Origin of the sequence: Shewanella sp. Isolate13, from assembly GCF_022398325.1 — a bacterium.
GTDB lineage: Bacteria > Pseudomonadota > Gammaproteobacteria > Enterobacterales > Shewanellaceae > Shewanella.
In genome coordinates, this window is record NZ_JAKEVD010000005.1 from 1 (window position 1) to 218,648 (window position 218,648).

At 44.4% G+C, this 218,648-nt stretch carries 193 protein-coding genes, 1 tRNA gene, 1 other RNA gene and 1 pseudogene; 141 read left to right on the forward strand and 55 right to left on the reverse strand.

All coding sequences use genetic code 11. The features are described from left to right. Positions 1-38 precede the first annotated feature (38 nt). On the forward strand, positions 39-395 hold the full coding sequence (raiA, locus tag L1D44_RS04570; RefSeq protein ID WP_202722397.1) for a ribosome-associated translation inhibitor RaiA: 357 nt from the start codon (positions 39-41) through the stop codon (positions 393-395). 83 nt (positions 396-478) lie between these two features. Here raiA and L1D44_RS04575 read toward each other — a convergent pair whose 3' ends face one another. Both L1D44_RS04575 and L1D44_RS04580 read right to left on the reverse strand, forming a co-directional pair. Further along, positions 479-2,407, reverse strand: a complete 1,929-nt coding sequence (locus L1D44_RS04575) for a monovalent cation:proton antiporter-2 (CPA2) family protein (RefSeq protein ID WP_239889009.1) — start codon at positions 2,405-2,407, stop codon at positions 479-481. Between the two features lie 2 nt (positions 2,408-2,409). Beyond that, on the reverse strand, positions 2,410-3,030 hold the full coding sequence (locus L1D44_RS04580; protein ID WP_239889010.1) for an NAD(P)H-dependent oxidoreductase: 621 nt from the start codon (positions 3,028-3,030) through the stop codon (positions 2,410-2,412). Positions 3,031-3,425: 395 nt separating this feature from the next. Here L1D44_RS04580 and L1D44_RS04585 point away from each other — a divergent pair, with 395 nt between their 5' ends. From L1D44_RS04585 to L1D44_RS04605, 5 genes are all read left to right on the forward strand, one after another. Further along, positions 3,426-4,637 (forward strand): NnrS family protein, encoded by a 1,212-nt coding sequence (locus L1D44_RS04585; RefSeq protein ID WP_239889011.1) that lies wholly within the window; start codon positions 3,426-3,428, stop codon positions 4,635-4,637. A 74-nt stretch (positions 4,638-4,711) separates the two neighbouring features. Beyond that, positions 4,712-6,121: an ammonia-forming cytochrome c nitrite reductase subunit c552 gene (locus tag L1D44_RS04590; protein WP_239889012.1), complete on the forward strand. Its 1,410-nt coding sequence runs from the start codon at positions 4,712-4,714 to the stop codon at positions 6,119-6,121. Between the two features lie 193 nt (positions 6,122-6,314). After that, on the forward strand, positions 6,315-6,803 hold the full coding sequence (locus L1D44_RS04595; protein ID WP_239889013.1) for a hypothetical protein: 489 nt from the start codon (positions 6,315-6,317) through the stop codon (positions 6,801-6,803). Between the two features lie 45 nt (positions 6,804-6,848). Beyond that, positions 6,849-7,874: an AraC family transcriptional regulator gene (locus tag L1D44_RS04600; protein ID WP_239889014.1), complete on the forward strand. Its 1,026-nt coding sequence runs from the start codon at positions 6,849-6,851 to the stop codon at positions 7,872-7,874. A 122-nt stretch (positions 7,875-7,996) separates the two neighbouring features. Next, the gene (locus tag L1D44_RS04605; RefSeq protein ID WP_239889015.1) at positions 7,997-10,006 is read left to right on the forward strand and encodes an alkyl sulfatase dimerization domain-containing protein; all 2,010 of its coding nucleotides are present in this window, start codon (positions 7,997-7,999) and stop codon (positions 10,004-10,006) included. 267 nt (positions 10,007-10,273) lie between these two features. Here L1D44_RS04605 and L1D44_RS04610 read toward each other — a convergent pair whose 3' ends face one another. The 6 genes from L1D44_RS04610 to L1D44_RS04635 all read right to left on the reverse strand — a co-directional run bounded on the left by L1D44_RS04610 (position 10,274) and on the right by L1D44_RS04635 (position 17,549). Continuing rightward, a complete protein-coding gene (locus L1D44_RS04610) occupies positions 10,274-10,852 on the reverse strand; it encodes a hypothetical protein (protein WP_239889016.1) in 579 nt (192 codons plus the stop codon). 406 nt (positions 10,853-11,258) lie between these two features. Beyond that, positions 11,259-13,496 carry an acyl-CoA dehydrogenase gene (locus L1D44_RS04615; RefSeq protein WP_239889017.1) on the reverse strand — a complete coding sequence of 746 codons (2,238 nt, stop codon included), beginning with the start codon at positions 13,494-13,496 and terminating at the stop codon, positions 11,259-11,261. A gap of 363 nt (positions 13,497-13,859) precedes the next feature. Continuing rightward, a complete protein-coding gene (gene rsgA / locus L1D44_RS04620; protein WP_239889018.1) occupies positions 13,860-14,990 on the reverse strand; it encodes a ribosome small subunit-dependent GTPase A in 1,131 nt (376 codons plus the stop codon). 501 nt (positions 14,991-15,491) lie between these two features. Continuing rightward, positions 15,492-16,127, reverse strand: coding sequence for an HAD family hydrolase (locus tag L1D44_RS04625; RefSeq protein WP_239889019.1), 636 nt, complete (start codon positions 16,125-16,127; stop codon positions 15,492-15,494). Positions 16,128-16,139: 12 nt separating this feature from the next. Continuing rightward, a complete protein-coding gene (locus tag L1D44_RS04630; protein WP_239889020.1) occupies positions 16,140-16,778 on the reverse strand; it encodes a CIA30 family protein in 639 nt (212 codons plus the stop codon). Positions 16,779-16,907: 129 nt separating this feature from the next. Beyond that, on the reverse strand, positions 16,908-17,549 hold the full coding sequence (locus L1D44_RS04635; protein WP_239889021.1) for a hypothetical protein: 642 nt from the start codon (positions 17,547-17,549) through the stop codon (positions 16,908-16,910). A 149-nt stretch (positions 17,550-17,698) separates the two neighbouring features. Here L1D44_RS04635 and L1D44_RS04640 point away from each other — a divergent pair, with 149 nt between their 5' ends. The 4 genes from L1D44_RS04640 to L1D44_RS04655 all read left to right on the forward strand — a co-directional run bounded on the left by L1D44_RS04640 (position 17,699) and on the right by L1D44_RS04655 (position 20,882). Continuing rightward, positions 17,699-18,058, forward strand: a complete 360-nt coding sequence (locus L1D44_RS04640) for a hypothetical protein (RefSeq protein WP_239889022.1) — start codon at positions 17,699-17,701, stop codon at positions 18,056-18,058. A gap of 31 nt (positions 18,059-18,089) precedes the next feature. Beyond that, positions 18,090-19,388: a serine hydrolase gene (locus tag L1D44_RS04645; RefSeq protein WP_239889023.1), complete on the forward strand. Its 1,299-nt coding sequence runs from the start codon at positions 18,090-18,092 to the stop codon at positions 19,386-19,388. Between the two features lie 476 nt (positions 19,389-19,864). Then, positions 19,865-20,569: a hypothetical protein gene (locus L1D44_RS04650; protein ID WP_239889024.1), complete on the forward strand. Its 705-nt coding sequence runs from the start codon at positions 19,865-19,867 to the stop codon at positions 20,567-20,569. Between the two features lie 67 nt (positions 20,570-20,636). Next, positions 20,637-20,882 (forward strand): DUF333 domain-containing protein, encoded by a 246-nt coding sequence (locus L1D44_RS04655; RefSeq protein ID WP_239889025.1) that lies wholly within the window; start codon positions 20,637-20,639, stop codon positions 20,880-20,882. Positions 20,883-21,022: 140 nt separating this feature from the next. On the opposite strand, the gene L1D44_RS04660 is transcribed toward L1D44_RS04655, so the two are convergent. Further along, a complete protein-coding gene (locus L1D44_RS04660) occupies positions 21,023-21,550 on the reverse strand; it encodes a hypothetical protein (RefSeq protein WP_239889026.1) in 528 nt (175 codons plus the stop codon). 11 nt (positions 21,551-21,561) lie between these two features. Next, on the reverse strand, positions 21,562-23,721 hold the full coding sequence (locus L1D44_RS04665; RefSeq protein ID WP_239889027.1) for an LruC domain-containing protein: 2,160 nt from the start codon (positions 23,719-23,721) through the stop codon (positions 21,562-21,564). Positions 23,722-24,159: 438 nt separating this feature from the next. Here L1D44_RS04665 and bshA point away from each other — a divergent pair, with 438 nt between their 5' ends. From bshA to L1D44_RS04680, 3 genes are read left to right on the forward strand one after another with little or no spacing between them, the layout of a single operon-like run. Continuing rightward, a complete protein-coding gene (gene bshA, locus L1D44_RS04670; RefSeq protein ID WP_220767241.1) occupies positions 24,160-25,338 on the forward strand; it encodes an N-acetyl-alpha-D-glucosaminyl L-malate synthase BshA in 1,179 nt (392 codons plus the stop codon). Then, positions 25,283-27,529, forward strand: coding sequence for a cation:dicarboxylase symporter family transporter (locus L1D44_RS04675; RefSeq protein ID WP_239889028.1), 2,247 nt, complete (start codon positions 25,283-25,285; stop codon positions 27,527-27,529). Before bshA ends, L1D44_RS04675 begins: the two co-directional genes overlap by 56 nt. Before the next feature lie 48 nt (positions 27,530-27,577). After that, positions 27,578-28,399, forward strand: a complete 822-nt coding sequence (locus L1D44_RS04680) for a hypothetical protein (RefSeq protein ID WP_239889029.1) — start codon at positions 27,578-27,580, stop codon at positions 28,397-28,399. 39 nt (positions 28,400-28,438) lie between these two features. On the opposite strand, the gene L1D44_RS04685 is transcribed toward L1D44_RS04680, so the two are convergent. Continuing rightward, entirely contained in the window at positions 28,439-29,437 is a 999-nt protein-coding gene (locus tag L1D44_RS04685; protein WP_239889030.1) for a lipid A deacylase LpxR family protein, read from the reverse strand. 515 nt (positions 29,438-29,952) lie between these two features. Between L1D44_RS04685 and L1D44_RS04690 the strand changes: the two genes are divergently transcribed. Continuing rightward, a complete protein-coding gene (locus L1D44_RS04690) occupies positions 29,953-30,618 on the forward strand; it encodes a hypothetical protein (RefSeq protein WP_239889031.1) in 666 nt (221 codons plus the stop codon). A gap of 4 nt (positions 30,619-30,622) precedes the next feature. Beyond that, positions 30,623-32,137 carry an EAL domain-containing protein gene (locus L1D44_RS04695; RefSeq protein WP_239889032.1) on the forward strand — a complete coding sequence of 505 codons (1,515 nt, stop codon included), beginning with the start codon at positions 30,623-30,625 and terminating at the stop codon, positions 32,135-32,137. Positions 32,138-32,255: 118 nt separating this feature from the next. On the opposite strand, the gene L1D44_RS04700 is transcribed toward L1D44_RS04695, so the two are convergent. Continuing rightward, on the reverse strand, positions 32,256-32,816 hold the full coding sequence (locus L1D44_RS04700; RefSeq protein ID WP_220767236.1) for a CBS domain-containing protein: 561 nt from the start codon (positions 32,814-32,816) through the stop codon (positions 32,256-32,258). Positions 32,817-33,119: 303 nt separating this feature from the next. Between L1D44_RS04700 and nfsA the strand changes: the two genes are divergently transcribed. The 4 genes from nfsA to L1D44_RS04720 all read left to right on the forward strand — a co-directional run bounded on the left by nfsA (position 33,120) and on the right by L1D44_RS04720 (position 36,617). Next, complete coding sequence (gene nfsA, locus L1D44_RS04705; RefSeq protein ID WP_239889033.1) at positions 33,120-33,842, forward strand: oxygen-insensitive NADPH nitroreductase; 723 nt, start codon at positions 33,120-33,122, stop codon at positions 33,840-33,842. A 201-nt stretch (positions 33,843-34,043) separates the two neighbouring features. After that, positions 34,044-34,571: a YbhB/YbcL family Raf kinase inhibitor-like protein gene (locus tag L1D44_RS04710; protein WP_220767234.1), complete on the forward strand. Its 528-nt coding sequence runs from the start codon at positions 34,044-34,046 to the stop codon at positions 34,569-34,571. A gap of 46 nt (positions 34,572-34,617) precedes the next feature. After that, positions 34,618-35,427, forward strand: coding sequence for an AraC family transcriptional regulator (locus L1D44_RS04715; protein ID WP_239889034.1), 810 nt, complete (start codon positions 34,618-34,620; stop codon positions 35,425-35,427). Positions 35,428-36,275: 848 nt separating this feature from the next. Continuing rightward, entirely contained in the window at positions 36,276-36,617 is a 342-nt protein-coding gene (locus L1D44_RS04720; RefSeq protein ID WP_220767232.1) for a zinc ribbon domain-containing protein YjdM, read from the forward strand. Positions 36,618-37,188: 571 nt separating this feature from the next. Here the strand turns inward: L1D44_RS04720 and L1D44_RS04725 are convergent. Together L1D44_RS04725 and L1D44_RS04730 are read right to left on the reverse strand one after the other, a co-directional pair. After that, positions 37,189-38,685, reverse strand: coding sequence for a hypothetical protein (locus tag L1D44_RS04725; protein WP_239889035.1), 1,497 nt, complete (start codon positions 38,683-38,685; stop codon positions 37,189-37,191). Then, positions 38,685-40,397, reverse strand: coding sequence for a hypothetical protein (locus L1D44_RS04730; RefSeq protein ID WP_239889036.1), 1,713 nt, complete (start codon positions 40,395-40,397; stop codon positions 38,685-38,687). Before L1D44_RS04730 ends, L1D44_RS04725 begins: the two co-directional genes overlap by 1 nt. A gap of 370 nt (positions 40,398-40,767) precedes the next feature. On the opposite strand from L1D44_RS04730, the gene L1D44_RS04735 reads away from it, so the two are divergent. The 9 genes from L1D44_RS04735 (at position 40,768) to L1D44_RS04775 (ending at position 46,835) form a co-directional block, all read left to right on the forward strand. Then, on the forward strand, positions 40,768-41,325 hold the full coding sequence (locus L1D44_RS04735) for a hypothetical protein (RefSeq protein WP_239889037.1): 558 nt from the start codon (positions 40,768-40,770) through the stop codon (positions 41,323-41,325). After that, complete coding sequence (locus tag L1D44_RS04740) at positions 41,322-41,714, forward strand: hypothetical protein (protein ID WP_239889038.1); 393 nt, start codon at positions 41,322-41,324, stop codon at positions 41,712-41,714. The genes L1D44_RS04735 and L1D44_RS04740 overlap by 4 nt, the downstream gene beginning before the upstream one ends. Beyond that, positions 41,704-42,372, forward strand: coding sequence for a hypothetical protein (locus L1D44_RS04745; protein WP_239889039.1), 669 nt, complete (start codon positions 41,704-41,706; stop codon positions 42,370-42,372). The genes L1D44_RS04740 and L1D44_RS04745 overlap by 11 nt, the downstream gene beginning before the upstream one ends. 75 nt (positions 42,373-42,447) lie before the next feature. Beyond that, on the forward strand, positions 42,448-43,365 hold the full coding sequence (locus tag L1D44_RS04750; protein WP_239889040.1) for a viperin family antiviral radical SAM protein: 918 nt from the start codon (positions 42,448-42,450) through the stop codon (positions 43,363-43,365). 316 nt (positions 43,366-43,681) lie between these two features. Beyond that, positions 43,682-43,822, forward strand: coding sequence for a hypothetical protein (locus tag L1D44_RS04755; protein ID WP_239889041.1), 141 nt, complete (start codon positions 43,682-43,684; stop codon positions 43,820-43,822). A 10-nt stretch (positions 43,823-43,832) separates the two neighbouring features. Next, positions 43,833-43,970 (forward strand): hypothetical protein, encoded by a 138-nt coding sequence (locus L1D44_RS04760; protein WP_239889042.1) that lies wholly within the window; start codon positions 43,833-43,835, stop codon positions 43,968-43,970. A 558-nt stretch (positions 43,971-44,528) separates the two neighbouring features. Beyond that, positions 44,529-44,792, forward strand: coding sequence for a DUF1524 domain-containing protein (locus L1D44_RS04765; RefSeq protein WP_239889043.1), 264 nt, complete (start codon positions 44,529-44,531; stop codon positions 44,790-44,792). A gap of 164 nt (positions 44,793-44,956) precedes the next feature. Further along, positions 44,957-45,952 (forward strand): hypothetical protein, encoded by a 996-nt coding sequence (locus L1D44_RS04770; protein WP_239889044.1) that lies wholly within the window; start codon positions 44,957-44,959, stop codon positions 45,950-45,952. Positions 45,953-45,986: 34 nt separating this feature from the next. Continuing rightward, positions 45,987-46,835 carry a hypothetical protein gene (locus tag L1D44_RS04775; RefSeq protein WP_239889045.1) on the forward strand — a complete coding sequence of 283 codons (849 nt, stop codon included), beginning with the start codon at positions 45,987-45,989 and terminating at the stop codon, positions 46,833-46,835. Positions 46,836-46,969: 134 nt separating this feature from the next. Here L1D44_RS04775 and L1D44_RS04780 read toward each other — a convergent pair whose 3' ends face one another. From L1D44_RS04780 to L1D44_RS04800, 5 genes are all read right to left on the reverse strand, one after another. Then, positions 46,970-47,533 carry an inovirus-type Gp2 protein gene (locus L1D44_RS04780; RefSeq protein WP_239889046.1) on the reverse strand — a complete coding sequence of 188 codons (564 nt, stop codon included), beginning with the start codon at positions 47,531-47,533 and terminating at the stop codon, positions 46,970-46,972. Between the two features lie 238 nt (positions 47,534-47,771). After that, entirely contained in the window at positions 47,772-47,996 is a 225-nt protein-coding gene (locus L1D44_RS04785; RefSeq protein WP_239889047.1) for an AlpA family phage regulatory protein, read from the reverse strand. 144 nt (positions 47,997-48,140) lie between these two features. Further along, the gene (locus L1D44_RS04790) at positions 48,141-48,332 is read right to left on the reverse strand and encodes an AlpA family transcriptional regulator (RefSeq protein WP_239889048.1); all 192 of its coding nucleotides are present in this window, start codon (positions 48,330-48,332) and stop codon (positions 48,141-48,143) included. 106 nt (positions 48,333-48,438) lie between these two features. Next, on the reverse strand, positions 48,439-48,996 hold the full coding sequence (locus tag L1D44_RS04795) for a hypothetical protein (protein WP_239889049.1): 558 nt from the start codon (positions 48,994-48,996) through the stop codon (positions 48,439-48,441). 381 nt (positions 48,997-49,377) lie between these two features. Continuing rightward, the gene (locus tag L1D44_RS04800) at positions 49,378-49,524 is read right to left on the reverse strand and encodes a hypothetical protein (RefSeq protein WP_239889050.1); all 147 of its coding nucleotides are present in this window, start codon (positions 49,522-49,524) and stop codon (positions 49,378-49,380) included. A 291-nt stretch (positions 49,525-49,815) separates the two neighbouring features. On the opposite strand from L1D44_RS04800, the gene L1D44_RS04805 reads away from it, so the two are divergent. Then, on the forward strand, positions 49,816-50,382 hold the full coding sequence (locus L1D44_RS04805) for a recombinase family protein (protein WP_239889051.1): 567 nt from the start codon (positions 49,816-49,818) through the stop codon (positions 50,380-50,382). Between the two features lie 169 nt (positions 50,383-50,551). Then, positions 50,552-50,797, forward strand: a pseudogene (locus tag L1D44_RS04810) (transposase); the annotation flags it as partial. A gap of 167 nt (positions 50,798-50,964) precedes the next feature. Here the strand turns inward: L1D44_RS04810 and L1D44_RS04815 are convergent. Beyond that, positions 50,965-52,335, reverse strand: a complete 1,371-nt coding sequence (locus tag L1D44_RS04815; protein ID WP_239889052.1) for a hypothetical protein — start codon at positions 52,333-52,335, stop codon at positions 50,965-50,967. Positions 52,336-52,362: 27 nt separating this feature from the next. Continuing rightward, positions 52,363-53,208, reverse strand: a complete 846-nt coding sequence (locus L1D44_RS04820; protein ID WP_239889053.1) for a DNA-processing protein DprA — start codon at positions 53,206-53,208, stop codon at positions 52,363-52,365. A 185-nt stretch (positions 53,209-53,393) separates the two neighbouring features. On the opposite strand from L1D44_RS04820, the gene L1D44_RS04825 reads away from it, so the two are divergent. Beyond that, the gene (locus L1D44_RS04825; RefSeq protein WP_239889054.1) at positions 53,394-54,242 is read left to right on the forward strand and encodes a hypothetical protein; all 849 of its coding nucleotides are present in this window, start codon (positions 53,394-53,396) and stop codon (positions 54,240-54,242) included. A 383-nt stretch (positions 54,243-54,625) separates the two neighbouring features. Here L1D44_RS04825 and L1D44_RS04830 read toward each other — a convergent pair whose 3' ends face one another. Both L1D44_RS04830 and L1D44_RS04835 read right to left on the reverse strand, forming a co-directional pair. Continuing rightward, positions 54,626-55,435, reverse strand: a complete 810-nt coding sequence (locus L1D44_RS04830) for a hypothetical protein (protein ID WP_239889055.1) — start codon at positions 55,433-55,435, stop codon at positions 54,626-54,628. A gap of 1,045 nt (positions 55,436-56,480) precedes the next feature. After that, positions 56,481-58,250, reverse strand: a complete 1,770-nt coding sequence (locus tag L1D44_RS04835) for a P-loop NTPase fold protein (RefSeq protein ID WP_239889056.1) — start codon at positions 58,248-58,250, stop codon at positions 56,481-56,483. Between the two features lie 582 nt (positions 58,251-58,832). On the opposite strand from L1D44_RS04835, the gene L1D44_RS04840 reads away from it, so the two are divergent. The 3 genes from L1D44_RS04840 (at position 58,833) to L1D44_RS04850 (ending at position 60,968) form a co-directional block, all read left to right on the forward strand. After that, positions 58,833-59,171 (forward strand): hypothetical protein, encoded by a 339-nt coding sequence (locus tag L1D44_RS04840; RefSeq protein ID WP_239889057.1) that lies wholly within the window; start codon positions 58,833-58,835, stop codon positions 59,169-59,171. Positions 59,172-59,391: 220 nt separating this feature from the next. Continuing rightward, positions 59,392-60,225, forward strand: coding sequence for a hypothetical protein (locus tag L1D44_RS04845; RefSeq protein ID WP_239889058.1), 834 nt, complete (start codon positions 59,392-59,394; stop codon positions 60,223-60,225). A 185-nt stretch (positions 60,226-60,410) separates the two neighbouring features. Further along, on the forward strand, positions 60,411-60,968 hold the full coding sequence (locus L1D44_RS04850) for a hypothetical protein (protein ID WP_239889059.1): 558 nt from the start codon (positions 60,411-60,413) through the stop codon (positions 60,966-60,968). 401 nt (positions 60,969-61,369) lie between these two features. Here L1D44_RS04850 and L1D44_RS04855 read toward each other — a convergent pair whose 3' ends face one another. The 3 genes from L1D44_RS04855 to smpB form a co-directional block, all read right to left on the reverse strand. Then, positions 61,370-62,563 carry an integrase domain-containing protein gene (locus L1D44_RS04855; RefSeq protein ID WP_239889060.1) on the reverse strand — a complete coding sequence of 398 codons (1,194 nt, stop codon included), beginning with the start codon at positions 62,561-62,563 and terminating at the stop codon, positions 61,370-61,372. Positions 62,564-62,727: 164 nt separating this feature from the next. Further along, positions 62,728-63,083, reverse strand: a transfer-messenger RNA (tmRNA) gene (ssrA, locus tag L1D44_RS04860). A 101-nt stretch (positions 63,084-63,184) separates the two neighbouring features. Beyond that, positions 63,185-63,679 carry an SsrA-binding protein SmpB gene (smpB, locus tag L1D44_RS04865; RefSeq protein ID WP_202722360.1) on the reverse strand — a complete coding sequence of 165 codons (495 nt, stop codon included), beginning with the start codon at positions 63,677-63,679 and terminating at the stop codon, positions 63,185-63,187. Between the two features lie 193 nt (positions 63,680-63,872). Here smpB and L1D44_RS04870 point away from each other — a divergent pair, with 193 nt between their 5' ends. Continuing rightward, positions 63,873-64,304: an SRPBCC family protein gene (locus L1D44_RS04870; protein WP_220767182.1), complete on the forward strand. Its 432-nt coding sequence runs from the start codon at positions 63,873-63,875 to the stop codon at positions 64,302-64,304. Continuing rightward, the gene (locus L1D44_RS04875) at positions 64,301-64,633 is read left to right on the forward strand and encodes an RnfH family protein (protein ID WP_239889061.1); all 333 of its coding nucleotides are present in this window, start codon (positions 64,301-64,303) and stop codon (positions 64,631-64,633) included. The genes L1D44_RS04870 and L1D44_RS04875 overlap by 4 nt, the downstream gene beginning before the upstream one ends. 87 nt (positions 64,634-64,720) lie before the next feature. Here L1D44_RS04875 and L1D44_RS04880 read toward each other — a convergent pair whose 3' ends face one another. Beyond that, positions 64,721-65,215 (reverse strand): outer membrane protein assembly factor BamE, encoded by a 495-nt coding sequence (locus L1D44_RS04880; protein ID WP_239889062.1) that lies wholly within the window; start codon positions 65,213-65,215, stop codon positions 64,721-64,723. Positions 65,216-65,734: 519 nt separating this feature from the next. Between L1D44_RS04880 and L1D44_RS04885 the strand changes: the two genes are divergently transcribed. The 5 genes from L1D44_RS04885 to L1D44_RS04905 all read left to right on the forward strand — a co-directional run bounded on the left by L1D44_RS04885 (position 65,735) and on the right by L1D44_RS04905 (position 73,328). Further along, a complete protein-coding gene (locus tag L1D44_RS04885; RefSeq protein ID WP_239889063.1) occupies positions 65,735-66,538 on the forward strand; it encodes an SAM-dependent methyltransferase in 804 nt (267 codons plus the stop codon). Positions 66,539-66,733: 195 nt separating this feature from the next. Beyond that, a complete protein-coding gene (locus L1D44_RS04890; protein WP_239889064.1) occupies positions 66,734-66,949 on the forward strand; it encodes a hypothetical protein in 216 nt (71 codons plus the stop codon). A gap of 90 nt (positions 66,950-67,039) precedes the next feature. Beyond that, entirely contained in the window at positions 67,040-68,740 is a 1,701-nt protein-coding gene (locus L1D44_RS04895; protein ID WP_239889065.1) for a GGDEF domain-containing protein, read from the forward strand. A gap of 1,080 nt (positions 68,741-69,820) precedes the next feature. Further along, positions 69,821-71,455, forward strand: coding sequence for a malate synthase A (gene aceB / locus L1D44_RS04900; protein WP_239889066.1), 1,635 nt, complete (start codon positions 69,821-69,823; stop codon positions 71,453-71,455). Between the two features lie 397 nt (positions 71,456-71,852). Continuing rightward, positions 71,853-73,328, forward strand: coding sequence for an HDOD domain-containing protein (locus L1D44_RS04905; protein WP_239889067.1), 1,476 nt, complete (start codon positions 71,853-71,855; stop codon positions 73,326-73,328). 87 nt (positions 73,329-73,415) lie between these two features. Here L1D44_RS04905 and L1D44_RS04910 read toward each other — a convergent pair whose 3' ends face one another. The 4 genes from L1D44_RS04910 to L1D44_RS04925 all read right to left on the reverse strand — a co-directional run bounded on the left by L1D44_RS04910 (position 73,416) and on the right by L1D44_RS04925 (position 76,178). Then, the gene (locus L1D44_RS04910; protein ID WP_239889068.1) at positions 73,416-73,904 is read right to left on the reverse strand and encodes a nuclear transport factor 2 family protein; all 489 of its coding nucleotides are present in this window, start codon (positions 73,902-73,904) and stop codon (positions 73,416-73,418) included. Positions 73,905-73,967: 63 nt separating this feature from the next. After that, positions 73,968-74,792, reverse strand: a complete 825-nt coding sequence (locus L1D44_RS04915) for a M90 family metallopeptidase (protein WP_239889069.1) — start codon at positions 74,790-74,792, stop codon at positions 73,968-73,970. Positions 74,793-75,022: 230 nt separating this feature from the next. Beyond that, positions 75,023-75,475 (reverse strand): CopG family transcriptional regulator, encoded by a 453-nt coding sequence (locus L1D44_RS04920; RefSeq protein WP_239889070.1) that lies wholly within the window; start codon positions 75,473-75,475, stop codon positions 75,023-75,025. Beyond that, entirely contained in the window at positions 75,435-76,178 is a 744-nt protein-coding gene (locus L1D44_RS04925; protein ID WP_239889071.1) for an AAA family ATPase, read from the reverse strand. The genes L1D44_RS04920 and L1D44_RS04925 overlap by 41 nt, the downstream gene beginning before the upstream one ends. Positions 76,179-76,743: 565 nt before the next feature. Here L1D44_RS04925 and L1D44_RS04930 point away from each other — a divergent pair. The 4 genes from L1D44_RS04930 (at position 76,744) to L1D44_RS04945 (ending at position 78,666) form a co-directional block, all read left to right on the forward strand. Beyond that, a complete protein-coding gene (locus L1D44_RS04930; protein WP_108944029.1) occupies positions 76,744-76,968 on the forward strand; it encodes a DUF3820 family protein in 225 nt (74 codons plus the stop codon). A 195-nt stretch (positions 76,969-77,163) separates the two neighbouring features. Next, on the forward strand, positions 77,164-77,466 hold the full coding sequence (locus L1D44_RS04935; protein ID WP_220767170.1) for an NrfJ: 303 nt from the start codon (positions 77,164-77,166) through the stop codon (positions 77,464-77,466). A 132-nt stretch (positions 77,467-77,598) separates the two neighbouring features. Then, on the forward strand, positions 77,599-78,114 hold the full coding sequence (locus tag L1D44_RS04940) for a GNAT family N-acetyltransferase (protein WP_239889072.1): 516 nt from the start codon (positions 77,599-77,601) through the stop codon (positions 78,112-78,114). A gap of 30 nt (positions 78,115-78,144) precedes the next feature. After that, the gene (locus tag L1D44_RS04945) at positions 78,145-78,666 is read left to right on the forward strand and encodes a GNAT family N-acetyltransferase (protein ID WP_220767168.1); all 522 of its coding nucleotides are present in this window, start codon (positions 78,145-78,147) and stop codon (positions 78,664-78,666) included. Positions 78,667-78,719: 53 nt separating this feature from the next. Here L1D44_RS04945 and L1D44_RS04950 read toward each other — a convergent pair whose 3' ends face one another. Both L1D44_RS04950 and L1D44_RS04955 read right to left on the reverse strand, forming a co-directional pair. Continuing rightward, on the reverse strand, positions 78,720-80,480 hold the full coding sequence (locus L1D44_RS04950; protein ID WP_239889073.1) for a bifunctional metallophosphatase/5'-nucleotidase: 1,761 nt from the start codon (positions 80,478-80,480) through the stop codon (positions 78,720-78,722). A gap of 250 nt (positions 80,481-80,730) precedes the next feature. After that, on the reverse strand, positions 80,731-81,801 hold the full coding sequence (locus L1D44_RS04955) for a hemolysin family protein (RefSeq protein WP_239889074.1): 1,071 nt from the start codon (positions 81,799-81,801) through the stop codon (positions 80,731-80,733). Between the two features lie 160 nt (positions 81,802-81,961). Here L1D44_RS04955 and L1D44_RS04960 point away from each other — a divergent pair, with 160 nt between their 5' ends. The 8 genes from L1D44_RS04960 to der all read left to right on the forward strand — a co-directional run bounded on the left by L1D44_RS04960 (position 81,962) and on the right by der (position 90,792). Next, a complete protein-coding gene (locus L1D44_RS04960) occupies positions 81,962-83,083 on the forward strand; it encodes a bifunctional tRNA (adenosine(37)-C2)-methyltransferase TrmG/ribosomal RNA large subunit methyltransferase RlmN (RefSeq protein ID WP_220767165.1) in 1,122 nt (373 codons plus the stop codon). A 32-nt stretch (positions 83,084-83,115) separates the two neighbouring features. Next, a complete protein-coding gene (gene pilW / locus L1D44_RS04965) occupies positions 83,116-83,904 on the forward strand; it encodes a type IV pilus biogenesis/stability protein PilW (RefSeq protein ID WP_239889075.1) in 789 nt (262 codons plus the stop codon). Then, a complete protein-coding gene (locus tag L1D44_RS04970; protein ID WP_239889076.1) occupies positions 83,904-84,851 on the forward strand; it encodes a RodZ domain-containing protein in 948 nt (315 codons plus the stop codon). Before pilW ends, L1D44_RS04970 begins: the two co-directional genes overlap by 1 nt. 22 nt (positions 84,852-84,873) lie before the next feature. Next, positions 84,874-85,989, forward strand: coding sequence for a flavodoxin-dependent (E)-4-hydroxy-3-methylbut-2-enyl-diphosphate synthase (ispG, locus tag L1D44_RS04975; protein WP_220767162.1), 1,116 nt, complete (start codon positions 84,874-84,876; stop codon positions 85,987-85,989). A 138-nt stretch (positions 85,990-86,127) separates the two neighbouring features. Next, the gene (hisS, locus tag L1D44_RS04980; protein WP_220767161.1) at positions 86,128-87,402 is read left to right on the forward strand and encodes a histidine--tRNA ligase; all 1,275 of its coding nucleotides are present in this window, start codon (positions 86,128-86,130) and stop codon (positions 87,400-87,402) included. Between the two features lie 14 nt (positions 87,403-87,416). After that, positions 87,417-88,037 carry a tetratricopeptide repeat protein gene (locus tag L1D44_RS04985; RefSeq protein WP_220767160.1) on the forward strand — a complete coding sequence of 207 codons (621 nt, stop codon included), beginning with the start codon at positions 87,417-87,419 and terminating at the stop codon, positions 88,035-88,037. Positions 88,038-88,048: 11 nt separating this feature from the next. Further along, positions 88,049-89,236: an outer membrane protein assembly factor BamB gene (gene bamB, locus L1D44_RS04990; protein WP_220767159.1), complete on the forward strand. Its 1,188-nt coding sequence runs from the start codon at positions 88,049-88,051 to the stop codon at positions 89,234-89,236. A gap of 86 nt (positions 89,237-89,322) precedes the next feature. Continuing rightward, on the forward strand, positions 89,323-90,792 hold the full coding sequence (gene der / locus L1D44_RS04995; protein WP_220767158.1) for a ribosome biogenesis GTPase Der: 1,470 nt from the start codon (positions 89,323-89,325) through the stop codon (positions 90,790-90,792). 191 nt (positions 90,793-90,983) lie between these two features. Here the strand turns inward: der and L1D44_RS05000 are convergent, their stop codons facing one another. The 3 genes from L1D44_RS05000 to xseA all read right to left on the reverse strand — a co-directional run bounded on the left by L1D44_RS05000 (position 90,984) and on the right by xseA (position 94,603). Next, positions 90,984-91,691: a hypothetical protein gene (locus L1D44_RS05000; protein ID WP_239889077.1), complete on the reverse strand. Its 708-nt coding sequence runs from the start codon at positions 91,689-91,691 to the stop codon at positions 90,984-90,986. A 254-nt stretch (positions 91,692-91,945) separates the two neighbouring features. After that, positions 91,946-92,839: a hypothetical protein gene (locus tag L1D44_RS05005; protein WP_239889078.1), complete on the reverse strand. Its 894-nt coding sequence runs from the start codon at positions 92,837-92,839 to the stop codon at positions 91,946-91,948. Between the two features lie 426 nt (positions 92,840-93,265). Beyond that, the gene (gene xseA / locus L1D44_RS05010; RefSeq protein ID WP_239889079.1) at positions 93,266-94,603 is read right to left on the reverse strand and encodes an exodeoxyribonuclease VII large subunit; all 1,338 of its coding nucleotides are present in this window, start codon (positions 94,601-94,603) and stop codon (positions 93,266-93,268) included. Between the two features lie 120 nt (positions 94,604-94,723). Here xseA and guaB point away from each other — a divergent pair, with 120 nt between their 5' ends. The 4 genes from guaB (at position 94,724) to tadA (ending at position 100,666) form a co-directional block, all read left to right on the forward strand. Then, entirely contained in the window at positions 94,724-96,196 is a 1,473-nt protein-coding gene (gene guaB / locus L1D44_RS05015; RefSeq protein WP_220767155.1) for an IMP dehydrogenase, read from the forward strand. A gap of 124 nt (positions 96,197-96,320) precedes the next feature. Next, entirely contained in the window at positions 96,321-97,898 is a 1,578-nt protein-coding gene (guaA, locus tag L1D44_RS05020; protein WP_220767154.1) for a glutamine-hydrolyzing GMP synthase, read from the forward strand. Positions 97,899-98,068: 170 nt separating this feature from the next. After that, a complete protein-coding gene (locus tag L1D44_RS05025) occupies positions 98,069-100,000 on the forward strand; it encodes an acyltransferase family protein (protein WP_239889080.1) in 1,932 nt (643 codons plus the stop codon). Between the two features lie 144 nt (positions 100,001-100,144). After that, a complete protein-coding gene (gene tadA, locus L1D44_RS05030; RefSeq protein WP_275660396.1) occupies positions 100,145-100,666 on the forward strand; it encodes a tRNA adenosine(34) deaminase TadA in 522 nt (173 codons plus the stop codon). A gap of 262 nt (positions 100,667-100,928) precedes the next feature. Here the strand turns inward: tadA and mltF are convergent, their stop codons facing one another. After that, positions 100,929-102,356 carry a membrane-bound lytic murein transglycosylase MltF gene (gene mltF / locus L1D44_RS05035; RefSeq protein WP_239889081.1) on the reverse strand — a complete coding sequence of 476 codons (1,428 nt, stop codon included), beginning with the start codon at positions 102,354-102,356 and terminating at the stop codon, positions 100,929-100,931. 307 nt (positions 102,357-102,663) lie between these two features. On the opposite strand from mltF, the gene purL reads away from it, so the two are divergent. From purL to cydX, 4 genes are all read left to right on the forward strand, one after another. Then, a complete protein-coding gene (purL, locus tag L1D44_RS05040; protein ID WP_239889159.1) occupies positions 102,664-106,545 on the forward strand; it encodes a phosphoribosylformylglycinamidine synthase in 3,882 nt (1,293 codons plus the stop codon). A gap of 1,202 nt (positions 106,546-107,747) precedes the next feature. Then, the gene (locus L1D44_RS05045) at positions 107,748-109,304 is read left to right on the forward strand and encodes a cytochrome ubiquinol oxidase subunit I (protein ID WP_239889082.1); all 1,557 of its coding nucleotides are present in this window, start codon (positions 107,748-107,750) and stop codon (positions 109,302-109,304) included. Positions 109,305-109,319: 15 nt separating this feature from the next. Further along, positions 109,320-110,459, forward strand: a complete 1,140-nt coding sequence (gene cydB, locus L1D44_RS05050; RefSeq protein WP_239889083.1) for a cytochrome d ubiquinol oxidase subunit II — start codon at positions 109,320-109,322, stop codon at positions 110,457-110,459. A gap of 15 nt (positions 110,460-110,474) precedes the next feature. Continuing rightward, positions 110,475-110,591: a cytochrome bd-I oxidase subunit CydX gene (gene cydX, locus L1D44_RS05055; protein WP_239889084.1), complete on the forward strand. Its 117-nt coding sequence runs from the start codon at positions 110,475-110,477 to the stop codon at positions 110,589-110,591. A 525-nt stretch (positions 110,592-111,116) separates the two neighbouring features. Here the strand turns inward: cydX and L1D44_RS05060 are convergent. Both L1D44_RS05060 and L1D44_RS05065 read right to left on the reverse strand, forming a co-directional pair. Continuing rightward, the gene (locus L1D44_RS05060; protein ID WP_239889085.1) at positions 111,117-111,689 is read right to left on the reverse strand and encodes a hypothetical protein; all 573 of its coding nucleotides are present in this window, start codon (positions 111,687-111,689) and stop codon (positions 111,117-111,119) included. A gap of 211 nt (positions 111,690-111,900) precedes the next feature. After that, positions 111,901-113,904: a methyl-accepting chemotaxis protein gene (locus tag L1D44_RS05065; RefSeq protein ID WP_239889086.1), complete on the reverse strand. Its 2,004-nt coding sequence runs from the start codon at positions 113,902-113,904 to the stop codon at positions 111,901-111,903. 291 nt (positions 113,905-114,195) lie between these two features. On the opposite strand from L1D44_RS05065, the gene L1D44_RS05070 reads away from it, so the two are divergent. After that, positions 114,196-114,450 carry a DUF465 domain-containing protein gene (locus L1D44_RS05070; RefSeq protein ID WP_239889087.1) on the forward strand — a complete coding sequence of 85 codons (255 nt, stop codon included), beginning with the start codon at positions 114,196-114,198 and terminating at the stop codon, positions 114,448-114,450. Here the strand turns inward: L1D44_RS05070 and L1D44_RS05075 are convergent. Together L1D44_RS05075 and L1D44_RS05080 are read right to left on the reverse strand one after the other, a co-directional pair. Next, positions 114,398-117,490, reverse strand: coding sequence for an efflux RND transporter permease subunit (locus L1D44_RS05075; protein ID WP_239889088.1), 3,093 nt, complete (start codon positions 117,488-117,490; stop codon positions 114,398-114,400). The genes L1D44_RS05070 and L1D44_RS05075 overlap by 53 nt on opposite strands. Before the next feature lie 5 nt (positions 117,491-117,495). Next, positions 117,496-118,608, reverse strand: a complete 1,113-nt coding sequence (locus tag L1D44_RS05080) for an efflux RND transporter periplasmic adaptor subunit (protein ID WP_239889089.1) — start codon at positions 118,606-118,608, stop codon at positions 117,496-117,498. 200 nt (positions 118,609-118,808) lie between these two features. On the opposite strand from L1D44_RS05080, the gene L1D44_RS05085 reads away from it, so the two are divergent. Then, a complete protein-coding gene (locus L1D44_RS05085; RefSeq protein ID WP_239889090.1) occupies positions 118,809-119,420 on the forward strand; it encodes a TetR/AcrR family transcriptional regulator in 612 nt (203 codons plus the stop codon). Between the two features lie 174 nt (positions 119,421-119,594). After that, on the forward strand, positions 119,595-120,491 hold the full coding sequence (locus tag L1D44_RS05090; protein ID WP_239889091.1) for a DUF6268 family outer membrane beta-barrel protein: 897 nt from the start codon (positions 119,595-119,597) through the stop codon (positions 120,489-120,491). A gap of 15 nt (positions 120,492-120,506) precedes the next feature. Here L1D44_RS05090 and L1D44_RS05095 read toward each other — a convergent pair whose 3' ends face one another. From L1D44_RS05095 to L1D44_RS05105, 3 genes are all read right to left on the reverse strand, one after another. Then, the gene (locus L1D44_RS05095; protein WP_239889092.1) at positions 120,507-121,067 is read right to left on the reverse strand and encodes a chalcone isomerase family protein; all 561 of its coding nucleotides are present in this window, start codon (positions 121,065-121,067) and stop codon (positions 120,507-120,509) included. Between the two features lie 56 nt (positions 121,068-121,123). Continuing rightward, a complete protein-coding gene (locus L1D44_RS05100; protein WP_239889093.1) occupies positions 121,124-121,603 on the reverse strand; it encodes a DUF2947 domain-containing protein in 480 nt (159 codons plus the stop codon). 108 nt (positions 121,604-121,711) lie between these two features. Continuing rightward, positions 121,712-124,141: a 6-hydroxymethylpterin diphosphokinase MptE-like protein gene (locus L1D44_RS05105; protein ID WP_239889094.1), complete on the reverse strand. Its 2,430-nt coding sequence runs from the start codon at positions 124,139-124,141 to the stop codon at positions 121,712-121,714. 344 nt (positions 124,142-124,485) lie between these two features. On the opposite strand from L1D44_RS05105, the gene pseB reads away from it, so the two are divergent. Both pseB and pseC read left to right on the forward strand, forming a co-directional pair. Beyond that, positions 124,486-125,487 carry a UDP-N-acetylglucosamine 4,6-dehydratase (inverting) gene (gene pseB, locus L1D44_RS05110; protein ID WP_239889095.1) on the forward strand — a complete coding sequence of 334 codons (1,002 nt, stop codon included), beginning with the start codon at positions 124,486-124,488 and terminating at the stop codon, positions 125,485-125,487. Beyond that, positions 125,484-126,632, forward strand: a complete 1,149-nt coding sequence (pseC, locus tag L1D44_RS05115) for a UDP-4-amino-4,6-dideoxy-N-acetyl-beta-L-altrosamine transaminase (protein ID WP_239889096.1) — start codon at positions 125,484-125,486, stop codon at positions 126,630-126,632. Before pseB ends, pseC begins: the two co-directional genes overlap by 4 nt. Positions 126,633-126,690: 58 nt before the next feature. Here pseC and L1D44_RS05120 read toward each other — a convergent pair whose 3' ends face one another. Continuing rightward, the gene (locus L1D44_RS05120; protein WP_239889097.1) at positions 126,691-127,896 is read right to left on the reverse strand and encodes an NTP transferase domain-containing protein; all 1,206 of its coding nucleotides are present in this window, start codon (positions 127,894-127,896) and stop codon (positions 126,691-126,693) included. 3 nt (positions 127,897-127,899) lie between these two features. Then, the gene (locus L1D44_RS05125; RefSeq protein WP_239889098.1) at positions 127,900-129,849 is read right to left on the reverse strand and encodes a glycoside hydrolase; all 1,950 of its coding nucleotides are present in this window, start codon (positions 129,847-129,849) and stop codon (positions 127,900-127,902) included. Positions 129,850-130,198: 349 nt separating this feature from the next. On the opposite strand from L1D44_RS05125, the gene L1D44_RS05130 reads away from it, so the two are divergent. The 6 genes from L1D44_RS05130 to L1D44_RS05155 all read left to right on the forward strand — a co-directional run bounded on the left by L1D44_RS05130 (position 130,199) and on the right by L1D44_RS05155 (position 137,233). Then, on the forward strand, positions 130,199-131,185 hold the full coding sequence (locus L1D44_RS05130; RefSeq protein ID WP_239889099.1) for a hypothetical protein: 987 nt from the start codon (positions 130,199-130,201) through the stop codon (positions 131,183-131,185). 111 nt (positions 131,186-131,296) lie between these two features. Next, positions 131,297-132,217 carry a class I SAM-dependent methyltransferase gene (locus L1D44_RS05135; protein ID WP_239889100.1) on the forward strand — a complete coding sequence of 307 codons (921 nt, stop codon included), beginning with the start codon at positions 131,297-131,299 and terminating at the stop codon, positions 132,215-132,217. 35 nt (positions 132,218-132,252) lie between these two features. Beyond that, entirely contained in the window at positions 132,253-133,464 is a 1,212-nt protein-coding gene (locus tag L1D44_RS05140) for a methyltransferase domain-containing protein (RefSeq protein WP_239889101.1), read from the forward strand. A 2-nt stretch (positions 133,465-133,466) separates the two neighbouring features. Further along, on the forward strand, positions 133,467-135,245 hold the full coding sequence (locus tag L1D44_RS05145) for a 1-deoxy-D-xylulose-5-phosphate synthase (RefSeq protein ID WP_239889102.1): 1,779 nt from the start codon (positions 133,467-133,469) through the stop codon (positions 135,243-135,245). Next, positions 135,245-135,997, forward strand: coding sequence for a 3-oxoacyl-ACP reductase family protein (locus L1D44_RS05150; RefSeq protein ID WP_239889160.1), 753 nt, complete (start codon positions 135,245-135,247; stop codon positions 135,995-135,997). Before L1D44_RS05145 ends, L1D44_RS05150 begins: the two co-directional genes overlap by 1 nt. Before the next feature lie 3 nt (positions 135,998-136,000). Further along, entirely contained in the window at positions 136,001-137,233 is a 1,233-nt protein-coding gene (locus L1D44_RS05155) for an ATP-grasp domain-containing protein (protein WP_239889103.1), read from the forward strand. A gap of 90 nt (positions 137,234-137,323) precedes the next feature. On the opposite strand, the gene L1D44_RS05160 is transcribed toward L1D44_RS05155, so the two are convergent. Further along, the gene (locus L1D44_RS05160) at positions 137,324-138,193 is read right to left on the reverse strand and encodes an N-acetylneuraminate synthase family protein (protein WP_239889104.1); all 870 of its coding nucleotides are present in this window, start codon (positions 138,191-138,193) and stop codon (positions 137,324-137,326) included. A gap of 489 nt (positions 138,194-138,682) precedes the next feature. Here L1D44_RS05160 and L1D44_RS05165 point away from each other — a divergent pair, with 489 nt between their 5' ends. Continuing rightward, complete coding sequence (locus L1D44_RS05165) at positions 138,683-139,378, forward strand: class I SAM-dependent methyltransferase (protein WP_239889161.1); 696 nt, start codon at positions 138,683-138,685, stop codon at positions 139,376-139,378. 332 nt (positions 139,379-139,710) lie between these two features. Further along, the gene (locus L1D44_RS05170) at positions 139,711-140,964 is read left to right on the forward strand and encodes a dicarboxylate/amino acid:cation symporter (protein ID WP_239889105.1); all 1,254 of its coding nucleotides are present in this window, start codon (positions 139,711-139,713) and stop codon (positions 140,962-140,964) included. A 130-nt stretch (positions 140,965-141,094) separates the two neighbouring features. Here L1D44_RS05170 and L1D44_RS05175 read toward each other — a convergent pair. Together L1D44_RS05175 and L1D44_RS05180 are read right to left on the reverse strand one after the other, a co-directional pair. Continuing rightward, a tRNA-Arg gene (locus L1D44_RS05175) sits at positions 141,095-141,170 on the reverse strand. 189 nt (positions 141,171-141,359) lie between these two features. Further along, on the reverse strand, positions 141,360-142,529 hold the full coding sequence (locus L1D44_RS05180; protein WP_239889106.1) for a flagellar assembly protein FlgT: 1,170 nt from the start codon (positions 142,527-142,529) through the stop codon (positions 141,360-141,362). A 253-nt stretch (positions 142,530-142,782) separates the two neighbouring features. Between L1D44_RS05180 and L1D44_RS05185 the strand changes: the two genes are divergently transcribed. Beyond that, the gene (locus L1D44_RS05185; protein ID WP_239889107.1) at positions 142,783-143,406 is read left to right on the forward strand and encodes a FlgO family outer membrane protein; all 624 of its coding nucleotides are present in this window, start codon (positions 142,783-142,785) and stop codon (positions 143,404-143,406) included. Beyond that, the gene (locus tag L1D44_RS05190) at positions 143,407-143,853 is read left to right on the forward strand and encodes an LPP20 family lipoprotein (protein ID WP_239889108.1); all 447 of its coding nucleotides are present in this window, start codon (positions 143,407-143,409) and stop codon (positions 143,851-143,853) included. Positions 143,854-144,242: 389 nt separating this feature from the next. Here the strand turns inward: L1D44_RS05190 and L1D44_RS05195 are convergent, their stop codons facing one another. The 3 genes from L1D44_RS05195 to flgA all read right to left on the reverse strand — a co-directional run bounded on the left by L1D44_RS05195 (position 144,243) and on the right by flgA (position 145,887). Continuing rightward, positions 144,243-144,668: a flagellar protein FlgN gene (locus tag L1D44_RS05195; protein WP_239889109.1), complete on the reverse strand. Its 426-nt coding sequence runs from the start codon at positions 144,666-144,668 to the stop codon at positions 144,243-144,245. Between the two features lie 94 nt (positions 144,669-144,762). After that, positions 144,763-145,080 (reverse strand): flagellar biosynthesis anti-sigma factor FlgM, encoded by a 318-nt coding sequence (gene flgM / locus L1D44_RS05200; RefSeq protein WP_239889110.1) that lies wholly within the window; start codon positions 145,078-145,080, stop codon positions 144,763-144,765. Positions 145,081-145,179: 99 nt separating this feature from the next. Continuing rightward, entirely contained in the window at positions 145,180-145,887 is a 708-nt protein-coding gene (gene flgA / locus L1D44_RS05205; RefSeq protein ID WP_239889111.1) for a flagellar basal body P-ring formation chaperone FlgA, read from the reverse strand. A gap of 276 nt (positions 145,888-146,163) precedes the next feature. On the opposite strand from flgA, the gene L1D44_RS05210 reads away from it, so the two are divergent. The 50 genes from L1D44_RS05210 to L1D44_RS05455 all read left to right on the forward strand — a co-directional run bounded on the left by L1D44_RS05210 (position 146,164) and on the right by L1D44_RS05455 (position 197,000). Continuing rightward, a complete protein-coding gene (locus L1D44_RS05210) occupies positions 146,164-147,084 on the forward strand; it encodes a chemotaxis protein CheV (protein WP_239889112.1) in 921 nt (306 codons plus the stop codon). Between the two features lie 140 nt (positions 147,085-147,224). Further along, positions 147,225-148,058 carry a protein-glutamate O-methyltransferase CheR gene (locus L1D44_RS05215; RefSeq protein WP_220768775.1) on the forward strand — a complete coding sequence of 278 codons (834 nt, stop codon included), beginning with the start codon at positions 147,225-147,227 and terminating at the stop codon, positions 148,056-148,058. Positions 148,059-148,223: 165 nt separating this feature from the next. Continuing rightward, complete coding sequence (flgB, locus tag L1D44_RS05220; RefSeq protein WP_220768776.1) at positions 148,224-148,622, forward strand: flagellar basal body rod protein FlgB; 399 nt, start codon at positions 148,224-148,226, stop codon at positions 148,620-148,622. Between the two features lie 2 nt (positions 148,623-148,624). Then, the gene (gene flgC / locus L1D44_RS05225; RefSeq protein WP_220768777.1) at positions 148,625-149,041 is read left to right on the forward strand and encodes a flagellar basal body rod protein FlgC; all 417 of its coding nucleotides are present in this window, start codon (positions 148,625-148,627) and stop codon (positions 149,039-149,041) included. A gap of 34 nt (positions 149,042-149,075) precedes the next feature. Beyond that, positions 149,076-149,879 (forward strand): flagellar hook assembly protein FlgD, encoded by an 804-nt coding sequence (gene flgD / locus L1D44_RS05230; RefSeq protein WP_239889162.1) that lies wholly within the window; start codon positions 149,076-149,078, stop codon positions 149,877-149,879. A gap of 88 nt (positions 149,880-149,967) precedes the next feature. Next, complete coding sequence (flgE, locus tag L1D44_RS05235) at positions 149,968-151,329, forward strand: flagellar hook protein FlgE (protein ID WP_220768779.1); 1,362 nt, start codon at positions 149,968-149,970, stop codon at positions 151,327-151,329. 336 nt (positions 151,330-151,665) lie between these two features. Next, a complete protein-coding gene (gene flgF / locus L1D44_RS05240; RefSeq protein ID WP_220768780.1) occupies positions 151,666-152,409 on the forward strand; it encodes a flagellar basal-body rod protein FlgF in 744 nt (247 codons plus the stop codon). A gap of 10 nt (positions 152,410-152,419) precedes the next feature. Beyond that, the gene (gene flgG / locus L1D44_RS05245; protein WP_239889113.1) at positions 152,420-153,208 is read left to right on the forward strand and encodes a flagellar basal-body rod protein FlgG; all 789 of its coding nucleotides are present in this window, start codon (positions 152,420-152,422) and stop codon (positions 153,206-153,208) included. 22 nt (positions 153,209-153,230) lie between these two features. Further along, positions 153,231-153,905, forward strand: coding sequence for a flagellar basal body L-ring protein FlgH (gene flgH, locus L1D44_RS05250; RefSeq protein ID WP_220768782.1), 675 nt, complete (start codon positions 153,231-153,233; stop codon positions 153,903-153,905). Positions 153,906-153,945: 40 nt separating this feature from the next. After that, on the forward strand, positions 153,946-155,037 hold the full coding sequence (locus L1D44_RS05255) for a flagellar basal body P-ring protein FlgI (RefSeq protein WP_239889163.1): 1,092 nt from the start codon (positions 153,946-153,948) through the stop codon (positions 155,035-155,037). Between the two features lie 28 nt (positions 155,038-155,065). Then, positions 155,066-156,166: a flagellar assembly peptidoglycan hydrolase FlgJ gene (flgJ, locus tag L1D44_RS05260; RefSeq protein ID WP_239889114.1), complete on the forward strand. Its 1,101-nt coding sequence runs from the start codon at positions 155,066-155,068 to the stop codon at positions 156,164-156,166. Between the two features lie 43 nt (positions 156,167-156,209). Then, positions 156,210-158,132, forward strand: a complete 1,923-nt coding sequence (gene flgK, locus L1D44_RS05265) for a flagellar hook-associated protein FlgK (RefSeq protein WP_239889115.1) — start codon at positions 156,210-156,212, stop codon at positions 158,130-158,132. Positions 158,133-158,190: 58 nt separating this feature from the next. After that, a complete protein-coding gene (gene flgL / locus L1D44_RS05270; RefSeq protein WP_239889116.1) occupies positions 158,191-159,381 on the forward strand; it encodes a flagellar hook-associated protein FlgL in 1,191 nt (396 codons plus the stop codon). Between the two features lie 94 nt (positions 159,382-159,475). Beyond that, on the forward strand, positions 159,476-160,297 hold the full coding sequence (locus L1D44_RS05275; RefSeq protein WP_239889117.1) for a flagellin: 822 nt from the start codon (positions 159,476-159,478) through the stop codon (positions 160,295-160,297). Positions 160,298-160,583: 286 nt separating this feature from the next. After that, a complete protein-coding gene (locus L1D44_RS05280; RefSeq protein WP_202719832.1) occupies positions 160,584-161,402 on the forward strand; it encodes a flagellin in 819 nt (272 codons plus the stop codon). A 144-nt stretch (positions 161,403-161,546) separates the two neighbouring features. Further along, positions 161,547-161,933: a flagellar protein FlaG gene (locus L1D44_RS05285; protein WP_239889118.1), complete on the forward strand. Its 387-nt coding sequence runs from the start codon at positions 161,547-161,549 to the stop codon at positions 161,931-161,933. Positions 161,934-161,974: 41 nt separating this feature from the next. After that, complete coding sequence (fliD, locus tag L1D44_RS05290) at positions 161,975-163,339, forward strand: flagellar filament capping protein FliD (protein ID WP_239889119.1); 1,365 nt, start codon at positions 161,975-161,977, stop codon at positions 163,337-163,339. Between the two features lie 32 nt (positions 163,340-163,371). After that, the gene (locus tag L1D44_RS05295) at positions 163,372-163,692 is read left to right on the forward strand and encodes a hypothetical protein (RefSeq protein ID WP_239889120.1); all 321 of its coding nucleotides are present in this window, start codon (positions 163,372-163,374) and stop codon (positions 163,690-163,692) included. Positions 163,693-163,698: 6 nt separating this feature from the next. Continuing rightward, positions 163,699-164,109, forward strand: a complete 411-nt coding sequence (gene fliS, locus L1D44_RS05300; RefSeq protein WP_202719835.1) for a flagellar export chaperone FliS — start codon at positions 163,699-163,701, stop codon at positions 164,107-164,109. 281 nt (positions 164,110-164,390) lie between these two features. Further along, positions 164,391-165,824 carry a sigma-54 dependent transcriptional regulator gene (locus L1D44_RS05305; RefSeq protein ID WP_275660399.1) on the forward strand — a complete coding sequence of 478 codons (1,434 nt, stop codon included), beginning with the start codon at positions 164,391-164,393 and terminating at the stop codon, positions 165,822-165,824. A 1,145-nt stretch (positions 165,825-166,969) separates the two neighbouring features. After that, positions 166,970-168,076: an ATP-binding protein gene (locus tag L1D44_RS05310; RefSeq protein ID WP_239889121.1), complete on the forward strand. Its 1,107-nt coding sequence runs from the start codon at positions 166,970-166,972 to the stop codon at positions 168,074-168,076. Further along, positions 168,069-169,424 carry a sigma-54 dependent transcriptional regulator gene (locus tag L1D44_RS05315; RefSeq protein ID WP_239889122.1) on the forward strand — a complete coding sequence of 452 codons (1,356 nt, stop codon included), beginning with the start codon at positions 168,069-168,071 and terminating at the stop codon, positions 169,422-169,424. The genes L1D44_RS05310 and L1D44_RS05315 overlap by 8 nt, the downstream gene beginning before the upstream one ends. Before the next feature lie 529 nt (positions 169,425-169,953). Continuing rightward, positions 169,954-170,286: a flagellar hook-basal body complex protein FliE gene (fliE, locus tag L1D44_RS05320; RefSeq protein WP_220768795.1), complete on the forward strand. Its 333-nt coding sequence runs from the start codon at positions 169,954-169,956 to the stop codon at positions 170,284-170,286. 42 nt (positions 170,287-170,328) lie between these two features. Next, positions 170,329-172,029 (forward strand): flagellar basal-body MS-ring/collar protein FliF, encoded by a 1,701-nt coding sequence (gene fliF, locus L1D44_RS05325; protein WP_239889165.1) that lies wholly within the window; start codon positions 170,329-170,331, stop codon positions 172,027-172,029. Next, complete coding sequence (fliG, locus tag L1D44_RS05330) at positions 172,019-173,068, forward strand: flagellar motor switch protein FliG (RefSeq protein WP_220768796.1); 1,050 nt, start codon at positions 172,019-172,021, stop codon at positions 173,066-173,068. Before fliF ends, fliG begins: the two co-directional genes overlap by 11 nt. Beyond that, entirely contained in the window at positions 173,068-174,039 is a 972-nt protein-coding gene (gene fliH / locus L1D44_RS05335; RefSeq protein WP_239889123.1) for a flagellar assembly protein FliH, read from the forward strand. The genes fliG and fliH overlap by 1 nt, the downstream gene beginning before the upstream one ends. Further along, positions 174,011-175,351 (forward strand): flagellar protein export ATPase FliI, encoded by a 1,341-nt coding sequence (gene fliI, locus L1D44_RS05340; protein WP_239889124.1) that lies wholly within the window; start codon positions 174,011-174,013, stop codon positions 175,349-175,351. Before fliH ends, fliI begins: the two co-directional genes overlap by 29 nt. A 39-nt stretch (positions 175,352-175,390) precedes the next feature. Beyond that, a complete protein-coding gene (gene fliJ / locus L1D44_RS05345) occupies positions 175,391-175,837 on the forward strand; it encodes a flagellar export protein FliJ (RefSeq protein WP_239889125.1) in 447 nt (148 codons plus the stop codon). 164 nt (positions 175,838-176,001) lie between these two features. Continuing rightward, entirely contained in the window at positions 176,002-177,639 is a 1,638-nt protein-coding gene (locus L1D44_RS05350; RefSeq protein ID WP_239889126.1) for a flagellar hook-length control protein FliK, read from the forward strand. Between the two features lie 75 nt (positions 177,640-177,714). After that, positions 177,715-178,233: a flagellar basal body-associated protein FliL gene (gene fliL, locus L1D44_RS05355; protein WP_239889127.1), complete on the forward strand. Its 519-nt coding sequence runs from the start codon at positions 177,715-177,717 to the stop codon at positions 178,231-178,233. 71 nt (positions 178,234-178,304) lie between these two features. Continuing rightward, the gene (gene fliM, locus L1D44_RS05360) at positions 178,305-179,333 is read left to right on the forward strand and encodes a flagellar motor switch protein FliM (RefSeq protein WP_220768801.1); all 1,029 of its coding nucleotides are present in this window, start codon (positions 178,305-178,307) and stop codon (positions 179,331-179,333) included. A gap of 12 nt (positions 179,334-179,345) precedes the next feature. Further along, positions 179,346-179,726, forward strand: coding sequence for a flagellar motor switch protein FliN (gene fliN / locus L1D44_RS05365; RefSeq protein WP_202719846.1), 381 nt, complete (start codon positions 179,346-179,348; stop codon positions 179,724-179,726). Between the two features lie 12 nt (positions 179,727-179,738). After that, the gene (gene fliO, locus L1D44_RS05370; protein WP_239889128.1) at positions 179,739-180,113 is read left to right on the forward strand and encodes a flagellar biosynthetic protein FliO; all 375 of its coding nucleotides are present in this window, start codon (positions 179,739-179,741) and stop codon (positions 180,111-180,113) included. 10 nt (positions 180,114-180,123) lie between these two features. Continuing rightward, entirely contained in the window at positions 180,124-180,873 is a 750-nt protein-coding gene (gene fliP / locus L1D44_RS05375) for a flagellar type III secretion system pore protein FliP (RefSeq protein ID WP_239889129.1), read from the forward strand. Positions 180,874-180,880: 7 nt separating this feature from the next. Beyond that, on the forward strand, positions 180,881-181,150 hold the full coding sequence (gene fliQ / locus L1D44_RS05380) for a flagellar biosynthesis protein FliQ (protein WP_239889130.1): 270 nt from the start codon (positions 180,881-180,883) through the stop codon (positions 181,148-181,150). Between the two features lie 38 nt (positions 181,151-181,188). Next, positions 181,189-181,989 carry a flagellar biosynthetic protein FliR gene (gene fliR, locus L1D44_RS05385; protein WP_239889131.1) on the forward strand — a complete coding sequence of 267 codons (801 nt, stop codon included), beginning with the start codon at positions 181,189-181,191 and terminating at the stop codon, positions 181,987-181,989. Between the two features lie 68 nt (positions 181,990-182,057). After that, positions 182,058-183,191, forward strand: coding sequence for a flagellar biosynthesis protein FlhB (flhB, locus tag L1D44_RS05390; RefSeq protein ID WP_239889132.1), 1,134 nt, complete (start codon positions 182,058-182,060; stop codon positions 183,189-183,191). A 140-nt stretch (positions 183,192-183,331) separates the two neighbouring features. Next, positions 183,332-185,431: a flagellar biosynthesis protein FlhA gene (gene flhA / locus L1D44_RS05395; protein WP_239889133.1), complete on the forward strand. Its 2,100-nt coding sequence runs from the start codon at positions 183,332-183,334 to the stop codon at positions 185,429-185,431. Positions 185,432-185,442: 11 nt separating this feature from the next. Further along, a complete protein-coding gene (flhF, locus tag L1D44_RS05400; RefSeq protein ID WP_239889134.1) occupies positions 185,443-186,840 on the forward strand; it encodes a flagellar biosynthesis protein FlhF in 1,398 nt (465 codons plus the stop codon). A gap of 4 nt (positions 186,841-186,844) precedes the next feature. Beyond that, positions 186,845-187,726, forward strand: a complete 882-nt coding sequence (locus tag L1D44_RS05405) for a MinD/ParA family protein (protein WP_220768838.1) — start codon at positions 186,845-186,847, stop codon at positions 187,724-187,726. Beyond that, positions 187,719-188,438 (forward strand): RNA polymerase sigma factor FliA, encoded by a 720-nt coding sequence (locus tag L1D44_RS05410; protein ID WP_239889135.1) that lies wholly within the window; start codon positions 187,719-187,721, stop codon positions 188,436-188,438. The genes L1D44_RS05405 and L1D44_RS05410 overlap by 8 nt, the downstream gene beginning before the upstream one ends. A gap of 61 nt (positions 188,439-188,499) precedes the next feature. Next, a complete protein-coding gene (gene cheY, locus L1D44_RS05415) occupies positions 188,500-188,883 on the forward strand; it encodes a chemotaxis response regulator CheY (protein ID WP_012276572.1) in 384 nt (127 codons plus the stop codon). Positions 188,884-188,896: 13 nt separating this feature from the next. Continuing rightward, complete coding sequence (locus L1D44_RS05420; RefSeq protein WP_220768810.1) at positions 188,897-189,634, forward strand: protein phosphatase CheZ; 738 nt, start codon at positions 188,897-188,899, stop codon at positions 189,632-189,634. A 12-nt stretch (positions 189,635-189,646) separates the two neighbouring features. Next, positions 189,647-191,878: a chemotaxis protein CheA gene (locus L1D44_RS05425; RefSeq protein ID WP_239889136.1), complete on the forward strand. Its 2,232-nt coding sequence runs from the start codon at positions 189,647-189,649 to the stop codon at positions 191,876-191,878. A gap of 92 nt (positions 191,879-191,970) precedes the next feature. Beyond that, entirely contained in the window at positions 191,971-193,131 is a 1,161-nt protein-coding gene (locus L1D44_RS05430) for a chemotaxis response regulator protein-glutamate methylesterase (protein WP_239889137.1), read from the forward strand. Continuing rightward, a complete protein-coding gene (locus tag L1D44_RS05435; protein ID WP_239889138.1) occupies positions 193,124-193,816 on the forward strand; it encodes a hypothetical protein in 693 nt (230 codons plus the stop codon). Before L1D44_RS05430 ends, L1D44_RS05435 begins: the two co-directional genes overlap by 8 nt. A gap of 91 nt (positions 193,817-193,907) precedes the next feature. After that, entirely contained in the window at positions 193,908-194,699 is a 792-nt protein-coding gene (locus L1D44_RS05440; RefSeq protein WP_239889139.1) for a ParA family protein, read from the forward strand. Continuing rightward, a complete protein-coding gene (locus L1D44_RS05445; RefSeq protein WP_239889140.1) occupies positions 194,683-195,627 on the forward strand; it encodes a CheW domain-containing protein in 945 nt (314 codons plus the stop codon). Before L1D44_RS05440 ends, L1D44_RS05445 begins: the two co-directional genes overlap by 17 nt. A gap of 191 nt (positions 195,628-195,818) precedes the next feature. After that, positions 195,819-196,310, forward strand: a complete 492-nt coding sequence (locus L1D44_RS05450) for a chemotaxis protein CheW (protein ID WP_220768816.1) — start codon at positions 195,819-195,821, stop codon at positions 196,308-196,310. Positions 196,311-196,595: 285 nt separating this feature from the next. Beyond that, positions 196,596-197,000, forward strand: a complete 405-nt coding sequence (locus tag L1D44_RS05455) for a DUF2802 domain-containing protein (RefSeq protein WP_239889141.1) — start codon at positions 196,596-196,598, stop codon at positions 196,998-197,000. Positions 197,001-197,442: 442 nt separating this feature from the next. Here L1D44_RS05455 and L1D44_RS05460 read toward each other — a convergent pair whose 3' ends face one another. Both L1D44_RS05460 and L1D44_RS05465 read right to left on the reverse strand, forming a co-directional pair. Then, entirely contained in the window at positions 197,443-197,751 is a 309-nt protein-coding gene (locus tag L1D44_RS05460) for an EscU/YscU/HrcU family type III secretion system export apparatus switch protein (protein WP_239889142.1), read from the reverse strand. 48 nt (positions 197,752-197,799) lie between these two features. After that, positions 197,800-199,419 (reverse strand): hypothetical protein, encoded by a 1,620-nt coding sequence (locus L1D44_RS05465; RefSeq protein WP_239889143.1) that lies wholly within the window; start codon positions 199,417-199,419, stop codon positions 197,800-197,802. 434 nt (positions 199,420-199,853) lie between these two features. Here L1D44_RS05465 and L1D44_RS05470 point away from each other — a divergent pair, with 434 nt between their 5' ends. The 3 genes from L1D44_RS05470 (at position 199,854) to L1D44_RS05480 (ending at position 202,285) form a co-directional block, all read left to right on the forward strand. Continuing rightward, the gene (locus L1D44_RS05470; RefSeq protein ID WP_239889144.1) at positions 199,854-200,624 is read left to right on the forward strand and encodes a VacJ family lipoprotein; all 771 of its coding nucleotides are present in this window, start codon (positions 199,854-199,856) and stop codon (positions 200,622-200,624) included. 96 nt (positions 200,625-200,720) lie between these two features. Next, entirely contained in the window at positions 200,721-201,827 is a 1,107-nt protein-coding gene (locus L1D44_RS05475) for a response regulator (protein WP_239889145.1), read from the forward strand. A gap of 110 nt (positions 201,828-201,937) precedes the next feature. Further along, entirely contained in the window at positions 201,938-202,285 is a 348-nt protein-coding gene (locus L1D44_RS05480) for a four helix bundle protein (protein ID WP_239889166.1), read from the forward strand. A gap of 80 nt (positions 202,286-202,365) precedes the next feature. Here the strand turns inward: L1D44_RS05480 and L1D44_RS05485 are convergent, their stop codons facing one another. After that, the gene (locus L1D44_RS05485) at positions 202,366-203,838 is read right to left on the reverse strand and encodes a peptide MFS transporter (protein WP_239889146.1); all 1,473 of its coding nucleotides are present in this window, start codon (positions 203,836-203,838) and stop codon (positions 202,366-202,368) included. A gap of 429 nt (positions 203,839-204,267) precedes the next feature. Here L1D44_RS05485 and rfaH point away from each other — a divergent pair, with 429 nt between their 5' ends. From rfaH to L1D44_RS05545, 12 genes are all read left to right on the forward strand, one after another. Beyond that, positions 204,268-204,792, forward strand: a complete 525-nt coding sequence (rfaH, locus tag L1D44_RS05490) for a transcription/translation regulatory transformer protein RfaH (protein WP_239889147.1) — start codon at positions 204,268-204,270, stop codon at positions 204,790-204,792. 1,209 nt (positions 204,793-206,001) lie between these two features. Next, positions 206,002-208,776 carry an SLBB domain-containing protein gene (locus L1D44_RS05495; RefSeq protein ID WP_239889148.1) on the forward strand — a complete coding sequence of 925 codons (2,775 nt, stop codon included), beginning with the start codon at positions 206,002-206,004 and terminating at the stop codon, positions 208,774-208,776. Between the two features lie 232 nt (positions 208,777-209,008). After that, positions 209,009-209,386 carry a four helix bundle protein gene (locus L1D44_RS05500; RefSeq protein ID WP_239889149.1) on the forward strand — a complete coding sequence of 126 codons (378 nt, stop codon included), beginning with the start codon at positions 209,009-209,011 and terminating at the stop codon, positions 209,384-209,386. Positions 209,387-209,452: 66 nt separating this feature from the next. Further along, entirely contained in the window at positions 209,453-210,448 is a 996-nt protein-coding gene (locus tag L1D44_RS05505) for a Wzz/FepE/Etk N-terminal domain-containing protein (protein ID WP_239889150.1), read from the forward strand. A 328-nt stretch (positions 210,449-210,776) separates the two neighbouring features. Then, on the forward strand, positions 210,777-211,817 hold the full coding sequence (locus L1D44_RS05510) for a Gfo/Idh/MocA family oxidoreductase (RefSeq protein ID WP_239889151.1): 1,041 nt from the start codon (positions 210,777-210,779) through the stop codon (positions 211,815-211,817). An 18-nt stretch (positions 211,818-211,835) separates the two neighbouring features. Then, positions 211,836-213,110, forward strand: coding sequence for a Vi polysaccharide biosynthesis UDP-N-acetylglucosamine C-6 dehydrogenase TviB (gene tviB, locus L1D44_RS05515; RefSeq protein ID WP_239889152.1), 1,275 nt, complete (start codon positions 211,836-211,838; stop codon positions 213,108-213,110). Positions 213,111-213,121: 11 nt separating this feature from the next. Further along, on the forward strand, positions 213,122-214,066 hold the full coding sequence (locus L1D44_RS21845; protein WP_239889153.1) for a Gfo/Idh/MocA family oxidoreductase: 945 nt from the start codon (positions 213,122-213,124) through the stop codon (positions 214,064-214,066). 56 nt (positions 214,067-214,122) lie between these two features. Further along, positions 214,123-214,707: an acyltransferase gene (locus L1D44_RS05525; protein WP_239889154.1), complete on the forward strand. Its 585-nt coding sequence runs from the start codon at positions 214,123-214,125 to the stop codon at positions 214,705-214,707. Positions 214,708-214,722: 15 nt separating this feature from the next. Continuing rightward, positions 214,723-215,790: a DegT/DnrJ/EryC1/StrS family aminotransferase gene (locus L1D44_RS05530; protein WP_239889167.1), complete on the forward strand. Its 1,068-nt coding sequence runs from the start codon at positions 214,723-214,725 to the stop codon at positions 215,788-215,790. Positions 215,791-215,795: 5 nt separating this feature from the next. Next, a complete protein-coding gene (locus L1D44_RS05535; protein ID WP_239889155.1) occupies positions 215,796-216,335 on the forward strand; it encodes an acyltransferase in 540 nt (179 codons plus the stop codon). 1 nt (position 216,336) lies between these two features. Then, the gene (wecB, locus tag L1D44_RS05540; RefSeq protein ID WP_239889156.1) at positions 216,337-217,392 is read left to right on the forward strand and encodes a UDP-N-acetylglucosamine 2-epimerase (non-hydrolyzing); all 1,056 of its coding nucleotides are present in this window, start codon (positions 216,337-216,339) and stop codon (positions 217,390-217,392) included. An 8-nt stretch (positions 217,393-217,400) separates the two neighbouring features. Continuing rightward, on the forward strand, positions 217,401-218,648 hold a 1,248-nt coding region (locus tag L1D44_RS05545; RefSeq protein WP_239889157.1), incomplete at its 3' end, for a glycosyltransferase.

Genomic DNA, 218,648 nt, shown 5'->3' on the forward strand with positions numbered 1-218,648 from the left:
ATGTAATAGGTAAGAAGTCATTGTAAAAAGGAAAACCTATGAAAATAAATCTTTCTGGTCACCACGTTGATGTTACAGACGTAGTAAGACAGCATGTCCAAGAGAAGTTTTCGAAGATAGAGAGTCATTTTCCAACCCTGATCGCCCTAGATATTATTATTTCTAAAGAGCATGGCGAATTCCAGGTTGAAATCAGAACCAATTATGAAGGAAGTCGAATTTCCGCGTCAGGTAACGATCCCGTTATGTATCCAGCGATTACCAACGCAGCTAAAAAACTCGATGCGGCACTAAAGCATCGTAAAGGTCAACTTAAGGCTGACTTACACGCCAAGCCTGTTGTGACGACACCAGAGATTGCACATGAGAAAGTTCAAGAGATGAACTTAGTCTAATCTCTAAAGATAAGATTTTTGTTACTCGACAATAGATAAAAGCCCTCGTTACTAAGCGGTAACGAGGGCTTTTTTATCTATGGCTAATCGCTTTCTGCCTTGGAAAACTCGGTATGATTTTCCTTAGGAGGAGGGGTCCAACTCCGCTCCGCCTTCGAGTAGCTACGATATCGCTCATCCTTCATCGCTGCACTCAGGGTTTCTTCAAGCTGAATAAACATATCACGGTAATGTACTAGGTACTTATCGTCTTCGGTAAACTGCTTCCATGCTTCATATAGGGTATCTTTATGGGTCGTTTCCGTTTCATAAAAGGTTGCCCGCTGCTGCTCGGCCTTGAACGGATGCACACCTAACCTTATCAGCGCATGCTTTCCTAGATTGAGCGCCGAATGGAAGGTCTCACTCACCATAAAATCAGCCCCTGCATTACGTAGGCGATAAAGGTGTCTTCGGTCAAATGCCCGTGCCATCACAATCACATGGGGGTAGGTATGCTTGATATATTCGACTAAGGCTACGGCGCGCTCTGGGTTATCGATCGCCACGACTAACATCTTAGCCTGCTCAATACCTGCAGTATGGAGCAGGTCGGGCTGGGTGGCATCGCCGTAATAGCTCTTGGTGTTAATTTTCCTAAGGTTTTCGACCTGCTGAACTTCGTGGTCGAGTACTACAGTTTTCACACCATTGGTTACTAACAGACGATTGACTATCTGGCCAAAACGGCCGACACCGGCAATAATTACCGTACCTTTTTCATCGATATCATCGGGTTCGCGAGTATTTTCTGTTTTTTCATATCGAGGCAGAATGACCTTATCAAACAGGATAAATAATCCAGGAGTGAGGAACATAGAGATGGCGACAACCAGTGACAGCAATTGCGCGAGTTCATTGGTGATAACATGGTTTTGCACTGTATAGCTAAGTAGCACGAAGCCGAATTCACCGGCTTGCGCTAGGCTCAAGGCAAATAGCCAGCGGTCGCTCCCCCTGATCTTAAATATAAAGGCCAGTGCCAGTAAAACTAAGGCTTTGATCAGAATAACCCCAAAGGTCATTGCCATTACAGGACCGATGTTGCTGATGAGCACATCAAAGTTTATGCCAGCGCCTACAGTGATAAAAAATAGCCCGAGTAATAACCCCTTGAATGGTTCGATATTGGACTCAAGTTCATGCCTAAACTCACTGTTAGCCAGTACAACACCGGCTAGGAAGGTGCCTAGTGCGGGAGACAGACCGACAAGACTCATAAGTGCTGCAATGCCGATAACCAGCATGAGTGCCGTTGCGGTAAAGATCTCTCTCAGCCCCGAGCTGGCAACATAGCGAAATAGTGGACGACTCAAGTAGTGGCCGCCAACCACAACGCTGGCAATCGCCATCAAGACCACAATACCGTAAGCCCAGCCCGGTAGCCCCGCCACTAACGACAGCTCTTCATGGTGCTCGGCTGCACTGCTCGCAACAGATTGTGCTTTTTCAACTAATTCAGGCAGAGCCAGCAAAGGGATAAATGCCAGCATAGGGATGACGGCGATATCTTGAAACAGCAGCACAGAGAAGGCGTTTTTTCCTCCCTCTGTCTTGGTTAAGTTTTTCTCATTAAAGGTCTGCAGTACGATAGCGGTCGATGATAGCGAAAAAATCATCCCTACAGTTAAGGCAATGGTCCAGCCGTAGTCGAAACTTAGGGCGATGCCCATCACGACTAAGGTAGATAGCCCCACCTGCAGGCCGCCTAAACCGATAAGCTTATTACGCATATCCCACAGCATTCTAGGTTCTAACTCGAGGCCTACTAGGAATAGCATCATAACCACACCAAACTCGGCAAAGTGCTGCAAGGTGTTGGTTTCAGCGCCCACCAGCCCAATAATAGGCCCTATCACAACCCCTGCCATTAAGTAGCCCAGTACTGAGCCCAGACCGAGTCTTTTGGCGATGGGCACAGCGATAACGGCAGCGCATAAATAGATAAAAGCTTGAATAAAGTAAGCTGTCATGATTAGTGCTCCCGGATCAACAGGTCGAGGTGACCATTGAGTTTTTCGAGCGATTGCGCCTGTTCGATATCAAACCTGTCCTCACTGAGTGCTCGGAGTGTTCTCACCCACTTTTGAACATGAGTATCCACACGGTTTTCCTCGGAGGCGCTTCGGGCGCAGAACAGAGCGAACGGTGCTAAGAAGGTCATGCCTGTTAAGTTGGCCATCTGCTCAAGGGGGCGAAGTAACTCCCTCAAGGTGAAATGGTTATAGCCTTCCTCGCAGTATGCTGACTCACTGCCTCCGGCACTAAGAGCGCACAGAAAGGTCTTGCCGCACAGGGTTTTACCCTTAGCTCCATAGGCGAAGTTGTACTCTAATACCAGATCTTGCCACTCTTTTAAAATAGCTGGAGTGGAGTACCAATACAGTGGAAACATAAAGACCACGATGTCGTGGTCTCTGAGTCTTTGTTGCTCTTTGTCTATGTTGATCCTAAATGTGGGATATTCCCCATAGAGATCAACTGCGGTCACATTTGGCTGTAATTGGGTCGCTTTAAAGAGTGGAGTATTAATTTCGGATCGTTCTTGGGAGGGATGTGCATAGAGCACGAGGATTTTCTTTGCAGCGAGTGTCATTTTTTATCCAGCCAGTTGACATTACAGATTACTATTTAATCTAGCATAGACAGCAAGATACGCTAACTGTTTTTAGGCATTTAGATGGCTTAGTTTTCCGTTGGCGATAGCCTTATATAAACGACTCGAGTTTGGGTTTATCAGGTGGCAATGTCATGGGGGAACTCGCTCGGTCTAATGTCAAACTGGCGTGATTGTCTGTACCTAGTGCCACTAGAAGTATGTTGCTTGGTGAGCCGTCTACTCCAAAAGATATAGTTTTAAAACAGCCAGATAGCTACATGGGTCACAGAAGCTATAATCTAAAGCGATAGTGATTGTTATCACGAATAGGCGCGGATACACTGACGATTAAATTAAAGTGGTATTTGAAATGCTTGTTTGTAAGGTGGACTATGCTGAATATTGATGATCCAAAAGCGACGGAAAAAATTCCGGCTATCTTGCGCTTGGGGTTTAGACCTTTTTTCTTAGGCGGCGCAAGTGTTGCAATGCTATTCGTGCCGCTATGGTTACTGACCTGGTTCTATCCCCAATACAGTTTATTCCAGACGGACTTTTGGGTAAAAGTCGTTCCCCTGTGGTGGCATCCCCATGAGATGTTGTTTGGCTTTGCATTGGCAATCGTATGTGGCTTTTTGCTGACAGCGGTTCAAAACTGGACGAATCAACCAGGTATGAAAGGCTGGGCTTTGGCGCTGACGTTCGCTTGCTGGTTATTGGCAAGGTTGACTCTATTGCTGCCAGTGTCGATTCCATTGTGGCTACCGGCGCTGCTGGATTCGCTGTTTTTAGGTTTGACCGCGATTAAACTTTGGCGAAGTATCTATAAGGTTAAACAGTGGCACAATATCGGCTTTCCTATCATGCTGCTGGTGGCGATGATGATTAACCTTTTAAGCTACTACGCTTTGAGTGAGAGAGATTTTTCACTGAGCCAGCAAATTTGGCAATCGATGCTGTGGTGGTTAGGGCTACTGATCACTATCGTCGGTGGGCGCGTAATTCCCTTCTTTACAGCAATTCGCATCAAAGAGACGAAACCTGAGCCTATCGCTCTGCTTGATAACAGCTTAATCATTATTATGGTGGCTTTAGTTGTGCAGGCGATTAGTCAGGTGATGCCCAAAGAGGTGGAGCAAGCGTTACTATACGCCGCAGGTGGATTACACTTGTTACGCTGGTCACGATGGAATCCCCATAAGACACTGAAAGAGCCGATGCTTTGGTCGCTGCAAGTCTCATATTTGCTGTTACCAATAACATTATTAGCCATGGCTTGGCGTATTGATGACACTATGGCCTATCGTCACCTATTGCATCTGTTTGCCATTGGCTCGTTAGCTGGGATATGTCTGTCCATGATCTCCAGAGTCTCCTTAGGCCACACCAGTCGCAATATCTACGAAGGTCCTAATATGGTGTTAGCCTTCGCTTGCTTGCCAATCGCGGCAATATTACGTGCTGTTATGCCGATAGTCGCACCTGCCGAGTACCAGTTATGGTTATGGCTTGCGGGAGGTTTTTGGTCATTAGCCTTTGCGATGTTTGTATTTAATTACGCCTCGATACTCTCTAAACCGCGTATCGACGGCCGACCAGGATAGGTTTCATTCTTAAAAGAAAACTGATTGAAAATAGAGAAGAGTTCAGTAAAAACATAAGGTTGATAGAAAAACAAATGACAGTAAAAAATCTGATAAAAATTGCCGGGTCGATATCTTTAGCCTTGCTAATGCCGATAACGAGTGTGCTGGCAGAGGAAAATGCCAATGCACAGACTGCAGGCGCAAAAGAGCAGCAGCAACGCGACAAGGCACTAAGGGCTAAGTTTCCAGTGCAGTATGAGAGCTGGCAGGAGACCTCAGAGCAAACTGAGCGTGAAGATATGCTTGCGAGCTACCCCGCAGCCATTATTTTATGGGCAGGCTCGTCATTTGCTAAAGAATATAACAGCCCACGAGGCCATCATTTTGCCGTTGCGGATGTGACTCATACGCTGCGTACAGGCGTGCCGCCAGCTGCCGGAGAGAAGGGCTTGTCGGCCAGTTGCTGGACCTGTAAGACACCCGATGCCCCAAGGCTGATGAAAGAGCTAGGTGTGGAGGGCTTCTCGGCCAAGAACTTTACCGACCTAGGGACAGAGATAAACAGTGTCGTGTACTGCACCGACTGTCATGTGGATGGTAAGGCTGAGCTGGCGTTACCCCGTCCTCACGCCCAAGATGCGATGGCCAAAGTGCACCTGCCTTTCGATAAGCAAGATGCGAATATGCAAGGCGCGCAGGTTTGTGGTCAGTGCCATGTGACTTACTACTTCCAGCCGGAACGCAGTGACAAGGTCAATATCCCCTGGATCTTTGGTAACAATGTTGACGATATTGAGAAGTACTATGATACTCGTCGCTTCTATGAGTGGATCCATCCCATCTCTAAAACCCCCATCCTCAAGGCCCGTCATCCAGAGTTTGAGCACTGGGTGAGAAGTGAACATGCTGAGGCCGGGGTGACCTGTATTACCTGCCATATGCCTGAAGAGACAGACGCAAGTGGCAATACCTTTACCAGCCACAAGGTGAGTAAGGCGCTGGATCATTTCGACTCGGTTTGCCAAAACTGCCATAAGAGTGAAAAAACCATTATCAAGTCTCTTGAAAACAGTAAGGCGACAATTGACGCTAAGGCGCGAGAAGTAGAAGAGCTATTAGTTAAAGCCCATTACGAGGCTGCAGCGGCGTGGGAGGCGGGAGCAACTTGGCCGTTGATGAACGATGCTATAATGGCGATTCGTCACTCGCAATGGCGCTGGGATTTTGCCATGGCGTCCCATGGTTTATATGCCCATAACCCAAAAGAGGGGAACGCGCTGCTCGATATGTCGATCAAGCAGGTCAACTATGCCCGTGAATCGCTAGCCGAAATTTTGAAGATGTTCGCTGTGACTAAGGTAGATTACCCTGACATTAGCAGCAAAGAGTCGGCTCAAACCGCTGTGGGAATTAAGCTTGATAAGTTAACCGAGCAGAAGCAGCAGTTTATTAAGCAAGAGGTCGATAAAAACTGGTCAGAAGTGACTCGTTACGGTTACTAACCGCTTGTATTGTGATTGAATAAAAGGCTCTCTTTTGAGCCTTTTTTATTGGCGCTTGTGTTTAGGTGACAGCGTTCATGCAAGCTGATAACCTTTTTTCAATGGATAGTATTTGCTCAATATCTTTTGATGCTAAGGTAGCTGATACAAGTTTGAAATCGCATTTACCATTATCTAAAAACAGGGATTGATTATGTGTAATAGGGTGGCGTGGCTATTATCGCTATTTGTAGCAACAATGGTGTTTTCAAACTTTAGTTTTGCATTAGCAGGCTTAAGTGAAGTTCAGCTTAAACAGAAGGGATTGGATTTTGTCGAGGCGAAGAACGCTAGGCAGAGGCTCGATAGCGGGGTTGAGGATATCGACCGTTACCTTAGCTTGTTATCAGAGAGCTTTATCGATGAGTATGTCCATTATAAGGTGACTTTCTCTGCCGATAAAGCCAAGTTACGCGCCCGCCTAATTGAGAAAATGAAACAGCAAACCTTAGAGAATCAAGTGCAGATCCAACAGATGATGGTCGGCCCAAACGTTGTAGTTCTCAAGCTGGTAGAAAAAGGCAAAATTAAACCCACAGGCCAGAGCCAGACACTGGATATTGAACGCCTCAGTGTGATTAGCCTAGAGTTTGATAAGCATGGGCTTATCACTCATATCCGTCGTCATGGTGAGTCGCTGTGATCTTAGTTTTTTTACCCGTTAATTATTTCATCGTTGGACGTTAGTTTGGACTCGGATACCTTGAACTCAGCTAGCTACACCACGATTGCGGCTTGGTCTCTGGCAATTGCTAGAGCATTAAGTGTTAGCAATATCGAGCCTAAGGCATTATTTGAGCGAGTTGGGTTAGATCTTGGTGCATTGGAAGCGCTGCCGAGTGGTCGTGTTGAAATCCATAAGATGACTCGACTTTGGCAAGCAGCCGAGCAGGCGTCTGCATCGGATGCGTTTGGGTTAACCGTTGGCCAGTATGCTTTCCCTATGCACTTTCACTCATTAGGCAGGCTCATGATGAGCTGTGATTCATTAGCGCAAGCCTTCGAAGCACTCCCCGAATATTCAGCCCTCGTGAGTAATAGCGGTCAGATCCGCCTACAACGTACACCTCAGTGGCTTGGATTTACCATTAGCCCCCTAAACGGGGTTGAGATCAGCGAGCTCGCTATCGATGCGTTCTTTAGTAGCTTGATGCAGCAGGGGAAGCAGATGGTAGGTCATGGACACTTTGTGCGTAAGGTAGAGTTAATGCGTAGCGAGCCTAAATCGCTTCAGCCATGGCAAGACTGCTTCGGTTGTCCTGTGGTAATTAATGCCGTGGATAACTGTATGTGGATGGATAGAAGTGTTCTGGAGCAGACGTCACTGACCAAAGATCCGCAATTGGCCGAGTCTAATGAATTGGCTGTTCGTCAATACCTGCATAATATGCAGGCATTGAGTTGGCGCCAGAAAACCAGTCAAGGGATCCACGCAAGCTTACTTAATCAAGAGCCTACAGCAGCTAAAATAGCCCAGATGTACAATATTAGCGAACGTAGCTTAGGCCGCTATTTGCAGCTGGAAGGAACGGGCTTTAGAGAGTTGCTTAAACTCAAACGCCAAGAGTTAGCGCATCATTACCTCATTAACACCGATATGCCCATTAGCTTACTGTCCGACACTTTAGGCTATAGCAGTGTGAGTAACTTTACCCGATCATTCAAATCTTGGCGGGGGATGAGTCCCTCGCAATATCGACAGGTAGCAGATTAATCGGCTTAGTTACACTCGGTTCAGTTTTGCCTCTAACAATTGATTTGGCGAAAAATGATAACCATGATGTTGTCGGTATGTAATAGGTTGGTTTGTAGTTTTTAACAACCGAGCCTTTACCTATGCGAATAACAAAAACAGAGACGCTCAAGCCCTATTTACTTGCGGGATTAACTGCTTTTTTTATTGTCGGCTGCCAGCCAGAGAGCTACACCTCAGAAGGTTCGCTCACAGAGGTTGATGGCGCAGGCTTTACAGCCGCAAGTCCCCATACCATTGAGGCAAATCAGCGCCTCTTATCTCAGCTTCCTTTCGATGATATTCAGGATTTTGACGATGCCAATCGCGGCTTTATCGCCAAAATGCCAGAGCTGAGAGTGCTCGATACCAGTGGTAACATTGTCTGGGATAGAACCGCTTATGACTTTATTGAGGGAGAAGCGCCTGAGAGTGTTAACCCCAGCCTTTGGCGCCAAGCTCGCCTGAATAATATCGATGGACTGTTTGAGGTTACGACCGATGTCTATCAGTTACGGGGTTTTGATTTGGCCAACATGACGGTGATTAAGGGGGATAGCGGATGGATTATTGTTGATCCACTTACCACTGCCGAAACCGCAAAAGTTGCCTTTGATTTTCTGAATAAGACATTAGGAAAGCGGCCTGTTTCAGCCATCATTTTTACTCACAGTCATATGGATCACTTTGGCGGTGCACTCGGTTTATTGGCTGAGGGAGAGGTCTTTGCTGAGGAAGTCGATATCATCGCCCCAGCAGGCTTTATGCATGAGGCGACCAGCGAGAATGTCATGGCTGGCACAGCTATGAGTCGCCGCGCCATGTATATGTATGGTAAACAGTTGCCGCGTTCGGATCGGGGGCATATCGATTCAGGTTTAGGCAAAGAGCCAGCCTTTGGTGAATTTGGCATTCTTAGTCCAAATGTGGTGGTCGAGCATGACTCTGCTATGGAGATAGATGGCGTTCCCTTTGAATTTCAAATCGTATCAGGCTCAGAAGCGCCCGCCGAATTTACTTTTTACCTGCCAGAGCAACAGGCTTATTGCGGCGCCGAATTAGTGTCTAAAAATATGCATAATTTGTATACGTTACGTGGTGCAAAGGTGCGTGACGCATTGGTATGGAGCCGAGCAATTGATGATGCTCTCAATGCTCAGCGAGATACCAAAGTCTATTTTGGCAGTCACCATTGGCCTATCTGGGGCCAAGCCGAGGTGAATGAGTTTTTACAAAAGCAGCGTGATACTTATAAGTATATTCATGATCAGTCGGTGCGTATGCTTAACGCTGGGCTGACGCCTGCTGAAATTGCCGAACAAATTCAAATGCCGCCATCACTTTCTAATACTTTTGCTAGTCGCGGTTACTACGGCACAGTTAAGCACAATGCCAAGGCGGTGTATCAAGCTTATTTAGGCTGGTACGACGCCAACCCTGTTAACTTAGATCCGCTGCCAGCCACCGCAACCGCCATTAAGTATGTTGAACTGATGGGGGGCGCAGATAAGGTCATGGCGGCAACACAGCTGGCAGTGGACTCAGGGGAGTATCGCTGGGCAGCCGAGCTGATCAACCATCTGGTGGTTAGCGATGCTGATAACCATAAGGCAAAAGCGTTACTTGCACATATCTATGATCAGTTAGGTTATCAAGCGGAATCAGCGCCGTGGCGTGATGTGTACCTAAGTGCTGCCTATGAGCTGCGCCACGGTAGTCCTGAAAAGGGTATCGATCTCGCCTCTATGAAGCAGATCTTACTGCACTCTCCACTCGATAACTTTATGCAGTCAATGGCAACGCGGGTGATCGGCCCTGAAGTCTTCGGTGAGGAGTTTGTGCTCAATATTAACTTTACCGATCTCGATAGAAACTACGTATTAAGCCTTAACAATGCGGTACTGCATCATAAGCTCGCGCCAAAATCTGCCAAGGCTAACGCGACATTAAACATTAGCCATGAGCTATTTGTCGACCTCATCATAGGCAATGCTGGAGTGAAAGAGGTACTGTTTTCTGACGAGCTTGAAATCGAAGGCAGCAAGCTTGATTTAGTGAGCTTCTTTTCATCGTTAGATAAACCCAAAGGTGTGTTTAATATTGTGACGCCTTAGTGAGAATGGCGTTAGCTACGAACTAATATCAGTCTTACCTAGGTACTGCCAGCGACTCATGTCGCTGGCTATAGGATATTTACGATAGAAAAGGCTCGTTGTGTGTTGAGTTCACATGTCGCTACTGCTGTGGGACGCTGTAAAGCCATCCATGGCCGCTCTGCGGTTTCATCCCTGAAACCGAAGCCCACAGCCGCAGCGAACTCACCAGTTAATTATCTCCTACCTCTTTATGTTTATTCACAGCATGTCACGATACTTAAATCCTTATCGGTTAAGTATTACTTTTGGCTTGCATGCTGAAACGTCAGTAGAGTATGTATTGCTCTGTGTTCCAATACGCCCATCTGACCATGTAACAGTGAACTTAAGACGATTCATATCAGGAGTATATCTGACTGCAACAGCGGCTTCCTCACCTAAATTAGTTAATTTATGGTTGGGCAGATCTTCTACTCCATTACGTATGATTTCTGCTGGATGCTCTATGAAGAAAAACCCCATATCCATAGCATCATGACTACCAGTGTTCTTCAATATGACTTGAAATTGAGTGTCATCTGTAACACTAATATCAACTTCAAACTTAGCTTTTAGACTTTCCTCCTCTGCAAGCGTTTTTAAACACCTTGCATTCTCAAGTTCAGCTTTCTTTTCTTTTAGGAGTAGGACATTCAACTTATCTTGGTGTTCAGCGTACTCTGCGTTTATTAAACCTTGCTTAGTATTGACACGCCTAGACCATACGAACATAACGATATTTGCGCAGATACCTACAAAGGCTAACACAAATGCCCCCAAAGCTATAAGGTCGCTCTTACTCCATTCTTGTGCTGCCTCTACCATTCCTTTTAATCCTATTAAGCCCAACTTATAGTTCTAACGAAATCTACATGAATTAATTTTTAAACACAAAGAAAGCAAGGAAACCGCTAAGCGACCGCAAGGTGACCGTTTACAAAAATTAGAATCTGAGGTTTGCATGGCAGTTTTTGTGAATGCTGAACTGGGGAGGGATTGTGCATGGCCCCTCACAGAAGTATCTGCACATACCTCGCTGGAGGCGATTGATAGCTATGAAGTTACGATTCAGAATTCGCTTCCCCGTAACACGTAGCACGTAGCACGTAGCACAAGAAAACTTCATTAGAAGCTAAAAAAACCACCTTGCGGTGGCTTTTTTGTGGCTGTCTATAACTGCTTACTGAGCAGCTATTCCACAGCTATCGAGCTCTTATCTAATAGAGAGCAATTAGTTAGCGATTTTTAAATCTGGCTTGTCGCTGATCAGGTTCATATCAAAGTCAAACTCATCGACGCGAATCGCTCGCTCACGCTTAAGATTATAGTCTTGTAGCAACTTGTGCTCGGCATCGCTAATGACTTTTGCATCAAGCGCCGCATTTAAGGTCAATGCAAATCTTACTCCTGGCTTAAATGTCTTAGCTCGAATCGCCTTTTTAACTTTAGCCAGTAGTGGTAAGCACGCAATTTTAGCAAGGTAAGCCTGCTCATTAATGTCGTTACCGTCGCCAGCAATTGGCTTAACGAGGTGAGTTAGGTTGTGCTTAAACTCGGTATTTAACTGAGCTTGCTCGGCTAACTTACGCACTAAGTCATCGTTGATTTTTGGCATCTTCGCTGAGTAAGTCATGGTGATTAAACGCATAAACTTACGTGTGGCTGAAGATGGGAAGTTATCTAAGAAGTCTAATAATGCTTTTTCTGCCTGACATAGTGACCAGCGAGTCGCGTAATGGAAGTACGGCGCTGCTTCTATTCGCTGTTCTGCGGTTAGCTTCTTTTCATAGTAACGGATAGAGGCCATCGCCGCATATAGGTAACTCATTACATCACCTAAACGGGCAGACAGCATCTCAGCTTGCTTTAACTTGCCACCAAGTACCAGTAACGAAAAGTCGGCATAGACCGCAAGTTTAGAAGCTAGCTTATGTACTGATTGCTCGTATGGTTTTACTTCCGCAAGGGTTGACGCTGCTGATGCAGTGAATGGTAATAGACCTAGTTTAAAGGCACGTAAGCTGTTGCCAACACTGTAGCTAACGGTTTTACGCAAAATGCCGTTAAAGACTTTGTCTGCATTTTTCTCATTTGAGTGGATAGACTCCACCATAGATTGTAAGTATGGGTGACAACGCATTACACCTTGACCGAAAATCATCAAGTTACGGGTAAGAATGTTGGCGCCCTCAACGGTAATCGCAATTGGCTGTGCCACATAACCTGAGGCTAAGGTATTTTGTGGACCACATTGAATCGCTTTACCGGCTTGAATGTCCATCGCAGAATCGAGTACATCGCGGCCAAGCTCTGTCATATGGTATTTAGCAATGGCGGTTACAACTGACGGTTTTAAGCCAAGACCGAGACCTTCCGTTGTGAGTACTCTCATCGCTTCTTGTAGGTAAGTTTTACCGGCAATATCGGCGAGCTTCTCTTGAATACCTTCAAATTTGCCAATTGATAAACCAAACTGCTCACGCACTGCTGCGTATTCAGCAGAAGACTTAAATGATGCCTGACTCACTGATACGCCTAGAGCGGGCAGTGAAATACCGCGCCCTGCACCAAGACAAGCCACTAGCATTGCCCAGCCGCGGCCAATATTCTTTTGGCCACCAATGATGAAGTCCATCGGGATAAATACGTTTTCACCGCGGGTAGTACCGTTGTAAAAACGGATCCCCATAGGATCATGACGATTGCCAAGCTGCACACCTGGGTGAGATTTAGGAATAAGCGCACAGGTAATACCAAGCTGCTCTTTGCCGCCCAGTAAACCATTGGGATCTTCAACTTTAAAGGCCAAACCTAATACGCTGGCAATAGGGGCGAGGGTGATATAGCGCTTGTCCCAAGTGACACTCAATCCTAATACTTGTTCACCTTGGTATTCCCCCATGGTGACAGTACCAATATCGGGAATGCCGCCGGCATCAGAGCCGGCTTCAGGGCTAGTTAGTGCGAAGCATGGGATCTCTTGACCATTGGCTAAGCGCGGTAACCAGTAATCTTGCTGCTCTGATGTACCGTAATGCATTAGTAGCTCACCGGGGCCAAGTGAGTTGGGCACCATTACGGTAACTGCTACGGCTGAACTCTTAGCTGCAATTGTGGCAACGATGGTTGAGTTGGCATAAGGACTAAACTCAAGACCACCAAAAGATTTTGGAATTATTAATGAGAAAAACTTGTTCTCTTTTAAAAAGGTAAGAATGTTTTCAGGCAGATGGGTGCTGCGTTGAATTTCAAAGTCGTCAACCATTTCCAGTAAGGTGTTGACTGGACCATCAAGGAAAGCTTGTTCATCGGCAGAAAGACTTGCCACAGGGATATCACGTAGGGCTGCAAAATCCGGTACACCTTGATAAATCGAACCTTCTAACCACACATCACCGGCATCAAGCGCCTCTTGTTCTGTGGTAGAAATGCTTGGCAATATTTTTTTTAGTTGTGTTCTTATGCTCATAATAAATGCTCGTCCGACCAGAAGTTATGCTTCACATTACGTCACAAAATGAGTCGTAGATCAAATTTTCAAACAACAAATTTAAACGCTTGTTTGGATTTTTAGGTCGCCGGTGTTTAATTTTGTTTTTTAAAGTAAATGTTTCATAAGCTTACGCGTGTACGCTTAAATGAAATTATTTTAAAAATAATGTTGGTGGAGCTCGCAGCTTTGCTGCAAAAGTGTGTAGTAGTTGCAGGGAGAACAGGTTAAGCGGGAAAAGGGAAAAGGGCATAGTCAACGACAAGGGCATTACCCTTGTCGTTAACAGCTAAGTTAATTGATAAGTTAATTGATAAGTTAATTGATAAGTTAATTGATAAGTTAACCTCGTTTATTCACCCGAGCGTTACTTTGAACCCGCTTATACATCTTACTTAAGCTCTTATCTTTAGCACGTTTTTCAGCAATGCTCGCGCCATTCATGGCTTGCTCACGCATCAGTTTTTGGTAACTGTGCAGGCGTCGCTCAGTTAACTGATTATTTGTGATTGCAGCTTGTACCGCACAGCCCGGCTCGTGCTGGTGTTGGCAGTCAGCAAAGCGGCATTGTTTTGCATACTCAACCACATCGGCAAAGGTTTCGTTTAGGCCGTCTTCACAGTCAGCAAGTTGTAATTCGCGCATACCCGGTGTATCAAGTAGTAAACCACCTGAGTGAGTCAAGTGTAACGAGCGGCTCGTTGTGGTGTGCCTGCCCTTGCTGTCATCTTCGCGAATGGCCGATGTGACCTGACTCGACTCACCTAACAGCGCGTTAACTAAGGTCGATTTACCTACACCCGATGAGCCAATAAAGGCGACAGTTTTACCTTCACTGCAATAGTGACTCAGCGCCTGAGTGCTTTGCTTATCTAAACCATTGACCGTTTCAATGAGTAGGTTGGCATCAAGCTCTCGCAGCGCGGCAATAAAAGGGCTAAGTTCATCGCATAAATCGACTTTTGTTAGCACTATCACTGGGGTGACTTTTGCCTCATTGACTAGGGCTAAGTAACGCTCGATACGGTTAACATTAAAGTCATCATTAAGCGACGAAACAATAAAGACCCAATCAAGGTTAGCGGCAATAAGCTGTTGCTCCACCTTGGATCCCGCCGCTTTGCGACTAAACAGTGAGTTACGTTCAAGTAAGGATACAAACTGTTGCTGCTTATCGAGTAGTAGCCAGTCGCCTACCGTCATTTCCGGCATATTTTGATGGATAGTTAGACTTAACTCGCCGCTTTCTGTTAATAGCTGATATTGGCTGCGATGATGAGCGCTCACTCGTGCGATACAGGCATAATCTGCTGATTCAGTTATAAGCTGCTGTTGAAAAAATCCATTCCAGCCTAATTGCTTTAAGCTTGTTAATGTCGCTACAGATTGAGTTTGTTCAGGTGTATTGATAACAGCTGATTTTTGCGTAAACGAGTTTGATTTTAAATGATTAAAACGATTTAATTTGGTCATATAAACCCCAGCGCAAAGCGCCTGAATATTGATTCTTGGGGACTTAAAATAGGTAAGTTCCCGGTCTTGTTATCTACTACCGGGCAAAGTGCTTTTAAAAGTCAGCAGAGTAGGTCGGCATGATAAAAATCATACTCGCTCGTGTGACTCACATGTGTAATACAGACTCTTGCTTTGACAAGAGAGGGTACTTAACGTGCTGCAGCTGCCCAGTTAGGGTTTACTACAATCATCAAATTCTCCATTTCTAAAGTTATCGTTAATAAGGACGTTGGCAGAGTGTGCTAGGCACAACAAAACAAACTTTGCAGGTAATTTAGCAACTCCTTAGTTGCCTTGCTAGGTTTGCTGACTACATGTTGGTGAACTTGTGCTCAACCTCACAATAGCTAATGTAGCAACTCAATCTAACAATAGCAGTGTAGCAGCTAAGGGCTTATAGGCATCGCTGCAGAATCTTAGCCTACTTATAGAGACTAGGCGCGGTAGTTTTTTAAGTGTTTATGTCTGTAGCTGAGAGCGCAAATAGTCGATAAGTGTTAGGTAGCACTGGCATACGATATCGGCTTGGTAGGCGTAATCAGGGATCACACTTGGTGTATAAAGGATGCTTTTTGTACCTGCGTTGTTGGCCGTTTGCAGATCAAACAGGTAATCACCAATAAATAAAATATTGGCAGGTTTGATTTGCCACTGAGCACAAATACGTTCAACGCCCTCTGGATGAGGTTTAGCTTTGGCATCAAACCGTGTCAACAGTGGGTCGAAATCGACGCCGATAGTTAAGTCGAGATTGGCTAGTGTGATATGGGCTGCTTCTGGCATATTGCGGGTCAGAATCGCCTGCGGTATGTGTAAGCTAGTTAAAAACGCCATCAGTTGTGGCGCGCCAGCGATCCATGTGGCGCCGTGTGAGCTTTCAAGCTCATAGTGCTGGATTATGGCTTGTGTTTGCTCTGCCAGTGTTGGTTCTGTGATTGAATTAACGTAACTTAATATATCGGTCGCAGGCGCAATACCTAGTTCTGCTCTTAAGCCAGCAAAATTTGGATTTGAGTTGGCGAGGGTGCCGTCTAAATCAAAAATCACCCCTTTAATTTGGCTAAAGTCAAAAGCCTTGTTAATGGTAATACTCAATCAAAACTATCCTTAATCTGCGGTGATGAAATGGAGCTCTTTAAACGATAGCTCGAAGTTACCAGCTTGCTTGTCGGCCACTAAAAATCCCAGTTGTTTTATGTTGTCGAAGCTCAGTGCAGGCGCTTCAACGGGGCGGCCTCGATACACGGCAGTAAAGTCACTAGGGCTGAACTGTATGGTTATCCAAGTATCCTTTTGCGTACGGAAATGGCTCGAGTAAGCAAAAGAGTCCCATTGATTATCGGTTCTAAGTCTTAGTTGATAATCTCTGCCATCGCCTTTGACTTGCAAGCGGATCATTTTTACAGCGCTGGCAATAGGTGTTGATAGTGATGTTCGCGTAGACGCAAAACCGCCATTTTGCTCTAACGATAAAGTACCAGAAAACCTCGCTATGCCACTGTCGATATCCAGTTTGCTCGCGGATATGCCACCCATTACTGTGTCGTTAATTAGGCGCCAATCAGATGCTTGACTAAGCGTTAGAGTATACTCTTGAGCTTGAGCTTGTGCTTTGCTTGGATGATTGATTGTCATAATCAAAAGTACCGCCATGACCGAAAGTGAGTAAACAGATTTTTTATTGTGATGTTGTTTTTGCTGAAAATCACTGAACATCTTTGGGAACTGTTTCATTATCTGTTGCATGTTTTGACCTTGCTAAAAGCTTGGTTTGACATTGATTACGAAACAAATGCACAAAAGGTTTATTAATAGCTTAATGCTAAGCCAAAATAAAAAAACCGCACAGAGGTGCGGCTATTTTTGACAATCAATTTAGCTTACATAGCTCACCCACTCAGCGACTTCAGCTGGGTTGCCGTAGGCCTTGAGCCAACGGATAAAGCTCTGTGGGCAGCGTGTATGTAAGTTGAGTTGGCACCAAGCATCTAATGAAGCTTGGGTATTATATCCATCCATGTATGCGCTATAGGCTTTGTTTGCATGACGCCAAAAACTATGGTCGATGCGTCCACGTTCTGCAAGAAACGGGTGATCACCTTTGGGCTGGATCTGCTTACAAACATCGGTGCTTAAGTCGGTTAAAATTCGCTGCAGAACATCGGCGCCGATTTCATTGATCTCCAGCTCGTCGATGCGGGCAATATCATCCCCTACGAGCAAGCTCACTCGTTCAATTAAATAATCGGTATTGAGATTTATTGCCATTTCATAGGCAAAAACATCCAGCCTTGCAAAAATACGGTCTCTAAACTCCTCTTTAGTAAAAACCTTGTTTTTTAGTGCCTTATTGTAGCTACGGCTATTGGGGTGTTTGCTTGTTAGCTCTTTTTGCAACAATGGATATTCGCTTAAGTTCTCTTTAGGCAGCAGGGAAAGAAGGTGGATTAGGTCCGGAGTGTTGACCATTAAAGTGCCAAGTTCTGCTTGTGCCTTTTGTGAAAGTTTTACTTCCATGTGGGATCCATTTTGGGCTAATCGGTGGCTCCATCTTACCTATTTCAGACTAATTTCCAAGGACTACTAAGCAATACTAAGAGCTGAGTAGTTTTCTAGTGAACGATAGCTTGGCACATTGCGGTTATCAAACTAATAGGAGACTTGGAATGAAACATCAATTAGCGCTAATCGTGCTTGCTGTAGCCGTTAGTGGCTGCTCAATGGGACATGCATATAGAGCGGCTAAAGCCATGGCAAATTATGAAGTTGTGGGCACCACTGCGCCAGAATTCACCTATGACGATATGCGCATGACTTTTCCTAAGCCGCGTTCGCCAGAAAGCACAAAACTGCTGAGTTGTTTCACGACAACGGGTCTATTTACCGATATCAGTGAAAACTCGGCAAGAAAAGTGGCGAATGCCTACCTAAAAACCAAGCTACCCCATAGGGTCACCACCTTTTCAGCGTTTTTCGAGCATAACAACCATGTGTGTTTTGAGTTCGATACTGTGATTAGCCATTAGCCATTAGCCATTAGCCTCAGCAGGAGCTGTTATGAAAAAACGACTTATTAATACATTAATCGGAATAGTGATTTCGACTCAAATAGCTTCAGTTAACGCGGTAGAGTTTAAACCCGTCGATACTGAATTTGTCTCACAGGCGGCAGCCTTTGCAGTGACTCAAGATAATTGGGATCAAGCCGCAAACGCCGCGGTGACTTTTCCCCACGCATACCGCTTTACTCGTCATATGGCAATTGCTCCTGCAAATTCAAATCCTGTTGAACCCTGGCGGGAGGCTCCGATTGAATTACTGTCGTTAAAAGCAAACGACCTTGATGGGCCACATAGTCTCGAAGTACTGCTTAGAGACAGGTTAAAAAACCATTCTATGGTAGTACTTAATAATGGAAAATTAGCGCATCAGCACTTTTTTAATGACTATGGTCCAGAACAAACACACCTACAGATGTCGGTGACAAAATCTTTTACTTCGATACTGGCTGCAATATCAGTAGCAGAGGGAAAGCTAGATATGAGCCGGCCGATAGTGAGTTACTTGCCAGAGCTTATCGATAGTGGCTTTGAAGATACGACAGTGCAAGAGGTTGCCGATATGCGCTCAGGGATCGGTGTTAAGTTTACTCAAGGTAAGCTTTGGGATGATCGTATGACTGAAGCGCAGGACTGGAATGGCAATAGTAAATACCCAAATATGCGCAGCATAATGGATTATGCCAAGACCTTAGATAATCATCGCCCAATCGGCAAAGTTTATGATTATTTAGATATCAACACAGAACTGCTGGGGAAGGTCGTTGAAAAGGTGCAGGGTAAGCCACTAGCCGAAGTTTTTGCTGCGAAATTATGGCATAAAATCGATGTTGAAACCCCAGCACGCTGGATGGCCAATCGAAATGGCGAAGTGGTGGCATCGGGTGGCTTAAACATCACGACCCGAGATCTCGCTAGAGTCGGACAAGTGATTATCAACGGCGGTAAGAACATGGCGGGTGAGCAGGTGATCCCTACAGCATTCATCGAATCACTGATGCAAGGCAACGATAAGGTCCGTCACGCATGGCGCCATGGCAAGGAGTCAAAGCTTGCTAAAGGCTGGTATCAAGATCAGTTTAGAGTACTTTACCTTCCTAACAGTCAAGGAAAAACCTATAAAGTCTTGGCAATGGTCGGCATTCATGGGCAAATTCTTGTCATGGACTTAGAGAGTCAAACCGTGATTGCGATGAACTCGGGGTTTGGTGATATGGAGCCACCAAGAATGGCCTTGATGATATTTAAGCAGATAATTCCCGCTATTTTGGATGCAATGCCCAGCCACAGTGATTAAAAATTTATTTGACCACTAAAAAAATAGGCGACAGTTTCATGGACTCTCTAGCCACGGATGGCCCCCTATTTTTACTTCAACTTAGGCTCCCATTGTTGAGATAAATAAAATCGCTATCGATTTCTATCAATAAAGGCCGTTATTCAATTAACGGCCTTTTCTGTATCTAAGATTTGACCATTGCCTTAAATGTTGCTTTTGGACTCTGCCAATAGGTCAATGACTCAGCTTACCTTCCTATCTCTATTGTTTACCAATTTTCTTAATGATGTTTGGTAAAACGGCCTTCTTTACCATGTACTCATCTTAACGGCGACAGTGATGGCTAACGAGGTTATCGCAGGTTTGTTAAGTGGCTTTTAGGTCAGCTAAGTGGGGCTAATCCTCATGTTGACTGATATTAATCACCACTGATAACGGATGAAGTGGTAACTCAGGCAAGAGGCCTCAGTTTATTTACATAGAGAGAATGAATCATGAAAAAAGTTTTACTAACTAGCGTGTTATCTTCGGTTTTAGCTGTTTCTGCAATGGCGGTTTCACACACTGCAAGCGCTAGTGATTTTACTATCAACCCAATGGTTGGTGCGTCAAAAAATAAGGCGATGGGCACCAATGTGGCTGCGGGCCTTGAGGCTGGTTATAAAGACTTTATCTTAGGTTATACCTACACAGGTGAAACAGATAAGCGTAATTGGTCAACAAATTCTGGCAATGTTGGCCCAGTCCCCTTTGCCGATGATAACGCGGAATATATTGAGCTAAGTACTTACACTAAAGAGAAGTATAAAGCGCACACTCTCTATGTGGGCTATCAGTTTGCCGTAGGTGCGGGTCATCTTGCCGTTAAAGCGGGTGCAGATTTTTCTAAGTACAGCGCATCGGCTGGATTTGCTGCACAAGAAGTCGCACCTGGCGGAGCCGTTAATTCAGCTGGTATGGACCTAAATGCCAAAAGTAATACAGAAATCCGCCCTATGGTGGGTGTGGGCTATTACTTAGATAACGGCCTTAACTTTAACCTGCATTACACCTTCCAAAATGGTTCAAGAGATATGAAGTATTCCGCCAGCGGTTACAACAATAGTAAGCCCGAGTCTGTCTCCTTAGGACGAGCAAAGAATGACTTAGAAAATAAAGACTTCGGTACTTGGATGTTTACTGTTGGTTACCGCTTTTAATTCGGTTTTTAAACAATACTCTGTAAGGGCGCCTTAGGGCGCTCTTTTGCTAAATAGGAGCTAACAGATGAACAAGCATCTCGGTGTTTCGGCTGTTTTAGTCGTGTTATTAGTTTTGATTTTTGGCTGCAATCAGCAAAGCTCTAATTCAAGGGCGAGTATGTCCAACCCCGCATCTGACTATTGTGTGTCACTTGATGGTGAGTTAGCGATAAAGGAAGGTAAAGCAGGGCAGATAGGAGTCTGTAAATTACCTGATGGGGAGATTATCGAAGAGTGGCTACTGTACCGGCGTGATCATAAGACTCAATAAGAATGAAAATGATGGAGCAATCTAGTCCGAGTTTTATGCTTATGGATTAGGTTGGTTAGAAGGCGCAGCGATGGCGGAAAAGGCTCATCGCTGCATACACGATTTTAGGTGACTCAGTTAGAGACGGGCTTTAATTGTCACTAGTTCATTGTGAGTACTTGCGAGTCCGCATCTTGTCTATATTGCCACTGTGAGTACTGGGGAGCTTGCCCCTCATAAAACCAAATTACTGCAATAAGTTGGCTTTCATGATTAGCCACTTTAACCTCCCTGCTGAGCTTCCCTTCATTAAGCGGCCCCCTAAAAAGACAGGAATCAAAGTTAACCGAGTAGCCATCAGCTTGCGTTTGGTAATCATCACACAGTGAAAAGTAACCCCTTTGAGTGCTATCTTTATCGATCTTAATCGTTAACAGATAGGCTGATTCTAGTTTATTGTCGGCATCCACCACCAAGTCGTCCAGTGACGTCGGGTCCGGAATAGGATCTGGAGTTGGATCAGGAGTCGGATCTTCAGTTGTAGTCTCTGTGGTTGTCGCTACGGTTTCAACTGGAGCTGGAGTCTCTGGCGCATCATCGCCACCTCCGCCACAAGCCGTGATAAGTAGCGCGCCACATACCATCAAGCCATATGGGATATTGATGAAATTTTCGATTTGGATTTTCATGGCATGCTCCATTAGTCGTTAAAGGTTAATGATTCGGTGGCATTTTCGTACCAAGTCGGCTTGGTGTTACCGCTACTATCTGCTGCAAAATCGACAAAGTCGCTATAAGCATCATCTAGGCGTACTTTCTCCTTCGGGTGCTTCCAAGTGACTGGGATCTCTATGGCCCAAGCCATGCCGTTCTCATCTTGGAAATACTGTGATGCACTTGGATCCGATGCATCATCTCGGGCACCAAAGTAGTTAGTCGAGAACTTGTCAGTAGGAACCTGATTCTTTAGGTGGATCTCAAGTTGACGCCCCGGATTTTCACCGACGACATTTTTCGCGGCTAAGCCGTGATCGGTATTGGGCGTGGCAAAGATAAATGGATCATAGGGAAATGCAGGTACTAGGTTCTCGTCCACTGGGCTCTCGAAGGGGATCTCGAAGGACCAAGTGGTTCTATAGGCAGTTTCACAACCCGTTTCGGTTCTCAGGTACTGACAGCCTTGTTCTAGTGTGACGTATTGCTTTAGATCTTGGGTGAACACAAATACAGCATTAGATTGTCCTGTCTCGAGGGGGGAGTCCGTTTGTTCAACACCATCTATCGACCAGCTGATAACAGACTCTTTTATCTTGCTGCGTTCGACACCCGGTAAGTGAACGGCAAAGCCATTATGGTAGGCGGCGCCCATTGCGGCCAGTTGGGCCTCAAAGCCGATGCGTCTTACTTGGTTGTTTTTGACATATTCAATCAGACGCAGCTGAATCACCACGTCATTCATATCAAAGTCACCCTGATCTGGGTAAAGATCTTCGTAGGCGAGGGTGGTATAGGTTGAAGAGGAGGGGTAGTAATTAATGGTGACGCCGGTTTCAGTCAGGGTCACGGCATAATCTTCTACTTCGCCGTCACCGACGCCCCCTGTCGGGTTAATCACTTGCTGAGTGCTTAGGCGAAAGCGAGCCCAAGTCGAGCCCGTCTTGGCCCAGCTAGGTACATCGATACTGAGGGTATTTTGGCCATCAGCGAGACTTTCACCGGTAATGACCTGCTCTTCTGCGCTAAAACTGCCATCACGATCCCAGTCGAACCAGGCATTAAGGTAGCCGTCACTGCCTGTGGCAGTAATGAGTAAAATGGCGCTTTCTCCTAATTCAAAGCCTGTCGGCATAGATACGCCATCTTCATCATCGGAGTTATCGCTACTGTCATCACTCAGTGGTGATGGATAGCCGTTGGACTCATTATCGACACTGGCACCTAAATAAAGGTTCTCGCTAATGGTGTGTCTCGCTCCGTTAGAGTCTAGCAGTGTGCTATAGCTGTCTGGTGCATCACCGAAATCAACGTCATCACCGAGTATGACTTCGGCTAGGGCGCAGCGAGCACCATCATTACTCGAGGAGGCTGGGCCATAGGCGAATAATACTGGAGTGGGTGAGGCGGCGTTCACATTGAGTTTATAGATATAGCCATTACTGTTGTTACTGACATAGAGGTTGCCATCGGGATCGAAGAACTGAGCACCAAAGGTAAAGTTGCCAGAAGTCGATGTAATGACGGTACCTAGGTTTACTGCTTCTCCCGTGGCTGGGTCGATGCGTAATAGATTACCTGAAGCGCCGTTGCTAATACTGTACATATAGCCATCGGTGGGATGAAAGGCAAAGTCGGTGATATTGTAGGTGGAGTAGTCGATACTGCCGGGCACCAGCGTCATGCTGTAGCTTGAGGGATTATCCAGTGGAATTTTAAATAAGCCTTTACCTTTTCTATAGCCATACCAAACGTTCTCATCTATAGCGATATCACCCACAAAGAAGTTACCAGCAGTTGCAGAGGCAGAATCTTTACTGACAGTGAGTGCCGTTATCTGGTAGTCATTACCTGTGCGGCCTAGTGAGCCGCTAGCGTAATCCCAACCGTAGAGATAATTATCATGATAGTTAAAACCTACGCCGTTATAACCGTTACCTGTGCCCATATCGTCAGACAAGATGATGTAACTCCCTGTCGCTAGGTTTACACCATAGCTTTTAGGGATATTAGACTGTTTTTGGATGATGAAAGCTTCTGTCGGACAGGCATCAAAGGGGGCTGATGCATTGACACTTGCTGAAATCAGCAGAGGTAGAAGCAAGGCGGAGCGGTAGCTCAATTGAGTCGGCTTGGATATTCTCATAATGCATCTCTCACAGTCATGTTATCTATTGTGATTAAATAATGCATAAGGTGTGCCGTTAGTTTTTGTTTGTGTTTTTCAGGTGCTTATATGTTCGCTCATACATTTTGTTTGAGTCGATGAAATCATTTTTTGCATTTTGCTAATAGTGATAGAGACCGAATTTAAGCGACGAGGAATGAATTATAGGGAGACATTTTGGGGTAGATTTTGGCTTATATAAGGCTATTTCCAACGGCTATTTATAACGAGGGAATGCCGTTGTTCTCATCTTCGCTTTTTGTTTAATCGGTAAATATTTTTTGGGCAAGTAGGTCAGTTACGTGGGATAGACCATACTTGTTTTACTGCATTGGTCGGAATGACTTGGAGCAAGTGCTTAACAGTGCTAAGTTTATTTTTGATAACATTTTGTTAACTATCTGAGGGAGGGGATTTATGCCGAAGATTCGCATAGGGATTGTGTGTCACCCCAGTATAGGGGGCTCAGGGTTAGTGGCAACAGAATTGGGATTAGGGCTTGCTGAGCTTGGGCATGAGGTGCACTTTATATCCAGTGTTCGCCCTTTTAAATTAATAGAAGACTCAGATCGACTATTCTTTCACTCCGTAGAGGCAATTAATTACCCGTTATTTTCAGACCCTCTCTATACATTTGCATTAACAGCAAAAATTGTAGAGGTTGTGGAGCAATTTAAGCTCGATATTGTGCATGCTCATTACTCTATTCCTCACTCTCTGTGCGCATATCTAGCTGGGGAGATCACCACCCATAAGTTTCCAACGGTTACCACTATTCATGGTACCGATGTCACCATTGTTGGCCAAGATAAGCCGCTTTACCCCCTCAATCGCTTCAGTATTCATAAAAGCACTAAAGTCACTACTGTGTCTAATTATCAGCGCAGCTATATCTACAGTCATTTTGATAAGACGAAGTCGATAGATGTTATCCATAACTTCATTGATTTAGCCGTTTTCTCACCAGATTTAGCCGATATTCATGTTCGCCGTAAGATGGCTAAAGATGATGAAAAAATAGTGATGCATGTTTCGAACTTCAGGCCGTTAAAAAATAGCGATACGGTTGTCCGAGCGTTTTATATGCTGCAGCGAAAGGTGAAAGCGCGTTTGGTGCTCCTCGGCAGCGGGCCGGATATCGATAGCATTAAGTTACAGTGTAAAAAGCTAGGAATTTTGAAGCATGTCACCTTTATGGGGGATGTAACCCATGTGGAGCATTACCTCCCTAATGCCGATTGTATGATCCAACCTAGTTATCGAGAGTCGTTTAGCATGGTGCTGCTAGAGGCGATGGCCTGCGCTGTACCTACAGTAAGCAGCAATGTCGATGGCATTCCTGAGGTGGTAGACAATGGTCAAACAGGATTTATGTTTGATCCCGATGATGCCGTGGGAATGGCGAAGGCGATGACGCAAATTCTAACTGAACCGCAAAAGCAAGCTCAAATGGGACTGGCAGGCAGAAGCAGGGCAGCTAAGCTGTTTAATCCTAAGGATAAGATTACTCAATACTTAGCTTGCTACGAAGAGGCAATCAATGATTGCCAATCTTCGCTACAGACGAGAGAGCATGGGGAGCAACATGAGCAGTGAAACCAATACGCTAGCGCCAGAAACTACGCAGGAAAAGCCCAAACAAAAGATGAGTATGTCAACGCTGGTACTGCTGTCTTTTGCTGCTGGGATCTTAGCAGGGCTGTTTTTTGGGGAGATGCTAGCCTGGATGTCTATTATCGGTGACGCATTCATTAAGCTGTTACAGATGACCATTATTCCCTACATCATAGTCTCACTGGTTTCTAGCCTAGGCAGCTTAACTATGGAGCAAGCCAAGTCTTTAGGAGTAAAAGTCGGGAAGTTGATGCTGGTGATTTGGTCGTTTGGCCTGTTGAGTATGTATTTTATCAAATACACCTTTCCCGACTGGCAAGCTGGAGAGTTTTTTAGTCTAACGGCACTGGAAGATCCTAACTCAGTAAACTTGCTTGATATCTATATTCCCTCTAACCCGTTTTTTTCTTTGTCGAACAGTTATATCCCAGCCATTGTGCTGTTTTGTGTCGCTACTGGCATTGCACTTATCTCTATCGAGAATAAAGACTCGTTGATGAAACCTATGCAGTTGTTAGGGGAGTCGTTTAATAAGGTGACCCAGAGCATCGTTAAGCTGATGCCGATAGGTATTTTTGCTATGACGGCAGCTACAGCTGGCACCATGGATTTTGACGAGTTTCAAAAGCTACAGGTCTACTTTGTGGCTCATGTGGTGATGACGATAATTCTAACTTACTGGGTGTTGCCTGCAATTTTAGCCGTATTTACTCCCTTTTCTTATCGCGATATTACCGGAATAGCAAAAGATGCGATGATCACAGCATTTGCCGCGGGTAATATCTTTATCGTTATTCCTATTCTAATTGAGCGCACCAAGGAGCTATTCCATAAATATAATATCGGCAGTCAGCAAAGTGATGACTACGCCAATATCATTATTCCTGTGGTGTTCAGTTTTCCTAATTTAGGCAAGTTACTCACCATTGTCTTTGTGCTCTTTGCGGCTTGGTTTTCGGGTAAGGAGCTCGATTTCTTAACTTACTTGCCAATGTCATTAAATGGTTTAGTCAGCCTGTTTGGTAGTGTTTACCTTACTATCCCCATGTTGCTGGACTCATTAGAGCTTTCTTCCGATCTTTTTCAGCTGTATATGGTTTCAAGTTTGTTCACTAGCCGCTTTACCTCTTTGCTTGCCGCGATGAATATTTTTATCTTAGCTATTGGTGGCACGGCGATGTTGGTAGGGATTGCTAAGGTGAGCATGAAGCGTTTAGTCACTATTAGCCTATTAACGCCAGTAGTATTTGGTTTAACTCTCTTAGCAACAAGTTGGTTATTAAGCTCTATCGTCGATACCGAGTATGAGATGGATGAAGTTGTTGCACAAATGAGCGCAGCAGAGAAGATCCCAGACCAAGTGACTGCCTATAACTGGGCCGATTTCCCCCAAGCCGATGGCCCTAGAAGCGTGCAGCAGATAAGAGAAAGCGGCGTGCTTAGAGTCGGTTACAACCCGATTCAGGTGCCGTTCTCTTTCTATAATGCTCAGCAAGAGTTGGTGGGCTTTGATGTTGAGCTAATGAAAAAGTTAGCCCTAGAGATGGAACTAAAAGTTGCATTTGTGCCTTATACTTTTGCTAATGTGCTGGAGGGGATCAATCAAGGTCAATTTGATATTGCGATATCGGGTTTACAGATGACAACTAAGCGAATCGAGCTGGTGGGCTTTACGACCCCTGTGCTGGATCTGCATTACGCATTTGTGGTGAAAGATCATCGAGTAGATGAATTCAAAACCGATAAATTAATCCGTGAGGCCGAACAGATCCGCATAGCCACCGTGGGGCGTTATTCGATTATCCCGCGCTTAGAGGAGAAGTTTCCTAATATCGAGTTTGAGACCATTCAGTCTGACCGATTGTTTTTCGAAGATGATGGCAAGACCTGGGATGGACTGATGATAAGTCTTGAGGCTGGTAAGACTTGGACAATCCTATATCCAGAGTACGCCACACTTTATAACCGTGAAGAGATTAAATCGTTCCCAGCATCTTACGCGGTAGCTCGAGACAACGCCTCGCTACAAACCTTTTTAAACAGCTGGTTGGAGCTACAAAAGTCATCTGGCTATGTCGACAAGCTCTATGGCTATTGGATCTTAGGTGAGAATGCTAAACCGAAGGAGCCTCGCTGGTCTGTCATTAAAGATGTGTTACATTGGGTTGATTAAAAGTAAGAATAACAAATGAATAGTCGTATGCGGCAAGGATCACTTTTGGTGAAAAAGCTTACTTTGGTACTGCTCATCTTACTCTTTCATTCTGCGGCCTTTGCCAGTGAGGAGTATGAGGTTGGGCCTGACTCTTATGACGAGAGCAAAGATGAGTGGAATTATTTAATCGCCTTCCCTATGGTTTGGGCTCCTGATATTTCAGGTTCAATTTCAGCCGATAGTGAACGAGTCGATATCGATGTGCCGTTTAAGAATATCATCGATAACCTTAATTTTGGTGTTATAGGCGAGCTTTACGCGCAGAAAGGCGATTGGCTCTATAGCTTAAGAGTCAATTATCTAAGGATTAAAACCGACACTCAAACTGAGGGGATAACAGGGCCTATCACTGGCGGCATTATTTCACCGGGGCACAATATAGAAACCGATATGCATCTAGCGGTTAATGACTTTCTTGCGGGCTACGAAGTGACGCCGGGTTTCCGTATATTTACTGGTGTACGTCATGTTTTTAGCAAAATCGATCTTAATGTTAAGCCACTGAGCGATGAAGGCCTTATTAACATTAATGCTCAAGTTCCTATTGCCGATGAGCATTTGTTTGATTGGTTAGTTGGTGTCACCTACCGATATTGGGTTACTGAGTCTTGGGGGATTTCAGTGGGCGCCGACACTAAAATCTATGGCGATAACGATAGGGATTATGGCTTTAATGCGTCGGCGTTATACCGTTTTGGCGATCTGCATAACGTATGGATAGGCTATCGTTATCTACAAATCGGTAACGACAGTGAGCTCGATGGGGTTAAGTATGAGATGGACTTTATCGAGAAAGGCCCACAAATTGGCTGGGCCTTTAGCTTTTAATCTGTTGTGAGGTTATCGATTTATCCTGACAGCCATTGGTTATAGCAAGAAGCTGTAGCTAAGTATGCCATAGCCATGCCACTGGTTTGGATCGGGTTGATACTCTGGCGTGTAAACCTCAAAGCTCCAGCTTACAGACCAAGTGGGAAATGCCCAAATGACGCCTGTGCTAGCCTTCACTTGTTGATGCTCCATCTGGACGTAGGAATCATAGGGCAGATCTCCATCTATGCTAAGATCGTTAAAGCGATAACCTGCTTGCGCCCGAGCATATACCGTCCAACTCCCACCTTTTCGTGCCGTAGCGCTGAATTGACCGAAATGCCCTGCATGGCTGCTGAGTTGACCAAATGAGTCTGCTAAATCATCTCCCCAGCGAAGGGTAAAACCTAGGTTTGCTTCAGAGCGGAAGTTCCCCAGCATGGTATGACTATAGCCACTTAGCTCCCATTGACTATCACTGGTCGCATCTCGACGAAATACCAATGCATCGACCTCGTATGCCAGTTGCAGAGTGAATTGATTTTCGACTTGATACTGCCAACCTTTAGGAGGTGTCGATGGGGTAATTTTGTGCACTAGTTCCTGCATGGTTTGAGCGCCTGATGCTGGGCCCATTACACCTATACTGAACCAATTCTTTTGCGCCAAGGAGTCACTATAACTACCAGTAAAGCTCTCTAGTTCGAGTAGGCCTGCGTAGGGGCGATCATAGGGTTGGGCGTAATCATGTTCAATCTCACTCGGGGTCCACATCCTTTGGTAAACCTTGGCTCCCCATTGTGATGTTTTATCTTGGCTTGAAAAGCGTAAGGCCTTTTGCCAACTAAATGGCCAAGGGGCTTGTGTAAAGTCTGCTTTAGGGAGCACCTGCCAACCAAAGACGAAACCATTGGAGTAGTCGCCATCTTGGCCAATTACCACATCGTTATCAAAGCTAAAGTGCCACTGATCGGCGGTGGCTGGAAAGGAGGCACAGATAAGCAGGCTCGCTAAGCTTGATCTGCTGAGCGCTTGGGGATTCGATAAGAAGGTCAATGGACGACTCCTCAAAGGTCAGGAATGTATGATTTCAGGCTAAGATCTACATAACGCTAACTCTGCCAGCATAGCCTTAAACAACCTTGAGGTGCAAATCTATTGGTGCTGATTTGGATTAGGCTTTCTTCGCTAGCCTATAGTGCCGAACACTTTTTAGAGGTAATGACATTCCTATGGACTCACTAGGTTTGTTTCCCTCTTTATTTTAAGGAATCTTTTTGTTGATGATATTGCCCTGTTTGATTACGAGTAAGGCAGGGCCATAAGCCCTGCAGCTCCCATAGACACTAGAAAATTTGTTATTCATTAGTTTTTCTATTGAAAAATTTTGTGGAGCTGTTTGGTTTATATACAAAAAAGTTGTTGAAATCCTGCTTGATTAGGCGTAAATTCGCGCTCCCTTTGAGCTAGTTGCTCTATATTTTTATATAAAATCAGAACCTTTTTAGATGAATTGTTTTTTTAAGCACAGTTGTATGCAGCAAAATGAAATGTTAAAGCAGAGCTGCTCTTTGAATAGAAAAAGTGATGCAGGTAAAACATGTTTATACCATTTCGGTGTTAGTCATATCGTTGAGCGTAAGGGAACACTTTGTGGTGTAGAGATTAAGTCAAGTTGGCTAGAGGGCCAGTTAGCGTCTCGTCCATTACCACAGCATTATCTCGCTCATATCAATGAATATAAGAGAATGCTAGCGACTCTTAGCATTCGATTAGAGCAGGACAGCAACAATAGCCTGCATAATACACAGCTGTTCTTAGCTGTAGAGCGAATTTTCTTATTAGACTCAGAGATCATTAAAGCTTTGCTTGCGTTAGCGACTGCACTGCGCCGCCTCGAAATGACGCTGGTGATAATACTCAAAAATCATAGTGACGAGTTGAGTCAATACACTTCCCATATCAAATACCTACTAAGAGACGCGGGGATTAAGTTTTGCTTAGCTTGTAAATTTGATAGCAATATAAAGACCGCTTATCCGTTTGATTTTTTAATGTTTGATAGTAAAAATTTACAGATTGCAATAGAGAAGCAACAAGATAATGAAATCGTCGACTCTCTGTTTACCATGAGGGAGAGAGGGTTCTCTCTTATATTATCGGGAATTGCTGATGCTGCAGACTACAGCGTGGGACTCGCATTACCCTTTACTTGCTTTCAGTCGGTTAAGGCATAGGGGAATGGTCACTTATGGAACCGATAAAAGAGTGTTGCCTTGGCTGGTTATTGCGGCATTAATGTTGTGTGCCGTCATCTCTTACATTCTGACCGAGTATCAGTTGTACACTAAGCTAGAGGTAAGAGTTAATGATTTTGATAGCATCTATAGTCAGCGCCTAGCGAGTGCTAATCGTAGCCTACAAACTGTCGAGAATGAGCTGAGAGCGATAAAAGCCAATACCTGCTCACAAGAGGTAATAGATACTCTTAAAGACTATACCTTAACTTTAGATACCTTAGTTGTTGTTTGGGTTAAGTTTTTAGGTGAACCGTTTGCTTGCTCAGCGCTTGGTGTCTCTCCATTACCACAGGCACCCTATTATGATGTGGGGAGCGCAATGACAAATGGACTCTATGTATATCAGCAGATGAATAGTCGTAATCTTGATGCAACGAAACCCATCTATGTAGGGCGACATACGGAGCAATATCGCGGGTTAATCGGTATAGATGTTTTTCCTTATATACAAGAAATGTTGAAAGACTGTGATTACTGTGGGGCGTTAAGAATCCTGTCTAATAATCAGTATGAATTATTTAGGATAAACAAAAGTGTTCCGTATTGGAGCACTTTGCAATTTAACTCAGAAGTCACGGGGTTGACTTATAGCTTCTCTCTTAACCTATATAACAAGGCTTTATTGTGGTTACATCACTTTGTCGGTGTAGTTCTGAGCTTTGGTATGTTATTTGTTGGCTGGTTCTTACTAAGAGGAGTGTTAAGGCAATATTATTGGCATAGGCGTTTTTTAAAAGCACTGAAGAAGGAGTTCGACTTAGTTTATCAACCTATTGTCGATAACCAAAACCAAGAGGTTGTGGGGGTTGAGGTGCTATTAAGGTGGTTTAAATCAGACGGAAGCGTACGAAATACTGGAGAGTTTATAGAGGTACTTGAACAAGATCCTATAATGCCTGAGGTCACTCGCTGGGTTGTTAAAACGGCTTTGACAGATCTAAGAGAGTTATTGGATGCAAATATTATTCGTTGGTGCAGCATTAATGTCAGCGCATTGGAGATCGAGCAAGGGCAGATGCTTTCATTTTTGCGGGAGTTAGTCGAGGAAGGCTACCCTGTAGAGTATTTGAGCTTCGAATTAACCGAGCGGGTACCAATTAAGAATTGGCCGCAACTTGAGCAGTTCATTCAATTGTGTCAAGAGTTAGGCTGTAAGGTAAAGCTCGATGATGTAGGTACGGGCTATGGCGGTAATTTATGTTTACAAAACTTGGATTTCGATTACCTTAAAATCGATCAACAGTTTATTAGGCACCTAGGGACGGCGGTGAGTAAGTTATCACTCATTGCCTCTTATATAGCGATTGCGAAAGAGTTAAATATTAAGGTCATCGCTGAGGGAGTAGAAACCCAAGAGCAGGCAGAGATCTTGAAAACACTTGGGATTAACCTACACCAAGGCTGGCTCTATTCAAAGGCATTGCCTATTAAGGAACTCAGTGCTTACCTGTACTGATTTCGCTCATAAACACAAAAGCCTTAGTGTTAGCGTACTAAGGCTTTTTGGTTTTTATTTCGGGTATCGTTAGAGCGGCTATAGATAAGGCGCTGTCAGTGTTGCAGTTGAAGCGGACTTACTTAGTCGCTTTGAAAATCTGCATAAATGATGGTGGTTGCTGGATATCAATGGGGACATTGAGCTTTCTTGCTACATCGTTGGCCGAAATGAGTCCACGGATATGGTGCAACTCATGGTCGATAACCAGTATATGGTGTAAGCCGTTTTCTTTTAATGAACGTACAATATCACTCACTTTAGCAGTCGTAACTTGATGGTAATCTAGCGCCATCAAGTCTTCGCGGGGCACCATCACATCGGTGACTTGTAAGTCTTTGATATTGGTTGAACGTTGGCTCGCTATCTTCATCATCTTGCTATCGGATAACTCGTATTTGGTTACGACCCCAAGAAATCGATTATCTTTATCGACAACAAGACGCATAAAGGCATGGGTTTTCTCCATGATATCGGCAGTATCTATTGCACTAGTTGATGAGTCCACCGCCATTGGCTGGGAGTGATCAAAATCAGTAAAGATGGATAGGGCTGGCGAGTCTAACCTGGCGGCATATCCGTTGGTTGACCACATAAGGTGATCGATAGAAGCAGTACTAAATAATTCAAGATTTCTCATTAGAATACTCCATGAATGTAATGGCCGAACGAGATGACAGAATGTGATCTTGATACCATGTTTATAAGCTAGTCCTGAAGTGTAGGCAGGTCAATAAGTATGAATTACATTTAATTTTAGTTAAGCTTTTGAGGGATTTATTATAATTTAGATGCTAGTTCCGATTATTTTTGCCTCAAACCTCATACTCGCGTGTCGGCTTTCTCTATTTGTTTTTGAATTCTAACTAGTTTTAGGTTGTCTGATGTTTGTAGGAGGTTTGAGCATCAAGTTAAATTTATAGGCAAGGGAAGCGAATAGAGCATGAATTCAACTATTGAGGCTATTTTACAGCACCGTTCGATTAGGCATTTTACCGAGCAAAAAATTGAAGATGAAAAGCTAGAGTTAATTCTGCGCTGCGCTAATGCCGCTTCGAGTTCTAGCTTTATACAGTGTTCAAGTATTATTAGAGTCACTTTGCCAGATGTAAGAGCTAAGCTCGCGGAATTTGCTGGCGGGCAAGTTTATGTGGAGTCAGCCGCCGAGTTTTTGGTGTTTTGTGTCGATTTTAATCGCCATCAACAGATCCACCCAGATGCCCAACTTGGATTTACCGAACAGACCCTTATTGGAGCGGTTGATACCGGCATCATGGGGCAGAATGCGCTACTTGCAGCTGAATCTCTTGGTTTAGGTGGTGTCTATATTGGCGGGATCCGTAATAACCCTCAGCAAGTCACCGAGCTACTTGGCTTACCAAAGCATGTGTTACCGCTATTTGGTATGTGCTTAGGTTATAGTGCCAAAGTTCCTGAAATGAAACCCCGTCTGCCGCTGAGTATAGTGGTCCATCAAGAACGTTATCAAAGCCTCGATAAGCAAGAGCTTGAGAAGTACGATCAACATATAAGAAACTACTATGCCAACAGAAGCCGCAACAACAAGCAGAAATCTTGGTCGGAACAAATTACGGCTACCTTAAGTAAGGAGTCCAGACCCTTTATGCAAGATTATATTGAGAGCCAAGGTTTCAACCTTAAGTAAGTCACTTACTAGTATCAAAGCTAAAAGTCGAGGAGGCACTTTTATAGTAGGTTCATCATTTTGACAGAGTAGGGCGATCTTTTATACAGAAAGTGTCAAATTAGCGCTAACCTTGATGGCAAATGATAGTTTGTGTTGTTTCTTAGTGCGGTATTCTGGCTAAACTAGATCCATACTCACTATGTAATCTAGGATCATAAAATGAAACGTCTTGCTTTATCTATCGCCTTAATCGCTTTCTCTGCTCACAGCTACGCCTTAGAGCTAACGAGCAGTGATATCAATGAAGGCCAGTTGATGTCATCAAAATTTGAGTACAACGGGATGGGCTGCAGCGGTGGCAACCTATCACCTCAGCTAAGTTGGAGTGATGCTCCAAAAGGGACTAAAAGTTTTGCGATTACGGCATTTGATCCTGATGCGCCAACGGGGAGTGGTTGGTGGCACTGGACGGTACTCAATATCCCAGCAACAACCACCTCATTAGCCCAAGGTGCATCTGGTAAACTTAAAGCGGGCCATGAGACCAGAACCGACTACGGTAAACCAGGTTATGGTGGTGTGTGTCCACCAGAGGGGGACGGAATGCATCGATACCAATTTACTATTTGGGCGCTACCTGAGGCTAAAATTGATCTGCCGACAGATATTTCCCCTGCGGTAGTTGGGTTCACCCTTAATAAAATGGCGTTAGATAAGGCAGTGTTGACTGCAACTTATGTTCGTTAGTCATTAACCTATTTAACTGATATGAGTGCTAGAGGAGAGAGCAAGATTGGCATCATTGGTTCAGATTGAGCGTTTCTATGGGCAAAAACCTCAGCCTTTACGAAACGTCCCCGTTTATACGCCGAGCATTATTGCGGTAACAACAGGTGTTAAGACTCTGCTTTGGCAGGGAGAAACTCTGACATTCGATCGTAACCACTGGCTACTTGCCTCTTCTAATCGAGAGCTTACCTTTATTAATGAGCCCTATCAGAACAAGTTTCGATCGATACAAGTCTCTTTTCTATCCTTGCCATCACAGAGAGTCTTAAAACAGATAGCTAACAGAGAGGAGGGGGTTACTAGCTTGGCCTCGGCGCCCATTTTAGCCGTTAACACTAGCCTAAACTTTGCTTTTTCACAGCTTATAGCCATGGCTGAGCAAAATTTAAGCCGGGAGGTGCAGCAATGTTATTTGGATGCCTTTTATCTGCAGCTCAATGAACTTGGCATGTTATCTAGGTTGTTTGAAAGTGATGTCTTGACCCTAAGGGAGCAAGTTAGTCACTTTTTGTCGATGGAGCCTGCAGCAAATCATACGATTGACAGCACCTGTCACCACTTTGCGATGAGTCAGGCGACTTTTATACGCCATTTAAGCAAAGAGGGAACTTCATTTAGAGTGATATTGGCCGAAGTTAGAATGTTATATGCCATAGGTATTATGCAATCGTTTAGCGCTCAAAACGGCGCTCCGCTGTCTCAGCTTGAATTAGCGATACGCTGTGGTTATCAGTCTGAGGCTCGCTTTAGCCAACGTTTTAAGTCGCAGTTTGGGATCTCGTTAAAGCAATATATGAAGACAATCATAGGTTAAGTCATGATGTCGATATTGGTTATATTGAAGCTGTATGAAAGGACATTTAGATCTATCAATATTGGCTCTAGAGACTAGTGGCGTTGGAGATTTCGACTATACTTAGCATTGAAAAGCGTATTTTAGAAAGTGATTTCCATTGCAAGTAGTAGGTAGAAGAAGTCGGCTAGTGGATGTGTAAGTGTTAGTAGGTATAAGCTAGCGGCTATGTAGGCAATAGATCATGGATCTAAGAGCAGCAACCGCGTAAGTTTCTGGGCTTACAGCGCGGTCAACGAGGGATATGGCATAACCCTGTGTGACAGTATAGCTACCCCGACGCGCTTTTCACTCATCTCTAAGGCTCGCTTTTAGCGGGTCTTTTTATTTCCCCGTCTAGATAGCGATGCAAGATAGAAAATCAATATCCTAACCGCGCCGATAACAAACTCTTGGTGTTAATTAAGATCGTGACTTAGTCTCGATAAGCCTTTTCTTTCGCTTTATTACTTTTCTATGGTTCGGCAGAACTGGATGTGGTTCTTAAGGCTGAGGGAGGGAATAACCCACTGCTATCGTGCTGTACATTTGTTAAATGCGCAAACTAAGGGTAGCTGAACTTAAACGAAGCGTATCATTTGTAAGTGATTTGTGTACTTGAACTAATCCTAGATAGGGAAAACTGATACCTAGATCATGTCGAGAAAAAAGCAAATTTAGGCCGGCTCACAGGATGGGGGTTTGAATCTAGCTGATATTCAAAATATTGATTATAATATGTCTTTGAAATGCGAGTCGTATTGATGGTCATTTTTACAAGTGGCAGATCAAGTATGGCTCAGTAGATTACTTATTAAAGAGAATATACCATGAGCGCAATGCCACCATGCCCAAAATGTGAGTCTGAATATGTATACGAAGACGGCTCAAACCTAGTTTGCCCTGAATGTGCTCATGAATGGAACCCGAACGAAGTTATCGTTGATCCAGACGCTATCATCTTAAAAGATGCTGTTGGCAACCTATTGGCTGAAGAAGACAAGGTTACGCTAATCAAAGATCTTAAAGTAAAAGGCACATCTCTAGTACTGAAAGTGGGTACTAAAGCGGTTATTAAGCGTTTCGTTGATGCTGACCACGACATCGATTGTAAAGTTGATGGCCACGGCCAAATGATGCTTAAGTCTAAGTTTGTACGAAAGCAAAACTAATCAATTCACTTTGAAATATAAGCTACTTTGAAACATAAGCTGATATGAAGAAACCTGCCAAGTGCAGGTTTTTTTGTGCCTGAAATAAAGCTGAAAAATTTATGTTTGTTAATCGACTAACGGGATGTGCGAAAAGCAGATACAAAAAAGCCGCTAAATCCACCTGGTTAGGATTTAGCGGCCTTTGAAGGTTATTACTAACCTCAGTGTTGGTGGAGGCGGCGGGGCTCGGCTAATTAGTTTAACCCATTGTTATTATGTCAATAAACTGGTCTGTGTTTTCGGCGGTGTTCCATTCGGTGTTACAATGAAAACTAGTCACTTTGAATTATTATGAAAAAATTTTCAAACATCGACGGCCTTCCTAGTATCATTCTAGCAAGTAAACCCACTCTGGTAATAGCCATTAATTCCACCAGCCTAGATTAGACGCGCTATTTTTGTATTCGTTAATTGAGGTTTTCATGATTGCTCTCCTTAGTAAAAAGGTGACCTCATTATCTAGTGACTGGTGTACTATCTATCCATATCGCCGCTCGTTGATAATACGTCTCAAAGGAAGCGTATTAATCTATTTGCCATCCAGTATTAGGAGCTTCCTATATTCCTTTTCTAAGTATTCATCCACTGCTTCGGAATCTATATGACCGGAGTTATACCAGGCATTTAGCTCTTTAATGGCAAGGGTCCCGAATCTTGCCCATCCCAGAATATTTGTGCGCAGTAAAAACTGAACCATATCGCCACCTGAGCGCAGTGCCGCATCACCCGCGTCAATGAGACAAAGAGAGCCATGACTGACTAAAAGCATTCGTCTTAGCTCTGGATTATTGGCTGTAGGTATGCATTCTGTCCAAGGTTTCTTGTGATATGCATGCTGCTTAATTACCCAAGTTATTCGAGTCATTAGCTCTGTAACTAAGACTGGAATCGCCATGGCAAGTCCATGACGGAAATCATAACCTTTTTCAAAGACTTTTACGGCGATAGTTGCGAAAGTCTGTCTATGTTGTCCGAATTCTCCGACATTAATAAATTGCAGCAACGAATAGAAAGGTATAGGGATGCCAGAGCCTCGTCCTGTAGCTCCTGAAGATCCTGCTACATCAGAAAACAGGTGACCTAGCCAGTTTACAAACCCGCTGAATATCTTGGCGATAAAATTACCTCCCTGTAGTTCAGCAGTTTCTGTATCGACTGAAATGATTTTACCGTCGCTGACAAAGTGGGCTGTATTAGTAAATTGACCAAGGATGGAGAAAAACAGGCCCACTAGATCGGGTGAGTGAGCAAGGCTCTTGATGTGATGGTTTTTGGTACTCATCTTAAACAAACCATCGACATCACCACCGTGGCGATGGTCATAGTTCACTTTAAAATTACGCTCTAAGAAACCGATTGCACTCTGAGTCGAGTCGGATCCTTCTCTAGCCCCCTCCCAACCACAGGCGCCTGCAAATTTTTCGACAGTGCCATCGACAGCTGAATCGGTCAGATTTGTCAGTTTGCCTTCGCCAGGTAAGCCGACAAAAAATACATCAATCAAGCCACCGATAACGCCACAAGTACCAGCAATCATGTAATCATACTTGTCACAGTTAGCCGTCTTGAGGGTAAACTCCTCTTTAATCCGCTTTTCAAGCTCGATGCGTTGTAACGGTGACATCAAGGTCTTAAAGGGGTCAGCGCTGAGATCAATATGATGCTGTGTTGCATAATCTTGAATCGAATCAGAATAGGCATCCCAGCTCATATCCTGGTTAAAGTTCAACGTTTCTATAGTCGTTAGCCGTGGCAAGTGGGTTTCAGTTGTATCGTTATTAATGTCGACATAGTTGGCAACCTCACGGGAAATCACATTGTCGTCAGCATCATTAAATGCGATACCACAGTTTTGCAGTATGGCCTCCATATTTGCCAACATCGAATCCAGCTCATCATTATTATTACTTTGATGGGATTGTAGCGCTGCTAAGGCAGCATCTAGCTGATTGATTTGATTTTCGCTTTCATCGAGTTGGTGCTTTTGCACCAGCATCGCAGCGATATGTTTGTCTGCTTTGGTCATTAAGATAATAATCCTGAAAGCTTACCTTTTAGCACTTTGGTAGCCTTAAAATAGCCAATAGCTTCAAAAATGTTCGCCAGTTTATCTAGCTCTTTGGTTGGAATGGTTGGCTTGATTTTATATCGAGTAACTTCAATGGTTTTGTCATCACGAGTTTGTGTAATAGTTTCCTCTTCATAAAAAGACATCACCAGAGGGTATAGAGGCTGCTTCGTCGGTTCTTGGGTTAACGATTTTAATTTAGCTTCATCGAGTACTACTGGACAATGGAGCTTAATTGAGTTGTTTTGTAGTTTATTAGATTTTTGGTTGAGTACATTGGCTGCGCCGGTTAACGCTGTCATCATCTGTTGTAATTTGATTATCTTGTTATTTTGATGGTCTTGAGTATCTAATGCAGTATTGAACTTGACGGTAATATAGTTCAAATCATCTATAAGCGATGACAGCGTAGATTGTGTTTGCTTGATAACTTCATTTAGCATTAATTCTCGACGCTTGGTTTTATCGAGCTCATTGGAACCAGTAAAGTGCCTAATACCTTTGTAAGCACCTACTCCTATTAGTACGGCTACACCAATACCGGTTGCCATGCTAGAGAAGCCTAATGCTCCGCCCAAGCCCAAAGTGGCTAAGCCTGAGGTCATCCCCGCTGCTGACATACCTACTACTGAGCCTGATAAGTACACTGCCGCAATGGGAACTCCGACTGCACCGGCCTTTGCACCTAACTCTTTCATACCTTCGGCGATATCATCATCGGTGAAATCTTCTCTGAGCATTTTAAAATCGAGCTTGATTGCTTGCTTGGCAATGTCTATCTCGTCATCGGTGACACCGAATAACTCACGATTGTCATTTAAGAAATGAAAATGCTCATCACTGCCATCATTGACACTCATGAAAGTGCTGATGAGATCTTTAACCAGAGATATTTTTACTGCCTTGTTGTGGCTCGGCACACAGGCGTTATCAATGTCGTCAATCAGTGAGCTCAGGGCGACTTGGGCGCTTTCTTCGTTGATATAACTTCTTAAGATAAAACGTGAGTCGGTTGTTAGCTCCAGTCTAGTCATCAATAATAAAATTTCTGCAAATTCTTTCTTGTCGACTTCACCATCATCGGCAAAAGCCATATTGATGATGACTTTGACGTAGGCAGTTTTGAGTGATTCAGACATTTCAGCCAATGTTACGAGTTGGTTCTCCTCCTCAAACTCTTCAAAATCGGAAAATGCTTGTTCCAGCAGGTTTGCTAGTTCTTTATAGTTACAGTCTAACAAGCCTTTAAGACGAGTCGTTGTGCCATTTTTTAAGTTAATATCAACATATTCTTTTTTCGACTCTTTGCCTTTATCGTTAACGCTAATATCCTCAATATACTTGACTGATTCAAAGTCAGTAAAAATAAGCTCCACTGGCTCTTCAAAAATCTCTTTAAAGATGATTTTTTCACCAGTAAATACAATCCCTTCTTTGGCACTACCGAATAGCGTATTGTCGTAAATAGCAATAATGGCGTTAACACCATTTTTGAGGTTGTAAGACTTTACTGCATTGTTTAGTTTTTTTTCAGGGATACTCGGAGCAATAAAGACATTGCTGCTACTGACTGCTTTTATGTTGTCTTTAAGAAAAGTATTGATATTTTGCATTGTAATTCCTTTACGTGAGCCTTCTATTGGAGGAATAGTAATATATTGAAAGCTCAATCCTATTCGATAGTAACAAAGTCTATTTTTGTTAATGTGACTAAAATCAATTATTTATTATAAAGGATATTGGGAGGGAGCTAGAGATGGAAGTCAGCAAGCTCACACGGTTTTGCTCTTTTAATTTCAAATAGCAACCCATGCAAGCCGTAAATTCTGATGTGGGCATTACAAATCTCAGCTGCTTTGCTGTGTCCTATATGAGGGACTGCACAAGGGGAATATTTAGGTGAAAAGGCTTTCTGAGCTGAAAGAAAAGAGTCTTAAATGATATAACGATGGGCATTACTTAAACAGTTTTAGTTTACGTATGTTATTTGCACGGTATAAACTGTAAAGGCATTAAAATTCAGCAATATGGATCACGTTCATGGAAGAGAATATGAATTTATTTGGCAAGATTGACCTATTTTTCACCAGAGTAGTTTGTTGGACTATTCATAAAGTCGTTTTCGTTCTTTTTGCCCTACTTGGGCTACTCGCGTTAGTTTCTATCCCACTCACTTTCCTTGAGTATGGTGAAGGTTTTGCAGACCTTGATATCACCGAAATTGCTTTAATTGCTCTTTCTCTATTAATGCTATGGCGCTTTGTGAGTAGAGCTATTAGTTGTGGGTATGATAAGTGGGCTACAACAAAACTAATGTTCATGGTTTTGACTGCAGGAATATTGTTTTCATTTTTTGTTGAGTCGTTTCTACTTTACTACTTGTTGGAGGCTCAGGGCCATATTACTAGTGCGTTCTATGAAAAGCAGGCTGAATGGATTGCATTTTTTGATGCTTCAACTTTGATTATTTTGCTTTACGGGCTTGCGCCGACTAAACCAATAAAAGAGGCTTCCATTACCAAGAAAGTTGATTGTGACGAAACAGCTAGCTCTGAGGCGGTAATAAAAGATGATCCTTGGGGGGCTAAAGAAGCATGAAAATAAAATCGTATATGTGGGGGAGCTTTTTAATCTGTTTGTGCGTGGCGGCTCCAGTTACAGCGAAACAGTCTCTCTTTGGAGATGATGGCGAGTTTTTAGTCCAAGCATGCCAAGAAGCTATCGATATCTATAATAGTCGAGATGAAGAGCAATTATTAGCATCAGTTAGAACGTCTATGTCGGAAGCTATGAGGGCCGGATATTGCATCGGGGTTTTACAGCAATACATAAAGCACAACTCATCATGTTCATTTAGCCGTTATCGAAAAAGCAATTGGCACACAATGGCTGAATCTATAGCAAGTATTTCTTTTGGAGCGAATGCTGTAAATCGAGGCATTACAGCTAGTGCGTTACTTGAACAGGTATATTGCGATGGATTATGAAATTACAGTACCTGATGCGATTTATAAGTTGTTTTCCATTCGAGTAGCTAAGGATAGTCAGTTTCTTAAAAATAAAGCTAACTCATTGGTGCGTAATGGGCTGATTAAAACGGTTCAAGATAAGCATGTACAGCGTGCAACTGTTTATCTAGCTGATAGCTCACAATTAACGGTTCTGCATAACGCCTTAATCCTTAATGCTGTCTACCTTGACCCCAAGGATGTTAAGCGTATTTTCGAAGATAAAGTTTACAGGGCTGAGTGTGCTCAGACAATTAATGCACTTCTTTTTAACTTGAACAGCTTAATGGGAATCGCTCTGCAGAGTAATCAAGTATCAGCCCTAGTTGATATCTTACTTTCTGATAAAAGCCTCTACGACATTATGTTGCCCAATCCTTTTTCGATGCTACCTCAGGTGGCAATGGGAAGTAATACAGGCCTTTTACAAGCTTTGTTGCTTCAGTCTTCAGCCTTAGCGAGTACAGATACAGTCTTAAAAGCTTACTTACAATCTGATTGGAAATTGGCTCAGCAGCTAAGTTGCCATCTAGATGACTCTATTCAGGGAGTAAAACAGCTTAGGCAAGCTATTGAAGCTCAATTGCGAGAGGCTCGTGATTTTGACGATTTACTCGATCAAATGAAAAACTTTTAAAAAGTTAAAATAATTACTTGTTAGTGCATTGCACTGAATGACTCTGGACTTGTTTTCAAGAAACGGAGATTCACAATGCAAACAAATAAAGTTCAAGAGCTGGTTATTAATTTTCATATGACAGAAGCATGCAATTACCGGTGTGGTTATTGCTATGCTACCTGGGATAACCATGTTCTCTCCTCAGAGTTACATCACACCGAAACTCAAGTTAGCGAACTGCTTAGTAGATTGGCTGATTACTTTCTTTCTGATAATCAACTAAAAAACCAATTAGGTTACCAAAAGGTACGGATTAACTTTGCTGGTGGAGAGCCCATCATGCTTGGTAGTCGGTTTGTAGAAGCACTGCTTTATGCCAAGTCACTAGGGTTTAATACTTCAATAATTACCAATGGGCATTTTTTGAGTCCACAGATCTTAAGTCGTATCTCAACTTATATCGACATGTTGGGTATTAGTTTTGATACTGGTGATTACCTTATTGCCGATAGTATTGGAAGGCTTGACCGTAAGGGGAATTGGTTATCTCCTGACAAATTATTCGAGATCTGTAGTCGCTATCGGTTACTTAACCCTACTGGGAAGTTAAAACTTAATACTGTTGTAAATGCATTCAATTGGAGGGAGAACCTTACAAGTACTATGAAACGGGTTAAGCCTGACAAGTGGAAGTTGTTGAGAGTACTGCCTGTTCAACAACAAGATTGCACTATCACGAATGAACAGTACCGGGCTTATGTCGAACGCCACCACGATCTGACAGATTTCGTGGTTGAGGAAGACAACGATGCTATGTGGCAATCCTACCTAATGATAAATCCTGATGGTTGCTTTTATCAAAACAGTGGTGATGGCGAAGGGCACACTCATAGTAAATCGATTTTAGATATTGGTGTTGAAAAGGCTTTTCAGCAGATAAGTTTTAATGTTGAGGCGTTTGCCCGCCGCTACCAGTCTCCAGCTAGTACAGATTCATTTCAGAGTTATTAAAGCTCAGTTTCAGCAAGGCTTAAACATGCTTTCTAAATTGCCTTTTAAGCTTAGGGATGAATCATGAAAAAATATAGCAGTGATAAAAATATCAATCATTTCATATATAAGATTATTAAATATAGAGGGTGGGAAATCTGTCGTCACAATAAACATCTTATTTTGCTTTCTCCAAATGGCCGGCGTCTAACCGTCCCAGGATCCCCTAGCGATAAAAGGGCATTCTATAACTTTAGAAGTGATGTTCGACGATTGTTGAGGGATTAGAGGGTTAGTCCCTCGGTAATCAAACTAACTTTTAAATAAGGAGATAAAAATGAGTAGTAACAATCACAAATCAGAACAATCGAATGCTAACAAAGGGACTCTAGGCACCAATAAAGCGTATCAAAAGGTGCTAGATAATCGTAGCCAGCAATTAAACCCTAATAATCCACGTTATCAAGGCAAAAAATAAGGAGGAAACCATGCCAGACACATCAGAAATGTCACAAGAAGAGTTAGATACATGGTCTGATATCAATAATCCAAACAATGATGCGGATATGGATGATTGGGCGGATATTCATAACCCCAATAATGATGGCTATATTGGTGATGATTAACTAACTATGCAGCTCTAAAGCGTAACCGTCTAATGGGCAGTGTATACACTGCCCATTTTATTTGGAAACGTATGTTTTTGCATTTTGCAATCTATTCTCTATAGCTCATTTATTGGTGAGAATCCTGTGCTTTCTCAGTAAGTTATGGCACAATCGAAACAGAGGGGACAGTTGTAACAGTTTGTTGAAGAAGCCGCTGTGTGGCAGAAGAGAAACAAGAATGTTAGGAACATCTAATAACTGGAATTCGATTTTTTATGACTCAATTTAAAATAGTCCGGCAACACTCGCATTCTTAACAGACAAGCATAATCAGTTTAAAAGGAAAAAGATTCAGGGCTAACTGTTGATGGTAATGCCTACTTAGATAAGCTCGAAACGCTAAGTAACCGTTATTTTATAGAAATAGTTGGAGATAATTGCCATGTGTATCCTAATGGCGTACTTCACCAAGGTACAAGCGTTCAAAACTTTGTTTTTAACCGCCTCGACTATTTACTATGGTGCAGACTTTTAGCTGGTGAAAGTTTTAGTGGGAAAGATAAGGGCTATCTTGGAGTGCACTTTGATAAATTCCAGTTTGCCTTTAGAACCTCAGTCGAGCATTACTTCCCTCAAACAGATCCCTCTGGTGCCAAAGGGATGGAGGGGGTTGACCGATTCGGTAATCTTTGCCTTATTTCGCCAAGTAGTAACTCAAGATTGAGTAACTACTCTCCAGCAGATAAAAAGAAGTTTTATCGTGAAAACAACCGTGCAGAGAGCTTAAAGCAAGCACTTATGATGAGTTACGAACACTGGGGGCCTGATGGGGGGGGATAGTTAATATTGAAGAACACGAAAGGCTAATGCTCTCAGTTTTGAAAGGGCAATAATGCGTAGCTGATCGGACTGATAAATTCTCAGTAGGTTAGGGTTGTTAATATCGCGATATCTTCACGTTGTTTTCGCAGTAAATATCAATGTAAATAAGTAAGGAAGCTAAATTGAGCCTATACAATATTTCTAATCAAAACTTAACAGCCCTTAAAAAGACCACTTTTGCTGAGGCAGGTTTGCATGAGCGCCGAGACCTGCAGGCTGCATTGAAGCAAAGTATTGAAGCGATAGCACCTGATTGCCTTGTTATCTCAGAAGAATTCTCTGATTGGGAAGATAGCCGTCGCCGTATTGACCTGTTAGCAATTGATAAAAATGCCAACCTAGTGGTAATTGAGCTTAAGCGTGATGAGGTAGGTGCGCACATGGAGCTGCAAGCCCTGCGATATGCAGCAATGATCTCGAACATGACCTTTGATAAGGCCTGCGAGTATTTTGACAGATATATTACGGCTGAAGGATTAGAATTGGATGCCCGAGAAGCTATTCTAGACTTTGTTGACTTAGATGAGAGTAGTATTGATGACTTTGGAAATGATGTCCGTATTGTTTTAGCATCTGCTGATTTTGGCAAGGAGCTGACAACCTCTGTGCTTTGGTTACGTGATAAGCAGCTTGATATAACTTGCGTCCGTTTAACACCTTATCAGTATAACGATGATATTTTGATTAATGCTGAGCAGATTATTCCGGTTCCTGAAGCCGAAGAGTATCAGATTAAGTTTCGTGAGAAGCGAGCAGAGCAACGAAGTGAGTCTGCTGGTGGGCGTGATTATTCGCGATTTAAGTATAAAGATCAGACTTACAATAAGAGAAATCTAGCATTGGCGCTTATCACTGATTGGATTGAAGCCCACCAGCCAAATTCTTTATCGGATTTACTGGAAGTATTTGATAAGGATATACGTCGACGAATAGCCCTGCCTATATCAGATGTCACTGATGGCAAAGTGAAGCGATATCATTCAAGCGATGAAGACCTTATTGAGCTTGATTCAGGTGAAGTTATTGCCATATCTAACCAATGGAGTATTGGTAGTGTAACTCGTTTAATTGAAGTGGTTAGCCAGTATGGCTTTGAAGTTACTAAAGTCGACTCATAGTGCAAAGGTTTAGTTTAATAAAGGACAATTATCCATGGTTGGATTAGGTGATGTAGAAGCATTCTTTGCGCTTAGAGCTAGGTATAAGAAATGGCGTAACCCTGAGCGTATCGTTACTAATACCGCACAGCGCTTTATTCGACTTTTTGAAGCGCATGGTATCGCTCGTGCACAAATCCCCCGTTTTTTTGGGCATAACCTCACCATTCACCAAGTTGAAGATGAGACTGAACTTCTAAAGAGCTTAGATACAGATATTTTGGACGCGGCGGCAACACTATTTGGTGTGAAGCTTGAGTGGTTGGAAGGCGGTTCGGAAGAGCTGTATGAGCTCAAACATTTTTACAAACAGCCAAAGTTGTTCGGTGACTGGCTGAATTCTATATTGAATGCTGCTGGTGGAAACAGCGTTGATGGTTGGTTGTTAACTACGAAGTTCATGGCTGATGAATATGATGCGTTAATTTTAATGAGAGAGCAGGTTGCTGAGATCGGAAACGAACCTATTTATCGTTATCATTTCTGTGAACTCTGGATTTATGGCTACTGGAAATGTCGAGCAGATATTGCTGCATGTATAGCACAAGCCTGGAGGCGTAATTGTTATGTTTCAGGCCGAATGATTTCTCCTGACCAGTTTCATAAGTTGACCTCGTTAAACCACATTCCTGATAGCGACAACGAACAAACCTCAATCAGAGGTCGAAGGTTTCAAGCTGAAGACTTAACCACAGACCCTAAGTTTTACTCACGAAATATAGGTGAAGGTCAGTTTGGTATCGATAATGCGGTTGCATTATGGCTTGATTACCACCAGCAAGGTTTAATGGATTCAGGCTTTGGGTGTCATGAAAGGGTATTTAGGGAGTTGCTCCAGAAGTAGGTCTATTTTCCCAAGACTGTTAAAACAATCTAGTTAAATCTAGTTTATAGCCCGATCCGAGGAGGATTGCGCAGGGATGGTTTTATTTGCAGAGTTCCAATTTAATATTGGTTTTAAAGTTGGTGTTTTTTCTTTTACAGAGAACGCTTCTTCCTCCCCCCTTGAAACTTTTTAATGCCTTTAGGTGTGTATTCTTTAGTCTCATTTTTGGCTAAATAACTAGCACGAAATATTGCGCTTAGAAAGCTATCTTTGTCTTGGTAGTGCACCCAATAGTTACAATTACTAGGGAAATAATAACTAACATTGACCAGCAAGTAACAGGCTCTATCTAAGTGTGGTTTTATACCAAATGAGTTTCGCACTTTCTGTGCATCAATAATGACTATGCAGTGGTAATGGCAGAACCCTTCAGCTGCTGTTTGTTCTCGTACCCATAAGTAGTCCATCCTACTGTTATAGTGCTTTTCTAGAGAGTTTGTCAGCTGCTTGAACAGCTTGCTAATGAGTTTGTTAGTACTGGTGGCTTCGTAAGTGTGGATTTCAAAACAGACCATTAGAACCTTCGGATGGAGCTCAAGCATTGAAAGTAATCTTTCAAAGATAGAATCCATGATGTCTTTATTTAAACCAGTATCGAACTTTTGCACTGGCCAGAAGTAATCTAGGTATTCATACTCAGTAGCGTTAAAAGGCATAATAATAAAACCTGTAATAAATGCTGCTTGTGCCAGACCTGTAGCTCAATGATGCCGCGCATTTCAGTTTTGAAAACAATCTACTTAAGGCGCTAAATGTTGCTCTGAACCTTCATTCATTGTTTATAAGGCTCATTTGGACGCATCTAAGTGCATTTGATGTCAGTAATATGGAAGAAAGGGCAGTTTTTACTGCCCTTTTATCATGGGGCCCAAAATAAATGGTTTCAGGCTAGGGTTATTGGTTTTCTATCCAAAAGTCATAATCGCTTTTGCGCCAGCCCTTATTCTTTCCATTGATTTTTATGGGCTGAATGAATTGATTGTCACGTACTCTTCGTTGAAGAGTCGATATGCTGATGCTTAGTAGTTCAGCCATCTCTTTAGAGCGAATGATGTAATCCAGATCTTTAGATTGGATGCACTTTTGTTCCATATGTTTTAATAACCTTGGGGTTTTCATCTGTTCAACTCCACTTAATCATCAAATAGGGCTTTTGTTTGCTTCTGCTTGATATAGTCAATCATTATCGGGCAAAGAAGTCGTGGCATAGCTAAGTAATCGAGCTATCTGGCTACCCGCATCGTTTAGTAAATTGTTCCTGAGTTAAATGTTTTCGTGATCCCTCGCTTCAATTTGTTGCGTAATCCAGTTGTTGATCTCTTCTTCGACCCAGCCAACAGCGCGGGCTCCTAGTGGTAGTTGCTTAGGAAATTGATTCTGAGCGATCAGCTCGTAAATGGTAGAGCGGCTTAGCCCTGTGATATTAATGACTTCTTTTAATCTTAAAACTTTCATGGATTGCCTCGTAATATCTCGGTGTTAATAGTACGAGGCAAGCGTAATACAGACTAAGGCTTAAATTCTGGCAGTAATTTATTACTGTCAGAAACTAAAATTACTGTCAGAAATCTTTTATAGATTTCCTTAATAGCTTTTCAACGGTTGCACGAGCTAGAGGAGGAACACCAGTTTCAGGCCATTTTAGTGGTGCTTTTTCATCGATCAACTCTGCCCACTGTGGAATCGTAGTACATTGATCCGGAAATTTTTTCAGCAGGTATAGAGCAAATTGGAGGACTTCCTCCCTTGCGCTAGCGTTTCTAGCTGTATTTCCGTGAATAGAGCCATCTTTATTGGTATTGAGAATGTTTGAGTCAGGATATAGAAGCTCTGCATCTTCTCGGTGGCCTATTTGGGTTAGATACTTTGCAATGCTGACTATAGACGCTTCAGCATCTGAAGCCCCCATGACAGGTGGTAAGACTATGTCGATCTTGCTCTTGTTTGGATCGTTGATTGCTATCTCGAACTCAGAAATTAATCCAGCATATAATTCGTTGGCTCTTTCAAAACTAGGATCGCCTCGTGGAATTGTAGAAATGTCATCAGCATTTAAAATTAGAGCGACAGCATCAGCTGGGTTCAGTGAGGTTTTGTATTTAAACCTAGATCTAGGCATGGATGTCTCCCATTAAATTGCGGTTTCTAAATTTTTCTTATGTTTAGCAAGCGTAAGTCTGAGTGGTGGTTGGCCTAAGCCTGTGTTGAAATATGTTCACTCCACCAGCACGTGAACTTTCTGCATCGTTTGATATAGCTGCTCGGTTATAGGCCGCACGAAGGGTATTCTTGTCTACATGAGCGAGTGATACCTCAATCAATTCGGCATCGAATCCTTGCTCGTTGAAGGTTGTACTAGCTAAAGTGCGTAAGCCGTGGGCAACTAAGCGGGCCTTTGTAGCCTATACGCCTGAGTGTCATATTGCCAATTTCTGTACTGGTGTGATTATTGGGATTTCTATCTGCAGGGATAACCCGTATCAGCTTATCGAAATCAACCTCAGGCGCACTTTGCCATTGCGGCTTCAGTTGGCCGCGTCATGGTATGAAGTTGGATCTCAATCAAGCAGCGAGTAATTTTCTTGATGCTGGCGTAGAAGAGGGACTCCATATACTTGGGTTGCTCATCAGGTTTAATCGTAGGCATCTTCTTTTTATCTGCCCTCCTAGATGTTGCAGCTATTCCAAAAAGTGATTTTGAATGACGTCGGTAATAATTAGAAATGTCATTACCAGATAGGAAGCAAAAATTCAGAGCGCATTACGAACAAAGCTAGCTGAATTATGTGATATAAAAATTGGGTATCAAAAAATATTCGTATATTGATACCAGCTTTCTCTATTTAATGTCGGTATCATAAAACCAGGGTCTATCTTTGATGGTACTTTAATTATATGATACCCCTATATTTGATACCTTCCATAAAGTGAGTAACCAATGCGTATCTTTTCCTATTGTCGTGTTTCTACAACAGAGCAAACCACAGAGAATCAAGTTATTGCTATTAGGCAGAAAGGCTATGAGGTTAGTGACGCACGTACTATCAGTGAAACGATCTCTGGTTCTGTTGAAGCCATGAAGCGTGAAAAGTTCAAGATGCTAATCAATCACCAGATGGAAAGTGGCGATATGCTGGTGGTCTTAAAGCTAGATCGTTTAGGTCGAGATAACATAGACGTACAAAACACAATTAACCTACTTACAGATAAAGGAGTCAAGGTTGTTTGCTTAGACTTGCCTGTAGCAGACCTTTCAAGTGCTGAGGGTAAGCTGATGCTGCAAATGTTTTCAGCCTTTGCGGAGTTCGAGCGGAACCGTATTAGAGAACGAACAAAAGAAGGGCTTGAACGAGCTAAAGCCCAAGGTAAAAAACTTGGTAGACCAGAAGCGCATAACACTACTGCTTTAGTACAGACAAAGAAAGCAGCAGGCTTATCTCAATCTAAAACAGCAGAAGCATTAGGGGTTGGAATCGCTACTGTGAAAAGGCATTGGAATAAGTAAGTTTCCATTACCTACATCATTTCTAAGCTGCCCTAGCTATTGTGGCTATGAGAGGGTTAACTTGTTTGTGCCCCAAACTATTTTAACGAATACTGTCAGTAAAGATGTGCCAGGTTCACTTTGGTCTAAATATTTCTAATACTAAAGTGGCGATGGTCTTCAGTTCTTATCAAATTGCGCCGAACGTGCAATTAAAGTCACTGGTTATTAGTAGAAAAAATTGATTATTCTCAAATAATCCTCGAGGTGCCGATGCCAGTGCCATGCTCTACAGTATCATCGAGACAGCAAGGCGAATGGTCTTATTCTTTATAACTATATGCTTGAATTCATAAAAGAGGCCGGATCGTGGCGCGCTTACGGATGTTCACTCGGAAGGGCATGGCCGTTCTGTATTCAACTATTTAAATTCTGAATCTATGCCTGTACTGTCGGTTGAATACTACAACGGGCATAAACAGTTAATGCTTATGCCCGATATGCGAAAAGCTGTGGCTGTTACAGCTTACGACGGTAGACATATGAAGGGTAATTGCTTCCATAAAGGACAAAGGGCATAACGTGATTGTTATGCCCTTTAACTTACTGTTCGTTTTCAGCAGCATTAAGCTGATCAATAATCGCTTGAATGTTAGCCAATGGGTTTGGTGACGTTGTTTTCCCAAATGCAAATCCATAAATCGGAACATCATCAGGGAGCATACCTAACTCTAGCAACACGGATGCTACTGCATTCATTTGCGCGCCAGATGTATATACATCATCTAGAAGCACTACTGCCGTAATATCATCAGGGAAATTAGCTTCATCTTCTAGATACACACCTAGTGTTTCGATGTGTGCTTCAGGGGTTCTAGCATCATTAGATTTGTGTGAAGGCTTTTTAGGCTGCCACCTTTCAATAACCTGATGCGCCTTTATTCTATAGGGTAGTCCCCTGTTCGCATTTGCCCACTCTTCCCACCACATCGATACCTGAATCATGGGTCTGGAATGGTTGCACTCTTCTGGAACAGAACTTGGTATCGGCACTAAAGCGACTCTACCCTCGAAACCAACATCTTTAGCCCACTTGTAAAACTTCTGAATATAGATACCTGACAAACGTTTTAGTGCAACGTTGCTACCATTATTGATTTCTCCTGCATTAGTACAAAAAGGAACGCCAAGGTTTCTATTCAATTGCTCATAAGTACGATTTTTAGCTGGCTTTAAACCGTAATAAACATCAAACCAAGTGTATCTGTATTGCGGTGTATTACAGTCACGATACCTTGGAATAAAATCTCTGGCGTAACCTATATTTGCATCAGGGATTGTGTAGACGTTTGTGTCTTCAAGCCTCACAGTACGGAAGTGTCTCTGGAAATCATAAGGCTCGTATTCTAAGTCGCCATTGATGAAATCAGTGATCACTTCATCTAGTTCCTCAATGTTACTCACAACTGCGGTAGGCATCGCGTTGTCTGTAATGTACTTGACATTGAACTCAGTACCCCAAGTGCAAAATACCGATGGTGATTCAATGTAATGACCAAAGTGTATGTCTTTAGCTGTGTCACCGACGACTAAAACCCGAACATCGCTAAAGTCTTGGTCATGGTAAGCTGCCAATTCCTCCAAAAACACCTCTATCTCACAACAAGGCTTTCCAGCGTTAGATAAAATGTGCTGGTTATCATACTCGAAACCATGTAAGTCCAGCACAGTTTCACAGTACCTACAGTCTGGAGAATTTGGTGAATCAGTAACGAAAACAACATGCGTATCATGATACATCTCTGATAGCTCATTGATGTAATCAACAATATTTGGGTCGTAAAGTCTGGTTTGGACTTCATTCTCACGAAGTTTATCGACGATTAAAGCTCGACCATGCGTTGTTCGCAAGTAAGGTTGGCAATCTATTGTATTGACAAGCGTATTATCCAGATCAAAAATAATAACTTCCATCGGTTGAGCTCCAATAAATTATTAGAATTACTGCCTGATCACTTTCATATTATCTTTGTATTTTTGAACCCACTGGTACTCAGGTTCATAGGTGTTGTTTTCTAGGGCGTATAGCTGTTTGCCCTGCTCGACACAGTGCCTAATAGCGTACTGTGTTCCACTTCTATCACCCGCTCGGGCGACTACAACACCTTCACTTGATAGACCTACTGTTGTTCTGTTTCTGTTAGCAAAAAAAGAACCAAAGCTACGTATACCTATCGGATACTCAGATACTAAAAGATGATTCTTGGCAATTTCATCTTGAAGCTCCCTGTTTTCCTTTGGAAAGTACTGGTCTAAAGGTGTCCCTAGAACCGCTATCGTCCTTCCTGAATGCTTTAATGCAGCTTGATGACCCAATGTATCAGAACCAGCAGCTAAACCGCTTACAATCGCTTGGTAGCCAGCATTCAGCAGTCTAGCTATTACTGCATCCCCATGCCTTACGTGCTCGGGGTTGTGTAATTCACGTGTTCCAACGAATGAAATGGTTTTATCGGCATTTAGCAGACTCAAATCACCACGGCAGTACAATACAGGTGTTGCACCCTCTACAGACCTTAATTTCTCTGGATATTCAGGCTCATTTATGGTGATTACTTTGAAGTCGAAGTCAATCTTGCTGTAAGCCATATCCAATTGGTGTTCAATCTTTTCTTCAATTGGAAACATACCAAAATGCTGATTATAGATGTCTTCAAAAGAACCTATGTTCAACAACATGTCTCGTAGCTTGCTATTAGCTGTGACACTACCTACTGAAACCTTTTTGGTCAGTATTAGGGCTGCATGACACCATGCAAGCTTTTGATTTTTACTCAAATTAATCACAATGATACTCCAGTCACTCTCGAATATATGCTAACAGGTGCAGTAATTGCAATTGAATATAACTACTTTATATCTGCCAATTGATTTAGTTCAAGTATTAGTCTCATAAGTGGTACTAATACTTTACAACAGTATTTATAATTGGTGAAAAGTCAATAGATTACACTAATTCTGGGGTTTACTAAATGATTGATGCTGTTTGCACATATGATGGGAAGCGTAAGATCTACAACATCTATAATTTTCAAAAGCTGTCTAATTCAGACATCGAAAAGTACAGGCAGTACCTAGAATGTCCTAATCCTAAATGTGCAGCAGAAGCTTACTACCGCAGAAAAAGTGTCGATGGCAAAGCAGCATGTTTTGGTTCACGATATCATGTCCAAGGATGCAACGAAGGACGTTCATCACCGCAACGTGAACGTGAAGTTAAGCATGCTCTCGAAGTAGATAAGATCATAGCTGACTCAAGTGAAGTTGCTTTTGACTTTTTTGCTGCTGACTCTAAACCATCAGGGGAAAGTAAAACTGATCGCCCATCGAAACCCAAGCCAACTGGGTCGGGCAGTACCAAATCACATACTGGTGCTGTAGCTACAGTTAGAAAAACTGCCTTAGGCATGGAAATAGCATTGAATAGTTTAATGCGTGGAAGCGATTTAGCTCAATCGGACATGATTATCGCAATAGATGAAAAGTATACCTACAAAGCTAAGAACTTGTTCGTGAATTTTGCAGATGCAGAACCAGCAGATAACCCAAAAGATGCCCGTCCTAAGATGTTTTGGGGGACAATCTCGCATTCTGACACAGATATGGAATGGTTAAATCCTGCTGACTGTGATGATGTGGGAATTCCGATCAAAAAGCATAAAGATAAGATTTTCAACCGCTTTAAAATCACCGAAAGACGTGATCTAGAAGGCGCGGGATTTATCTTATTTGGCAAGTGCTTCTGGAATGCTCAGAAAACTAGGAAAATCATTGAACTATGGAATGCTGATAGGATTTTTGTATCAGTAGATGAAGGCTAAAGCACATTGGTCTGAGCTTGTAGCTCCCCCCACCCCTAGTAACGCTAAACTGTAGTGGATGAGTGATTTTGGCCAATCAATAAGAGGATTTGCAATACCTTAGGTTATCTATTAAGTGCTAGTTTAGCAAAAGCTGTTTCTTATTTGTGTCTAGAAGTGGGTTAGGGCAGTCTAATAACACGTTTATGCCCCTTTATTTGTTAGCGAAAGAAACTGGTCCGTTGGATAACATCCAATAATGCCATATTTTTTCTTATGTCTTGGGCTGTCATAAATGACTTAGAAAGTAGTAACTAATAATTGCTGACCACTATAGTATTCAGCTGAATGTTATAAATTAATAGATGCTTTCTTTAGGCACTGAATCAGGAGCCCCACTCTTCTTACTCCGATGAAATTGTATTTTGACCAAGAGGACTACCCTCTTGGTAACGAAGCGTGATACAAGTTACGAATACATTGGGGATACTTTCTTCAATCTCTTGCAGCTTCTTATTAACGAGCGTGCACTCTTCGTCGCTACACAAAACACGGGCTCTCCAGATATCTTTTGCTTCGCCTAGAGTCATTTCTTTGAACTCAATATTTGCTACTGAAGTTTTCTTTTTAGTGGACTTGTCAATACTCAAAAAAAACTCGCGGTGCGCGTCAATTTTCTGATACGTGGTTAGTGCTTTAACTTCCTCGACTTCATCTTTGAAGCTAAAAACAGGCTCAAAGCGCGTAAAAATACCAGTTGTAGCCATGAACACTGCGGTTTTCAGTTCGTCGTCACTGGCATGTTCGTAGTGTGTGATTACAGGGTTAACAGCTCTATCAATTACAAGTGTGGTACAAAGTGACAATTGCAGACTTTGCCATTGTGGTACGTATTTCCTTAGATACTCAACAGATTGTTTAGCTGCCTGTTCTTGGAATTCTTTTGTTAAACCTTTCTGACCGCAATTTAGTTGCCCTGCTTTAAACATATTTTGGGTGTATTGGAATTGATCATACTCCCAAATACCTTGTAAGTAGAATGCAGCTGCACAATCGCGACGAGCATAACAGTAAGCCATAAACACTTCGGGGGTTGGATTAGGGTTTTCGTCAATAAAAATACCTAAATCATTGTAAGCATCAACAAAGGCGAACTCAGAGCTATGGGTGCGTTGAACTAACTTTGCTAAGTCTTTCTTAAAAAAAGAAAACATGTCCTGTACCATAAAATTAATGACAAGCGGATAATATGTCCTTTCTTAATGAACACAACTAAAAGATCACTCAGGTCTCTCCCGAAAGCAGAAAACCTAATACACATCACATTCAGACTAAAAATGTTGCCTGTTGGTTTCATCAACAGATATCGGTGGCCAGTGTAAACATTATTTGAAAAACATAAGCTTACTAATCTCACGACCAACTTTTAGAATCTTTACACTAACCGATTTCTGTCCAGCTTCGAGTCAGCGAGATCTGCGCTGACTCACTATTGCCCCATTATTATTTTCACGAATCTAAATGGTAAATGTCACAAGTAAGCTTTGACTATAGAAATGCTAATGTGAAAGGTTTGGCGTACACCATAAGTAATGCCTGTCCTTTTTCTTTATCTTTGCGTCTCTGGAGAAGTCCCCTCGCAACCGCACTTACACTTGAAGTGCATAGATAATTTGTCAGCTAGACATCTTTGACCAAAACAATTGTTGCGGTCACACCAAAAAGAAACACCTCCGAAAGCTTCAACATCTTCACCACACTTTGGACATTGAATGATCTGCCTCATTAGGTACTTACCATACATCCTTATCCTGTTATGGTTTGAGCATGATTACAGATCACTTAAACCAAGTAAAACCACAGCACCTTATACTGTGTAGGGTTCCAAGCTGTTGCTTATTATCAATATATTAATCGGAAGATATCGACACGTGAGATTGATGTATCGATAGGATCTGCATTAGATTACTCAATTAGTGACTATCCGCTGATTAAAGTTACGGCAGTAGCCTTACAATAATCTATAGTGCTTCATCCGTATCTTTCCCACCAAGCCAAATAGATACTCATGCGAAAACACTGATTTTTGACATCGACTATAACCCATTTTTCCCTATATCATTTAGAGTAAAAGCTCATTCACATACTTGACTGAGATTATTGGCCAATAAAAAGTTATTATTAGTGCTTGGTAATCTAAGAACTATCAGACCAAATACGACAAACGACTTTGCTGAGGCTCCCTTCCGGGTAGGATTATTAGATATTAGTATCGCCCATTTCAGGTAGCTCATCTTTGCCCATCCAATCTAGTGGCGAGGCTAGCTCTACAAAGTCTTTATATTTATCTATATCTATGGCGTTGAATTTATTTTTGATATAGAAAAACTTGACCCATAGAAGTGCTGGTTCGCCCAGCATTAGAGAACTAGAATCATATTGATGCTTTTTGTACTCTTCTATCAGAGTTTTGCTGAGCTTCTCTAAGGGAGTCTGTTCTCGATCCGGACTTCTGCGACTTCCCCCAATAGAGATAATTAAAGAGCGAGATTTTCCACTTGACCCAAAGTGATCCGAGAAAATCTGTTGTAAATATTCAAGTAAACTAAATTGATAACAGCCGGAACGATACGGATTAGCTACAGGGGGCTGATTTGAGTAGAACCTAAGACTTGGAACTAAATCCTGTGGATCGAAAATCATTTCAATTTGACGAACATGAGAGCTTTCCCGTATATAAGTTTTAAGGTACTCACTTAAATAAATTGTTTTCTGGCTATCCCCACTTTGCACCACTCTCTCAAACTGGCCTGCCACTATTTCATCGAAAAGATTATGATCTTTTTCTTTGATACAAAGTAAAGCAGTCAGCATCAATATATCAATCTTAGAGCCTCTAGGCATATTTGAGATTGTTGCAACGACTCTATCTGCGATTTGGATAGCTGTACGAGCTGAGACCCTAAAGGCATCAAGCATAATCGATATATTTCGTAGCGTTATTTTGGCATCTTCGTTAAAAGGCAGAACTTCTACTTTTAAGTCTCTTAAGTAATGGCCAGAAAGCTTACTAGTATCGCAGTGCACTTCTAGGAAGCTTTCTAAATTAGGAGCCTTAAGACTATATCTACTATTAAAGAAGCGGCTAAGGTAAATCTTAGCGTCAAACCCTTCACCATAAACTGCCTTTACCGCGTGCTGTAGTTGTTCGGTATCAGTAGCAATCACAAAAACAACCCCATCAATGTCAAATATATGCTTAATTGTTTCAAGCATCTCAACAGCATAACTTGGCCTACAACGGTCTAACTCATCAATAAAAATGAAAGCTGGTAGCTTTTTATTTTTAAGGCCAACAACAGCAGATACCCATTCGAACACACTTACTTTTAGGCTTTCTATAGCAGCACTTTTAGCATCATGTTCGTCTATCAAATATTTAACAGCTTCTGAAGCCGCAAAGCTCATATCGATAGGCTTGCCGTTTTTATCTAATAAGTCTTCGCCACCTTCCCCCTTGATAGTACCAATCTGTTCATTGGCATTATCGGAATTCATAACTTCTACGGGATCAATTCCAACATATCGCTTAAATAATCCTCGACCTATACCAGGAGCAGCTGCTTTCAGTAGGCCTATAAGCTTACGAGGAACTTTAAATTCAATGGAATCTTTATCTTTTCCTGCTTGCTCTCTTAATTGGCCGATAATGGAAGATACTACCGTCATTAAAGGATCATCAGAGTAGTCTTTTTTCCATGCATCGACATAAACAACAGGGTAATATTCTTTGATATCTTCAGCCCAACGTTTAAGAAAGTACGTTTTCCCTGCGCCCCATTCGGCATTTAGATTAAGCACGTAATTTCGCTTTTGATCAGCTTTACTTCTTGCTTTGTCAAAGCCTTGAACTTCTAGAAGCTTTGTCAGGAATGTAGCGTATTTCACTCTTCCTAGCTTATCTTCAGGGAAAAAACTATTTTCAATCTTGACCCCTTTAGACCAATCCAGCTCTACTTGCTTAACCATTTAATTTTCCGATAGTTAATACTAATAATTTTAAAGTCTACGACTATTATTCACTAACAAGCAAAAGGTTTTATATAGATATTTGAGGTACGGATAAAGGACGGGTGAGAATTAGGGGTGAATCAGAATTTTGAGTGAAGATATTTTCATCACTCGAGTATTCCGCGTTGGTGCAACTAATCTAACGTGTACTACCAAGATATGTTTTAAAGTGGGCAGTCTAAGACGTTGTTTCTCATTTATGACTCAGTTTGAACGATCTAAGCCATTTGTGCCCCAAAGCTAGCGAAAAATTATGTTCATATCCTGTTTGTCTGCTTTTGCCATATCTAAGCTAATGTGAGACGCAAAAATCAATATTTTCCCCTAATATTCAATACTTATTGCCCACTTCATACCTCAAGCCTTAAAGTGCAGAATAAATTTGTAGCAACACCATCAGTTTTTATAAGGGATTAATGAAATGCGTAAGTTAGTTATAGGGGGGCATAGCTTTAATCGTTGCAGTGGTATCCTTACAACTCCCCTGAAATCTATAATGCCATAGCCAAACTCTGTAAGTACTTCGATGAACCTAAAGACGTGGCAACTATTTTTACAGGCATCCTAGCGATTAGTGCTGTTATATACAGCCAGTGGCGTTTTGATAGGCGTTTAGAGAATCAGCATCAAAATTACTTAGCTATCAAAGCTGAGGAACCGGCATTAGAAAAGAAAGAAGAAATTATTGAATTAGCTACCATCGTTTCTGAATACCTAATTGAACATGAGAAAATATATGAAGCAGCAAAGGAAGAGCTTGCTCATGCTAGATATGCCCAGTTCAACGAATTAAGAGGGGAATTGCAAACCAAGATCATTAAGTGCTCATCTAAAGTTGATAAAATTGACCTCAAATTAAAATTTCCTTTCCATCTTTAATTGAACCATTACTTAAACTTCAAAAAGCTTCAACTGAGTATACGGATTCAATTTGGGATAGAGTTTTACCTATCAAAAGCTCTACTGACTATGACAACCTAGAATCCGATTCAGATATCAACTACTGTTCGGATGTCTTGTGTAACCAATTGATTGTATTGTACAATAATATTATTGAGCAGAATAGCTTTCTAACGAATCAACTAATAGGGTGTTAACAATGCTCGCCAAACTAAAAAATATGAAAAGTCGGTTTTGGGTACTAATTGCTATTGCAGTACTAATCCCATATCTACTTGAAATCAGAGCCATCAATGTATTCATATCAACATTCTTCACTCATATGGTGTTTCCTGCTGTAAGAGCTGTTATATCACCTGTTTTTAATCTGTATATCTGGCCACTCTATGACCATATGGTAGCGCCACTGTTTCAGTTTTTTAAGTCTAATCCGGAAATTGCACCTGTAGTATCCGTTTTAGTCGCTTTGCTAGCTGTAATAATTACTCAGTTTTGGTTTGATCACAGACAGAGAAAAGAACATGCTGAAACGTTAAAATTAAAGCATGAAGAAAAGAGATTAGAAAAGAAAGAAGAAGCGATAAATCACATAAATGAAACAAAACTATATGTAGACCAATATTATAATACTGTTAAACAACTATTTTTCCAGTTTGAAATAACAAGACGAAGTAGTGCTTCGATTGAGCCTTTATTTGAGATTAAATCTAAAGCTGAAAACCTCATATTAAAAATAAGAAGCAACTTTGATACAGCAGCTGAAATACTACACCTTCATTTCACTAATGAAGGGCTTGCTCTAACTGTTGTTGAGCTTAGTAAGAACTCGAAGAAAATTTCTGACGAAATGGCCACTTTTACAGAGGCTACTGAAGTGAACTACTTGGGTAGTACTGAGCTAAGACCTATATATACTATTACAGAAGAAAATAAAGAGTATATTTACAGAGAAATCACTCGAATACAAGATGAGCTGGAACCCTTACTAGAGAGTATTGGAGCGATAGAGAATATATTCTCCGACATCGATTAATGGAATTTAATCAGGATGTTTCACGTGGTAAGTCCCTAGACCAGTAGACACTTCATAGAGTTATATTCTATTTACAGCAAAAATTTAGTAATGATTTTTTTGAGTTTGAATAGTGCAGCCTAGAACGTTTTCGAGCTGCTATTGAATAAGCAGTTAGGCATACATCAATTAGCATTGGAGTTAAATTGGACTTTAATAAATCGCATCCCGTAAATGATAAAATTGGTCTTTGGCACCTTCAAACAGAGTTTATGGCCGAAGCTGAAAGGTTATTCGGATCGAGAGATCAAACAAAAATAATCTACCAACCGTCTTGGGATATAGACGGCCCTCATGTTAGGTATACACCCAATAAAGATGGGGCATTTGCAGAGTTAGGCTTTAATGCAAAAACCGATTGGGAAATGGTTGTTTATCAACTTGCTCATGAAACGGTTCACCTACTTGATCAGCATGGAGGAAAACAAACTCATCTTCTTGAAGAAGGTGCAGCTGTTAGGTTTTCCTTGGATATGATGGCCAAGTATGGATTTGATACTGCTGACTTACCCGAGATAGATTCGTATAAAACCGCATTGAAATTATTTGATTCACTGGGTAATGATCCATATTTAATTACGAAAGAACTCCGGTCAATATGTGGGGATTTTATTTCAATTGATGAAGCAACATTAGAAGTTAAATGCCCTGAGCTAGCTGAAAATATCATTGCAGAATTGCTTACAAACCCAGTAATGCGTTGATGTATGCCATACAAGTATTTAAGGCTTTAAGATACTTTTTCTAATTCTCAATAAGTACGTTAGTGCTGGTACTCTAACTTATTTTTGTCTAAAAGCGAGTTAATGCTAGCAACGACACGTTCCAAATCCAACCTGTATAATATTGCTTTGTCTAATCAATTTGGCAACCTAATGGTACGGTAATAATGGTTAGCAATTCAGGTGAATTACCCAATCAAATATACTGAGGGTATAATCAGGGGTATGTTAATTGCGGTCTTGCATTAAGTGCCATTAAATCAATGTCTTGAGGTTGATTGTGCAGCATGATGTAAGCAGTGGGCTCCCATGCCGTTATCTAAATATAAATTAAATGACACCTTATTAGGTGACTATGCAGTTATATTTTAGACGCTTGTCACTTATCCTGTCTGGCAGATATGCCCACTCCACCAGCACATAAGCTCTCTGCGCCGTTCAATGTAGTCGGCGCGGTTATATGCCGCTCTTACGGTATTCTTATCTACGTGAGCCAGTGATACTTCAATCAACTCAGCATCAAAGCCTTGTTCGTTTAATGTGGTACTCGCTAACGCACGCAGACCGTGAGCCACTAAGCGGTCTTTGTAGCCCATACGCTTAATTGCCATATTGGCTGTTTCGGTATTTGTATGTCTGCGCGGGTCCCTATCTGCAGGGAATATGTACTCCAAGTCACCGCTAATTTTGCGCATGCGATTAAGCAGCGATATGACTTGCGGTGTAAGAGGGATGATATGTTCACGCTTCATCTTCATCCGCTCAGCTGGAATCGTCCACAGCTGTTTATCAAAATCGATTTCAGTCCATTTAGCCATAGCAGCTTCTGCTGGTCGTGTCATGGTGTGTAACTGCAGCTCAATTAAGCAGCGAGTGGTTACCTTGATACTGGCGTAGGAGAGATCCTGCATAAATTCAGGTAGCTCACTAGGTTTGATTGTAGGCATCTGTCTTTTCTTAGGAACTCCAAACGCAGCCGCAATGCCAACAAGCGGGTTGGAGTGAATGACACCAGTATTAACGGCAAAAGTCATCACTTCATTAAGCCAGCTGATCACACGTCTACAGGTTTCTACGTGTCCTTTTGCCTCCAGTGGCTTTAACACTTGAATGACTTGTGGGGCGGTTAAGGCGCTGATTGGCATTTCACCTAGGGCAGGGAATAGATATAGCTCTAGTCTGCGATACAGTTTTCTTGAGTGATTTGTTGATACTTTTTGTTTTTTTATTTCAAACCAGCAATCAGTTGTGGCTTTGAGGGTGTTAGCAGCATCTGTTCTCACAGTTTCTTCTTGCTGCTGAAGGTGATATTGAGGGTCAATATCTTTGGCTAACAATTCACGTGCAGCATCTCTGCGCTTTCTTGCTTCAGCTAACGGCACATCTGGATAAGTGCCGAGGCCAAGGTTAGTACGCTTTTTCGTAACTGGGCGGGTATAGTTGAGCAGCCAAAACTTGGAACCACTGGGTTTTACTCTAAGCATTAAACCACGGCCATCTGCGAGGTTGTACTCTTTGTCTTTAGGCTTAGCGTTCGCTACTTGCGTTGCAGTGAGTTGCTTAGTGGTATTGGCCATGATTGTAACACGATTATGGAAGTTGGCTTTGATGTTACATTGAGTGTTACTTAAAACTCAAGCTGCTATAGGATGCTAAAAAACTCCAGTGGACGCTAAGTTGTTGATTTTATTGTTTTGCAGGCAGAAAAAAAGACGTCCTGAGACGTCTTTGTTCCTATATTTGGTGGAGGCGGCGGGGCTCGAACCCGCGTCCAAAAAGCCTACATCCTCGGCACTACATGCTTAGTCTCTCTTTTGGTTAACCAAGTACACTCCGAAAGACAGGATTGCAATTGGCGAGTCCAGTACTGTTTCGCGGTTCACCCCTGAACAAGGTTCCCTCGCTATCAAATGTAAAGGTGACCATCTATATACTCTGCCCATTTGAGAAACGTGAGCAAGATGGCTAGCTAGCCTAAGCTGCTAGAGCGTAGTTATCGTCGTTTGCAACTATAACTGTGCGGCTTTTTACGAGGCCAACCGCCCCTCGGCATGCTCCTAGGGTTTCGTGAATCTTGTCGAATCCAGAATCGCCCCCAAGTACAAACTGATTGTAACCCGTGTATTCCCTTATAAACAAGGATAAATAGTACAAGTTAAATCGATTGTTCGTTATCCGTACGCTTTTTCCGTTGTAACTTATTGTTGAACGGCTTTTTTCATCGTACGTGATTTTTCAATCTTCCACTCGCGCTCTTTGGTGTCATCACGCTTGTCGTGTTCTTTCTTACCTTTACCTAGGCCAATTTCAATCTTGACCCATGCACCTTTTCGCCAGTACATAGAGATAGGTACGATAGAATAGCCTTGACGATCCACTAAGCCTTGTAACTTGTCCAGCTCGCGACGGTTAAGCAGTAGCTTACGATCACGCATAGGATCACATACCACATGTGTCGATGCAGTATTGAGTGGAGTGATAGTGCAACCAAATAGGTAAGCTTCACCATTTCTCAGGAACACATAGCTCTCAGATAGGTTTACTTTACCCACACGAATTGCTTTTACTTCCCAGCCCATTAAGGACAAGCCAGCTTCAAATTTTTCTTCAAATTTGTAGTCGAAAGTGGCGCGTTTATTACGTGCTATCGTCGCTGGTGGGTTCTTTGATTTCTTTGCATTATTCTTAGCCATAGGCAGCCATTATACTCGCGCTAAGCAAATATGGAATTGGCCAAATCAATTTATTACAAGTTTTATCTCTTTGCCGAGAGAGTTTGTCTGCTTTTTAGGCGCTCAATAGGCTAGCACAGTATCAAAGATGCGTTTTTTTGTGTTCATGTTAAAATCGGCGTTTCGTGTTTAATTACTGAGTACCATTCGACAGATGCCGCAAATTTCTCGCAGTGTATTAGTGCGCTTCAGCGCGATGCAGATGTATGACCTAGTCAATGATGTTGAGTCTTATAAAGAGTTCTTGCCCGGTTGTGTCGGGGGCAAGGTCCTAGAATTTGATGGCAAAACCATGGTCGCCTCGGTGGATGTTGCAAAGGCGGGGATCAGTAAAACCTTTACCACACGCAATCAGGTTATTCCTGGTAAAAGTATTCAACTGCAGTTAGAGAGCGGTCCGTTTAAAGAACTTGTTGGTGAGTGGAAGTTTACCGAACTGACCGAAGATGCCTGCAAGGTCGAGTTTGAGTTGAGTTTTGAGTTCTCAAGCTCTATTGCCGACTTGGCTTTTGGTAAAATATTTAAAGAGTTGATGGCGTCAATGGTGACGGCATTTACCAGCCGCGCAAAGGTGATTTATCAATGAGTAACGAACCAACCCCATTTATAGTTGAAGTGATCTATGCGCTGCCCAAGCAGCAAAAGCTGATTAAGGTTAATGTCACGCCGGGAGCCACTTGTATTGAGGCGGTCAAATTAAGTGACATGCAGCTTTATTTCCCAGAGATTGACCTAGATACCGTCAAGCTTGGCATTTTTAGCCGCTTAGTTAAACACGACGAGGTGTTACAGCCAGGGCAGAGGGTTGAGATCTATCGCCCATTGATCGCCGACCCTAAAGATGTGCGCCGTAAGCGAGCTGAGAAGGCCAAAGACGAAGGCCGAGTCAATAAGAAGACTGGTAGTAAGCTTTAATAAACCTCAGTGGTTTTAATAAAAAATGGCGATGCCCAAAAGGGAATCGCCATTTTTGTATTCATCTCAGTGGTTAGTTATTTAAAGTTATTCAAACTTTTCAGAGAGTGTCTCAGGTTGAGTTTCTTTCTCTTCAACTAACGGTTCTGCCTGAGGGCGTTGTTCTGGGATCAGTGGCTCACCTTCAGGTGTATTGATCTCAGGTAACTTACTTTCTTCGAGCGGTGTACTGAACTCAGGACTTAGCTCATAATCGCCTTTCACTTCGACAAGTTTATCACCATCAAAGTTAATAATAAGTTCTTTATGGATGATGCTCGCATCACGACCACTCTTGTAGTGGTAGACGTAATACCAAGTGTCGTCAGAAAAACTGTCGCGTAAAACCGGACGACCAAGCACGTATTCAACCTGCTCTTTAGTCATATCAATACGCAACTTTTCGACTTGCTGTTTCTCCATATAGTTACCCTGAGGAATATCAGGCTTATAGATCAACCAGTCAAAAACACCACAGCCACTAAGTGATAACGAGAGCGCAGCAGCGCCCAAAAGGGTAAGACTTTTCTTTTTAATTGTCATTGAATGCGCTACTTCATAAAAATCTGTCGGTCATAATACCCAAGCACTCCCCCTTATGACAAGGGCTATTGCGTCAAGCCGTGCTTGGAGCGTAATTCTTTAGTTCAATACAGGATTTAACATTAAACCCTAATTAATGATTATATGGAGTCGGAAATACCTAAGAAGTTCATTATCTATAGATATCCAGCTGATTAGTCGCTTCGTTTTGTCATTTAATCTTAGATAAGACCACCTTGTTATCTACCTCAAACAATTCACTTTATCTTACTGATAAGAAAGCTTTAACTGAAAGTCACACATGCCACTTTAAGAAAGAAGACCCACTAGTCTAATTCTGGTTTAAGTTGCAGAAATGTTGTGTTAAGTTAACATTGTTTCTTCATGAAATTTAAGCCTTTAAACCTAACCTTAGAAATCCAAGTATGAAGCCAAAGCCTTGAAAGTTAAGCTTTGGTCAGCGGCTGTATAGAATGAGCTAGAACAAGAATAAAGTTTACATCGATAGGCAGAGAGTAGATGACAACAGAAAAAGGATCTTTGGTTTGTGTCGGCACCGGGCTTAATTTAGCCGGGCAGATTAGCGTATTGAGCAAAAGCTATATTGAGCACGCTGATGTGGTGTTCTCTCTGGTGCCGGATGGGTTTGCCCAGCACTGGCTTGAGTCGCTCAATCAAGATGTGCGCAGCCTTCAGCCCTATTATGCCCAAGAGGGAGAAGTTAAAAACCGCCGCGATACCTACGAGCAGATGGTGGCCGCTATTCTGGAACAAGTGCGTCTAGGCAAAAAAGTCGTCTGCGCTTTATACGGTCACCCAGGCGTGTTTGCTTGTGTCTCGCATTTTGCGATTGCTCAGGCAAGAGAAGAGGGCTATCAGGCACAAATGGAGCCGGGTATTTCCGCAGAAGCCTGTTTATGGGCGGATGTCGGTATCGATCCGGGGGCTTCTGGTCATCAAAGCTTCGAAGCCAGTCAATTTATGTTCTATAAGCACATACCTGATCCAACAACCCACCTCTTGTTATGGCAGATAGGCATTGCCGGTGAGCACACCTTAACCGAATTTCATACTTCATCAGACAGGTTACAGGTGTTAGTGGAGCAACTTAATGAGTGGTACCCGCTAGAGCATGAAGTCGTACTCTATGAGGCGCCTAATTTACCAACTCAATCTCCGAGAATCGAGAGGGTAGCTTTGAAGCAACTGCCATTTGCGCAGCTTTCATCTATTACCACCTTGCTCATTCCGCCTTCGCGGGAACTTGAGTTTAACCATGAGGTATTGGCCAAGCTTGGGATCACCGCTGATGATTTGGGTTAATTGTCTTGCCGGTAATGGCATGATAATTAGGTGTTTTAATGCGTGCTGAACCTGCGTTTAATGGCAGGTTCAAGTGAATTGAAGTAATAGCAGTTAGAGTGTTAACGGCTAAATAAAGTAGATAAGTAAAATAAGAAAATTACAGTAAGAAACCAAAAACAACCAAAGATGTTCATTTAAATTAAGGGAATAAAAATGTCAAAGTTTAATGAGTTTTTCGAGAAGTTAGGTTCAGATGCCAAGTTGTTAGAAGAGTATAAGCAAGATCCTCAAGGTGTGATGCAGGCTAACGGCTTAAGTGATGATGAAATCCAAGCGGTAATGTCGGGTGATGACAACCAGATTAAATCACTATCAGGTGGTCAGAATTATCGTTCGCTTATTTTGATCCATTCATTTGATAAAAAATAAAGTATGAAATTAATTGTAGTTTTATGCCTTACTTTTATTCTTTTCTGTCCAGTTTATGGGGCGGAAAGTAAGGTTAGCTACGATTTAGCCTTGTCTCAAATTGACAAGGCAATTAGCTCTTCTCCTGAAGAAGTCGAGGAGTTAATAGATAATTTGCTTACTTCTTGGGATGGGCTAACCCAACAGCAGCAATTTAGATTGATTGTTTATCAAGCTATTCAAAAGAGCTATGCAGGAGAGTATCAATCTTCTAAGGAGTTATTGCTAAGCGTTGAAAGTTATGAAGTAAGTGATGAACTATTGACGGATATTTATCAATATCAATCCGCAAATTTACTTGGTTTACGACAGTATAGCGAAGCATTTCAGTTGATGGATAGCTACCTAAAAAAAATTAAGGTAGACGATGATCTTGATACTAAGGCTGGCGCCTATGTTAGGTTGGCTAATTTAGCGTTAAACCTAGATGCTAATGAAGAGCTTAGAGAATATAGTGAGCGGGCGCTTTTATATACTAAAGAAGGTAATAGCCGGCTTCGTTGCTTTTCACTAATTTTGAGTTCATATGCAGACTTGAATGAATTTAAATACTTACAAGCCGAGAAAGGGTTTGCTCGGAGTAAGGAATATTGTGAAAACAAAGGATTTCCGTTATTTGGCTTTGTATCTGAAAAAGGCTTGGCAGAAATTGCTATAAAAGGAAATAAATATAAAGACGCTGAAATAATGCTTAACAAAGTTCTCGATGGATACAATAAGTATAATTATAACTTTGAAATCGTAAGTGTTCATGCCTTACTCGCTGAAACGAAGCTATTGCTAAAAAAGTTTTCTGAAGCGGAGGAGTTTGCGAATCGAGTGATGATTTTAAGTGATGAGCCTAGTCACATAAAATATAAAGCGATTGCCGCGAAAGTACTGTCACAGAGCTATGTTGAGTCAAAGCAGTATCAGCTTGCCTATGATTACCTTGAGTCTCACCAGAACTATACAAGTTTGATCCATGATGATACCAAAGCTAAGGCCAATGCGTACCAGATGGCCAAGTTTAAACACCAAGAGCAGGCACGGGAAATCGCATTACTTAACCAGGAACGGCAGTTAGTAGAAGCTCAGAAAGAATTAGACCAAGCCGATCGTACTAATGATGTCATGATTATGACAATGCTGACTGGCAGCGTAGTGTTCTTATCGTTATTTTTGCTATATAGCCACAGGCAAAAGCTACGTTACCGTAAGTTGGCGTTAACAGACAGGCTAACGGGGGTTTATAACCGTGGTGCAGGTCAGGACTTTGCCGAGAACGAGTTTGTACAGGTAAGCCTGCGGAAAGCACACTTTTCTGTGGTTGTGCTTGACTTAGATCTGTTTAAAAACATCAATGACAGCTTCGGTCATGCAACCGGAGACTGGGTGCTAAAACATGTGGTGTCGGTGATCAAACCACTTATTCGCGATAGCGACATTTTTACTCGTATGGGAGGTGAAGAGTTTGCCCTGTTTCTGCCCTATTCCTGCGAGCAAACAGCACTGAAGATTGCCGAGCGTTGTAAGGACGCGATAGAAGCGATTGATACCAAGTACTCAGGGCATGTGTTTAACATTAGTGCGAGCTTTGGTGTATCGAGTAATGACCGAGAGGATCTCAGTTTAGATCCAGTTTTAAAGCGTGCCGATATTGCACTTTATGCATCGAAACACTCGGGTCGTAATAGGGTGACGTTATATAGTCCAGAGCTTGAGCAGCAGTGCAAAAGCGGCGAGACTCAGCGCTCACTGGTATTTAATTAACATTCGATCACTATCTAATGAGTTTCTAGCTAGGCCTGAGTTTTGAGCGAGCCAGGTTTAGTTAGAATAAAGACAGAGTTGAGCGACTCCAGCAGATAACAATAATCGATATTGTTCATTCCCGGCTATTAAGCTTAACCGTTATTCTCTAAGGCCTTAAGCGCCATTTCTGTTATGTTTATTAGTTGCTAATCCGACTAAGCCGCTTCTTAGCTTATCAACCCCTCACCCTTCACCTTACCCTTTGTCTGGTTCACTTAGCCTGTTCATTTAAACTTGTTCAATTAATCTAGCTCAATGATATTAGCCGATATCCGTCTGTTGTAGCGCCTGTTTAGGGGGGAATTTAAACTTTTTTCGGCTTGAACCAATGTTTTTTGAGATGTTGGTCACTATTTATCGTCAAGGAATCAATAATAGTCCAGTCTCGCTTATATCTCGTTAACGTAAACGTAAGATTAAAACGGGTGTTTGAAAATGGTCTCGTCTGATCCTTATTTAAGTTTTTGTTTTAATGAGCTTTTATAGATTAACCTAGAGGTGAGGAGTAAACGCAGTGCTGAATCGATATGATGTTAGCTTAAGCTTTTTACTGGCAAGTTAGGTTAACGCTGTGAAATATAATAACGAACTTAGTTTTACTCCTCGCTCTATGGTCAATTTGTCTTACAAGTCTTAGTTCTTAAGCTCCATAATTTGTCTTTATTGGGTTTTATCTAGCTTAATCAATTAGTTGTCTTATTGGTTTTTACGGTGTGTTTGTGAGTTAACGCAGCTGAAACTGCGCTTTACTGGCATCGGCGGAGACGCTGCAGACTTGCAACTAAAACTTTTAGTCAGTAGGTTTTGTTGTAAATCAACAGATGCCGACTTAGGGCGCTTAGCACCAACGCACAAGTTATATGGCTTAGCCCATATGGGGATAAGCCATAAGAAATAAGTCATAGGTTTGAAGGCTCGAAGCAAGCATTACTATGAGAGGGTGGGTGTTTTGAGCTTTTAAGCTTGCACACTGACGACCGAATGCTGTCAATGTTTGGTGTCATCGAGGATATGGGAAAGTTTTAGGAGATATAAAAGATGACTGAGCAACTAACTGCATTAGAAAGCGCTGACACATTGGTGTCGAGCCAAGAGTTACAGATTATCGGGCCTACAGTTGCAGAGCAGGAACAGGTGCTGACCGAAGGCACACTGTGTTTACTTAAAGCCTTGTGTAAGCAGTTTGCTCCTGAGGTGCCGAATTTATTAGCCAACAGACAGGCTAAGCAAGCGCGCTTCGATTCAGGTGAGTTGCCCGATTTTTTAGAGGAAACTAAATCGCTACGCCAGCGAGACTGGCAGATCCGCGGCATTCCCAAAGACTTGCAAGACAGGCGTGTAGAGATCACAGGTCCTGTGGATCGCAAGATGGTGATTAATGCGCTTAATGCTAATGCCAAAGTGTTTATGGCCGACTTTGAAGATTCATTGGCTCCTAGTTGGCATAAAGTAGTACAAGGACAAATTAACCTGCGTGATGCAGTAAATGGTGATATTAGCTACACAGCTGAAACAGGTAAGCATTACTCTCTGAGTGACAATCCTGCTGTACTCGTCTGCCGAGTGCGTGGCCTACATATGCAAGAGCGGCACGTACAGTTTGGTGGCGTTGCCATTCCCGCTGGCTTGTTTGATTTTTGTGTCTACTTCTACAATAACTATCGCAAGTTGCTCAGCAAAGGTAGTGGACCTTACTTTTATATCCCTAAGCTAGAGAGTCATTTAGAGGCAAGGTGGTGGGCAAAAGTGTTTGCCTTTGTTGAAGAGCGTTTCTGCCTGCAGCCAGGCACGATTAAGTGCACCTGCCTAATTGAAACGCTTCCGGCAGTGTTTGAGATGGATGAGATCTTGTATGAGCTGCGCTCTAACATAGTTGCCCTGAACTGTGGCCGTTGGGACTATATCTTTAGCTATATTAAAACCCTAAATAACCATAGTGATAGAGTGCTGCCCGATAGGCAGTCGGTCACCATGGATAAGCCATTCTTAAGTGCCTACTCTCGCTTGCTGATCAAAACCTGTCATAAGCGTGGCGCCTTAGCCATGGGCGGCATGGCGGCCTTTATTCCCTCCAAGGATGCGCAGATTAACCAGCAAGTGTTGGCTAAGGTTAAGCAAGATAAGCAGTTAGAAGCGCGTAATGGTCATGATGGGACTTGGGTTGCTCATCCAGGGCTGGCCGACACTGCAATGGCCATTTTTAACGAGTACATAGGTGAAGATCATATCAATCAACTACACATTACCCGCGATGTTGATGCGCCTATTCACGCCAGAGAGTTACTCGAACCCGCAAAGGGCGAGTGCACGGAGGCGGGTATGCGTCTCAATATTCGAATCGCACTGCAATATATCGAGTCTTGGATTAATGGCAACGGCTGTGTCCCTATTTACGGATTGATGGAAGATGCGGCCACCGCCGAAATATCTCGTACCTCTATCTGGCAGTGGATTAAGCATCGTCAGCAATTATCCTCAGGAGAGGTGGTGACTCCATCGCTATTTAAACAGATGTTGGTGGAAGAGCTTGCCAATGTGAAAGATGAAGTGGGAGCAGATCGTTTCACCCATGGTCGATTTACTCAGGCGGCAGTGCTGCTAGAGCAGATCACTACTTCAGATGTTCTGGTCGATTTCTTAACAGAGCCGGGATATCAAATGCTGGTGGAGTAAGCCCCATCTTATAAAAGTTTGGCTGCATTTTGTAGCTTGTGTCCCCCGCACAGTATTCCTACGTGCTGTGCGGGTTTTTATTCGTTACCCTTTTTGTATCATTTTTGCTTGTGATTATCGGCTCTTCGGAGCCTTTTTTTTTGCAAAAAATGATTGAAATTGGCACGGCTTCTCTCGTGTTTACTCAGGCAAAGGTATAAGGTTAATGGCATGTAATTATTCGGTGTTATCTATTAACCGATAAACAGTTTAACCACTACACTGTGAATATAGGTTTTTGCAGCTATTAGGTGATTTACCAAAATGAAGCTGTGTTTCTGGCAACGGGAATAGAGTGAAATTATAACCCCACTTTAGTTTGAGACTAGATGGTGTCGCGGTAAAAGATGGGAGACACGTGAAAACGACTAATTTTGAAAACAATAAGTTCAAAGGGGTTGAGTATTGGACCAATCGCATCAGCGACCAAGAGATGCCAGCACTTTGCTCAACGGTTAAAACATTAGAAAAACTTGCGAAGGATGATGTGTCTTCGCTGTCGATTCTGGGTAAGAGTGTGATGCACGATAATGCGCTAACCTCCAGAATTCTACGAGTGGCAAATAGTGTCACCTATAGCAAAGGTATAAGCCAAGTCACCACGGTGAGTCGAGCGGCTGTGGTTTTAGGTTTTGATACTATTAAGAATATTTGCATCACCGCTAAGTTACTCAGCAGTTTACTAGAGGCTGAGGGACTGTCTGAGAACGTCTACAATCGAATGATTAAGCTGATGGCACAAGCATTTTTGGCGGCAATGCTGACTAAAACATTGCTTAAGGATTATGACGAGGAACTTCAAGAGGAGGTGTTTATTGCCTCTTTACTTTATCACTTAGGTGAAAGTGCATTTTGGAGTACAGGTTGTGGAGAAACCTTAGTCTTAGATAGTAAGTTAAGCCGTTGCGACACGGTGGCGGAAGCGAATAAGGCGATTCGAGATGTGCTAGGGGCAAGCTTTGAGCAGTTATCTGTGGGGCTTGCGCGTAACTGGGGCTTAGGCAGTTTACTGATAAAATCACTCAGCTTGCCAGATGAACGCACCCCTGAGGTGCGCAGTATCTTCCTCGCTAATAAGCTCAGTGAGCTATTATGCCAAGATAGTCCAAATATGGCTGAGCTGTCGAAGCGATTAAAGCAAACGGCGGATATGCTAGGTATTGAGGTCGATGAGCTAAAGGGGCGTATGCTGCGTTGCCATAAAGCAACGAAAACCATGGCCGATGCCTACGGTGCTAGAATTTTACTGGAGTACTTGCCTAGCCCTAAGCACTTGAACGAAAAGTTTGAGAAACAAGAGCCTGAACCCCTTATTTATGTCCCCAATGTTAACCATCAGCTGGAGTGTTTACGCGAACTAACGCAATGTGCGTTAAATAGGGAGGACTTTAATCAGGTACTTTCTATTGCGCTTAAAGGCATTTTGACTGGTGTTGGAGTCGATCGCTGCTGTGTGTTGTTACTGAGTCCTAACCGTAAGTCGTTGCAGCCAAGAATTGTACTGGGCGATGATGCAGGAAAGGTAAAGGCTTCATTTAATATAAGGCTAGAGAGTGGCCAGAATGTTTTTCAAGACTGTATCTCCTTGAAAGAGGCTTTGTTTGTTGATAATCCCCACTCTGCCAAGTGGCGCTTGTATATGGATGATAATGTTAAAACCATTACTGGCGCTACCGGGTTCATGCTAGCACCACTTATTATGGATCATACCGTGATTGGGGTGATCTATGCCGATAGAGACGGCTCTGGTCGACGTTTAATGGCGGAGGATTTTGCAAACTTTACCCATGTCGCCAATATGGCGAATGTTTGCTTCTCTGCTGTGGTAAAGTAGCGCCATTTATAATGGTATAAAGCGCTACTTATCTAATCTGACAAAGCTTGCGTGAATTGCTTATGTGAAGAATTAATTGAACTTCCCTTAGTGCTTGCCCGCTGCTTTGATCTGCTCTGTGATGGACTTCGCGATGGCATTGGGGATTGGAAAGCTTAAATGATATTGGGCAATCTTCCAGCCATTAGCTGTCTTGATTAAGGTGCCGGTGCCACGGCTCACGCCATAAGAGGGGCTTGATAAAATCTCGTCAAACCATATGACATCTCCGTGCTGGGTCATCTCTCGACGAGTTAAGTCATAGCGCCAGCCTTTTGTTGGTCTGGCATAGCGTTCAAACTCCGCTTTTCCCCAGTGCTCGTTGACATCTGTACCAATAAAGATCCCTTTTTCATCATACAGGGCAAAATAGTTATCCCAGTCTGCAGCCGAAGAGTACTGGTTTAAGGCGTCCAAAACTGCAGCTGCTTGCTGCTTATCGCTGTTTGGCGTCTCGTTAGCCGATAGGTTCATTGAAAAGGGGATGAATAGCAGTAGGGCTAAGCCCCATGCTTTTGGAGAGGACAGAGTTAACATACGCATCCTTGTTCTGAATTCTTGTATTATTTGTCGTCTATCGATTTTATCGTGGTTAAGATTTTAGTGCCAATTAACCGGATCGAGCTGATAAAAACCGCTGAGTTCTCGGTATAGATCGGGGTGCAAGGCGATAAACTCATGGGGACGTTCGAAAAATACTTCGCATATCACCGCAAAAAACTCTGCTGGATTGGTGGCACCATAGTAGTTAAATAGTGACTGCTCCCCGGTTTGACTCGCTCTGACCAAAGTTTGATATTCCCTCATCAAGACTTCAGACCAAGAAGCGTAGTCTTGGCGATGTTTGAGAGGAGGGGCACCATTGGCTCTGCCATCTTCTTGATCGAGTTGATGCGCAAACTCATGGATCACAACATTACTTCCATCATCGGGAACCGCGGCATCGAACTTGGTGGTTTGCCACGATAAGATCACCCTGCCGTGTTGCCATGACTCCCCAGAGAGCACTCTGCGGTGGTTTGATACTAGACCATCACCGTTTTGTTGTTCTCCTTCAACAATGAAAGGGGATGGGTAGATAAGGATCTCTTTTAGTGTGGGATAGAAATCAGTTTGTCGATTAAGCAGTAAAAGGCAGGCTTGAGCGGCAACTGTCACTCGAATATCATCATCAATTTGTAAGCCATCACAGCCGACAAAACGTTTCTCTGCGATAAAGACCTGAATATGTTTCTTGAGCTGTAACTGGAGATCTGTGGGTAAGACGCGAAAAAATGGAATGCGCCTTTTTAATATGTCGCGCCATTCTCGCGGGAAGGGTTGCTTGGTGATGACTTTACGTCGACGCCTGTCACGCCATGAGGTGCTAGCAATCCAGCCGATGGCGGCAATACTAAGCAGAATAATAACAGAAATTGCCAACATTGATTTCCTAGCCATTGAGTAAGGTTGCGTTACTCATGATATATGGCGCTTATGATTAAAATTCAAGCGTGGGTAGTTTTTCAGACGGATACTGGGAGTTATATCTGTTGCTATTAATATTTAGCGATTAGAAAAAAATGCTGGCAGTGCAGTACTTCAAAACTGTTCGTCAACTGCCAGCTAAGGGAAGGGAGAGTTACTCTTATATCCTTGGTTTTATTCAACGACTATTATTCAACAATAATGCTTTTCTCTTTTGCTCTTCTTTGTTCTGGGCTCAAATTAAAGTGGTGTTCGATTAGAAAGCGAATGAGTTTAGATTTAGCGACATCACAGTCATCGGCTAACTCGGCTAAGTGGGCAATGGCAGATTCAGTTAGGGTGAACGTGGCCTTCCTTACTGGGAAATTGCCTTTTTTAACCGTTAATACCTTTTCCGCCAAGCGCTCAACCTTATAACTATCAGCACTTCTCAAGTTAGCTAGACTCTCTCGCTGAGAATAGCGTTCTAAGTCCACCAATTCACTCTGCTTGGGAGCTTGCTCTTCTTGCCCAAGAGCATATCGGCTAGCATCATTGATGAAATCATCGATGAGATCTTCGAGCGCTAATTGGCTCGTTTGGATCTGCCTATGGGTTGTGCTAGACGGCGTAGAGTTTTTCTTGAGATCTGCCAGACCCATAATTACCTCTCATCTTATTCATTTGCTTTTCAGCAAGCTGATTACGAACTTCGGTGGCGTTTGCAACCTCAAGCATCTCACAGGCAATGCCTCGTATTTCTGTGGCAGCCTTACCCTTAGGCTCAATCTCGAGTACCGATAGGCCAGACTCTTCACTGTCATCGTAGATATTTCGGCTGTAGGTAATGGCATCTAAAACATTGATGTCGTAGGTCTTACAGACATCTTTTGCTTCGAAGATGCGGTTGGCTTGATTCGGTAAGCTTGGACATTGAGTAATAACAAAGGTGGCGCGCATCTTGGGATTTATCATCATACAGGTGGCGACGATATCATCCATGTGGCTGACAGTTTTTAGGTCGCGACGCTTCGGTCGAAGAGGCATCAGTACATGTGAGGCTACAGACATGGTTGCACGTAATGCTAAGTTATCTTGACCGCCACAATCGACAATTACATAGTCGTAATGCTGCTCTAGACTGAGAAGATCGTTGCGAATTTTACCATAGAGCTGCACGCAATTGATGCTGGGGAGATCAGGGTTATTATTGCGGGCGTGGATCCAGTCTGATGTTGTGCGTTGAGGATCGCAATCGACCATAATAACAGAGGCTCGGCATTCAGCTGCTAGAAATACAGCGATATTTTGGGCTAGGCAACTCTTACCACTGCCACCTTTTTCGCCACCAACGAGTATGATCATATTTATATCCTCTTTGTACGCGATGAATTTTATTTACTGATCTTCATAAAATGAAATGGGGTGATAGTTTGCGTACGGTTAAATGTGTTGAGCTTGTTAACCTAGGTATTTAACTCACCTTATCTCTCACCTGTCAGATTAATCTAGGTTGCATAGCCAGCTTCGTCAACTGTATGATTTTTGACGTATTTATTTTATTTGACCCGTGATTGTTTTTTGACGCTCAGCTTGTTTTCGATGGTTTTTTGGCGCTGCATGTTAGGTGTTGAAATCTGTGGTTATTTGTTAAATTAATTAACTGCTTAGCTGTATAGGTCGGAAATTAGCAACCCATACTTGTAGGCTTTGCTGTGCTAACAAGCTTATATCGAGTCAGTTAATCTTATATAAGTTATAGATATCCAGTTTTATATTCATAAATAATATAGTTGTTTGAGGACTAAAGTCGGGGATAAATAGTCTACTTTTTGTTGGTACCGATAAAACTGTAATTTTATCTAGCTTTGATAGAATGAGATTTGAAAATAGAATCGTTCCTATGATTGAACACAGAGACTCATTTACGATGGATGAAAAGCTGTTACTCGAAGCCATTACCCAGAAAATGCCTTTTGGAAAATATGCGGGAAGGCGTCTACTCGAACTACCGGAACCTTATCTGGTTTGGTTCCATTCAAAAGGTTTTCCTGAGGGGAAATTAGGTCAGCAGTTAGCCTTAATGTATGAGGTTAAGCTCAACGGCTTAGAAGGGATGCTGCAACCTATATTAGATGAGGCCAAACGCTCTTAAAGAGTTTGCCACTAATCGACTATAGGTTGGCAGCAACAAAGAAAGTTCCGTGGTAGAAACTAAAATATCTGGTTATGAGAGTTGGATCTAATAGTTGAGTTTTTAGGCCAATTTAGTTGTGATTAATTAGAGATTTATAATCTATTGCATGCTTTAATATTGATGAATTGATAACTTATTTAAAGGAAATTTCCGATGATAGCTAAATTAGTGAAATTGGCTGCAGCAGCAACTCTAGCACTGGGTATCTCAAGCGCATGGGCACAAGGCGTTATGCATGAAGGTACTGTCATGGACACTATGAATGGCGGCGGTTATACCTACGTTCAGATCAAAGAAGCCGACAAGACTTTTTGGGCTGCGGGTCCACAGGTTGAAGTAAAGAAAGGCGATACTGTTGTTGTTCAAGAGCAGATGTGGATGAGCGACTTTAGCAGCAAAACCCTAAACCGTACTTTCGATAAGTTACTGTTTGTTGGTCGCATCGATAAGAAGTAATTGTTACTTTGACACCTTAAGCTAAGTAAGCTTGGCTTTAGAGAGTCAACTTGAAATGGCGTAGACTGAGTCTACGCCATTTTCTTTTTTGCTAAACTGCCGCACAATAGCCTTTTCACTCTGTTTTCGCCCATGTTAAAAATCATTCCGTATCAAAAATGTTATGCACCTGATGTATCTGTATTGGCACATATGGCCATCAGCCAGATAAGTGATGACATTTATACGCAGCAGGAAAAGTCGGCTTGGTCCTATGCGCCGCGATCGAGTTATCACTGGCATAAGCGTTTGTTACGCTCAAAAAGCTGGTTGGTCGTAGACGAGCAACGCATAGAGTCGGGGCGCGCTTTTTGCTGTGGTTTTATCAACTTGGAAACGCACTTTAAAAGTCGCGGCTATATTGATAGCTTGTATGTTCATCCTCAGTACCAGCAACAAGGAGTGGCTGGGCGGCTATATGAGGTATTAGCTCAATGGGCAGTTAACAATGCACTGCCGGAGCTCTTTGTCGATGCATCTAAATTATCTAAGCCACTGTTTGAGTCTCAGGGCTTTAGGCTTCGCCATCGGAGCTATCAAGAGAAACGCGGCATAGTGATTATGGGATATTACATGAGCAAGGCGTTAGCCGCTGTTCCTCAGTCGTAAGTGGCTAGCCTGTATAAAAGGATTTTAACTATGGAAAAAAAGCGTTTTATTGTACGTCCCTTTACCCGCAGTGATGTTGGGCAACTCGCCCAAGTGTTCCACCTTAGTATCAATCAAGGCGCTAGCTCCCACTACAGTGAAGCAGAAAGAGCCGTATGGTCACCCAACCTTCGAAGCAATGATTACTGGTTAACCCGCTTGTCAGGGACTAAGACTTGGGTTGCCGAGTGCGATTTGTGCATTGTGGGCTTTATCAATTTGAAAGCAGATGGCTCGATAACAGATGATTTGAGAGCTGCAGACTTGAAAACAGCGGAAGTAGATTGTTTGTTTACCCACCCAGATTACACTGGAATTGGGGTTGCAAGTGAGCTGTATCGAGCAGTTGAGGAGCACGCTAAGCTGTTAAGACTCAATAGCCTCACCGTTGAAGCTTCATACTTAGCCAAGCCCTTTTTTGAGCAGTTTGCGTTTCAAGTTAAGTGTAAAAATAGTCATCCTCGTGATGGTCAACAATTAGTTAACTTCAGTATGTTTAAAGAGTTAATATAAGGGTAAGCGTTAAAACTCATAGTGAACGATTACCCTTTAAATTGATTTAGCTATCACAATTGATGATGGCTAGTGTAGTGAACCTGGGGCTCAAGCACTTCATCTAATATTTGCGTCTTGCTGATAAAGCGAGTAAAAGCACCTGGGAGGGTTAAGCCTTCAACATCTCGCTGCCAAATAGCTTGTAAGATGGGAAAGTAACCTTCTTTGCCTGAGGTCGTATAGGACGAAGATACCCCTGTGTAGTAGGCGGCTGCATCAACGCGTTGCCACAATGGTTTACCTGCTACTACACGTAATAGCTCAAGTTTAATGATACGTTGCCCAAGCGCTTGCCTACCGTCATAGAAGTATTTTAAGCCATATGTATAAGGAAAACTGCCGGCGCCAGTGCCTATGACACTATTATTGGTTGCGGCGTTAATCGCTGATTCAAGCATCTGAAATAGATACTGGCCCTGGATCTCATAGGTCACCAGAGGAATATCAAAGGGCAGAATCCGACCTATCACCTCAGCTAAGCTAAGTTCGCCTTTATCTAACGATTGGCGGACTCCGCCAGCGTTATGCAGTGCAAAGTCAACATTTATACCTAATTCTCGGGTTTCTTGATACATGCTACGGCTCACCCAAGGTGCAATTTCACTGCCGTGAGGCAGGGCTTTGCTTGGGAGTCTGGTATGTACTAGGCTCTTGGGTACGAAGCCCAATATCTTGTTGTTTAGTGCATCTAAACTCGGACGATATTTCTGTAAAATTTGGTTCTGAACGCGGCTGTCCTCACCATCCCATAGAATAAGTGGATGAGACTCGAGCGTTAAGCGCACATCTTGGTAATCTTGTGGGCTGACATCGTCAGATGCCTGCAGAATAAACTGCTGATCTAACATGAAGTAGTTACCCCCTGTCAGCTCCAATACCTTACCTTTCCCATCGAAGAGGATGTCGGCAATGCCTAAGGTCTCGGCATATTTGCCAGCGTGCACAATGGCGGTATCGTTAACCCGTTCACCATAGGGCATATTCGATAACCCAAGTGCGCTAAAGTCGCCTTGCAGCGTATGTGAGTGGCCACCAACTATGAGGCTGATCCCATCGACTTCTGCGGCCAGCACTTTATCTTGATCCAGTCCAAGATGGCTCAACACGATAATATGGTCGATCCCCTGAGCTTTTAGCTGAGTGACCGTGCGTCGAGTGGTTTGGATTGCGCTGACAAAATGAGTATCTTCATCGGGACGGGCGATCTCTTTCATCTGATCTAAGGTGATGCCGATAATTGCAACTTGTCTGTCTTGTAGCGGCTTTAACAGTACTTTGGCCGTTTGAGAAACTGGGTCGAAGTCCAGCAGATTCCTATGACCACCAAGACGTACTTTCTTCTGTTGGCATTCTTGGCTCAAATCCATGTTGCCCGCCATCAGCGGAAAACGGATATCATTCAGAAAGTCTACAACTGGCTCGCTACCGGCATCAATCTCGTGATTGCCAAGTACCATCGCATCTGGCTGGAGCATATTTAACAGGTCTGAATTGGCCTTACCTTTAAACTCATTGAAATAGAGAGTGCCTTGGAAACTGTCTCCGCCATGCAGAAATAGAAAGCTCTGTTGATTGTCCTTGGCGGCAGCTCTTGCCTGCTTGAGCTGATAGGCGATACGGGCATATCCACCGGTGTGGCTATAAAGAGTCAGCTCTTTTGGCTGGGTATCAATCGTAAATTGAATACGGCTAGCATCGAAGTGAGAGTGAGTGTCATTGATGTGGGCAAGTTTTAACTTGTACTGCTCTAATTTAGTTTGCTGCGTTGTCATCTTATTCCTCTGGACCAAACAAGGAGTATAACACGGCAAGTACAAAAATTAACATGCCGATGTTGCATGCTAGCGGCAGGATGAACAAGTTTTAATTTAACTCTTTGGGAGTTAACTACTTTTTGAATTGACTCTTTTTCAAGTTGAATTGCGCGCGCAGAACTCTGAGGAGCTGAATCCGTTAGGGTTATATTGATTATATTAGGCATTAAAAAAGGGAGCTAAGCTCCCTTTTTCGTTCTGATCTGGTTTAATTTTTCTCTTTTTCGAAATCACCATCATCAGACAACACGATACCTTTGTGTTTCATGCGGCGGCTCCATAACTTACGTGCAAATTGCTGCATGTCGGTTACAGGGTCGTTCGAGTCAACAATCTCAAGGCCAAGTAGTGATTCAACAATATCTTCTAAGGTAACAATACCTTCGTGAGATCCGTATTCATCGACAACCATCGCGATTTTGGTATTTCGCTTAATCATTAGCTCGAACAGAGGCAGAATTTTAGCTGTCTCGGGGATAACTAATAGATTCTTAGTCAGTACGGCGATCGACTCTTTTGGTGTCGTACGCTCGGCCAACAAAATATCGTTTCTATTAACGTAGCCAATAATATTATCTGGGTCTTCGTCATAGACAGGAATTCGAGTAAAAGGCTTCGCCATAAATTGGCGGGTAAAMTCATCTTGAGTCAAGTCGTTAGGCAATCTAAAGAGTACAGTTCTTGGTGTCATGATAGCCGTTACAGGCATCTCTTTAACCGACAGCATCTGAGTTAGAATCTTAGACTCTTGCTCATCAAGCTCCCCCGATGCACGACCAATCTCTGCCATCGCGCTCATCTCTTGGCGAATGTACTGACCTTCGTCACCTTTACCCATTAATTGAGTAACCTGTTTCGACATCCAAATAAGCGGTAACGTACTACGCTCCATCCAAACCAATGCGATAGAAACTGCAGGAGCAAGAGAGCGCCAGTAGTTTGCACCTAGAGTTTTAGGGATGATCTCTGAGAAGAAGAGAATTAAGAAGGTAAGAACACCAGAAAATACGCCTAGCATCTCGTCGCCGAATACCTTTGCCGCTTGCGCACCAGCAACAGCAGCACCAACGGTGTGTGCGATAGTGTTTAGCGTAAGGATAGAAACGAGTGGAGATTCAACATTCTCTTTCTGCTTAGTTAACCTGTTAGCTGCACCTGGGTTGGTTTTAGATAATGAGGCTATGTAGCTCGGCGTGACTGAAAGCAAAACGGCTTCAAACACACTACAAAGAAAAGAGACTGTAATCGCGACAAATATTATAATGATAAGGGTTATCATAAAGGTGAAATTACACCTCCAAATGGCAGACCAAAAGTAGTCTGCGCGGATTCTAGCACAGGTTTTGATCTTTGGTGATAGCCTGCTGGCTAATATTTGTTAAGATCTGTATAATTCGCCGCCCGCAAGCAGGTTTTAGGTTTTTTTGAGGTTAGACTAAATGAGTGAAAAGAAGATCAATTTATTGGATCTTGATCGTAAGGCATTAAGAGCGCTATTTACCGAGATGGGTGAAAAGCCATTCCGTGCCGATCAATTGATGAAATGGATTTATCATTTTGGCGTTAGTGACTTCGAAGAAATGACGAACATTAACAAAGCATTGCGTGCAAAACTTGCCGCAAGATGCGAAATCGTAGCGCCTGCTATCTCAAGTTACCAAAAGTCATCAGATGGCACCATTAAGTTTGCTATCAACGTCGGCGATGGCCAAGAAGTTGAAACGGTTTATATTCCTGAAGATGACCGTGCGACCTTATGTGTCTCTTCTCAAGTAGGTTGTGCCCTTGAATGTACTTTCTGCTCAACAGCGCAGCAAGGTTTTAACCGTAACCTTACCGTTGCCGAAATTGTCGGCCAAATTTGGCGTGTTGCCGATTTTATCGGTTTCGTAAAAGACACGGGTGAGCGCCCAATCACGAACGTCGTGATGATGGGGATGGGTGAGCCGTTACTAAACCTTAAGAACGTCATTCCTGCGATGGACATCATGCTCGATGATTTCGGTTTCAGCCTTTCTAAGCGCCGTGTCACGGTATCGACTTCTGGCGTGGTGCCAGCGCTAGATAAGTTAGGCGATGCACTGGATGTTGCCCTAGCGGTGAGTATTCACGCACCAAACGATGAGCTACGTGACGTATTAGTACCGATCAACAAGAAGTACCCATTAGAAGAGTTCTTAGCCGGAATTCGTCGCTATATTGCAAAGTCGAATGCTAACCGCGGCCGTGTTACGCTTGAGTACGTGATGCTGGATCATATTAATGACAGCACAGATCAGGCTCATGAGCTTGCTAAGTTGATGAAAGACACGCCATGTAAGGTTAACCTTATTCCGTTTAACCCATACCCGGGCTCACCTTATGGGCGTTCATCTAATTCTCGTATCGATAGATTCTCGAAAGTATTGATGGAGTATGGCCTTACCGTTATCGTGCGTAAGACTCGTGGCGATGATATTGACGCGGCTTGTGGTCAGCTAGCAGGCGATATTCGCGATAGAACTAAACGTTTAGCGAAAAAACAAATGCAACAGAGCCAGATTTCAGTCACAATGAACTAACTCTTTGTATCTACTGGTAGATGGGCGTAACAATGAATCAGAGTAAGGTGGTGTTTCCACTGGTATTAATTCTGTCATCTATGATGACAACTGGGTGCGTCACCCAAGATACCTATGCCGGGACTGATATTCCTGTCTCTGAACGAAAAGTTGATAAAGTTTCTGCTGCGCGCCAACGTGTGCAGTTAGGGCTAACCTATCTACAAAAGGGCAATAGTGAGCAAGCAAAAGCCAATCTTGATCGCGCCTTGGCTTTTGCGCCTAATTTGGAAGAAGTTCATATTGCTTTTGCCTATTACTACCAGTCTGTGGGTGAATTAGACAAAACAGAGCAAGCGTACAGAGAAGCTATCAACTCCAGTGACGCAACGGGTGATTCTTATAACAACTTCGGGGCATTTTTGTGTCAGCAGGGCAAATATGCTGAATCAGAAAAGATGTTCCTAAAAGCAGTTGAACAACCCCTATACACCCGCTCGGCATCGACCTATGAAAACTTAGGGATTTGTAGCCGAAAAGCTGGGCAGGTCAGTAAAGCGCAAAAGTATTTTGCGATGGCGCTAAAGTACGATCCTAGGAGACGCACCTCATTAATTGAGCTAACAGAGATCGATTATGAGCAGGGGCGATTCGCCGAAGCGAGAGAGCAGCTTTCTCGTTACCATAGAGTTGCGGCAGAGTCTGCAGGCAGTTTGGCACTAGGGATTAAAATTGAGCAAGGTTTGAAAGACGAAGAAGCGGTAAAACGGTTCGGTATCTTACTGCTGGCAAAGTTTCCGCAGTCTGTTCAAGCCAAAGAATATCGGGCTAGCATGCATTAATGAAAAAAGAACATACTCAAGAGCCCAATTTAGACAACGAAAGCCTAGTGGATGAGCCTACGCTCACACTGGGCGTTTTGCTAAAAGCAGCCCGCGAAAGCAAGGGGCTGTCGGTAGAGGCTATCGCATCACAATTGCATTTACGCCCTACCATAGTGCAAGAGATTGAGGCCGATAATTTAACTGAAGTAGGCGCAGCAACATACGTACGTGGCTATGTCAAAAACTATGCCCGTGCTGTCCAAGCTGATCCATTTACCGTACAAGAGTGCTTAGATAAGCAGTTGGCAAATGACGATAAACCGTCGATGCAGAGTTTTTCTCGTAAAACGACTCGACAAGCTCGCGATGGTCGATTGATGGCATTGACCTATCTGATCGTATTCGTGTTGCTAGGGCTCATGGTCTGGTGGTGGTTCCAAAAGTCATCGATGGAGACTGCGGTTGATTACTCTCAACCGACTGCAGAGGAGGTTGCAGCCTCGGCTGAAGCTCCCGATTCGGACGTTCTAGGAGCGCTGTTGATTGAAGGCGCTGACTTAGCGGTTGAGCCGAGTTCAGAGACAACGGATAAAACAGCCCCAGAGATAAACAGTCAACAAGGTTCTGAGTCTTCAGAAGTGCAAATGAGTCAGCCTTCAGAAACGGTTGCGGCAGCGCAAACCGAACAGGCTGAATCAACAACAGATGCAATCACAGCTTCAACGCTTAAGCTAAGCCTCAGTGGTGACTGCTGGATTAAAGTCACCGACGCGACGGGCAAGACTTTAGTTAGCGACCTTAAAAAAGCGGGTAACGAAATTAACTTGAGCGGAGCAGAACCGTTTGCGGTGACCTTAGGCGCTCCACAAGTTGTTACCATAGAGCTAAACGGTATGCCCGTTAGCCTAGAGCAATATCCTCACGGTAAGGTGGCAAAATTGACATTGCCACGCGCAGCACAATAACGGATCACAGAGCACAAAGACGATGTATAACGAATCTCCTATTATCAGACGCAAATCAAGCCGAATCTATGTCGGTGATGTTCCTATTGGTGATGGTGCCCCAATTGCGGTGCAGTCGATGACCAATACTCGCACAACAGATGTTGAGGCGACCGTTGCGCAAATTAAGGCGTTAGAGAATGTGGGTGCCGACATAGTACGTGTTTCTGTACCGACTATGGACGCTGCAGAGGCGTTTAAACTGATTAAACAGCAGACTCGCGTGCCTTTGGTCGCCGATATTCATTTTGACTACCGTATCGCGCTAAAAGTGGCTGAATACGGCGTGGATTGTTTGCGTATTAATCCAGGTAATATCGGTAACGAGCAGCGTATTCGTAGCGTAGTCGAATGCGCTCGTGATAAGAATATCCCAATTCGTATCGGTGTTAATGGTGGTTCATTAGAGAAAGATCTAATGGATAAGTATAAAGAGCCGACACCAGAAGCTCTGCTAGAGTCGGCGATGCGTCACGTGGATATTTTAGACCGTTTAAACTTCGATCAGTTTAAGGTCAGCGTGAAAGCATCAGACGTGTTCTTGGCAGTCGAGTCATACCGTTTACTGGCTAAGCAGATTGTGCAGCCACTTCATCTTGGCATTACTGAGGCGGGCGGTGCGCGTGCAGGTTCAGTGAAATCAGCAGTGGGCTTAGGCATGTTGCTTGCGGATGGTATAGGTGACACCTTACGTATTTCACTGGCGGCTGATCCAGTTGAAGAGATTAAGGTCGGTTTTGATATTCTTAAATCGTTGCGCATTCGTTCTCGCGGCATTAACTTTATCGCTTGCCCATCATGCTCGCGCCAAGAATTTGATGTGATTGCAACCGTAAACGAGCTAGAGCAGCGTCTCGAAGATATCGTTACCCCTATGGATGTATCGATTATTGGTTGTGTGGTCAATGGCCCAGGTGAAGCACTGGTATCCGATATCGGCCTGACGGGCGGTAACCGTATGAGTGGTTATTATGATGATGGTGTACGCCAAAAAGAGCGTTTCGATAACACCAACATCGTCGATTCGCTAGAAGCGAAGATCCGCGCTAAAGCGTCAATCGTTGCTGGTCGAATCCAAGCGAAAGATCTTAGTAAGTAATAACTGAGTCACCGTTAAACCAAGAGGGTTAGGCGGTGATTTTTTAGGTGGCGACACCCTAGTGTACGTTTAGTGTTGAAACGCCTATAATGCGAGGCGTTTTTTAATTTTTATATAGCAAATTTAACGAGTCGAATAGTGGCAAAACAGATCCAAGCGATTCGCGGAATGAACGACATTCTGCCAACACAAAGTCCTTTATGGCAAAAACTAGAAACCGTATTAAGAGAAACTGTGAGTGCATACGGTTATAGCGAAATTCGTACTCCTATCGTTGAAAGTACCGATCTTTTCAAGCGTTCTATCGGTGAAGTGACTGATATCGTAGAAAAAGAGATGTACACCTTCGACGACAGAAATGGTGATAGCTTAACCCTTCGTCCAGAAGGTACAGCCTCAACTGTGCGTGCGGGTAACGAGCATGGTTTGCTATATAACCAAGAACAACGTCTTTGGTATATGGGCCCAATGTTCCGCCACGAACGCCCACAAAAAGGCCGATACCGCCAATTCCACCAGTTTGGTGTTGAAGTCTACGGCATTCCAACTGCCGATATTGATGCAGAAGTATTAATGCTGTCTGCCAAGCTATGGGAAAAGCTGGGTATTACCGAGCATGTGACCCTAGAGCTAAATACCTTAGGTGACGTGGAAGAGCGCGCAGCATACCGAGACGCCTTGATTGCGTTCTTAGAGCAGCATAAAGAGGTGTTGGACGAAGACAGTCAGCGCCGCATGTACACTAATCCATTGCGCGTCCTGGACTCTAAGAATGCCGATGTACAGGCGCTTTTAGCCGATGCGCCAGTGTTAATGGACTACTTTGGTGAAGACACTCGTTCACATTTTTCACATTTATGTGAACTCTTAGAGGCTGTCGGCATCCAATACACAATCAATCCTCGCCTCGTGCGCGGTTTAGATTATTATAATCGCACGGTTTTTGAGTGGGTGACATCGAGCCTTGGTTCGCAAGGTACGGTATTGGCAGGTGGTCGTTACGACGGCCTTGTGGGTCAATTAGGCGGTAAGCCAACACCAGCAGTGGGTTTTGCTATGGGCCTTGAGCGCATCGTATTACTACTGCAAACTCTAGAGCTGGACAAAGATATCGGTCCTGCTGTTGACGTATACGTGACAGCGATGGGAGATAGCAGCCGAGTCGAAGCAATTAAGATTGCACAAGAGCTAAGAGCAAGCTTGCCAACTGCTAAAGTGATGAGCCATTGTGGTGGCGGTAACTTTAAGAAGCAGATGAAGCGAGCTGATAAGAGCGGTGCCACTGTTGCATTGGTGATTGGTGAAGATGAACTTGCCAATAACCAAGTTGCAGTGAAACACCTTCGCGAAGATAAAGCACAAGAATTGGTTGCCCGTGATGCATTGGCGACATATATTGCAGAGCTGATTTAAAAGGGGAAGAGTAAGTGGAAATCTATAGCACAGAAGAGCAACAAGTAGATGCTATCAAACAGTTCTGGAAAGATTACGGCACTTCAGTCGTTGTGGGCGCCGTTGTCGGTTTAGGTGGATTATTTGGTTGGAATTATTATTCTGACCACCAAGTCGCGCAAGCTGAAGCCGCTTCAGAGTCATTTCAAGCCTTAAGCAGTCAAAACACTGCAGACGCAGCTATGTTAGCTGCGGCCGATAACTTTGCTAAAGAGCACGGTCAAAAGGGCTACCAGTCTCTGCTTGAATTGCTAGTCGCTAAGTCAGCGGTTGAAACTGGCGATTTAGATAAAGCACAAGCCACATTAAAGAATGTGATTGCCACCAATGTTGATGACAGCATTGTGCTTATTGCCACCATGCGTCTAGCACGTGTACAGGCTGAGCAAGGCCAATACGCAACAGCGATTGCGACGCTTGAACAAATTACAGATCCAGCCTCCGCGGCGCAAAGAGATGAGCTAAAAGGTGATTTCTTAGTACGCCAAGGTGAAACTCAGAAGGCAAAGATTGCCTATCAAACTGCGGTAGAAAATGGTGGCACTATGACTAGTCCAACATTACAAATGAAGCTTGATAATCTGAATAAGGCATAAGGAATCTGCCCATGAAGTCTTGGTGCAAAACACTACTCGCATGTGGATTAAGTATAGGCATGTTGTCTGCTTGCTCTTCAAATGATGTAGAGGAAGATCCGGTTACACCACTTACCGAGATCCAAGCTAGCGTTTTTCCAGAGGTGACTTGGAGCGCTAACATCGGTGATGGTGTAGGTGATTACTACTCTCGCTTACGTCCAGCGGCTCGCTACGACAAACTCTTTGTTGCTGACCGCTATGGTAAGGTTGAAGCGTTTAACGAAGCGACCGGTGAGCGTGTTTGGCAAAATGATTTTAGCTCGGCATTTAGAGATAATGCGCTTGCTAAGAACAAGGGCGCACGTTTAGCAGGCGGTGTAACGGCTGCACGTAACAAGGTATTTGTGGGTGGAGAAAGTGGCCTATTAGCCGCTTTCGATGAAGCGACAGGTGAAGCTGTTTGGCATGTTATTGCCGGCGGTGAACTGTTATCGGCACCGACCGTTGGGGAAGATGTGGTTGTTGTTAACACTGGTGCGGGTACGTTAGAAGCGTTTGACGTGGAAGACGGAACTCAACAGTGGGTATATGAAAACCAACTACCGACCCTAACTCTACGTGGTACAGGTTCTGCTTCATACGAAGCTGGCGGCTTCTTTGTTGGTACTGCCGATGGTAAAATTGCTGTCGTGATTAAAAACAATGGTCAGGCGGCATGGGAGCAAGCTATCTACACGCCTAAGGGAGGCAATGAGTTCTCTCGCATGGCCGATGTGGATATGAAGCCATTACTAGTGGGCGAAAACCTATACGCCGTGAGCTACAACGGTAACTTAGTGTCTATGGAGATGCGCACTGGTCGTATCGTATGGTCACGCAGTTACTCTAGCTTCAATGAGTTAGCGTATTCGGGGATTAGTCTGTTTGTGGTCGATGATCACAGCCGTATTTACTCTGTTGATAGACGAAATGGTCTAGAGTTATGGAGTAATGCAGAGTTAGTTAACCGTAGTTTAACCGCCCCAGTATCATTTAAAGATTACGTGGTTGTCGGTGATTTTGAGGGTTATTTACACTTCTTAAGCAAGTCTGATGGTCAAATCGTTGGACGTGTACAGGTAGATAGCTCAGGTTTATACAGTCAGCCATTGGTGGTTAATGACAACCTATATGTGCAGACTCGTAATGGAAAAGTGGTTCGAGTCACACTTCCGTAAGCCTAGTCGTTAGAGATGATAAGGCCCCTGGATGTGTATGCCGGGGGCTTTTTAGTTATTAGAAATTGAGTAATAGAGGCAATTAAATGATTCCTGTTGTGGCCCTAGTTGGGCGACCAAACGTTGGTAAGTCGACCCTTTTTAACCGGCTTACCCGTACCAGAGACGCGCTTGTCGCTGACTTTCCTGGGCTAACTCGGGATCGTAAATACGGCCGAGCACATCTTGCAGGTTATGAGTTCATCGTAGTCGATACTGGCGGTATTGATGGCACTGAAGAGGGCATTGAAACTCGCATGGCTGAGCAATCTCTCGCGGCGATTGAAGAAGCAGACGTTGTGCTATTCATGACCGATGCTCGTGCAGGCTTAACCGCTGCCGATCTGGCGATTGCTCAACACCTACGTAGCCGTGAAAAGACGACTTTTGTTGTTGCGAATAAGGTTGACGGTATCGATGCCGACTCGGCTTGTGCAGAGTTCTGGTCGCTAGGGCTGGGCGAAGTTTACCAGATGGCTGCAGCCCAAGGCCGTGGCGTGACCAACATGATCGAATACTCTTTAGCCCCATACGCAGAAGCGATGGGGATCACCAAAAATGAAGACGGTGATGATGACGAAGAGGAGCGCGAGTACACAGAAGAGGAAGCGGAAGCAGAGCAAAAACGTCTGCAAGACCTGCCAATCAAACTTGCTATTATCGGTAAGCCTAATGTCGGTAAGTCGACGCTAACTAACCGCATTTTAGGTGAAGAGCGCGTTGTGGTTTATGACGAGCCAGGTACTACTCGTGACAGTATTTATATCCCAATGGAGCGTCAAGGCCGTGAATACGTATTGATTGACACTGCGGGTGTACGTCGTCGTAGCAAGGTGCACGAAACTGTTGAGAAGTTCTCTGTTATTAAGACTCTTAAAGCGGTTGAAGACAGTAATGTGGTATTGCTGGTGATCGATGCCCGTGAAGGTATTGCTGAACAAGACTTAGGTCTATTAGGTTTCGTGTTAAACGCGGGCCGAGCATTGGTTATCGCCGTCAACAAGTGGGACGGTATCGACCAAGACGTTAAAGACCGAGTGAAGAGCGAGCTTGATCGTCGTTTAGGCTTTATCGATTTCGCCCGTATTCACTTTATCTCAGCTTTGCACGGTACAGGTGTGGGTCATCTGTTTGAGTCAATCGAAGAAGCTTATGACAGTGCAACGCGCCGCGTGAGCACTTCTATGCTGACTCGTATCATGCAGATGTCACAAGACGATCACCAACCACCATTGGTTAACGGTCGCCGCGTTAAGCTTAAGTATGCTCACGCTGGTGGTTACAATCCACCCATCGTGGTTGTACACGGTAACCAGGTTAAGAAGCTTCCAGATTCTTACAAGCGTTATATGATGAACTACTTCCGTCGTTCATTGAAGGTGATTGGTACCCCAATCCAGCTACGCTTCCAAGAGGGGGGCAACCCGTTCGAGGGCATGAACACCAAGAAACTGACTGTGAGCCAAGAGCGTCGCCGTAAGCGTATGGTTGGTCATATTCGCGATAAGAATAAGTAACAGTTTACTGTTCGCGATGGGCTTAATGCCCGTGAGTAAAATAGTAAAGCAACATTAAAAAAGGAACCTCAGGGTTCCTTTTTTGTTTTCAGCTTGTGGTGTTTTTAGATTGAGATAAGGTCATTAAACTAAAAGCATATAACCTCTACCAAAGTTGAGGTTATACCCTGTTGTAGGTTAGTCGTAAAATATCACTTCTTACTTTGTTCAATCACATCTATCAGTCGTTGCCTCAATGGCTCGCTGATTGGAAACGTAAAGCTGGCACCTTGCATTATTTCTACAGGCTCAATAACCTGATCTTCTTTGTAGGCTACAACATAGTCATTGTCGCTAACCATTTTTTGATAATGTTTTATTGCGTTAATGGCACCTTTTTGATCTTGGTGTTTGTAGACGAATTCAGAGGTGTGAGTTAACACATATTCAGTGTCTCTTTGTTGTTGAAAATGTCTATCTGTACGACTGACAAAGCCTCGCATGCCACCGGTTTCAATATAAGAGTTGCTGGTACCTTGAATTCGGTTGACGCCAATACCGTCGGGGGTGGTTATTTGATGGCCGCTCCAGAAGTTAATTTGTCTATTTTTCAAATCGATTCGAATGTCGTCTAACTCTATATGCTTATACATATCGTTATTGGTAGTGCGAGTATTGTAGCGATACTGCACAATTAAGCTTTCAAAAGGGCTATCTCCACCTGAATGGTGACAAGTAATACTGACAATATCAGGTAGAGGCTGGCATAAACGATTTACCAGCTCAGGTTTAAAACCATGCTTTGTTGCTGCTGCGGTAAATGTGTCAGAGATGACGACTTTGCTCTCTGGTGTTGCATAGGCGTTGAGGTTTAATGCTGCCAAAACTAGGCCAAGTGACAATTTTATGGTTTTGCTCATATTTATTTGCACGTAATTTATCTTATCTTTTGCTTGATGGCTTTTGTGATTTTGCTGTTTATTTTCCCATAGGAGAGATAAAAATTCAGTGAATCATGTCACTGCAAAAAAACTATAAGCCTATGTAAATGTTAGATTTGCATGGTGGTGTTGTGGCATTTTGCTTCGTTTACGTAATTGGCATTAATATTTCTGTCATTTCGATGGGAGTAGGTGCTTTCTGCGGAGTGAAGTATGTTTTTACTCTAAACAGACTAGCTTTTCGAAAAGTGACTCATTACGTCTATCAGTCGTGACTTCTGTTTAGGGGAAACCCACGGCAAATTGAACAGATAACAAGTGGACTCCGCCAGTGTTATTTGATGTAGATTTCTCTGCGAGTTAATTAGCAGTTCAAAGCAGGCGGACTCTAAAGTTTGTTTAGATACGTCATTAGCACCAGAACTGCTTATTTTAGGTTTATCTGAATCATCTTCAAACTTCCAATAGCACTGTTCATCTAGATTTATTAGCAGTTGCTGGAAAGTCGCTACAGGCATTTGGTCTTCTACTCGTATAATAGATGCTAAAGCAATGAGGTTATGGCCCCAAAATCCAGGCTGTTGCAGCGCGTTCTTTAGTACTAATCGAGCGTTAATACTGACAGGCTTGTGGTAGTCATGTGCGACTGGATATGATTGGTGGTTATTGCCATAAAATGTGGCTGTGACGAACTCACAGAAGCGTTCAATAAATCGCAGTTTTTGCTTTTCTGTTTTTATTAATGACCAAGCCTGCTTAAAAGCTATCAGTACTGAAATATTATGGCTTAGATACTCATTTTTCTCAGTGCATTGTTCGAAGTAATAGGCAAAAATTTCACTCGTATCGCTTTGGTTAAACCAGTCTTGCATGGTGAAGTAGGCGTAGGGATAGATAGCATGGGCTAAAATCCAATGCCTTCTTCGCTCTACAGGCTTAAAAGGCATGGAGCCGGCTTGGAGAATGGCTAGATTAAAAGTGGGTTCTTCTAGCTCTACTAACCTTTCTACCTTTAACCAGTCGTTAGCAGGCCAATCATATTGAGTCTTCAATGATTTTATAGCAAGGTAGCATTTTAGCGCGTGCTGTTGGTGTATAGCAGCAATTCTTGTCAGTACTTCATCCATGTTTGTCTATTCCTTTTAAGCTACTTTTTCACCATTGGCGCTAGGTTAGCCTAAATCTTGCAGTCGTTTAGCGCAATGTCTTTAGTGACTAATTCACATGCCACAAAAAGAAGTAATTAACTTTAACCCAATAATTGTTATCTACTTTTATCTTTGGGCCATACTTTAGGCAATGCCAAATTAGGCTTCAAATCACGATGTTCTAAATGAAAGCTCCAACTATCCAGTGTAGATACGGGCGTGACTGTCCATGTTCAGGTTCGTAGCACAAAGCTTCGCTCTACTCACCGTGTCAAGGAAGTGTTTACACTTAAGGTCGTTCCTTCACATCCATGTGATCACGACATTCGGACATCCTGTCCTGCACCCGTGGCAAGCGAAGCTTGAACCCATAGTGAAACTATTGTCATTAACAATAGAAGTGAACTACCCCAGCTCAACCACAGTAGAGGTCACGCTGCCGTCGCGTAGGCGCGTGGTTAGTGTATCGCCAACACAGGTATCTGATGGAGACTGCACCACTTTACCATCCCCCGTTAAGGTAATGCTGTAACCACGGCTTAAGGTAGCTAGCGGGCTAACGGTTTCTAATTGTTGTGCACGGTGAGCAAGGCGCTGCTCACTCATCTTTAATTTATCATCCATTGCATCGTTAAGTTTGGCACTTAAGTAGTTCAAACGTTGAGCCTCAAGCGTTAGCCTATGTTGTGGCGATTGATTCGCCAAGCGGTTACTTAAGTTTTGCTGTTTTAAGGTATAAGCATGTAACTTGGTTTGCATCGCTTGCTGCAGGCGAAGTTGCATCTCATCGAAGCTTTGCTCATACATCTGCAGGCGGCGTTGTGGATCTTGCTTTTGTAGGCGGTGCTCCACGGTTTGCACTTGGTTTTGCTTCTTTAATTGATAATGCTGCCAAGCCTGCTTTAAGCGTGATAATTGAGATAATAGCTTTTGCGCCTTATTATCGGCATCTTTCGATAATAGCTCGGCACCTGCCGAAGGGGTTGGGGCGCGAAGATCTGCCACATAATCACTGATGGTCATATCCACCTCATGGCCAACCGCAGACACCACAGGAATACCACTGTTATAGATGGTGTGGGCGAGCCCTTCATCGTTAAAGCTCCACAGATCCTCTAACGAACCACCGCCACGAGTCACCAGTAGCACATCGACTTCGCTGCGAGTGTTGGCAAGGTTGATGGCATCGCAAATGCTTTTTGCTGCATCAGTGCCTTGCACCGGAGTTGGGTAGATGATGACTTCTATTGAGGAGTCACGGCGAGCGAGTACATGTAAAATATCGCGAATGGCTGCACCGGTTGGCGAGGTGACCACACCGATTTTTTGGATATTAGCGGGAAGCGGGCGCTTGGTGTCGGTGGCAAATAGCCCCTCGGCGGCGAGCTTCATCTTTAGTGCTTCATATTGCTGGGCGAGTAGACCGTCACCTGCGGGCAACATCGACTCGATGATTAATTGATAATCACCGCGAGGCTCATAAACACTGATGTTACCTTTAACTAAAACCTGTTGGCCGTTCGCGGGTCGAAAGGTCACCGCCTGATTGCGGCCTTTAAACATGGCGCAGCGAATTTGTGAGAAATTATCTTTGAGGGTTAAGTACCAATGGCCAGAACCTGGCGCTGCAAAGTTTGAAATTTCAGCGTTTAGCCAAATTCGGCCAAGCTGACCCTCTAAAAGTTGTCTAACTTCGCCATTGAGGCGTGAGACGGTATAAACATCGTTTTTTGGGGTTTTCATAATTTTTTTACACACAAATGCGAATTAGTGTCTATTTTCCATTTACCAACCCAGATATGCAAGGTATAATCTCGCCGCAATATTTCACCTCTAATTCCTAATCTCTTGGGGAGATGTTGCATGTTAAGATTGAAAAAAGAAGCGTTAACTTTTGATGATGTGTTGCTGGTTCCAGCGCACTCCACCGTCCTCCCAAATACAGCTGTTTTAAAAACACGCCTGACGAATAAGATTGAGTTGAATACTCCGATCGTTTCTGCTGCTATGGATACCGTTACCGAAGCTCGCTTGGCAATTGCTATTGCTCAAGAAGGCGGCCTTGGTTTTATCCATAAAAACATGACGATTGAGCAACAAGCTGAAGAAGTTCGTAAAGTAAAAATTTACGAAGCGGGCATCGTTCAGCAGCCAGTCACTGTGACTCCAACAACTACACTAGCCGACGTTAAAGTATTAACCGAGAAAAATGGTTTCGCAGGTTATCCTGTAGTTAACGAAGCTAACGAACTTGTGGGTATCATTACTGGCCGCGACGTACGTTTTATCACCGATTGGTCACGTACGGTTGATCAAGTGATGACGCCAAAAGAGCGCCTAGTGACAGTACTTGAAGGTACTAAACTGGATGAAGTTCAAAAGCTAATGCACTCTCACCGTGTTGAGAAAGTGCTGGTTGTTGACGACAACTTCAAGCTTAAAGGCCTGATCACAGTAAAAGATTTCCAAAAAGCAGAGCGTAAGCCAAATGCATGTAAAGACGAATTAGGTCGTCTACGTGTAGGTGCAGCGGTTGGTGCGGGTCCTGGTAACGAAGAGCGTGTTGACGCACTGGTTCTTGCTGGTGTTGACGTACTGCTAATCGACTCATCACACGGTCACTCAGAAGGCGTTTTACAACGTATTCGTGATACTCGTGCTAAGTACCCAGACTTACAAATTGTTGGTGGTAACGTTGCAACGGCTGAAGGCGCAATTGCGCTAGTTGAAGCGGGCGTTAACGCAGTTAAAGTGGGTATTGGCCCTGGTTCAATCTGTACGACTCGTATCGTAACGGGTGTTGGTGTACCGCAAATTACAGCAGTATCTGACGCCGCGGCAGCAGTTAAACATCTAGATATTCCAGTTATCGCTGACGGTGGTATCCGTTTCTCTGGTGATCTTGCTAAGGCATTGGCTGCGGGTGCATCGTGCATCATGGCTGGTTCTATGTTTGCGGGTACCGATGAAGCGCCAGGTGAAACTGAGCTTTATAACGGCCGTGCTTATAAGTCATACCGTGGTATGGGCTCACTAGGTGCGATGACACAGACTCAAGGTTCTTCTGACCGTTACTTCCAAAGCGATAACGCAGCAGACAAGCTAGTACCTGAAGGTATCGAAGGTCGCGTGGCTTACAAGGGTAAGCTAAAAGAGATCATTCACCAGCATATGGGCGGTCTACGTTCATGCATGGGGCTAACAGGTTGTGCAACGATTAAAGAGCTAAACGAGAAAGCGGAATTTGTGAAGATCACTGCTGCGGGCATGGGCGAATCTCATGTTCACGATGTGACTATCAGCAAAGAAGCGCCGAACTATAGCACTCGTTCTTAATTCGTATTTTAGATATTAAAGGCGACAGATAAAGTCGCCTTTAAATTAAGCCAAGCAGAAGGTTCGCAGAGTACTCACTGTTTGGTTAGTTCACAATGAAGAAAAAATAGAGATAAGGTACCCCATGAGCAACATTCATGAGCATAAGATCCTCATTTTAGATTTTGGATCGCAATACACTCAACTGATCGCCCGTCGTATTCGTGAAATCGGTGTGTATTGTGAACTTTGGGCTTGGGATGTTTCTGAAGAGCAAATTCGTGAATTTGCTCCAAACGGCATTATCTTAGCCGGTGGCCCTGAGAGTGTTACCGCTGAGAACTCACCACGCGCTCCAGAATATGTGTTTAACGCTGGCGTACCTGTACTGGGTATTTGCTACGGCATGCAGACCATGTCTGAGCAGCTTGGTGGTAAAGTTATTCAAGGTGTAGGCGAAGGTGAATTTGGTTATGCGCAAGTTGAGCTACAAGCTGAATCAGCCCTATTCAAAGCGATTGAAGACGCAGTAAGTGAAACTGGCAAGCCACTGCTTGACGTATGGATGAGCCACGGTGACAAGGTTTCTGAAATCCCAGAAGGTTTCGTAGCAGTCGCTAAAACTGAAACCTGTCCATTCGCTGCTATGGCTAATGAAGACAAGCAGTTCTACGGTGTTCAGTTCCACCCTGAAGTAACGCATACCCGCCAAGGTAAGCGTATGCTTGAGCACTTCGCATTAGAAATTTGTGCTTGTGAAGCTAACTGGAAGCCTGCATCAATTATCGAAGATGCGGTTGAGCGTATTAAAGAGCAGGTCGGTGATGACGAAGTTATCTTAGGTCTATCAGGTGGCGTTGACTCATCAGTAGTGGCCATGCTGTTACACCGTGCGATTGGCGATAAGCTAACCTGTGTATTCGTTGATAACGGTCTACTTCGTCTAAATGAAGCTAAGCAAGTGATGGAGATGTTTGGTGATCACTTCGGTTTGAACATCGTTCATGTTGATGCTGAAAACCGTTTCCTAGATGCAATGGCTGGCGAAGCAGAGCCTGAAGCTAAGCGTAAGATCATCGGCCGCGTATTTGTTGAGATCTTCGATGAAGAATCTAAGAAGTGCGTTAACGCTAAATGGCTTGCTCAAGGCACAATCTACCCAGACGTTATCGAGTCTGCAGGTAGCGCAACAGGTAAGGCACACTGCATTAAGTCACACCATAACGTTGGCGGTTTGCCAGATGATATGGAGATGGGTCTAGTTGAACCATTACGCGAACTGTTTAAAGATGAAGTACGTAAGATTGGCCTAGAGTTAGGCTTACCATACGACATGCTTTACCGTCACCCGTTCCCAGGACCTGGTCTTGGTGTACGTGTTCTTGGCGAAGTGAAGAAAGAATACTGTGATTTGCTACGTTTAGCCGATGCGATTTTCATCGAAGAGCTACGTAAAGCAGACCTTTACAACAAGGTTAGCCAAGCATTTACCGTGTTCCTACCAGTGCGCTCTGTTGGTGTAATGGGCGATGGTCGTAAGTACGACTGGGTTGTATCTCTACGTGCAGTTGAAACTATCGACTTTATGACAGCGCATTGGGCACACCTACCTTATGACTTCCTAGGCCGTGTATCTAACCGTATCATTAACGAAGTAGACGGTATCTCACGCGTGGTTTACGACATTTCAGGTAAGCCACCAGCAACGATTGAATGGGAATAATGGCTTACGCCTAATCCATCAACGTTAAGCTGATACTGAAAATAAAGACGCGTTCATAGCAATATGGGCGCGTTTTTTTATGGATGTAAGTTAGTAGACCAGCGTTCAATCAACTATAAATAATTAAAGGGATTATATCGATTGGTATTAGCATTAAAGGGAGTTTGCCTATGCGCTATAGAGCTGAAGTGGATGGACTAAGAGCCTTAGCCGTTATTCCGGTGATTCTGTTTCATGCCGGATTTAGCCAATTTAGCGGCGGTTTTGTCGGGGTCGATGTGTTTTTTGTCATCAGTGGTTACCTGATCACTAGCATCATCTTGACCGAGCTTGAGCGAGATAAGTTCTGCATTATTAACTTCTACGAGCGCCGAGCAAGACGGATCTTACCGGTTCTCTTCTTCGTGATGCTCGCTTGTATTCCCTTCGCTTGGCTATGGCTAATGCCGCTGGATCTGCAAGACTTCTTTCAAAGTATCGTTGCGGTTTCTACCTTTTCATCAAATATCCTGTTTTGGCTTGAGAGCGACTACTTCGATACCGCAGCCGAGCTTAAGCCGCTCTTGCACACCTGGAGTCTGGCGGTTGAGGAGCAGTACTACATTTTTTTCCCCCTGCTGTTAATGGCGCTTTGGGGAAGAGGCAAGCGGTTGATTCTTGGCGCACTGGCGCTTATTTTTCTGCTGAGTTTATCCTTAGCCCAGTGGGCTGCGTTTAACGCGCCAACGGCGAATTTCTACCTGTTACCCACTCGAGGTTGGGAGTTGTTAATCGGCGTGTTTGCCGCATTCTTGCTAAATCAGCAACAGCCTAAGTGGATGTCGCCATCATTAAACAACGGGCTTAGTACCTTAGGGCTGTTATTGATTGTATTTTCCATTTTCATCTTCGATGCCAGCGTACCGTTTCCAAGTGTTTACGCCCTAGTTCCTACGGTCGGCACGGTACTGATTATTGTATTTGCCCAAGAGGGGAGTTGGGTCCAGCGTTGCCTGAGTTTCAAGCCCTTAGTCGGTGTGGGGCTGATAAGTTACAGCGCCTATTTATGGCATCAGCCAGTCTTTGCATTTGTTAAGTACCGCAGCTTTACCGAGCCTTCAGTCTGGCTGATGCTGTCATTGTGCGCCGTCGTCGTGGGTTTATCTTACCTAAGTTGGCGGTATGTCGAGATCCCCTTTAGAAATAAGCAGGCCTACAGTCGTCGATTTATCTTTAGTAGTGGTGCAGCACTGACAGCTGTATTTGTCGCTGGCGGCATATGGGTTGATAGCAATCAGCTGTATAAATCTAATGATGCCTACCTAGAGTTAATGGTTAAATCTTATCAGCCCGATAATCGCGAGTTAGGCGCCGATAGTTGGCAATATTTACGTACTCTCAGCGGTGATCAAGATTACGGTGTCGATAAGAACCATTTCGATCGGATACAATGGTTCGACATTGAGGACAATAGGCAGAGGTTATTGATTGTTGGCAACTCTCACTCAAAAGATCTATTTAATGTGCTTTCTAGCAGTGAGGCAACTCAATCACAGTTCCAGTTAGCCCGTTTTGGCACTGAGATTGGTCATATTGATGAGTCATTATTTAGTGCGCCAAACTATCGTTTAGCCGATGCAATTATGTTGGCCTCGCAATATAAACAGCAAGATCTTATCCAGCTCGAAGCATTAGTAACCCGCTTATTAGCAGACAATAAAAAGCTTATATTAGTGAAGAATATCTATGAGTTTGAGGAGTTCGGTCAGCGCACCTATGCCGATTTCCTGTTTCACCTGTTGGCACAGGAGCGTGGTGCTAACAATATTTCCAGTTTAGATATCTCAAAGATCAATGAAAAGCACTTCGAGCAGTTTTCCCATCGCGGTTTTAAGCCATTTACTCAAAAGGCGAATCGCACTTTAGCCGCCCTCGCGAGTCGATATCCCGACGTGATGCTACTCGATAGAATGGATTATGTGTGTAATCAGCAGGATAGAGTCTGTTATGCCATAGGTAACGACTATCAAAAATATTTTTATGATTATGGGCATCATACGGTAGCGGGCGCGATGTTCTTTGGTGGACGAGTCGATGAGGTTAAATGGCTAGAGAGTATTTAATGCAACTGGGATTAATGAAAATATCCGATAGATGACTCGTTAGGCTTAAAGCTTGATATAATCGACTGTCGTGCCAACAACCTAGGCGTTTTATCCTGTTGTTAGCAGTATTATGGGTTTTAGATTAAAGAGTAGAGGCATAGATTGTCACAAGAGCAACAAGATCGTCATTTCATGAAGATGGCGATGGATATGGCGACCAAGGCGGAAGAAAAGGGCGAAGTGCCAGTAGGGGCTGTACTGGTTAAAGACGGTGAGGTGATTAGTGCTGGCTTTAATTTTAGTATCGGTTTACATGACCCTAGCGCCCATGCCGAGATGCAGTGTTTGCGTCAGGCAGGACAAATAATGCAGAACTATCGCTTACTCGATACCACGCTTTATGTGACGCTTGAGCCCTGTGCCATGTGTGCTGGTGCCATAGTGCACTCTCGGATTGGCCGTTTGGTTTTTGGTGCTAAAGATGAAAAAACCGGCGCCGCAGGCACGGTGATCGATATTGTGCGACACAGTGCGTTTAATCATCAGGTTGATGTCAGTTCCGGTGTGCTTGAAACTGAGTGTAGCGAGCAGCTTAGCGCTTTTTTCAAACGTAGAAGAAAAGAGATCAAAGCTGCTAAAGCTTTGGCAAAGCAGCAAGCCCTAAATGCTGGCGTTAAAGATTAAAGAGGCTGTCTTCCGATGGCTTAACAAAAACAAAAAATTGTTTCTGTCTATTAAGGACCTTTAGATGACGGGTTTTTAACTGGCAACGACGGCGCGCCGCGACATTATTAATTGTTCTTTTTCTCATATCGACCTCACGTAGACTTATATAAAACCTTTAGCAACTCCCGCAGTGAAAGTCTACGCGCGGGAGATTAATCTTTGATGAATTCCTTAAAAATTATCCCTTAACACATTGTTTGGATGTAAGGCGTTCATTTGTCTAAGGTTGTTCTGGCTGCGAAACCTCGGTCTTTGCTTCTATCGTTTCGGCTGTCTGAAGTGGCTTTTTCTTCAGTTCAAGTAGCATATTCTGGTTATCGATCCACACTAACGTGTCGTAGTAACGGCGAATATTATCTACATAATGTACAGCCTCATTGCCCCGGGCATAGCCATAGCGGGTTTTCTTGTAATACTTGCGCTTTTGCAGTAGCGGCAATACCGACTTTACATCTCGCCAAGCACTGGGATTGAGTCCTTGAGATTGTGCCAGTTTGCGCGCATCTTCAACATGACCTAAGCCAATGTTATAGGAGGCGAGGGCAAACCACATTCGCTGACTCTCTGGGATGGAGGCCGGAAGTCGCTCAAGCATACTGTTAAGGTATTTAGCACCGCCCTTGATGCTTTGGTAAGGATCTAGACGGTTTTTAATACCGACCTGTTTCGCCGTTGGTAGGGTCAGCATCATTAAACCACGCACACCCGTTGGCGAGCGAGCATTCGGGTTCCAATGAGACTCTTGGTATGCGGTTGCTGCGAGTTTACGCCAGTCGATATCACCCGCATATTTCTCGAAGGTGGCCTGATATTTTGGCAGTTTATTATCGATGGCGCGGATAAAGGCGCGGGTATCGACATAATCGAATCGCTCTACGTGGGCAAAGTACTTCTCATTAAGGTGGGCAAGTGTGCCACTACGTTTCTCTATGTGCCAAAATGCCAATAACTCACTCATTAGCTTATCGCTGTTATTGGGTGGTAATAACCAGACAACAGGCTGTTTTTGCTTTAACACTATGCCTTCTCGCAGTTCTGGCATAAAGCGTCTGTTGATATCGAAGCTAGTCGAATCGGCAATGGTGTAGGGAATATCACCGGCAGCAATCATGGTTAATAGCTCTTCGGCGTCTTTATCTTTTTCTTGGTTCCACACCAGATCGGGGTTGGACTTTTGCAGCTCAGTTAAGGTGTCGACAAATGAAGAGTCGGTGGTAACGGTAATTTCGCCTTTAAGGTGATTAATATCTTTAGGTACAGGTGTACCTTGGCGATAGACCAAAATCTGGTTAACACGGTAAAGTGGTGGACCAAGTCTAAACTGCTCTCGTCTAGCGGGGGTATCGGCTAATCCTGCTGCGATAATATCAATTTCTCCCTGACGTAATGCCGTATAGAGATCGCTGATATTGGCGAAAGGCTTCATATTGAGATCAAGCTCTAAGTACTCGGCGAAGCGCTGAGCCATCTCAAAGTCGTAACCTGAGTCCCCTTGGCCTGAGGTAAAGTAAATCTGAGGGCCATATAGTGTGCCGACTCTCAGTTCGGTCGGTTCAGGCGCAGGAGTGGTTTTTTCTTGCTCCACGACAACCTTCTGGCAGCCAGCCAGTAAGGTGATACAACATAGGGCAAGTAAGAGTCTTTTCATCGATTATTTTTTGTTAGCGCTTAACTTAAATTATTAAGAATATAAAGAAATAGCTGTCGATTATACCACAATCTCGATTGCCGCAAAAAAACTGCCTTTTGGATGGAGGGTCTTAGTTTGAGTATGTACCTAAACAGGATTTTTGCTTGGAATTTATTTAGTGTCGTGGCAAAGCGTTTAGGGCGCTTTTTCCTATACAGGAAACACTGTTTTCTACAGCGACTGCTGATGATTTGTGGCAAACATTTCCCTATAATAGCGCCCAGATCTGACCCTGCAATTATAATATATAAGGTGAAAAGACGTGATGGAGATCATCCGCGGAGCCCCTGCACTTTCGGCGTTTAGAGTACAGAAGCTTATGCAAGCTTGTGAATCGGCCGCACTGCCAGTGCGCCAAATCTATGCCGAGTTTATCCATTTAGCCGATTTGAACGAGTCGCTAGATGAAAAAGAAAGTCAACAGCTTGAAAAAATCCTAACCTACGGCCCCGCTATCGAAGCGCACACGCCAGAAGGTCATCTCCACTTCGTTACACCCCGTCCCGGTACCATCTCTCCTTGGTCATCAAAAGCAACAGATATCGCCCACAACTGTGGTCTGAATAAGGTTAAGCGTTTAGAGCGTGGTATTGCCTACTATGTTGTGAGTGATGAGCTAAGCGGCGAACAAACTAAAGCACTGTCGGCACTATTACACGATCGCATGGTTGAAGTGATTTTACCGAGTTTCGATGACGCTGGGGTGCTATTTGCGCGTACAGAGCCTGCGAAATTTAACAGTGTTGATGTATTAGGTAAAGGTCGCGCTGCGCTTGAACAAGCTAACACTCAGTTAGGTTTGGCGTTGGCTGAAGATGAGATTGACTACCTAGTTGAAAACTTCACCCGCTTAGGTCGTAATCCACACGATGTGGAGCTGATGATGTTTGCCCAGGCGAACTCTGAACATTGTCGTCATAAGATTTTCAACGCCGATTGGACTATCGATGGCGAGGTTCAGCCAAAATCACTGTTCAAGATGATTAAGAATACCTTCGAGAAGACCCCTGACAACGTTTTATCTGCTTATAAAGATAATGCCGCGGTCATGACCGGCTCTACAGCCGGCCGCTTCTTCCCGAAACAAGATGGTGTATATGGCTACCACACAGAGCCAATGCATATCTTAATGAAAGTTGAAACCCATAACCATCCGACGGCCATTAGTCCATACCCAGGTGCGGCAACCGGCTCAGGTGGTGAAATTCGTGATGAAGGTGCGACAGGCCGCGGTTCTAAGCCAAAGGCGGGTCTAACAGGCTTTAGCGTATCTAACCTTAAGATCCCAGGCTTTGTTCAGCCATGGGAAGGTGATTACGGCAAACCCGATCGCATCGTAACTGCACTTGATATCATGACCGAAGGGCCATTAGGTGGCGCAGCATTCAACAATGAATTTGGTCGTCCAGCACTACTGGGTTACTTCCGTACCTATGAGCAGGAAGTTAATAGCCACAACGGCGTCGAAGTCCGCGGTTATCACAAGCCAATCATGTTGGCTGGTGGTCTGGGTAATATCCGCGAGGAGCACGTACAAAAAGGTGAAATCACCGTTGGCGCTAAGCTAGTCGTGCTTGGCGGCCCTGCGATGAACATCGGCTTGGGCGGCGGCGCAGCATCATCTATGGCCTCTGGGCAGTCGAGCGAAGACTTAGACTTTGCTTCTGTGCAGCGTGAAAACCCTGAAATGGAGCGCCGTTGCCAAGAGGTTATCGACCGCTGCTGGCAGATGGGTGAAGCTAACCCGATTCAGTTTATTCACGATGTGGGCGCGGGCGGATTATCTAACGCCTTCCCTGAGCTTGTTGACGATGGCAACCGTGGCGGTAAGTTTGAGCTACGTCGAGTGCCGTCTGATGAGCCAGGCATGAGTCCACTAGAGATCTGGTGTAACGAGTCGCAAGAGCGTTATGTGATGTCGATTGCGCCAGAAAACATGGAGCTATTCACCCAGATTTGTCAGCGTGAGCGCGCTCCATTTGCCGTTGTCGGTGTCGCAACAGAAGAGAAAGAACTGGTTTTAAGTGATGAGCACTTTGAAAATCACCCAATCGATCTACCACTAGAAGTATTACTGGGTAAAGCGCCTAAGATGAGCCGCGATGTGGTCAGTGCTAAGGCTAACTCTGCGGCACTGGAACAGTCTGGCATTGAAGTTAAAGAAGCGGCGCATCGTCTACTGCGTTTGCCTACGATTGCCGAGAAGACGTTCCTTATTACCATTGGTGACAGAACCGTAACAGGTCTAGTTAACCGAGACCAAATGGTTGGTCCTTGGCAGGTACCAGTGGCTGATTGTGCGGTAACGGCGTCGAGCTACGATTCTTACACGGGTGAAGCCATGTCTATGGGTGAGCGTACGCCGCTCGCATTACTGGATTTCGGCGCATCGGCACGTATGGCGGTTGCCGAGTCAATCATGAACATCGCCGGTACCGATATTGGTTCATTTAAGCGTATTAAGCTATCTGCAAACTGGATGTCTCCTGCGGGCCATCCTGGTGAAGATGCGGGTCTTTACGAAGCAGTAAAAGCTATCGGTGAAGAGCTATGTCCTGACTTGTCGCTAACCATTCCAGTGGGTAAAGACTCAATGTCAATGAAGACCGCTTGGGAAGAGAACGGCGTACAGAAAACCGTGACCTCGCCAATGTCGCTTGTGATCACCGCATTTGGTGTGGTGCAAGATGTGCGTAACACGGTAACGCCTGAGCTTCGCAGCGATAAAGGCGAAACTGACTTGTTATTGCTTGATCTTGGTCTGGGTAAGAACCGCCTAGGCGGCTCTTGTTTAGCGCAGGTTTACAGTGAGCTCGGCGATATTGCCCCGGATCTGGATAACTCGGCGACCTTGAAAGGTTTCTTTGAAACCATTCAGCCAATGATTGCCGACAAGTCGATTATTGCTTACCACGACAGAAGCGACGGTGGCCTATACACCACATTAGTTGAAATGGCGTTTGCAGGTCATACAGGTTTGAACATCGATCTGAGTGCACTAAGTGGCACTGACATTGAGCGTCTGTTTAACGAAGAGCTTGGTGCGGTGATTCAGGTTCGTCGTCAAGACGCTGCACTGATCAGCGAAAAGTTTGCTGCAGCAGGCGTACCTTGCCACAAGGTCGCAGAGTTGACTGACGCTGATACCATCGCCATCTTTGACGGCGCACGTGAAGTCTTAACCGAAACACGTACTTCACTACGTACGATTTGGGCTGAGACCACTTATCGCATGCAGGCACTACGTGATAACCCCGAGTGTGCAAAAGAAGAGTTCGAGCTTAAGCAGGACACTAACGATCTTGGCCTGACAGTTGACTTGAGTTTTGACCCAAGTGATGACGTGGCCGCGCCTTATATCCTAAAAGGCGCTGCGCCTAAGATGGCTATCTTGCGTGAGCAGGGCGTGAACTCACACATCGAGATGGCAGCGGCATTTGACCGTGCTGGTTTTGAGTCTACGGATGTGCACATGAGCGACATTCTCAGTGGCCGTATTAGCTTAGAAGAGTTCCAAGGCTTAGTGGCTTGTGGTGGTTTCTCATATGGTGACGTACTGGGCGCGGGTGAGGGCTGGGCGAAGTCGATTCTGTTTAATGATCGTGCTCGCGAGCAGTTTAGTCAGTTCTTCGAGCGTAAAGACAGCTTCTCGCTTGGCGTGTGTAACGGTTGTCAGATGCTGTCTAACTTAAAAGACATCATTCCAGGTACCGAGTTGTGGCCACATTTCGTGCGTAACCGCTCTGAGCGCTTCGAAGCACGTTTTAGCCTAGTAGAAGTGCAGAAGAGTCCATCATTGTTCTTCCAAGGCATGGAAGGCTCACGTATGCCTATCGCGGTATCACATGGTGAAGGTCGCGCTGAGTTTGCCACACCTCAGGCATTAGCTGCGGCTGAAGCCTCTGGTACGATTGCACTGCGTTATGTCGATGGTAATGGACAGATCGCGACTCAGTACCCGCAGAACCCTAACGGTTCGCCTAATGCGATTACGGCACTGAGTTCAACTGATGGTCGAGTTACGATTATGATGCCGCATCCTGAGCGTGTATTTAGAACGGTTGCTAACTCATGGCATCCTGAATCTTGGGGTGAGGATAGCCCTTGGATGAGAATGTTCCGTAACGTGAGAAAGTCGGTTGGCTAATTAGCTAAACGCTTAATTACTCACAAAAGCTTCACTAAAAAGCCCCTAAATTGTAGGGGCTTTTTTTTGCTTTAAATTTAGTATCGCTAAAACTATTAAGAAACAATAGATTAATCTTTATTTAGTGCTACATGTAATACTAAATAAAAAGCTTTTGACCGTGATGTTTAGAGTTTATTGAGAACACAGTGTTATTACTAATTTTAATGCAGGAGTGACGAATGTGGTTTTAAAAAGGTGTAGTTATAAAAAAGCCCTCCTTATTACTAAGGAGGGCCGCTTTGCGCTAACAAAACTTCAAGATAAATCTTGCATTAGAAACTATATTTACAGCTCTCTAGATGTATAAAGTTCAACGAAAACACGCTGATAGCTAACAACTAGACGCTCGAATAATTTTGTCATAATGGTATCTCCACAAAGATTGATGATTTAAGCGGAGTGAGTCTTTACCGGGCTACTTCACCGGGTTAGCCAGACCATCTCCTTAACTTGGTGCACATTTTAGGCGAATGTTAGTTTTTCATCAAACGAGAAAAATTGTATTTTGACATTATTAAATCTAATCCGATAAAACATTTTCAACCTTCGTTTCTGAAGATGATTTTTCATAAGTTGTTGTAAGCTATGTTTTTATGGTTTTTTTGTATTTTGAAGTAGATTAGTTTGCACTATGAATACTGTTGCTAAAGTTGTTAACAATTGGGCTTTTGCCAACTTTATACTGATATTTTTATTTAACAGCTTAAAAAAGTGCTTTTGTCTAAAAAAACAGCTCTCCTATCATAGGTGTATTGTGTTGTCAATCGCGCGATATATGGAACTGTGTGCTGCCCCCCAAAACCCATTGAAACCGAATGGATTGATTGATTTGAATCAATTTTGAATGTTATAAAATCCCGGTGGACAGCTCTGTTTCTTATTGCAAGTGACTGATATTAACTAATTTGTTTGTTTTTTATCTGCATATTTGAGACAGGTGTCGCAGAAGTCTATTGAAACGTGAGGGCAAGCGGTTTTTTGCTAGGGTTTTAGGCTTTAAATTACAAAATTTATGAATTAAACAATGAAACGCGGTTTAGTCGACTTTTTGTTAATAAAATTCGACTATATTTACTGCATTATTATTCCTATATAGGCAATCACTCTCGTTGATGGGGATCTAACGATAGTGATTTGACGCACCACCTAAGGAGTCACAAATGATTTTAGAAGAGGTTGTTGAGCTGTCGCGTTTTCAGTTTGCGATGACGGCCATGTATCACTTCCTATTTGTTCCCTTGACCTTGGGGTTAGCATTCTTGCTAGCCATTATGGAATCACTCTATGTGATGACCAATAAGCAGATCTATAAAGATATGACCAAGTTCTGGGGTAAGTTATTCGGTATCAACTTTGCACTTGGCGTTGCAACAGGTTTGGCGATGGAGTTCCAGTTCGGAACAAACTGGTCATACTATTCGCATTACGTAGGTGACATCTTTGGTGCTCCACTCGCTATTGAAGGCCTAATGGCATTCTTCTTAGAATCTACCTTAGTGGGTATGTTCTTCTTCGGTTGGGACCGTTTCAGCAAGCGCCAGCATTTAGCGGTGACTTGGTTAGTTGCGATTGGTTCTAACATGTCAGCATTGTGGATCCTAGTGGCGAACGGTTGGATGCAAAACCCAGTGGGTAGTGTATTTAACTACGAAACCATGCGTATGGAGATGACAAGCTTCGCAGACGTACTATTTAACCCAGTGGCTCAGGTGAAGTTCGTTCACACTGTGGCATCGGGTTATGTAGCCGGTGCGATGTTCGTTCTTGCTATCAGTTCTTACTATATCCTTAAGAAGCGTGACTTACCGTTCGCTCGTCGCTCATTCGCGATCGCGGCAAGCTTTGGTATGGCATCGATTCTGTCTGTAATCGTTCTTGGTGACGAATCAGGCTATAAGGTAGGTGAAGTACAGCGCGTTAAGCTAGCGGCAATTGAAGCTGAATGGCACACAGAGCCAGCTCCAGCGGCATTTACTGCAGTCGGTTTCCCTAATCAAGAAACACAAGAAACAGACTTTGCGGTGAAAATTCCTTATGCAATGGGGATTATTGCGACTCGTTCACTCGATGAGCAAGTTACCGGTATTAAAGATCTGATTGATGAGCACGAAGTGCGTATTCGTAACGGTATGGTGGCTTACGGTTTACTTGAAAAGCTGCGTGCGGGTGAAGAAACACCTGAAATTCGCGCGGCATTTGAAGAAGCGAAAGTTGACCTAGGTTACGGCCTACTGCTTAAGCGTTATACCGATAAAGTGGTTGATGCAACAGATGAGCAGATCAAAGCGGCAGCTAATGATTCTATTCCAAACGTAGCGCCGATGTTCTGGACCTTCCGTGTGATGGTTGGTACGGGCATGATCATGTTATTCGTGTTTGCAGCAGCTTTCTGGCAGAGCACGCGTCATCAAATCGACGAGAAACCATGGGTTCTTAAAGCGGCACTTTATAGCTTACCACTACCGTGGATTGCCATTGAATGTGGTTGGTTCGTTGCTGAGTATGGTCGCCAGCCTTGGACAATTTCAGAAGTGTTACCGACATTCATGTCAGCCTCTAGCCTATCGGTTGGCGACTTAATGTTCAGTATCGTTTCTATCACGCTGTTCTATACCATCTTGCTAGTGATTGAACTTTATCTAATGATTAAGTTTGCACGTATTGGCCCAAGCTGTCTAAAAACGGGTCGTTATCACTTTGAAAAGCTTGATGCCTAAACAGGAGATCTGATTATGTTTGATTACGAAATATTAAGATTTGTCTGGTGGGCACTAATTGGTGTGCTTTTCATCGGATTCGCTGTCACTGATGGCTTCGATATGGGGGTTGGTGCGTTATTACCGATTATCGGTAAAGACGATACTGAACGTCGTATTATGATTAACTCAATTGCACCACACTGGGACGGTAACCAAGTTTGGTTGATCACTGCTGGTGGTGCATTGTTCGCTGCTTGGCCTATGGTCTACGGTGTGTCGTTCTCAGGGTTCTACATCGCGATGATGCTAACGCTGTTTGCATTGTTCTTGCGTCCTGTAGGCTTTGACTACCGTTCAAAGATTGAAGATCCAAGATGGCGTAAGTCTTGGGACTGGGCACTGTTCGTTGGTGGCTTCGTTCCACCACTGATCATTGGTGTGGCATTCGGTAACTTGCTTCAAGGTGTACCATTTAACTTTGATGAGTACCTACGTGCGACATACCACGGCGGTTTCTTCGGCCTGTTGAATCCATTTGGTCTATTGGCTGGTCTAGTGTGCGTTAGCATGTTTATGCTACAAGGCGCGACATGGCTACAGATGAAGACAGAAGGCGAGTTACGTGTTCGTGCAACTAAGATCTCTCAGTTGCTAGCGGTAGCACTATTCGTACTGTTTGGCGCTGCGGGTGTATGGCTAGTTAATGGTATCGATGGTTACGTGATTACCTCAGCTATCGATACTCATGGTATCTCTGACCCAACCCTTAAGACGGTTGCGGTTGAGGCCGGTGCTTGGTTAGTTAACTATGACAAGTATCCAGTGACTATGCTATTCCCTGTACTTGGTCTGCTAATGCCAATCCTAGTATTGCTATCTAGCCGTATGAATCGCAGTGGTTTTGCGTTCTTCTTTAGCTCACTAGGTATTGCCGCTGTTATTTTAACTTGTGGTGCAGCTATGTTCCCATTCGTTATGCCATCTTCACTAGAGCCAAACGTGAGTTTGACTATGTGGGATTCGACTGCGAGCCAGATGTCACTAACAGTTATGACATGGGCTGCGATTATCTTCGTACCTATCGTACTTAGCTACACGGTTTGGACTTACTTGAAGATGTTTGGTCGTCTATCGCGCGACTTCATCGAAAAGAACAAGACCTCACTTTACTAATAAGGAGCCTAGATTATGTGGTATTTCTCGTGGATTTTAGGCGTATTGTTAGCCTGTTCTTTCGGTATCATCAACGCCCTATGGCTTGAAACAACTGAGAACATGGACCGTGAAGCTGAAAGCGAAGATTAGTCTTTAGCCAGTAGATAGGTTTAAATGAAAGCCCCGCAATAGCGGGGCTTTTTGTTTAAAGAAGGTAAAAGCAGGGACGAGGTCCTAGGAAAGCAGGTGCTAGGAAAGCAGGTGCTAGGAAGAGCAAAGACGGTACAGGCTAATACGTGAAAGCCGAGCGCCCCGCGGCCTTACGGAACGCTTTGCTTACGGAAAAGAAGATCGCTTCGCTTCTAGTAACGAGGGCGTGGCTTTGCCACTTCGAGAGCGCTTCGCTTCTAGGAAAAGCTAATAAAGAAGGTTCCAGACTCTAGGAAATGCCGTTGCTGTTTATTGTAGGTTGGGCTTTAGCCCATCAAGGTTTTAATGATAGTGCTAGACGGTAAGAGACGGTAAGAGACGGTAAGAGACGGTAAGAGACGGTAAGAGACGGTAAGAGACGGTAAGAGATGGTAAGAGACGGTAAGAGACGGTAAGAGTTAGCGGACAGGATCGCTTTGACTAGGCCTCTTTAGAAGCCTAGCGCAAGATTAGCATTGCAACAGGTTACAGTTCGGCGCGATAGATAAACAGTGCGGTATCGGTCACCATCTCAGAGACAGGCGTGTCATTAAAGCTTTCCGTGGCTTGGTCAACGATTAAGTGTTTTCGAACGCCGATCTTATCGAGTAGCTTGACGCTATAGCAGTTTTTAGAGGTGCGCAGATCGCAGCCTTTTGTGAAAGGGTCAGTGGTAAAGTAAGTTGCATAGAGTGCTATTTCATTGACCTTGTTATTTTTGCTGTGCAGCACTTTAATTTCGGCAACACCATCGATGGTGCCATCGGTCATTAAGCTGTTTACGGCGCGTTGATACTGCTGATTGAAGGTGTCCGAATCTTTACTGACAAACAGGTAAGACTCGAAACCAAACTCCTCAAGCTTTTTTCCAAGCTCTGTTGCAAAGGTGCTACCGACTTCAAATAGAAAGCCGTTAGCGGCAGGACTAGTTTCGTAGACAGTGTTGAGGCCTTCACCGGCGATAATAAGTAAGGTCTTACCCTCGACAGTGTTATTTTGTGGGCTAGCACAGCCCGCCATGACGATAAAAAGTGACGCGAATAATAGGTGACGTAACATATTTTCTCTTTATACCTGTGTTCTACCAATAACAGGAAAATGAAAAGTGGTGCGGTTTAGTAAAAAGCGGTGCGTATTATAAAATCAGGTTCAGCAGCATGGATAGCGGTTTAAATATTAATTCATTAAAATCAGCTGTATACCTTATTTTTGAATTAAAAAAGCAACAGCCATTGGCTGTTGCTTTTAGTCTAAGCATATTGAGTTGTGGCTAAGCCTTAAACACGCTTATCTTAGCGTTAATCTCATTAGCGATTGTGGCTAAGCTTTCCGCCGAGTCGACACTCTCACCAGCACGCTGCTCGCCATCTCTGGCAAGCTCGGTGATCTGATGCAGATTACGGGTGATCTCCTCTGCTACCGCGCTCTGTTGCTCGGTTGCGCTGGCAATGCTGCTGGAGGTTGTAGCTAGCTCTGCGATACTGCTGTTGATCTCGATTAGCTGAGAGATGGCCTCGTTGCCTTGGGCTGCAGACGCATCCCCCAGTTCATTACTCTGGTTCATCTGAGCTGCAGTCAGTTTTACTTGAGATTGCAATTGAGTGATGGTCTGCGAGATCTCGGCGATAGAGCTCTGGGTTCGCTGCGCCAGTGTACGTACCTCATCGGCGACCACCGCAAATCCGCGGCCTTGCTCACCCGCTCTTGCTGCTTCAATTGCTGCGTTAAGGGCGAGGAGGTTGGTCTGCTCGGCAATGCTGTTAATCACCTCGGTGACCTGACTAATCGCTTGACTCTCTTTATTGACGATTTCGACACTCTTGTGACTGTCGGTTAGCTGGCTACTCAGGCTTTGTAGACCGTTGACCAGATCGTTTAAGTTCGTCTGACCTCCTTTAGCGGCATCATCTACCCGTTGGCTCATGGTCGCGCCTTCACTGGCATGGTTAGCTACATCTCGAACAGAGGCAGACATCTCTTCGATCGCCGTTGCAATTTGGTCGGTCTGTGCCATCAAAGATTGTGCTTCTTCGCCATTAAGGCGAGCGGTTTCTTGAGTGTGGCTAGAATGAGTTTGCAGTGCCGTAACAGATTGCTGCAGCGCCAAGATGAGCTCCCTTAAGTTAGCGGCCATCTTTGAGGTACTATTAGTGATCAGATCCACCTCATTCTTACTGTGCGCATCGATTGAAGCGAAGCTTTGGGAAAGATCACCAGCTCCCAGTTTCTCTAACTGGCCTTGCAAACAGCCAAGTGGTCTAAGTGAGCGTATCAACACCTGCGACAGTAACAGGGTGATCACTATCATGCCGATCACAGATACTGCCATATTGATATTAAGCAGAGTGACACTCTCTTCATTTAGCTCTGCGGCATCGACTTGGCCGATAAGCGCCCAATTCCAACCAGGAATATTGATGCTGTAGGCATACGCTTTTTTACCTAGGTTATCACTGTATTCCCAAGAGCCTTGATGGGTGAGTGCTTGCTCAATACTTATTCCATTCAGCATTTCTGAGGTGAGCTTACCTCCCGCTTGGTGCTGTGGATGAGCGATAATGGTTAAATCTGATTTACGCACCAGCAGATAACTGCCTGACTCTTCAAGTTGCAGCTTATTAATCGCTTCACGTAATTGCTTGAGCGAGCTGCTAATATCGAAACCGATATACATGATCCCAATAGTCTCACCGCCGCTGTCTTTAATTGGGCGGTAGATGGTCATATAGTCTTTACCAAATAGCTGTGCATAGCCTTCGTAGCTATTGCCCTGAATTAGAGCGCGGTAAGCTGGATGATCTTTATCTAGATAGGTGCTCAGCGCCCGTTTGCCATCGGCTTTCTTTAGCGAGGTGGCGATCCGGATGAAATTATCACCATCGCGAACGAATACGGTAGCGTTGCCGCCAGTGAGGTTAGAGTAGCGGTCGACCTTACTTTTTGAGGCGTTGATCTGCTCTTTATTATGCCTTAGTGCAGGGGTATCAACCCCCATCACTCTGACGGTCTTATTGGGTTTATAGAAATCACCAGGGTACATGGCGCGAAATACATCGGCATTACGCTCTGCCAGTGATTGCAGACTTTCAAATTGCAGCTCAATTAAATCTGCTGTGCCTTCAGTTTGCGCCTGCATCGCGCTGATCCCTTTATCTCTCAGGACATCGGAGGCGGTTAAGTAGGATATGCAACCAAGAACACCAAAAACGAGCACGGTGAGGACTAAAGCGAGCAAGCCTATTTGTTTGGCTATTGGCCAATTCTTATAATTCATATTAATTTAAGTTTGCCTAAGGTTGCTACAATGTAATTGATATCAAAAATAAAAGGGTTGACCAATGTCAAATTGGCAACCTTTAGAACAGACTCAATGAAAATTGGTTTAGATTTGACGGGATGAGACTTTAAAATAACAGTGCGTTCGAAAATTGAGCGGTATTTGTAGCTAAGTATGAAATGAATAGCGATAATAGAAGAATCGTTGTCGGCCATAGTGTGAGTGCCTTTAAGCCTTAGTGCTAAAGCGGTGCAACTCTGGCAGGTTAGAATGATAAGGAGAGGTATTATGTTGGGTGAGAATCATCTATTAACCCAAGAGTTTCCTGAGTATTTAGCCGCAATTATTGAGCTTAAATCGACCAATAGTACATTTTGTAAAATGGCAAAACGCTATCATCAACTCGATCATCAAATTCGAGGCTTAGAAAGCAATGAAGTGCCCATCAGTGATGAACACTTCCTCGAATTAAAGGCCGAGCGGGCAGCGCTTAAAGATCAGCTGTATCAGTTGCTAGTTGCCCACTCAAAATTGCCGAGCTAGTTTTTTTCGCTCCCATCGTTAAGTGATACATGGTTGGCACCCAAACTAGCGATAGTAAGGTTGTGAGTAGAGTTCCGCCTGCAATCGCTATTGCAAAGGGAGGCCAGAATCCGCCTCCGGCAATAATTAAAGGCAGGAAGCCACCTATGGTGGTTATGGTGGTTGAGCCGATATGCCGGCCGCAGCTCGTGACTAGCTCTACAATCTTGTTAACATCACCGGTGCGCGTTTCTGGTGCCTCTTCAAGCTCCGCCAAAATGACAATGGCGGCGTTAATCGCTAATCCCATCAATCCAAGTAAACCGATAATCACGGTAAAGCCAAACGGATAACCAAAGCTATAGACTGCAAGCAAGCCAAGCCCTGCCGATTGCAACGCGCTAAACAAAATAATGCCAGTGAGCCTAAATGAGTTAAAAGACAATACAACTGTGGCCAGCAATAGGGTCACCACTAGCACCAGATTAGACATTAGATTACCTACAGCCTCGTTGCGTTTAGCACTTTCGCCGCCAAGTTCAATGCGATAACCGCTAGGGAGTTGGATGCCAGCCAGCGCCGCACTGGCACTGTCGACTACCGTTTGGGGTAGCACTCCCGAGGTGATATAGGCTTCAATTGTATTGACGCGCTGCCCATCTCGCCTCGGAATTGCGCCGCGGCTAACCTCTATTTCGCTGGTGGAGATAGCCGATAGTGGGATCCCCTTGCCTTGGCTTGAGATAAGGGTGATTGCAGACAGTTTCGTTTGCTCTTCGCGGGTGCTATCGCTAAGCCTTACTCGAACGGGGAGAGATTCTGTCTGCTCTAAAACACTACCACCATTAATGCCTGTGGTCGCCATTTCTACCTGCTTAGCGATATCGGTTAAACTCAGCCCGCTCATCAGACTGGCGTCTTCATTTATCTGCAGCCAAACCTTAGGCGCGCCCGCACTAAGGGTCGCGCGGGTATGGATTACATCTTGGGTGTCAGATAATACCTTACGTACCTGCTCGCCAAGTAGCTTGAGTTGATCTAGGTTGGGACCAAAGATCCGCACCTCAACCGGAGCGTTGAAGGGCGGGCCTTGCTCCAGCTTACGTACTATGATTTGCGCATCAGGGTAGGTTTTATCCAACTCAACCTGCAACTGGGGAATGAGTCTATTGGCTGTGGCAAAATCATCGACTTTCACCATCGCTTGAGCGTAATTGCTGGCACCTTGTTGACGTTGAAGTAGGTTGTAGTAAAAAGAGGGAGCATTGCCGCCAACGACCCAGTCGATACGATTTATACCTGCTACGGCTCGCAGGTGACTATCTATCAAGTCTACCTGTAACTTAGTCTTCTCAATGCTGGCATGAGGCGCGAGGTAGACCTCTATTTGGAACATGTCTCTGTCAGAAGGCGGGAAAAATTGCTCGGTCATCTTACCTGCGGCAATAAAGCCCATAACAGGTAACACACCAATGACAATGGCAGTAATGAGCGGGCGAGACAGGGCAAGGGCGAGTGTTTTTCTAAAGGCGTTACTCATTAGGGGCAAGTTGACGCCGTGATGGTACCAATGTGTGCCTTTACCATCGACACCAAAGCGCCCGGCGAGCCCGGCAATGAGGGTGTGCGAAATGATAAATGAGCCTAATAGCGCAAACATCACCGAGATAGCGATGCCGCCAACAAACTCTCCCGCAGCACCCGGCATCAATACAATTGGCGCAAAGGCGAGCATGGTGGTAATGGTTGAGCCAGCTAGGGGGAGCCAGAGGTGCTCAAGGGTCTGCTTCACCGCATCGAGTCTATTCATCCCTCTTTGACGACGCTGAGAGATGGCATCGACGATCACAATGGCGTTATCGACCATGATCCCTAAGGCAACTACTAGACCTGTGACCGACATCTGATGGATAGGCAGGCCGATATATTTCATGCAGGCTAAGGTGAATAGCGCGGTTAGCGGTAAAGACAGTGATACGATAACGGCATTTCTCAGGCCTAGGGTCAGCATCAATACGGCTAAGATGATCACAAACCCCAGTAATAAGCTGCCGATCAAATTACTAAGCCTTTGTGTGGTGTAACCCTCTTGGTCGAACAGCCACTGAATTTCGATGTTGGCAGGAACGCTTGCTTGTAGCTCATCGACAGCGTGTCTGACCTGCTTAAGCCAGAGATCCACTCGAGTATTACTGAGCATTCTCGCTGCAACCATCACACCCTGCTGCTGTTCGATAACAGCCATGCTGTTAGCCGGCTCTTTTGGCTGGCGGCTAATGGCAGCGATATCGGCTAGGCGAATAATCTGGCCGTTGGCGGTGACTTTTAGCGGAACTTGGCTTATTCGGCTAATAGAGTCGAGCTCTCCCGATACTTCTACGAGCGCACGAAAGTCATCATTGTTGATCTCGCCGGCGGAGACCTTGGCGTCTGCATTTTGCAGGATCTGTGCAATAGTTTGTGCCGATAGCCCAAGTTGATTGACTTTGTTGCCATCGAGCTGGACCAAGATCTCTTCTGCGGGTTGGCCGTAAAGGCTAACGAAGTCGGTACCACTGAGTAGCCGAAGCCGACTCTGTAGCTCTTTGGCATAGCGATTCAACATGTCGGTACGCACAACGCCACCGCCGCGCCAAGCAACGGCGAGAATGGCGGTGTTGGCATAACCGAGTTGGTCATCTAATGTCGAGTTTTGCGACGAAGGTGGTAATAGGCCTTTAGTATCGGCTATCAGATCTCTGGCTCTGGACCACACTGGGGCTGTGTCGGTGACATCATCTTTTAACTCTAGCTGGATAACGGAGATCCCTGGCCTAGAGGTTGATTGCACCAGCTTTAACTCTTCGAGACGCCTAAGCTCGCTCTCAAGCACCTCGGTGACCAAGGCTTCGACTCGCTCAGCCGAGGCGCCTGGGTAGTGAGTGATCACCGAGGCAAAGCGATTAGTGATCTCAGGATCTTCCATACGTGGAAGGCTGGATATCGCGCCAAAACCTGCAACGATCAGCAGGGCTATCACCAAGCTTATCAGACGGCCGTTTTCCACTAATGACTTAACCATCTCTCTTACCTCGTCGCGAGTTGAGTCTGTTTAGTCACTAGCTGACCTGCGACCAGTTTATGTAGGCCTTGTGAAACATACTGCTCATTTGGGGCGATAGCACCATTAATGAAGGCTTTGTCTTTAGCGGTGTAGATAATCTCGATGTCGCGGCGCTCGAGTGTATAAAGGGCATCATCCGATTGCTTTAGCACGTAGATGTTCCACAGTCCGCGTACGCCATCGGTTAAGGCGCTAAGGGGGACCCAATAACCTTGGCTGTTAATAGTCTTATTGTAATAGAGGTAGCTGAGCTCGCCGTTTATCACTTGAGCATTTTGAGGAAGAGTCACCCTTAGCTCAACGGTGCGAGTCACTGGATTAAGCTCGGCACCAATGCCGGCAATAGTGGCTTGATAATGCTGCTGTCGTACCCTTAAGTCGACCTGCTGACCGGATGTTAGGTTATTCGCTATCTGTACTGGAACGCCGATATAAGCCTGCACGTTATTATGCTCAATAATGGTGTAGACAGGGCTGCCAACATCAATCACCTCACCTAAGTTATGGCTACGCTTGCTTATGACGCCGTCAAACGGGGCGAGTAAATCAGACTTTTCAATTTTTAACTGATTGGCTAATAGCGAGGCATGTAAGCGCGTTTTCGCCGCTTGTAAGCTATTGAGTTGTCCTTTTAACTCATCAAGTTGCTGCTCAGAGACATAACCTTGCTTTTGCAGGCCTAGGCTTCTGTCTAAAGTGGCCTTAGCTAAATCTAAGTCGGCCTTGTTCTGTGTGAGGCTGGCGGTTAATTCATTTTTTTGTGCCATCAATAACCGCGTATCGAGCTTTGCAAGCAATTGACCTTGATTAACGTTATCACCACTATCGACTGCGAGAGCCTCTATTTTTCCGGCTAATTCAAAACCTATCCCTGTGGTATTACCTGCTCGAATCGTGCCGGAAAACACTTGGTTGAATTGATAGCTATCCTCAAACATCAACTGTTCATAACTAACAGATTGATAACTGATTGTGACAGGCTGCTCAACGGCTGAGTCTTGACATGCTGGCAATAAAGAGGCTGCCACTAGGCCTATAAACAGTTTGCGATGAGTGATGACGCGCATAATATCCATTATGTTTAGCCTGTATTGTTAATTCAAAAGTGTCTTTGTGGTAAATGGTTTGTTAACTAGACTTGTTAGTCTAGTGTTGTAAAACTAGACTGTCTAGTCTAATTTGGTCTGACTTAGCCTAAATAGACTGAGTAGTTTCATTTATGCTTAAATAGCATCTTGGTTATCGACATTGGCAAAAGGTAGGAGTGAGGCCCGTTATGGATTCACCAGTATTGAGTCGCAGTGAGCAGAAGCGTGAACAGATCCTACAGGCTGCAAAGCAGCTGTTTTGCGAGCAGGGCTTTCCTAATACCAGTATGGATGAAGTGGCTAAGCTAGCTGGGGTGTCAAAACAAACCGTGTATTCACATTTCGGCTGTAAAGATGACCTATTTGTGGCATCGATTGAGTCCAAGTGTTTAATTCATGGAGTTAATCAAGACGTTTTCTCCGATCCCTCGCTTCCTGAAGAGAGCATGATGCTATTTGCAAAACATTTTGGCGAGGTGATCACAAGCCCCGAAGCGGTAACTGTGTTTAAGGCTTGCGTCGCTCAGGCTGACTCGCATCCTGAGATCTCTGAGTTATTTTATAGTGCCGGCCCACAGCATATTTTAGGATTATTGAGAGATTATTTAGCTCGCGTGTCTGAGCTGGGTGTGTATCACTTCAGCAACCCACATCATTGCGCCGTGCGGCTTTGTTTGATGATTTTTGGAGAGATGCGTATGCGGCAAGATTTGGGTTTAGATGTGAGTGATCTACTTTTATCGCGAGAACAATATATTAAAGGTACGGTGGAGATGTTTTTACGAGCATATAAGGTTTAAGGCAATTGAGACGAGCTAAAGGCTCCTTTTTTATTTGTTATGTACTAGATTGATCCAGAGGAAATTTTTAAACGTAAGCTAAAGAAATACCAATCCACACCAGAGGTAGCATATCTTTATACTGATTGGGATAACTAAAAATAATTTATAGCTTTTGCTAATGGAGTTAGCTAGATGAAAAAGCCTTTGCTTATAAGCACAGTTGTTTTATCGAGTTTGATTATTGTGCCGAATGTTATTGCCAAGCCTGAGGCAAAACCTTCCAACAGGCCGAGTCCGTTCAGTATCAGTGCTTCTCGGGTTACAACTGGCAATGCATCTGTGGGAGATACCGGAAACGAGTTACAACGTGATCAATGGATGTTTGATGCTAAAGCAAGCATGCCCCTTAATAGGCAATGGTCACTTGGCGCGGCTGTGGGCTTTGATAATCTCGATTATGATTGGCGCTCGCCAATAGTAAGTAATACTACTCAAGCTTGGGACAAGATTGAGCGTTATCGGGCTAGCCTCTCTGTTTCTTATCGGCCTAATAAAAACTGGATGTTTATTCTCGCTCCTAAGCTGCAATATGCTTACGCAGATACGGCATCATCGAGTAATGCACAGAGTTACGGTGCAGTGTTTTCGGGCATGTATCGATTTGATTCTGGCAATATGTTGGGCTTTGGTGCGGCCTACCTTAATGATATTGATGAGGTGAGAACCGTGCCTTTTATTGCCGTCAATTGGCGTATTACCGAAAAACTATCTTTAGGTAACCCCTTCGCTGCAGGCTTTAGTGGTCCTGCCGGTTTAGAGCTGAGTTATCAGTTAAGCCCTGACTGGAATATGGGCATTGGTACTTCCAAACGCACAAATCGCTTTTTAATTGCCGATGATGAGTTGACGGCTGAGATCGAGGAGTGGGTAGCCTTTGTTAGAGTCGGTTGGGATATGTCGCAATCGGTGAGTTTGAGCGCCTACGGGGGGTATTTCTTCAATGGCGAGTTAGAGCTTAATCGACAACACAGCAAAGAGGCAATCGATAACCAGGGCGCTGCGGCCCTGGATGTGACGGTAAGGTTCTAATTAACGCCTAGTGCCTTACTTGCCAAGCATGGCATCTTTTAAGCTTTCTTGAGCAGGCGTTGCGCCTAACCAGATTTTAAGCAGCGCCTGACGGAACTCTTCACCAGCAATTGTCGCTTGTGCTTGGCCGTTCTTATAAGCGGTGACACCAGTTGCTTTATCTGCCAGCAAAGTAAATTGATCGCCTTCAACAATCTCTGCGCTAAATAGCCCCATGAATTGCTCAATTTTTGCAGCAATCGGTGCCGTATTACCGTCAGTTGCATCATCAAAGCCTTCTGTGATGGCATCTTTCATCTTCTCGGCGGTGATCATGCCTGAAGTGATGTTAAGACGCACTGCCGCACTCGGTGCATCAATAACAGCCTGTGCTGTATCTAGGTGTGTTGGTACGTATAAGCTACCAACATAGAGATCGATGAAAAACTTACTGCGCACACCTGCGCCATTAAGTTGCAGTGTTTGATTTTCAAGCTGTACAGAATCGGCAAGTTGTACGCCAGACACTTCTTTGGCCTGTAATGACGATGACAGCAGGACGCTTGACGCGAGTAATAGGGTAGAGAGGGACTTCATAAAAACCTCATAATAATAGAAAAAAGCTCACGCTTGGTTTTAGTTAACTGTGTCAGTTACCCGCGCGAACCTAGCTGAAATTGACCACTTTGATGGAAGATAGCGGCTTGTTTTTGTTTTGGTGAGATCAGCAACGGGCCATCATCGAAGAATAGGAAGCACTTCCAGTTCCGCACAAATACGTCCCAGCGAGTCTCAATGACTTGATATTTTTCGTAGCAGAAATAAACGCTTGCCTCATCGGCCCAATCGAAGTGCTCGCTAAAGCCTTCAGGTAGAGCGGGATCTTCGCTATCCCAAGCGCTTTGCCAATGTTCGGTTACCACCCAGGCACTGTCTTTGGCAGCCCAATCTCCTTTGGTGAACTGTTCAGTACGGCTACTCTTGTTGCTAATCCATTTATTCCAAACTTCCATCGATGACTTCTGATCTAGGGGATGGATCAGTGCTTTATCTTCATCGCTAACCGGAAGATCTTTATGATTAAAAATCCATTTACGTTTGTACTGTTCAAATGGAATATAAGTATGTGCCAAGCGATGATCTCCGAAACCAAATCATAGAAAATTAATGATGGCGATTATAAGACTTTGTATGGGATTTAGATACCGCTGCTAACACAATGTTGGCAGCGGCTTGAGGCGTTAAGCTATCTTAGCTAATTGATTGATTGCAATTTGATTGCTTGGGTCAAGGGCCAGAACTTGGTTAAAGACCTCTCTAGCCGTTTGTATTTGTTCGATTTCATATAGAAATGAGCCCAACTTCAACCATATTAAGATGTCATTAGGATATTTATTTAGATAATCCATATAGGTGTTCAACGCGAGTTGATCTTGCCCTCGAAGCTTGAGCAAATGTGCATATTGAGGCAGGTACTCATCGCTTAAACTTACCAATTGCTGTAATGCAAGGGCTGCTAGCTCTAGCTGACCGAGTTTCAGTGACAGTACACTCACCTGTTTAAACTCGACTTCAGTAAATAGCTCAGAACCTAACTCTAGCAATGTTGTGAGTGCCTGTTGAGGCTTGCCCTGTAGATCTAAACAGTAGGAATCAGCTAAGTGATACAAGCGTTTTGCTAGATCGCTTTCTACAGCCCGAGGCTTGAGTGTGCTAGCCATGAGCATGAGTCCTTGAAGGTTTTTCTTGATGACCAAAGTCATTATCTTATTAAACGCTTCCTCAAGGGAGTAGCCTGCTGCCAATTTTGACTGGTAACGCTGTTGATCGGTTAGCTGTAGTTGAAACTCATTCGCTAAAGGTTCTAATGCTAATACTTCTTTAGTAGATAGTTCACGAGTTAAATTGTGCGTCCAGACGAGTGCTCGACCGGGCTGATTATCTTGTAGCCATTGTCGAATTAGAGGCTCCACATCGCTTTGTGGGTTTAATTCGTCTAGGCGTGATAGGCAGCGTTGTTGTGCTTGCTTAAAGATCCCCTCAAGCTTTTTAGATACGCTGATAAACGCCTCATAGTAGTTAGCTGTCATCTGTTCTACGTGGTCTTGAGACCACTGACTACTCTCTGTTGTAGAGAGAAACCGGCTAAATTCCAAGTAGCCGTAGAATTTAATGACTTTAGCGAGCTTACCGTGGTGTTTATTGATCTTGTGTTCAATTTTATCTAATTGCTCAGCTTGGTTTCCCGCTCGATTGAGCTTTAGGGCAGAGTTGGCCAATTTTAATATCGCCTGGAGCGATAACACCGCCTCACTCATCTGATTTAGACAATATTGGTAGTGCTTTTTCAAATCATGGGTCTGGCTATCGACGAATGAAAATAGTGCTTGGTGGCTACAATTCGCTGCTTCAATAACGATTTTATCCAATGCTAGATGAGCCACATTGGCAATGACTGCGGCATTAGGTGATAGGTTGATGACTTTGCACTGTGGCAGGGTCGACACCTGATAGGCTAAGGCTTTTTTGGCTTCAGTTAATTGGAAGATTGTCTCGGCTTTATCGCCACAATAGGTTTCAACCCAGTCACCTATGTGCCCCATATTGGGACCTAGGTTAGCCTCTAGAGTTCCACTGGTGTGAGTATGCCCTGTTTTCGAATAGCAAAAATCTGCACCTGTTAGTAGGACTTGAGTAAAACCTAGTTCCGCTGCAATCGTGATAGCGGCATTAGTCACCGTTGGGCCAACAGATTCAATATTGTGTTTGTCGTTAGTCTCATCCCATAGCAGGCGATTGCCAGTGAATAGGTGGCGTCCACGCCATTGAGAAAGAATTCTTGAACAGATGTGATAGGAGTGAATGAGCAGAGAGCTGTTATACAATGCCATCATGTCGCTATTAACTTCTAAGCTTAGCTCTTGGGGATCGACAGAGACAATAATCTGCGGTGCTACTCCCTCTTTGGTTAATTTTGCTGCGACTCGCGAAACCGCAATAATAAAGAGCTTGTCTTTATTCTCCTTAATCCATGGCATATGCTCATCTAATGAGGGCCCGCCGGCGGTGACAATACAGGTTTTGCCCTGATATCGTCCCTTTAGGATCGATGCCGGCATATGGTTTTCAGTTAAATTAAGCAGTTGTTGCTCTACGAAGATCTCTTGGTTAAAAGAGGTTTTATGTTCACATGTTGCTTGATTAACCACAGCCATGACGTCACTGCTCAGTTGGGCATATTCGGCTAAATGCTGGGCTCTTACACCGAGAGACTGGTGAACGACAAGCTTATCTTTAATGATGTAAACGGGATTACTACGACTATTGAGTATTTCAGCAAGCTCGTCAATCGTACAAATAGAGACCTGTTGCTTTAATGGCTCAGGGATCTCTACATTGAGCAGCTCCAATACACTGTCTAGCTCAACAAATATAAATTGGCTGTTGGCAGGCAGGGATGACTCAAGAACGTAGTTAGCAAGTAGCCCAGAATCGATACCGATAATGACATGCAAGAGATTCTCTTTGGCAAACTCGATTTTAAATAACTTGTTGAAGTGAGTTTTCGAATCAATAGTTTCAAAGATTTGGCGATTGACACTAGGTAAGTAGTATTCATTAAACTGACTTATCGCAAAAGTATTAAAGGTATTTGGATTGGTGCTTTGCATTTTGTCCTCAGTGTTTTGATCGCGGGTGCTTCGGAACTTGTTATTGCACGAGCATTACAGCTAGAAAGTCGGTATTCTTTTAAGAAAGCAATTTTAGTACCACCTTTGTTAAATAAATAGGAGCTAGCTCCTATGAGAATGCTTATTTAGTGGTATAAAGACGTTTTCTGGTCAATCGATGCTGTAGTATGTATGTTTTTCGGTAGTTTACAGCCGATTTTATCGATTAGAGCAGTAGTGAGTGTTTTATTTTGTGGCACACTTTTTGCCGCTAATAGTATTACAGATTAACCCAGTGATATTTTTTTGACAGCTTATATTCTGAAGGGCGATGGTGAAAAATAATGTTTAATAATAAATCAATTTTGATAACGGGTGGCACAGGTTCATTTGGAAGAATGTACACCAAAACCATCCTTGAACGTTATAAGCCAAAACGTCTTATTATATTTTCACGGGATGAGCTGAAGCAGTACGAGATGCAGCAAGAGTTTAATCAGCCTTGTATGCGCTACTTTATTGGTGACGTACGTGATGGTGATAGACTAAAGCAAGCGTTTCGTGATGTGGATTTTGTTATTCACGCGGCAGCACTAAAGCAAGTCCCCGCAGCAGAATACAATCCGATGGAGTGCATTAAGACCAATATTCATGGCGCAGAAAATGTGATTAAGGCCGCCATCGAAAATGGTGTAGAGAAGGTCATCGCACTATCAACAGATAAAGCGGCTAACCCAATTAATTTGTATGGTGCGACTAAGCTGGCTTCTGACAAATTGTTTGTCGCCGCAAATAACATTGTCGGTGAAGGAAAGACGCGTTTTTCGGCTGTGCGTTATGGTAATGTGGTTGGTTCTCGAGGCTCAGTTGTGCCGCTATTTAAGTCGATAGTGGCAAAGGGCGAGACGTGCTTACCTATCACCCATGAAGAGATGACTCGTTTTTGGATTTCGCTACAAGATGGAGTCGACTTTGTCCTTAAAAACTTCTCACGTATGCAAGGCGGTGAGATTTTTGTACCTAAAATTCCATCGGTACGTATTACCGACCTAGCTAAAGCTTACGCGCCAAATCTTGAACATAAAATCATCGGAATTCGCCCAGGCGAAAAGATGCATGAAATTATGTGTCCAGCTGATGACTCCCATCACACCATCGAGTTTGATGATCATTTTGTGATCACACCGAGTATCACCTTTTTTGGCCGAAGCAATGAATACTCAACCAATATGCTAGGCGAGCAAGGCAAGTTAGTTGAGTTAGGCTATGAATACCATTCAGGTAACAACCCTCACTTTCTGAGTCCGAGTGAAATTGTCGCCTTGGATGAGAGCTTGGGATTATGATCCAATACGGAAAACAGCAAATTAACCAAGACGATATTGATGCTGTTGTGAGTGTGCTTAAGTCTGACTTTCTGACCCAGGGCCCGCAAGTCCCTTTATTCGAGTCACGATTATGCCAGTTTACTCAAGCCAAGTACGCTATAGCCGTTAATAGTGCAACCTCGGCGCTTCATATTGCCTGTTTAGCCCTTGGGGTCGGCAAAGGAGATAGGGTTTGGACCAGTCCAATTACATTTGTCGCTTCCGCCAATAGTGCTCTGTACTGCGGGGCTGACGTGGACTTTGTCGATGTCGAATTGCTCTCTGGTAATATGGACATGACTCAGTTACGGCTTAAACTTGCAGATGCTAAGCGTAAAGATCTATTACCTAAAGTAGTGATCCCGGTTCACTTAGCTGGCCACTGCTGTGATATGGAGTCCTTGGCACAGTTGGCGAAAGAGTACGACTTTAGGGTGATTGAAGATGCTTCACACTGTATCGGTGCCCGCTATAGGGAGTCTCCTGTCGGTAGCTGTCAATACAGTGACATTACGGTATTTAGTTTTCACCCTGTGAAGATCATCACCACAGCGGAGGGCGGCGCGGCGACAACCAATGATGCGACCTTAGCGAAGTCTATGCAGTTATTGCGTAGTCACGGGGTGACACGTGATGAAGTACATTCAGACCATAGTGATGAAGCTTGGTATTACGAGCAACAGACATTAGGTTTCAATTACCGAATGACTGAGCTTCAAGCTGCGTTAGGTGTTAGTCAGTTTAATCAATTAACTGAATTAGTCTGTCGTAGAAACATTCTTGCAGATTATTACGCTGAGCAACTTACAGCACTGAATATCGAGTTTGTAGCGCCGAGCGAAGAAAGTTATAGCGCTTGGCATTTGATGATTATCTTGTTGCCTGAGCAGGTCGATAGAAAGTCTGTTTTTGATCAGTTACGCGAGGCGAGTATTGGTGTTAATGTCCACTATATCCCTGTTCATACTCAGCCATATTATGGCAAGCTTGGATTTAGGGCTGGAGATTTCCCGGTGGCCGAAGCGTTCTATCAGCGTATTATCACCTTGCCATTACACCCACAATTAGACTTTGCTCAACTCGACTATATTTGTGAGCAGTTAAAGTCTTTAATTTCTCGCTAAATTGACCCTCTAAAATTGAAATAGCGGCAATAACGATTGGCCGCTATTTTACACATGGCTATAGCAAGCTTGTTATGAGTTTCGCCAATTGTTCAAGGGTTAATTCATCGATTACAACATCTTGCGCTGTGGCTTGAGTTGCTCCGTTATTTAACCATTTAAATGCGATACTGTGGGAGGACGTACTGTGCTCTTTAGCATCGAAAAGCTCAATGGCAAGGCTGTTATTCCCTGAAAGCACATGCTTTAATTGCTCGACTTGCTGCTGTAATAGCATCGGGAGCAGACAAAGCGTTAACTGTTTAGCGTCATGGGTTAATGCGCTTAAAAATGCCTGTTCATTACCATAGGTTTGGCAATTTTGTGAGCGTGTGGCTTGCAGTTCATCCGTTGTCAGCACATGAAGTTGAGTGCCTAAGCCGTAGTGTTCCTGTAACGCTGCACCTAGTTTTACACTCAGTTGATATAGGGCGTCATCAGCGGCTCGATAAGCACAATAAAGTGACACCGAAGGGTATTGCTGATCCGCTTTTTTCTGCTTCACATGACCATTTATCTGCCTTAGAGAGACCTCTTGTTTGAGAGTGTCTACTACCCATTTCAATGGCACGATGGGAGCAGAACTATTTTGTGCATACCAACGTTGATATATCTGTTGCATAAAACGGTAATCGGCATCGGTATCGACTGAAATCCTATGCTCTACGCCAGAGAAGTCGTCACTGTCTTGGATTAATAACGGAGTTAGGCAGTGACATCTTTGATTGGCGTAGCCGACATGTTCTTTTTCCATATCGCTTACGCTATTAACAAACAGATTATCCCAGCCTTGGCGTGTATAAAATGCCATTCCCTCATGTATTGAACGTACATCTGGCGCTAGAGAGATACTATCGGCTTGTGGATTTTGACGTAATTGGTTGACTGCATGATCGATAAAACCGGGATCAATCAGTGGGCAATCCCCGCAAATATAGACCACTATATCGGCTTGATACTGCTCGACAACGGCATTAATTCGCCCCATTAAATCATTAACATCGCCGGAGTAAGCGAGGCATTGACTATTGTTATTAGCCCAGTTGATGAGTGGTTGGTTGAATTCATCTAAGGTGGTAGCCAGCACGATATCCGTCAATGTCTGACAGTGCTCTAAGCGGTTTTGAATATGCTCAATGATTGGCTTCCCGGCAAGGGGCAGAAGGTGCTTACCCGGAAGGCGGCTTGAGTTTAGACGAGCACCGATAATTGCTATGACGTTCATGTTTTAACTGATATCCGTTTTAAAGCATGGAGTGATTTGATAGCTAAAGTTCAACAGCTCGCCATCCGCTTTGAGTGTTTCATCGGCCTCAGAGAGTGAAAACCAAGCACGATTTAAGTAACTATCATCAATCTTTTGGCTAGAAAGCATAGGCAGGGCGGCACAAGACTGAGGCGACCAGCTGATCTTAAGGCCTAGGTCGTCGCAACCAGTGTAAAAAACACCTTCCGTTGCCCCTAAGGCACTATTGGCAGAAACAATTGATGATACCGGCCTTCCATGGTTAAAGTCTTGCTCTGCATGATAGAGCTCCAACAATTTGCCACCATTGTGGCAGGCAAACCAATTGCGTTGTTTGCAGTTTAGTAGCGTAAGGTAGCCGAGCCTGATAGTCGCTTCGGGTCGATGTCGGTTTTCAAAATCGAAACCACACTCGACTTGCTCTTCTTCGAGTCTATACCACTTAGTCAGTTTACCCTGTGGCGTTGCTATCTCTGCACTGATGACTAGCCCTGTGCTGGTGTGAGTCACATTGAACTGGGTTCGACTTAAGTCCGTGACTCGGTCTCTCTCACTATAGCGCTCAATGACTAAATGGTTGGAATAAAAATCGGCAGCATAGCTGATATGATCAAAATACCCATGGGCAAGTGTACCGAGAATCGGCTTAAAATTGTGCCGAGCAAAAGCCAGTGACTTTATCGTCATGCCACGTTTACCATTAAGCACTAGCTTAAGTTGTGGGTGTTCAACAGTGAGTATATTACGCTCGCTACAGTGAAACACTTGATAGTCGCTATTCGTTTTACAGCCAGCAGCTAACTCTGCTTTTGGAGCCGTTTGGTTTGCAGTTTTTGGCGTAATGGGGTAACGACTCAGTAAGTCTTGGTAGCGATTATGAGTAAGGTGGGTGCGTAAATCACTGGCCCAGAGACGGCAAAGCTCTCTCCACTGCTGCTCACTGACTTGTTCTAACCCCTTTAGCTGGGAATACTTCCTATAACAGAGGCTGTTAAGGCTGAGATCATTTCGTCCCGATAGTGCCCAGCGGGTAACGTTGTATTTTGCCTGTTTCTTTACCGAGATGGGGTGGGCAGGGGTCTGAACCTTAAGCGTGGTGCACTCTTGAGTCACAGCTAATAGCTGGCTTGGAGCGACCCAGCGGTATTTTTGTTGGGATTTAATCTGAGTAAATAACTGCTCAATACGATGCCATTCATCGACATCGAGTTTCGTTTCAGTTTTAAAACGCCCTGGTCGGTAATTGAAGACTTCGGCATCGCTGCCATAGAGAGAGAAGGCTGTTGCGCCGTGGGTCGCCTTGGCTAGATATTCGAAGTACTCGGCTAGGGTCATTTCATCATGGGCATAGCGCTGAAACTTTTGAAAAGCTACGGCATGGTTCCAGATCACTTTGATCGTCCGCCCTGAAGCTGCTACAAGTTGCTGCGGCTGATAGCGAGATGATTTATCCCAGTCTGTATTGTGAGAAAAGGGATTATCCCATTCAACAACAACGGCATCAAAGCCGCAGTCAATATAGCAATCTAATAACCCCGCCGATACGGCTTGCTCATTGATGTAGGCAATCTTAGGTTGGTAGCTAACGAGGGCTTGGTAACTTTGTTGTCCAAGTGACAAGTTTTTACTATTCACTTCCCAAGGAAGCAGTGGCCCGATAATTTGGCTATCGCCGCTGGCGATAAGCTCACAACATCCCTTTGTCAGTAGAGATTTAAATTTTTCGATCCAGCTAGAGTCAACAGCTTGAATACATTCGAGAGTATAAGCTGTGAGTTCAATACCTAAAGGGATATTATCGCGCTCAATCAAGTGCAGTAACGGCCAGTAACACAGATCGACTACACGCTGATGTTCGCTGGTGTCGATAGAGGAAAACGCTAAGTTTAAATGGAAAATCGCGTAGACATTAGGGAGCTGGGTGTTGGCCATAGGGACTCTTAGCGCAATAAAACTCTTTATTAACAGTAAACAGCTTTATCGCTGTCAGAGGCATTTTAGTTTAAGCATAAATGAGACGATTCTCAATCACTAGTCACGGCAATTGTTTAACCTAAGATCGTGAATCGCTGCAATAAATGAACTTGAATCTTAGCTTTTCGCTGCGGCTATTTTCGTGGGCTAACAAATTAGCACCGATAAGCTACCGTTTAGGCTACAAAAGTGTTAAAAATGCAGTTCATTACATGGAGGCTGGTAACTCACTCTATCGTGTAAGCTTTGCTTTATCTTGGTTGTGACATTTCATTCTATAGCTACTAAATATGGGTACTAAAACAATATGACTATTCAGCATGTGATGTTTCGCTGTGATGCATCAATTCAAGTCGGAATGGGCCATATCGTTCGCTGCATCTGCTTAGCTAATGCCTTTGTTGAGGCTGGTCATAGAGTTACCTTTGTGGTTAATAACGATGCTATTGCTATGCAGGCATTAGCGGGACATGGCTTTGATGTGCAGTTGTTTGAGCACATTGATTATATGCAATGGTGCCGGCAAGTGATTAAGCAACAATGCCCCGATATCTTTATCGGCGATATTCGTGACGGTCTGCCTGTGCAGGCCATAGCGATGATGCGGCAAGCGAATATATTGACCGTGGCGATCGATGAACCGAGTGATTACCGCTTAGGTTGCGATTTACTCTTTTATCCTCCGAGCCCGTTAGTGGAAGCGTTAAATTGGCAAGGCTTTAATGGCACTCGATATGTGGGCTGGGATTACTTACTGGTCAGAGGGGCGTTTTTTGAGCCATTTATAAAGCCCCGTAATCAAGCGCGCAAGGTATTGGTTATGATGGGGGGGACCGATCCTCAGCGTTTAACCTTGGCCGTTGTTGAGCGGTTACGTCAGTTGGACAGCGAACTTTCCCTGCATGTCGTTATAAAGCAGAGTCATCCAGATTATATATCTTTGAGCCGCCAACAGCAGTTGTCTAAGAATTTAACCCTGTATTCCAATCTTGCGAATATGGCAGAGTTAATGCGGCAGATGGACTTTGCTGTTATCACGTTTGGTATGAGCGCATATGAGCTTGCGGTGCTAAATATTCCAGCTTGTCATATCTGTACTCAGCCCGATCACCATATCGCCAGCCAAAGTTTTGCCGAAAAACAGATCGCCAGAGCCATTGATATGACTGAGTTGGACAAAATTTGTTTATTTGAATCCGAACAATGCTCAATTCCCAATGGCATAGACAATATTATGAGTAAAATACTCTCCGCACGATTTTTGCCAGTCAATGATCCTTCCTTTAAAGGTTAATGAAAAGATTGGCCTAGCTTCAACATCACTTTTGGTGTTTTTTATTCGTCAAAAATTTATCGGTATGCATTTTGCTTGTCACAGCGAAGAATGCGTAAAGGAGAAGTAAACATGGCTGGCACAAACAGCGATGCTCAACAGCACACTGGTAACGTCATCGACAATCGTCATGGTTTCAATGTCATCGATTGTGAAGAATGCGGTTTTAAGCATGTATCGCCAATGCCAACAGCACAGGAGTTGGAGCAGGTTTATCGGGAAGAGTATTACACTAAAGATAAGCCTTTGTTTTTAAGTCAAAGCAAAGAGGACGCGATCTGGTGGGAACGTGTTTTTGCCGACCGATTTGACACTTTTGAAGCACATCTCCCTGTGGGAAGTCGGCGTGTCTTTGATGTTGGCGCCGGTCCAGGCTTTTTCTTGCATCACGGTCAGCAACGAGGATGGGAGACTCAAGGTATTGAGCCCTCCAAACAGGCGAGCGAGCATGCCAGAGAACTGGGACTCGATGTGGTGAGCGATTTTTTAAGTCCTGCCAGCGTAAAGCAATTTGAACCTTTTGATGTGGTTCATGCTTGTAACGTGCTAGAGCATATCCCTAACCCTATTGAGTTACTGGAGTGCATTCATTTATTAGTTAAGGATGGCGGACTGGTCTGTATCTCAGTTCCCAATGATTACAATCCATTCCAAAAGACCGTCAGAGAGGTCGATGGGCTTGAGCCTTGGTGGTTAGCGCCTCCTCATCACCTTAATTATTTTGACGTCAACTCTCTGACTCAATTGTTGAATAACTCTGGGTTTGATGTCTTCTTGAAAGAGTCGAGCTTCCCAATAGATATGTTCTTGTTGATGGGGGATAACTACGTCGGTAACGATGAGTTAGGCAGGGCTTGTCATAAGAAAAGAATGAAATTTGAAATGAGCATGATCGAGTCTGGTCAGAATGATCTGAAAAGGGCTTGGTATCAATCCATGGCTGAAATCGGTGTCGGCAGAGAGATCTGCATTTACGCCCGTAAGCGCAGTTGATAATGCAAAATGAAGCCGCTTCAATAGGAATTAACATGATAAAAACAAGAGTATTAGTGCAAGCCAGTTCACGCTCATGGGCTGGTGGCGTCGATATCTGTATGGGGATGGTCGAGGACGAGATTGCCGTTGTTCGTACCATTCGCCGTGTCTTGAGCCATTTTACCGATTTAGATGTCGTCTTGGTTGCTCCTGAGTTCGATCGTGGCGGAGAGCTCGATGAAATCGTTAAGCTTATAGATGATGAACGTCTCTCTCTGTATTACGGCCACGATGCGAGCCCGCTTAATCGAATGATTGATGCTTGTTCAGATTTAGCCGATAGCGATTATGTGATCAGAGTCGATGGCATTCATTTTTGCTTCGACCCTCAGGCTAGTTTAGCGATGCTGGATATCGCCATCAGTGAGCAATTAGATTGTATTAAGTTACCCGATGATTTTCCTGTGCATTTTACCTCAGAAGTCTTTCGTATCGGCGCACTAAAAACGATCAATGATGAACTGACTCAGCCTGAGGACGCCAAGTTTCTCGTGCACCCTAAGTGCTACTTTTCGATGAACGCTCAGCGATACAAAGTTAAGTTTTTAACTGAGTTACCAAGCTATTCAGATGAATATTTGACTGAGTGCCGCCGCTTAGCAACGCAAATTTATGCGATTCCGCGCCAAGAGGTGAATGAGCACCGTATTGTCTCTGGTGACAGATTGGGCTTTCATTACGAGCTCGCCTTGCAGCATCTCAAGCCTGATATGAAGATTATCGATATCGCCTGTGCCGATGGTTACGGGGTCAACATTATGGCGAGTCATTTAAAAGAGGTTCACGGAGCCGATTTAGACGAGCTCAGTGTAGAGTTTGCTAAGAAAAATAACAGTGCTGCCAATACCGATTATTTTGTTGAAGACATTACTAAGTTGTCTTTTGCCGATGAGTCCTACGACGCTGTTACCAGTTTTGAAACCCTTGAGCATGTTCCAGAGCATGAGTGCTTAAGCGAAATAAAGCGCGTGCTGAAACCAGGCGGTGTCTTAGTGTTAAGTACACCTCAAAATAGCATAGGCCATATCCCCGTTAACTCTTGCCACCTTATTGAATATTCTCTCGATGAGTTGCTGGCACTCGTTAACCAATATTTTATTGTCGTCAAAGTGATTGGTATCAAAGCGGGTATTATTTATGACGAAACAGACCCCTATGGCACCAATACAGTGCTTATCTGCGTAAAGCCTAATAGTAAGGATTGATAATGAAAACCCATCAATTAGTCGTGCCGACTCTCAATGAACTGAAACAGCAGTCGGCGGCGCAATTAACCCAATTAGCCGAAGATATTAGGCAGTTTCTTATTAGCAATATTTCTGCGACTGGCGGACATATCGGCGCTAACTTATCAGTGGTAGAACTCACGGTTGCCATTCATGCACTCTTTGACTCTCCAGACGATAAAGTGATTTTTGATACGGGTCATCAAGGTTATACCCATAAGATTTTAACGGGACGGGTGGATAACTTTGCCACATTAAACCAATATCGCGGCATGAACCGATTCGTTGCCAGAGATGAAAGTGAGCATGACGCAATCGATGCGTCACATGCAGGTACTTCACTCTCTATAGCGTCAGGCTATGCCAAAGCCCTTAAGCTGACTTCACCGGCTAACTATGTTGTTTCCTTGATCGGTGACGGCTCGATGGTTGAGGGAATGGCTTTCGAAGGGCTTAATTACTGTGCTGAAGATAAAAACAGTAAGCTGGTCATTGTGATTAACGATAATGAAATGGCGATTGCGAAGTCTGTTGGAGGAATGCGTAACCTTACAGCAGGGGAAAATTGGCAGAGCAATAGCCGAGCCTTCTTCGAAGGGATGGGCTTTGCCTACTTGTTAGTAGAAGATGGCCATGATATGCCGACTCTGCTTGAGCAGTTAGCTGCTGCGAAGCAATTAGCGCGACCTGTGATTGTTCATGTTAAAACCGAAAAAGGGAAAGGCTTAGCCTGTGCGAAAGACCATCCTTATAAGATGCACTTCTCCATGCCATTCGATGCTGCCACCGGCAAAGGTGCTGCAGCGACGGTAGTTGGGCGCACCTACGCGGTTGTTGCGGCTGAAGCACTGAAGCAAAAGATGGCAACGGATGACGATGTATTTGCCATGACCCCAGCTACCCCTTATGCATCATCATTGGATGAGTGCTTAGCACTGTTTCCTGAGCGTGCACTGGATGTGGGAATGGCTGAGCAACAAGCGGTCGGTATGGCTTGTGGTCTAGCACTGGGTGGTAAGAAGCCTGTCGTCTGTATGCAAACGACCTTCATGCAGCGTGCCTACGATCAGCTTATTCATGATGCTTGTTATATGGATTTACCTGTGACGGTATTTGGCGTGCGTGCAGGCTTTGCTGGATATGATGGCGCGACCCACCACGGAATTTATGATATTCCCTATCTGCGCTCATTTCCAAATATGCAATTGGTGTACCCAGCAAGCTCTGCTGCATTAACAGAATTGATTGAGAAGCGCCTCGACAATCCTCAGGGGCCTATGGTGATCCTCTATCCCTATGAGCCTATTCCAGCTCCAGAACCCGATGCTGGCTTGATTGAGCCTTGTGGCTTATCTGTCCCAGTGCAGGGCAGTGATGGTTACTTAGTCTGTTTGGGCAACCGATTAGTTGCAGCATATGAGCTTAGAGCACTATTGGAAGCGCAAGGCAAAGACTACGGCATCATCTGTGTGCAATCGATTAAACCTTTCCCTGCTGAGCGTTTCGTTGAGTTAGTAGCACCAACAAAGCACCTGATAACACTTGAAGAAAGCGTGCTTAATGGCGGTTTTGGCTCGCTAGTGCTAGAAACCCTTGCTGATGCAAACTTATCTATGCAGGTACTAAGAAGCGGCGTTGATGACAAGTTTGTTTATCCAGGCAGTAAAGATGAGTGCAGCGCCGAGTGCGGCATGATGCCAGGGCAGATCATTGAGCAAATTGCACAGCAATGGCCAAACTATTTAGGAGTGAACAAGTGATGCGTTTAGCCGGTAAAGTTGCGGTTATTACTGGATCTTCAAGAGGCATTGGCGCCGCGATCGCACAGGAGTATTGCGCTCAAGGAGCCAAGGTCGTAATCAATTATGTCCATAGTGAAGCGCAAGCTAAGGCGTTAGCCGATAAGCTTAATCTTGATGGACACAATGCCATTGCCGTTAAGGCTGATGTTACCGAGCGAGCTGAGATAAGGCACTTATTCGAACAGGCCGTAGCCGCTTTTGGAAAGATCGATATCTTGGTTAATAATGCGGGGATCAATAAGCGCGGTTGGTTTGATGAAGTGACCGATGAAGCTTGGGACGAGATAATGGGAGTGAACCTTAAAGGGCCATTTATCTGTTGCCAAGAAGTGTTCCCTTACATGCAAGCGCAGCAGGGTGGGCGCATTATCAATATTTCATCAGTAGCCGGACAATACCATGGTCCTAAAACGGTTCACTATGCGGTATCTAAAGCAGGACTCAATAGCCTAACTAAGGTGATCGCACGATATGGCGCCGAGCACAATATTCTTGTTAATGCCGTTGCGCCTGGAATTGTTCGTACGGATCAGACCGCCGATGAGATAGATAGTCCAGCGGGGCAAAAAGTGATCGATATGACATTGCTAAAGAAGGCGGCTCGTATGGAAGACATCACCAGCGCTTGTGTGATGCTGGCCTCTGATGAGCAGCAGTATATGACGGCTCAGGTACTCGCTGTGAGTGGCGGCGCCATTTTAGGAGCTTAATGGATGTCGCTAGCCAAATGTCATAAAACAGTATTGCTACTTGGTGGCAGTCGTGATCAGTTGTTTTTGATCAAAACAGCAAACAATATGGGCTTACACACGGTCGTTGTCGATGCAAACCCTGAATCTCCCGGGTTTGCGATTGCCGACGATTATGCCGTTGTCAGTACCATGGACTTAGGAGCCTTAAAAGCTTTTGTCGATGACTACCAAGAGCAGCAGCGAAAAATTGATGCCGTGTGCGTTATGGGCAGCGATATATCACAATATGTCGCTCAGCTGGCTGAACATATTCAGGTGCCACATATTCCTATCGAAGCGGCAATGATTACCACCAATAAGCTTAAGATGAAGCAGTGTTTTGAGCGCCAAGGTGTTGCAATTCCTTGGTTTTGCTTATTAGATAGTGCCGAGCATTTAGCGCAGATAGCAGCAAAAAGAGGCTTGCCATTAATCATCAAACCACTCGATCGCTCTGGTGCCAGGGGGGTGTTTTTACTGACACAGGACTCGGATTTGTCAGCGCTTTATGACAAGGCGAAAAGTGAGTCCTTTGCTGGTGACGTCATGGTGGAGGAGTACCTTGCTGGACCTCAGATAAGTACCGAAACCATCATGTATCGTGGGCAAGCCTATACACCTGGTTATGTCGATCGTAACTACGAAATGTTAAGTCGTTTTGCACCTAATATCATTGAGAATGGTGGTTGGCAGCCAAGTTTAATTCAAGGTGAAGAAAGAGCTAAAGTTGAAGCCTTAATTGAGCAAGCGGCTTTAGCTCTTGGCCTGACAGATGGCGTGATTAAAGGGGATATCGTTTATACCGATGTCGGTCCGAAAATTATTGAGGTTGCAACTCGTCTAAGCGGTGGTGATTTTTCTGAAAGCCTAGTTCCTTTAGGTCTCGGGATTAATTACGTCGAAGCAGCACTCAAAATTGCCTTGGGCGAGCCTCCAGAGTTAGAGAAGCTAACTCCAGTTATCGACCAAGCGGTAGCGAATCGTTACTTCTTTCCAAAGCCAGGAAAAGTCACGTCTATCTCGGGAATTGAAGCTATTCAAGCTGAAGACTTTGTTAAGAAGCTTGAGATCTGGTATCAAGTGGGTGATGTCGTGCCTGAAACCACCAGTCACGCGAGTCGATTCGGTGTCTTTATCGTCACCGCCGATAATCGACAGCAATTGGAGCAGAGAGTTAAATGGGTATATGACACCTTAAAAGTCACAACCCTATAGCTGTTATAATGAAAGCCCTTAAGTGATAAGGGCTTTTTGTTAGGCACAAGCTTAGTTTTTTTGCAAAGCTTGCTTCTGAAAACTATTTACCTAAGCCTTATCTCCCTGAAAGCTTTCACGGATCTGTTTAAAAGGGCGTAAACCATCATCGGGATCGGCGCGCCACTCTCTATCTGACGTTTCACAGGGTACAAATTGTTTGATAGGGCTACCATCGATGGCACCTATCAGCTTTGCACCTCGAATAACGGGGGCAATCTGTTGCGGTAACCAGCAGTGTCCAGCGGCGTATTCCGCACCTTGCTCATCAAGATCGAGGTGGAACTCAATGGTGTCGGCCTGCCAGCGGTGAATCGCGCGATTGAGCACCGCGGGTGATACTGTATGATCAGACCAACCAACTTTAACCCCATATCGCTCTCTAAAGCTCTGTAGCACGGCTAAGTTACACTGTTCTTCGGGTGTTGGATAAGCCGAAACGCAATGGAGCAGGGTGATATCTTCAGCGCCGTATTCCTTCAAGGTGGCGATTGCAGTATCAATTTCTTCAATGGTTGCCATGCCGCTTGAGATGACAATGGGCAATTTAGTTTTGGCACACTCGATGAGCAAGTCAGTCCACAGCAGTTCATAAGAGGCAATTTTGAAAAAATGCACGTAAGGCTCAAGCTCTTTTACTGCCTTTAGATAGAAAGGCGTACAGGAAAACTGAATATTAAAGTGCTCACAGGCCTCACGTAGCGCCGGAATAAATTCGACCGGGAGTTCCCATTCTTTCCGGCCGCGGTGCATCGCGCTTTTTTCCAGAATTTCAGGCGAGAACAATTCATCAATTTTAAATAGCTGGAATTTCACCGCATCGCAGCCAATTGCCGCTGAGGTTTCAATAAACTCGATACAGCGATCTAAGCTTTTGTGGTGATTACTAGAGACTTCTGCAATAAATAGGGGCTGACTCATAGAATTATAATTTCCTATTTTCGAGGAACAATTGAAAGCTGTTTTAGTTCTGTGACTGTTAGTTTACTCGGCTCGCTAAATTTAAGCGCAGCCAAGTGAGAATACCACAACCTAAGGCATTGGCTGGTGAGAATCTATCCGATTACCAATAAGCATGGGGGATTCTTATTTATCGACCGCTTTTAGTCGTGATTTAGCCTGTTTTTACAAAAGTGTTAACCGTTAAATATCACGCAGCCTCATAGGTTAGGTTACTCAAGTTCTAGTCGGGGAAGGAGCCACATACGCTAACGCTGCGGAGCAAACTTCTAGGCTGTTATGGAGCTAATTTAGTGAAATTGAGAACTGTGCTAAAAGTGCTCATTTATCTGCTTCGCAAATAGCGGCAATTAGTATAGTATGCGCCACCCAAAAAATTCACGGTAAACCCCCTTGCTTGCAACGCAAACCAACGCCTTATACACCGACCTATCGGGTTATTATGATTTAATGTGTGCCGATATTAACTATCGAGCCCAGAGTGACTGTATTCGTCGCCTGCATCAACTGTTCGGTAATAGAGGCCTTCGCCATCTAGACTTGGCTTGTGGTACTGGACCCCATGTTCAATATTTTATTGAAAATGGCTACCAAAGTAGCGGTCTCGATATCAATCAGCCGATGCTGGATATCGCTAAGCTACGTTGTCCTGAAGCCGAGTTCATTTGCCACGATATGGCTAACTTTACGGTTAATGAGCCATTAGATCTTATCACCTGTTTTCTCTACTCAATCCACTACAGTGATGGTATAGAAAAGCTCAAAGAGTGTATTAGGAGTGCTCATGCCGCGCTCAACCCTGGTGGCATGTTTTGTTTTAACGCAGTAAAAAAGAGCAGAATTGATAACAGTTCAGTGGTGAGTCACAGCGCGAGTCATGAAGACAGTAAGTTTGTGTTTAGCTCTGGTTGGTATTACTCGGGAGACGGTGAAAAGCAGGCATTGAAGCTAAGTATTGAAAAAACCACAGCGGGTGTCACCCAGTCTTGGCAAGATGAGCATCCAATGGTGGCTGTCGGTTTTGCCGAGCTTAAATTGCTGCTGCAACCTTACTTTGAAGTGCACATTTTAGAGCATGATTATGACAGGCTAATGCCTTGGGACGGCGTCTCAGGTAATGCCATATTTGCCTGCGTAAAAATCTAGCACAGCTAATTCTAGTAGTGACAGAGCCAGTAACTGCCGCAGTATCTTTCAAATTAATCAGACGATTTTTAATGTTGGATGATACTGAGGCACGTCTTTCCTAGGCGCTAACTTTTCTTTTCAAGTTTGAATCTTAACTATTACCCGCTGGTAATAGTTAATTACCAAACCTGCTAATTATCATTTTCCCCTTGTTCTCTATAATCCTGCCCCTTATAGGCACGCAGTAGCTTAATTCGTAATTGAGTAGCTATTTGTCAACGGTTTAATCCTAACTCGCCGCGATAGAGCATTAGCTCGTTGTTAGCACTCAATCAAATTGGAAACGCCTGATGTGGAATAAAATTCGTGGCTCTTTGCCATTACAGTTGCTCTTGGCCGCAGGCGCAGCTTGGTTGTTCACAACCGCGTTAACCGCTTTAGCTCACCCCGATGTGCTCGGTGGCATTGAACAGCAAGCTTGGTATCAGTTATTGATGCTAGGTAAAACGGTTTATATCGGTTTGTTGAAGATGGTTGTTGGCGTCATGGTGATGCTGTCGTTAATCGAAGGGATCAGTAATATCGGTGCAATCGCTAAGCTTAAAACCTTAGGCGGACGTACGTTAGGGTTTTACACTTTCACAACTATGATTGCGGTATCTCTGGGCTTGGGCGCCTCGTTACTGCTGCCAGCTTGGCAACCACTCACTCAAGCCGTTCCGTTAGCCGAAGGTGCCACGCTAATCGGTGAGCAGGCGGCATCGGGCGGCGCTATCGCCACTAAGTTATTGAACATGGCGTTAGTGAATCCTGTAGCAGCCATCGCAGATGGCAACCTACTCGCCGTAGTGACTTTTTCCTTCATGTTGGGGATATCGCTATTAACCGCGCTACCTCAAAAGCATCCACTATTTGAGGTGATAAGTGGCCTGAATAAGGGCATTAACACTATGGTTGGCGGCATAATTCGTCTATCCCCTTTGGCCATTTTTGCCATTGTGCTGGAGTTTTCCCTTAAGGGAAGTGCAGCCTTATTCAGTCAATTGGCGCTGTTTTCCCTATTGGTGTTTGCACTCACTATGCTCCATGGACTTGTGGTGTTACCCAGCTTGGCTAAACTGCTGACCGGGATCAAGATCACCACCCTGTTTAAGGGAATTAGCGCGCCCTTAGCGATGGCCTTTGCCACCTCATCGAGCGCGGCAACCTTACCCTTGTCGATGAAAAGTGCCCAAGAGCTTGGGGTCTCCCCGACGACGAGCAGTATGGTGCTGCCATTGGGCTCGGTGATGAACATGGACGGCACAGCCCTGTTTGAAGGTGTTGCCGCTATTTTCTTAGCCCAGCTGTTTGGGATCGACCTGACCACAACAGGCATTGTGATGATCTTTATCATGGCGATGGTCTCCTCTATCGGTGCACCAGGCATGCCATCGGGCTCGATGTCGGGTATGCAACTGGTGCTACTGGCTGCGGGGATCCCGCTAGAAGCCATCGCAATCTTGCTGATTATTGAAAGACCCTTGGATACTTTCCGCACCGCAGTAAACGTTGAAGGCGATATTATCGCCGCGCTGGTGGTCGATAAGTGGCAACGAAGCTAGGCAGTATTTGATTCAGAGCGGGTGAGAAAATCGCACGGATGAAATATTGCGAATATAAATGGATACAGAGGTGAAACGGTTTTTACTGGAAATGACACGCTATTGAATTGCATAAGTAACAAGATACTTATGGTCTCCCCACAGGGACTCGAACCCCGATCGATCGCTTAGGAGGCGACTGCTCTATCCTGTTGAGCTATAGGGAGACGTCAGTGATTATACTGGTTTTCATCTCGATGAAAAGGGGGGGCGAAAAGTCTTTAAATTTAGTTGTTTATTAAATGTGCGTAATTAGGGTGTTTTAGCAACGAATGGCTACTAGTCATAGCCATTCGTCCACTTAATATCGAGCCGCTTAGTTGGCGAGGTTACTCAAGAGAAGGTTTAGCGCTTCACTATAGCTTTATCGCCAGATCATTTATCTGGATATTGAGCGATGCGGCGATGCCATCTAATACAGCTGTCGCGCTCTCTTCAGTCACTTGGTCTATGGTGATAGTCGCTTTGCTTTTTCCTGCTACGGCGCGCATATTGTCGAGTCTGTCAGGTATATTTTGTTGTAACACTAGCTGCAGGGTGTCTCCAACTCGAATACCGTGACGTCTACCTAGGTTGATAATGATCCTATCGACTTGCCTAGAAACGACTTGCCCGAGCAAAGGGCGGCAGTTTAGGGTGTTATCAATATCGTGACTGACCTCGGCTAACACAAGATCGATGGCTTGGCCGTACTCAGAACGCCAAAAGGCCTCGCTATTGGAGTTGACCGTTTGCTGACGCTTAAATTCCCATTCGGCGGCTTGGCTATACTGCTGGCTCCAAACCTTCTCTCCGCTTATACCATGGAATAAAGACACGCGGATTTGAAAGGTGCGCATGGGATCGTTGTCCCAAAGACCTAAAGTACTGGTGAAAGGCTCTGTGGAGATATCGATGATTTCTGGCAGTAGAATATACTGGCTGTCGGTGATCTCGCTTAACCAGCTAGGCAAACGATAGCCGCGAATATCTACTAGAGCTTGGTCTATGTCTAAACGTTCATTTGCGTGAGTTTGAGCAAAGCTGCTATTGGAGTTTTGTTCCAGCACGCGGGCGAGTCGCTCAGATAGGTTTTGTTCAAACAGCCCTATATTGCCATACCTAAGCTGGGTTCTATCTTTGATCAATGCTTGAGGGACTAAAATTGCCGCTTTAAGCTGGTTCCCCTGACAAGTATCGTTAAGTGGCTCAATGATATCGATACGCACATTGACTGCGATCTGACCATTTTCGATGCGCTCGCTAATAAGTTCAATATTCTGGCTTTGTGCCTGCTGTTCCATAGTAAAAGAGTCATTGACGAGCTGACCATTTTTTACTGTCTGCTGACTGCTAAACCTAGCTCCAGATTGTAAGGTCGCGTAGCTAACAGCTTGATGGATGGCATTTTCTCTAGCTTGTGTGACATTGTTATCTGTGATTTTTGCCTGTCCGCTAGCGGTGATCCACTTGGCCTGCGCCGGTAAAGTCAGTACAGATGACATTATGCACATGAGTGCAGTTGTAAAATATTGCGCTGGTTTCATCGCACCTTTCCAGTTTTGAGAAATTAATAGCCTAGGGCTTTGTATGCCGGATATCTGACGTACTTGAATGCCTAGCTTAATGTTAAGCAATTAACGTGCCTTTCCTAGGGGGAGCGGGAGGTTTATTAGGATGAAAAACGGTAAAGTTTTTAGCTTATTTGCCGATAGGAGTTAATAGCACTAAATTCGTGGTAACACACGGGGTATGGTCAAGAAGACGCATGGCCATATTCGTCCAATCGGAATTTAAGAAATGTATAAGCTAATTACTTTATTGCCTGTTTTGTTCGCTTTAGGCTGCGCGACTACAGCTAGTCAGGTCGAACCGCAGATGATGAACGGCCATGGTTTGCCTCATACTGAGGCGGTTAATCACCTGTCACAGCAGATGGCCAATGAATTAATACGCCAAAATGATAGTCTGCGTCCAGACCAGCCGCTGCTGGTGGCAACACCTGTGCTGTTGTCGGATATGAAGACCACTAATGCATTGGGGCTTCAGTTTCAGCAAGGCTTGATTGCCAGCTTGCATGATCATCAATTTAACTTAGTTGATATTAATGTCAGTGATGCGCTTAAGGTGACGCCAGATGGTGAGTTTATTTTGACTCGAGACTGGCAACAACTCCCCTCAGACATACCCGTTGAGAATGTGGTGGTGTCGACCATGAGTTTTTCGACCCAAGGCATAGCAATCAATAGCCGTATCGTCAATGTCACTAATAACCGTGTAGTGTCGGCGGCTCAGGGCTTTGTTAATGCGAATGCAATGCCTGATTACGTTCGTCCATCGGAGAAGGTCGTATCAGAAAATGGCTTACTCTATCGAGATGCCCAGGCAGGTCAACACAGAGTCAAAATTGTAGGAGATAAATAGATGAAAGCCGTTATCTTATGTGCAGCATTGCTGCTGTCTGCTTGCTCTGCACAAGATAGGTATGTGCAGTATGAAGCTGAAGCGCCGAGCACTTTTCCTAAGTTGACCGCCATTGGGTACGCGCCTCTCGATACTCAGCCCGCGACAGAGCAGTCGCAGCGGGTGTTAATGGCGATGCAGGCATCAAAGATTGCCGCCTATCGTGAGCTTGCCGAGCAGGTTTATGGTCAGCAGCTGAGTGCGACTAGCCAGGTAAGAGATTGGATGTTATCGGGCGATGAAATTCAAGCATCGGTTTCTGGGGTGATCCGTGGTGCTAAAGTGGTAAAGAGTTATCCAGCGGGCGAGCATTATGTGACAGAGCTTGAGTTAGACTTCGAGCAAGTCTGGGCGCTGTATCAGCAACAACATCGCTCGCAAAAAGTAAAAGAGATCACGTATTTTTAAGGCTAAGAAGGGCGCTTTGCTGCGAGGTCGCCCTTCGGGCTTCTAGGACGTTCGCAAGCTCACTTCGAGGGCGCTTCGCTTCTAGGAAAAGCACAAGCAAAGACGGGAAAGCAGAAGCAAAGACAAAGACGAACGCTTCGCTCACAGAGTACGGAACGTTCGCAGGCTCACTAACGGAACGCTGCGCTTCGAGGACGCTGCGCTTCTAGAACCTAGGACCTATTCTTTAAACCTCGAACCTTCTTTTCTGTAGGTCGGCATTTATGCCGTCATTTTAATCTGTTAAGTCTTTTCCGTAAGCGAAGCGTTCCGTAGTGGCGAAGCCACGTGCCGTAAGGCCGCAGGCCGTTCGTCTTTGCTTGTTCGTCCCAGCAGTCCCCGTCTTAGCTTTAAGCTCTTAAATTATTACCAAGAGTGGAGATGCTTGAGGTTTTACCTTTACCGTCATAGGTAAGGCTGGAGGCGTTGCGGCTAACCTGAAGTGCCTGCGAGAATCGGTTTAAGCTGGCTAAACTTAATTCGATTAATGACTCATTCTCTGCGTTGAGCTGCTGGCACTCGGCTAATAGCTGCTTGGTATTAGCAACTTGCTGCGATAGTTCGGGATCCGATTTTAACAAGGCTAGATCTGGCTGCTGGGCAATTATCTCATCATTTTGTTTAAGGCTCGCCAGTAGATTAGCCTTAGTACTCGCTAGCGATAATAAAGTATCGGCCTGCTGTGCATGTAAGGCTTGCTTCTCTTGGCTAATCAAGTCTTTTAGTTCACACAACACTTGGTGCTGAGCGCTAAGCAGTTGAGATAAATTTGTCATAATAGCCTGTTTTCCCACTCAATTGAGTTCGTTATTATTCGCAATGCTAAGCTCTAATACCGTTACTCAGGAAGTGACAACGGGCAATAGAGGCTTAATTTAAGTCTTTTAATTCATTTTCAAAGCTAGCGATGTTAGTTGCAAGCTTTTCAGGATCGATTTTGTAACGACCTTCAGCAATCGCCGCCTTGATTTCATCGACTTTCTTCTGATCAATTTCAGGCATGTCGGCCATCTTTGTCTGTACGTTTTGAATTTGTTGAGCCTGCGCGGTAATCGACACCGAGTCACTTTTTTGTGGCGTTGGTGCAACTGCGGCAGCAGCTGTTTGTGCGGGCGCACCTTTTAGGTTACTGCCTGTGCCGACACGCGTAGTGGCGTGAGGGTTTACTTGTTTAATATCAATAGCCATTTTGAGATCCAACAGTTAATAAAGAGAGTTTCTTACACATGCTATCGGCAGCATGACTCATTACTTTAGGACTTTTTAAGTTTTTACTTTCTTATATTGTTACATTCTTACTTCGACTTGGCCAACGCCAGTGACGCGGGCATCAAGTTTTTTATGAGAATGACTGTTTTTGATCCGAATTTTATCGCCAACATTACCATCCTGTAGCGCCTCTCCCACAGTCTTTATCTCAAAGTTTTCTGAACGGGCAAATATCGACACACTGTCACCTTTACAGACGATGCACAACTGGTTAGCAAAGATGGGCTGACCGGGAGCAACACGGCGTTTCAGCCTTGCACCAATCACTTGAGATAACTCTTCAAACTGATGGCCTCGAATACTGGTTTGCTCGATATATTCGATTTCAATATCGCTCGGAGAGAGTAGGTCACCTGGCCCCATGGTAGATTTTGCAACGACGATGGGATAGAGGACGTCGACTCGCACAGAGAGAAAAATTTGCCATGGATAGCTTAAGTCGGGGCTGTTGCAGCTAATTTTTACGGTGTTATTGCGTCGAATGGCGCGATCACTGGCTATTTCGGCCTTAATCGGTTGGTAGCAATTAGGTAGGTTGACCCGAGTATCTAAGCTCTGGGGCGTAATATTAATCCGTGCTTTTTCAGGTACATCAATTTTTTGTTCAACTGCAGCTATAGCTAATCGAGATATGGTCGATATAGAAGGAATACTGGCAGATTCTACAGCAAGTGCTAGAGTTGGCATCAGAAGTGTGATGGAAAGCGAGCCAAAAAAGATTTTCATAATGAATGCAGTAGCTTGATTCGTTAGAATGCGCTTATATTTTGTAATTTTTTGGACCGCAGTCATCTCTATCCTTTTACGTCGGTGAGCGTCATTAGTTTGACTGAAATTGTGTCGCTAAACTCAGATAGGTTTAGCAAAGCAAGTTGTATGCCTAAAATAGTATGCAGTGTGAAATAAAGCGATAGTGACGAGTATTTAGTGTTTATTTGCACGAATTTCTTAAATTTAATCAGATATAAGCCTATGAGTAAGTAGGCGCAGGGCAAAAATTATATGTCGAATATTCTTGAATCAGTAAACAAACGGACTCAGTTGGTGGGGCAAAATCGACTTGAGTTGTTGTTATTTAAATTAAATGGACGTCAACGATTCGGAATTAACGTGTTTAAAGTGAAGGAGGTTTTACAGTGTCCTCCTTTAACTAGCCTGCCTAAGTTAAATTCTAAAGTGCGTGGTGTCGCTCATGTGCGTGGCATGACTATTTCAGTGATTGATTTAAGCGCAGCGACAGGTGGTCGTCCGATTGAGGACATCAGCAACTGTTTCATTATTATCTCTGAGTATAATCGTAGCGTACAAGGTTTTTTAGTGAGCTCGGTTGAACGTATCATCAACATGAATTGGGAAGCGATTATGCCGCCGCCTCAAGGCGCTGGAAAGTTCTCTTATTTAACTGCGGTGACAGAGATAGAAAACGAGTTAGTTGAAATCCTTGACGTCGAAAAAATTCTTGATGAGATCTCTCCGGTTAATACCAATATCAGTCAAGAACTCAATGACGCGTTAACTATCGATAGAGAGCAGCATTATCATATCATGGTCATCGATGACTCGTCGGTTGCCCGTAAACAGATTATTCGAGCGCTTACGTCACTGGATCTACAGATCGATACCGCTAAAGACGGTAAAGAGGCGCTTGAAAAGCTGAGAACCATGTCTGCTGACCTTGAAGATGTTTCCACTGAGATCCCATTAATTATTTCTGACATCGAGATGCCAGAAATGGATGGTTATACCTTAACTGCTGAGATCCGTGATGACCCTAAGCTTAAGAATATCAAAGTGGTATTGCACACATCCTTAAGTGGGGTGTTCAACCAGGCAATGGTCGAGAAAGTCGGTGCCAATGACTTTATCGCAAAATTTAATCCTGATGAATTAGCGGCAGCGGTAAATAAACATCTAAGCCTTTAATCTGTAGTATTGAGTCGGAACACAAACATCTCTTGCTTGTGTTTGCGTTGATGCTAAGGTATAACGCTGCGTTCGCTTTTTGGCTGTGGTTAACACCTTTGAGCCTGTGCGGTTTGTTTTATTGATATTAGGATAATAGAGTGACGAATAAATCTCTTGCTGAGACTGAGTACAAGCAATTTAGATTATTCTTAGAACAGCACAGTGGTATTGTGCTGGGAGAAAATAAGCAGTATTTGGTGCGAAGCCGATTAGCGCCTCTAATGGGCAAGTACAACTTGCCCTCATTATCTGAAGTCGTAAAACAATCGATGAAACCTACTGAGCGCCAGTTGCGTACAGAGGTTATCGATGCCATGACCACCAATGAAACCTTATGGTTTCGTGACCGTTATCCTTTCGAGTTATTGTCTAACAGCATTTTGCCGTCTTTTGGGCGCTTAGGGCGTCCGGTAAAGATATGGTCTGCGGCTTGTTCATCAGGCCAAGAGCCATATTCTCTAGCGATGAGCATCATAGAGCATCAGCAACGTAAACCTGGTGGCCTACCAGGTAATGCCAGTATTTTGGCTACGGATCTGTCGCCATCGATGCTCGAACGTTGTAAAAGTGGCGAGTATGATAATCTTGCCCTAGGACGAGGTCTGTCGGATGAGCGTAAGCGTCAGTTTTTTGATCTTTTGCCCTCGGGTAACATGGTGATTAAAGATAACGTTAAGCGCTTAGTCAATTTTCGAGCGCATAACTTACTTGAGAGTTATAGCTTACTGGGTAAGTTCGATATCATTTTTTGCCGTAATGTATTGATCTACTTTTCACCTGAGGCAAAGCGGAAAATACTGCGGCAATTTGCTGCCGCATTGAATCCTAACGGCATACTGTTTCTTGGTGCATCCGAGTCTATAGCTGGCCTTTCAGATGAATTCGATATGATCCGTTGTAATCCAGGGATCTATTATCAAAAGCGAGTTTAATGCCCGCTTTTGACCGCACGAGTAAAGTAAACGCGCCGAGTATGGCGCGTTTTTTTATGGCTATTTTTTCTCTCTAAACTTATTTCTCTACAAAATTTCTCACTACCATAGTAATTTGGCATAACTATTGCTTTTATTTAGGCGTAGATCTGAGGAGGCAATTTTATGGCGATTAGTTTCGATAAAGCATTAGGAGTTCATCAATACACTTTGGGCGTTCGTTCCCAACGTGCAGAGGTCCTATCTTCAAATATCGCCAACGCCGATACGCCAGGCTATAAGGCACGTGATGTCGACTTTTCTAAAGCAATGAGCGCTGCTCAATCTCAGCAATCTGGTCTTGCTATGGCGAAAAGTGACAGTAAGCATTTCGATATGGCTGCGTTAACTCAACAGCATCTTGGCTATAGAGTGCCAAATCAGCCTGATACTGGTGACGGTAACACTGTGGATATTCAGCAGGAGCAGTCTGCTTTCATGCAAAATGCACTTGAATATCAGATGTCACTGGGTTTTCTTGACGGTAAGTTCTCAGGCATGAAAAAAGCGATTAGAGGCGATTAATTATGAGCTTATTCAATATTTTCAATGTAGCGGGTTCTGGCATGTCGGCTCAGTCAGTCAGACTTAACACTACAGCCAGTAATATCGCCAATGCAGACTCCGTGTCGAGTAGTGTTGGGGAAACTTATCGTGCCCGTCATCCCATTTTTGAGGCTGAGATGAGTAAAGCTCAGCAGCAACAGGGCGCTGCACAATCTGTTGCAGTAAAAGGGATTGTAGAGAGTGATTTACCCCTAAATAAAGAGTTTGCGCCAGATCACCCAATGGCGGATACCGATGGCTTTATCTATAAGCCAAATGTGAATGTGATGGAGGAGATGGCTAACATGATTTCCGCCTCTCGCTCTTACCAAATGAACGTACAAGTCACTGAAGCTGCGAAATCGATGCTTCAGCAGACACTTAGAATGGGCAAATAAACTCAGTGAAAGCTGGAGGTAAATTTTGAGCCTTATTAATCCGCTCACCGCAACGCAGACGGCACCAGGGCAGCCACAACAGGCTAATGCTATTTCGCCGCAAACTGCACAGGCAGCGACTCAGAGTTCGGTGGCATCGGCGACCAACACTGAACAGACATCAACTGGGAACCCGTTTCTTGATGGTCTTCGTTTACCTGAAGAGAGCTCTATCCCTGAGCCTAATAACCAGGAGTTGACGCAAGAGGATTTCTTTTCGTTATTGAGTCAACAGTTGTCGATGCAAGACCCTTTTAAGCCTGTTGAGAATGATCAGATGATCCAGCAGATGGCTTCCTTCTCGACTGTAGATGGGATCAGTAAGCTTAACGAGGAGATTATCAACCTCAATGCGCTAACCAGCTCGAGTCAGGCGTTGCAGGCTTCAGGTCTTGTTGGTCAGAAGGTATTGATCCCGTCTGACACGGCTCATATATCAGCCGAAGACCCGAGTATGAAGGGCATTATCAGTACCCCTTCGCCAATCGAGTCCATCACTGTTCGCATTGAAGACGAGAAAGGTCAGTTGATCACGACTTACAATGTGGATGGAAGCGCTGGCGGCAACATCGATGTCAGCTGGGATGGTCTAGATAAGAATGGCGAGCCAGTCGCTGAAGGTAATTATACCTTCAAGGCCAGCGGCAAGGTCGATGGCACCAGTGAAGAGTTGCCCGTGTCGACTTATGCCCACGTTACCAGTGTTTCACTGGGAACAGCCGCAACAGGCGCCATCTTAAACCTGCGTGGTGTTGGCGGCATTAAGATAAGCGATGTATTAGCGGTATCAGAGACTTAATTGCTAGACAGATATTTTCAAAGGCGGCTTGTTACTCAATAAGTAACAAACGTCTCGAAATCGAATTTTATAAGGATTGAGGTGAATCATGTCATTTAACATTGCATTGAGCGGTATATCGTCTGCGCAAAAAGATCTAAATACAACGGCAAACAACATCGCAAACGTTAACACCACAGGCTTTAAAGAATCCCGTGCGGAATTTGCGGATGTGTACGCAAGTTCAATTTTTGCCAACAGCAAAACCACTGTTGGTGGCGGTGTGGCAACCAGCCAAGTGGCGCAGCAGTTCCATCAGGGCAGCATGCAATTTACCAATAACTCGCTCGACATGGCGATTAATGGCGGTGGCTTCTTTGTGACCTCATCAGAGGTGGGCTCACAAGATCACTCATACACTCGCGCTGGCGCGTTCAAGTTTGACTCTAATAATTACATTGTTGATTCAGCAGGTAACTTTTTACAGACATTCCCTGTAGATAAAGATGGTAATTCAACATCGGTGAGTTTGACGACAACAAAACCTGTACAGATCCCAGATACAGCAGGTAGCCCAGTTAAGACCGATAATGTCGGTATTCAGATGAACCTCAATGCGGGAGAGTCAACTCTTGATCCTGCCGCTTTCGATCCCGATGATCCAGATACGTTTAACAACTCAACTTCGGTGACAATTTACGACTCGCTAGGTGAGCCACATATTCTGACTTCTTACTTTGTGCGTCCACCAAATGCAGCGCATACAGGCGAGAGTAACTGGGTGGCATTCTATGCAGTCGACGGCAAGCCTGTAGACTTAGACCCCGCCGCTGGTGAGTATGATGTCGATACCAATGGCGATGGTACGGTTGATGGTCAAGCGAGTGCTGAAAACGCCGCTGGTTGGAAAGGTGCTGCAATTTCGTTTAACGATACTGGTGCGTACACAGGCAGTAACCCTGCGGTTATCTCAACTGTGCCTCTAGGTGTGGGTGGCGCTAACGTACTGGGCCCTGGTGCCGATGGTAGTCAGACATTGACCCTGAACTTTAATAACCCTACGCAGTATGCCTCACCATTTGAGGTCACCGAGCTGACTCAAGACGGTACAACGGTTGGCCGTTTGACGAACGTGGAAGTGGGCGCAGATGGCCTGATCAATGCGAGCTACAGTAACGGCTCTACCGTGCCATTAGCACGTGTTGCCTTAGTGAGCTTTGCAAACGAGCAGGGACTGTCACAGGCGGGTAATACCTCTTGGAAAGCGAGCTTAGACTCAGGTCCAGCGTTAGCGGGTGAAGCAAACAGCGGTACTTTTGGTAGTATCCGTTCATCGGCTCTTGAGCAATCAAACGTTGATTTGACCACTGAGCTAGTGGATTTAATCTCGGCACAGCGCAACTTCCAGGCCAACTCAAGAACCCTAGAAGTGAACAACACGCTACAGCAAACTGTTCTGCAAATCCGATAGTTCTTAAAAGCTAACAAGGGCGCTTCGCTGCGAGAGCGGGCTGCGCCCTTCTAGAACGCTCGCAGGCTCACTTAGAGGAAAAGCACAAGAAAAGTCAAAGCATGTATAGGTTTATGTATGTTATTGCTTTGGTCTTTATGCTTTTCTCGCAGTGACGTCGTCACGTCCTAGCAGAGTAGCGTCCTTCACTGACTTTCCGTAAGGCCGCAGGCCGTTCGTTTCTGCCTTCCCGTCTTAGCTTCTACCTAGAACCTGCTTTCCTAGTACCTTCTTTTATCTACCTTGGCACGATGTTTGCTATTTATTTCGTTAGACGGAAGTTTGACGGAGTATTAAGTGGACAAATTGCTCTATGTCGCGATGAGCGGCGCTAAACAGAATATGAATTCGTTGGCTGTCAGTGCCAACAATTTAGCCAACGCCAATACCGATGGCTTTAAAGCCTCTCTTTCTCAGGCGCGCTCGATGCAGGCGTTTGGCGAGGGCTTGCCTACGCGAGTGTTCTCTATGACCGAAACTCCGTCAGCTAACTTTGCAAGTGGGCCAATAAAAACAACCGGTCGTGATTTAGACATTGCCGTAAAAGGTGATGGTTGGATTGCGGTGCAAGCTGAAAATGGCGGTGAAGCCTATACCCGCTCAGGCAGTTTGCGTTTTGATACAACGGGCGTACTGCGTAACGACAGAGGCACGGCGGTGATGGGCGATAATGGTCCAATTGTGTTGCCGCTGCCGATTGAAAAAGTCGAGATCTCCCAAGACGGTATCGTATCTGTGCGTCCATCGGGAGCTACGGCGGAAGTGATTGAAGAGGTTGCTCGAATCAAACTGGTTAATCCGGGTAACGAGAATTTAATGCGTGGGGAGGATGGTCTGTTTCGCCTGATGTCTGGTGAGAATGCACCTGCCGATCCTAGCGTAGGCCTGCTAAGTGGTGCTGTCGAAGGCAGTAACGTCAATGCAGTTCATGAGATGGTATCTATGATTGACCTACAGCGTCAGTTCGAGATGCAAGTGAAAATGATGAAAACAGCAGAAGAGAACGATCGCGCGTCCTCTTCCTTAATGCGCATAAGCTAGGAGATAAACTATGCATCCCGCTTTATGGATAAGTAAGACTGGTTTAGACGCTCAGCAAACAGATATTTCTGTTATCTCAAATAACGTGGCGAACGCCAGCACCGTAGGTTTTAAAAAGAGTCGTGCGGTATTTGAAGACTTGCTCTACCAAAACGTCAATCAAGCTGGTGGTATCAGCGCTTCAAACACTAAGTTGCCTAACGGTTTGAATATCGGTGCGGGTACCAAAGTGGTCGCTACCCAAGAGATGTTTACTCAAGGCAACATGCTAACCACTGATAACTCATTGGATTTAATGGTTGAAGGCCCTGGATTTTTCGAAGTGCAGCTGCCTGATGGCACTGCGGCTTATACCCGTAATGGTCAGTTCAGCCTAGACGACACCGGCCAGATTGTTACACCGGGTTCGGGTTATGTGGTGCAGCCATCCATTACTATTCCCGATGATGCAACCAGCATTACGGTATCTGCAGAAGGTGAAGTTTCAGTAAAGACGCCCGGCAATGCCGAGAACCAAGTGGTGGGTCAGCTCGCCATGTCGGATTTTATTAATCCGTCGGGGTTAGATCCTATGGGGCAAAACTTGTATCTAGAGACGGGTGCGAGTGGCACGCCTATTCAGGGCACTGCATCGCTCGATGGTATGGGAGCGATTCGCCAAGGGGCACTTGAAACTTCAAACGTGAACGTGACCGAAGAGTTGGTGAACTTGATCGAGAGTCAGCGTATCTATGAGATGAACTCGAAAGTGATCTCTGCGGTCGATCAGATGCTGTCTTACGTTAACCAGAATCTTTAAAGCATTTTAAGAGGCATTAACTATGAATCGTTTGTGGATTTTTATCCTTATGGCGGCGATGTCGGGCTGTAGCGCAACCAACGAGAAGCCGATTGCTGACGATCCATATTATGCGCCAGTTTATCCTGAAGCCCCGCCGACTAAAATCGCCGCGACAGGCTCTATGTATCAAGATAGTCAGGCATCTAGCCTCTATTCTGACATTAAAGCCCTTAAGGTGGGTGACATCATTACTGTGATGTTAATGGAGCAGACTCAGGCGAAAAAGAGTGCCAATAATGAGATTAAGAAGGGAACCGATCTCTCTCTCGATCCCATCTATGCGGGTGGCGGTAATGTCACTATTGGTGGCAACCCCATCGACTTGCGCTACAAAGATAGCATGAACACCAAGCGTGAATCTGATGCCGACCAAAGCAACAGCCTATCGGGCAGCATCTCCGCGAACGTGATGCAGGTACTCAATAACGGTAACTTGGTTATTCGTGGTGAAAAGTGGATAAGCATCAACAATGGTGATGAGTTTGTTCGGATCACCGGCATTGTGCGTGCTCAAGATATTCGACCAGACAATACTATCGATTCACAGCGAGTGGCAAACGCGCGTATTCAGTACAGCGGAACCGGCACGTTTGCCGAGGTGCAAAAAGTGGGTTGGTTAGCTTCGTTCTTCATGGGCAGCTGGTGGCCATTTTAGGCTGAGATCGTAACTTAGATCTGGGTAAGGATTCAGTATGATGAAATTAAAATTGGTTTTGCTTTGTGCCATCTTAGCCTTGAGCGCACCGGTACAGGCGCAGCGGGTTAAGGACATCGCCAACGTGCAAGGTGTTCGTAGTAACCAGTTGATTGGTTATGGTTTAGTGGTGGGTTTACCGGGGACAGGTGAAAAGACGCGCTACACCGAGCAGACCTTTAAAACCATGCTAAAAAACTTCGGCATTAATTTGCCGGATAACTTCAGACCTAAGATCAAGAACATTGCCGTGGTGGCGGTGAGTGCTGATATGCCGCCGTTTATTAAGCCGGGCCAAACCTTAGATGTGACGGTTTCAAGTTTGGGCGAGGCAAAAAGCCTACGAGGGGGCATGCTACTGCAAACCTTCCTAAAGGGGGTTGATGGGAATGTTTATGCCATCGCTCAAGGCAGCTTGGTGGTCAGTGGTTTTAGCGCCGAAGGGATGGATGGCTCTAAGGTTGTGCAAAACACACCAACAGTTGGACGTATTCCCAACGGCGCGATTATTGAACGTACGGTGGCTACGCCTTTTTCTACTGGCGATCACCTAACTTTTAACCTGCGCCGCGCCGACTTTTCTACTGCCAAGCGTTTAGCCGATGCGATTAATGATCTGTTAGGCCCAGGTATGGCAAGACCTCTGGATGCGACATCGGTACAGGTTAGTGCTCCAAGAGATGTGTCCCAGCGAGTATCCTTCTTGGCGACATTAGAAAACATCGAAGTTGAGCCAGCAACAGAGTCCGCTAAGGTCATCGTAAACTCACGTACCGGTACGATTGTTGTGGGACAAAACGTCAAATTACTGCCAGCGGCGGTGACCCATGGTGGTCTTACCGTGACCATCGCCGAGGCAACACAGGTTTCACAGCCAAATGCGTTCGGTAATGGCCAGACAGTGGTGACGACTGACAGCACTATTGATGTTGCCGAAGAGGACAGCCGCATGTTCATGTTCAACCCCGGCACCACGTTAGATGAGCTGGTTCGTGCGGTTAACTTAGTCGGGGCTGCGCCTTCTGATGTACTTGCTATTCTTGAAGCGTTAAAGATGGCAGGAGCTTTGCATGGTGAATTGATAATTATCTAAATATTGTCGGTTTGATTGGAAAGGTGTCATGGAAAAGCTGTCGAACGCATCGCAATTTCTGGATCTTGGGGGCTTGGACTCATTAAGATCCAAGGCTCAAAATGATGAAACCAGTGCGTTAAAAGAGGTTGCTCAGCAATTTGAAGGGATCTTCGTACAGATGCTGATGCAAAGTATGCGTGACGCCAATGCTGTGTTTGAATCTGACAGCCCAATGAACAGCCAATACACCAAGTTTTATGAGCAGATGCATGATCAGCAGATGTCGCTCAACCTTTCTGGTGAAGGTATGTTGGGATTAGCCGACTTGATGGTGCAGCAGTTAGATCCAGCTAATAGTCCTATGACCCCGGCCTCAGTGCTACGCGGTGATATCAACGGCGATTCAAAGGCCGCAGCACTTACCATGGATAGGCTAGGTACGCTGCAGATGCCGAGTTCTCGTGTTGTAACTTCTGACGCTATGGCTGCTCAAGCTTTACCAAACCAACTTGGGCAGACTCAGGCTCAAGCTGCTAATGCAGTTCAAGCAACGTCTGCACCTACTTTTAGTGCCAAGACACAAACATTAGATTCAGTACTCAGTGGCAAAGTATTGCCGTCTGCGGCAGTCAATGCCGATAAGTCTCAAGCAAACTTTACCAGCCAAGATGAGTTCGTGGCACGTTTATATCCCCATGCACAAGAGGCGGCGCAAAAACTGGGTACCACGCCTGAGGTGTTGATAGCGCAATCGGCGTTAGAAACGGGTTGGGGTCAGAAAATGGTGAAGGGCTATCAAGGCCAGCAGAGCAACAACCTATTTAACATTAAAGCCGACAACCGCTGGCAAGGTGATAAAGCGTCAGTCAGTACATTGGAATATGAGCAAGGTATAGCGGTTAAGCAGCAAGCGAACTTTCGTGTGTACGATGATATCGGCCAAAGCTTTAGTGATTTTGTCTCCTTCATTGCAAATGGCGAGCGCTATCAAGACGCAATGAAGCAGGCGGCCAACCCTCAAGCCTTTATCCGTTCTTTGCAGGATGCAGGTTACGCAACCGACCCTAAATATGCCGATAAGGTTATACAGGTCATGAAAACCATTACTCGAGACTTTAAAGATGTCTTACAAGGGGTTAAGCAATGAAGTATAGATTTGTTCAATCTCTTGCAACAGGGAGTCAGTACTCATGTCTTTAGACTTAATGAATATAGCCCGTACGGGCGTACTGGCCTCTCAGTCACAGCTGGCGATAACCAGTAATAATATCGCCAATGCTAATACTGCTGGTTATAACCGCCAGGTGGTATCACAGTCTGCGCTAGATTCGCAGCGCATGGGTAATGATTTTTACGGTGCTGGTACCTATGTCTCTGATGTAAAAAGAGTCTATAACGATTATGCCACGCGGGAACTCCGCATTGGCTCCACGGCTGTCAGTGAGTCGCAAACTACTTTTGGTAAAATGAGTGAGCTTGACCAACTGTTCTCACAAATCGGCAAAGCGGTTCCGCAGGGGCTAAATGATTTCTTTGCTAGCATGAACGCTCTGGCTGATATTCCTAATGATATAGGACTGCGTGGTTCGATGTTAACCAGTGCTAATCAATTGGCTAATAGCGTTAATCAGATGCAGAGTCATCTTGACAGCCAAATGACGCAGACTAATGATCAAATTTCAGCAGTTACCGATCGAATTAACGAGATCAGTAATGAACTTGGCAGCATTAACCGAGAGCTGATGAAGTCTCAAGGTCAAGATATGCAGCTACTGGACAAGCAAGATGCACTGATCTTAGAGCTGAGTGAGTATGCCTCTGTCAACGTTGTACCGCTAGAGTCTGGTGCTAAGAGCATCATGTTAGGCGGTTCTATCATGCTGGTCTCCGGTGAGATGTCGATGCAAATGGGGACAGTACAGGGCGACCCATATCCCAACGAATTACAAATCACTGCACAATCGGGCAGCAAGAGTATGATCGTTGATGCCAGCAAGTTAGGTGGTCAATTAGGCGCTCTGGTTAATTACCGGGACGAAACACTTATTCCATCGCAGATGGAGCTAGGGCAATTTGCCTTAGGTGTTAGTGATGCATTTAACCAAGCCCAAGCTCAAGGCTTCGATCTTAATGGTCAAGTGGGGGCTAACATCTTTACCGACATTAACGATCCCTCAATGCAGATTGGTCGAGTTGGCGCGTTATCAAGTAATACCGGCACAGCCAATTTGAGCGTTAATATTGATGATGTAGGTAACTTAACTGGTAGCAGTTATGAGCTTAAGTTTACAGCACCATCGACCTATGAACTAAAAGATGCCGCTAGCGGCAATATTACGCCGCTGACGTTAAATGGCACTAAGCTTGAAGGGGCTGATGGCTTTAGTATCAATATCGATGCGGGCACATTAGCATCCGGTGATACCTTTGAAATTCGTCCAACATCTGGTGCTGCATCTTCTATATCGGTTGAGATGACAGACCCTAAAGGCATTGCTGCGGCGGGTTCTAAGATTACTGCTGATGCGGCAAACACCGGCAATAGCCAAGTTAGCCTTGTCAGTATCGATGATAGAACCGCTGCGAACTTCCCTGTTACGGGCTCTGAGCTCACCTTTGAAATTGATCCCGCAGCTACGCCACCGACATTTGAAGTATTTGATGCCGCTGGTACATCTCTTGGCGCGGCTGCGCCATACACACCGCCCAATATCAGCGCTCATGGTTTCACCTTTGAAATAGACTCTACTGCGACAACAGCACAGAAGTTTACTTTCGATTTGTCATTTGCCGAAGGTGATAACACTAACATGGTGAACATGGCCAAGTTAAACGAGGCCAAACTGATGAATGGCGGTAAAACAACGCTCACCGATGTATTTGAAAATACGACTATTGATGTGGGGAGTAAGACTAAATCGGCTGAAATGTCGATGGGCTCAGCCGAAGCTATTTACAATCAAGCCTATACACGGGTTCAAAGCGTATCCGGAGTTAATCTTGATGAAGAAGCGGCAAATTTGATGCGCTTTCAACAGTCTTACCAGGCATCGGCGAGGATCATGACCACCGCCAATGAAATATTTAACACACTATTTAGCTCACTGCGTTAACACTGAACGCTTAAAGGTTTGAGACAAAACTTGGACTCAGGATTTAGGAATTAGAATTATGCGAATTTCTACCGCGCAAATGTTTCATCAAAACATTAATAGTGTGACTCAAAAACAATCGCAAACGAGCCAGATTATAGAGCAGTTATCGACAGGAAAGCGCGTTAACAGTGCTGGGGATGATCCGGTTGCTGCTTCAGGTATTGGCAATCTCAATCAACAAAATGCCATCGTCGATCAGTTTTTGAAAAACATTGATTATGCCAAGAATCGTTTATCTATCTCTGAAAGTAAGCTTGGCAGTGCGGCAACGATCACTAGCAGTGTCAGAGAACAGGTTCTAAGGGCGGTAAACGGCACTTTGACCGATTCCGATCGGCAAACTGTTGCCGATGAGATGCGCGGTAGCCTAGAAGAGTTGATGGCGATTGCTAACAGTAAGGATGAATCGGGTAATTACTTGTTCAGTGGGTTTAATACTGACAGTCAGCCTTTTGAGTTCGATGCCAGCGGCAATGTGGTATATCACGGTGATAGTGGCGTACGAGATAGCGTGGTTGCATCGGGCACAACTATTGGTGCCAATATTCCTGGTGATCTTGCTTTTATGAATGCTGCTAATGGGTTAGGGGACTATAGCGTCAATTATTTGGCCTCTCAAACGGGGGAGTTCAGTGTCGAGAGCGCTAAAGTGACAGATCCTGCGACACACGTTGCAGATACCTACACATTTAACATGGTGGGTAATGATTTAGAGGTCAGAGATTCGTCAAACGCTGTGGTAACCACGGTTACTGCATTTGACCCCAATAACCCGGTTTCATTTAACGGTATCGAAGTGAAGCTCGATGGCAAACCCGCGCCGGGTGACTCATTTACTCTGGAGCATAAGCCTGAAGTCAGCTTGCTCGATACCATCAATAGCGCCATTGCGTTAATTGAGGATCCAAATAAGGTAAACACTCCTGCTGGTCAGTCAGAGTTGGCACAGATGTTGAATAATGTCGACAGCGGAATGAAGCAATTGGATGTTGCACGAGGCGTAGCTGGTAATAGCTTAAAAAGTTTAGACAGTTATAGCGCAACCCATGAAGAAGAGAAGATTGTAAACAACTCGGCTTTATCTATGTTGGAAGATTTAGATTATGCCGAGGCGATAACGCAGTTGGAGCAACAGCAACAGGCTCTAAATGCCGCATCAAGCGTATTTACCAAGGTCGGCACAGTGTCACTATTTGATTATATCTAATAGGCAGTGTGGGCCTAGAGAACTCGAACTCAAATTAACCGAAATTAGCCAAGTCTGAAGTCTTGGCGGCAACTTTAGATAAAGGAAATTAAAGATGGCTATTACCGTTAATACTAACGTTACATCGATGAAGGCGCAAAAGAACCTAAATACCTCTAGTCAAGGTCTAGCAACGTCAATGGAGCGTCTATCTAGTGGTCTTCGCATTAACAGTGCAAAGGATGACGCCGCAGGTTTGGCGATCTCTAACCGTTTGAACTCGCAAGTTCGTGGTTTAGAGGTTGGTATGCGTAACGCTAACGATGCTATTTCTATTGCACAGATTTCAGAAGGTGCGATGCAAGAGCAAACAAACATGTTGCAGCGTATGCGTGACTTAGCAATCCAATCTGAGAACGGTGCCAACAGTGCCGATGATTTAACGGCTATTAAAGAAGAAATGGATCAGCTAGTTACTGAAATTACAGCGATTGGTGACAGTACTGCTTTCGGTAATACTAAGTTACTTGCTGGTGGATTCTCAGCAGGCAAGAAGTTCCAAGTTGGTCACCAAGATGGCGAAGATGTAACAGTTACCGTTAAGACAACTAATGCGACAACTCTGTCGGTTAATGCGCTTGACGTAACGACATCAGCAGGCCGTGACGCGGCGATTGGTAAGCTTGATGCGGCGATTAAAAATATCGATACACAACGTGCCGAGCTGGGTGCTGTTCAAAACCGTTTATCTCACAACATCAGTAACAGTGCGAATACTCAAGCAAACGTTGCCGATGCTAAGAGTCGTATCGTAGACGTGGATTTTGCTAAAGAAACGGCTGAGATGACAAAGAATCAGGTACTACAGCAAACTGGTAGCTCTATGCTGGCGCAGGCAAACCAATTGCCACAGGTCGCATTGTCTCTTCTAGGCTAACGGTTAGCAGAAGTAACTGACCAGCCCATAGCCGGTTAGTGGTAAGAAAGATCCATATTGACTGTTTATACAGTGAATATGGATTTTCGTTTCTGGGGTACCACCGTTACAGAATGTTACTTATCATTATGTTTTTAAAGGAAATATTTAAATATATCTATTTTTTTAAAAAAACTGCTAAAGATTAAAAAATCGCTGCCGTTAAAGTTACTGTAACCCAATAGACCCGCCTGGCGTAAATAGACAGGCAAGTTTTAAAGCCAGGTATTTTAAGAGGAAACAAATTATGGCTATTACAGTAAATACAAACGTGACTTCGATGAAAGCGCAAAAGAACTTGAATGCTTCTAGCCAAAACTTGGCGACTTCTATGGAGCGTCTATCAAGTGGTCTTCGCATTAACGGTGCGAAGGACGATGCTGCGGGTCTAGCTATTTCTAACCGTCTAGACTCACAGGTTCGTGGTCTTGAAGTTGGTATGCGTAACGCTAACGATGCGATTTCAATTGCGCAAATCTCTGAAGGTGCGATGCAGGAGCAAACTAACATGCTTCAGCGTATGCGTGACCTAGCAATCCAGTCTGAAAACGGTGCCAACAGTGCAGATGACTTAACAGCGATTAAAGCTGAGATGGATGAGTTAGCAACAGAGATCACTTCTATCGGTGACACTACAGCGTTTGGTAACACCAAACTAATGGCTGGTGGTTTCTCTGGCGGTAAGAAGTTCCAAGTTGGTCACCAAGATGGTGAAGACGTTACTATTACTGTTAAAAAGACCGACGCGACAACACTTTCTGTTGGTGCACTAGACGTGACAACTTCAGCAGGTCGTGACGCGGCAATTGGTAAGCTAGATGCTGCAATCAAGAACATTGATGGTCAGCGTGCTGAGCTTGGTGCTATCCAAAACCGTCTATCTCACAACATCAGTAACAGTGCTAACACACAAGCAAACGTTGCCGATGCTAAGAGCCGTATCGTAGATGTTGACTTTGCAAAAGAAACTGCAGCAATGACTAAAAACCAGGTGCTACAGCAAACTGGTTCAGCTATGCTTGCCCAAGCAAACCAGCTACCACAAGTTGCTTTGTCTCTCCTTTAATCTCTACTCTCCATGGGGGAGTTGAAATTTAAACGATAGCTCAAAAAGGGGGGGATTCACTATGAATCTCCCTTTGTCGTTTATATTCTATGGCGCTAAGAAGTCCAAGGAGCGCCTAATAGTTAAGTGTTATGGAGGTGAAATATGACAATGGATGTGAGCTTTACAGGTGCTGTAAGTCAGACAGCGTTGAAAGTTGAGGCTAATAATTCAGCAACCGATACGGAGCCATTATCTGACTCAGTATCGATTAGCGATGCTAATAACGCGGAACAAGGGCTGCTGACTCAGGAAGCCGCAAAAGATGAAGCAGAAGGGCTCCACGACATCGCGAGTGAATTAACCGATATGATGTCCTTAATGCGTAAAGGCTTGGCATTTAAGGTTGATGAAGATTCAGGCCGAAGTGTTGTCAGTGTTATGGATGTCGACTCAGGCGATGTTATCCGGCAGATCCCAAACGAAGAAGCACTAGAATTAGCGCAAAAACTTAATGAAGTGGCGGGATTCTTGCTTAAGACTGAAGCGTAACAGGCGCGTCAAAAATTAATTATTTTGTCTAGGGGGCAAAAATGGCATTAACAGCAACCGGTATCGGATCCGGCTTAGATATCAACACCATCGTTGGGGTGTTAGTTGATGCCGAAAAAATACCCAAAGAAGCGATTTTTGATAAAACAGAAGAAACGATTGAAGCTAAGGTATCGGCTATTGGTACCCTTAAGAGTCAGTTGTCGACTTTCCAAGATGCTTTAGAAAAGCTGAGCGATCCAAATTCACTTAACATCCGTAAAGTCTCTACTGGTGAAAGCGATTATTTTAGCGCTACAGCCGATAAGAATGCGCAATCGGGCAGTTATCAGGTGCAGGTTGAGCAACTCGCAAGCTTCCATAAAGTGGCTGGTATTAACGTTGCAGACGCCACAGCACCTGTTGGCCAGGGCACCCTAGATCTTTCCGTTAATGGTAAAGCCTTCTCTGTTGAAGTTGAGGCGGGGGATTCTTTAGAGGCTATTGCTAAGAAGGTCAACGAATCAGCTGATAATTCAGGTGTTACAGCCACTATTATTAAAAGTGATGGCGGCAGCCGTTTGGTCTTTAGCTCAGATGAATCGGGAACCGATAATCAGGTTAGCGTAACAGCGACCGATACTGTTGGCTCTGGCCTTAATGATATGTTTGGCACGGGGAACTTGACTGAGCTCCAAGCCGCGCAAAATGCGGTGATTTATATCGATGGTCAAAAAGTCACTTCCCAGAGTAATGATGTCGAAAATGCCATTACAGGGGTGACGCTATCGCTTACCGATGCAGATATTAACAAAACCTCCACCTTAAAAATTGAGCAAGATGACGAAGCCGTTAAAGAGAACATTAAAGGTTTTGTCGATGCCTATAATACACTCATAGAATCGATAGATAGCCTGTCAAAGTATGATGTAGAAAAAGAGGAAGCTGCAGCTCTTCAAGGTGACTCGATGATCCGTTCGATTGAGTCTCAACTGCGTAATATGATCAGTAACCGTGTCGATGTTGATGGTGAAACGATCGCGCTTTATGACATAGGTATCGAGACAGACAGATACGGCAAGATGTCGATCAATGATGAAAAGCTTGATAAGGCGTTATCTGAGGACATGGGAGCCGTAGAGGGATTATTTTCCACTCCTGATACAGGTATCGCCAGCAGCTTAGATAAGGTTGTAGATGGTTATGTGAAGGCTGGGGGGTTAATTGATAGTCGTAATAATGCATTAACCTCCGAGCAGCAGCGTTTGGATGACCAACGTGAGTCTTTTTCATTAAAGATGGAAATGTTGCAAGCTCGCTTGTTTAAACAGTTTAACGCCATGGACTTGATTGTTGGTCAGTTGAATCAGCAAAGTGCAGGTCTTGCCGAGCGCTTGAACTCATTACCTGGTGTTATTGGACAATAACTATTTTGCTTTAATTAGCGTAGGAGCTTAGTTTGCAGTCTCTATCAGAGTTAAATGAAGAGCTGGAGAAGGTGTTAGCCACTCTTGAGCAAGTCGTAGCTGAAGACCAGTCAACCGATGAGTTGGTATCATATTTGCAGGAACTTGTTGGGAAGCGTCAACTTTTACTCGCAAGCACATTTGCTAATGCAACCGATGCCGATGCTGCACAGTTGAAAGAGCAGCTATTGATAACACAATCATTTGAGGCTAAGGCTAAAGTGATTAAGGAACATCGGCAATCCCTGCTTCATGCTGGGCGTAAAAGTAAACGACAGCTGAATGTTTACAAAGCTATAGATGCTAATAGGTAGGTTAAAATGAGAAGTTCTCTTCAATCATATCGAAAGGTTTCGCTGGAAAGTGAGATAGCAGTTGCATCACCACATCGTATTATTCAAATGATGTTTGATGGTGCGTTGCAACGTATCGCACAGAGTCGCTATGCGATTGAAAATAATGACCTTGCCAATAAAGGTATATTTATTGGTAAAGCTATCGGGATCATTACGGGTTTGAACAACAGTTTGAACATGGAAGCGGGTGGTGATGTTGCCAAGAATCTTAATGATCTTTATGACTTTATGCTGCGCCGGATCTCCGAAGCAAATTTGAATAATGATGTGAAGGCATTAGATGATGTCAGTGCGATCATTAGAACAATTAAAGAAGGTTGGGACGCTATTCCAGCTGATAAGCACCATATTGACTCTCATGCGAATGCTATATAGAAGTTGAGAGTATAGAGGAGACAATTATGTCTCCTTTTTGTCACCCGTCAAAAATACGTCTAACTACTGATTGTAAAGTAGAGTTTTTAACCTAAAACTTAGTCTGCTCCTCATAAAATTCATCAGGGGCTTGCTAATAACGGGCTGATAATACACTATTCTATTTGGTAGATATTTGATAATCAGCATTAGATAACTACTGGCTTGAAAAATTAGCTTTAGAAAAGCAACGAACACCAATAATTAATGCGCTGAAATATTTGAGCCTAACGGCCTTCGGAATGATGCAAACAGATCAACGAATTCTACTTGTAGGTAACCAGTCTGAGCGAATTAATCGCTTGTCGTGCGTATTTGAGTTTTTAGGAGAGCAGGTCGAGTTGATCGATTTCGATAAACTTGAGATGCATACTAAACAAACTCGTTTTCGCGCGATTGTTTTACCTTCTGAGAACCAACCTAAAGAACTTATTCAGTCTTTGACTGGTACGCTCCCTTGGCAACCTTTTTTGATGCTAGGGGAAAGAGACGACATTAAAGCGTCGAATATTCTCGGCTGCATCGAAGAACCTTTAAATTATCCTCAATTAACTGAACTACTCCACTTTTGTCAGGTTTATGGGCAGGTTAAGCGCCCAGAGATCCCAACTAGTGCGAATCAGACTAAATTATTTAGAAGTTTAGTGGGACGTAGCGAAGGCATAGCTAATGTTCGTCACCTGATTAATCAGGTGGCAGGTTCTGATGCCACAGTACTCATACTTGGCCAGTCCGGTACAGGTAAAGAGGTTGTCGCTCGCAATATTCACTATATTTCAGATCGCCGTGATGGGCCGTTTATTCCGGTTAACTGTGGGGCTATTCCCCCAGAACTATTGGAAAGTGAACTCTTCGGCCATGAAAAAGGCTCATTTACCGGTGCAATTAGTGCCCGTAAAGGCCGCTTTGAGCTTGCAGAGAAAGGCACACTGTTTCTCGATGAAATTGGCGATATGCCACTGCAGATGCAAGTTAAGTTATTACGTGTTCTGCAAGAGCGTATGTTCGAGCGTGTCGGTGGCAGTAAGTCTATCTCTGCCGATGTGCGAGTGGTCGCTGCGACCCATAGAAATTTAGAAACCATGATTGAGAAAGGGGATTTTCGAGAAGATCTCTATTATCGCCTGAATGTGTTTCCAGTCGAGATGCCTGCTTTGTGTGAGCGCAAAGAAGATATTCCGCTGTTGTTACAAGAGTTAGTCAGCCGAGTGTATAACGAAGGACGAGGTCGTGTTCGTTTTACTCAGCGCGCAATCGAGTCGTTGAAGGAGCATGCTTGGTCCGGTAACGTACGTGAGCTGTCGAATCTGGTTGAGCGTTTAACGATTCTTTATCCAGGCGGTTTAGTCGATGTCAATGATTTGCCTATAAAGTATCGCCATATCGATGTGCCTGAGTACTGCGTCGAGATCAGTGAAGAGCAGCAGGAGCGTGATGCCTTAGCCTCTATCTTTAACGATGAAGAGCCTATTGAGATCCCAGAAACGCGATTCCCAAGTGAACTGCCACCTGAAGGGGTAAACCTTAAGGATTTACTGGCAGAGCTTGAAATCGATATGATCAGACAAGCGCTCGATCAGCAAGACAGCGTAGTCGCTCGCGCGGCAGAGATGCTCGGTATCCGTCGTACCACCTTAGTTGAAAAAATGCGTAAGTACGGCTTGAGTAAAGATTAGGGCTAAAAGATAGGTTCTAGGGCGTTCGCAGGCTCACTTCGAGGGCGCTGCGCTTCTAGGTCCTAGGAAAAGCACAAGCAAAGGCTGAGAGAACGCTTCGCTTACGGAAGGCGGAACGTTCGCAAGCTGAGACGGTTAAAGCTGAGACGGTCAAGCTGAGACGGTTAAAGCTGAGACGGTCAAGCTAAGATGGTCAAGCTGAGACGGTCAAGCTAAGACGGTTAAAGCTGAGACGGTTAAAGCTAAGACGGTCAAGCTAAGGCGGTTAAAGCTAAGACGGTCAAGCTAAGACGGTCAAGCTGAGACGGTTAAAGCTAAGACGGTCAAGCTGAGACGGTCAAGCTAAGACGGTCAAGCTAAGACGGTCAAGCTAAGACGGTTAAAGCTAAGACGGTCAAGCTAAGACGGTCAAGCTAAGACGGTCAAGCTGAGACGGTCAAGCTGAGACGGTTAAAGCTAAGACGGTCAAACTAAGACGGTCAAGCTAAGACGGTCAAGCTGAGACGGTCAAGCTGAGACGGTTAAAGCTAAGACGGTCAAACTAAGATGGTCAAGCTGAGACGGTCAAGCTGAGACGGTCAAGCTGAGACAGGTCAAGCTAAGACGGTCAAGCTGAGACAGGTCAAGCTAAGACGGTCAAGCTAAGACGGTTAAAGCTAAGACGGTCAAGCTAAGACGGTCAAGCTAAGACGGTCAAACTAAGACGATTTAAGCAAAGATATTTCGCGAATAAGCCAGAAGCAGAGTCTTCTGGCTTTTTTATGCTGTCGCTTTAATTTTTTCTGTAAGCGCAGCGTGCCGTAAGGCCTGAGGCCGTTCGTCTTAGCTTTTACCTAGGACCTCGAACCTATTCTTTAAACCTCGAACCTTGATTTTGTAGGTCGGCATTTATGCCGTCACTTTTAGAGTGTTCCTTATATTTTGATGGGCTAAAGCCCAACCTACAAAACTTACTTTGTAGGATTTATAAGTGACCCAGTTTCTTTGCTTTAATGTTTTCCGTAAGCGAAGCGTTCCGTAGTGGCGAAGCCACGTGCCGTCAGGCCGCAGGCCGTTCATCTTTAGCTTGTATCGTCTTAGCTTTCAACAACTGGCACAAATCCTGCTTTAACCCCTGCAAATGCAGTTTTTTTGACGGGGTCACCATGTCCGCTATTCCACAGTCTCAACTCGATGGGAATCTTGCTAGTACAAGAGCACCGAAGCGCCCGCAAGTGGTCGATGTGCAACAAGCCGCGAATATGTCTAATCGTATGGATCATATCCTGCAGGCGATGCCTTCTGGCGTGGTGATTATCAGTGGTGATGGCATTGTCACCGAAGCTAACCCCGTTGCGGTGGAGCTTCTAGGCACCCCTCTAGAAGGGCAGCGTTGGTTGCAGATCATTAATCGTGCATTCTCACCACAGGATGATGATGGTCATGAAGTGTCCCTGCGTAACGGTCGCCGAGTAAAGCTGGCAATTACCCCGCTAACACCTGAACCAGGCCAGCTTATTGTATTAACCGATCTAACCGAAACCCGTTTACTGCAAAAGAACTTATCACACCTGCAAAGGCTATCGGCGCTAGGCAAGATGGTAGCGACATTGGCACATCAAGTGAGAACGCCATTAAGCGCCGCCCTGTTATATGCTTCAAACCTTGCCAGTCCAAAGATATCTGATGACTCGCGTAAACGCTTTCAAGGTAAGCTAGTCGACAGACTCAATGAGTTAGAGCATCAAGTCAATGACATGCTGTTGATGGCGAAAGGGCGGCAGCAAGAGCTCGACTCGATTTTGGTGATCGAAGAAGTGGTTGATAATGTGCTGAGTAACTGCCAGCCGATTGCTGAGCAAAAAGGCTGTCGGTTGCATTTTAATAATGAGTCGAAGCAAAAAATTCGAGCGAATGATGCGGCGCTTTGTTCCGCTATCAATAACTTAGTGATGAACAGTTTAGAAGCGGAAGCCAGTGAAGTGACGTTGCATGCTTATGATACGCAAACGGCGTTACATATTGATGTTATCGATAATGGCAAGGGGCTCGATGCTAATATGCAGCAAAAAGTACTGGAACCATTCTTTACCACTAAATCACAAGGCACAGGCCTAGGGCTCGCAGTGGTACAAGCTGTGGTGAACAATCATGGTGGCAAGATGCAGTTTACTTGTCACTTAGGTAAAGGTTGTACTGCGTCATTGAAGTTCCCGTTGCTTTCGCTAAATAAGGCTCACATTGAAGCTCAAGGAGAGAATGAGCATGTCTGAAGGTAGGTTATTACTGGTTGAGGATGATGCTTCACTGCGTGAGGCGCTACTCGATACCTTGATGCTGGCCCATTACGATTGTGTCGATGTGGCATCGGCGGAAGAGGCGATTTTGTCTCTTAAAGCTAACACATTTGATCTGGTCATTAGCGATGTTCAGATGGAGGGGATAGGTGGCATAGGTCTGCTCAACTATATGCAGCAACATCATCCTAAGATCCCGGTATTATTGATGACGGCGTACGCCACCATCGATAACGCCGTTAACGCGATGAAACTCGGTGCAGTCGATTATTTAGCAAAACCATTTTCGCCCGAGGTATTACTCAACCAAGTCTCACGTTATATGCCAGCAAAAGCGGCAGAAGGAACGCCGATAGTTGCTGATGAAAAGAGTATTGCGCTGTTAGCGCTCGCTCAGAGGGTCGCGGCATCTGATGCCTCGGTGATGATCATGGGACCAAGCGGCAGTGGTAAAGAGGTATTGGCTCGTTATATCCATCAGAACAGCCAACGCGCAGAGCAGCCCTTTATTGCCATTAACTGTGCGGCAATTCCAGAGAACATGCTAGAAGCAACACTCTTTGGCTACGAGAAAGGCGCATTTACCGGCGCTTATCAAGCCTGTCCAGGCAAGTTTGAACAGGCACAAGGCGGTACTTTGCTGCTCGATGAAATATCAGAGATGGAAGTCGGGCTACAGGCTAAGTTGCTTAGAGTACTGCAGGAGCGTGAAGTGGAGCGTTTAGGCGGCCGTAAAACCATTAAGCTCGATGTGCGGGTGTTAGCCACCTCAAACCGAGACTTGAAATCGATGGCGGCATCGGGTGAGTTTAGAGAAGATCTGTATTATCGAATTAACGTCTTTCCGCTGACTTGGCCTGCGCTGAATCAACGTCCAGCGGATATTCTTCCTCTTGCAAGACACTTGCTACAACGCCATGCTGCGATTGCTAACCGTAATGAAGTGCCAGAATTTAGTGAATGTGCATCACGGCGCTTATTGGCGCACCGCTGGCCGGGTAACGTACGCGAACTGGATAATGTGGTGCAGCGGGCACTGATTTTATCTATGTCGGCTAAGGTGACCGCGGCAGATATTATTATCGACTCTCAAGAGTTGGACTTAGCTGGCGAAGTCGTCCCTGCATTGGTGGGCAATAAGCCCGTTGAACTAGACGGTTTAGGCGATGAGTTAAAGGCGCAAGAGCATGTGATCATCTTAGAGACACTCTCTCAATGTGGCGGCAGTCGTAAACTTGTGGCCGAGAAATTGGGGATCAGTGCCAGAACCCTGCGTTACAAGATGGCTAAAATGCGAGATCAAGGTATTCAAATACCGGCTTAAAGATAAGAAGGACGCCCTACGGGCTGCTAGGGCGCTTCGCTTCTAGGTTCTAGGTACTAGGGCGAATTTTGTTCTGCTATACAATCAAAGGCTGAGACGAACGCTTCGCTCACGGAAGACGGAATGTTCGCAGGCTCACTCACAGAACGGTGCGCTGACGGTACAAGCTAAGACGGTACAAGCTGAGACGGTACAAACTAAGACGGTACAAGCTAAGACGGTACAAGCTAAGACGGTACAAGCTAAGACGGTACAAGCTAAGACGGTACAATATTTTCCGGCTTTTTCGTCTCGGCTCTAAATCGTTTATGCTTTAATCGGTTTTTCTGTAAGCGAAGCGTTCTGTAAGGCCGTAGGCCGTTCGTTTTTTCTGTTTGTCCTTCTCAGCTTTTACCTAGGACCTTTCTTTGCCTTTCCTAGCAGCGTAGCGTCCTTCCTTGCTTCCCCCTTCTTTTATCAAAACTGGCAAGCTATTTGCTTTATCTAGCTATATCTATATTTCGTCAAGAAATCGACATGGGAGATAAGTATGCAAATTGGTGCGAATTCTTTACTGCAAGAGATGCAGTCACTTAATGGTCAGATCGGCACTTCAAGCATTCAAACTGGGATCACGCGTCAGGTACAAAATACCTCTGGCAGTGATTTTGGTCAGTTACTCTCCCAAGCTGTTGGAAATGTAAGCGAACTTCAAGCAAATGCTTCTAATCTCGCCACTCGACTCGATATGGGAGATACCACGGTGACATTATCTGATACCGTGATCGCCAGAGAAAAATCGAGCGTTGCTTTCGAGGCAACCGTGCAAGTGCGAAATAAGCTGGTTGAAGCTTATAAAGAAATTATGAGTATGCCTGTTTAGGCCTTTATTAGATAAAAGCAGGGTACAAGAGTGAGTACAGAAATGGTTGTAGGAACAGGCTCAGGTTTAGCAACGAGCCCACAAACATCAGGTGTTCAAGAGGAACATAAGCCGGGCTTAATGGGCGCGCTGGGCGGGGTCGATTTACTACGTCAAGTGACGATGATCTTAGCCCTCGCTATCTGTTTGGCCGTAGCCGTTTTTGTGATGATTTGGGCGCAAGAGCCTGAGTATCGCCCGCTTGGACAGATGAGCACCGCAGAGATGGTGCAAGTATTGGACGTACTAGATAAAAATAAAGTGAAGTATGAAATCCAAGGCGATGTCGTCAAAGTTCCAGAAGACAAGTTTCAAGATGTAAGAATGTTATTAAGCCGCGAAGGGCTCGATAACCAAGAAGCCAATAATGACTTCCTAAATAAAGACAGTGGTTTTGGCGTGAGTCAGCGCATGGAACAGGCTCGCCTGAAACATAGTCAAGAGCAAAACCTCGCTCGCACCATTGAAGAGTTAAAAAGTGTAACTCGCGCTAAAGTGATTTTAGCCTTACCGAAAGAGAACGTCTTTGCTCGCAACCGCTCTAAGCCCAGTGCTACCGTGGTTGTTAGCACTCGTCGAAGTGGTCTTAGCCAAGAAGAAATTGACTCGATAGTCGATATTGTTGCCTCTGCGGTGCATAACCTTGAACCCAATAAAGTAACAGTGACCGATGCCAATGGTCGCCTGCTTAACTCCGGCACTCAAGATGGCAGCTCGGCTATAGCACGTCGCGAGCTTGAAATTGTGCAGCAGAAAGAGTCTGAGTATCGCACTAAGGTCGAATCGATTCTTATGCCAATCTTGGGGCCTGAAAACTTTACTTCTCAGGTTGATGTCAGCATGGATTTTACCGCCGTAGAGCAAACGGCTAAGCGCTATAACCCTGATTTGCCCGCGTTACGCAGCGAGATGGTGGTTGAGAATAATTCTGCTGGCGGCTCCAGTGGCGGGATCCCTGGTGCGCTTTCTAATCAGCCTCCAATGGAGTCTGATATTCCTCAAGAGGTGAAAGCTGAGGAGGCTACAAAGCAGGTTTCAGGTAGCAGTCACAAAGAAGCAACACGTAATTTTGAGCTAAACACCACCATTAGTCATACCCGTCAACAAGTTGGCACCCTAAGGCGCGTGAGCGTGTCGGTTGCAGTTGACTATAAGAATGGCCCTGTTTCGGAAGATGGCAGCGTGACTCGCGTACCACGTACCGAGCAAGAGCTAGCTAATATTCGTCGTTTACTTGAGGGCGCAGTGGGTTTTAACACTCAGCGTGGCGACATTATTGAAGTGGTCTCTGTGCCGTTTATGGATCAGCTCATCGAAGAGGCGCCAGCCATTGAGATGTGGGAGGAACCTTGGTTTTGGCGTGCGGTTAAGTTAGCGCTCGGCGCGCTAGTGGTTATCGTATTAATCGTATTTGTTGTTCGCCCAATGCTGAAAAAATTAGTTTACCCAGATAGTATCAAAATGCCAGATGAGCCTCAGACTGGGGGAGAGCTTGCAGAAATCGAAGATCAATATGCAGCCGATACGCTAGGCATGTTACAGCGCCCCGAAGCGGAATACAGCTATGCCGATGATGGCTCGATTTTAATCCCAGATCTACATAAAGATGATGACATGATTAAAGCGATCCGTGCACTGGTGGCTAATGAGCCTGAACTATCGACCCAAGTCGTGAAAAATTGGTTACTTGAAGATGACAAATAATACTAATTTAGAAGCTAAGTCAGAAGCAGAAGGCTTTAAGACAAGTGATTTAAGTGGCATCGAGAAAACGGCAATTTTGCTGCTAAGTTTGAGCGAGAGTGATGCCGCCTCTATCTTGAAACACCTAGAACCTAAGCAGGTACAGAAGGTGGGGATGGCGATGGCGGCAATGCAGGACTTTGGCCAGGAGAAGGTCATTGGCGTTCATAAGCTGTTTCTCGATGAGATCCAAAAGTATTCCTCCATCGGTTTTAACAGTGAAGAGTTCGTCCGCAAAGCACTTACGGCGGCATTAGGTGAAGACAAAGCTGGCAACCTGATTGAGCAGATCATTATGGGTGGCGGCGCCAAAGGCTTGGATTCACTTAAATGGATGGATGCTCGTCAGGTGGCGACAATCATCCAGAATGAACACCCGCAGATCCAAACTATCGTTCTGTCTTACCTCGAGCCAGATCAGGCTGCGGAGATTTTTGGCCAGTTCCCTGAAAATACGCGTTTAGACTTGATGATGCGTATCGCTAACCTCGAAGAAGTTCAGCCTGCCGCATTACAAGAGCTTAACGATATCATGGAGAAACAGTTTGCTGGTCAAGGTGGTGCTCAGGCGGCTAAGATGGGCGGCCTAAAAGCTGCGGCAAACATCATGAACTATCTCGATACTGGAGTTGAGAGTCATCTGATGGAGACGATGCGTGAATCCGATGAAGAGATGGCGCAGCAGATCCAAGACTTGATGTTTGTGTTTGAAAATCTCATTGATGTCGATGACATGGGTATTCAGGTACTGTTGCGTGAAGTTCAACAAGACGTATTGATGAAGGCGTTAAAAGGAGCCGACGATCAACTCAAAGATAAGTTACTCAGTAACATGTCTAAGCGTGCAGCAGAGTTACTCAGAGATGACCTAGAAGCAATGGGGCCGATTAGAATTAGTGAAGTTGAAGTCGCTCAGAAAGAGATTTTATCTATTGCTCGCCGTCTAAGCGACAGTGGTGAGATTATGCTTGGCGGTGGAGGCGGTGAAGAGTTTCTATAATGACTGACCCTAAAAAGCCGCAAGGCGCCAGTATCAATACAAGCGATGAGTTTGTACATTGGGACCTGCCAGATATAGTTCAGCAGCGTGCGCCCTCCTCACAGAATATGTTCGGTCGCCACAGCTTGCAACTGCAAGTTGAGGAGCAAGCTGAGGTTGAATCAATCTTGCCGCCGACATTAAGTGAAATTGAAGATATTCGTGCTCATGCCGAACAAGAAGGCTTTGCAGAGGGGCAAGAGAAAGGCTACGACGAAGGCCTTGAAAAAGGGCGCTTAGAGGGACTCGAACAGGGGCATAACGAAGGCTTCTCCCAGGGGCAGCAGCAAGGTTATCAAGAGGGACTACAGGCGGCATCCGAGGCACTGCAACGTTTCGAGAACCTGTTGAGCCAGTTTGAAGCTCCCTTATCAATTTTAGATACCGAAATTGAGAAAGAGTTGCTCAATACCTCGATGGCGTTGGCAAAAGCGGTTATCGGTCATGAATTGAAAACCTATCCTGAGCATATCTTAGCGGCCTTGCGTCAGGGCGTTGACTCTTTGCCGATAAAGGAGCAAAAGGTCAACATCAGAGTCACTCCCAGTGACGAAGCGCTGATCTCTGAGTTGTACTCTCAAACCCAGCTAGAGCGTAACCGTTGGGAGATCGAAGCCGACCCCAGCTTAACTGCCGGAGATTGTATTATTACCAGCGGTCGCAGCCATATCGATATGACGCTCGAAACGCGTATGCAGCATGTCTTTTTAGAGTTAGATAAGCATCAGCAAGATCTACAACAGTTAAAAGAGCAGCAAGAGGACGCCTTGCTTGCGCAAAGACAAACTAAGGCTCACGAACAAGCGGCTACAGTCGAGCCAAGATTAGATGTTCAGCAGCCAGAGTCTAACGCTGTAGACAGTGGCCAACCAACCGCAGCTATCGAGGCTAATGAAGGTGAGCATGCAGACCCGTCAGCACCAACTCCGTAATAAGTTAGCTCAGCATCAACAAAAAGTGCATCCATTTGTGGTTGAGGCTAGTGGCCAATTGGTTCGCGTAGTGGGCTTGACCCTCGAGGCAACGGGTTGCCGCGCTGCCGTGGGTAGCCTCTGCGCCATCGAAACCATGTCGGGCGATCTGATTGCCGAGGTCATCGGATTTGATGATCAGCTGCTTTATCTGATGCCTATCGAAGAGCTTCGTGGCGTTCTGCCGGGAGCTAAAGTGACGCCATTAGGTGAACAGTCGGGTTTAAACGTTGGCCTGTCTCTGCTTGGACGAGTACTCGATGGCAGTGGTTTACCTATCGATGGTTTAGGCAATTTAAAGACCGATCAGAAAGCCTCCAGTCATGCTCCCGCCATTAACCCCCTCGCAAGACGTGCCATTAGTGAGCCACTCGATGTTGGCGTCAGGGCCATCAACTCGATGCTGACCGTGGGTAAAGGCCAACGCATGGGCTTGTTCGCTGGTTCGGGGGTTGGTAAGAGTGTGTTGCTCGGCATGATGACCCGAGGAACCACCGCCGACATCATTGTTGTGGGACTCGTCGGCGAGCGTGGCCGAGAAGTAAAAGAATTTATCGAAGAGATCTTAGGCCCAGAGGGGCGTGCGCGCTCGGTTGTTGTCGCCGCGCCAGCCGATACTTCACCTTTGATGCGGCTTCGCGCCTGTGAAACGTCAACTCGCATCGCCGAATACTTTCGCGATCTCGGATATAACGTGTTGTTACTGATGGATAGCTTAACCCGTTATGCCCAGGCGCAGCGTGAAATTGCGCTGGCTGTAGGTGAGCCGCCAGCCACCAAAGGTTATCCGCCATCGGTGTTTGCCAAGTTACCTAAGCTCGTTGAACGTGCGGGTAATGGCGGCGGCAAGCAAGGTTCAATTACCGCCTTCTATACCGTATTAACCGAGGGGGACGACCTGCAAGATCCGATTGCCGATGCTTCTCGGGCAATTCTCGATGGCCATATCGTGTTGTCACGAAGTCTGGCCGATTCTGGGCATTATCCGGCCATCGACATCGAAGCGTCAATCAGTCGTGTCGCGCCTATGGTGATAACGCCAGAGCATTTAGAGGCGATGCGTAAGGTGAAACAGGTTTATTCCCTGTATCAACAAAATAAGGATTTGATCTCCATTGGTGCCTATAGCCAAGGCAGTGATCCACGTATCGACAATGCGATTCGTTTGCAGCCTGCTATGAACGCCTTTTTAAGACAAACCATGAAAGACTCTGTGACCTTTGAAAGCAGCACCTTGATGCTGACTCAGTTAGGAGCGCAATGCCAAGCATAATGCCCCTTGGATTAATGCCTCTTAAGGAGGTTATCTACTATGGCTAGAACCGAGCCTTTATTGATGGTGCTTAAGCTTAGCCAAGAAGCGGAGGAGCAGGCTTCATTGCAGCTTCGTTCGGCTCAACTTGAGTGGCAAAAGCGCCAGAATCAGCTAGAAGCACTGCAAAATTATCGTCTCGATTACATGAAGCAGATGGAGCAACAGCAGGGACAGAGCATTAGTGCTAGTAACTATCATCAGTTTCATCAATTTGTTCGCCAAGTCGATGCGGCGATCGTGCAGCAGCTTAATGCGGTGCAAGATGCAGATAATCAGCGTCAGCACAGGCAGGTGCATTGGCAAGAGAAGCAGCAAAAGCGCAAAGCGGTTGAACTACTTTTAGCCAATAAAGCCGCCAAGGCACAGCTTGCCGAATTACGTGCAGAGCAAAAGATGGTCGACGAGTTCGCCTCCCAGCAGTTTTACCGAAAGAAACTGCGCTAAGTCCCTCCTTTTTTACACTCAGAGCAGGTGTCATTGCCCCTTATATTTCAGGGGCGATTATTGGCATTATTATTGCTTTATCTAATCATGATTGGCGAAATTAAGCGGTATTTTGACATTTGGTTGGCTAGCCAAATGTATATTGATGAGTGAATGGAGATGGAATGCAGCAGATGACCAATGTTTTACTCAGTAGTCCTGATTCGAGTAGAAAGGTAGCTGATAGTCAAAGTAAGTCTACTGAACCTAAGACAAGTTCTCATGGTAGTTCTAATGGTAGTTCTAATGTTAGTTCTCAAGGTGGAAGTTTTTCAGCTGCGCTAGACAGGGCGAGCGGCAATGCATTCGATAAAAAGCCTGTCGATAAACCAAGTTATGCCTCTGCAGCTGAACGGCAAAAAACCGAACAACAAGCCGATAAGACTCAATCATCCAGTCAGAAGGACGTTATAGATGATCCCGAGGCTATTGGTGAGCAAGCCTCAAACGGGGTAGTGAGCCAAGCATCACATGACGTATTAAATGAAGAGAAAAGTGAATTAGCACCAGGCTCTGACGATGTCAGTCAGATTTTTGCGCAGATTAATTTAGCAAATAACCTAGCGAATAACGTGGCGAATAACCTTGGCGGCGATTCACAGCTTGCCGTTAACGGCGAAAGTTTGCCGTTATCAGCTGAGCAGCTTGAATCCAACTCATCGAAGTTAGAGCAACCCAGCGATGAGCTAGCCGTTAGTGATTTATCTGATGAGGCGCTTATCGCTTTGAGTTTGCAATCTGGGCTGTCAGAGCAAGAACTTAGTAAGCTTTCATCCTCAGAATTAAAAGCCCTGTTACAGCAAGGTCAAATGCTTGATGCAAGCGGTGGCTTAAAGCCTGAATTCGCTGTGGTTTCGACCTTACAGCCTAGCACCGGAGAAATGAGCAATGGTGCAAATAAAGCTGAAGGGACAACCATGGCCGATAAAGCGGCAATCAGCAGCACGGTGACAGACACCAAGAGCCCTAACGCAGTCGACGTAAAAGGGATACATACTGGTCGCGATATTTTCGGTAAAGAGGTATCAGGGCAAGGAGCAAATCAAGTCATTGCAGACCAAGCTAAAGCTGCCCAGAATGCTGATGGGGCGAACGCAAATAATGTAACTAATAACATGCCAACCTCGCTGGAACAGTTAAAAGGCGCGGAGCTTTCGGTACGCACAACAGCCAGCCAAGCCGGGCTTGAAGTAGGCTCATCGGGTATGACTGAGTCTGGGGCGCAGGATCTGAAGTCTTTCACTGGATTGCAGAGTCAACAACTTCATCAGCAGGGGGCGAGCCGCCAAGAACTGCCTCAGTTTAACTTGTCGTTAAAACCTGTTGGCGAACAGGCACCGCAAATGCAGCAGATGATCCAGCGTTTTTCCCCGGTGATGAATCAGCAGTTAATCACCATGGTTAGCAAGGGGATCCAGCAGGCTGAGATCCGTCTTGACCCACCAGAGTTAGGTCACATGATGGTGCGCATTCAAGTTCAGGGTGACAGTACACAGGTGCAGTTTCAAGTGAGCCAGCATCAGACACGGGAACTCGTTGAACAGGCGATGCCTAGACTACGGGAAATGCTGGCTGAGCAGGGAATGCAGTTGACCGATGGCCAAGTATCACAAGGGAACGGTGGAAACAGTCAAGGTGAGCAAGGTCTTGGCAATAGGAATGGTCATGGTGAGTCTGAAACGGATGAAATTTCAGCAGAAGAGATGCTTGCAAGGTCAAATTTATCAACAAGTTCAGCTTCAGGTATAGATTATTATGCATAAGCAGGTAACCTATAGTGGCAGTAGAATATTGATAAAGAGTGTTGAACCCATTAGCACTCCAGCTAGGGATGGAAAATGGCAGAAGAAGCGGCTTTAGAGTTAGAAGACAGCGTCAAACCAAAAAGTAAAAAGAAGCTGATTATATTTGGTGTGGGCGGTGTTGTCCTGCTGATTGCTATCGCAATTACGGTGTGGATGTTGTTAGGGTCGGATGAGGCCTCAGAGTCAAGTAATGCAGCAGAAGGGGCCGTGACAGAGCAAGCGCCTAGAACTGGGGAAGCCTTTTACGCGGCGATGCCAAGACCTTTCCTTTTCAATCTGTCAGACAATGGTCGCACTCGTTTGGTTGAGATCAAGGTGCAGTTGATGGTTCGCGGTAACGATGATGACACGCTGATCCGCAAACATATTCCGCTGATCGAAGATGCGCTGCTCACCACCTTTAGTGGAGCGGATATTCAAAAGCTAAGCTCTCCTGCAGGCAAAGATGAATTACGCCTGTTAGCGCTGCGTAATGTGCAAAACACTCTACAGCCTGTAACGGGGCGTACTGTGGTTGAGAAAGTATTGTTTACCGGTTTTGTTATGCAGTAAGGCCCCGCTCAAAAGGGAGGGACTATTGCTAGTAATGAAAGCGATTATTTTTTATAAGTAAAGGCGATATCGTGAGTGATTTATTAAGCCAAGACGAAATTGATGCACTGCTCCACGGAGTCGATGATGTCGAAGAGGACATGATTGACGACAACGAGCTTGACGCACGTTCATATGATTTCTCGTCTCAAGACAGAATCGTACGTGGTCGTATGCCAACGCTTGAGATCGTCAATGAGCGTTTTGCTCGCCACTTACGGATCAGCATGTTTAATATGATGCGCCGCGCTGCGGAGGTATCAATTAACGGTGTTCAGATGCTTAAGTTTGGTGAGTACGTACATACCTTGTTTGTACCGACCAGCTTGAATATGGTGCGCTTTAGCCCGTTAAAAGGCACGGCGCTGATCACCATGGAAGCTCGCCTAGTATTTATTTTGGTGGATAACTTCTTCGGTGGTGACGGCCGTTTCCACGCTAAGATTGAGGGGCGAGAGTTTACCCCTACCGAACGCCGTATTGTGCAACTACTACTCAAGATTATCTTCGAAGATTATAAAGATGCTTGGGCGCCAGTGATGGAAGTGCAGTTCGATTACTTAGACTCCGAAGTTAACCCAGCAATGGCAAATATTGTTAGCCCCACAGAAGTGGTGGTGGTCAGTTCATTCCATATTGAAGTCGATGGCGGTGGTGGTGATTTCCATATCACTATGCCGTACTCCATGATTGAACCCATTCGTGAACTGCTTGATGCGGGGGTACAGAGTGATACTCAAGACACCGATATGCGTTGGTCTCAGGCACTGCGTGACGAGATCATGGATGTTGATGTCGGTATTGATGCCACCATCGTTGAGCACAAGGTCACGCTAAGAGAAGTACTAGAGTTCAAAGCGGGTGATGTTATTCCGGTTGAGCTGCCAGAGCATATCATTTTAAAGGTTGAAGATTTGCCGACCTACCGCTGTAAGATGGGCAAAGCCAAAGATAATTTAGCATTAAAAATTTGCGAACAAATTCCAAGACCAGAAACGGTTAAGACAGAGTTGCAGCTGGTGACCCACAAGGGCCGTGCTCGCGAACGTTCCGAGATATAAGGTGAAAAGTAAATGAGTACAGATAGCGGTGATGATTGGGCTGCGGCGATGGCCGAGCAAGCGATTGAAGAAGCCAAAGCGGTTGAGCTAGACGAGTTTAGCAGTGATGCAGCGCCACTGACCGAAGACGAAGCATCTAAGCTTGATGCGATTATGGATATTCCGGTCACTATCTCGATGGAAGTGGGTCGAAGTTTTATCAATATTCGTAACTTACTACAGTTAAACCAAGGATCTGTGGTTGAGTTAGACCGTGTCGCAGGTGAGCCACTGGATGTAATGGTTAACGGTACCTTAATCGCCCATGGTGAGGTGGTTGTGGTAAACGATAAATTCGGTATTCGTCTAACGGATGTGATTAGCCAAACTGAGCGGATTAAAAAGCTCAAGTAATAGGGACGTTAGATGAGTTTTCAATTGGTTTTAGCCAGCGTGGGAAGTGCAGCGACTCAAGCTGAAACGCCAGCCACTCCCTCGAGCATAGCAACACTGTCGAGTATGGTTGGCGGCTTGATAGTCGTTTTACTATTAATCTTCTTTCTGGCTTATCTGGTTAAGCGCTTTAATTTGGTGCCGAGTAGCCAAGGGGTATTAAAAACCCTTGCGGTTACCCCATTAGGGCAGAAAGAGAAGTTAGTACTGGTTGAGGTCGATGGGCAGCAATACCTGCTTGGTGTGACGCCGCAGCAGGTCAGTCTCGTCGATAAGCTAACAAGCCCAGTCGAGATCTCGCCAGAGTCTTTTGCCACCCGCCTACGTCAAGCCAAGACGTCACAATGAAGACATCACAATGATGAAACGGATTTTACTTATAGTCGCTGTGGCGCTGTCGTTAACAGCGCCCACAGCTCTGGCTGAAAGTGGCATTTTACCTGCGGTAACCGTGTCAACTGGAGCCGATGGCTCTACTCAATACTCGGTCACCATGCAGATCTTGCTATTGATGACGGCGTTAAGCTTCATCCCGGCAATGGTCATCATGTTGACTTCATTTACCCGCATTATCGTGGTGTTATCGATTCTTCGCCAGGCGATTGGTTTGCAGCAGACCCCGTCCAATCAGGTGTTGATCGGCATCAGCATGTTCCTGACCTTTTTTATTATGTCGCCGGTATTCGACAAGATTTATGATCAGGCAGTGCAGCCATATATTGAACAAGGAATGCCACTGCAAGATGCCTTTAAATCGGGGCAAGGCCCGCTTAAAGACTTTATGCTGGCCCAGACCCGCTTGACCGATCTTAATACCTTTATTGAAATTTCAGGCTATCAAAATATCAATGAGCCTGAAGATGCTCCTATGACAGTCATTATTCCGGCCTTTATCACCAGTGAGCTTAAAACCGCATTTCAGATTGGTTTTATGCTGTTTGTGCCATTTTTGGTACTGGACTTAGTGGTTGCGAGTATTTTGATGGCCATGGGTATGATGATGCTATCGCCGATGATCGTGTCATTGCCGTTTAAGATCATGCTGTTTGTATTGGTTGATGGTTGGAGCCTAGTGATGGGCACCTTAGCTAACAGTTTCGGATTATAGGTGAGCCATGAATCCTGAGTCACTGGTTGATATCTTTCGAGAAGCACTGGCCGTTATCGTGACGATCGTGTCGATGATCATTGTGCCAGGTCTTATCATAGGTCTTGTGGTGGCAGTATTTCAGGCGGCGACCTCAATTAACGAACAAACTTTGAGTTTTCTTCCCCGTCTACTGACTACCTTATTAGCACTCATGCTAATGGGGCACCTGCTGATCCAGATAATGATGGATTTCTTTATGCAGATGGTAGACATGATCCCTCAGGTGATAGGTTAGATATGCGTATTTATTCTATTACCCATAGATTTAAATAGATGGAGATCTTACTCGATACCATCATGAACGGCATCGCAGGTTATCTGTGGCCGTTAACGCGAATCTCTTGCATGTTCATGGTGATGGCGGTATTTGGCGCCACCACAACACCGACTCGGGTGCGACTACTATTATCGGTCACAGTTACTGCGGCGGTTGCGCCAGTTTTGCCCCCCATGCCGACTATCGACCTATTTTCTTTAAGCGCAGCATTTGTCACCGCTCAGCAGATCATTATTGGCGTGGCCATGGGGTTTGCGACTCTGCTATTGATGCAAACTTTCGTATTGACCGGTCAGATCATCGGTATGCAGACCAGCCTTGGTTTTGCATCCATGGTTGACCCTAGCTCGGGACAACAGACGCCAGTTATTGGTAACTTCTTTTTGCTATTGACCACGGTGATCTTCTTGGCCGTAGACGGTCATCTACTGCTGATTAAAATGGTCATCGCCAGTTTTGAGTCGATTCCCGTGTCGATGCAGGGGTTAAGCTTGGCAAGTTATCGTCTATTCACCGAATTTGTCGGTTATATGTTTGGTGCAGCTTTGACTATGTCAATTTCTGCCATTGTAGCGCTGCTGACTATCAACCTCTCTTTTGGCGTGATGACACGAGCATCGCCCCAGCTAAACATTTTTGCCATCGGTTTTCCGGTCACCATGGTAGCGGGACTATTTATTCTCTGGTTAACGCTGTCGCCTATTATGTCTCATTTCGATGAGGTATGGAGTGAAACTCAAATTTTGCTCTGTAATGTGCTCGAGCTGCAATGTCGTGTCGATGGCGGGCTTAATTGATGATTTCCCGTCATGTAACGAATCTCACTATTTGTCTTCGCTCTCGCATAAGAGGAGGGCTACTTTAGATGGCAGAGAATGATAGTAGCCAAGAAAAAACAGAGGAAGCAACCTCCAGGAAGTTGCAACAGGCCAAAGATAAAGGGCAGGTTGCACGTTCTAAAGAGCTAGGCACATCGGCTGTGCTTATCGCTTCATCGGTAGGCCTGCTGATGACAGGGCCTAATATTGCTCAGGCGATGCATAACATAATGAGCAAGCTATTTACCATGAGTCGAGATGAGATCTTCGATACCAGTCAGATGACCAATGTCTGGGGCTTGGTGGGCACTGAGTTAGCCGTGCCGCTTATGGGATTTATTACGTTTTTAGCATTGATTGCCTTTGCCGGTAATATCGCTCTCGGTGGTATGTCTTTCTCAGTAAAAGCTTTTATGCCAAAGGCGAGTAAGATGAGCCCAATCGCGGGTTTTAAGCGGATGTTCGGTGTTCAGGCGCTGGTTGAACTGACAAAAGGTATAGCAAAATTTTCTGTGGTAGCGATCACTGCCTATCTGCTGCTTAGTATCTATCTTGACCGCATCTTGATGCTGTCCCAAGACCATCTACCGGGCAATATCTATCATGCTCTGGATCTTATTGTTTGGATCTTCATTTTGTTATGTGCTTCGACGTTTCTGATTGTGGTAATCGATGTGCCCTTTCAAATTTGGAACCACGCCAAGCAGTTGAAGATGACCAAACAGGAGGTCAAAGATGAATATAAAGATACCGAGGGTAAGCCTGAGGTAAAGGGACGCATTCGTCAGCTACAGCGTGAAATGGCTCAAAGGCGTATGATGGGCGAAGTACCTAATGCCGATGTGATAGTGGTGAACCCTGAACATTACGCCGTTGCGGTTAAATATGATGCGGCGCGCTCTACAGCTCCTTTCGTGGTGGCTAAAGGGGTAGATGAGGTGGCCTTTAAAATTCGTGAGATAGCACGTGAGCATGATGTTGCGATTGTGTCGGCGCCGCCACTTGCCCGTGCTATTTACCATACCACTAAAATCGATCAGGAGATCCCAGAGGGCTTGTTTACCGCTGTAGCGCAAGTCTTAGCCTATGTATTCCAGTTACGGCAATATCAAAAAGGCAAGGGCAGACGTCCCAATCCCATTCCTGTCAAGCAACCTATCCCTGACGAATTGAAGCATTAGCGTAAAAATCCGTCACTCAAGAGCTAAGCTGTTCTTTGCGAAAGCCTTTCAGGTTATAGTTATACCGCCAGTATCAGGTTGAAGTTGGTACGATACTTGCTTTGTAGGTCGTTAGACGTCAAAGATCGGACTCAGGGTGAATGGAATTTAAAGCAAGTCTAGGGCAATTAAAACAGATAAAGCCCGCACAATTAAAAGGTATTGGTACACCATTATTGGTCTTAGCCGCTCTGGCTATGATCATCTTGCCTATGCCTGCATTCCTGCTCGATATCCTTTTTTCATTCAATATCGCACTGGCATTAGTCGTTCTATTGGTAGCTATCTATAGTGACCGTCCCCTCGATTTTGCCGCATTTCCTACCGTATTGCTGGTTGCCACGCTGCTTAGGCTTGCACTAAACGTCGCTTCAACGCGAGTGGTGCTGCTAGAAGGCCATAACGGTGGTGACGCTGCGGGTAAGGTGATTGAAGCCTTTGGCTCCGTAGTTATTGGTGGTAACTATGCCGTGGGTCTCGTGGTCTTCTTAATCCTTATCATTATTAACTTTGCCGTTGTTACCAAAGGTGCAGGGCGAATTTCAGAGGTGAGTGCTCGCTTTACCCTAGACGCCATGCCTGGTAAGCAGATGGCTATTGATGCCGACTTAAATGCTGGCCTGCTGAGCCAAGAAGAAGCGCGTGCTCGCCGCGCCGAAGTCACCCGCGAGGCCGACTTTTATGGTGCGATGGACGGTGCTTCCAAGTTTGTAAAAGGTGATGCGGTCGCCGGTATCTTAATTCTTGTTATCAACATCGTCGGCGGCTTTATTATTGGTATGGCGCAGCACGATCTCGATTTCGCTACGGCGGCAGAGATCTACACTCTGTTGACGATAGGTGACGGCCTAGTGGCACAGATCCCAGGCTTACTATTGTCGATAGCAGCGGCCTTGATGGTGACCCGCCAAAACGAATCTGGTGACATGGGCGAAATGGTCATGAGCCAGATGTTTGACAGTCCTAAGTCACTAGCCATTGCCGCAGCGGTTATGTTTGTGATGGGTATTGTTCCTGGTATGCCACATTTTGTGTTCCTCTCATTTGCAGCTATCGCAGGTGGTGCGGCTTACTTCATTAAGAAAAAGCAAGATACAGATCGTGAGCGTGCACTTGAGCTTGCTAAGTCAGGGCCTGCAGAGCCAAAAGATGCACAGCCAAAAGAGCTCAGTTGGGACGATGTCCAACACGTTGACACTATCGGGTTGGAAGTGGGTTACCGTTTAATTCCTCTAGTGGATAAAGGCCAAGGCGGAGAGCTACTTGGACGCATTAAGGGTGTGCGTAAGAAGCTGTCTCAAGAGCTAGGTTTCCTAGTGCCAGCGGTACATATTCGCGATAACTTAGATCTATCTCCCAATGCCTATCGGATCTCATTGATGGGAGTGGCATCGGGCGAGGCGGAGATCCGTCACGATTGTGAACTTGCGATTAACCCGGGCCAGGTCTATGGCAAGCTCGATGGTATCGAGACCAAAGATCCTGCCTTTGGCTTAGATGCGGTTTGGATCGCTCCTGAAATGCGAGAGCATGCCCAAACCTTAGGCTATACGGTTGTCGACGCCTCAACGGTAGTGGCCACTCACATCAGCCAACTATTGACCAATAATGCAGCCAAACTACTGGGTTATGAAGAAGTACAGCAGTTACTTGAAATGCTAGGTAAACACTCGCCTAAGTTGGTGGATGGCTTTATTCCAGATGTGATGCCGCTAGGTACTGTGGTGAAAGTGATGCAGAACCTGCTGAATGAAGGTGTCTCTATCCGAGACATGAAGACCATAGTTCAAACCTTATTGGAGTATGGTCCTAAGAGCGGCGATACCGAGGTGTTAACCGCAGCGGTCCGTATTGCACTAAAACGTATGATAGTTCAGGAGATCAGTGGCCCAGAGCTCGAAATCCCTGTCATAACTTTGGCGCCAGAGTTGGAACAGATGTTGCATCAGTCAATGCAGGCAACGGGAGGCGATGGTCCGAATATCGAACCAAGTCTTGCAGAGCGTATGCAGAAGTCACTTGTCGATGCTACGCAGCGACAGGAGATGGTGGGACAGCCCGCAATTTTATTGACATCGGGCATGTTACGTTCAACCTTGTCGCGATTTGTTAAGCATACGATCCCAAATTTGCGAGTCATTTCCTATCAGGAAGTGCCCGATGAGAAGCAGATCCGCATCGTTTCGGCAGTGGGTCAGTAGAGGTCGAATAATTGAAGATTAAAAGGTTTTTAGCAAAAGATATGCGCTCGGCCTTAGCCCAAGTTAAAGAAACATTGGGTTCAGATGCTGTGATCATGTCGAATAAGAAGGTCACTGGCGGCATAGAGATTGTGGCAGCCGTAGACTACGATGAGCCAAAGCCAAAAATTGCGGCGGCAAAGCCATCGGCAGCTATGTTCACCGATTTAGCCGAAGAGAAGGTCACTCTTGGGGCTCGTCCCAATGTGAAAGCCGAAACTCGCGCCGCACCGACGCCCGCTCCAGACTCATTGCAGGCATTATTAGAACGTCAGCAGAGCCGCATTAATCAACAGGCACAACCCACGCGAAGCGATGAGCTTGATATGCCTGAGTGGGCAAAAGGGTTGCAAGCACAACAGAGCAAACATGAGCCAGTAAAAGCAGAGTTTACCCCTAATCGCGCACCTGATAACTTTAATGCGGGCAAACACAACAGTAGCGCCGAGATGGATGCGATGAAAGAGGAGTTAGCCTCGATCAGAAGCTTGCTCACTCATCAAGTTAACACCTTAATGGCCGAGCAGAAGAAGCGTCTCGACCCTGTGGGTGCCATGTTAGAAAGCAAATTGCTTGAAGCGGAATTCTCCCCTGAGATAGCGCAAAAGCTGTCAGGTTTGACTGAACATTACTCGCCAGCTGAGCTGGTCGCTTCTCTGCCACGTTGCTTAGCCAATATGCTTGATAACCAAGGCGACGATATCGTACGTCAAGGTGGAGTGGTCGCTTTTGTTGGACCTACAGGCGTTGGCAAGACAACAACAGTGGCGAAATTAGCCGCACGTTTTGCCGCATATCACGGCTCAGATCAAGTTGCGCTCATTACTACGGACCATTATCGCATTGGAGCCTTTGAGCAATTGGCAACTTATGGCAAGATAATGGGATGCCCTGTAAAACAGGCTCATGATTTTAATGAGTTAGAGCAAATACTTTATCAATTTAGAAACCGTAAGTTGGTACTCATTGATACTGCAGGTATGGGGCAGCGCGATCAGCGATTATTCCAGCAACTCGACAGCTTAGCGGCAAATAGCAGATTACCTATTCGTAGTTATCTGGTAATGTCTGCAACAGGACAGCGCCGAGTATTAGAAGATGCTGTCAAACAGTTTACACGTATCCCGCTTTCAGGCGCGGTACTGACAAAATTAGATGAATCAATTTCATTAGCGCCAGCGTTAAGTGTCTTGATTCAAAATGGGTTGCCTTTAAGTTATGTAACAGACGGACAAAGAGTGCCAGAAGATATGCAGGTGGCAGATACTCTTTCGCTTGCTAAGCACGCGTTAGCCGCATTAGATAACAAACCTATAGAACCATTACAGAATAGTGAAGGGTCACATGAGATGACCTATGCATTTGAGTGAAGCCATGACTCCGGATCAAGCAAGCGGTTTACGTATGATGAATCAGCCAAATAATGAAAAAGTAAAAGTAATCGCCGTATCAGGTGGTAAAGGTGGTGTTGGTAAAACCAGCGTGTCAATTAATACGGCTGTAGCCTTGGCAGAAAAAGGCAAGCGAGTATTAGTTTTGGACGCTGACTTAGGTCTAGCAAACGTCGATGTGATGCTAGGCTTACGTGCTGAGCGAAATTTATCTCATGTTTTATCCGGAGATGCCGAATTAGATGATGTGATCTTAAGAGGCCCTAAAGGAATAGGTATTATTCCAGCCACTTCAGGTACTCAGGCGATGGTGGAACTGACACAGGCTCAACATGCAGGTCTTATCCGTGCGTTTAGTGAGATGAGAACACAATTCGATATCCTTATTGTCGATACTGCGGCAGGTATATCGGATATGGTGCTAAGCTTTTCTCGTGCTTCGCAAGACGTATTGATTGTGGTGTGTGACGAACCGACATCAATTACCGATGCTTACGCGCTGATTAAGATTTTAAGTCGAGAGCACGGTGTGTTCCGCTTTAAGATTGTGGCGAATATGGTACGCAGTCTCCGTGAAGGTATGGAGCTGTTTGCCAAGCTTAGCAAGGTAACTGACAGATTCCTTGATGTCGCGTTAGAGTTAGTTGCAACCGTGCCATATGATGAGAACTTACGTAAGTCTGTGCGCAAGCAAAAGCTGATTGTTGAGGCGTTTCCAAAGTCTCCAGCCGCGATTGCTTATCAGGGACTGGCGAATAAAATCATGAGCTGGCCAGTACCATCGCAGCCTGGTGGACATTTAGAGTTTTTCGTTGAACGTCTAGTTCAACGCCCTGATTATCAAGAGGATAAGTCGGGTGAATAAAGCGGCCGCGTATACTCGTTTTGATAATAAGACGTCTATCGTTGAACAGTATGCACCGCTTGTAAAAAGAATAGCTCACCATCTTTTAGCTCGTTTACCCGCATCAGTGCAGTTAGATGATTTGTTGCAGGCGGGCATGATGGGGCTGTTAGAAGCGTCATCGAATTTTGATGGTAGTAAAGGCGCCAAGTTCGAAACCTTCGCAGGTATTCGAATTCGTGGCTCCATGTTAGATGAGATCCGCCGAGGCGATTGGGTACCGCGCTCAGTACATCGCAACCAGCGCCGGGTGGCACAGGTAATCGATGAACTTGAGCAGGAGTTAGGTCGCGATGCTCGCGATGGCGAAATCGCCGACCGCCTCGAGATCTCACTCGAAGAGTACCACACAATTTTAAACGACGTTTCAGTAGGAAAAGTTGTTGGTATAGAAGATTTAGGCGTGGCAGTTGAAAGTACAAATCCAGAAGACTGCCACCAAGATAATGCTTTTGAATCACTCGCAGAAGTCGAGTTTCATTCAGCGTTAGTCGATGCGATCAAGCAATTGCCAGAAAGAGATGCGCTGGTATTGTCGCTATATTACGATGAAGCATTAAATTTAAAAGAGATTGGGGCCATTCTTGAGGTCAGCGAGTCTAGAGTCAGCCAGATCCACAGTCAGGCGATGCTAAGGCTCAAAGGAAAACTCAAGCACTGGACACAAGAATAATATCAATAATACTTGATACCACATTACACGAGCAATAAAAGCGCGCCCAGCGGAGGAAACCTTGGACAAGAATATGAAGATTCTTGTTGTTGACGACTTTTCAACAATGAGACGTATCATTAAGAACTTGTTACGTGACTTGGGATTTAACAATACCCAAGAAGCCGATGACGGTTCAACAGCCTTACCTATGTTACAAAAGGGCGATTTTGATTTCGTCGTTACCGATTGGAACATGCCAGGCATGCAAGGTATTGATCTATTAAAGGCTATTCGTGCCGATGATAACCTCAAGCACCTGCCCGTATTGATGGTGACAGCAGAAGCTAAGCGTGAGCAGATCATTGCCGCAGCGCAAGCTGGTGTGAATGGCTACGTGGTTAAACCTTTTACCGCTGCCACACTAAAAGAGAAATTGGACAAAATCTTCGAGAGACTCGGCTAAGCAAGGATGAGCTATGCAGCAACAATCTTCAGCGCTGATTACTCTTGAGCAAGCTGAGAGGCTAGTTGCGCTCCTAAGTCAAGGAGAGCAAGAAAGTGCAGATGAGTTGGTCAGAGAAATTGCCGCGCCAATTCAAAAGGATCTCTTCGATGAGGTTGGACGTTTAACTCGCCAACTCCATAGCGCGATTTCTGATTTTCAGTTCGATACGCGCTTAATCGAGCTAGCCAATACCGAGATCCCAGATGCAAAAGAGCGCTTAACCTACGTCATCGATATGACGGAGCAAGCAGCAAACAAGACGATGGATGCGGTCGAGGAGTGTTTACCTCTGGCAAGCGCACTTAGCGACAATATTCAAGCAGTAAAACCGGCGTGGGATAAGCTCATGCGTCGAGAATTACCGCTAACTGAATTTAAAACGCTATGTCATGACATCCAGCAGTTTGTCGAAAGAAGTGAGTCGGATGCGAGTCGGGTTAAAGAACTTCTGAACCAAATTTTACTGGCGCAAGACTTTCAAGACTTAACCGGACAGATGATCCGTCGAGTCATCGAGCTCGTTAGGGAAGTTGAAAATAGTCTGGTGTCGATGTTGACCGCATTTGGTGAGCAGCCAGCAACAGCGACGAACGACAATCCAAAACGAAATGTTGAAGCGGAAGGTCCTATAATGAACGCCGAGCACCGCCAGGATGTGGTGACAGGTCAAGATGAAGTTGACGATCTGCTTTCGAGTCTAGGTTTTTAAGGGAGTCAAAGAATGTCCTTTGATGTTGATGAAGAGATACTGCAGGACTTTTTGATTGAAGCTGGAGAAATATTAGAGCTTCTACAGGAACAGCTGGTAGCGTTAGAAAATAACCCTGATGATACCGATCTGCTTAACGCCATATTTCGAGGCTTCCACACCGTCAAAGGTGGTGCTGGATTTCTTGGCTTATCCCCAATGGTGGATGTCTGTCATGAAGCGGAGAACACCTTCGATCTACTGCGCACAGGTAAGCGTGGCGTCTCTGCAAGCTTAATGGATGTTATCCTACAAGCGGTCGACTCCATCAACTCAATGTTCGCAGAAACTCAAGCTGGCCAGCCTCAATCTCCAGCAGAGCCTGCATTGCTCACCCAGCTAAAAAAATTAAGCGCAGGTGAGTTGCTCCCATCAGAAATGGCAGACTCTCAAGTCTCGGAACCCGCTCCCGTCGCCGAAGAGGTTGTTGAGCAAGTGCTAGTAGAGCATGAGGTTCAAGAAAGTCGCGCTGTCGAGCAAGCCACAGAAGAAGTGGCTGGCAGTATAGATGATATCGACGATGCCGAGTTTGAAGCCTTATTAGATGCTTTACACGGCTCAGGTAAGGGCCCAGGTATTAGCGAGCAGCCTGCTTCGACACTGGAGCAGCCAGCGTCAGATGATATTACCGATGATGAATTCGAATCTTTGCTCGATGAGCTCCACGGCTCGGGCCAGTTTAAGGCGCCATCGGCCACTCCAGCTAAAATAGAGCCCAGTTCATCGGATGTCGACTCTGACGAAATTACCGATGATGAGTTTGAGCGACTACTCGACGAGTTACATGGCTCTGGTGCAGGTCCTGGCAAGCAATCTAGTGCAAATGTGTCGACAAACGAACAGGCGAATCAATCGACTCCAGTCGTACAGGCAATCACGACCTCACAGCAGGCCGTCGATGTTAAAGCGGAAGCTAAAGTACCCGCTAAACCAGAAGTTAAACCTGAGCCAAAGCCAGAGCCAAAGCCAGAGTTGAAGCCTGTTGCTAAAGCCGCGCCAAAAGCGGGCGGCAACAATATGCCGCAAGCTGAAACAACCGTAAGGGTTGATACTTCAAGACTCGACCAGATCATGAATATGGTGGGCGAGTTGGTATTGGTGCGAAACCGTTTACTAAGTCTTGGGATCTCTCGTGATGATGAGGAGATGTCTAAGGCATTAGCTAATTTAGACTTGGTCACCGCCGATCTTCAAGGTGCGGTGATGAAGACGCGTATGCAGCCAATTAAGAAAGTCTTTGGTCGTTTCCCACGGGTGGTTCGAGATCTGGCTCGTAGTCTCAATAAAGAGATCGATCTTGTGATGGTGGGCGAAGATACCGACCTAGACAAAAACTTAGTCGAAGCGCTCGCCGACCCTCTAGTGCACTTAGTTAGAAACTCAGTCGATCATGGTATTGAGATGCCTGATGATCGCGAGGCTAATGGTAAAGAGCGCACCGGAACCATCACGCTGTCAGCTAGCCAAGAGGGTGACCATATCCTGCTTAAAATTGAGGATGATGGCGCTGGAATGGATCCTGAAAAGCTAAAAGGAATCGCGATTAGTCGCGGTGTGCTCGATGAAGACGCTGCCGCTCGCATGAGCGATGAAGAGGCTTATAATCTGATTTTTGCTCCGGGCTTTTCAACTAAGGTCGAGATCTCAGATATATCCGGCCGCGGTGTCGGCATGGATGTAGTTAAGACCCGTATTACTCAGTTAAATGGTTCGGTTCATATCGACTCCCAGCAAGGAAAAGGCACTCGTCTCGAGATTAAGGTGCCACTGACGCTAGCGATTATGCCAACCTTGATGGTCGAGGTTGCAGAGCAAGTATTTGCTTTGCCATTGTCGAGTGTGAACGAAATTTTCCATCTCGATTTAACTAAGACGAATGTGGTTGATGGTCAGTTAACTGTGATTGTACGTGATAAGGCAGTACCGCTGTTCTATCTAGAGAAGTGGTTATCTCGTAAAGAGTTAGGCTTTAGTCACGGTGACAAACAACATGGCCACGTGGTGATTGTCCAGTTGGGCACCATGCAGATAGGCTTTGTGGTTGACTCACTTATTGGACAAGAAGAGGTGGTCATTAAGCCACTAGGCACGCTTTTACACGGTACGCCAGGAATGGCCGGTGCAACCATTACTTCTGATGGTGGTATCGCACTGATTCTAGATGTGCCAGGTCTACTGAAATATTACGCACGTAATAAGAGCTAACAGGATTAGCGAGGGAATAGCAGGAAAGCGCTCTGTTATTCCCTTTTTAAATACGGCATTGAACCAGACTGAGATGCAGTATAGGAATTTGAATGGCCATAAAAGTTTTAGTTGTTGACGATTCGAGCTTTTTTAGACGACGGGTGAGTGAGATTGTCAATCGCGACCCTGAGCTTGAAGTGATAGGCACCGCAGCAAATGGTGCAGAGGCCGTTAAGATGGCGGCTGAGCTTAATCCCCAAGTGATCACCATGGATATTGAGATGCCTGTCATGGATGGGATCACTGCTGTTAGAGAGATCATGGCGAGCAAGCCTATTCCGATCTTGATGTTTTCGTCATTGACTCACGATGGTGCTAAAGCCACGCTCGAAGCGTTAGATGCGGGAGCGTTAGACTTTTTACCTAAGCGTTTTGAGGATATCGCTAGCAATAAAGATGACGCGATAGCACTGCTGCAGCAGCGAATTAGAGCCTTGGGGCGTCGACGTCTGTTTAGGCCGATAGCTAGGGCTGTTTCTGCGAATGAAAGAGCGCAAGTGAATGCTGAACGTACTCGTCCTATTTCTAGCTTCTCTCGAACCGCAGTTAATACAGCTACCGCAACGAATCATGCGGCTGGGGCAAGTGACAAGCCCGCGGCTCGCAGTAGTGTGGTAACCCGTAGCAGCGGTAAGAAATATAAGGCGCTAATGATTGGCACCTCAACGGGAGGCCCGGTTGCGCTGCAAAAGGTGCTCACGCAATTTCCGGCTAATTACCCACATCCTATTTTGCTTATCCAGCATATGCCTGCAGCGTTTACGCCTACGTTTGCGGCAAGATTGAATGGTTTATGTAAAATCGAGGTGAAAGAGGCCGAGACTGGAGAGGTATTAAGACCTGGCTGTGCTTATCTCGCACCCGGTGGCATGCAGATGATGCTAGAGCGTGGTGGCGCTTATGGCAAAATCAAAGTCATTGCGGGTAAGCCTGATATGAATTACAAACCCTGTGTTGATATCTCATTCGCTTCGGCTTCAAAAGTGATCGGTGGTGATGTCTTAGCCGTTGTTTTAACAGGCATGGGAGCCGATGGTCGAGAAGGCGCGAGAATGCTTAAGAGTATTGGCGCGACAATCTGGGCACAAGATGAAGCTAGCTGTGTGGTTTATGGAATGCCACAAGCTGTAGCGGCTGCAGGAATCGCCACTAAGTCGATTGCCCTTGAGCATATGGCTGAGTCGATTCTAAAAGAGACGGCTAATGGCTAATGGCGAGCTTAAACAGAGGTTGAATTGGCAGCGTGGCGGTATGAGTACGCTGTCCTTGCTGTTGATGTTTCTGTTAAGTGTTACCACATTTGTTTTTGGTTCGCTGTATTTTGAGCAGGTACACAAGGTTAAGTCGCTGTCTGCTGAGGTAAAACAGCTTAAACAGAGCCAAGTTTTACTCATGGTGCCAGATGACCAAGCCGAGGTGATGGCTAATTGGATGGCGAATAACCCTCATTTTGTGCAGTCTTTTGTCGATAAGGCTAAGCAGGGGGAGTCGACGGTTTTACCTATTGGTCCGGGGATTGAGCAAAAGCCTTTAAATCAGGAATTGCGCACTAAGGCTAATGGTTTGATGACGCCTGGTTCTGGGCAGGCTCAAGAGCATAAACAAGAGTCTGAAACCCCTAATAAACTTATCGCGACTCATGTTAATTCAGCCTCAAGTGAGGAGTTACCCCCGAATAGCACTGCAAAACAGGAGCTGATAGCGCCTTCGAAAAATAACAAGGTGACATCGACAGCGACACCTGAGCAGGAAAAAACCACTTCTAAAGTGGACTTAAATATGAGTAATCGTCACCCCCAGAAACAAATAACACTGACCGAAACTGCTGAAGGCGTAAAGCTCATCAGTTTGCCTCACGGTGGGATCCGAGTAACAACTAGAGAGCCTGATAACTAATTATGCTTCTAGCTCCTTGGTGAACAGGTATATCATTCGTTTGATAATCGTTGGCGCCAATTAATTAGCAGTGAAAGCCTGAGGAGGTTTTTTGAAGATCTGGACCATAGCAAACCAAAAAGGCGGAGTGGGTAAAACAACTACTGTTGCCAGTCTTGCTGGTGCGTTTGTAAAACGTGGTCAGCGGGTGTTAATGGTTGATACGGATCCTCATGCATCCTTAGGTTATTACCTAGGGATAGACTGCGAACAACTGCCTTGTTCACTGTATGATCTGTTTTTAGGCCATAAGAGCCTAACATCGGAGACAGTGAAGACTCATATCGTACCAACTAATGTACAAGGGTTAGATCTGATGCCTTCAACCATGGCGCTTGCAACACTCGATCGCAGCCTAGGCCATGAAGAGGGGATGGGACTGATCTTAAAGAAGGCATTAAAGCTTATCGAGGAAGAGTATGATGTCGTGCTTATCGATTGCCCTCCTGTGCTTGGCGTGTTGATGGTCAATGCACTAGCCGCGAGTGAACATATTATTGTGCCCGTACAGACAGAGTTCCTCGCCATAAAAGGGCTAGATCGTATGGTGAAAACCATGTTGCTTATGGGACGTTCGAAAAAGATAAACTACAGCTACACCATAGTGCCAACCATGTATGATAAACGCACTCGCGCTGCCTCGGCTGCGTTAAAGCAGCTTAATGAAGATTATAACCAAGAGTTATGGCAGGAGGTTATTCCTGTTGATACTAAATTTAGAGACGCCAGTTTGAGCCATTTACCCGCTTCACATTATGCGCCAAGTAGCCGTGGTGTGAAGGCCTATAATCGATTACTTGATGATCTGCTAGCGAAGGATCTGTGCCATGTCAAAATCAGTTGATGATGCGGTATGTGATTACTTTTCGCTGCTATTAAACGAGCCAGCCGCTGAACTCTCGAAGGTAGAGGCTGCTAAAGCGAATAGACCTGAAAAAGAGCCTGTTCATGATGAAGGCTTCAGTCGACAAGCATTAGAGCAACTGTTTGCCAACGCGCAGACCAAAGACTCCAGTGATAAAACTCTGCAGGCAGCGACTACTGAGCAGACTCGTGGCGCTAGCGCTGGATCAGTGTCAAGTTTGGCTGATACGGCGTCCACATCTCAAACCGACATGGCCGAAGTCATAGAGCAGGGCGCTAGCGCGCTTTTACAGCCCGTTATTGAGCCAATTGACCATGATCGTCGTGCAGAGGCAACGCAGAGAGCGGTCGCTAACCTTGATGCAGCAAGCCTAGAACAAGTCACTGCCGCACCGACAGCTTCTGAACCGGTAAAGGCTCAGATTACTTCAACGCAAACGTTACTCGATAAGCTTGATGAAGAGTTTCAAGTGCTGTTCTTTAATGTGGCAGGGCTCACTCTTGCAGTCCCCTTGGTGAGTCTAGGTGGCATAGTCAATTTAGAGAAAGTAACCTCTTTGATTGGGCGCCCCGATTGGTATCTAGGGGTACAGCAATACCGTGATGCGCAGCTAAATGTTGTCGATACTTGCGCCTGGGTGATGCCAGAAAAATATGATGCAGCACTGGCAGAAAAAGTGAATTACCAATATGTGGTTGTACTCGAAGACAGTCACTGGGGGCTAGGTTGTGAGTCGCTAATCAATACGATAACTATTAAAAAGTCTGAGGTGAATTGGCGCAGCCAAGCGGGTAAGCGCCCTTGGCTTGCAGGCGTAGTAAAAGAACAGATGTGCGGTATTTTAAATGTCGAAGCCTTAGTACAGATGCTGGGCGCGGGCATGGGCTGCCAAGACACCATTTTGTGATCGTACAAGGGCTGAGTTGTGATAAGTCTTGTAAAGAAAGTGGTCGATTAGCCGATATAGCGAGTAGACAGTAAAACTCTATTGGATCTACTAGCATTGAAAGCTATGCTTATTGCACTAAGTAAAATAGAAAACAAACATTAAAAGAATAGTTTAACAGAAAAGCCAATGTGCTATGGATTGAGGCGATTATGACAAGTTCAAACAGTGTGACCGTTGCTGCAGGTAGCGAAGATGCAGTATTACAGTGGGTAACATTTAAGCTTGATAACGAAACCTACGGTATTAATGTAATGCAGGTTCAAGAAGTGCTGCGTTATACCGAGATTGCTCCTGTTCCCGGAGCGCCTCATTACGTGCTAGGTATTATTAACTTGCGTGGCAATGTGGTAACGGTTATCGATACCCGCTCACGTTTTGGTCTAGCATCAGCTGAGGTGAATGACTCGACACGTGTTGTTATTATCGAAGCAGAAAAGCAGGTTATTGGTATTTTAGTTGATAGTGTAGCCGAAGTGGTCTACCTACGCGGCTCCGAGATCGATAATGCGCCGAACGTCGGTACAGAAGAGAGCGCTAAGTTTATTCAAGGCGTAAGCAATCGTGATAGTGAGCTACTTATTTTGGTCGACTTAGATAAGTTACTATCAGACGAAGAGTGGATGGAACTGACGCAGATCTAGTCTTTTAGGCTAGGACGGACTTCGTCCTAATAGGGCGTTCGCAGGCTCACTGCGAGGACGGACTTCGTCCTGCTAGAGCGTTCGCAGGCTCACTGCTAGGGCGCTTCGCTTCTAGGTCCTAGGAAAAGTACAAGCTTGTATCCATTGAGTATCGAGTTTATTTTGCCGAACCTAGAACCTAGAACCTAGAACCTAGAACCTAGAACCTAGAACCTAGAACCTAGAAGTCGCAGCGTAGCGTCCTTCTTAGCTTTAACCTAGAACCTTTTTCAAGAAGAGTCATCAATGATAGCCGAAGAAATTTTAATTGCAGCTGCGTTAGTGTTTGTTGTTGCCTGTTTAGGCTTAGTGCTCTATTTGCAAAAGCAAACAGGCAAGCTACGTGCGAAGGTCGATGCGTTAACTCTACTCGTAAAAGAGGGGGATAAGCAGCGAGAAGCGGTAAAGCGTGAACTACAAGAATTACGCAGCGGCACCATAGGTGTTGGCCGCCGCATGCTGGAGTTAGAAAACAAGCTGTCTCAGCAAGATGCTAAGCTCGAAGAGAGTAGCCAGCAAGATCCTCAGGCTAGATTATATTCCCGAGCTATGAAGATGGTCGCCTTAGGTGCTGGTGTTGCAGAACTTATTGAAGAGTGTGAGCTACCGAAAGCCGAAGCGGAATTATTGATTCGATTACATGGGAAATAGAAGGTTCTAGGACTTAGGACGTTCGCAAGCTCACTGCTAGGACGCTTCGCTTCTAGGGCGGACTTCGTCCTGCTATACAATCAAAGGCTGAGGCGAACGCTACGCTTACGGAAGACGGAACGTTCGCAGGCTCACTCACAGAACGCTACGCTTACGGTATAAGCAAAGGAAAAAAAGTGTAAAAGTTAAGTTTTGTAGGTCGGCATTTATGCCGTCGCTTTTGATCTTATTTTTTCCCTAAGCGAAACGTTCCGTAGTGGCGAAGCCACGTGCTGTAAGGCCGCAGGCCGTTCATCTTCGCTTGTTCGTCCCAGCTTTTCCCGTCTTAGCTTTCACCTAGAACCTTTCTTTGCTTTTCCTAGAACCTAGCACCTAGAAGTCGCAAAGCGACGCTCTCGCAGTGACGTAGTCACGTCCTAGCATCGCAGCGTCCTTCTTAGCTTTATACCTCCTCCATAATCTTCTGATGCATGTTATTCCACTTCTCAGGAAACTTACCATCGAGTACATAAACAAAAGCAATGAGCTCTGCAATGAGCAGGTAAAGCTCTTTAGGGATCTCATCACCAATCTCAAGCCGCTGTAAAAAGTCACACAGGTGCTCATCTTGATGAATATAGACCCCGGACTCCTGCGCCAAAGCAATGATTTCATCTGCAAGTGCAGCTTCGCCTTTTGCGGTGATCTTAGGCGCATGAGCTTGTTGGTAACTTATCGCGACCGCTTTACTGCGTTTTTCTTCGTCAGGCATTGGCTTCCTCTTTGGCTAACTCTTTTGGCTATAACGGCGAATAAAGGATTAAACCTCAACTTTTACCAGGTAATGCTCTCCGGGCAGCAGGCTCGCTGGAATACTCTCCAGTTCGGTATTAATTGATACTGCTGAAAAGCCAATGGCTTCAATTTTTTGAGTCAGGGCAGGCTGTAAAAGCTTAATCTTATTGAGCAGTGACTCATTATTGCTTGAAAGTCTAAGAGTGAGTGAGTCCGTTTGCAGATAGCTAGGCCGCGACTTAGCATGCTGTTGCATTTTAGCCGTCACTAAAACAGCGCCGCTGGCCAAATTGAACTTTAACCTTAGGTTCCAGTAACTCGATTTGTATTCACTACTAGAGGATTGTTTTTGTATATGGCCTTCGATTTGCTCTTGATAGTGATTAATAGAGTAGGGAAGGGCAAAGAAGTAATCCGTGGTTTGTTCATTTTTACTGCAAGCTTGTTGATATAAATTCAAGTTATTTATGAGTTTGCAAAGAGACGGTAGACTGGCCGAGCCCTCGAGTAACTTCATTATCGGCTCGGGCAATCCAAGCTGCAGTTGCAGGTTTTTTAGCCTGCTAGCTAACTCTGGCGTCACGGTTTTAGTGCTATTTCGGCCTAATAGCTGCAGAAATAACATCTGAATGATGTCAACATGCGTATGCCCGGCGTTTGATATTCCGATTGATGATGAAATGGATAGCTGTAGCATGGCTTCTATCGCCTGTTGTAATCGCTGTGGCTGAGTTAGCTCCGCTAAAGGTTCAGGCATCAGGTTTGGTAGGAGTCGCTGTAGCACCGTCGCTAAGTTTTCTTCGGTAGGGGCTTTTGCCGGGGAGCTGGTCGGTAATCCCCCCGCTTTACGTAATGCTCCGGCAAGGTAATGCCTGTTTACCTCTGATACGCTCTCAGGGCTTTTAATTGGAGGGGAAGTGGCTTGAGATCCCTTAGGGAGTTCGCCGTCTCTTGAAATATGCGCTGTCGAAACCGCTCCTAGACGCTTTAGAAGCGTTTGATACTCGGCGTTAACCTCTATCTTAGGTTGACGCTGCTCAGCTTCGGGCGAAGGCGTTTCAGCTGCTTGCAGAGCCACTGCTCCCGTATCTAAGTCAGTTAATGAGATTTGCGCCTTAAATTGGATCGGTGAGAGGCAAAGTTGCAATTTATCACCTTGGGCCTTTATACAGGCAGCGTACTCACCTTTTGCAAGTGAGTTAGATTGCTCCAGCCTTATTGCCGGCGTATTGTCGAACAGGATTTTATTGGCATCAATAGTGGCGTTGGGCAGTGGATAACCTTCTTTGCGCTTTGCTAGCTGTTGTAGCTTTTTTTCTTGATTTGGGTGACGACTAATTACCGAGAGGAGTGCTTGCGGTAAGGTTTGGTTATAGGAGGATCCGAGAGCAATTAAAGTACTTTGTGCAATAGTGCTATTAATTTGAACTATATTTAACAGGAAACGTTGGGCTTTAACAAACTGTGTTAAAGGCAGTGGGACAGCGCTTTTTATGCCGTACTGCTTACCAGAAAGGCCAAGTTTTAAACCATCGTTAGTGGCAATAACAGAAACCGGCACGAGTGCATTGGCACTTTTTCCAGAAGAGAGCCCGGTCTCTTTAAGGGGCGGCTTTATTATGTTTTGGCTAGTTAAAGGGTCCAAATTTTAACTCTTCTTTTTGGCTGTAATGTATGACAGTTGAGTGTGACTGCTAAATGGTTTAAACGACTAACCTTATATACTTCTTAACAAATTTAAAATTGATCTTGTGTGACAACTCAGTATCCTAAGCCATCCTTCACATAAAAATTCATATATTTAGCTAAGGGTGTTATTTTTTGGTTAAATCTACGGTCATATCAACTGTATCGACAGCAGGAGTGTATGACTTTAGCGTGAATAAAGATTTATATGCCTACGTTTATCCATAGCATTGAATCGAATGGTTTTTTGCAAGATAAACAGGTTGCTAATTACCTAGAGTTGGAGCAATCTTGAGCTTGTTCTAGCAAGAGTTGGTTTTAGCAACAGGGATTAATCTAGGAAGGGTAAGTGTTTATAAGTAATAGAGTAATACCTTTTTCAAAGAGACAATTATGAAGTTTAAATGGATTGTGCTTTCTCTGACGATATTTGCAATGACATCGATAGAAGCGGCCGAAGATAGCAGTACGGATACTAGTCAACAAGTAACGGTAACTTATAACGATCCCCGTGATCCTATTGAGGGCTTTAACCGTGCGATGTGGGACTTTAACTACTTGTTTATGGATCGGTATTTCTATCGTCCAGTTGCTCATGGTTACAATGACTATATTCCACATCCAGTTAAGAGTGGTATTAATAACTTTGTGCTCAATCTTGAAGAGCCATCAAGCCTAGTAAACAATACGTTGCAAGGAAAGTGGGGCTGGGCTGCCAATGCTGGCGGTCGGTTTACGGTCAATACCACACTTGGTTTACTCGGGGTGATTGATGTCGCCGAGATGATGGGGATGGAGCGGAAGCAAGATGCTTTCAACGAAGTGCTTGGCTATTACGGTGTGCCAAATGGCCCTTACTTTATGGCACCATTTTTCGGCCCCTATGTTACTCGTGAACTCGCATCTGATTGGGTTGATGATCTATACTTCCCTTTGTCTGAACTGACTTTCTGGCAGACAGTTTTAAAATGGGGTCTTAAGAACTTGCATAGTCGAGCAGCTGCAATTGATCAGGAACGATTGGTTGATAATGCGCTTGACCCATATACTTTTGTGAAGGATGCATACTTTCAGCATATGGACTACAAGGTATATGATGGAGACATTCCTCAACGTGATGACGATGATGAGTTGCTTGATGAGTACATGCAGGAATTAGAGTAGCATTGGTTAAGTGGACAGATAAGAATAAGAGCTCCGCTTAAAGCGCAAACAGAAGTAACAAGGATGTTTGTTTACGCTGTTGTCAAAGGGCAGCTTATGGCGCTAAATGAATTAACCATACTTTTTGTGGAAGACGATCCCGTGTTTCGCAAATTAGTCACGTCTTATCTTACTAGCCGCGGGGCAAAGGTTGTTGAAGCCGATGACGGCGAACAAGGACTAAACAGCTTTAAAGTCGAACGTTTTGATCTTGTGATCGCCGATTTGAGCATGCCTAAGCTGGGAGGTTTAGATATGCTTAAGGCGATGAATCAATTTCGTCCTGGGACACCCTCCATCATCATTTCCGGTAATCAAGCGATGGCTGATGTGATTGAAGCATTACGCCATGGTGCCTGTGATTATCTGGTTAAGCCTGTAACCGATCTCTACCTAATCGAAAACGCAATCCGAGAATGCTTAAATGACTCGCTCGAGGACTCTTTGAACTTAGATGAACAGGAGTCGCTATCTTATCTAGAGCTTAACGAGAATCTTGCGCTGTTAGAGCAATGTGGTGAAGCGGCCAAGAGCGTTCAACAGCAGCTATTTCCGCCAAGTCGTATTGAGTATAGCGGTGTCGTCATCGACTATAGCTTATTTAATACCGATGAGGTGAGTGCCCACTTCATTGATACCGCCATGATAGATGAAAAACATGTGATGATGTATATGGCGCACTTTCATCCCCACGATAACCGTGCGGCTTTTGCGTCAGTGTTATTAAAGAGCTTCGTTAATCATAAGCTCAAACGTTATCGAAATGGAATATCTCAGGCGATCACCGAACCTTTTAATATGTTGGTTTACCTTAATGATCGTATGAGTAAATCAGGGCTAGGCATTGTTGCCGATATGACCTATATCGTGGTCGAATTAACCCATTATCGAGCTGCAATTGCACAGGCTGGAAGCGAGTTTCGTTGTTATCTGAAAAATAGTGAAGGCTTGTCTCCTATTGCGCTTTCCGGTTCTTTGCAGCTCGGCATGGCAGATTGGAGCAAGCCGAGCCTACAGTTTAGAACCTTACAACTCGGTGAGAAGTTATGCATCTCTACCTTGGTTAATGAACATAAGCAGCAGCTTGTTAAAGATCAGTTTCATGGCTTAGTTTATGACCCAGACTCTACACCCGGCGGGTATATGCAATTGTCATTGAAATAGGTACTAGAAAAAACAGGTAATAGGTCCTAGGAAGTGCGTTAAAACAAAGTGTGAACATTAACTATAATGAGTAATGACTTTGTTTATTCAAGGATGAATACATGAAAACACTGAATTTTGAAAACTTGGATGTTTGGAAGAGGGCATCGAGGCTTAGCTGCAATATTTATCATTTATTTAAAAGCTGTAATGATTTCGGATTTAAAGATCAAGTAACAAGAGCTGCCATTTCGATCCCTTCAAATATTGCAGAAGGTGAAGAAAGGCAAACAGACAAAGAGTCTGCACGCTTTATGTATTATTCCAAAGGGTCCGCGGCTGAGTTAGTTACTCAACTATACATAGCAATAGAGGTAGGATTAGTGGATAAGAAAAAAGCTTTAGCTTTGATAGATGAAGCCAAGCAAATATCATCAATGCTAGCGGCATTAATTTTGATAAGAAAAGATTCTTTATAAACTAACGGTGCCATAAACAAAAAATGCTTCATATTACTACGAAGCATTTTTATTTTTTGCTAGAACCTAGAACCTAGAACCTATCTTCTAATAGCCTCATGCTCTGCAGTCACTGCAATTTCTTCTTCTAGTGCTTCTTCTTCAGTGTGGTGAGTGCTGTCTTCAGCACCGTGCATCCAGTCGACTAGCTTGTCAGCCATGAAGTACAGAATGATACCAGACACGGCTGCTGTGATAGCGATACCCGCGAAGATAGACATAGCGTTAGCAAGTTGCTCCTCTTTCTCACCGCCGTGACCGATGAACGAACCAACGATACCGCCAATCTTGTTTGCCGCAGCAACAAATAGGAACCATGCACCCATCATTAGAGAGGCAATACGCAGTGGAGCAAGTTTAGTCACCATAGATAGACCGATTGGAGATAAACATAGCTCACCCATAGTATGGAAGAAGTATGCACCTACTAACCACCACATGCTTGATTTAGCATTAGCGTCACCGCCCATCTCTAAAACAGCACCGATCATGAATAGGAAACCAATACCGAGTAGGACTAGACCTAAGGCAAATTTTACTGGCGAGTTTGGCTCATTCTTACCTAAGCGGATCCAGATAGAAGCAACTACTGGTGCGAAGATAACGATAAACATAGCGTTAAGAGACTGGAACCAAGTAGTTGGTACTTCCCAGCCGCCAATCATACGGTCAGTAAAGTCGTTGGTGAAAAGGTTCATCAAGCCGCCAGCTTGTTCAAAGCCAGCCCAGAAGATGATAGTGAACAGACCCATGATCATAATTACTTTGATGCGATCGCGTTCAATCTTAGTCAGTGGTTCTTTACGGACTTCACCTTTCTCTGCAGCTTTCTCTTTTTCAAGCTGTGCAGCTGGAGTACGACCGATGTCGCCAAGAAGCTTTTGAGCGAAGACAAACTGAATAATCAGTGAAAGTACCATACCGATACCGGCACAGATAAAGCCAGCTTGGAAGTTACCGTCGAAGTAAGCAACGACAGAACCCACAATAATACCAGAAAGGAAAGCACCAACGTTGATACCCATATAGAAGATGGTGAATGCACCATCACGGCGGTGATCGCCTTCTTCATAAAGGTCACCAACCATGGTAGAGATATTTGGCTTGAATAGACCGTTACCCAGAATAAGCACGCCTAAACCGATATAAAACACTTCGGTTTCCATGCCTTGAACCCACGCATGGGGGGTACCCAGAATAAACTGGCCGGCAGCCATTAATGCGCCGCCGATAATAATCGCTTTACGCTGACCTAAGTAAGTATCTGCTAACCAACCACCGATGAGTGGTGTTAAATAGACCAATCCGGTAAAGGTACCATAGAGAGAGAGGGCATCAGCTTGGGTCCAGCCCAATCCGTGACCACCTTGAGATTGCACTGCATCTACTAAGTATAAAACCAAAATCGCACGCATTGCGTAGTAACTGAAGCGTTCCCATAGTTCTGTTGTAAACAACAGGAACAGTCCCTTAGGATGCCCGAGCATCGTCCCCTGGGGTTTTGCTGCGCTCATGTATTCTTCCACCTTCGCTTGTGATTGCCTGTAGCTTAATTTCTGCTACAGAAAATTGATTTGCTTAAATTATTCCAGTCATCCCTAAACAAAGTCGGTTAAGAGTGTTAAGCAATAGCCGTTTTTGTTGAGGGTTTGGCTGATTTATTGTGGGCTTGTATTCTAATTTTTATTATTTGACGCTGAAAATAGCGCCAAATGCGATAAAGCCTACCTTATATACCCTTTATAAGCGGTAAAAGTCAATTTTGAAAATGTAACTGGCCACATATTGACCTATCGAAAGCTGATATGGGTAGGGGAGTGGAAAAGTGAGAGGTAGGTTATCTTTGAATGGTCTTTGACTTCCAATCGGGGGAGCATTTTTGTTAGTATCGTTGGCCGTGAATGGGACGTCACAGCTTAGTGAATCAAAGGTGAGAGAATTAAATGAAGGCTTGGTATCTATTATATTGCAAATCTCGTGGCGAGACCCGAGCGCAGCAAAATCTGGCTCTTCAGCAAATTGAGACTTATCTGCCCACCTATCCAGAAGAGAAGTTAGTAAAAGGGCAAGTAACCGTACGGCGAGTATCGCTGTTCCCCAGTTACCTGTTTATTAACTTCGATCCTGAAGTTACCAGTGTTGCCAAAATACACAATACCCGCGGCGTTATCAGGATTGTTGGCTGTAAAGAGCTAATGACGCCTATCGATGATAGCGTTATTCACGCAATTAAACTGCGTGAGCATAAGTTACTTTCAACATTAATGCCGGAAGAGTCTCGAGCAATACCCGAGATGAAATCAGGAGATAAAGTGTGCTTTACCAAAGGCCCCTTTGCAGAACTTGAAGGGATCTTTGACGAAGAAAATGGCGAAAAGCGCTGTTTTGTGCTGTTTGAGTTAATGGGAAAACAGCAACGAGTCATAGTAGAAAAAGACACAATTCAACCTACTAAGGCTAAATCGTAAAATGAGGTTTGGCTGCCAATAACTGGCAATAACAGGCTAAATTATTTCGATTTTTTCTCAGGCTCAGTAATTAGAGTTATTATTCAAACTTCCGATTTTACCACTACCTTTGTAAGACATTTGCCATAGTTTGGGTTTTCGGTTTGGGATTGCATGGTGAATAGGTAAAAGGTGTTTCGAATTAGTAAAGGACTATTAATAACAGATCTACGGTGTCGGGTTAATTGAGTTGAGGCGATGAGATGTCGCTAACAAATGGAGGGTATACGGAATCGAGCCGTTCTAGGAGTGTGTTTGCCTTCGTTGGTTTAAGACTTACCAAGCTAAGCATCATTTGAAAATACTAGTCAGCCAGAATGTACAAAGTATCATCACCTAAACGACATGTGCCTATAGCATTACTGCACTGATGAGCAGACTAATGTATAATCTCGCGCTGCCCAATTAAATGTTATTTAATTGGGCTAGCTAAGTTGAGTAGATAGATAAGTTTAGAGCTGTGAACAGCAGATACTCACCTAATTGTTTGATTTTAAATGTGTCTTTTAAGGTATAGAAGAAAGAGCAAAGAAGCGCAAGAAACGAGCGAAAATGAGTTGGCTTAATGTAGAGCTCAGGGCAAGACAGTGATTGTCTAGTTCTGATTTTACCTTAAGTTAATTTGAAAAATGACACAAAATCAGACTAGTCCGCACTGCGGACGGGCACGTTGGGAGCCGTAACCTATGGGCGGTAGCGTGTCTGACACAAATTGTCTGGAACAATTTTGAACAGCTTTAGCTGGCCTTTAGGTGAAGTATATGGATATACGGAATAAAGGCATCGAATGAAAAGTTTCATTCGTTTAGCGATAGCCGAAGGCCTCTGGCCGCCACGCGGGTCTGAAAGCAAAGAAGGACGCTGCGCTGCTAGGGCGTGACTTCGTCACTTCGAGGGCGTCGCTTTGCTTCTTCTAGAATCTAAAAAATCAAGTTCTAGGAGAGGAATAAGTCAGAAACGGGTGCCCTTAGCGATTAGATTTTCCTAGTAGGACGAAGTCCGCTCTAGAAGTGAGCTTGCGAACGCCCTAGCATCTAGTAGCGCAGCGCCCTTCTTTGTTTACCGTAAGGCCGAAGGCCGTTCGTCTCTGCCTTAAATCGTCTTTGCTTGTTTCGGCTTCAACCGTCTCAGCTTTTAACCTATTTTTTAACCCTCTCTCGGAGATCACTGGTGCTTAACAAGACTAAAAACCTCATCATAGCTGGTATGTCAGCGCTGATACTACTGTCAGGGCAGGCGAGTGCAATCACGCCTTCTCCGCAAATGATAGAGCAATTTAAAAATCTTCCAGCATCTGAGCAGCAACGCTTAGCAAAGCAGTATGGTATTGACCCATCTATGCTAGGGGGAGCGAGTAGTTCTCAGCCACAAATAGAAAACCCTCAAGTGGTTAATCCGCGTGCTCAGTACGGTGCAAATGGTCAGTTGGTACAAACAGATCAATTTGGTAAACCACTGAATGATAAATCTGATTCCGAGTTAAAGTTTGAAGAGGGAGCCGACAAAGCAGAGCTTAAACGCTTTGGCTATGACTTATTTGCTGGTGAACCAACGACATTTGCACCTGTATCAGATGTGCCCGTACCGAGTGAGTACTTAGTTGGCCCTGGTGATAACATCAAGGTACAGCTTTTTGGTAAAGATAATAAAGAGTATGACCTTGTTATCAATCGCGAAGGGGTTATCCAATTTCCAGAGCTTGGCCCAATCTCTGTAGCGGGATTAACATTTAGTGAACTACGCGAAAGTTTGTCTGAGCGTATCAGTCAGCAGATGATCGGTATTCAGTCGAATATCACTATGGGTGAGCTACGCTCAATCCGTATTTTTGTTGCGGGCGATGCCTACAAGCCAGGTTCTTATACGGTTTCTAGTCTTTCAACCATTACACAGGCATTGTTTGTGGCTGGTGGCGTAAATGAAATCGGCTCGCTTCGTAATATTCAAGTAAAGCGCAACGGCAAGCTTGTTGGTAGCATGGATCTATATGACCTGCTGCTTCGTGGCGATGCATCGGGCGACATCAGCCTACGTTCCGGCGATGTGGTGTTTATCCCTTCTGTTGGTGGGTTAGTTAGCGTAACAGGCGAAGTTCGTCGCCCAGCTATCTATGAGCTTAAAAAGCACGAAACCATGGCTGAAGTGATTGAGATGGCGGCAGGGTTGAAACCTGGTGCTTATCCAAGACGCAGTAGCGTTGAGCGTTTCAATGCAAACAGCCTAAAATCAATTTTAAATGTCGATTTAACATCGGCTAAAGGCAAAGCAACTAAAGCGGTCGCCGGTGATGTTATCCGCGTTAAAAGTGCGACCACTCAATATGAAGATGCCATTACCGTTGTTGGTGCAGTAGTTCGCCCAGGCAAATACCAGTGGTATCAAGGCCAAAAGATCAGTGATCTGGTACCGTCTATATGGGGCGATCTATCCGTATCAGTCGATCTTGAATACGCAATCATCGTTCGTGAAATTAATAAGCAAGGTGACATTCAGGTTTATCAATTCTCTCCAGTGAAGGCGATTAATGGCAAAGTAGCTTCACAAGACTTACCGCTGCAAGCGCGTGACAAAGTGATCTTCTTTAACTTTAGCGATCTTACACAAAACCGTTACGAGCTAAACAAGCTGGTAAAAGAACGAGTTAAAAAGGTTCAATCACTTGCTGGTAACTCTTTAATTGGTAATGACCTATTTAGCGCAGGTTTCTCACAATTAAACCAACAAAAATTTGCTGATCGTTCTGAGCTTGGCGGCGTAGCCATTAATAGCCAAGTTCAAGAACAGGACCCAACAGCCAAGGCGATAAAAGGTGAAGTCAACAAGATGTTGGTTAACCTTTTTGAAGACAGCGATTTAATAAAGCTCAGCGGCGAAATGAACCGCGGTGAACTGCTTTATCCTGTAGTGATGAAGCTAAATAGCCAAGGTCGTGCTGGAAAGGGCGTTCAAGCTGTTGCTATCAACGGGCGAGTGAACAACCCTGGCATCTATCCATTGTCTGTCAATGCACGCATTAAAGACTTGGTAATGGCAGCTGGTGGGCTTGAAGAGGGCGCATATACACTACGTGCAGAGCTAACAAGTACGTATACAACAGCAGATGGTTCAGCAATTAAGCATACAAATATTGCTTTAGAATCCGCCCTTCAAGGTGATGCCGCACAAAATATCGCCTTAAAAGGTCGTGATATCTTAACTGTAATGACAACGCCTGATTGGCAAGATAATAAGTCGGTTGAGATCCGCGGTGAGGTTAAATTCCCTGGTACTTACAATATTCGCCGTGGTGAAACCCTTGCTGATGTATTAAAGCGTGCCGGCGGGTTCACAGAATATGCATATTTGCCTTCTTCTGTATTTGTGCGTGAATCAGTGCGCCAGCAAGAGCAGTTAGAAATCAAAAAGCTTGCGGACCAACTGCGCAGGGATATTGCAACTCGTGGTGTATCGAAAGACGGTAATGTAATTAATTACTCCGATGCACAAATGATGTTAACTGATTTGGAAACCATCAAAGCAGTTGGCCGTTTGGTCGTGGATCTTTCTGCAATCTCGGTGGGTATTAAGCAAGCGGATCTTCAGTTAGAAGATCAAGATGTACTCTATATTCCATCAACTAAGCAAACGATTGCAGTGATGGGCGAAGTACAGCACGCAGCAACTCACAGATTTAAGGAAGGTCAAACCATCGACCAATACTTAGCTATGTCTGGTGGTGCAAGAGAGCGTGCAGATGACGACAGAACTTATGTTATCAAAGCTGATGGCTCTGTAATGCTTCCAAGCCGTTCTATGTGGTTTAGTAGTGAAACAAGCCTACAACCAGGTGACACCATCATTGTACCGCTTGATACCGAGTACAAAGACAACCTAACTCTTTGGACACAAGTCACAAGCATCATCTACAACACTGCAGTCGCATTCGCCACCGTCGCAAATCTTTAGTCATAGAACTCCGTTGGCTTGCTAGAACGTTCGCAAGCTCACGGCTAGAACGCTACGCTGCTAGAACGGGCTTCGCCCTGCTATAAAAGCAAAAGCTTAAGAGCCAGCGTTATATACTACGTCAGTGCTATCTTTTGCTTTTGTAGAATCTAGAAGGAGCGAAGCGACGCTCTCGCCGTGACAAAGTCACGAACTAGAAGCGCAGCGCTCTGCTAAAGCTAAGGATTAGCTAATGAGATTCGAACAACTGGATGTTTGGAAAAGAGCTTCAAGACTGTCTTGCGATATATATAAAGCGACAGAAGCAGTACAAAATTGGGGCTTTAAAGATCAAATAACACGCTCGGGCTTATCAGTTCCTTCGAATATAGCCGAAGGTGAAGAGCGAGAAACCAACAAAGAGAAAGTACGTTTTTTGTATTATGCAAAAGGCTCACTTGGCGAGTTGGTTACACAATTATATATAGGCATTGAGGTTGGGTACTTAAATAAAGAACGCTCAATGGAAATGATAAAAGAAGCTAAAGAGCTAGCAAAAATCATAGGTTCTCTAATTAGAAATAAGGAATCACAGATTAAAGAAGAAAACGCTGACTACAACATTGACTAACTGCCTTTATAGCAGCGTAGCGCTCTATCCGCGAAGCGTCCTAGAATCTAGAATCTGAAGAAAATAATGAATAAAGACATACAACAAACCAACACTGACGCACAGTTCCCGCATATGAACTCCGTCCATAATCCGGCTGACGACGAAATCGATCTTCGCGAACTCTTCTCCGTCATCTGGCAAGGCAAATGGCTCATCATTGCCATCACAGCAGTCTTCGCTATTGGCTCTGTGATCTTCGCTTTAATGCAGCCAAACACCTATAAGTCTGAAGCATTACTTGCCCCTGCAAGTGAAGAGCAAGGTGGTGGTTTGAGTGGCTTAGCAAGTCAGTTCGGTGGCTTAGCTAGCATGGCGGGCATTAACCTAAATGCAGGTGGTGGAGTTGATAAAACGCAGATGGCAATTGAGGTGATAAAGTCGCGTCAATTCGTGAGTGATTTCATTAAATCTCATAATATATTGCCAGACTTAATGGCAGCTGATAAGTGGGATATGTCAACTGATAAGCTTACTTATGACGCTGAAATATATGATGCGCAGAATAATAAATGGGTACGTGATGCTAAAGCTCCATTTAAGCCTGAACCTTCTATGCAAGAAGCATATAAAGAATTCAGTAAATCTATATCAGTTAACTCTGCAAAAGATACCGGAATGGTAACGATATCTGTTGAGCACTTATCTCCTTCAGTTGCAAAACAGTGGGTAGACTGGTTAATTCAAGATATTAATAAGGTGATGAAAGATCGTGATGTTGCTGAAGCGATTCGCAGTAGTGAATTCCTTAATAAACAAATCGCACTGACAAACGTAGCGGATATCCGTTCTATTCTCTACAAATTAATCGAAGAGCAAGCTAAAACTATTATGTTTGCAGAAGTACGTGATGAATACGTATTTAAAACAATCGACCCAGCGTTAGTGCCTGAAGAAAAAGCTGGTCCTAAAAGAGCGCTAATATGTGTACTTGGCACTATGTTAGGCGGCATGCTAGCAGTGATGATTGTTTTAATAAGACATTTTGTCAGAAAAGAAGAACCCCTAGAACCTAGAACCTAGAACCTAGAACCTTCTTTTTTGGGGCCTATTGGGACTGTTTAAAGAGAAAGAGCAGAAAAACAGCCAAACCCAAGGCTTACAAGGGATAGCGCTTAACTAGAAATAATAGTGACTGTCTCAAAATGGATTAAAAGTGTCTCAGCTTGGTTCTACAGGCTGAGATTGGAAAGTGTGAGCATTCAATTAAAGCTATCTGTTTTATAAGCTTCACATCAAAAATGCCTAACCCTTTTTAAACGTGCTTCAGGGATGAGAGCTAATCGATGAATTAATACCTTTGCTTTTTGTATCATCAAAGTTAAGCACGTTAAATACATAAAGGTAAATTATGAACGTTGGTCAAAAAATAAAGATTGCCATTGTTGGTTGTGGTCGTATATCGAAAAACCACTTTGGCTCTATTGAACAGTTAGATAATGAGTTTGAGTTGGTTGCTGTATGTGATAACAATCCTACAGTATTAGCAGAACACACTGCACAGTATAAAGTTCCCGGTTACCTATCGCTTGATGAATTACTCGAAAAAGAAGATATAGATCTTGTCACCCTATGTACACCAAGTGGTATTCACGCATCACAAACAATCAAAGCTGCGAATGCTAAGGTTCACGTGATCACTGAAAAACCGATGGCGACTAAGTGGGAAGATGGTCTTGCGATGGTCAGAGCATGCGATGAAGCTGGTGTTAGGTTGTTTGTCGTAAAGCAGAATCGTCGAAATTCAACCTTGCAATTACTTAAGCGTGCTGCAGATGAAAAGCGCTTCGGTAAAATACACATGGTACATATCAATGTATTTTGGAGTCGTCCTCAGGAATATTATGACCGCGCATCTTGGTCTGGCACATGGGATATGGACGGTGGTGCGTTCATGAACCAGGCAACCCACTATGTAGACCTATTACACTGGGTTGTTGGACCGATAGAAAAAGTACATGCAATGACATCAACCCACAGAGATATTGATGTTGAAGACACTGGTGTAGTTAATTTTAAGTGGCGTAACGGGACACTGGGCTCCATGGCTGTGACAATGTGCACCTATCCTCAAAACCTTGAAGGTTCGATAACAATTCTTGGTGAAAAAGGCACTGTTAGGATAGGTGGCGTGGCTGTTAACGATATTCAAGAATGGTCATTTAGCGACAGTCGAGACTACGACACCGAAGTTGATAGTGCAAATTATCAAACATCTTCTGTATATGGTTTTGGACACCCTCCTTACTTTCAAAATGTAGCAGATGTTTTACGTGGTAAAGCCGAACCTGAAACGGATGGTAGAGAAGGCTTAAAATCACTTGAGTTACTAATTAGTATCTATCGTTCTTCGAGAGACAGTAAAGAAATTGGTTTACCACTAAATTTATAATTTATAGAGATTACAGTAATGACGTTAGAAAGTTTGAATATTGGTATTATCGGTTTAGGTTACGTAGGCCTTCCACTAGCTGTAGAGTTTGGTAAAAAGTACAAAACAATCGGTTTTGATATTAACGACAGCCGTGTTTGTGAACTTAGAGAAGGTAAAGATTCAACACTCGAGTGTACAAGTGACGAGTTGGTCGATGCGAAGTTGCTTGAATATACGTCTTCGCTCGAAGCTATTAAAGATTGTAACTTCTATATCGTGACAGTACCGACCCCAATAGATGATAGCAATGCACCTGATTTAACACCTCTAAAGAAAGCTTCTGAAGCATTAGGCAAGGTTATTTCTGCTAACGATGTAGTTGTTTTTGAATCAACTGTTTATCCTGGTGCAACAGAAGAAGTTTGTATACCAATTATTGAACGTGTTTCTGGCTTGAAGTTTAATAAGGACTTTTTTGCAGGCTACAGCCCTGAACGTATTAACCCAGGTGATAAGGTCAACCGATTAACTACAATCGTAAAGATCACTGCAGGTTCTACTCCTGAAATTGCTGATTTTGTTGATACTGTATACAGTTCTATTGTGACTGCTGGTACTCATAAAGCATCATCTATTAAAGTTGCTGAAGCTGCAAAAGTTATCGAAAACACACAGCGTGATTTGAATATTGCAATCATTAACGAATTTGCCAAGATATTTAATCGTCTAGATATTGATACTGAAGAAGTCTTAAAGGCAGCCGGAACGAAGTGGAATTTCTTGCCGTTTAAACCAGGTCTAGTTGGCGGGCACTGTATTAGTGTTGATCCTTATTACCTTACTCACAAAGCTAAAGAAGTTGGTTATAGCCCAGAAGTTATCTTAGCTGGCCGACGCATCAATGACGGTATGGGAAGTTATGTTGCTACTCAGATGGTTAAAAAACTTGCTAGCAAGAAGATTCATATTGATGAAGCTAAAGTGCTTGTGATGGGCTTTACATTTAAAGGTGACTGCCCTGATGTGCGTAACACAAAAGTTATTGAAATAATTAAAGAACTTGAGAGCTTTAATATTAATGTTGATGTACATGATACTTGGGCGGATAGCGCTGAAGTTAAACATGAATACGATATCACGCTAATCGATGAACTTAAGAACGGCTATTATGATGGAATAATTTTAGCTGTTGATCATAGTGAATTAAAAGAAATGGGAATCGAACAAATTAGAGCTCTCGGAAAAGATAGCCATGTTGTTTATGACGTGAAATATGTTTTCCCACTTGATGCTGCTGATATTCGACTTTAGGGAATTTAGACGTGAAAAAATTTGCTTTAATTGGTACTGCAGGCTATATCGCTCCAAGGCATTTGAACGCCATTAGAGACACCGGTAATGACTTGGTTGTTGCAATGGATATTAATGACTCTGTTGGCATCATGGATATGCATTTCCCAGAGTCGGAGTTTTTTACCGAATTCGAAGATTTTGCTGCGTTTGTTGAAGATGAATCTCTAAAAGGTAATAAGTTAGACTATATATCAATTTGCTCTCCAAATTACCTACATGCTCCCCAAATGAAATTCGCGCTCAAGAATGGCATCGATGTTATATGTGAGAAGCCTTTAGTATTGAGTTCTAAAGAACTGGATACGTTAAAGGTGTACGAAGAAAAGTACGGTGCAAAAGTTAATAGTATTCTTCAATTGCGTTTACACCCATCGATAATCGCTTTACGCGATAAAGTATTAAATAGCTCGCCTGAGGAAGTATTTGATGTAGAGCTGACCTACATGACTTCAAGAGGTAAGTGGTACCTAAAGTCTTGGAAAGGTGTGAATGAAAAGTCTGGTGGGGTAGCGACAAATGTTGGGGTTCATTTCTTTGATATGCTTCACTTCATATTTGGCGATATTAAGTTTAATGAAGTTCATTATAAAGATGAGCAAACTGTAGCCGGCTATTTAGAGTACGAGCGTGCCAGAGTTAAATGGTTTTTATCTATTGACGCAAATAACTTGCCTGAAAATGCTGTTCAGGGTGAAAAGAAAACCTATCGCAGTATTATGATTGGTGATGAAGAGTTAGAGTTTTCAGGTGGTTTTACTGATTTACATACGCAAAGCTATGAAAATGTTCTTGCGGGTAACGGTTATGGTCTCGAAGAAAATAGAACAGCTATTGAGACTGTAGAGAAGATACGTGATCAAGTAATAGTTGCGAATGCAGAGAACTACCACCCATTAGTAAACAAGCTTCTTTAGGCAGAAAGTTAAGGCTGCTATGTAAATAGCAGTCTTTTATTTTTGAGGGATAGTTTATGACCTACTTTAAGCACGAAACAGCCATTGTTGATGATGGCGCAGTCATTGGGGACGAAAGCAGAGTTTGGCATTGGGCGCATGTGTGCTCTGGAGCAAAAATAGGCGCTGGAGTATCTTTAGGTCAAAATGTATTTGTTGGCAATAAAGTAACCATAGCTGATAAATGTAAAATCCAGAATAATGTATCTGTTTACGACAATGTACATTTGGAAGAAGGCGTTTTTTGTGGACCTAGCATGGTTTTTACTAATGTATATAACCCTCGCTCTCTCGTTGAACGTAAGGATGAGTACAGAACTACGTTAGTTAAAAAAGGTGCGACGCTAGGTGCAAACTGCACAATCGTTTGTGGAATCACTATTGGCGAATTCGCATTTATTGGCGCTGGAACCGTTGTTAATAAAGACGTTAAACCTTTCGCACTAATGGTTGGAGTACCTGCAAAGCAAATTGGCTGGATGAGTGCATACGGTGAGAAATTAGACTTACCATTAACAGGCTCTGCAAAAGTCACTTGCCCGCACACAAATGATGTTTATACATTAGTAGACGAGATTATTTCTCGTGAAGATTTAGAATAGAACTAGAGTATGAAAATGCAATTTATCGATCTTGAAGCACAATATTTACATTTAAAAGAAAAAATTGACGCTCGCATACACAAAGTGCTTGATCATGGGCAGTACATTATGGGCCCAGAAGTGAAAGAGTTAGAAGAGAAATTAGCAGAGTATGTCGGTGTAAAGCATGCCATTACTTGTGCTAATGGAACAGACGCTTTAACTTTAGCTATGATGGTACTCGGTATTAAAAAAGGTGATGCCGTTTTTTGCCCCACATTTACATTTTTCGCAACTGCGGAAACCATAGCTTACGAAGAAGCAACACCTGTGTTCGTTGATTCGGATGAAAGTACGTTTAATATTTGTCCAATAGATTTAGAAAAGCGCATTCAAAAGGTAATAGCAGAAGGTAAGCTCACGCCAAAAGCAATTATTTCTGTTGATTTATTTGGTTTACCTGCAAATTATCCAGAGCTTGAACGCATTGCTAAAAAATATGATTTAAAGTTAATTGAAGATGCAGCTCAAGGCTTTGGTGGTACATTAAATGGTCAAGTGGCTGGTAGCTTTGGTGATATCGCGACAACAAGCTTCTTTCCAGCAAAACCATTAGGTTGTTATGGGGATGGTGGCGCTATTTTTACTAATAACGATGAATATGCGGCTTTACTACGTTCATATTGCGTACACGGTAAAGGTACTGACAAATATGATAATGTTCGCATCGGAATGAATAGTCGTTTAGATACGATTCAAGCTGCTATTTTGCTAGAAAAGTTAGCTGAATTTCCGCAAGAATTGATTGCTCGACAAAAAGTCGCAGATAAGTACGAAGCAGAATTAAAAGGTCAGTTTGAGACGCCTCAAGTACCTGATGGTTACACTAGCTCTTGGGCGCAGTATACTGTTTGTTGTGATAACCGAGAGTTGGAGATGCAAAAATATCAAGAAAAAGGTATTCCAACTATGGTCTACTATCGCACTTGTATGCATCAGCAAACAGCGTTCACATACCTAGGTTATACTAGTAAAGATTTTCCTATTGCCGAATACTTGGCTAAAAGAGTTTTTAGCCTCCCAATGCACCCATATTTAAAATGAGCTATTTGAAAAAATTAGTTGTTAGAAACCGATTCGCTAATGATTTAATATTTAATAAGGGACTATTTATTAAATTTAATTTGCGACAGTTATTATTTAACTTAATTATTAATTTTCTTTCAGGCAAAAATCAAGGTAAATTTTCATTTGCACACTTTTCAAGCCAGATAATTAAGCCAGAGAATATTATCTTGAAAGGCCAAAGCAAAGGAAGTTTCTCTAGCTTTGTATTGAGCGGCGGCTGCTATATCCAGGGTGGAAATGGTATAACTATTGGAGACAATGTTATTTTTGCTCCTAGAGTATCTATAGTGAGTGCAAATCATGGGGATGATAAAGGTAAATCATGGATAAATGATTCATCTAAAGCTGTAATCATTGGAGATAATTGCTGGTTAGGCGTTGGATGTACATTATTGCCAGGTAGTAGAATACCTAACGGTTGTACTGTAGGGGCGGGGGCCGTGGTTAATAAAGCTTTCACAGAAGAGAATATGCTGATTATTGGTGTTCCAGCTAGAGCAATAAAAAAGAATAAGGAATAAAATGAAAATTTTAACAATTGTTGGTGCAAGACCACAGTTTATTAAAGCTGCAGCAGTGAGTCGAGCGTTTTCAAAGATAAACTCAATAAATGAAATTATAGTCCACACCGGACAGCATTTTGACGAAAATATGAGTAATGTTTTTTTTGATGAAATGGATATTCCTGTACCAAAGTATAGACTTGATATTTCTTCATTAAGTCATGGTGCAATGACAGGAAGAATGCTCGAAAAAATAGAAGAAATACTTCTAATTGAATCACCGGATTTTGTTTTAGTATATGGAGATACTAATTCTACTATTGCCGGAGCGTTAGCAGCATCTAAATTGCATATACGTATTATCCACATTGAAGCTGGTCTCAGAAGCTACAATATGCAAATGCCAGAAGAAGTAAATCGAATTGTTACAGATCGACTTAGTACAATATTATTTTGTCCATCAGAACAATCTGTCCTTAACTTGGAAAAGGAAGGGATTACTGAAAACGTTTTTGTTTCTGGTGATGTAATGCATGATGYATCAATATATTATCATGGTCTGAATCGGGCTAAAATTAAAAATAATTTTAATGAAAAATATATACTTGCAACTATTCATAGAGCCGAGAACACAGACCATAAAGAAAAACTTTCAGCTATCATTGCTGGTTTAAATGAAGTACACAATAATTATATGAAAGTTATTATGCCTCTTCATCCTAGAACTAAGATTAAAATTCAGGATATTGGTATAAATGTAGATTTTGAAGTTATTGAACCTGTAGGTTATTTTGATATGATTCATTTGATTGAAAACTCAAACCAAGTCATAACAGATAGTGGAGGATTACAAAAAGAAGCTTATTTCTTTAAAAAGAATTGTGTTGTGGTTAGGGAACAAACCGAGTGGGTTGAACTCACCGATGCTGGTTATAATGTGCTATGTACTACAGATACTCGCGATATTTTTAATAGCGTAGTTAGTGATAAAGTGGAAATCGGAGAGAATAAAATTTATGGAGACAGTAATAGCTCTGACAGAATTGCAAGTTTATTAATTGAGAAGTTTTCATAGGTGTTAAAATGAAGTCTATTTCTATAGTTACGCATTTACCATTTAGACAAAAAGGTAATCAAAGTTTATTGCGTTTTGTAAATATGTTTCTAGCTAGAGGTGTCAGAGTCGATTTGTTCACATCAGGTTATGATGTGAATGGTCAAAATGTCATAGAAAATGATTTATTTACTTTACACCAATTAAGTGAAGGAGTAATTCAAAGTAAACAGTCAAGCGAGGTTCATACTAATTATTCAAAAATATCTTCCGAGGATATTTTTATGCCATATGTTAATGGTAGTTTTTTTGGTTTTTTTAGGAAAAACCTCTCGTTTCTTGTTAACTTGTATTATCAAACACGTTTGAAAAGTAGAATTATTAATGATTTTGATTGTGTAATCAAAAATTCTGATGTGATAATCGGTTATGAAGCTAATATGGCATTTCTAGCAAAATCACTAGCTGTAAAGTATAACAAGAGATACATAAATAAATATCAAGGTACTATTTTAGCAGTCGCTAAAAGATCACTAGTTAAGGCGATAATGTACTACCCTACTCTATTCTGGGGGATTAATTCGTCAGACCTGTGCTTGATGGTTGATGATGGTACTGATGGGGAATATTGGGCAAATAAAAGAGGTAATAAGAAAGTCAGATTTAGACCCCATGGCGTTGGTGTCGAGGATTATTCAGAATTTATTGATGCAGAAAATAGGTCATTGAAGTTTACTATTTTTAACAATGCAAGTGGGAGTACATGGAAGCGACCAGATAGGATTATTAGGGCATTAGCGGTATTGAATAAAGAAGACCTAAAAAGAATAAACTTATTAACTACTTACTCTGGGCCTGACGTATATGATCTCAAGAAATATATAAATGAACTAGGTTTGGATAAGAATGTTGAATTTCTTCATAATTTAGACCATGTTGATTGTAATAATAAAATAAGAAGCTCAAGTTTAGTTGTAATGACTAATGATTTGAGTAACTTAGGTAATCCAATATTAGAAGCCATTTATTTTGATAAGCCATTTATAACACTTGATGATGGTTCTGTAAATCGGATTTGTAAAACCCATGAAGGTGGGGAGTATGTTAAGATTGGAAGTGAAATGGATGTTGAGCTAGCAAAATTAATATCGAGATATATAAATGATGATGAATTTTACGCTCTAAAATCGAGGCAACTTAAAGACAATACTAACGTTAGAAAACTAGAAGAAGAACAAAGTGATGAATTTAATTGGATTCTTGAGGCATCCCAAGAT

What these genes read in the sequence shown, in the direction of transcription:
- raiA (WP_202722397.1), top strand. Translation starts at nt 39, where the DNA reads ATGAAAATAAATCTTTCTGGTCACCACGTTGATGTTACAGACGTAGTA.
- L1D44_RS04575 (WP_239889009.1), bottom strand. Translation starts at nt 2,407, where the DNA reads ATGACAGCTTACTTTATTCAAGCTTTTATCTATTTATGCGCTGCCGTT.
- L1D44_RS04580 (WP_239889010.1), bottom strand. Translation starts at nt 3,030, where the DNA reads ATGACACTCGCTGCAAAGAAAATCCTCGTGCTCTATGCACATCCCTCC.
- L1D44_RS04585 (WP_239889011.1), top strand. Translation starts at nt 3,426, where the DNA reads ATGCTGAATATTGATGATCCAAAAGCGACGGAAAAAATTCCGGCTATC.
- L1D44_RS04590 (WP_239889012.1), top strand. Translation starts at nt 4,712, where the DNA reads ATGACAGTAAAAAATCTGATAAAAATTGCCGGGTCGATATCTTTAGCC.
- L1D44_RS04595 (WP_239889013.1), top strand. Translation starts at nt 6,315, where the DNA reads ATGTGTAATAGGGTGGCGTGGCTATTATCGCTATTTGTAGCAACAATG.
- L1D44_RS04605 (WP_239889015.1), top strand. Translation starts at nt 7,997, where the DNA reads ATGCGAATAACAAAAACAGAGACGCTCAAGCCCTATTTACTTGCGGGA.
- L1D44_RS04610 (WP_239889016.1), bottom strand. Translation starts at nt 10,852, where the DNA reads ATGGTAGAGGCAGCACAAGAATGGAGTAAGAGCGACCTTATAGCTTTG.
- L1D44_RS04615 (WP_239889017.1), bottom strand. Translation starts at nt 13,496, where the DNA reads ATGAGCATAAGAACACAACTAAAAAAAATATTGCCAAGCATTTCTACC.
- rsgA (WP_239889018.1), bottom strand. Translation starts at nt 14,990, where the DNA reads ATGACCAAATTAAATCGTTTTAATCATTTAAAATCAAACTCGTTTACG.
- L1D44_RS04630 (WP_239889020.1), bottom strand. Translation starts at nt 16,778, where the DNA reads ATGCAACAGATAATGAAACAGTTCCCAAAGATGTTCAGTGATTTTCAG.
- L1D44_RS04635 (WP_239889021.1), bottom strand. Translation starts at nt 17,549, where the DNA reads ATGGAAGTAAAACTTTCACAAAAGGCACAAGCAGAACTTGGCACTTTA.
- L1D44_RS04640 (WP_239889022.1), top strand. Translation starts at nt 17,699, where the DNA reads ATGAAACATCAATTAGCGCTAATCGTGCTTGCTGTAGCCGTTAGTGGC.
- L1D44_RS04645 (WP_239889023.1), top strand. Translation starts at nt 18,090, where the DNA reads ATGAAAAAACGACTTATTAATACATTAATCGGAATAGTGATTTCGACT.
- L1D44_RS04650 (WP_239889024.1), top strand. Translation starts at nt 19,865, where the DNA reads ATGAAAAAAGTTTTACTAACTAGCGTGTTATCTTCGGTTTTAGCTGTT.
- L1D44_RS04655 (WP_239889025.1), top strand. Translation starts at nt 20,637, where the DNA reads ATGAACAAGCATCTCGGTGTTTCGGCTGTTTTAGTCGTGTTATTAGTT.
- L1D44_RS04660 (WP_239889026.1), bottom strand. Translation starts at nt 21,550, where the DNA reads ATGAAAATCCAAATCGAAAATTTCATCAATATCCCATATGGCTTGATG.
- L1D44_RS04665 (WP_239889027.1), bottom strand. Translation starts at nt 23,721, where the DNA reads ATGAGAATATCCAAGCCGACTCAATTGAGCTACCGCTCCGCCTTGCTT.
- bshA (WP_220767241.1), top strand. Translation starts at nt 24,160, where the DNA reads ATGCCGAAGATTCGCATAGGGATTGTGTGTCACCCCAGTATAGGGGGC.
- L1D44_RS04675 (WP_239889028.1), top strand. Translation starts at nt 25,283, where the DNA reads ATGATTGCCAATCTTCGCTACAGACGAGAGAGCATGGGGAGCAACATG.
- L1D44_RS04695 (WP_239889032.1), top strand. Translation starts at nt 30,623, where the DNA reads ATGGTCACTTATGGAACCGATAAAAGAGTGTTGCCTTGGCTGGTTATT.
- L1D44_RS04700 (WP_220767236.1), bottom strand. Translation starts at nt 32,816, where the DNA reads ATGAGAAATCTTGAATTATTTAGTACTGCTTCTATCGATCACCTTATG.
- nfsA (WP_239889033.1), top strand. Translation starts at nt 33,120, where the DNA reads ATGAATTCAACTATTGAGGCTATTTTACAGCACCGTTCGATTAGGCAT.
- L1D44_RS04710 (WP_220767234.1), top strand. Translation starts at nt 34,044, where the DNA reads ATGAAACGTCTTGCTTTATCTATCGCCTTAATCGCTTTCTCTGCTCAC.
- L1D44_RS04720 (WP_220767232.1), top strand. Translation starts at nt 36,276, where the DNA reads ATGAGCGCAATGCCACCATGCCCAAAATGTGAGTCTGAATATGTATAC.
- L1D44_RS04725 (WP_239889035.1), bottom strand. Translation starts at nt 38,685, where the DNA reads ATGACCAAAGCAGACAAACATATCGCTGCGATGCTGGTGCAAAAGCAC.
- L1D44_RS04735 (WP_239889037.1), top strand. Translation starts at nt 40,768, where the DNA reads ATGGAAGAGAATATGAATTTATTTGGCAAGATTGACCTATTTTTCACC.
- L1D44_RS04740 (WP_239889038.1), top strand. Translation starts at nt 41,322, where the DNA reads ATGAAAATAAAATCGTATATGTGGGGGAGCTTTTTAATCTGTTTGTGC.
- L1D44_RS04745 (WP_239889039.1), top strand. Translation starts at nt 41,704, where the DNA reads ATGGATTATGAAATTACAGTACCTGATGCGATTTATAAGTTGTTTTCC.
- L1D44_RS04750 (WP_239889040.1), top strand. Translation starts at nt 42,448, where the DNA reads ATGCAAACAAATAAAGTTCAAGAGCTGGTTATTAATTTTCATATGACA.
- L1D44_RS04755 (WP_239889041.1), top strand. Translation starts at nt 43,682, where the DNA reads ATGAGTAGTAACAATCACAAATCAGAACAATCGAATGCTAACAAAGGG.
- L1D44_RS04760 (WP_239889042.1), top strand. Translation starts at nt 43,833, where the DNA reads ATGCCAGACACATCAGAAATGTCACAAGAAGAGTTAGATACATGGTCT.
- L1D44_RS04775 (WP_239889045.1), top strand. Translation starts at nt 45,987, where the DNA reads ATGGTTGGATTAGGTGATGTAGAAGCATTCTTTGCGCTTAGAGCTAGG.
- L1D44_RS04780 (WP_239889046.1), bottom strand. Translation starts at nt 47,533, where the DNA reads ATGCCTTTTAACGCTACTGAGTATGAATACCTAGATTACTTCTGGCCA.
- L1D44_RS04785 (WP_239889047.1), bottom strand. Translation starts at nt 47,996, where the DNA reads ATGAAAACCCCAAGGTTATTAAAACATATGGAACAAAAGTGCATCCAA.
- L1D44_RS04790 (WP_239889048.1), bottom strand. Translation starts at nt 48,332, where the DNA reads ATGAAAGTTTTAAGATTAAAAGAAGTCATTAATATCACAGGGCTAAGC.
- L1D44_RS04795 (WP_239889049.1), bottom strand. Translation starts at nt 48,996, where the DNA reads ATGCCTAGATCTAGGTTTAAATACAAAACCTCACTGAACCCAGCTGAT.
- L1D44_RS04800 (WP_239889050.1), bottom strand. Translation starts at nt 49,524, where the DNA reads ATGCCTACGATTAAACCTGATGAGCAACCCAAGTATATGGAGTCCCTC.
- L1D44_RS04805 (WP_239889051.1), top strand. Translation starts at nt 49,816, where the DNA reads ATGCGTATCTTTTCCTATTGTCGTGTTTCTACAACAGAGCAAACCACA.
- L1D44_RS04815 (WP_239889052.1), bottom strand. Translation starts at nt 52,335, where the DNA reads ATGGAAGTTATTATTTTTGATCTGGATAATACGCTTGTCAATACAATA.
- L1D44_RS04825 (WP_239889054.1), top strand. Translation starts at nt 53,394, where the DNA reads ATGATTGATGCTGTTTGCACATATGATGGGAAGCGTAAGATCTACAAC.
- L1D44_RS04830 (WP_239889055.1), bottom strand. Translation starts at nt 55,435, where the DNA reads ATGTTTTCTTTTTTTAAGAAAGACTTAGCAAAGTTAGTTCAACGCACC.
- L1D44_RS04835 (WP_239889056.1), bottom strand. Translation starts at nt 58,250, where the DNA reads ATGGTTAAGCAAGTAGAGCTGGATTGGTCTAAAGGGGTCAAGATTGAA.
- L1D44_RS04845 (WP_239889058.1), top strand. Translation starts at nt 59,392, where the DNA reads ATGCTCGCCAAACTAAAAAATATGAAAAGTCGGTTTTGGGTACTAATT.
- L1D44_RS04855 (WP_239889060.1), bottom strand. Translation starts at nt 62,563, where the DNA reads ATGGCCAATACCACTAAGCAACTCACTGCAACGCAAGTAGCGAACGCT.
- smpB (WP_202722360.1), bottom strand. Translation starts at nt 63,679, where the DNA reads ATGGCTAAGAATAATGCAAAGAAATCAAAGAACCCACCAGCGACGATA.
- L1D44_RS04870 (WP_220767182.1), top strand. Translation starts at nt 63,873, where the DNA reads ATGCCGCAAATTTCTCGCAGTGTATTAGTGCGCTTCAGCGCGATGCAG.
- L1D44_RS04875 (WP_239889061.1), top strand. Translation starts at nt 64,301, where the DNA reads ATGAGTAACGAACCAACCCCATTTATAGTTGAAGTGATCTATGCGCTG.
- L1D44_RS04880 (WP_239889062.1), bottom strand. Translation starts at nt 65,215, where the DNA reads ATGACAATTAAAAAGAAAAGTCTTACCCTTTTGGGCGCTGCTGCGCTC.
- L1D44_RS04885 (WP_239889063.1), top strand. Translation starts at nt 65,735, where the DNA reads ATGACAACAGAAAAAGGATCTTTGGTTTGTGTCGGCACCGGGCTTAAT.
- L1D44_RS04890 (WP_239889064.1), top strand. Translation starts at nt 66,734, where the DNA reads ATGTCAAAGTTTAATGAGTTTTTCGAGAAGTTAGGTTCAGATGCCAAG.
- aceB (WP_239889066.1), top strand. Translation starts at nt 69,821, where the DNA reads ATGACTGAGCAACTAACTGCATTAGAAAGCGCTGACACATTGGTGTCG.
- L1D44_RS04910 (WP_239889068.1), bottom strand. Translation starts at nt 73,904, where the DNA reads ATGTTAACTCTGTCCTCTCCAAAAGCATGGGGCTTAGCCCTACTGCTA.
- L1D44_RS04915 (WP_239889069.1), bottom strand. Translation starts at nt 74,792, where the DNA reads ATGTTGGCAATTTCTGTTATTATTCTGCTTAGTATTGCCGCCATCGGC.
- L1D44_RS04920 (WP_239889070.1), bottom strand. Translation starts at nt 75,475, where the DNA reads ATGGGTCTGGCAGATCTCAAGAAAAACTCTACGCCGTCTAGCACAACC.
- L1D44_RS04925 (WP_239889071.1), bottom strand. Translation starts at nt 76,178, where the DNA reads ATGATCATACTCGTTGGTGGCGAAAAAGGTGGCAGTGGTAAGAGTTGC.
- L1D44_RS04930 (WP_108944029.1), top strand. Translation starts at nt 76,744, where the DNA reads ATGGATGAAAAGCTGTTACTCGAAGCCATTACCCAGAAAATGCCTTTT.
- L1D44_RS04935 (WP_220767170.1), top strand. Translation starts at nt 77,164, where the DNA reads ATGATAGCTAAATTAGTGAAATTGGCTGCAGCAGCAACTCTAGCACTG.
- L1D44_RS04940 (WP_239889072.1), top strand. Translation starts at nt 77,599, where the DNA reads ATGTTAAAAATCATTCCGTATCAAAAATGTTATGCACCTGATGTATCT.
- L1D44_RS04945 (WP_220767168.1), top strand. Translation starts at nt 78,145, where the DNA reads ATGGAAAAAAAGCGTTTTATTGTACGTCCCTTTACCCGCAGTGATGTT.
- L1D44_RS04950 (WP_239889073.1), bottom strand. Translation starts at nt 80,480, where the DNA reads ATGACAACGCAGCAAACTAAATTAGAGCAGTACAAGTTAAAACTTGCC.
- L1D44_RS04960 (WP_220767165.1), top strand. Translation starts at nt 81,962, where the DNA reads ATGAGTGAAAAGAAGATCAATTTATTGGATCTTGATCGTAAGGCATTA.
- pilW (WP_239889075.1), top strand. Translation starts at nt 83,116, where the DNA reads ATGAATCAGAGTAAGGTGGTGTTTCCACTGGTATTAATTCTGTCATCT.
- L1D44_RS04970 (WP_239889076.1), top strand. Translation starts at nt 83,904, where the DNA reads ATGAAAAAAGAACATACTCAAGAGCCCAATTTAGACAACGAAAGCCTA.
- ispG (WP_220767162.1), top strand. Translation starts at nt 84,874, where the DNA reads ATGTATAACGAATCTCCTATTATCAGACGCAAATCAAGCCGAATCTAT.
- bamB (WP_220767159.1), top strand. Translation starts at nt 88,049, where the DNA reads ATGAAGTCTTGGTGCAAAACACTACTCGCATGTGGATTAAGTATAGGC.
- der (WP_220767158.1), top strand. Translation starts at nt 89,323, where the DNA reads ATGATTCCTGTTGTGGCCCTAGTTGGGCGACCAAACGTTGGTAAGTCG.
- L1D44_RS05000 (WP_239889077.1), bottom strand. Translation starts at nt 91,691, where the DNA reads ATGAGCAAAACCATAAAATTGTCACTTGGCCTAGTTTTGGCAGCATTA.
- L1D44_RS05005 (WP_239889078.1), bottom strand. Translation starts at nt 92,839, where the DNA reads ATGGATGAAGTACTGACAAGAATTGCTGCTATACACCAACAGCACGCG.
- xseA (WP_239889079.1), bottom strand. Translation starts at nt 94,603, where the DNA reads ATGAAAACCCCAAAAAACGATGTTTATACCGTCTCACGCCTCAATGGC.
- guaB (WP_220767155.1), top strand. Translation starts at nt 94,724, where the DNA reads ATGTTAAGATTGAAAAAAGAAGCGTTAACTTTTGATGATGTGTTGCTG.
- guaA (WP_220767154.1), top strand. Translation starts at nt 96,321, where the DNA reads ATGAGCAACATTCATGAGCATAAGATCCTCATTTTAGATTTTGGATCG.
- L1D44_RS05025 (WP_239889080.1), top strand. Translation starts at nt 98,069, where the DNA reads ATGCGCTATAGAGCTGAAGTGGATGGACTAAGAGCCTTAGCCGTTATT.
- mltF (WP_239889081.1), bottom strand. Translation starts at nt 102,356, where the DNA reads ATGAAAAGACTCTTACTTGCCCTATGTTGTATCACCTTACTGGCTGGC.
- purL (WP_239889159.1), top strand. Translation starts at nt 102,664, where the DNA reads ATGGAGATCATCCGCGGAGCCCCTGCACTTTCGGCGTTTAGAGTACAG.
- L1D44_RS05045 (WP_239889082.1), top strand. Translation starts at nt 107,748, where the DNA reads ATGATTTTAGAAGAGGTTGTTGAGCTGTCGCGTTTTCAGTTTGCGATG.
- cydB (WP_239889083.1), top strand. Translation starts at nt 109,320, where the DNA reads ATGTTTGATTACGAAATATTAAGATTTGTCTGGTGGGCACTAATTGGT.
- cydX (WP_239889084.1), top strand. Translation starts at nt 110,475, where the DNA reads ATGTGGTATTTCTCGTGGATTTTAGGCGTATTGTTAGCCTGTTCTTTC.
- L1D44_RS05060 (WP_239889085.1), bottom strand. Translation starts at nt 111,689, where the DNA reads ATGTTACGTCACCTATTATTCGCGTCACTTTTTATCGTCATGGCGGGC.
- L1D44_RS05065 (WP_239889086.1), bottom strand. Translation starts at nt 113,904, where the DNA reads ATGAATTATAAGAATTGGCCAATAGCCAAACAAATAGGCTTGCTCGCT.
- L1D44_RS05070 (WP_239889087.1), top strand. Translation starts at nt 114,196, where the DNA reads ATGTTGGGTGAGAATCATCTATTAACCCAAGAGTTTCCTGAGTATTTA.
- L1D44_RS05075 (WP_239889088.1), bottom strand. Translation starts at nt 117,490, where the DNA reads ATGGTTAAGTCATTAGTGGAAAACGGCCGTCTGATAAGCTTGGTGATA.
- L1D44_RS05080 (WP_239889089.1), bottom strand. Translation starts at nt 118,608, where the DNA reads ATGGATATTATGCGCGTCATCACTCATCGCAAACTGTTTATAGGCCTA.
- L1D44_RS05085 (WP_239889090.1), top strand. Translation starts at nt 118,809, where the DNA reads ATGGATTCACCAGTATTGAGTCGCAGTGAGCAGAAGCGTGAACAGATC.
- L1D44_RS05090 (WP_239889091.1), top strand. Translation starts at nt 119,595, where the DNA reads ATGAAAAAGCCTTTGCTTATAAGCACAGTTGTTTTATCGAGTTTGATT.
- L1D44_RS05095 (WP_239889092.1), bottom strand. Translation starts at nt 121,067, where the DNA reads ATGAAGTCCCTCTCTACCCTATTACTCGCGTCAAGCGTCCTGCTGTCA.
- L1D44_RS05105 (WP_239889094.1), bottom strand. Translation starts at nt 124,141, where the DNA reads ATGCAAAGCACCAATCCAAATACCTTTAATACTTTTGCGATAAGTCAG.
- pseB (WP_239889095.1), top strand. Translation starts at nt 124,486, where the DNA reads ATGTTTAATAATAAATCAATTTTGATAACGGGTGGCACAGGTTCATTT.
- pseC (WP_239889096.1), top strand. Translation starts at nt 125,484, where the DNA reads ATGATCCAATACGGAAAACAGCAAATTAACCAAGACGATATTGATGCT.
- L1D44_RS05120 (WP_239889097.1), bottom strand. Translation starts at nt 127,896, where the DNA reads ATGAACGTCATAGCAATTATCGGTGCTCGTCTAAACTCAAGCCGCCTT.
- L1D44_RS05125 (WP_239889098.1), bottom strand. Translation starts at nt 129,849, where the DNA reads ATGGCCAACACCCAGCTCCCTAATGTCTACGCGATTTTCCATTTAAAC.
- L1D44_RS05130 (WP_239889099.1), top strand. Translation starts at nt 130,199, where the DNA reads ATGACTATTCAGCATGTGATGTTTCGCTGTGATGCATCAATTCAAGTC.
- L1D44_RS05135 (WP_239889100.1), top strand. Translation starts at nt 131,297, where the DNA reads ATGGCTGGCACAAACAGCGATGCTCAACAGCACACTGGTAACGTCATC.
- L1D44_RS05140 (WP_239889101.1), top strand. Translation starts at nt 132,253, where the DNA reads ATGATAAAAACAAGAGTATTAGTGCAAGCCAGTTCACGCTCATGGGCT.
- L1D44_RS05145 (WP_239889102.1), top strand. Translation starts at nt 133,467, where the DNA reads ATGAAAACCCATCAATTAGTCGTGCCGACTCTCAATGAACTGAAACAG.
- L1D44_RS05150 (WP_239889160.1), top strand. Translation starts at nt 135,245, where the DNA reads ATGCGTTTAGCCGGTAAAGTTGCGGTTATTACTGGATCTTCAAGAGGC.
- L1D44_RS05155 (WP_239889103.1), top strand. Translation starts at nt 136,001, where the DNA reads ATGTCGCTAGCCAAATGTCATAAAACAGTATTGCTACTTGGTGGCAGT.
- L1D44_RS05160 (WP_239889104.1), bottom strand. Translation starts at nt 138,193, where the DNA reads ATGAGTCAGCCCCTATTTATTGCAGAAGTCTCTAGTAATCACCACAAA.
- L1D44_RS05165 (WP_239889161.1), top strand. Translation starts at nt 138,683, where the DNA reads ATGTGTGCCGATATTAACTATCGAGCCCAGAGTGACTGTATTCGTCGC.
- L1D44_RS05170 (WP_239889105.1), top strand. Translation starts at nt 139,711, where the DNA reads ATGTGGAATAAAATTCGTGGCTCTTTGCCATTACAGTTGCTCTTGGCC.
- L1D44_RS05180 (WP_239889106.1), bottom strand. Translation starts at nt 142,529, where the DNA reads ATGAAACCAGCGCAATATTTTACAACTGCACTCATGTGCATAATGTCA.
- L1D44_RS05185 (WP_239889107.1), top strand. Translation starts at nt 142,783, where the DNA reads ATGTATAAGCTAATTACTTTATTGCCTGTTTTGTTCGCTTTAGGCTGC.
- L1D44_RS05190 (WP_239889108.1), top strand. Translation starts at nt 143,407, where the DNA reads ATGAAAGCCGTTATCTTATGTGCAGCATTGCTGCTGTCTGCTTGCTCT.
- L1D44_RS05195 (WP_239889109.1), bottom strand. Translation starts at nt 144,668, where the DNA reads ATGACAAATTTATCTCAACTGCTTAGCGCTCAGCACCAAGTGTTGTGT.
- flgM (WP_239889110.1), bottom strand. Translation starts at nt 145,080, where the DNA reads ATGGCTATTGATATTAAACAAGTAAACCCTCACGCCACTACGCGTGTC.
- flgA (WP_239889111.1), bottom strand. Translation starts at nt 145,887, where the DNA reads ATGAAAATCTTTTTTGGCTCGCTTTCCATCACACTTCTGATGCCAACT.
- L1D44_RS05210 (WP_239889112.1), top strand. Translation starts at nt 146,164, where the DNA reads ATGTCGAATATTCTTGAATCAGTAAACAAACGGACTCAGTTGGTGGGG.
- flgB (WP_220768776.1), top strand. Translation starts at nt 148,224, where the DNA reads ATGGCGATTAGTTTCGATAAAGCATTAGGAGTTCATCAATACACTTTG.
- flgC (WP_220768777.1), top strand. Translation starts at nt 148,625, where the DNA reads ATGAGCTTATTCAATATTTTCAATGTAGCGGGTTCTGGCATGTCGGCT.
- flgE (WP_220768779.1), top strand. Translation starts at nt 149,968, where the DNA reads ATGTCATTTAACATTGCATTGAGCGGTATATCGTCTGCGCAAAAAGAT.
- flgG (WP_239889113.1), top strand. Translation starts at nt 152,420, where the DNA reads ATGCATCCCGCTTTATGGATAAGTAAGACTGGTTTAGACGCTCAGCAA.
- flgH (WP_220768782.1), top strand. Translation starts at nt 153,231, where the DNA reads ATGAATCGTTTGTGGATTTTTATCCTTATGGCGGCGATGTCGGGCTGT.
- L1D44_RS05255 (WP_239889163.1), top strand. Translation starts at nt 153,946, where the DNA reads ATGAAATTAAAATTGGTTTTGCTTTGTGCCATCTTAGCCTTGAGCGCA.
- flgJ (WP_239889114.1), top strand. Translation starts at nt 155,066, where the DNA reads ATGGAAAAGCTGTCGAACGCATCGCAATTTCTGGATCTTGGGGGCTTG.
- flgK (WP_239889115.1), top strand. Translation starts at nt 156,210, where the DNA reads ATGTCTTTAGACTTAATGAATATAGCCCGTACGGGCGTACTGGCCTCT.
- flgL (WP_239889116.1), top strand. Translation starts at nt 158,191, where the DNA reads ATGCGAATTTCTACCGCGCAAATGTTTCATCAAAACATTAATAGTGTG.
- L1D44_RS05275 (WP_239889117.1), top strand. Translation starts at nt 159,476, where the DNA reads ATGGCTATTACCGTTAATACTAACGTTACATCGATGAAGGCGCAAAAG.
- L1D44_RS05280 (WP_202719832.1), top strand. Translation starts at nt 160,584, where the DNA reads ATGGCTATTACAGTAAATACAAACGTGACTTCGATGAAAGCGCAAAAG.
- L1D44_RS05285 (WP_239889118.1), top strand. Translation starts at nt 161,547, where the DNA reads ATGACAATGGATGTGAGCTTTACAGGTGCTGTAAGTCAGACAGCGTTG.
- fliD (WP_239889119.1), top strand. Translation starts at nt 161,975, where the DNA reads ATGGCATTAACAGCAACCGGTATCGGATCCGGCTTAGATATCAACACC.
- fliS (WP_202719835.1), top strand. Translation starts at nt 163,699, where the DNA reads ATGAGAAGTTCTCTTCAATCATATCGAAAGGTTTCGCTGGAAAGTGAG.
- L1D44_RS05305 (WP_275660399.1), top strand. Translation starts at nt 164,391, where the DNA reads ATGATGCAAACAGATCAACGAATTCTACTTGTAGGTAACCAGTCTGAG.
- L1D44_RS05310 (WP_239889121.1), top strand. Translation starts at nt 166,970, where the DNA reads ATGTCCGCTATTCCACAGTCTCAACTCGATGGGAATCTTGCTAGTACA.
- L1D44_RS05315 (WP_239889122.1), top strand. Translation starts at nt 168,069, where the DNA reads ATGTCTGAAGGTAGGTTATTACTGGTTGAGGATGATGCTTCACTGCGT.
- fliE (WP_220768795.1), top strand. Translation starts at nt 169,954, where the DNA reads ATGCAAATTGGTGCGAATTCTTTACTGCAAGAGATGCAGTCACTTAAT.
- fliF (WP_239889165.1), top strand. Translation starts at nt 170,329, where the DNA reads ATGGTTGTAGGAACAGGCTCAGGTTTAGCAACGAGCCCACAAACATCA.
- fliG (WP_220768796.1), top strand. Translation starts at nt 172,019, where the DNA reads ATGACAAATAATACTAATTTAGAAGCTAAGTCAGAAGCAGAAGGCTTT.
- fliH (WP_239889123.1), top strand. Translation starts at nt 173,068, where the DNA reads ATGACTGACCCTAAAAAGCCGCAAGGCGCCAGTATCAATACAAGCGAT.
- fliI (WP_239889124.1), top strand. Translation starts at nt 174,011, where the DNA reads ATGCAGACCCGTCAGCACCAACTCCGTAATAAGTTAGCTCAGCATCAA.
- fliJ (WP_239889125.1), top strand. Translation starts at nt 175,391, where the DNA reads ATGGCTAGAACCGAGCCTTTATTGATGGTGCTTAAGCTTAGCCAAGAA.
- L1D44_RS05350 (WP_239889126.1), top strand. Translation starts at nt 176,002, where the DNA reads ATGCAGCAGATGACCAATGTTTTACTCAGTAGTCCTGATTCGAGTAGA.
- fliL (WP_239889127.1), top strand. Translation starts at nt 177,715, where the DNA reads ATGGCAGAAGAAGCGGCTTTAGAGTTAGAAGACAGCGTCAAACCAAAA.
- fliN (WP_202719846.1), top strand. Translation starts at nt 179,346, where the DNA reads ATGAGTACAGATAGCGGTGATGATTGGGCTGCGGCGATGGCCGAGCAA.
- fliO (WP_239889128.1), top strand. Translation starts at nt 179,739, where the DNA reads ATGAGTTTTCAATTGGTTTTAGCCAGCGTGGGAAGTGCAGCGACTCAA.
- fliP (WP_239889129.1), top strand. Translation starts at nt 180,124, where the DNA reads ATGATGAAACGGATTTTACTTATAGTCGCTGTGGCGCTGTCGTTAACA.
- fliQ (WP_239889130.1), top strand. Translation starts at nt 180,881, where the DNA reads ATGAATCCTGAGTCACTGGTTGATATCTTTCGAGAAGCACTGGCCGTT.
- fliR (WP_239889131.1), top strand. Translation starts at nt 181,189, where the DNA reads ATGGAGATCTTACTCGATACCATCATGAACGGCATCGCAGGTTATCTG.
- flhB (WP_239889132.1), top strand. Translation starts at nt 182,058, where the DNA reads ATGGCAGAGAATGATAGTAGCCAAGAAAAAACAGAGGAAGCAACCTCC.
- flhA (WP_239889133.1), top strand. Translation starts at nt 183,332, where the DNA reads ATGGAATTTAAAGCAAGTCTAGGGCAATTAAAACAGATAAAGCCCGCA.
- L1D44_RS05405 (WP_220768838.1), top strand. Translation starts at nt 186,845, where the DNA reads ATGACTCCGGATCAAGCAAGCGGTTTACGTATGATGAATCAGCCAAAT.
- L1D44_RS05420 (WP_220768810.1), top strand. Translation starts at nt 188,897, where the DNA reads ATGCAGCAACAATCTTCAGCGCTGATTACTCTTGAGCAAGCTGAGAGG.
- L1D44_RS05425 (WP_239889136.1), top strand. Translation starts at nt 189,647, where the DNA reads ATGTCCTTTGATGTTGATGAAGAGATACTGCAGGACTTTTTGATTGAA.
- L1D44_RS05430 (WP_239889137.1), top strand. Translation starts at nt 191,971, where the DNA reads ATGGCCATAAAAGTTTTAGTTGTTGACGATTCGAGCTTTTTTAGACGA.
- L1D44_RS05435 (WP_239889138.1), top strand. Translation starts at nt 193,124, where the DNA reads ATGGCTAATGGCGAGCTTAAACAGAGGTTGAATTGGCAGCGTGGCGGT.
- L1D44_RS05445 (WP_239889140.1), top strand. Translation starts at nt 194,683, where the DNA reads ATGTCAAAATCAGTTGATGATGCGGTATGTGATTACTTTTCGCTGCTA.
- L1D44_RS05450 (WP_220768816.1), top strand. Translation starts at nt 195,819, where the DNA reads ATGACAAGTTCAAACAGTGTGACCGTTGCTGCAGGTAGCGAAGATGCA.
- L1D44_RS05455 (WP_239889141.1), top strand. Translation starts at nt 196,596, where the DNA reads ATGATAGCCGAAGAAATTTTAATTGCAGCTGCGTTAGTGTTTGTTGTT.
- L1D44_RS05460 (WP_239889142.1), bottom strand. Translation starts at nt 197,751, where the DNA reads ATGCCTGACGAAGAAAAACGCAGTAAAGCGGTCGCGATAAGTTACCAA.
- L1D44_RS05470 (WP_239889144.1), top strand. Translation starts at nt 199,854, where the DNA reads ATGAAGTTTAAATGGATTGTGCTTTCTCTGACGATATTTGCAATGACA.
- L1D44_RS05475 (WP_239889145.1), top strand. Translation starts at nt 200,721, where the DNA reads ATGGCGCTAAATGAATTAACCATACTTTTTGTGGAAGACGATCCCGTG.
- L1D44_RS05485 (WP_239889146.1), bottom strand. Translation starts at nt 203,838, where the DNA reads ATGAGCGCAGCAAAACCCCAGGGGACGATGCTCGGGCATCCTAAGGGA.
- rfaH (WP_239889147.1), top strand. Translation starts at nt 204,268, where the DNA reads ATGAAGGCTTGGTATCTATTATATTGCAAATCTCGTGGCGAGACCCGA.
- L1D44_RS05500 (WP_239889149.1), top strand. Translation starts at nt 209,009, where the DNA reads ATGAGATTCGAACAACTGGATGTTTGGAAAAGAGCTTCAAGACTGTCT.
- L1D44_RS05505 (WP_239889150.1), top strand. Translation starts at nt 209,453, where the DNA reads ATGAATAAAGACATACAACAAACCAACACTGACGCACAGTTCCCGCAT.
- L1D44_RS05510 (WP_239889151.1), top strand. Translation starts at nt 210,777, where the DNA reads ATGAACGTTGGTCAAAAAATAAAGATTGCCATTGTTGGTTGTGGTCGT.
- tviB (WP_239889152.1), top strand. Translation starts at nt 211,836, where the DNA reads ATGACGTTAGAAAGTTTGAATATTGGTATTATCGGTTTAGGTTACGTA.
- L1D44_RS05525 (WP_239889154.1), top strand. Translation starts at nt 214,123, where the DNA reads ATGACCTACTTTAAGCACGAAACAGCCATTGTTGATGATGGCGCAGTC.
- L1D44_RS05530 (WP_239889167.1), top strand. Translation starts at nt 214,723, where the DNA reads ATGCAATTTATCGATCTTGAAGCACAATATTTACATTTAAAAGAAAAA.